Raw genomic sequence first — 230206 nt, 5'->3', positions numbered from 1 at the left:
CGTCTGAGGTCATCTTCTGCTCGGCCAGCATATGCCGCTTGGCCGCGCTATCCAGCGAGTAAAAGCTCTCGACGTAATCGGGCGTGAAATATTCGTTGGCAAAGGCCGCTTCATCGAGCGCGTTGTAATTGTTGCGGCGCGATATCCAGTCGAGCTGTTCCGGTTGCCCCCATTCCCCTTTAAAAATATTCAGGAACAGATCGGCCCCGCTCTGGCCGCCGCCGACGATCGCCACGCGTTTGCCTGTCAGATCGGGGTTGCGCAGCATCATTTCGCTGGCATGGAAACAGCGATCGCTTTGCGCCGTCACGCAATCAGGCAACTTTATTTTCTTGCCAATCCCAATGCTGACGTGCCTGGCGTGGAAGACCTTATTCGAGGTGGTCACCACGAACTGACGCTGCCGATCGTCAAACTCGACCCGTTGAACGTCTTGATTAAATGCTAATGAGCGCATGCCGCCGGCGGCCCAGGAGAGGTAATCGGCGAACTCTTCACGCGATGCGGTGCGCTGTTCCGTGGTCAGGAAACGGTAGAACTTCCTGTTTTTTACCAGATAGTTGAGAAAGCTGTACCGGTTGGTTGGGGCAACCGCGCTCACCAGGTCTTTTAAAAAGTTGGTCTGCATGCTGCAATCCGCCAGGATCATCCCTGGGTGCCAGGAGAAATGGGGTTTGCGTTCCAGGAATTGCCCCGTAAATCCCTCTATTTCACTCCCTAAGGCCGCCAGGCTAAGATTCGACGGGCCAAGGCCAATACCGATGATATCCAAATGCTGATTCATTAATAAGCTCCAGTATAATGAGAATAATACCCAGAAATACGGCTGCAGAAGGGCGGCTTATAGCAACCAGGCTGCCTTTTTCTTATAAGTAAGCTTCACGAATTAAATGTAATTAAAAGGTGCGCGGGCCAAAAATACCGCATTATTTAAATGCCCGTTTAGAATTCGGTAGCACATCAGGTAAAGGCTACGGGCGTATTTCTTTCCATGAAAGTCCCAATGAGAGCTTGCGTGTGTTTATAATTAACTCGTTTAGGTATAAATCCGATAAAGTCTTATTTGTAATTCCATAAAAACGCCAACCCAGGGAAAAGAAAAGCCGTTGGGTTTTCATCAGTTGTTCTCGTGTCGACGCTGGTCTGCGTTCGTCTTATGTCTCTGGGATCAAGTATTCGTTGCTTAGAATAGCCCTAAAATGCGTCCTGGGAAGGTGAAATAACATGATATTAGAAGCAGAGGGCGTTTTGAAAATATGAAATTAAAAGTGAAATTATGAAATCAGCCTGTTGTGATTTGTTTTTTGTCATATAATTCAACGTGTTGAATTGTTGCTTGTAATGGCGTGGCGAGCCAGTGAGCAGGGGTTTTTCCTGCTGCAGTGAGCCTCTTCCTTCGCTGTATTCCTCCTGAACCCAAAGCATTCCCTCTCTGCGGGCACTCATCGGCTGAGCAAAGATTGCTCATGCTGCATGCAAAATGCGCTGTTCGTTTAGTGGACACCGGCTCAATGCCGGCGGAAGGTCAGAGAGGCTGGCCGTCACGCTCGACGTGGTTACGTTGTGAGAAAGACTTGTCTAACCGCGCGGCGGTTAATTGTTCGTGTGATAGGAAGATTCTTATGTTTCAGCTATAATCCGCGCCAGGAGTAGGTCTAAGAGAGCGATTATGAGGTTCTTAATCAATAACCGAATTATCTTCGATGAGGATAACTCGACGCTGGCGTTGGCGGAGGAGAACCTCGAACCGGTGACGCTCACCACGATAGCCAATCGTCTGCTCGCGCTGTTGGTAAAAAATAACGGCATCTTGATTAGCCGGGACTTTATTTTTTCCACCGTCTGGGACGATCATGGCAAAACGGCCTCGAACAGTAACCTGAACAACTATATCGCCAGCCTGCGCCGTACATTTGCCGGCTTGGGAGAGAGCGAAATTCTGGTTACCGTGCCGAGGCAGGGATTTATGTTTACCGCCGCCAGCATTCATTCCGTGGCGGACAATATGACGCAGGACGAAAGCGTTCCTGCCGCGCCTTTACCCGTCCGGCGCCGTTGCGATGCCATTTTACCTAAGGTAACGCTGCTGTTTATCGGGATTGCGTTGGTATTGGCGGGCGTTTACTTTTTTACCGAACGTTACGACACCGCTTATCAGACCCAGATCGCCAGCTACAAATCTTGCCGCGTGGAGACGCTGAACGCCAGCGAGCGGATCGACGAGCGGTATATTGCCGACGCCCTGGAAAGGCTCAAAAGCCGTGGTTTTGATTGTGATGTACCGGCAACGGTTTATTACTCTCGATTGACATACCATTATACGAACTACAAAAAGCTGATTGATTTCATCTCGTATTGCCCGAAACACCGCGTTAAGAATATGGATGCGCACTGTGAAGATGAGTTTGAGGTGATCAATGAAGGTTAGCTCGCGCCGTGCTTTCTACCTGGCATTATCTGCTGCTATTGCCCTTGTTATTGTTATATTGATTTATTTATTGACCGCCTCGCGAGATTTCCCTGAGTGCAATGCGTCTTTATCGACGACGCGCATGACGCCGAATGGGACGGTAACCAGCGGTCTGTACGTGAACATCGTGCGTTCGGGATGGCGCCGCGCGACCATTACGCTTAACGGTTTAGCCTATCGGGATGGAAAGAAGCAGGTGATAGCCCGCGTGCTCGAAACGAAGTATCACTATCATCGTGGGTACTACTATGTCGCCATTGAAAAGAAAATCCTTCAATCCATGGATAACTTCACCTACTCCGATGCGCAGACCTTTCTGTTGGGTGAGGAAAAACATTACTATGTTTTAAAAATTGCCAAATTGAATGATGACAATTTTATTATGTACTACGGCAGGCAGCCTGAGCTGCTGTGTTCCGTAACCAGAAAATGATGGAAACATCCCATAATGAGACGATTATGGGATGTGGTTGGTGATGGCGTGTATAGCAAATAACGGCAGGTTGAACGTGTCCGTGAACGGACATCTTGCTGTTTTTGTATCACTGGTAGTGAAAAACGTTACTCAATTATGGAATATAAACCACTTCGCAAGGTTGGCGGCCTGCATTTTCTCGGCAGGATACGAGCATTTTCTCTTCAAACTGCCTGTTATCCTGCGTGATTTTGTTATAGTAATAAACTTTAGTCTTTTTCTGGCAATTGACATAGGCCTTTACCATGTCGGTTACCGTTTCCTTCTCTGGGTAATCCCAACCCATGTTGTAGATTTGGCAACCCGCGAACTGAGTGCCGCTGAATAGGTTGTTACGCACGGAGTACTGATGGCTGGCCATGATCAATGCAGCGATGCTGATGAATAGGATGAGATTAACCCATTTATTCCAACTCTGAAACTGCCGCCAGGCCGATAATAATTTTCCGCTACCACGCCCTCTGGGGGCGGCTTGCCCCGGCGGTTGCGTGGGAACAGCGGTTTCCTCCATTATGTTTTGTTCTTTTTCCGGTTCGGCAGTGGCGTGTCGGCTAATTTTTTTTGCAACGAACTTAAAGCCTTGCCTAGGGTAGGTGATTATCAACTCCGTCTCGCCAAGTTGCGCCAGATGGCGGCGCAATAGTGAGATATAGTTATTCAAGTTGCTGTTTGTTCCTTTTAGTCCTCGTTCTTCCCAGACCTCTTCAAGTAATTGTTGACGCTTAATCAACATTTCATTGTTCCTGACGAAAATAGAAAGCAAACGGCAAGCCGCGGCCGCTAGCGGCTGCATATTTTGCGGGGCATTGACGCTCTCCAGGGTTCCTTCGTATTCATTGAACTTAACCCTTCCGTTTATAATGAAAATCATAGGAATCCTCTCATTTTTTGTTTCGGGAAGGGATTTTGCGCTGAGAGGTTATATTTTTCAATAACCCTGATTCTCTGTGTTTTCCAATAATATTGATATCTGTCACTAAGTGATAATTTATCCATAATGAATTTTTTATGGAGATCTAATTATTGAACTAAAAGATGTCATTTTTAGATTCTATGTGTAATTTAATGTTGTTTATTAGGTTTTAATCTCGTATTTATCGTGTTTGATGAAATAATATTTCAAGATTGCAGCAGGGGCGCTAAAGTGGCTTCACCCCGGCGATGGAGGATTTCATCGGTTGGGAAAACAGGATGAGTAATTGGTTTATTCCTTGAATAGTATGTGGCTGACCTATTAACCATGGTTATCCACTACATCAGTAATAGCCGCGTGAAAAGGCGGCTTGGTTTTTTAAAGCATCAGGCCAGGCCGTTGATACACATTACTCATTGTTAAGAAAATACCTTATGTATTAATACGATTAAGGATAATTGGTTATATGAAACTGAATAAAATCATGCTGGCTGCCGTTATGGCGTTTGGTGTTTCTTCTCTGGCACACGCCGCCGATCAGGGGCACGGTAAAGTGACCTTCAGCGGCTCGATCATCGACGCACCTTGCTCTATCGCGCCTGAGTCTCTGGATCAGACCGTTGAGCTGGGCGCCATCTCCAACGTGGCGCTGAAAAACGGCGGTAAATCCACGCCGCGTAACTTCCAGATCAAGCTGGAAAACTGCGAGCTGACCACCGTCGCGCCAGGCAAAAACAACACCGTTTCGCTGACTTTCTCCGGTTCAGCGTCGGAAGCGGACAGCAAGCTGCTGGGCATCACCGGTACCGCTAAAGGGGCTGGCATCGCCATCACCGACGGCGCCGGCACCAACATCGAACTGGGCAAGGCTTCTAAAGCACGTGATCTGCAGAACGGCGCCAACACCCTGAGTTTTGCCGCTTACCTGCAGGGCAGCAGCGCGTCCAATGCGACGATCGTTCCGGGTGAATTCCAGTCTGTTGCCGACTTTACCCTGGCTTACCAGTAATTCGTTAGCCTAACGAAATACGCATGATTATTGGCATGTGGGGCAACCCGCATGCCATTTATAGGGAATCGTTATTTCACGGGAAGAGATAATGAAGCATCAGATAACAAAGTTAGGGGCGTTTTGCCTATTGTCGGTGCCGTTGTTCTTTGTATCGCAGGCTATTTCTGCTTCACAGGGCGAGGGGCGCGTCAATATGCAAGGGGCCATTAATGATGCAGCCTGTGCGATCGCTATGGAAAGCCGTGAACAGATTATCGATATGGAGGTGATTCCTGTCTCCGATATTGCTCGCGATGGGCAGGGGAAAAACGTCTCTTTCAGTATCAAGTTAGTGAATTGCATCTTGGAGAGAGCAGATAAAAAATTACCGGGTTGGAAGCAATTTCAGGTGACTTTTGATGGCCATGCCGATGGTGAAATGTTTGGCATTCGCGGAGAAGCCTCCGGTGTGGCGTTAAAAATAAGCGATGATGACGGCAATATCGCCAGGCCGGGCATGCCGTTGCCGTTAATGAATATTCCTCTGGGGAGTTATCGGTTGAATTACGTCATAAACCTCATGGCGAATCGTCAACCATTAACGGCGGGAAGTTATTTTTCATCGGTTAGATTCAAAATGGATTATTACTGAATCGATCGACTATTTCAGGGAAGTTAACAGATAGAAGGTTTGGAACATGATGTTTTTGCCTGCCGGAAAGTCATTTCGTTTATCTATTCTGAGTGCCTGGGTGGCGTTGTGCTGCTTTGGTTTCACCTCTGCTACCGGCGCTCAGGAAGAAATCCAGTTCAATATTGATGTACTGGACGTAAACGATCGCAAAAACATCGATCTGAGCCAGTTCGCTCGCAGCGGCTACATTATGCCGGGCACTTACGGTATGGCGGTGCACGTCAATAAAAGTGATTTGCCGGAACAGCAAATCGCTTTCTATGCGCCGGATGATGATCCTAACGGCAGCCGCGCCTGCGTTTCCCGCCCTCTGATGGAACAGCTGGGACTGAAAACGGCGCTGTACCAAGGCCTGCTCTGGTGGCATCAGGGGGAGTGCCTGGATGAGGCTAGCCTGAAGGGGATGGAGATACGTGGTGACTTGGCCACCTCATCGCTGTATCTCAGCATTCCGCAGGCCTATATGGACTATGTTTCGGAGGATTGGGATCCGCCGTCGCGCTGGGATGAAGGCATTCCCGGGCTGTTGTTTGATTACAATCTCAATGCGCAAACCCAGCATCAAATACAGGCGGGTACGCGTGGTTATAGCATGAGCGGTAACGGCACGGCGGGGGCTAACCTGGGGGCCTGGCGGTTGCGGGCAGATTGGCAGGCGCAGCTAAATCACCAGACGGGTTCGGGGCAGCCGACTGACAAACGTTTGGACTGGAGCCGTTACTACGCTTATCGGGCCGTGCCGGCGTTGCGATCAAAACTGACGCTTGGTGAAGGGTATCTTGATTCCGGGCTGTTCGACAGCTTCCGCTTCGGCGGCCTGAGCCTGCGCTCTGACGACAACATGTTGCCGCCTAACCTGCGCGGTTATGCGCCGGAGGTGACGGGGGTGGCGAAGAGCAATGCCAAAGTGATTATCAGCCAACAGGGGCGGGTATTGTACGAGACCACGGTCGCGGCGGGGCCGTTCCGCATCCAGGATCTGAATGATGCGGTGTCTGGCGATCTGGACGTGCGGGTGGAAGAGCAAGACGGCAGCGTGCAGGCGTTCACGATGAGCACCGCCAGCATTCCGTATCTGACGCGGCCGGGATCGCTGCGCTACAAGCTGGCTTTGGGTAAACCCTCCGATCTCGATCACCGCTATCGCGGGCCGCTGTTCGGCACCGGTGAGTTTTCCTGGGGGGTGAGCAACGGCTGGTCGTTGTACGGCGGCGGGTTGTTCGGGGGAGATTATAACGCTGCGGCGCTGGGCATCGGCCGCGATCTGATGATGCTGGGGGCGCTGTCGTTTGACGCCACCCAGTCGCGAGCCAGGTTGCCGTATAACGGCGAAACGCTGAGCGGCGGTTCATACCGCCTCAGCTATTCGAAGAGTTTCGATGAGCTGGACAGCCAGGTGACCTTTGCCGGCTACCGCTTCTCGGAGCAGAATTTTATGAGCATGAGCGAATATCTGGATGCGCGCGAGTACGGCAGGCGTTTCGGCAACAGTAAAGAGATGTACACCATTACCTATAACCAACAGCTGCGGGACCTGGGGGTGAGCGCTTATCTCAACTACAGCCATCAGACTTATTGGGATAAACCGGCCAACGATCGTTATAACCTGACGCTGTCGCGCTATTTCGACGTCGGCCGTTTCAAAAATCTGGCGCTGTCGCTGTCGGCGTATCGTAACCGTTACAACGAGCGCAACGACGACGGCATGTATCTGTCGCTGTCGCTGCCGTGGGGCAATGGCGCCAGCGTCAGCTATAACGCCACGCTTAACCGCAGCGACAACACCCATCGGGTGAGCTATTACGATCGCTTCGACGAGCGCAGCAACTACCAGCTCAGCGCCGGCGGCTCGCGCAGCGGCGCTAATTTGAGCGGTTATTACACCCGCGATAGCGATATGGCGCGCGTAACCGCTAACGCCAGCTATCAGCAGGACAGATATAGCGCTTTCGGCCTGTCGGCACAGGGGGGCATGACGCTGACCGCAGAAGGCGGAGCGTTGCACCGCAGCAACCTGCCGGGCGGCACCCGCTTGCTGCTGGATACCGAAGGAGTGGGCGGGGTGCCGGTGCGCGGCTATGGCAGCGTTGCGGCGACCAACCGCTGGGGGAAAGCGGTGGTGGCGGATGTCAACAGCTACTACCGCAACAAGGCCAGCATCGATCTGGACGAGCTGGGCGATGGCGCCGAGGCGATCAAATCGGTGGTGCAGGCGACGCTGACCGAAGGCGCCATCGGCTACCGCAAGTTTGAAGTGATTGCCGGGGAGAAAGCGATGGCGGTGATCAAGTTGGCGGACGGCGGCGAGCCGCCGTTCGGCGCCACGGTGCGGAACGCGCGGAAACAGGAAACCGGCATCGTCAACGACGGCGGCAGCGTGTATCTGAGCGGTATCAAAGCCGGAGAAAATATGACCGTGCACTGGGGGGGCACAGCACAGTGCGAAGTGCAAATGCCGATGTTATTGCCGCCAGAAATGCTGGTGAATAATTTACTGCTTCCTTGCCGGGTATTAGCGGGAACGGAGGGATTGAAAAGTGGAGCGTAAATTGAAAAAGCTAATTGCCCTTATATTTGCTTTACCCATCTGTTTTTATAGCACAATGGTACAAGCAACATACGTAGAGGGATGGTACTCCGATTGGCGCTGGCTTGATCCGCCTAGCGATAATGATTATCCGAGGTTAGGGGAGTTGGATTTTAATTTCTCTACGGTTATTTTTCAGGCTGGCGACAAGGCATTTGGTGATATTAATAACGAAGGTAAGCTAGACTGTTACGGTTTTTGTCAGCTTCAGTTTCGCACCTACGATGCATTTGGGCGTGGTATATATTCTAAAGGTCTTACCTTTGCATATGGAAGCGTCAAGTTTAGTGTTGACGAGGCAAATGCAGTGATGAGAAATGTTTTGCCTTTGGCGGAAATAGTTCAATTTAGACGCTCGGAGGTGCGTCCTCCGCACTGTTTAGAATTACGACTAATAACGGGGTGGACCTCTTACCTATTAGGTTCCGACTGCTCTGGTTTATTGCCGCCTCTGCCGCCAACCAGGCCGCGCCCACCGGAGCCGCTTTCTTGCGCGGTGACATGGCAAAGCAGCGGCGAGATTGATTTTGGCGTGATGACGCCGGGTGAAAACAAAGTGAAGGGCATTGCCGCCAAACTGGCCTGCCAGGGCGGGACTTCGGGAAAAGCCCGCCTCAGATTTACCGATGTCAATCAGGTGGGGGCAAATACGGTAACGCTGCGTAAGAGCGGCACGAGTGATGAAATAAAAGCGAAGCTGTCGATTGGCGATCCAAATTCGTCTAATGAGCAGGTGATTGACGTCTCGCCAGGTTTTAATGCGACCTATGCCTTTGTGGCCAAATTGGACGGCGCGCAGTTGAGTGGTATTGAAGGCGGCACTTTTTCTGGCAATGCGCTGATTGTATTTGAAGTCATTTAGCAGTTTTAAATTTTATGCCGTTATTTAATTCGGTGGCTGAGGTTTTTATTGAGCTGCCGGGAGGAAGGTTATTTATGAATATATCTATGCAATATAATGTCGCGCGAGCCGTACCGGCAATAGCATTAATTGGCAGTGTCTTTTTGTCGATGTCGTCGCAGGCGGCCATTGCCTTGGATCGCACCCGCGTTATTTTCGATGGTGGGCTGCAGTCAGTGAGCCTGAGCGTCAGCAACCAAAATAAGCAGCTGCCTTATTTAGCGCAGGGCTGGCTGGAAGACGAGCAGGGCAACAAGATTCAAAGCCCGTTGACGGTGCTGCCGCCGGTGCAGCGCATTGAGCCGGGCAAGCCAAGCCAGGTGAAGATCCAGGCGTTGCCGGCGGCCAAACAGCTGCCGCAGGACAGGGAAACGCTGTACTACTTTAACCTGCGCGAGATCCCGCCGAAGAGCAACAAGCCGAATTCGCTGCAGATCGCGCTGCAGACGCGCATCAAGCTGTTTTATCGCCCGGCGGCGATAGCCCCCGAGCGCAACGCTGCGCCGTGGCAGGAGCAATTAACGCTGACCAGGCAAGGCGATAAATACATCGTCAATAACCCGACGCCGTATTACGTCACCCTTATCGATGCGGCCAGCCGTAAAGGCGCTGCGGGCGCGCAAAACTTCGAACCGTTTATGGTGCCGCCGAAGGGCAGCGCGCCATTGTCGGTGAGCGCCGCGACCTTGGGCGGCAATCCAGTGCTGACCTATATCAACGACTATGGCGGCCGGCCGCAGCTGGCGTTCAATTGTCAGGCGGGTAAATGCAGCGTCGTACCGGAGAAGAAAAGCTCGTGAGATAACCGGCGGCCGTAGTTAAAGGAGAAAACGAATGGCACGTAGGCATGCAATACCGGAAATCTGGCGCTATGGGGTGAACGGATGGCGTTACGGATTGACGTTGGCGGGGCTGGCGCTGATGGCGCCGCTCAGCGTGGCGATGATGCTGTGGCTGCTGCCTGCAACACGGGCGGCGGATAACTGGCAGGTGGAGGGTTCCAATGGCGTGCTGCATATCAGGGGGGCGCTGGCCGAGAGTGCTTGCCGGTTGGAGATGGCTTCTGCTCGCCAGGATATATGGCTGGGAGAAATGGCGACCGGAAGGCTTGAACAGGTGGGGGCTCGCGGTACGCCGGTGGCGGTTGAGTTGCGCCTGCGCGATTGCTTGCGTACTCGGTCGGCCAGCCGGGATGAGCGTACGGGAGCTTTAAGCTGGGCACCGGATCAACCGGCGGTCAGAGTGAGCTTCAGCGCACGGGCCGATCGGGATAACCCGCAGCTGATAAAAGCGCAGGGGGTGAGCGGCATGGGATTGCGAATGCTGGATGAGCACGGCCGCAACGTGCGCTTGGGCAGCCGAGGTGAGCCGCTGTGGCTGACGCCGGGGAGCAATGCGCTGGCTTACTGGATTATGGCTGAGCGTACCGCGCAGCCTCTGGTGGCGGGCAGCTATCGTGCCGTGGTGGATTTTCATCTGAGCTATGACTGAGGGGTAACGGGTGAAAATGGTAACCAGAGTACGACAAACCGCTGCGGCGTTGCTTCTGTGCGGCAGTAGCGTAATGGCCTTCGCACAGGCGGCGACAGTGAAAGTCAGTGTGACGGTGATGCAGCCTTTGCCCTGCACCATCAACGGCGGACGGCCGATTGAGGTGGATTTTGGCGATGAGGTGATGACAACACGCATTAACGGTAACTTTTACCGTATGCCGATAGATTTTTCGTTCACCTGTAATAATCCCTATAAAAACGCCATGCGGTTGCAGGTGCAGGGCGGCACCGCCAATTTCGGCCAGGGGCTGCTCGGCACCAGTCGGGATGGTTTGGCTATCCTCATCTTGCAAAGGCAAGGTGGGGATCAACTGCCGCTGAATTCCTGGCACAATTTTTCCTATCCCAATCCGGTTAAATTGGATGCCGTGCCGGTAAAGCGGAGCGGCGTCAATCTGGAAACGGGAGAATTCACCGCATCCGCAACGTTGCGGGTCGACTATCAATAACCCTTGGAGTGAATGCATGAAGCCGTGTTTTGTCTTTCCTGTAGTGTGTTTGGCTCTATGTTTCCAGGGGGCTGCGCTGGCTGCAGAGGAGGTTGCGATGCAATTTCGTGGCGGCTTGATTGCCCCGCCTCCTTGCACGATTAACGCCGGGGCGAAAATAGATGTCGATTTTGGCTCGCGCGTTGGGATCAAAAAAGTGGATGGCGTTAACTACCGCCAGGCGATCGATTACCACCTTGATTGTGAACCGGGGGCGCGTCCTTGGGAGCTAAGGTTAACCCTGAAGGGGAATGGCACCGCGTTTGATGGGGCCGCGCTACAGAGCAATAAAGCAGATCTGGGGATTCGCGTTTATCAAAATGACGAGCCTTTTGTGATCTACAGCTCCATTTCTATCGATCCCAGTAGCCCGCCGCGGCTGGAGGCGGTGCCGGTGAGCAGACCGGGGGCCACGTTGACGGAAGGCGCTTTTTTTGCGACCGCGACTTTGCTGGCTGAATTTTTCTAGGAGCTTGATATGAAAGTTTTTCCGTTTTTTTCTGCAGCGATGGCGTTATTGATTGTTTTCACTCCACACGCCCGGGCAGAGGATAACCTGTATTTTCATGGCGAGCTGGTGGCGGAGCCCTGCGTGATCCCGCCTGGCAGTGAAATTATCCCGCTCGATTTTGGCACCGTGATAGATAAATACCTTTATAGCTATCAACGTACGTTACCCGTTCCATTGGCCATTCAGCTGGCAGAGTGCGATCTGAGTCTGGGGCAATCCCTGACGGTAACTTTTGTCGGTAGCGAAAACGGCAGCTTACCAGGCTATTTAGCGTTGGATACCGGCAGCCAGGCCAGAGGCGTTGCAATCGGCTTAGAGAGTATGGAAGGTAAATCGCTGCCGCTGAATAAACGGGGCGAAAAGATCTCACTGGTAAGCGGTAATAATCAGATCCGTCTTCAGGCCTATATTCGAGGTGAGCCGCTTGCTCTACAAAGCAGAACCATTGTTCGTGGGGATTTTAGTGCTGCTGTCACCTTTAACCTGGAATATGAATAGATAGGTATGGGAGGTTTGGTTAAGGAGTTGCATTCTGCCATCGCGGTTATTTTACGGTGTAATCCATTCCTTATGCTTTTCCTCTGCCTGGGCCAATAAATTCGTTTTCCGCCAGTCTATCTGCATTGTTTAAGAGGTGAATAATGGAACGAATCAATATCGTTATTGATGATGACAATGCTTATTTCGTGGCGGGATTACGTTTCAGCATTACGGAATATGCGGAAAAAAATCATAAGACGGTAAGTTTTTTGTCGCCTGATGATGGCGTACAGGCTGATATGGTGATTGCAGCATCGATGTGGCGCGCACAGCGATGGCGTAAAATGAATCCTTGCGAAGCTGTATCGGCTATCATGACCATTAAAGAAAAAAGAGTAGGGCGCGTTAATGAGAGTGAGAGTGTCCTTTATCGAACCGATAACCGGAGCAGACTATTTGAGTTGTTGGCGAAGAGCTTGGTTAAAAATCCTGCTGAAAAACAGCTTCTCGGTTATGTTCTGACGAGTAGGGAAAAACAGGTAATCGGTTATCTAAAAAGAGGTTTTGATCAATCACAAACAGCCAAACTCCTAGGGATAAACGTAAAAACGGTACATAGCCATAAACGGTCGGTGATGAAAAAACTGATGCTGAATCGCCATCGAGAATTTATGTATTGGTTAATATCGCAAGATGACTAATCTTTTTTTGAAAATGATGGCTTCCTATTTTAGCAGTTTAAGAGCTTTCTTTTTCTGACAAAAGGAACTTAAGTGTTTTTTTTGCTTTCTGCAGCAATACTATTTTTATTTAGCCTGTTGTCTTTTTATATGCATATTAAATTAGTCAGGAAAAAACGGCTGATTATTAGCCGTCATAAAATTTTATGGTAGGAGACAACGCGTTAAATTTTAATAAACGGCGAAGCCGGTTTATTCATCTTGGGCACAGGTAAGAAGCGCCGGGGTATTGCTCATTCACACCTGGAAAGGCATTTCCTCGCCGGCGGCCACTTGCTGATTAACCAACAGAATAGGCTAACCAGAGTGTTTTCCGCCTCACAACAACCTTTCTGCCATTGATGATTGCCTGGCTGTAACCGACCCCGATCACTATCGCTTAACGCATGGCGTACCTGACAAATAATCGAACGCAGTTCGATGGAGAGTCCGTACCCCAGAAAGCGAAAAACCCGCCATAGGCGGGTTCTTCTAAATATGGTGCCCGGACTCGGACAACCGGCGCTGGCGCCGCGTTGAACAGCGCTTTAGCGCTGGCCCGCAGGGTGAGGCCTTCAGGCCGAATAATCGAACGCAGTTCGATGGAGAGTCCGTACCCCAGAAAGCGAAAAACCCGCCATAGGCGGGTTCTTCTGAATATGGTGCCCGGACTCGGAATCGAACCAAGGACACGGGGATTTTCAATCCCCTGCTCTACCGACTGAGCTATCCGGGCAACGGGGCGCATTAAACCGTATTGGCCGGATGGCGTCAATCGCTTTCTGTCACAAAGCCGATCGGTTGCTCTATTTTCAGGCAGCGAACCCGGCGGGATGGGGGGCGGGGGGATATCGCCTTTCAATAAATATGCATATAAAACGTGTATTTATACCGATGACACGAGCGTGGGTTATTATTTTTTAATTAAATAACAATGCATTATGATTTAATCAACGAGCGTTCAATCAAGGCGATTCTTGCTTGAACCCCGCAACGAATCATGCAATCATTGCGCAAATTTTAGCACTCTCCGTTCCCTGACGGTGTTCACGCTTCTTATAAGCCAGAGGGTTATTGGCATGACTGGTTTTGTTGCTCAAGCGCTGCTGCGCACCAGACATCTGACGCCGCCACCGTTCCGCCGTTGTTTCCTCCGTACGCCATCCGCCCGAATACGCCTGCCGGCCATGCGGTAAGGCCGCCTGATGCTCGCTGTTAGGCATGCGTAAAGCCAGCGCTGCGGCCCTGATTTTACTGATGCCTGTCGGACGCTGCCAAGACCAGTTCCCCCGATAGCCGCCTGATGATCGCCGATCATGAGCCGGTCACGCACGCCGCTTATGCTGCCGTGCCCGGGTATCGCTTTACCGGGATAACCGCGTTATCTCATTACCGTGCCGGTGGCACACCCTCATCCTTCACCGTTTGAGAGTCAGCATGATGAAAGAATTGAAAATCGCGACCAGCGCCAGCCTGGTCGCTACCATTGAGACGCTGCGTCAGATCGTGCGCGTAGAGCAGACGGACTACACCGACGTGGCGGCGGTGGTGGTGTCGGTCGCCGACGTGAACGCCGGCATTCTGGCGCGCTTGCAGGCGACGGGATTCGACATTCCGACCTTCGTGGCGGTGGAAGGGGACGAGCATCTCTCGCCGGACTATCTGCCGTTCGTCAGTGGGGTTTTCGCGCTGCTGGCCGGCGCCAGCAAGCCGTTCTACATGGCGCAGCTGGAGGCCGCCGCCGACGCCTACGAGCAGGCGCTGCTGCCGCCGTTCTTCAAAACGCTGAAGACCTACGTCGAGATGGAAAACTCGACCTTCGCCTGCCCGGGGCATCAGGGCGGCGAGTTCTTCCGCAAGCACCCGGCCGGCCGGCAGTTCTTCGATTTCTACGGTGAAACCCTGTTCCGTTCCGATATGTGCAACGCCGACGTCAAGCTGGGCGATCTGCTGATCCACGAGGGGTCGGCCAAGGATGCGCAAAAGCACGCGGCGCGGGTGTTCAACGCCGATAAAACCTACTTCGTGCTCAACGGCACCTCGGCGGCCAACAAGGTGGTGACCAACGCGCTGCTGACCCGTGGCGATCTGGTGCTGTTCGATCGCAACAACCACAAATCCAACCACCACGGGGCGCTGATCCAGGCCGGCGCCACGCCGATCTATCTGGAAACCGCCCGCAACCCGTTCGGCTTTATCGGCGGCATCGACGCGCACTGCTTCGACGAACGCTACCTGCGTGAGCAGATCCGCGAAGTGGCGCCGGAGAAGGCCGCGGCGGCAAGGCCGTTCCGGCTGGCGATCATTCAGCTCGGCACCTACGACGGCACGATTTACAACGCTCGCCAGGTGATCGACACCATCGGCCACCTGTGCGACTACATCCTGTTCGACTCCGCCTGGGTGGGCTACGAAGGCTTTATTCCGATGCTGAAAGAGTGTTCGCCGCTGCTGCTGGAGCTGGACGAACACGACCCGGGCATTTTCGTCACCCAGTCGGTGCATAAACAGCAGGCGGGGTTCTCGCAGACCTCGCAGATCCACAAGAAAGACGATCATATCAAAGGGCAAAAGCGCCACTGCAACCACAAGCACCTGAACAACGCGTTCATGCTGCATGCGTCGACCAGCCCGTTCTATCCGCTGTTCGCCGCGCTGGACGTCAACGCCAAGATGCACGCCGGCCCCGCCGGGCGCCGCATGTGGATGGACTGCGTCAAGCTGGGCATCGAGACGCGCAAACAGCTGCTCAAGCGCTGCTCGCAGCTGAAGCCGTTTATTCCGCTGCAGGTGGCGGGCAAAGACTGGCAGGATCACGATACTGACCTTATCGCCAACGACGCGCGCTTCTTCACCTTCGTGCCGGGGGAGACGTGGCACGGCTTCGAAGGCTATGCCCAGGATCAGTATTTGGTCGATCCGTGCAAGCTGCTGCTGACCACGCCAGGGATTGACGCCGCGACCGGCCAATACACCGAGTTCGGCGTGCCTGCCACCATTCTGGCCAACTTCCTGCGCGAGAACGGCATCGTGCCGGAGAAGTGCGATCTCAACTCGATCCTGTTCCTGCTGACCCCGGCGGAGAACCCGGCCAAGATGGAACAGCTGGTGGAGATGCTGGCGCAGTTCGAGCGCTATGTTGCAGAGGACGCGCCGCTGAGCGTGGTGCTGCCGACGGTGTACCGCAAGAACGAGCAGCGCTACCGCGGTTACAGCATTCGCCGGCTGTGCCAGGAGATGCACGATCTGTACGTCAGCTTCGACGTCAAACAGCTGCAAAAGGAGATGTTCCGCCAGGATCATTTCCCGCCGGTGGTGATGAACCCGCAGGACGCCAACGTGGAGTTTATCCGCGATAACGTCGAGCTGGTGCCGATCGGCCAGGCGGAAGGGCGCATCGCGGCGGAAGGGGCCTTGCCGTACCCGCCGGGCGTGCTGTGCGTGGTGCCGGGCGAAGTGTGGGGCGGCGCGGTGCAGCGCTATTTCCTGGCGCTGGAAGAGGGCATCAACCGCCTGCCGGGCTTCTCGCCGGAGCTGCAGGGGGTCTACATCGAGAAAAAAGATCACGGCTGGAAGCGCATCTTCGGCTATATGATCAAGCCATAGAAAAAGGGCCGGTTCGCACCGGCCCTTCTCATTTATCCACGCGGAACGCGTTACTTCCTGCGGTAGCTCTTCTGCGCGGTATTCACTTTCACCAGATAGCGGCGCGACTCGGCGGCCGGGTGCTTGGTGGTCAGCGTCTGATACACGTCGCCCGGCTGCATGGCGTTGATGATGCCCACCGCGCGCGTTCTGTCGCTGGAGAACACCCGCAGCACGCTGCCGGCGCCGCCGTTGTAGGCGGTGATCACCGCATAGCGGCGCGAGGTCGGGTTCTGAATGCCGCCCAGGTAGTTGTTCTGCAGGATCGCCAGATAGGCGGTGCCGGTGTCGATGTTGTTCTCCGGATCGAACAGGTAGCTGCGGCTCGGGGTGCCCCACTTGCCGCGCATCTGGAACACATCCTTGCCGGCGGTGTGCTGCATCACCTGCATCAGGCCCAGCGCGTCCGAACCGCTCACCGCATACGGGTTGAAGCTCGATTCGGTCTGCATGATCGCCAGGATCAGCGATTCGTCCACGCCGTATTTTTCCGACGCCTTGCGCACCATCGGCAGGTATTTGTGCGCACGTTTGTCCAGGTGGTTCGGCACCAGTTGGATGGTGACCGAGTAGATCACGTGCAGGCCGGAGGTGCGTTTTTGCAGCTTGGTCTGCAGCAGGTAATCGGCGAAGTGCGCCGCGCGCCATTCCCAGCGGATCGGCGCGCCCTTGTTATCCAGCACCTGGCCGTACAGGAACGGCTCTTTGCTGATCTGGATATCGTTGGCGTCGGAATAGAGATCGATGGACCCCGGATCGTCACCCATCAGCAGCGTGCTGATGATCGCCTGGCGCAGGTGCGCGGCCGGATCGGTGGTGGCGATGGTCTCGATGGTAATGGCGCCGGTGTCGAAGTTGATGTGGCTGCGGGTTTGGTATTGGTCGGTATATTTGACGTAGTCTTTCGGCCCGGCGATCAGAACTTCGTTCAGACCCCAGATGTTCTCGATGTTGTGGGCGAATTGGCCCATCAGAATGTCGAAGCCGTTGGTATCTTTGATCCAGGCTTCGTTGATATCTTCACTTTTTTTGCCGGAACAGGAGATCAGCAAAGGCGCTATTACGAGCAAAGCTAAAATTTTCTTCATCTTAAAGCCGTTTGGAAGAAGTATAAGAGGATTGAAGCGGGCCAGCGCCTGGCCCCAACAGCGTTATTCGCTCGGCGGCGTATAGCCTTCGATGTGCACGTCGTGCCCTTCGAACAGGAACTTGATCATTTCCTCTTCCAGCAGCTTGCGGTCGTCCACGTTCATCATGTTCAGCTTCTTCTCGTTGATCAGCATGGTCTGCTTCTTCATCCACTCGCCCCAGGCTTCCTTGGAGATCTCGTTGTAGATGCGCTTGCCGACGTCGCCGGGATAAAGCTGGAAGTCCTGGCCTTCGGCGTCGCGCTGCAGGAAAGTACAAAAAATGGTGCGGCTCATGCTAATTCCTCATCGATGGCGCTATCGCCATATAAGTTTTGTTGGATCGGGGGCTGCTTCGCCAGCTGTTGCAACAGGCGGTCCACCGGCGCCGCCAGCCCGACCGACGGCGGCTGCGCTAAGTTATACCAGAGACCCGCGCCCTCATCCATGCCGCTGCCCGCCGCGTCGAGCGACAGCCACATCGGCACGATATCGAGGTGGAAATGGCTGAACGTGTGGCGAAACGCGGTCAGCTGTTCCAGGCGCTTGCCTTTCAGACCGCGCTGCTGCAGCCAGAGTTCCAAATCGACGCGCGCGCTGAACTGCGGGAAGCAGAACAGACCGCCCCACAGCCCCACCGCCGGGCGCTGTTCCAGCCACACGCGCTCGCCGTGCTGCAGCAATAAGAAGTAGGCGGTTTTTTCCGGCAGGATCTGTTTGGGTTTCTTGCCGGGGTAGTTGGCCCAGCTGTGATTGGCGTAAGACAGGCAGCCGACGTTGAGCGGGCAGAGTTCACACTTGGGCTTGGAGCGGGTGCAGACCATGGCGCCCAGATCCATCATCGCCTGGTTGAACTGGCCGACGCCCTGCGCCGGGGTGACCTCTTCGCTGATTTTCCACAGCCGGTTTTCGACCTCTTTCTTGCCCGGCCAGCCCTCCACCGCGTAGCAGCGGGCCAGCACGCGCTTCACGTTGCCGTCGAGGATCGGATAGTGTTGGCCCAGCGCCAACGACAGCACCGCGCCGGCGGTGGAACGGCCGACGCCCGGTAAATCGGCGATTTCTGCGAAGGTTGTCGGGAACTCGCCGCCGTGCTGTGCGACAATGGTCTGCGCCGCCTTGTGCAGGTTGCGGGCGCGGGCGTAATAGCCGAGGCCGGTCCACAGATGCAGCACTTCGTCCAGCGGGGCCTCCGCCAGCGCGCGCACGTTGGGAAAACGGGCCATAAAGCGCTGAAAATAAGGAATGACGGTGGCAACCTGGGTCTGTTGCAACATCACCTCGGAGAGCCATACTTGATAGGCGGTTTTCTCCAGCTGCCACGGCAGGGTCTTGCGGCCGTAGCGCTGATACCAGTCAAGCACCACCTGTGCGAATTGTTGTGCTTGCATCATGAGCAGCGTCGTTATCCGGCAGAAAATGAAGCGAGATTGCAGCATAGAGTCATGGTGCTGTAAACCGGAACTTTCCGACGCCGCACGGCGGGTACAGAAGATGAACACTTGCTAAACCAATGTATCTTTGCATAATGCGCGTTTCCCTAATTGGCAGCCAAACAGACAGAAAGCACTATGATTAATGACGTCATCTCCCCGGAATTTGATGAGAACGGCCGCGCGATGCGCCGTATCCGCAGTTTTGTCCGCCGCCAGGGGCGGCTGACCAAAGGCCAGCAGCACGCGCTGGAGAACTATTGGCCGGTGATGGGCGTGGAGTATCAGGCTGACGCTGTCGATCTCGCCGCGCTGTTCGGCCGCGACGCGCCGACGGTGCTGGAGATCGGTTTTGGCATGGGCGCCTCGCTGGTGACCATGGCGGGCAACAACCCGCAGCAGAACTTTTTAGGGATTGAGGTGCACTCGCCGGGCGTGGGCGCCTGCCTGGCCGACGCCCACGAGGCGAAGCTGAGCAACCTGCGCGTGATGTGCCACGACGCGGTTGAGGTGCTGGAAAACATGATCCCGGACGGCTCGCTGGACATGGTGCAGCTGTTCTTCCCCGATCCGTGGCACAAGGCGCGCCACAATAAGCGCCGCATCGTGCAAACGCCGTTTGTCGAACTGGTGCTGCGCAAGCTGAAGACCGGCGGCGTCTTCCACATGGCCACCGATTGGCAACCTTATGCGGAACATATGTTAGAGGTTATGAACGGGGTCGCAGGCTACCGTAATCTTTCCAGCGATAATGATTACGTGCCGCGTCCGGATTCGCGCCCACTGACGAAATTTGAATTACGCGGCCAGCGCCTGGGACATGGCGTTTGGGACTTGATGTTTGAGAGGAAAGAATAATGGCTAAGAACCGCAGTCGTCGTTTACGTAAAAAGTTGCACATTGAAGAATTTCAGGAGCTGGGTTTCTCCGTAGCCTGGCGCTTCGCCGAAGGCACGTCGGTGGAAGACATCGACAGCACGCTGGATACCTTCATCGATGAAGTGATCGAGCCGAACGGCCTGGCGTTTGACGGCAGCGGCTACCTGCAGTGGGAAGGTCTGATCTGCCTGCAGAAGATCGGCCACTGCACCGACGAGCATCGCGAGCTGGTGAAAAACTGGCTGGAAGCGCGCAAACTGAGCGACGTTAAGGTCAGCGATCTGTTCGATATCTGGTGGGATTGATCGCGCTTGCCCGATGAGCGCGGCTTCGCGCCGCGCCGTTTTATTGATTTAAGGTGCCTTAACGGCGCCTTTGTTTTGCCCGGAGTGTGACCGAGGTGGTAACAACATTGGATAACGCGTTGCTGGAGGAGATCCTGCAACAGGTGCGCCCGCTGATTGGCCAGGGGAAAGTGGCCGACTACATCCCGGCGTTGGCGGAAGTGCCCGCCGATCGGCTGGCGATCGCCGTCTGCACGGTGGACGGCGAACTGTTCCAGGCCGGCGACGCCGCGGAGCGCTTCTCCATTCAGTCGATCTCCAAGGTGCTGAGCCTGACGCTGGCGCTGACGCGCTATCAGGAGCCTGAGATCTGGCGGCGCGTCGGCAAAGAGCCTTCCGGCCTGCCGTTCAACTCGCTGCTGCAGCTGGAGATGGAACAGGGCAAACCGCGCAATCCGTTTATCAACCCCGGCGCGCTGGTGGTGTGCGACATGCTGCAAACCCGGCTCAGCGCCCCCAAACAGCGGATGCTGGAGGTGGTGCGCCAGTTGGCCGGCGAAGACGACCTGGCCTATGACCTGCGGGTGGCGCGCTCCGAGTTCGAACACTCCGATCGCAATGCGGCCATCGCCTACCTGATGAAGTCGTTCGGCAACTTCGAGAACGACGTGATCACCGTCCTGCAAACCTATTTCCACTACTGCGCGCTGCGCATGAGCTGCGTGGAGCTGGCGCGCAGCTTCGTGTATCTGGCCAATCGCGGCCGCGATCTCAGCGGCGAGGCGGTGATCAGCCCGCTGCAGGCCCGGCAGATCAATGCTCTGATGATGACCAGCGGCATGTACGACGGCGCCGGCGAATTCGCCTATCGGGTGGGGATGCCGGGCAAGTCCGGCGTGGGCGGCGGCATCGTGGCCATCGTACCGGATGAGTTGTCGATCGTCGTCTGGTCGCCGGAGCTGGATGCTTCCGGCAACTCGCTGGCGGGAACTGCGGCGCTGGAACTGTTGTCTCAACGTATCGGTCGTTCGATTTTTTAATCCCAATCTGGATGGGAGTCAGGAGAAGCTATGTTGAAGAAAACCGGGTTAGCCTTACTGCTGCTGGCGGCGACTGCCGCGCAGGCCCACGCCGAGTACCAATGCAGCGTTAAACCCCAGGATGATGTGATCATCAGCCCGCAGAGCGTGCAGGTGAAAGGCGCCAGCGGCGACCTGCAAATTTCGCCGGATGGCGACGTGATCCGCAACGGCCAGGCGCTGAGCCTGAACGACAGCCAGCGGCAGAAAGCCTTCAGCTACCAGAGCGCGCTGCGCAAGCAGCTGCCGTGGATCGACGACGGCGCGCAGCAGCACCTGGAGAAAGCCCGTTCGGCGCTGGATAAGGTGATCGTCAAAGAGTTGGGCAGCAACAGCAACGTGCGCAACCGGCTGACCACCCTGAACGGCCAGCTGAAGCAGCAGATGAACCGCATCATCGAACACCGCAGCGACGGCCTGACCTTCCACCACAAGGCGATTGACCAGGTGGAACAGGACGGCCGCAACATCGTGCAGCAGAGCATGGGCGGGGTGCTGCAGGACAGCCTGAACGAGATGGGCGTCAAACAGGCCGCCAACAGCGGCGGCAACCCGCTGCAGGCGATCATGGGCAATCTGGGCGGCTTGCAGAAGGCGATCCAGAACGAATGGAACAACCAGGAGCAGGACTTCCAGAACTTCGGCCGCGACGTTTGCAACCGCGTCACCGCACTGGAAACCCAGCGCAAGGATCTGCTGAAGGCGTTGAAGTAAGTTAAGAATTTCCTCGGGAGAACGTTTTTTGACCTTCTGAAGCTTATCTGACAGACTGGTCAAACTACGTACAGATTTAGGGATGTTTACGGAGGACGCTATGAGCCATACACGTTACGAAACCGATGTTGTCGCCTGGGCAAATGAACAGGCAGCTCTTTTGCGCTCCGGAAAATTGTCTGAGATCGATATTGAAAAGATCGCCGAGGAGATTGAGGACGTGGGGAAGAGCGAGCAAAGGGAACTTGCTAGCCGGATGACGGTGCTGATTGCACATTTGCTTAAATGGAAATATCAGCCGGCCAGGCGCGGAACCAGTTGGGAGAGAACGATTAAAGCGCAGCGCAAAGAGGTGCTTTACAGCTTGAAAGAGTCTCCCAGCCTAAAAGGTAAACTGGGCGATGCTGATTGGCTGGATGTCGTCTGGTCGAAGGCCGTTGCGCTCGCCACGGCCGAAACCGGGCTGGATGTGTATCCGGAAAACGGCATCTGGGAAACTCAGCAGATTCTGTCTCAGACGTTTTACCCGGATTAACACCAATAAAAAAGCGCTGATTATTCAGCGCTTTTTTTTACTCGTCGTCTGCCAGGAACAGTTCCAGCAGCGAGTTGAGGAACAGTTTGCCCTTCTCGGTGATCTGCCAGTGCTCCGCGGTTTCTTCCAGATAGCCTTTGGCCAGCGCTTCGTCCAGCTGCGGGCGAATGACGCTTTCCGCCAGCCCGGTGTAGTTGACGAAGTCGGCGCGCGGCGCGGCTTCCAACAGGCGGAAGCGGTTCATGAAGAACTCGAACGGCCGATCCGCCGCCGCCACCTCATGCTGCTTGTCCATGTAGTCGCCGCGCATAAAGCCGCGCGGGTGCTTGGTCTTGGCGGTGCGCAGGATGCGCCCGTCGCTGAAGGTCACCTTGCCGTGCGCGCCGCAGCCGATCCCCAGGTAGTCGCCGAAGCGCCAGTAGTTAAGGTTGTGCTGGCATTGGTAGCCCGGTTTGGCATAGGCCGAGGTTTCATACTGCTGATAGCCGGCGGCGCTCAGCAACTGGTGGCCGCGTTCGAAGATATCCCACAGCGCGTCGTCATCCGGCAAAACCGGCGGGCGTGAGCTGAACAGGGTGTTCGGCTCGATGGTCAGCTGATACCACGACAGGTGCGGCGGATTGAGGGCGATAGCCTGGCGCAGATCGTCCAGCGCCTCTTCCAGCGACTGATCCGGCAGGCCGTGCATCAGATCGAGGTTGAAGCTGCGCAGGCCGAGGCCGGTCGCCAGCGTTGCCGCGCGCTTGGCCTCTTCCGGGCCGTGGATGCGCCCCAGGCGGGTCAGCTTCTCGGCGCTGAAGCTTTGCACCCCGATGGAGATGCGGTTGACACCGGCGCGCTGGTAGCCGCTGAAGCGATCGGCCTCCACGGTGCCGGGGTTGGCCTCCATGGTGATTTCGGCGTCGTCGGCGACGCGAATGCGCGCCCGCACGCCGTCCAGCAAGGCTTGCATCGCCTCGGCGCTCAGCAGGCTGGGGGTGCCGCCGCCGATAAAGATGGTGCTTATCTCCCGGCCCCCGGCCAGCGGCAGGTCGGCATCCAGATCCGCCAACAGATGATCGACATACTCCTGATGCGGCACGTCACCCTTCAGCGCATGGGAGTTGAAGTCGCAGTACGGGCATTTCTGCACGCACCACGGGATGTGGATGTAGAGACTCAGCGGGGGCAGCTTAAGCATTGCGCATGGCTTCCAACATCAGCTTCAGCGCCTTGCCGCGGTGCGAAATCGCCCGCTTCTCGTCGCGGCTCAGCTCGGCGGCGGTGCGGCCCAGCTCCGGCACGTAGAAGACAGGATCGTAACCGAAACCGCCTTCACCGGCGGCCTGCTCGGTGATTTCGCCGGCCCAGCTGCCGTGGAACACCAGCGGCGTCGGATCCTGCGCATGGCGCAGATAGACCAGCACGCAGTGGAATTGCGCGCCGCGCCGGCCCGGCGCCACGTCTTTCAGCGCCGCCAGCAGCTTGTCGAGGTTCTGTCGATCGTCGGCGTCTTCACCGGCATAGCGCGCGGAGTAGATGCCCGGTGCGCCGCCCAGCGCGTCTACCGCCAGGCCGGAGTCGTCGGCGATCGCCGGCAGGCCGGTGACCTGTGCCGCATGGCGCGCTTTCAGAATGGCGTTTTCGATAAACGTCAGCCCGGTTTCTTCGGCGGATTCCACGCCCAGATCGGTTTGCGCGACCACGTCCAGGCCGAAATCGGCCAACAGGTCGGCGAGTTCGCGCACTTTGCCCGGGTTACCGGTGGCAAGAACGACTTTTTGCATAATGACTACCTTGAAAATTATTCGATGAGCGCCGCGACCACGGCGGGGATCTGTTGCGGATTCAAGATGCGTAACTGTTTATGCCGCCCCAGTTCGCCTTTCTCGATGGTGACGTTGCTTTTCGCCACTTTGAACTGCTTGGCGATAAACTTGATCAGATGGGCGTTGGCTTGGCCGTCGACTGGCGGGGCGGTGATGGCGACTTTCAGTTCGTCGCCATGCAAGCCGATAATTTGGTCGCGGCTGGCTTTCGGCTGAATATATAGCCTGATCGCCAGCCCGTCCAGCACCGGAGTGACTGCACTCACAGCAGGAACCAGATCTCGCCGAACAGATCCATGCCCAGGTAATTGATCAGATAGAGGATCAGGATCACCACCATGGCGGAAAAGTCGATGCCGCCCATCGCCGGGATGATGCGACGGATCGGCGCCATCAAGGGTTCGGTGAGCTGGTACATTACATAGTCGATCGGGCTGCGGCCCTGACTGATCCAGCTCATCAGCGCACGAATGATCATCACCCAGAAGATCAGGTAGCCGGCAGACTTCACCAGCGAGATCAGGCCGAACAGCAGGTTATAGGGGCTGAGCGACATCGCGCCGCCCTGGATCAGCAGCAGCAGCGGGTACTTGATGGTCATCAGCAGGAACGCCAGCAGCAGCGAAGCGCTGTCGATGGGCCCCAGCGACGGGATGATGCGGCGCAGCGGGCCGACCACCGGCTGGGTGATCTTCACCACAAACTGCGAGAACGGGTTGTAAAAATCGGTGCGTGTCCATTGCATCCAAATGCGCAGCAACAGCACCATCACGTACAGATCAATAACGGTCTTGACCAGGAAAGTCAGCGTTAGCATGAAGTGGTCCTTCTCCTTAACTCATGGTTATTTAAAATAATTTTTCCATCTCTTGCGCGCGGGAAACGGCGGCCTGCATCGCTTGCGCCACGGTTTCCGGCAGCTGGCGTTCATTGAACACCCGCAGCGCTTCAGCGGTGGTGCCGCCTTTGGAGGTCACCTGCTCGCGCAGCGTGCCCAGCGGCGTATCCGGGTTGGCTTCCACCAGCGCGGCGGCGCCGGAAGCGGCCTGCTGCACCAGATCGCGCGCGGTCTGGCTGTCGAAGCCCATACGTTCGGCCTCTTTTTGCATCGCCTCCATAAACAGGAAGAAATAGGCCGGGGCGCTGCCCGCGGCGGCGATCACGCCGTTGATGCCATTTTCGTCATCGACCCAGCAAACTTTACCGACCGACGCCATTAAATCGCCGGTGTAGTCGCGATCCTGCTGGCTGACCTGCGCCGGCGCGTACAACCCGCTCATGCCCTTGCCGACCAACGACGGGGTGTTGGGCATGATGCGCACGATGTCCAGCTTGTCGCCGAGCAGCTGATAGAAACGGCTGACCTGAATACCGGCGGCGATCGACAGCACCAGTTTGCCGCTGAAATCGACCTGCTCGCGCAGCGGTTGGCAAACGTCGGCCATCATCTGCGGTTTGACCGCCAACACCACTACTTCGGCCGCGCGCGCGCAGGCGACGTTGTCGCCGCTGCTGACGATGCCATAGTCCGCCGCCAGCGCATCGCGGTTTTTCGCCGAAGGGGCGCAGACGCTGATGGATTTGGCCGGATAGCCGCCCGCCACCAGGCCGGCGATGATTGCACGCGCCATGTTGCCGGCGCCGATAAAGGTAATCTTGCGATGTTGCATCAAATCCCTCGTCTGTTTGTCAGGCCTGCGAGTAGTCGCGGGCGCCAAAAATTGCGGTGCCGATGCGCACCAGGGTGCTGCCTGCGGCGATCGCTGCCGCCATGTCGTCCGTCATGCCCATAGATAGCGTATCGGCCTGCGGATAACGCTGACGCAGGGCGAGAAATGCGTCGTTCATCTGGTTGAATACCGCCAGCTGCCGCTGATAATCCGCTTCTGGCGCCGGGATGGCCATCAGGCCGCGCAGCGTCAGGTTCGGCAGCGCAGCGATCGCTTCGGCCAGCGCTGGCAGTTCGCTTAACGCGATGCCGGATTTGCTCTGCTCGTCGCTGATGTTGATTTGAATCAGCACGTTGAGCGGCGGCATGCCGGCCGGGCGCTGATCGCTCAGGCGCTGGGCGATGCGCAGCCGATCTACGGTATGGCACCAGGCGAAGTGTTCCGCCACCAGCCGACTCTTATTGGATTGCAGCGGGCCGATAAAGTGCCACACCAACTCGCCGCCCTGCGGCGACTCGGCGAAATGCCGGATCTTGTCTACCCCTTCCTGCACGTAGTTCTCGCCGAAGGCGCGCTGGCCGGCGGCGATGGCTTCTTCGATCGCCGCCACAGGTTTGGTTTTGCTGACTGCAAGCAGGGCAACTTCTTCTGGCGCCCGCGCGCAGTTTTGCGCGGCGGCCGCGATGCGGTTTCTGACATCCTGCAGGTTCTGTTGGATAGTGCTCATTATTGACCCGGGAGAGTGATATGGATATCGATGAATTCGTGGCCCTTAGTGTAAAGCATAATGCTTCCGATCTGCACCTTTGTGCCGGCCATCCGCCGATGTTGCGCATCGACGGTGAACTGCAGCCGCTGGCGGCGGCGCCAACGCTGACGGCGCAAGGCGTGCAGGCCCTCTGCGACGGATTGCTGAATGCGCAGCAGCGCGAGAGCCTGCGGCGGCAGGGGCAGGTCGATCTGGCGCTGCACCGGCCGGGCGGGGAGCGGCTGCGGGTCAACGTTTTTCAGCAAAGCGCGGGGATGTCTCTCGCATTGCGGCGCATCGCCGGGCAGGCGCCCTCGCTTGCCGAGCTGGCGGCGCCGGCCATCGTCCCGGCGTTGCTGCGGCGCGACGATGGGCTTCTCCTGGTCACCGGCGCCACCGGCAGCGGCAAGTCCACCACGCTGGCGGCGATGATCGACGAGATCAACCGGCACCAGCCGCGGCACATTTTGACGCTGGAGGATCCGATCGAATTCCTGCACCGCAGCCGACGTTCGCTGATCCAGCAGCGGGAGATCGGCCGCGACAGTCAAAGCTTCGATGCGGCGTTGCGCGCCGCGCTGCGCGAAGATCCGGATGTGATCCTGCTGGGCGAACTGCGCGATATTGCCACCATTCGGCTGGCGCTCACCGCGGCGGAGACCGGCCACCTGGTGCTGGCGACGCTGCACACCCGCAGCGCGCCGCAGGCGGTGGAACGGCTGGTGGACGTGTTTCCGGCGGAAGAGAAACCCTATGTGCGCGCCCAGCTGGCCGGCAGCCTGCAGGCGGTGATCGCGCAAAAGCTGATGAGGCGGCCCGGCGGCGGGCGAGTGGCGATCTTTGAGGTGCTGACGGCGACGGCGGCGGTCAGCAACCTGATCCGCGAAGGGAAAACCCATCAGTTGGCGAGCGTGTTGCAAACCGGCGCGCAGTCCGGCATGCAAACCTTTGAGCAAGGTTTGCAGCAGCGGATCGACGCCGGCGTGTTGGGGGATTGTGTTGGCGAAGGGGCGGGGAGTTAACCCAGCTGCCGTTCGAACCAGCTTTCGAGGATCACCACCGCAGAGGCGGAATCCACGCTGCCTTTGTCGAGCGCGCGGAAGCCGCCGCGATCGAACAGGTTGGCGCGCGCTTCCACGGTGCTCAGGCGCTCGTCATGCAGATCGATCTGGATGCCGAAGCGGCCGTGCAGGCGGTTGGCGAACTTGCGCGCCTGGGCGGTCACGGGTTGTTCGGTGCCGTCCATGTTCAGCGGCAGGCCGACCACCACCAGATCCGGCTGCCACTCCTTCAGCAGCTTTTCGATTTTCAGCCAGTCCGGCGAGCCGTCCTGCGCTTTGAAGGCCGGTAGGGCGCGGGCGCTGCCGGTCAACTCCTGGCCGACGGCCGCGCCGATGCTTTTGGTGCCGAAGTCGAAGGCGATAATGGTGCGGTTGCTCATCAGGCGTGTCCTGCGTGGTTGGCGATGCTGCGAATGTCGATACCCAGAAGGTTCCCCGCTTCGCGCCAACGGCTGGCGATCGGCGTGCGGAACAGAATGTCGGTGTTGGCTTCGATGGTCAGCCAGGCGTTCTCCAACACCTCCTGCTCCAACTGGCCCTTTTCCCATCCGGCATAACCCAGCGCCACCAGCACGTCGTCCGGTTGTTCCGGGGTGCCGAGCGTTTCCAGCACGTCTTTCGAGGTGGTGATCATGGTGTTGGGGGAAATTTGAATGCTGGCGCCGAAGCCGTGGCGCGGCGTATGCAGGATAAATCCGCGATCGTCCGCCAGCGGGCCGCCGGCGAACACCGGCTTGTCCAGGCTGATGGCCGGATCGCGCGCAGGCGGCATGATCTTCAGCTTGCTCAGTACCGTGGCTACCGTGAACTGCTCCACCGGTTTATTGATCACCAAACCCATGGCGCCTTCTTCGTTGTGCTCGCAGACGTAAATCACCGAGCGCTTGAAGCGAGGATCCTGCAGGGTGGGCATGGCGATCAGAAAATGGTGCTGTAAATTCATGGCGTTAGTATAAGGTAATCAATGGGTGAGAAAATAAACAGCCGCCAGTATGCGGCTATACCCGCCGCCTTTCAAGCCGCGAAAAGGCGGCTTTGGCGGGCGCGATGCTGGATAGCGGACGGCAGGCCGCCCGCATGCGCATTACTTCGCCGCCAGGCGCTTTTCAATCGCGTCCATCAGCATGCCGGTAATCGAGATGGGGAATGCCGCCTCAATTTCGCGTGCGCAGGTTGGGCTGGTCACGTTGATTTCGGTCAGGCGATCGCCGATCACGTCCAGGCCGACGAAGATCAGCCCTTTCTCTTTCAGCGTCGGCGCGACGGCGCGGGCGATTTTCCAGTCGCTCTCGCTCAGCGGGCGCGCTTCGCCACGGCCGCCGGCCGCCAGGTTGCCGCGGGTCTCGCCCTGCGCCGGAATGCGCGCCAGGCAGTAAGGCACCGGCTCGCCGTCGACGACCAGGATGCGTTTGTCGCCGTCCTTGATCGCCGGCAGGAAGTTCTGCGCCATGCAGAAACGGCTGCCGTGTTCGGTCAGGGTTTCGATGATCACCGATAGGTTAGGATCGTCCTGCTTCACGCGGAAGATAGACGCGCCGCCCATGCCGTCCAGCGGCTTCAGGATGATGTCGCCGTGCTGCTGGTGGAATTTGCGGATGTGCGCGGCGCTGCGGCTGACCAGCGTGTCCGGCGTCAGCTCAGGGAACCAGGCGGTGAACAGCTTCTCGTTGCAGTCGCGCAGGCTTTGCGGCTTGTTGACCACCAGCGTGCCTTTGACTTCGGCGCGCTCCAGAATGTAGGTCGCGTAGATGTATTCGGTATCGAACGGCGGATCCTTGCGCATCAGGATCACGTCCAGATCGTGCAGCGCCAGATCCTGCTCGCTGCCGAAGCTGAACCAGTTTTCCTTGTTTTCCTTCACGCTCAGCAGGCGAGTGCGGGCGCGCCCGTCACCGGCGTGCAGATAGAGATCGTTCATCTCCATGTAGTGCAATTCGTAACCGCGGCGCTGCGCTTCGAGCAGCATGGCGAAGCTGGTGTCTTTCTTGATGTTGATGGAGTCGATAGGGTCCATCACGATGCCGAGCTTAATCATCTTTTCTCCTTTAACCCAGGTCGCCGAAGCGGACCTGCAGAGCGGTAATGGCGGTGAGCGCTGTGGTTTCGGTACGCAGCACGCGTGGCCCCAGCAGAATATCAGTAAATCCGTGGTTGGTGGTCATGGCGATTTCGTCGGCGGACAAACCGCCTTCCGGGCCGATCAGCAGGCGGACGCGGTCTAGCGGCTGCGGCAGCGTGTTGATGCTGTGGCTGGCGCGCGGATGCAGGTTGAGCTTCAGGCTGCCGTCCTGCTCGGCGCACCAGGCTTCCAGTGACATCGCCTCGCGGATTTCGGGAATGCGGTTGCGGCCGCACTGTTCGCAGGCGGCGATGGCGATCTTTTGCCATTGCTGGATTTTCTTCGCCAGACGCTCGCCGTCCAGTTTGACGCCGCAGCGCTCGGAAAACAGCGGGGTAATGACGTTGACGCCCAGCTCGATGGACTTCTGAATGGTGAACTCCATCTTCTCGCCGCGCGAGATCACCTGGCCCAGATGCAGGTTGAGCGGCGATTCGATGTCGTCCACGCGGCCGTCGCCGAGGCGCACCAGCACGCTCTTTTTGTCCACCCGAACTATCTCGGCGTCGAACACCTGGTTGCTGCCGTCGAACAGCTGCAGCGCCTGGCCGGCGCTCATGCGCAGCACGCGGCCGACGTGGTTGGCGGCGTCCTCGCTGAGGGCGATCTCCGCCCGATCGGTCAACGGCTGCGGATGGTAAATGCGGGGTATGCGCATGGGTAGTCTGATCCTGACGAAACGGCGCCGCGGGTTGGCGGCGCCATGAAAGATAAAGGCTATAGTAGGTTAGCTTTTCCGCTGCTGACAAGCCTGTTGAATATAGGGGTTGTGGTTGCCCTGCACCTTGGCGATACGTGCTTCACGCTGACATTCCCATTGGCTCACCGGATATTGCCGGTTCCACACCTCGAACAGCTGGGTTTGCTGGCGTGACAGCCGCAGCTGGTAGCGATCGCGCATGTAGAAGTAGGTGCGGGCGATGGCGCCGCGGGCGCGGGCGGGCGGCTCCGCCTGTTTATTCTTGAAGTCCACCTTCATCGGGCATTGCCCGTACTGGCCTTCACCGCCGTTCCATTGGCTGTACATGAAGTTATTGCGATCGCCGTTCACTTCGCCGATCGCCGGCTGCAGGTTGTGCAGATCGGTTTCTATCTGGCGATAGGTGGCGTCCTTGTTGCAGTTCTTGCGCCCGCCGTCCTGCCAGCACTGCAGCTGGTGGCCGAACTGCCAGGCCGGCACCACGTGTTCCCACTCGATACGCTGCGCGTGTTGGGCGTTTTTACGCACCTGATAGCCGCAGCCGGCGAGATCCGGGATGCCCTTCTTGCCTTGCCAGTCGATGCGGCAGCCGCAGTAAAAGCTGCCCGGCGCATCCTGGTTAATCTTGGCCGCCGCCGCCTTGGCCTGAGAAAAATTATTGATGCCGTGCGCCTGTACGGCGCCTGCGGCGAAAACCGCCATAAACAAAATTCTGCGAAGCATATTCCAAAACAGCTCAAAATTGGAAAAGCAGGCAGGGTAACGGAACTTGCCGGCAGTGGCAAATGGCGATATTTGCTTGTTTTAACGTATAAATCGTTTAACTAAAGGTTCTCGCTAGCGAGAAATTTCAGTTTTTCGCCGCACCGGCGGCAGCGGTATTCGCTTTCGCCGCGCAGCACGCGATTATGGCGGCGAATGGTGAGCTGGTGCTGCCCGCAGCCGCAGCGATAGGGGAAGGTTTTGCTTTGCACCGAGGCGGTTTCGAAGCGGTGGGTGCGGCTGGCGGGGGTCAGCAGCACGCTTTCCATCATCCAGCGCCATTCGCGGCCGTGCGGCGCCACCCGGCCGAATTGGCGAAACACCAGCAGGTGCGCCAACTCGTGCGGCACCACTTCATCGATAAACGGCTGTTGGTTTTCCAGCAGCAGCACCGGATTCAGGCGGATTTCCCAGCTTTGCAGCCAGGCGGTGCCCGCGCTGGTGCCGCGTTGCTGATAGACGATGCTGGGTTCGGGGAACTCGACGGCAAAATGCCGGCGGGCCAACTGCAGCTTTTCTCGCAGGCAGCGCATCACCGCTTGTTGCAGCGCGATGGGGATTCTCGGTTTGTTCATTGCGGCCTAGCTTAAGCAATGGCGCGGCGGCTGACAATATACCCCGGCGTAAATCCGCATCCGACGCTTTCTTGGCGCTGCGCGCCGGTTTTTCGCCACATTGATAAGGCGATCGCCGCCGATGGATTGTAATCAATGTGTTAACTGCGGGATAATAAAGCGTGCATGATGAGCCTGTACCCGCAGTTCTCACCGAGCAAGGTTGAAACGCCGCCTGTGGTAATCCCTTACGCAAAGAGCGGTTATTTTGCGATTTGGCGCAATAACTGACTGATTAAAAATACGTAAGGTGGAGGCAGTTTTTTGACAAGGCGCCGAGCCGTGCGCCGCAAGTGTGAATTTAACGCAGCTGATGTTGCAAGTGAGAGATCAATGTCGAATAAACCGTTCCACTATCAAGATCCGTTCCCGCTGAAGAAAGACGATACCGAATACTACCTGCTGAGCCGCGACCACGTTTCCGTGAGCGAATTTGAAGGCCAGGAAATTCTGAAAGTTGCCCCTGAAGCGTTAACCCTGCTTGCCCAGCATGCGTTCCACGACGCCTCGTTCATGCTGCGCCCGGCGCACCAACAGCAGGTGGCCGATATCCTCGACGATCCGGACGCCAGCGAAAACGACAAGTACGTTGCGCTGCAATTTCTGCGTAACTCAGAAATCGCCGCCAAGGGTATTTTACCGACCTGCCAGGACACCGGCACGGCGATCATCGTCGGCAAAAAGGGCCAGCGCGTCTGGACCGGCGGCGGCGATGAAGCCGCGTTGTCGCGCGGGGTGTACAACACCTACATCGAAGAGAACCTGCGCTATTCGCAGAACGCCGCGCTGGATATGTATAAAGAGGTCAATACCGGCAGCAACCTGCCGGCGCAGATCGATCTCTACAGCGTGGACGGTGAAGAGTACAAGTTCCTGTGCATCGCCAAGGGCGGCGGTTCCGCCAACAAAACCTATCTGTATCAGGAAACCAAGGCGCTGCTGTCGCCGGGCAAACTGAAAAATTACCTGGTCGACAAGATGCGCACGCTGGGCACCGCGGCTTGCCCGCCGTACCACGTGGCGTTCGTCATCGGCGGCACCTCGGCGGAAGCGACGCTGAAAACCGTCAAGCTGGCTTCGACCAAGTATTACGATGGTCTGCCAACCGAAGGCAACGAGCATGGCCAGGCGTTCCGCGATCTGGAACTTGAAGCGGAATTGCTGCAAGAAGCGCAGAACCTGGGTCTGGGCGCGCAGTTCGGCGGCAAATACTTCGCGCACGATATCCGCGTGGTGCGCCTGCCGCGCCACGGCGCGTCGTGCCCGGTCGGCATGGGCGTCTCCTGCTCGGCGGACCGCAACATCAAAGGCAAGATCAACCGCGACGGCATCTGGCTGGAAAAACTGGAGCACAATCCGGGGAAATTCATTCCTCAGGAGCTGCGCCAGGCCGGGGAGGGAGAGGCGATCAAGGTCGATCTCAACCGTCCGATGGCCGAGATCCTCAAACAGCTGTCGCAGTACCCGGTTTCCACCCGCCTGTCGCTGAGCGGCACCATCATCGTCGGCCGTGATATCGCGCACGCCAAGCTGAAAGAGCGCCTGGATCGCGGTGAAGGCCTGCCGCAGTACGTCAAGGATCACCCGATCTACTACGCCGGCCCGGCCAAAACGCCGGAGGGCTACGCGTCCGGTTCGCTGGGGCCAACCACCGCCGGGCGTATGGACTCCTACGTCGATCTGCTGCAATCCCACGGCGCCAGCATGATCATGCTGGCGAAAGGCAACCGCAGCCAGCAGGTAACGGATGCCTGCCACAAGCACGGCGGTTTCTATCTCGGCAGCATCGGCGGCCCGGCGGCGGTGCTGGCGCAGCAGAGCATCAAGAGCCTGGAGTGCGTGGAGTACCCTGAGCTGGGCATGGAAGCGATCTGGAAAATCGAGGTGGAAGATTTCCCGGCGTTTATCCTGGTGGATGACAAAGGCAATGACTTCTTCCAGAAGATCCAGGCCGGTCAGTGCTCCAGCTGCCTGAAATAAGCGCGGCCCCCTTCGCCGCCTGCGGGCGGTGAAGGGGATTGTGTAAAGTCCTGTAGCCTGCTGGACGGCGAGTTTTAACCTGTATACCCTACGCGGACAGCACTAAAATTCGACTAATGGAATATCGGCAACAGAAGGCTCGGCAAGCACATGAGTACGCAGGAAAGTCATATCAAGGAATTGCTGGTCTGGATTGAGGATAATCTGACCAATCCGCTGTCGTTGGATATCGTTTCCGCCAAGTCAGGCTATACGAAATGGTATCTGCAGCGCATGTTCAAGAAGCAGACCGGATTATCGTTAGCTTCGTATATCCGCGCTCGCCGCCTCTATCTCGCCGCCTTCGCCTTGCGTTTCACGCAGAAGAGCATCCTCGATATCTCGGTCGAATACCAATTCGATAACCAGCAGACGTTCTCGCGCTGTTTCAAGAAACACTTCGCCGAATCGCCCAGCGTCTATCGCCATGCCCGCAAGCAGGACTTCAGCAATCTGGTGCGTTCGCTGGCGGCCAGCCAGCCGGGCGATATTCAGGTCGAACGCGTCAGCATCGCCAGCGGGCAATACGCCTTTCACGGCAAGCAGTACGCTTATCACCTGGATATCGAGAAGCTGGACAAGTCGCACCTGCCGCAGCGCAGCGCGCTGCGGGCGCAGTTCTATACCTTATTGGGCGAGCGCCCGATGCAAACCTATTCGTTTACCCAACTGGTGCCGGACGGCGAGCGGGTCAGGGTCGATTATACCCTGGGCGTGACGACGGAATACCCGCTGCGCGAAGGCGTGGTGCTGGAGCCGCTGCCGGAGATCCACGGCGAGTTTTGCCGTTTTCGCTATTCCGGCAAGCCGGTGGCGCTCAATGACCACATCATTCAAATCTACACGCAGGTGCTGCCCGAAATGGGGCTGGCCCGCGGTGACGGGCCGGACATGACGGTGTTCAGCTATTCGCTGAGCGGGAAAGAGGAGCTGCATCTGGAGCTGCAGCATCTGGTGCCGGTGGTGCCGCTGCATTGAGCCCGTCGGCGGCCGGCAGCCGGTTTTTTTGCTGCACGATCGCCGCCATCACCGCCAGGGCGATCTCCGCCGGGGTTTTGCTGCCCAGCGGCAGGCCGATCGGCGCATGGATGCGTTCCAACTCCTGTGGGGTGAATTCGGCAATCTGCTGCAAACGCTGGCGCCGCCGCGCGCTGTTTCTGAGCGAGCCCATGGCGCCGATGTAAAACGCCGGGGTGTGGATCGCTTCCATCAGCGTCAGGTCGTCCATGCGCGGATCGTGGGTCAGCGCCACGACGGCGGTATTGGCGTGGCAACCCCCTTCCTCAATGAATTTGGCCGGAAACTGACGCAGCAACGTCACGCCCGGTTTCAGCTCGGCGGCAAAGTTATCCAGCGCCTCCGGGCGGTTCTCGCACACCAGCACCTCAAACCCCAACGCCACGGCGAAATCGGCGCAGTAAAGCGCCACGCTGGACAGCCCGGCGATCAGCAGGCGCGGCGCGGCCGCGATGTGCAGGGTGATCTGCTCGAGCCGGCGTTCGACCTGGGTGGCGCTGGTGAAGTGGCTCTGCTCGAGGCTGTGGCAGGCGTTGGGCAGCGTCAGGCGTTTGATCAACGCGTGATGCCCTTCCAGCGCGCCGGCGATGCGCCGCAGGTAAGCGATGCTGGCTTCACTCGCCGGCAGGTATTCGATCAGCACGTCCAGCACGCCGCCGCAGGGCAGCGCCACGTTGGGCGTCATGCCGCCTTCGCCGTAGCGAATCACCTGGCTGGCCGCCTGATACTCCCCGGCGGCCACGCGGCGCAAAAAATCCTCCTCCACGCAGCCGCCCGACAGCGAGCCGCTGTAGCGGCCATCGCGGGTCGCCGCCATCAGCGCGCCCGGCGAGCGCGGCGAAGAGCCGTAGGTGCTGAGCACGGTACATAACCAGACCGGCTGTTGCTGCAGCCAGCTTATCGCCTGGCTGACCACGGTGACGTCAAGATGTTGCATAGGTGAATTTACTCGCTGGCCGGGAGTTGCGATGGAAGATCAATATCCTGCACGACGCCGGGTTGCTCAAGCGGCAGCAGGTGCACTGCCGCGCCTTGCAGCAGTTCACGCGCGCCATTATCGCCGCGCAGTTGGCAAAGGGGTTTGCGCAATAGAGCGGAAAAGCCGACCGGATGACCGGGCTGTTGCGCATAGCAGGGGCGCACGATCGCGTGCTGCCGTAAGGCATCCGCCACCTGCCGGAAAACATCGGCGCCGACGAACGGCATATCGGCCAGGTGAATCAGCCAGCCCTGCCAGTGCGGCGTGGCCGCAACGCCCGCGGCGATCGAGTCGCCGAGGCCCGCGCTGGCGAGCAGGGTGACCGGCACCTGGTTGGCGGCGCAGGCGGCCAGCACCGGCAGATTATCCGGCCGGGTCACCACCTGTACCGGCAGGCCGGAGGCCAGTGCCTGGCGCAGGGTGTGTTCGAACAGCGATCGCCGCTCGCCCGCCGCATCGGCAAATCCGGCGTTCAATTTGTTGCCCTGGCCGCCGGCCTGAATAAAGCGCTCCCCGCGTCCGGCGGCGGTAATGACAATGCCCGTGGTCATGGTTGAAGTCCGCGTTTGCGCAAATTATTTATTAGCCTACAAACTACCTGTGTTTTGTAAATGTTTTTTTGTTGAAAACAGCCTGTTAATCATCACATAATTTTAGTTATAAGCATATGCTTATGACGTCTACGGCAAGGTCGTCAGCGTTTGCGCAACAACACCGCGAACAAAAACCAATTACAAGAAAGACGTGAAGGACTTATTTATGAGCAATTTCAACCCGTCGCGGCGCCGCTTTATCAAAGGCGCCGTGATTGCGGGGGTGTCCGTGTACCTCGCGCCCCTGTACAGCCGCGCCTACGCCGCGCTGTTCGAGCAAAAAATCCTCCAGTCACCCAACTGGGATCCGCAGACCAAACGCGTCCGTTTCCGTATCGATGGCCGCGCCAAGGTCATGGGGCAGAAGGTGTTCGCGCGCGACATCCGCGCGGTGGACATGCCGCACTGGCCGCAGAAACAGGCGCACGCCTTCATTCTTCGCGTCACTAAAGCCGACCGGCTGTTCGAGGGCGTCGATCTGTCGCTGCTGGGGGACGACCTGCAGCCGGATCGCCTGGTGACGGCGGAAGATCTGGCGCGCGACGGCCTGGCCTTCCCGGCGTTCTACGGCGACGACATGCTGCTGCCGAGCGGCAAAACCCCGGCCTATCTCGGCCAGGCGGTGGCGATACTGATCTATCACGACTTCGCCCGTTTCCGCTTCGCCAAGGACAAGCTGAAATTCCGTGAGGAAACCATCAAATACGGCGCGGTCACCGGCCCGCTGGAGCGCGATCCCTGGGGCAGCTTCCGCTATGTGCGGGTGGGGGGCGATCAACCGTTCGACGACGATCGCTTCTCCAGCCTGAAGGACACGCCGATCTTCCCGGTGTCGATGAAAAAACACCTGCCGGAGTGGCCGGAAGGGCGCGAGGGCGGCAAGCTGGATCAGGAAGGCATGCGCTATGCGGGCCTGATCGCCGACGAGATGGCCAATCCGCCGGCCGATTGGCTGGTGATGTCGCGCCGCTACACCACGCAGTCGATCGACACCTCGGCGCTGGAGCCGGACAACGCCAACGGCTGGTTCGATGCCGAGACGCAAACGCTGCATCTGGTGGTGCCGACCCAGTCGCCGCAGGAAGTGGCCGACGAGATGCCGCGCATGCTGGCCAAGCGCAACCCGCCGGTGAAACAGCTGATCCTGCACCCATGCTACACCGTGGGCTACGGCTCGAAAGATCACTACAACTTCCCGTATTACGGCGCGGTGGCGGCGATGTACGGCGACGGCCACCCGGTGCGCCTGGCCAACGATCGCTTCGAGCAGTTCCAGACGGCGCTGAAGCGCCACGCGTTCGACATGAATTACCGCATCGCGGTGAATAAGCAGACCGGCGTCATGCAGTCGTTCCTCGGCGACATGACCGCGGACGGCGGCGGCCGCAGCAACTTTACCCCTTCGGTGGTGATGGTCGGCGCGACCGCCGCCCAGTCGATTTACTACTTCCCGAAAAGCGATCTGTCGTCGGTCGGGCTGGCCTCACGCGCCATCGACGCCGGCTCGGCGCGCGGTTACGGCACGCTGCAGAGCATGGCCGCCACCGAGATGATGGTGGATGAGCTGGCCGCCGAGCTGAAGATCGACCCGATCGAGTTCCGCCTGCGCAACGTGCTGAAATCCGGCATGAAAAACACCCAGGGGGCGATCCCGGCCGGTGCGATCCGCGCCGATGAAGTGCTGGAGAAGGCGGCGAAGCATGAGATGTGGCTCAAGCGCGCTGAACGCAAGGCCGAGTTTGAGAGCCGCCATCCCGGCAAGCGCTATGGCGTTGGCTTCGGCTGCGTGCAGAAAGACTTCGGCACCGGGGCGGAAACCTCGTTCGCCCGGGTGGAGCTGAGCGAAGACGGCCGCATCACGCTGCATCACAGCGGCGCGGAGATGGGCACCGGCATGTCGACCTCGCAGTCGGTATTGTGCGCGCAGTGGCTGGGCAAACCGGCCGACGAAGCGCATTTCTCGGTCACCGACTGGTCGGTGCTGCCGATGGTCACCAGCGGCGATCCCTACCTGATGTCGCAGGAGGAGCAGGACAAGCTGCAAACCAACCCTAACTGGACGCCGAGCTACTGTTCGCCGTCCAGCGCCAGCAACTCGGCCTATTACTTCTCGCACAGCACCCGCGAAGCGGCGCGCCTGATCTTCGATCACGGCGTCTGGCCGGCGGCGATGGCGCTGTGGCAGGCCGGCATCGGCGGCGGCCAGGCGGCGCCGCTGGTGGTGCGGCGTGAAGATGCGCGTTGGGTCGAAGGCGGCCTGACGGCGGCGGGCATGTCGGTGCTGAGCCTCGAGCTGCTGGCCAAGACGGCCTATCAGATGGGCGGCGTCACCGGCGCGGCGGTGCACGTCTTCAATCGCTGGCAGTGGGCGGAGGCCGATTTCACGCTGAACGGCAAAAGCGAGCGCTTGCCGATCGACGGCATGGCGCTGCGCAACGCCGGCGGCGAATTCAAACCGCTGGCGCGTGGGCAGGTCTACTACCCGCCAACCCAGCGTAACAATGCGGCGGTCACCTACTACAGCGCCGTTGGCACGCTGGCGGAAGTGGCGGTGGATATCGCCACCGGCCAGGTGGAATTGCTGAATCACCATTCGATCATGGAGTGCGGCAACCTGATCGTGCCGGAACTGGTTTCCGGCCAGCTGCAGGGCGGTCTGGCGATGGGGATCGGCCATGCGCTGCACGAATATTTACCGCTGTATGAAGACGGGCCGGGCAACGGCACCTGGAACTTCAACCGTTACCACCTGCCTCGCGCCAGCGACGTGGCGGTGTGGAAGCAGAGTGGCGACATCCTGCCGGCGCTGTCGGAAACCGATCCGCCGAAAGGCATGGCGGAGGTGGTGATGATCCCGATTGTGGCCGCGCTGGTCAACGCCATCGCCGACGCCACCGGCCACCGTTTCCGTGATTTGCCCGTTCGTGCAGAAAATATTCGTGAGGTATTACAATGAGCATTAAAACCCAGCCGATCTCCCTGACCATCAACCAGAAGCAGTACGGCCCAATCGAGGTGCCGGAAGGCCTGATGATGATCGATTTCCTGCACGAATACCTTGACCTGACCGGCTCGCGCCTCGGCTGCGGGCAGGGCATTTGCCACGCCTGCGTGGCAATCGTCGATCACCCGAGCGGCACCAGCGAAGAGGTGCGCACCTGCATCACCGGCGCGCATTTCTTCAACGGCAAGAAAGTGCGTACCGTCGAAGGCCACGCCAGGGTGGACGAGCAGGGCGAGGTGGTTGAACTGTCGCCGATCCAGCAGGCGTTTCTGGAGCACTACAGCTTCCAGTGCGGCTATTGCACGCCGGGCTTCGTCAATGCCGCCACCATTTTCGTGGAAAAGCTCAAGCGTGAACCTATCGCTCGCGAGCAGCTGGAAAGCGCCATCGAGCAGGCGTTGGACAGCCACATCTGCCGCTGCACCGGCTACGTGCGTTACTACGAAGCGGTGCGCGACGTGGTGCTGAAAACGCCGGGCCTGCTGAAGGAGACGGCGCAATGAAAAAACGTCTCGCAGTATTGATTGTGCTGGTGGCGATCGTGGTGATTGCGCTGCTGTGGTGGCGGGAAAACCGCCGTTACGACGGCCCGGTGCAGCAGGTGACCGCCGGCGCCGAACAGATCGCCCGCGGCCGCTATCTGGCGCAGGCCGCCGACTGCGCCGCCTGTCATACCGCCAGCGGCGGGGCGCCGTTGGCCGGCGGCTATCCGCTGGAAACGCCGTTCGGCACGATTTACGGCAGCAATCTGACGCCGTCGGCCGACCACGGCATCGGGCGCTGGACCAAGGACGACTTCTTCCTGGCGCTGACGCAGGGCGTGGCGCCGGGCGGGCGGCACCTGTACCCGGCGATGCCTTATACCTCGTACAAGGGCATGTCGCGTCAGGATGCCGACGACATCTACGCTTACCTGATGACGCGCCCGGCGGTGGACGTGGCCATTCCGGCCAACGAGATGCCGTTCCCGTTCAACCAGCGCATGGCGCTGATCGGCTGGAACCTGCTGTTCCGCAGCCAGGATCCGCTGCCGGCCAGTTCGCAGGGCAGCTCGCCGCAATGGCAGCGCGGCCGCTATCTGGCCGACGTGCTGGGCCACTGTGGCGAATGCCACACGCCGCGCGGCGCGCTGGGGCAGATGGATCTCGCCAAGCCGATGCAGGGCGGCGATCTCGGCCGCTTCATGGCGCCGGACATTACGCCGCACGGCCTGGCGCAGCGCGGCTGGACGCCGCAGGACGTCAGCCGCTTCCTCAGCACCGGCCTCGCGCCGCAGGGTTCCGCCTTCAGCGAGATGCACATGGTGGTGGATCTCAGCACCCGGCATTTAACGCCGGAAGACCATCAGGCGCTGGCGCTGTATCTGATGGGCGAGCAGCCGCCGGCGGCGGTGCCGGTGAAAATGGGCCAGGGCAGTGATGCCGGGCGCATGGCCTATCTGGATCAGTGCGCCGGCTGCCACGCCCGCGAAGGCGAGGGCAAACCGCACGTCGCACCGGCGATGCGCGATAACGCCACGCTGCGCCAGGTGGACGGCAAGAACCTGATCGTGTCGGTGCTGGACGGCCTGCCGGCTCAGCAGTTCCCGAACGGCGAAAGCATGCAGAGCATGCCGGGCTTCGGCGAACGGCTGAGCGATGCCGACGTGGCGGAGCTGGTGAATTATCTGCGCGTGACCTGGGGCGGCTTGCCGGCGGACATCACCGCCGAACAGGTGAAAGCGCTGCGCAAATAAGCGGCGTTCAGGCGAAAAAAATGGCCCGCATCAGCGGGCCATTTTATTGCGCGGTCACGGGGTTCAACGGCTGGTGACGCCGTCGACGCGTTGGCTGCGCTGTTTGATGGCGTAACCGACGGCCAGGATCGCCACCCACACCGGGATCAGCAGCACCGAGATTTGAATGCCCGGCGTCAGGTACATGATCACCAGGATGCCGGCCATGAACAGCAGGCACAGGTAGTTGCTGAACGGGTACCAGAACGCTTTGAACTTCGGCACCACGCCTTCGCGGTTTTTGGCGGCGCGGAACTTCAGGTGCGCCAGGCTGATCATCGCCCAGTTGATCACCAGCGCCGATACCACCAACGCCATCAACAGTTCGAAAGCGCGGCCCGGGATCAGGTAGTTAATCAGCACGCACAGCGCGGTGGCGAGGGCGGAAATGCCGATGGCCACCACCGGCACACCGCGGCCGTCGACCTTCAACAGGCTTTTCGGGCCGTTGCCCTGCTGCGCCAGGCCATACAGCATGCGGCTGTTACAGTAGACGCAGCTGTTGTACACCGACAGCGCGGCGGTAAGCACCACGATGTTCAGCACGGTAGCCACCAGGTTGCTGTTCAGCGCGTGGAAGATCAGCACGAACGGGCTGCCGCCTTCGACCACTTTGCCCCAAGGGTACAGCGACAGCAGAATGGCCAGCGAACCGATATAGAAGATCAGGATGCGGTAGATCACCTGATTGGTGGCTTTCGGAATGCTCTTTTGCGGGTCGTCGGCTTCGGCGGCGGTGATGCCGACCAGCTCGAGGCCGCCGAAGGAGAACATGATCACCGCCATCGCCATCACCAGGCCCATGACGCCGTTCGGGAAGAACCCGCCCTGCGCCCACAGATTGGTGACGGTGGCCTCCGGGCCGCCCATGCCGCTGAACAGCAGGTAGGCGCCGAACACGATCATGCCGATAATCGCCACCACCTTGATGATGGCGAACCAGAACTCCATCTCGCCGTAAACTTTGACGTTGGCCAGGTTGATGGCGTTGATCGCCAGAAAGAATACCGCGGCGGAAACCCAGGTGGGGATCTCCGGCCACCAGTACTGCACGTAGATGCCGACCGCGGTCAGCTCCGCCATCGCCACCAGGACATACAGCACCCAGTAGTTCCAGCCGGAGGCGAAGCCGGCGAAGTTGCCCCAGTATTTGTAGGCGAAGTGGCTGAAGGAACCGGCAACCGGCTCTTCCACCACCATCTCCCCCAGCTGGCGCATGATCAGAAACGCGATGAAGCCGCCGATGGCGTAGCCGAGAAGCACTGACGGGCCGGCCATTTTTATTGTTTGAGCGATACCGAGAAATAACCCGGTGCCGATTGCGCCACCTAAGGCGATGAGCTGAATATGGCGGTTTTTCAGGCCGCGTTTCAGCTGGTCACCATGCTGTTGACCATCCATCAATCAAACCCTCTGTCGTTGTGAATGCCCACCTGCCTGTAAAGCAGTGGTTACGATGTGTGTTTTGTTTTATTTACGGCGTTATAGCTATTAATTCCACGGCGCCGCTACCGTTTGGCAGAGAATAATGTTATGTGCGTCGGTTTGCACCTGCTTTGTCGTGTGAGTGATTAAGATTGCAGCAGTTTAGGAAACAAAATGCGGGTTGTGTGACGGCGGGAGGGATTCAGTGCATGAAATAAGCAACAAATCACATAATGCGCAAAAATAACGTAGATCCGAGCGGCGGCGCGCGTTCAAATAATGAACGAATCACCGTGGCGCTGCTCGCCAAATAGCCATTCATTAAAGCGTCATAACCATGCAATAAAACTTGGGCAAAAAGTTTGCACTCTTCCTTGCGTAAGGTTTGGTAAAAGTTAAATCCCCAACCCGGCGCGTAAATGGTAATACCATCACGGCGTTACCGGTTTGCAGCGGGGTTTTCAGCGGGGTGTTAAAATGTGCGGGTAACCTGATTTCGATCAAGGCCCGTATGGACAGGAGGTGAATACTTTGTTACTTTACCGTCACGTTTTTGAAATTGGTATTACCAATTGACTCCGCGCCATTCGCAGAGAAGAATTCACTCATGGCCTACAGCAAAATCCGCCAACCCAAGTTGTCAGATGTTATCGAGCAACAGCTCGAATATCTGATCCTCGAGGGGACACTGCGCCCAGGCGAAAAACTGCCTCCGGAGCGCGAGCTGGCGAAACAATTTGATGTCTCCCGTCCTTCTCTGAGAGAGGCCATTCAGCGCCTGGAAGCGAAAGGGCTGCTCCTGCGTCGTCAGGGCGGCGGCACCTTCGTGCAAACTAATCTGTGGCAGAGCTTCAGCGATCCGCTGGCCGAGCTGCTGGCCGACCATCCCGAATCACAGTTCGATCTGCTGGAAACCCGTCACGCGCTGGAAGGCATTGCCGCCTATTACGCGGCGCTGCGCGGCACCGATGAAGATCTGGCGCGCATCCGCGACTGCCACATCGTGATTCAACAGGCTCAAGACAGCGGCGATCTCGACGCCGAAGCCGATGCGGTCATGCAGTATCAAATCGCCGTGACCGAAGCTGCCCACAACGTTGTGTTACTTCACCTGCTACGCTGCATGGGGCCGATGCTGGAACAGAACGTGCGTCAGAACTTTGAATTGCTCTACTCGCGCCGTGAGATGTTGGCAAAAGTGAGCAGCCACCGCGCCGGAATTTTTGAGGCGATTGTGGCACGCGAGCCGGAAAAGGCCCGTGAAGCCTCGCATCGCCACTTGGCGTTTATCGAGGAAATCTTGCTGGATCTCAGCCGGGAGCATACTCGGCGCGAGAGATCGCTACGGCGTCTCCAGCAACGCAAGGATTAAGAGCTGTCCTCTTCAGGGTACACCAGCCTGCGGGGGTTAAGTTCGAGGTACTTAGTTAAGTACTTAAGCGGCAACTAAACTGATGGGCCTGTCTTCGTGTGTTTTTGCACAGAGCACAGGAAGACAGGCTCCAAACAAACCATTAGACAGATAAGGAATACCACCATGTCAGAACGTTTAAACAATGACGTGGATCCGATCGAAACCCGCGACTGGCTGCAGGCGATCGAATCGGTCATCCGTGAAGAGGGTGTTGAGCGAGCTCAGTTTCTGATTGATCAGGTATTGGGAGAAGCCCGCAAAGGCGGCGTTAACGTTGCGGCCGGTGCTGCAGCGCACAACTACGTCAACACCATCGCGGTAGAAGACGAACCGGCCTACCCAGGCAACCTGGATCTGGAACGCCGCATTCGCTCAGCGATCCGTTGGAACGCGATCATGACCGTTCTTCGCGCATCCAAAAAAGACCTGGAGCTGGGCGGCCACATGGCTTCCTTCCAGTCTTCCGCGACCTTCTATGAAGTCTGCTTTAACCACTTCTTCCGCGCACGCAACGAGAAAGACGGCGGCGACCTGGTGTACTTCCAGGGCCACATCTCTCCGGGCGTTTACGCGCGTGCCTTCCTTGAAGGCCGCCTGACCGAAGAACAAATGAACAACTTCCGTCAGGAAGTGCACGGCAACGGCCTGTCCTCTTACCCGCATCCTAAGCTGATGCCGGAATTCTGGCAGTTCCCGACCGTTTCCATGGGCTTGGGCCCAATCAGCGCCATCTATCAGGCGAAGTTCCTGAAATACCTGGAACACCGCGGCCTGAAAGACACCTCTGAGCAGACCGTTTACGCCTTCCTGGGCGACGGCGAGATGGATGAGCCGGAATCCAAAGGCGCCATCACCATCGCGACCCGCGAGAAGCTGGACAACCTGGTGTTCGTCATCAACTGCAACCTGCAGCGCTTGGACGGCCCGGTCACCGGCAACGGCAAGATCATCAACGAACTGGAAGGCATCTTCTCCGGCGCAGGCTGGCAGGTGCTGAAAGTGATCTGGGGCGGCCGTTGGGACGAACTGCTGCGTAAAGACACCAGCGGTAAACTGGTTCAGCTGATGAACGAGACCCTGGACGGCGACTACCAGACCTTCAAATCCAAAGACGGCGCTTACGTGCGCGAGCACTTCTTCGGCCGTTACCCGGAAACCGCGGCGCTGGTCAAAGACATGACCGACGACGAAATCTGGGCGCTGAACCGTGGTGGTCACGATCCGAAGAAAATCTTCGCTGCACTGAAAAAAGCGCAGGACACCAAAGGCAAACCGACCGTTATCCTGGCCCACACCATCAAAGGTTACGGCATGGGTGAAACCGCGGAAGGTAAAAACATCGCTCACCAGGTGAAGAAAATGAACATGGAAGGGGTTCACCACTTCCGCGATCGTTTCAACGTGCCGGTTGCCGATGCTGACATCGAAAAACTGCCGTACATCACCTTCGAGAAAGATTCCGAAGAGTACAAATACCTGCACGAACGTCGCCAGGCGCTGAAAGGCTACGTGCCGACGCGTCTGCCGGAGTTCACCCAGAAACTGGAAATGCCGGCGCTGGAAGATTTCAGCTCGCTGCTGGAAGAGCAGAACAAAGAGATCTCCACCACTATCGCCTTCGTGCGTGCCCTGAACGTGATGCTGAAGAACAAGTCGATCAAAGATCGCCTGGTGCCAATCATCGCCGACGAAGCGCGTACCTTCGGTATGGAAGGTCTGTTCCGTCAGATCGGTATCTACAGCCCGAACGGCCAGCAGTACACCCCGCAGGACCGTGAACAGGTTGCTTACTACAAAGAAGACGAGAAAGGCCAAATCCTGCAGGAAGGCATCAACGAACTGGGCGCAGCCTCTTCCTGGCTGGCCGCAGCGACTTCCTACAGCACCAACGATCTGCCGATGATTCCGTTCTACATCTACTACTCGATGTTCGGTTTCCAACGTATCGGCGACCTGTGCTGGGCAGCGGGCGACCAACAGGCGCGCGGCTTCCTGATCGGCGGGACCTCGGGCCGTACTACCCTGAACGGCGAAGGTCTGCAGCACGAAGATGGCCACAGCCACATTCAGTCTCTGACCATCCCTAACTGCATCTCTTACGATCCGGCTTACGCGTACGAAGTAGCGGTGATCATGCACGACGGTCTGGTGCGCATGTATGGCGACAACCCGGAAAACGTGTACTACTACCTGACCACGCTGAACGAAAACTACCACATGCCTGCGATGCCGCAGGGTGCGGAAGAAGGTATCCGCAAGGGTATCTACAAGCTGGAAACGCTGGAAGGCAGCAAAGGCAAGGTACAGCTGCTGGGCTCCGGCGCCATCCTGCGCCACGTGCGCGAAGCTGCGCAGATCCTGGCGAAGGACTACGGCGTGGGTTCCGACACCTACAGCGTGACCTCGTTCACCGAGCTGGCGCGCGACGGCCAGGACTGCGAGCGCTGGAACATGCTGCACCCAACCGAAACGCCACGCGTGCCTTACATCGCTCAGGTGATGAGCGACGCGCCGGCGGTAGCTTCTACCGACTACATGAAACTGTTCGCCGAACAGGTTCGTACTTATGTGCCGGCCAGCGACTATCGCGTACTGGGCACCGACGGCTTCGGTCGTTCGGACAGCCGCGAAAACCTGCGTCACCACTTCGAAGTCGATGCATCCTACGTGGTGGTTGCTGCTCTGGGTGAACTGGCTAAACGCGGTGAGATCGAAGCTTCTGTGGTTGCCGATGCAATCAAGAAATTCGACATCAACCCGGAAAAAGTTAACCCGCGTCTGGCCTAAGAGGTACTGAATAATGTCTATCGAAATCAACGTACCGGACATCGGTGCAGATGAAGTCGAAATCACCGAGATTCTGGTGAAGGTCGGCGATAAAGTTGAAGCGGAACAATCGCTGATCACCGTGGAAGGCGACAAGGCTTCCATGGAAGTGCCATCCCCGCAGGCGGGCGTGGTGAAAGAGATCAAAGTGGCGGTCGGCGATAAAACCGAAACCGGCAAACTGATCATGATCTTCGAAGCGGCAGGCGCAGCGGAAGCTGCACCGGCGGCGAAAGCGGAAGAAAAACCGGCGGCAGCAGCAGCTGCCCCGGCCGCCGCTGCGGCCAAAGACGTTGCCGTGCCGGACATCGGCGCCGACGAAGTCGAAGTGACCGAGATCCTGGTGAAAGTGGGCGACAAGGTGGAAGCCGAGCAGTCCCTGATCACCGTGGAAGGCGACAAGGCTTCCATGGAAGTCCCTGCGCCGTTCGCGGGTACCGTGAAAGAGATCAAGATCGCGACCGGCGACAAAGTGAAAACCGGTTCCCTGATCATGGTGTTCGAAGTGGCCGGCGCCGCTTCCGCTGCGGCCCCGGCTACGGCTGAAGCACCGGCTGCCGCTGCAGCGCCTGCGGCCTCTGCGGCCAAAGACGTCGCCGTGCCGGATATTGGCGGCGACGAAGTCGAAGTGACCGAAGTGATGGTTAAGGTGGGCGACAAGGTTGCCGCCGAGCAGTCTCTGATCACCGTGGAAGGCGACAAGGCCTCCATGGAAGTGCCTGCACCGTTCGCGGGTACCGTGAAAGAGATCAAGATCGCGACCGGCGACAAAGTGAAAACCGGCTCCCTGATCATGGTGTTCGAAGTGGAAGGCGCTGCGCCTGCCGCTGCCGCCGTTCCAGCCGCTAAAGCGGAAGCTGCGCCGGCGCCGGCCGCCGCGAAAGCCGCCGCTCCGGCTGCGAAAGCTGACGACAAAGGCGAGTTCGCCGAGAACGCGGCATACGTGCACGCGACCCCGGTCATTCGTCGTCTGGCGCGTGAATTCGGCGTTAACCTGGCGAAAGTGAAAGGCACCGGTCGTAAAGGCCGCATCCTGCGCGAAGACGTTCAGGCTTACGTGAAAGACGCGGTGAAACGCGCTGAAGCGGCCCCGGCCGCTGCCGGCGGCGGTCTGCCAGGCATGCTGCCATGGCCGAAAGTGGACTTCAGCAAGTTCGGCGAGATCGAAGAAGTCGAAATGGGCCGCATCCAGAAGATCTCTGGCGCGAACCTGAGCCGCAACTGGGTGATGATCCCGCACGTGACTCACTTCGACAAAACCGACATCACCGATCTGGAAGCGTTCCGCAAACAGCAGAATGAAGAAGCGGCCAAGCGCAAGCTGGACGTGAAGTTCACGCCTGTCGTGTTCATCATGAAAGCCGTTGCTGCCGCTCTGGAGCAGATGCCGCGCTTCAACAGCTCGCTGTCCGAAGACGGTCAGAAGCTGACGCTGAAGAAATACATCAACATCGGCGTGGCGGTAGATACCCCGAACGGCCTGGTGGTTCCGGTGTTCAAGGACGTGAACAAGAAGAGCATCACCGAGCTGTCTCGCGAACTGATGGCCATCTCCAAGAAAGCGCGCGACGGCAAGCTGACCGCGGGCGAGATGCAGGGCGGCTGCTTCACCATCTCCAGCCTGGGCGGCATCGGGACGACCCACTTCGCGCCGATCGTCAACGCGCCGGAAGTGGCTATCCTGGGCGTCTCCAAGTCTGCGATGGAGCCGGTCTGGAACGGTAAAGAGTTCATGCCGCGCCTGATGATGCCGATGTCGCTGTCCTTCGACCACCGCGTTATCGACGGTGCCGATGGTGCGCGCTTCATCACCATCATCAACAACATGTTGTCCGACATTCGCCGTCTGGTGATGTAATGCAAAAGGGGCGCAGCATGCTGCGCCCCTGACGATTCTGTAGCAGTTTTGTCGGATTTTGCATAACTCGACAAAATTGTTGAGACACGGGTCACTCGAACACGCTTTGCAGATTATTAACAATTCTGTAAACTGCTCGCGGTGTAAGCGTCCCGGTGGATGAAGGGCGTTATGAGATCGATTAGCAATAAAAATGACGTCTGACCCGCCGGACAATCAATTAAGAGGTCATGATGAGTACTGAAATTAAAACTCAGGTCGTGGTACTTGGGGCGGGCCCGGCAGGTTACTCTGCAGCCTTTCGTTGCGCTGACTTAGGTCTTGAAACCGTTCTGGTTGAACGTTATTCCACTCTGGGCGGGGTTTGCCTGAACGTGGGATGTATCCCTTCCAAAGCACTGCTGCACGTTGCCAAAGTGATCGAAGAAGCCAAAGCGTTGGCCGAACACGGCATCGTTTTCGGCGAGCCGAAAACCGACATCGACAAAGTGCGCGTCTGGAAAGAAAAAGTCATCACTCAGCTGACCGGCGGTCTGGCTGGCATGGCGAAAGGCCGTAAAGTGAAAGTGGTCAACGGCCTGGGCAAGTTCACCGGCGCTAACACCCTGGTTGTTGAAGGCGAAAACGGCCCAACCACCATCAACTTCGACAACGCCATCATCGCTGCAGGTTCTCGTCCGATCCAACTGCCATTCATTCCTCATGAAGATCCACGCGTGTGGGATTCCACCGATGCGCTGGAGCTGAAAACCGTCCCAGAGCGTCTGCTGGTTATGGGCGGCGGCATCATCGGCCTGGAAATGGGCACCGTATACCATGCGCTGGGTTCACAGATCGACGTCGTTGAGATGTTCGATCAGGTTATCCCGGCGGCAGATAAAGACGTGGTGAAAGTCTTCACCAAACGTATCAGCAAGCAGTTCAACCTGATGCTGGAAACCAAAGTGACCGCGGTAGAAGCCAAAGAAGACGGCATCTACGTCACGATGGAAGGTAAAAAAGCGCCGGCAGAACCACAGCGTTACGACGCGGTGCTGGTGGCGATCGGCCGCGTGCCGAACGGCAAACTGCTGGATGCCGGCAAAGCCGGTGTTGAAGTTGACGAGCGTGGCTTCATCAACGTCGACAAACAGCTGCGCACCAACGTGCCGCACATCTTCGCTATCGGCGACATCGTCGGTCAGCCGATGCTGGCGCACAAAGGCGTGCACGAAGGCCACGTTGCCGCAGAAGTTATCGCCGGCATGAAGCACTACTTCGATCCGAAAGTGATCCCATCCATCGCTTACACCGAGCCGGAAGTGGCATGGGTGGGTCTGACCGAGAAAGAAGCGAAAGAGAAAGGTATCAGCTACGAAACCTCCACCTTCCCGTGGGCGGCTTCCGGCCGTGCGATCGCTTCCGACTGTGCAGACGGCATGACCAAACTGATCTTCGACAAAGAAACTCACCGCATCATCGGTGGCGCGATTGTCGGCACCAACGGCGGCGAACTGCTGGGTGAAATCGGTCTGGCTATCGAGATGGGCTGCGACGCGGAAGACATCGCGCTGACCATCCACGCTCACCCGACCCTGCACGAGTCCGTGGGCCTGGCGGCGGAGATCTACGAAGGCAGCATCACCGACCTGCCTAACCCGAAAGCCAAGAAGAAGTAATTCTGCTGGTTTGACCGGTTAACAAGCGGCTCCTGACAAGGAGCCGTTTTTTTTGCTCAAACACAGAAAGCGGTTTTTTTGTGGCCGCTGCGCCAAATTCCGATCCCCCTGCTTATATCCATTCTAATTATATGGATATAATGCCCTGCTAGTCCGGCAGCCGATTACGCTGCGCTCAACGATTCAGCAAAGATTTAATGTTGCTTTTATGTGAACGAATTAACAACCGTTTCAAATCCTGATATGCTGGCTGAGCGGAACCGGGCACTGTACCTTACAGTCCAGGACATCGACAGCAGTGCCCCGTCAGGATAGATGGCATCAATATCGCCGTGCGCTCTACCCATCAGTCTTTCATGCTGTAACGCTGTTTGACCGTGTCTGTTTGCCCCAATCACCGTTTCGGGGCCTTTACGGGCCGATCGCCTAGCCACAGAGTGAAACCCCAAGGGTATAAACCCGGTTTGCATATACGCCAGGCACAATAAATGACAATGAGAGCGAGGAGAACGTCGTGCTAGAAGAATACCGTAAGCACGTAGCCGAGCGTGCTGCTGAGGGCATCGCCCCTAAGCCGCTAGACGCCACCCAAATGGCCGCGCTGGTCGAACTACTGAAGAATCCGCCAAAAGGCGAAGAAGAATTCCTGTTAGACCTGCTGATTAACCGTGTTCCACCGGGCGTCGACGAAGCCGCCTACGTCAAAGCAGGTTTCCTGGCGGCCATCGCCAAAGGTGAAGCGACATCCCCCCTGGTTACCCCCGAGAAAGCCATTGAACTGTTAGGCACCATGCAGGGCGGCTATAACATTCACCCGCTGATCGAAGCGCTGGATAACGAAACGCTGGCGCCTATCGCCGCGAAAGCGCTGTCCCACACGCTGCTGATGTTCGACAACTTCTACGACGTGGAAGAGAAGGCCAAGGCCGGTAACCCGCACGCCAAGCAGATCATGCAGTCCTGGGCCGACGCCGAATGGTACCTGTCGCGCCCTGAGCTGGCGGAAAAGATCACCGTCACCGTGTTCAAAGTCACCGGCGAAACCAACACCGATGACCTTTCTCCGGCGCCGGACGCCTGGTCGCGCCCGGACATCCCGCTGCACGCGCTGGCGATGCTGAAAAACGAACGTGAAGGCATCGTGCCGGATCAGCCGGGCAGCGTCGGCCCGATCAAACAGATCGAGCTGCTGAACAAAAAAGGCTTCCCGCTGGCCTACGTCGGCGACGTGGTCGGCACCGGTTCTTCCCGTAAATCCGCCACCAACTCCGTGCTGTGGTTTATGGGCGACGACATCCCGCACGTGCCGAACAAGCGCGGCGGCGGCGTGGTGCTGGGCGGCAAGATTGCGCCTATCTTCTTCAACACCATGGAAGATGCCGGCGCCTTGCCGATCGAAGTGGACGTGTCCGAGCTGAACATGGGCGACGTGATCGACGTTTACCCATACAAAGGTGAAGTGCGCAACCACGAAACCGGCGCGCTGATCGCCAACTTCGAGCTGAAAACCGACGTGCTGCTGGATGAAGTGCGCGCCGGCGGCCGTATCCCGCTGATCATCGGCCGTGGCCTGACCACCAAGGCGCGCGAAGCGCTGGGACTGCCGCACAGTGATGTGTTCCGTATCGCCAAGCCGGTCGCCGCCAGCAGCAAAGGCTTCTCGCTGGCGCAGAAAATGGTCGGCCGCGCCTGCGGCGTCGCCGGCATTCGCCCTGGCGAATACTGCGAACCGAAGATGACCTCCGTCGGTTCTCAGGACACCACCGGCCCGATGACCCGCGATGAGCTGAAAGACCTGGCCTGCCTCGGCTTCTCCGCCGATCTGGTCATGCAGTCATTCTGCCACACCGCCGCGTACCCGAAACCGGTCGACGTGACCACGCACCACACGCTGCCTGACTTTATCATGAACCGCGGCGGCGTCTCGCTGCGTCCGGGCGACGGCGTGATCCACTCCTGGCTGAACCGCATGCTGCTGCCTGACACCGTCGGCACCGGCGGCGATTCCCACACCCGCTTCCCGATCGGCATCTCCTTCCCGGCCGGTTCCGGCCTGGTGGCGTTTGCCGCCGCGACCGGCGTAATGCCGCTGGATATGCCTGAGTCGGTGCTGGTGCGCTTCAAAGGCAAAATGCAGCCGGGCATCACCCTGCGCGATCTGGTGCACGCTATCCCTTACTACGCGATCCAGCAAGGCTTGCTGACCGTCGAGAAGAAGGGCAAGAAAAACATCTTCTCCGGCCGCATCCTGGAGATCGAAGGCCTGCCGGATCTGAAGGTCGAGCAGGCGTTTGAGCTGACCGATGCGTCCGCCGAACGTTCCGCCGCCGGTTGTACCATCAAGCTGGACAAGGCGCCGATCGAAGAGTACCTGAACTCCAACATCGTGCTGCTGAAGTGGATGATCTCCGAAGGTTACGGCGACCGCCGTACGCTTGAGCGCCGTATTCAGGGCATGGAAAAATGGCTGGCGGATCCGCAGCTGCTGGAAGGCGATGCGGATGCGGAATACGCGGCGGTGATCGACATCGATCTGAACGAGATCAAGGAGCCGATCCTGTGCGCGCCGAACGATCCTGACGATGCACGCCTGCTGTCCGACGTGGCCAACAGCAAAATCGATGAAGTGTTCATCGGGTCTTGCATGACCAACATCGGCCACTTCCGCGCGGCCGGCAAGCTGCTGGATCAGCATAAGGGCCAGCTGCCGACCCGCTTGTGGGTGGCGCCGCCAACCAAGATGGACGCGGCTCAGCTGACCGAAGAAGGCTACTACAGCGTCTTCGGCAAAAGCGGCGCGCGTATCGAGATCCCGGGCTGCTCGCTGTGCATGGGCAACCAGGCGCGCGTGGCGGACGGTGCGACGGTGGTTTCCACTTCGACCCGTAACTTCCCGAACCGTCTGGGTACCGGTGCCAACGTCTATCTGGCGTCTGCCGAACTGGCTGCGGTTGCGTCCCTGCTGGGCCGCCTGCCGACGCCGGACGAGTACCAGACCTATATGGCGCAGGTCGACAAGACGGCGGCGGATACCTACCGCTACCTGAACTTTGACCAGCTGGGGCAGTACACCGAAAAAGCCGACGGCGTGATCTTCCAAACCGCCGTGTAAGCCGCTATATTGCGCAACTGTTTAACGGGAGGCCTTGGCCTCCCGTTTTATTTTGCTCAGTTGCCAACTTTGCGAGCGCTCACTGAGTTAGTCCGCCATTTATGTTTACACTAAGAAAAAGGGCTCAGGAGGGCATGCTATGGATTACGAATTTCTGCGTGACGTCACCGGTCAGGTGATCGTCAGATTTTCGATGGGGCATGAAGCGATTGGCCACTGGATCAACGAAGAAGTCAAAGGCGATTTCAACCTGCTGGACCGGATTGAAGCCGGTGCGGCCGAGGTTAAAGGCAGTGAACGTCAATGGCAGCTGGAAGGCCATGAATATACGCTGCTGATGGATGGTGAAGAAGTGATGATCCGCGCCAATCAGCTGGAGTTCGAGGGCGATGAAATGGAAGAGGGGATGAATTACTACGACGAAGAAAGCCTCTCATTCTGCGGCGTTGAGGACTTCCTGCTGGTGTTGAAGGCCTATCGTTCTTTCATGCTGAAATACTAAGCATCAGGGCGCGGCGTGCCGCGCCCTTTCCATCACAGATGCGGAATATTGCGGCCGTAATAGATTTCCTGCATCTCTTTCCATAACAGATCGGTGATCTGCTTGCGTTCGGCGGCGCTCAGCGCCTCCGGTTCCGCGTTGAACAGGTAGTGTTTCAGATCGAAATCTTTCAGCAACATCTTGGTATGGAAGATATTTTCCTGGTAAACGTTCACGTCCATCATGTGATACAGCGCCTTGATGTCTTCCGACATAAAGTTCTGGATCGAATTGATCTCATGATCGATGTAATGTTTCACGCCGTTCACGTCGCGGGTAAAACCGCGCACGCGATAGTCCATGGTGACGATGTCGGATTCCAGCTGGTGAATTAAGTAGTTCAGCGCCTTGAGGGGCGAAATGACGCCGCAGGTCGAAACCTCGATATCGGCGCGGAAGGTGCATAGCCCGCCTTCCGGATGGCTTTCCGGGTAGGTGTGTACGCAGATATGGCTCTTGTCCAGGTGCGCAACGACCGTGTTCGGCAGCGGGCCAGGATGCTCCGACGTATCGACGTCTTTCGGATCGATCGGCTCTTCGCTGACCAGGATGGTGACGCTGGCGCCCTGCGGCTCGTAGTCCTGACGCGCGATGTTCAGAATATTGGCGCCGATGATCGAGCAGGTTTCGCTCAGGATCTCGGTCAGCCGGTTGGCGTTATATTGTTCGTCAATGTAGGCGATATAGCCGTCGCGGTCGTCCGCGGTCTTGGCGTAACAAATATCGTAAATACAAAAACTCAGGCTCTTGGTCAGGTTGTTGAAGCCGTGCAGTTTTAGCTTATGCAATTTGGGCCACCTCCTTTATCTTCTCGCTTAACGTGTTACGTTCAGGGCATTGAGCAAATATTGCGGCAGGGCAAAACTGCCGACGTGAATTGCCGGGTTGTAATAACGACAGTGTAGGCCGCTTTGGTTAAAGCGCTGTTGCAGAGTAGGCAGATCGCGCTGGCGCAGCGCCGGGTTCTGGCTCGCCCAGGCAAAGGTCATGATGCCGCCGTAATAGGTCGGGATCGCCGCCTGATAGAAGCTGACGTCGGTAAAGTAGCGGCTCAGTTTGGCGTGGCTGTTGACCGCCTCGTCCTGTTGCAGGAAGCAGACGCCGTTCTGCGCGACGAAAATGCCGCCCTCATTCAGGCAGCGGGCGCAGCCTTCATAAAACGCCGAAGTGAACAGGCTTTCGCCGGGGCCGATCGGATCGGTGCAGTCGGAGATGATCACATCGAAGGTTTCGTCGGTTTGGTTCACGAAGTTGACGCCGTCGTCGATCACCAGCTTGAAGCGCGGATCGTCATAGGCGCCGGCGCTGTGGTTGGGCAGGTACTGGCGGCAGAACTCGACGACACCGGCGTCGATCTCGACCATGGTGATCTGCTCCACGCCAGGGTGCCGGCTGACTTCGCGCAGCATGCCGCCGTCGCCGCCGCCGATGATCAGCACTTTCTTCGCCGCGCCGTGCGCCAGCAGCGGCACGTGGGTCAGCATTTCGTGATAGATGAACTCGTCACGCTCGGTGGTTTGCACCACGCCGTCGAGCGCCATCACGCGCCCCAGCACCGGGTTCTCGAAGATCACCAGATCCTGGTGATCGGTCTTCTCGCGGTACAGCACCTTCTCTACCGAGAAATACTGGCCGAAGCCCGTATGCAGCGTTTCGTACCAAATTTCTTTCTGGGTCATGTGCGGGAAACTCCGTAATAACAGCCATGAAAAATCGGCGCAACATCATAGCTAACTCTGCCTGGCGATGCACGGTTGAATTTCAGACAGAGAGAGCGTTAGGCGGGCGGGAAAGGGGAAGGAATTAGTTGGCGTAGGCCAGCAGGCTCAAAGAGTCGCGCGCCAGCGATTTGCACTTCTTGGGAGTTGGAATGGCGATGCCGCTGAGATCGCGATAGCTGTCTTCGCCCAGCGCCTTCATATTGAAGCTGTTGTAGTTGCTCAAATCCCAGCGGTTTTGTTGCGCGAAATAGACGATGGCGCGTTTGATTTGCGCGTTTGGCAAATCGTTGTAGCCGCAATCATTTTTCAAATAAATAAATACCGCCGTCAGATCGGCCAGATCTTCCGCCTCGGATTCATTCAGCGCCAGACTGGCGTTGGAGAAGCCCAGCATCGCCAGCAACAGCATCGATAACGTTGTTTTTTTCATCATGAAATAGGCCTGTTTGTCGTTTGCTGACGTTACCACACTTGCCTGTAAAGGCACCAAATTTTATTGCTGCCGGGCCGGCGTTGCGTTTGCCAGCCATATTCTCTTGATTGTGAGGCATAGCTTAAAATACCGCCAGGAAAGGCTTGACCTTCCGCCAGGGGGAAGGTTTAGGCTGGCGGCATTGAGTTATGTCACTGAGAAAAGGGAGTCAGCGATGTTACGCCGTGATTTTATTAAATTAACCGCCGCACTGGGCGCTGCGAGCACATTGCCGTTATGGAGCCGGGCCGCCTGGGCGGCCGATCGGCCGGCCCTGCCGGTGCCGCCGTTGTTGAAGCCGGACGCGCAGGGAAAAATTGCGCTGGCGCTGCAGGCGGGGGAAACCCGCTGGTTGCCCGGCGCCGCCACCAAAACCTGGGGATTCAACGGCGCGCTGCTCGGGCCGGCGGTGCAGCTGCAGCGTGGCCAGCCGGTGACGGTCGATATCAAAAACGGCCTGGCGGAGGCCAGCACCGTCCACTGGCACGGCCTGGAAATTCCCGGCGACGTCGATGGCGGCCCGCAGGCATTGATCCATCCCGGCGCGACGCGCACGGTGAATTTCACCGTCGATCAACCGGCGGCCACCTGCTGGTTCCACCCGCATACCCACGGTAAAACCGGCAGCCAGGTGATGATGGGGCTGGCGGGGCTGGTGCTGCTGGAAGATGAGGAGAGCGCCAAACTGCCGCTGCCGAAAACCTGGGGGCAGGATGATATTCCGGTGATCCTGCAAGATAAGCGGTTGGGCAAAGACGCGCAAATCGAATACCGCCTGGACGTGATGAGCGCGGCGGTGGGCTGGTTTGGCGATCGCATGTTCACCAACGGCGCGCAGTATCCGCAACATTTGGCGCCGCGCGGCTGGCTGCGTCTGCGCTTCCTCAACGGCTGCAACGCCCGTTCGCTGAATCTGGCGGCCAGTGACAACCGTCCGCTGTATGTCATCGCCAGCGACGGCGGTTTCCTGGCGGAGCCGGTGAAACTGACCGAGCTGCCGATGCTGATGGGCGAACGTTTTGAAGTGCTGGTGGATGCCTCCGACGGGAAAGCGTTCGACATCGTGACGCTGCCGGTGAAGCAGATGGGTATGACGCTGGCGCCGTTCGATCAACCGCTGCCGGTGTTGCGCATTCAGCCGTCGCTGGCGCAGGGCATCAAAACCATGCCGGACAGCCTGGTGAAGCTGCCGACATTACCCGCTGCCACCGGTATCCAGGAGCGTTGGCTGCAGCTGATGATGGATCCGCAGCTGGATATGCTCGGCATGCAGGAGCTGATGGATCGTTATGGTCACCAGGCGATGGCCGGCATGAGCATGAATCATGGCGCGATGGGCGGTGGAGACATGAAAGGCATGGACCACGGCAACATGAAAGGCATGGAAAAGGGCGGCATGCAGGGCATGGATCATGGCAACATGAAGGGCATGGATCATGGCAAGATGGCCGGGATGGATCACGGCGGCGCGCAGGGTAAAGCCAAACCGTTCGATTTCAGCCACGGCAACATGATCAACGGCAAGGCCTTCGACATGACCAAGCCGATGTTCGCCGCCAAACGGGGCCAGTATGAGAAGTGGACCATTTCCGGCGAGGGCGACATGATGTTGCACCCGTTCCATATTCACGGTACCCAGTTCCGTATCCTGTCGGAAAATGGCAAACCGCCGGCGGCGCATCGCAGCGGCTGGAAGGACACGGTGCGCGTCGAAGGGTGGCGCAGCGAAGTGCTGGTGCGCTTCGACCATCCGGCCAGCAGCGAACATGCGTACATGGCCCACTGCCACCTGCTGGAGCACGAAGATACCGGCATGATGATGGGCTTCACCGTCGGCGAATGATCGCGGCCCGTCGCTCAGGTGGCGGCGCGCTCGCGTCGCCACCGGCGAAAGCCTATGCTAAACTCTGCGCCTTTCTTCCGGCAACTGACCTGAATACTATGAAACACACTGTAGACGTAATGATTTCCGAGCGGGAAGTTAAGACCCGTATCGCCGAACTTGGCCGCCAGATCACCGAACATTACCGCGACAGCGGCAGCGACATGGTGCTGGTCGGGCTGCTGCGCGGCTCCTTCATGTTCATGGCCGATTTGTGCCGCGCCATCGACGTGCCGCACGAAGTCGACTTTATGACCGCCTCCAGCTACGGCAGCGGCATGTCCACCACCCGCGACGTGAAGATCCTCAAGGATCTGGACGAAGACATTCGCGGCAAAGACGTGCTGATCGTGGAAGACATCATCGATTCCGGTAACACGCTGAACAAAGTGCGCGAGATTTTGGCGCTGCGCGGGCCGAAATCGCTGGCGATTTGCACCTTGCTGGACAAGCCTGAGCGCCGTGAAGTGCAGGTGCCGGTCGAATATGTCGGCTTCTCGATCCCGGATGAGTTCGTGGTGGGGTATGGCATCGACTACGCTCAGCGCTACCGTCACCTGCCGTACGTCGGCAAAGTGGTGCTGCTGGACGAGTAATTGATGTGGGGCGCGGCCAGCCGCGCCCGCGGCGGGGTTATATGCCCTTATCCTGCTTCAGTTTGGCTATCGCTTTGCGGTAGCCCATCTCCAGGCTCTCGCGGCTGGTCGCCAGCACTTCCATATCGCGCAGGCGGCCGTCCTGAATGCCGTACACCCAACCGTGGATCATCACCTTCTGGCCGCGCTTCCACGCGGACTGCATGATGGTGGAGTGGCCCAGGTTGTATACCTGCTCAATGACGTTGATCTCGCACAGCATGTCGAAACGCTGCTCCGGCGGCAGCTCGCCCAGCAGCGAGCTGTGCTTGTACCACAGATCGCGAATGTGCAGCAGCCAGTTGTCGATCAACCCCAGCTCCGGGTTTTCCACCGCCGCCTGCACGCCGCCGCAGCCCAGGTGGCCGCAGATGATGATGTGTTCGACTTCCAGCACATCTACCGCATACTGCACCACCGACAGGCAGTTAAGATCGGTGTGGATAACGAGGTTCGCCACGTTGCGATGGACGAACAGTTCACCCGGCTCGAGGCCGGTCAGGCGTTCTGCGGGAACGCGGCTGTCAGAGCAACCAATCCATAAGAAGCGGGGCTTTTGCGCCTGGGCTAAACGTTCAAAAAATTCCGGGTCTTCCTGGCTGATGTTGGCCGACCAGGCCTGGTTGTTGGCGATAAGCTCTTCGATTTCTTTCATGGAGGTGATTGACCCGTAACGGACAGATTGCGTTGGGGTAATATAGGGTAAGCGTCACACTTTGGAAATCGGAACAGTGGTGCAGCCTCATTTTCCGCACGGATTCGACTCAGTGAAAACGTCGCCGATGCTAGGATTATCGTTAGTGTTTCAAGCCTCGCAAACAGGGGCGCGGCGGCATACTCATCGTCATAAGGTACTATTTTACATATGAATTATGCACTGGAATTAGCGCAGCTGACCAAGACTTACGCCGGTGGCGTCAAGGCGCTGCGCGGTATCGACCTGAGCGTCGAAGCGGGGGATTTTTATGCCCTGCTGGGGCCAAACGGCGCCGGAAAATCCACCACCATCGGCATCATCAGCTCGCTGGTGAACAAAACGGCCGGCAGCGTGCGGGTGTTCGGTTACGACATCGATAAAGACATCGTCAACGCCAAGCGCCAGCTCGGCCTGGTGCCGCAAGAGTTCAACTTCAACCCGTTCGAGACCGTGTTGCAGATCGTGGTGAACCAGGCGGGTTACTACGGCGTCACGCGGCGTGAAGCGATGGCGCGCGCCGAAAAATACCTCAATCAGCTGGATCTGTGGGGCAAGCGCAACGAGCGCGCCCGCATGCTGTCCGGCGGCATGAAGCGCCGCCTGATGATCGCCCGCGCGTTGATGCATCAGCCGAAGCTGCTGATCCTCGATGAGCCGACCGCCGGGGTGGACATCGAGCTGCGTCGCTCGATGTGGGGCTTCCTGAAAGAGCTGAACGCCCAGGGCACCACCATTATCCTCACTACCCACTATCTGGAAGAGGCGGAGATGCTGTGCCGCAACATCGGCATCATCCAGAACGGGGAGCTGGTGGAAAACACCTCGATGAAGGGGCTGCTGGCCAAGCTGAAGTCGGAAACCTTCATCCTCGATTTGGCGGCGAAGAGCCCGTTGCCGAAGCTGGACGGTTACCACAGCCGCCTGACGGATACCTCGACGCTGGAAGTGGAAGTGATGCGCGAGCAGGGGCTGAACGGCCTGTTCACCCAACTGAGCGCGCAGGGCGTGCAGGTGCTGAGCATGCGCAACAAGGCGAACCGCCTGGAAGAACTGTTTGTCACCCTGGTTAACGGCAATGGAGAAAAAGCATGACGCGTTTGTATTGGGTAGCCTTGCAGAGCATCTGGGCCAAAGAGGTGAACCGGTTCGCGCGCATCTGGATCCAGACCCTGGTGCCGCCGGTGATCACCATGACGCTGTACTTCATCATCTTCGGCAATCTGATCGGCTCGCGCATCGGCGATATGCACGGCTTCAGCTACATGCAGTTCATCGTGCCCGGCCTTATCATGATGGCGGTGATCACCAACTCCTATGCCAACGTTGCCTCGTCGTTCTTCAGCGCCAAATTCCAGCGCAACATTGAGGAACTGCTGGTGGCGCCGGTGCCGACCCACGTGGTGATCGCCGGCTATGTCGGCGGCGGCGTGGCGCGCGGCATCTGCGTCGGCGTGCTGGTGACCATCATCTCGCTGTTCTTTGTGCCGCTGCAGGTGCACGCCTGGTGGGTGATTGCGCTGACGCTGCTGCTGACGGCGATCCTGTTCTCGCTGGCGGGGCTGATCAATGCGGTGTTCGCCACCACCTTCGACGATATCAGCCTGATCCCGACCTTCGTGCTGACGCCGCTGACCTACCTGGGCGGGGTGTTCTACTCGCTGTCGCTGCTGCCGCCATTCTGGCAGGCGGTGTCCAAGCTGAACCCCATCGTCTATATGATCAGCGGTTTCCGCTACGGTTTCCTCGGCATCAACGACGTGCCGCTGGCGTTCACCATGGCGGTGCTGCTGGCGTTTATCGCGGTGTTTTACCTGCTTTCCTGGTACCTGATCGAGCGCGGCCGCGGCCTGCGCAGCTGATGGTATCGCGCCCCCGCTTTTCCGGCGGGGGCGCTTTTCTTGATTTGGCGCAGGCGGCGCGTAAATCAATAGAATTGCTCAAATAACCGCTAGTTCCCCGTTGTTCAAATCGTGCTATGCTGGCGCTCCACATTTCCTTCACTTTAGTCATTACGCACTCGTAAGTAGAACATCATCATGCGGCCTCAATACACGTTAGCGGCTGGTTTCCTCGGCATTCTGATGTCGTTGGTTTCCCCTGTGAGCCTGGCGAATCTGCTGTCGGAAGACGGCGCGGTTAAATCTGAATACATGGAAGCGCAGCGCGATAGCGAAGTCTATGCGTTGGTGGGCGAGCATGTGATCCCGGTAGGAGAAGTGAAGCGCGGGCAGCTGATCCAGGTGTTCCCGGCGGATGCGGAATACTACGAATTCAAATTCGGGCACGGCACCGGCTTTATCGATAAAGATGACGTGCGCGAACTGAAGAAGTCGCGCAAGGTACAAGACGATCTGGGCGAGCTGAACAAACCGCTGACCAACCAGAATCTGATCACCCAAAAAACGATCGACGTTTATACCGCGGCGGACAAGGACAGCGAGGTCTTGGGCACGCTGGAAGGCAACCTGCGCTATCCGATCATCGGCAAGCTGAAGGATCGCCTGAACAACACCTGGTACGAGGTCAACATCGGCGAGCGGCTGGGGTTTGTCAATGAGCTGGACTGCGAGATAGATAGCGGCATACCGGTGCTGACCTATCATCACCTGCTAAAAAACGAAGAGAACAAGCGCTTCCGCCACACCTCGACCACCACCTCAGACGTGGCGTTCAGCAACCAGATGACCTACCTGAAGCAGGCGGGCTACGACACCATTTCGCTGTATCAGCTGGAAGCCTACCTGAAGAACCAGATCAACCTGCCGGGCAAGGCGATCGTGCTGACCTTCGACGACGGGCTGAAATCGGTTTATCGCTACGCTTACCCGGTGCTGAAGGATTACGGTTTCCGCGCCACGGCGTTCATCATCTCTTCGCGCATCAAACGCCACCCGCAGAAATGGAACCCGGATTCGCTGCAGTTTATGAGCGTCTCGGAGCTGAAGCAGATTCAGGACGTGTTCGACGTGCAGTCGCACACTCACTTCCTGCACCGCACCGACGGCAATCGCCAGCCGATTTTGCTGAGCCGTTCGCTGCACAATATCGAGTTCGATTTTGAGCGCTCGCGCCGCGCGCTGTCGCAGTTCAACCCGCACGTACTGTATCTGTCCTACCCGTTCGGCGGCTATAACCAGCGGGCGATCCAGGCGGCGCAGGACGCCGGTTTCCATCTGGCGGTGACCACGGTGCAGGGCAAGGTGAAGCCGGGGGATAACCCCTATACGCTGAAGCGGCTGTATATTCTGCGCACCGACTCGATCCAGACCATGGCGGATCGGATAGCCAACAAGCCGGGCACGGTGGTGGTACAGTAAGGAAGAACGGGCGCGCAAGGCGCCCGTTTTAGTGTCAGGCGACCTGAACCGGCACGGCTTTCGCCTTGCGCTGCAGGTTGTTGTCACCTTCGAAATAGGCGACTTTCGGGTGGTGTTGGCGGGCGTCGGCGTCGGTCATTTGCACATAGGAGCAGATGATCAGTTTGTCGCCCACGCAGGCGCAGCGCGCGGCGGCACCGTTAACCGAAATGATGCGCGAACCGCGCTCGGCGGCGATGGCGTAGGTGGAGAAGCGCTGGCCGTTATCCACGTTGTAAATATCGATCGCTTCATATTCCAGAATGCCGGCGGCCTCCAGGAAATCCTGGTCGATGGCGCAGGACCCTTCATAGTGCAAGTCAGCCTGAGTGACTTTGACGCGATGCAGCTTGCCTTGCAGCATAGTACGTATCATAGCTTTACCTAACTGAATATCGGCCTTCACAGGCGCTGGGGTTGAACATCTCTCCTGCATCCCTGCAATCTCTATCGTCACCGATTGCTCCGCCATTGTCTACCAATGGTCAGTGGCCAAGGGTGACGACAGTATAAAAAACGGCTTACAGCGTCAGGTCGACCTGCTGGTTGTCGATAAGACGCGCCTTGCCCAGCCAGGCGGCCATCAGCACCACCGCCCGCTGGCTGTCCACCGTCAGTGGTTGCAGGCTGTCGGCGTCGCGAATAAACAGCTCATCCGGCGTAAAGCCGGCGGCGCGCAGCTGCTCGGCGGTCTGCTCCAGCAGCGTTTCAACATGGCGTTCGCCATTGGCCAACTGTTGCGCCAGCCCATTCATGATCTTGCTCAGCTGCGGCGCGACCTTGCGCTCTTCGGCGGTCAGGTAGCCGTTGCGCGAGCTGAGGGCCAGGCCGTCTTTGGCGCGCACGGTCGGCACACCGACGATGTCGATGTCGTAACCCATGTCCGCCACCATTTTGCGGATCAGCGCCAGCTGTTGGTAATCCTTCTCGCCGAAGCAGGCCAAGTCAGGTTGCACCAGGTTAAACAGCTTGCTGACGATGGTGGAAACGCCGCGGAAGTGGCCCGGCCGGCTTGCGCCTTCCAGGATGCTGGAGATGCCCGGCACGTCGACGTAAGTCTGCTGCTCCAGCCCCTGCGGATAGACTGCAGCCGGGGCTGGCGCGAACACCAGATCGACGCCGCGGCGGGTCAGCTTCTCGCTGTCTTCCTGCAGCGTGCGCGGGTAGCGCGCCAGATCGTCCGGCCGATCGAACTGCATCGGGTTGACGAAGATGCTCACCACCACCACGTCGGCGCGGGCGCGCGCTTCATCGACCAGCGTCATATGGCCGTCGTGCAGGTTGCCCATGGTCGGCACCAGCGCGATGCGTTTGCCTTCCTGGCGCCAGCGGCGGATCTGCTGACGCAGCATCGGCAGGGTTTCGATAATAATCATTGGGTGACTCCTGGAACCATCGCTTAGTTAAAAGAGTGTTCAGCCGCCGGGTAGAGGCCTTGTTCCACTTCCTGAATGTAGTGCTGCACCGCCGTGCGGATATCGCCGCTCTGCGCCAGGAAGTTCTTGGCGAACTTCGGCGTATGGCCGCCGGTGATGCCGAAGGCGTCGTGCATCACCAGGATCTGGCCGTCGGTGCCGTTGCCGGCGCCGATGCCGATGACCGGAATGGACAGCGCTTCGGTGATCTGGCGCGCCAGCTCGGTCGGCACACATTCCAACACCAGCAGCTGAATGCCGGCCAGCTCCAGGTTCTGCGCGTCCTGCAGCAGCTGTTTGGCGGCCAGTTCGTCGCGCCCTTGCACCTTATAGCCGCCGAACACGTTGACCGACTGCGGCGTCAGGCCCAAGTGGCCGCACACCGGCACCGCGCGCTCGGCAAGCATTTTCACCGTGTCGCACAGCCAGCTGCCGCCTTCCAGTTTCACCATGTTGGCGCCGGCGCGCATCAGCTCGGCGGCGTTGGCGAAGGTCTGTTCCGGGGTGGCGTAACTCATGAACGGCAGATCGGCCAGCAGCAGGCAGGCCGGCGCGCCGCGGCGCACGGCGCGCGTGTGGTAGGCTACGTCGGCGACGGTGACCGGCAGCGTGGAGTCGTGGCCCTGCAGCGTCATGCCCAGCGAATCGCCCACCAACAGGACTTTGATGCCTTGCTCTTCAAACAGTTTGGCAAAGCTGGCATCGTAGGCGGTAAGGGTAGCAAACTTGCGTTGCTCCTGTTTCCACTGGCGCAAGTGGGTCACGGTGGTGGGTTTCATCACAACGTCTCCTGAAACGGGCCGTGCGGCTTGCGCAGGCCCAGGCTGCAAAAAAGTGCAGCCATTCTACTGTAACCCGATCGGGGTGGGTAGCGCGGATCGCCATGCTTAAGCGGTTCTTAAGAACCTTGTGGTGCAATGGCGCAATGACTGAAAAGGGATACTCATGCGAATTCTGCTGATCGAAGATGACAAACTGATCGGGGACGGCATCAAGGCCGGGCTGACCAAACTCGGCTTCAATCTGGACTGGTTCACCGACGGCGCCGTCGGCAAAAATGCGCTGGACAGCGCGCCGTACGACGCGGTGATCCTCGATCTCAGCCTGCCGGGCCTCGATGGCCTGGATCTGCTGCGCCAGTGGCGCCAGGCCGGGCAGGACGTGCCGGTGCTGATCCTCACCGCCCGCGATGCGCTGGAGCAGCGGGTCAGCGGTCTGCAAAGCGGCGCCGACGATTATCTGTGCAAGCCGTTCGCGCTGGCCGAAGTGGCGGCGCGCCTGCAGGCGCTGATCCGCCGTCGCCACGGCCAACTGATGCCGCAGCTGACGCACGGCAACGTGGTGTTTGACAGCGCCACCCGCAGCGTGAGCTGCAACGGCGAGCCGGTGACGCTGACGCCGCGCGAGTTGGCGGTGCTGGAGCTGTTTCTGCACAACAAGGGGCGGGTGCTGGCGCGGCCGTTGATTCAGGAGAAGCTGTACAACTGGGACGACGAGGTGAGCAGCAACGCGGTGGAGGTGCATATTCACCACCTGCGGCGCAAGCTGGGCAACGGCTTCATCCGCACCATTCACGGCGTGGGTTACACGCTGGGGGATGCGCCGTGAAGCGTCTCAGCCTGCGGCTGCGTTTGATCCTGATCTTCAGCCTGTTGGCGCTGATGACCTGGTGCACCGCCAGCGTGGTGGCCTGGGTGATGTCGCGCAACACCATCAATGAAGTGTTCGACACCCAGCAGATGCTGTTCGCCAAACGGCTGGCGACCGCCAACCTCGGCGATCTGCTGGCCGATGAAAGCGCGCGCAGCCTGCCGAAAACCAAGAAGCTGGTGCATCATGGCAAGCGTGGCGATCAGGACGACGACGCGCTGGCGTTCGCCATCTTCGATCGCCAAGGCAAGATGCTGCTCAACGACGGCGAGAACGGCGCCGATTTCCTGTTTGACGGGGAGCGTGAAGGTTTTACCGACGGCGAGCGCAAAGGCGATGACGACAGCTGGCGCCTGCTGTGGCTGACCAGCCCGGATGGGCGCTATCGCATCGTGGTCGGCCAGGAGTGGGATTACCGGCGCGATATGGCGCTGGGCATGGTGACCGGCCAGCTGGTGCCTTGGCTGGCGACGCTGCCGGTGCTGATGCTGCTGATCGCGCTGATGGTCGGGCGCGAGCTGCGGCCGCTGCGCGCGGTGGCGGCCGGTTTGCGCCGGCGCGCGCCCGATGACGCGACGCCGTTGGACGCGCGCCAGGTGCCGACCGAGGTGCGTCCGCTGGTGGATGCGCTCAATGCGCTGTTCGCTCGCATCAGCGCGTTGCTGGTGCGGGAGCGGCGCTTCACCTCCGATGCCGCGCACGAGTTACGCAGCCCGCTGGCGGCGCTGCGGGTGCAGACCGAAGTGGTTCAACTGGCGGGGGACGATGCGCCGATGCGCGAGCACGCGCTGGACAATCTTACGGTCGGCATCGATCGCGCCACCCGGCTGGTGGATCAGCTGCTGACGCTGTCGCGGCTGGACTCGCTGTCGGATCTGGCCGAACTGGCGCCGATCGACTGGAACGAACTGGTGACGATGACCCTGGCGGAGCAGGATCGGCAGGCCCATGCGGCGGGCGTGACGCTGCGCTATGAACATCAGGGAACGCCGCCGCCGCGTCAGGGGGAAACCTTGCTGCTGTCGCTGCTATTGCGCAACTTGCTGGATAACGCGGTGCGCTATACCCCGCAGGGCGGCGTCGTCACCGTGACGTTGAGCGAACGCTCGCTGACGGTGGAGGACGACGGTCCGGGTGTCACCACGGAGCATCTGGCGCGGCTGGGAGAACGCTTCTATCGCCCGCCGGGGCAGGAGCAAACCGGCAGCGGGCTGGGCCTCTCGATCGTGCAGCGTATCGCCGGATTGCATGGTTTACAGATCGGCTTTGCCAATCGCCCGGCGGGCGGGTTCGTTGCGCGGCTGACGTTGTAGGCGGGTCAGGACTTGAGTTTTGGCTGATGCCACAGCGCCATGCCGTTTTCCGGCACGCGCTTGAGGCAGCTGGCGAGCGGCTCGCCATCGGGGAAAATCAGATCGGGAGCGATTTCCGCCAGCGGGTAGAGCATGAATTCGCGCTCTTTCAGGCCGTAATGCGGCACCGTCAGGCGCTCGGTATGGATCACCTTGTCGCCGTACAGCATGATGTCCAGATCGAGCGTGCGCGGCCCCCAGCGTTCATCCTTGCGCACGCGCCCCTGATTACGTTCTATCGCCTGGGTATGGTCGAGCAGCTGTTCGGGCGGCAACAGGGTATCCAGCGCCACTACCGCGTTGAGAAAGTCCGGCTGGTTTTGCGGCCCCAGCGGCTTGGTGCGGTAAAACGAAGAACAGGTGACCAGCCGGGTGCGCGGGAGATGCTCCAGCGCCTCCAGTGCGGCTTTAACCTGTTGCAGCGGCTGCGCCAGGTTGCTGCCCAGCGCGATATAAACGCGGATCATTATGCCCCTTCTTTACGCGGTGCCCGGCGGCGAGGGCGGCGTTGACGCGCGCGGCGCGGCGCCGGATCGTCCCCCAGGGTGCTCAGCATGGCTTTCTGCCGCGCCGGCGTGGCGTCCTGGAACTCGCCCCACCACTCGGCCAGACGCAGCATTTCCTGATTGTCTTCCACTTCCGCACGCAGCGCCAGCAGATCATAGGCGGCGCGGAATTTCGGGTGTTCCATCAGCTTGTGCGCGCGTTTGCCCTGGCGGCGGGACAGGCGCAGCTGCAGCTGCCAGATATCGCGTACCAGCGTGGTAATGCGTTTCGGGATGGCCAGCGAGCGGCACTGCTCGTCGAGTACGTCGTTCATCGCCAGCGCGAAGGCGTCGTAGTAGGCCAGGCCGCTTTCCTGCGCCAGCTTCTGCGCGTGCTCCAGCAGCGGGTACCACAGCATGGCGGCAAACAGGAACGCCGGGTTGACGCGCATGTCGTTCTGCAGGCGGTGATCGGTGTTCTTCAACACCTGCACCAGAATGCGCTCCATCGGCGTATCGTGGTTTGGCGTGAAGTTGCGGGCGATCAGCGGGAACAGCGGTTGGAACAGCTGGTATTCGCACAGCTTCAGGTAGGTCTGGAAACCGTAACCGGCCTGCAGCAGCTTGAGGGATTCTTCGAACAGGCGCGCCGGCGGGATCTCATGCAGCAGCGAGGCCAGGCGCGGGATCGGCTCGGCGGTCTCTTCGCTGATGCGCATATCCAGCTTGGCGGCGAAGCGCACCGCGCGCAGCATGCGCACCGGATCTTCGCGGTAGCGGGTTTCCGGATCGCCGATCAGGCGAATCACGCCCTGTTTCAGATCGTTCAGGCCGCCGACGTAATCGCGCAGGGTGAAATCCGCCACGCCGTAGTACAGGCTGTTGATGGTGAAGTCACGGCGCTGGGCGTCTTCCTCGATCGAACCGAAGATGTTGTCGCGCAGCAGCATGCCGTTTTGCGCCTGCTGAGACGAGTTCTTGTCGGATTCCGGGTTCTGTTCGTGGTGGCCGCGGAAGGTGGCCACTTCGATGATTTCCGGCCCGAACATCACGTGCGCCAGGCGGAAGCGCCGGCCGACCAGGCGGCAGTTGCGGAACAACTTGCGCACTTGCTCCGGCGTGGCGTTGGTGGTGATGTCGAAGTCTTTCGGCTTTTTGCCGAGCAACAGATCGCGCACGCCGCCGCCGACCAGATAGGCTTCGTAGCCGGACTTGTTCAGGCGGTAAAGCACTTTCAGCGCATTTTCGCTGATGTCTTTGCGGGAAATCGAGTGCTGTTCGCGCGGGATCACGGTCATCGAGTCGTTGCTCTCGGCGATAGGAAAAGGCGGACGCTTGCGCGGCGTTGAGCGGCGGGCAGGGGCGTTGCTGCCGTTATCGGCGGCGCGCGGCTGCGGCGCAGGGCGGCTTGGCGCCGCGGCACGCTCTTCGCGGACTACGTTTTTATCGCCGGCCGCCGCGTCGTCGCGGGGCAGCTTGTCATCGCGGGTCAGTACCTTACGACAGAAGTTGGCTACTCGGGTAAAAATGGTACACCTCGATAGTGACTGATAAAAATGGAGCTAACAAAAAATAGCGGCTAATCATAGCTCACCATGGCTCCTTTGAGAATGCCGGCGTGTTTTCATCCAGAGGGATAGCCTCCTGACGCGGCACGTTTTCCAACCGCCAATGTGCGACCGCCCAGCTCAATAATAATGGCAGGTCAAGATCTTGCCAGCTTTCCGGCAGCGGTTGGCGCAGAAATTTCAGCGCGGCGATCAGCACCGGGCGCGGATCGCCTGCGGGCAACGCCGGCGCATGATTTTGCTTCGACAGCTTGATGCCGTTGGCGCCCAGCGCCAGCGGCAGATGCACATAGGCGGGCACCGGCGCCTGCAGCTGGCGGTAGAGGGCAATTTGACGCACCGTCGGTTCGATCAGATCGGCGCCGCGCACAATCTCGGTCACGCCCTGAAAATGGTCGTCGATCACCACCGCCAGGTTGTAGGCGAACAGCCCGTCGCGACGGCGAATGATAAAGTCTTCCCCCGCCAGCGCCGGATCGGCGTGCAATTCTCCCTGCAGGCGATCGTGGAACCCGTAAACGGGCGCGGTCTGGCGCAAGCGGATGGCGGCGCCCTGTGGGCCGAGCTGCAAATCGCGGCAGTGGCCGTCGTACAATCCGCCGATGTGCTGGATGCGGCTGCGGGTGCAGGTGCAGTAATAGCTGAGCCCCTGACGCTGCAACAGATCCAGCGCGGCGCGATAGGCGTCGTGACGTTGGGATTGATAGATGACCTGGCCGTCCCAGTGGAGACCATAATGTTCCAGCGCGGACAGGATGCGAGCGGCGGCGCCGGGGACTTCGCGCGGCGGGTCGATATCTTCGATGCGAACCAGCCACTGCCCGCGTTGGGCGCGAGCCTGAAGGTAGCTTCCCAGAGCGGCAATCAGCGAACCGAAATGCAGATCCCCGGAAGGCGATGGGGCAAAGCGCCCCACATAATGACTTTCTTGCATATCAGAGGGGAGTGGTTCCCTTTTCTCTGTGCGGCGCACGCGGGTGCGCACGCCGCAGCGGTAACATACTCGTTATGCTTGAAACTGCATCTGTGTTAGCTGCGCCTGCTTACCCGAATCACTTACTTGAGTAAGCTCATCGGGATGCGCATTCTTGCCGCCTTGATGCAGCTCCAATCATTTAGAGTAGCGGTATTAGCCGGCCATCTGCTTTTCGCGGATCTCAGCCAGCGTCTTGCAGTCGATGCACAGATCGGCGGTCGGACGCGCTTCGAGGCGACGAATGCCGATCTCCACGCCGCAAGATTCGCAGTAGCCGAAATCATCGTCTTCCACTTTCTTCAGCGTTTTCTCGATCTTTTTGATCAGTTTGCGTTCACGGTCACGGTTACGCAGTTCAAGGCTGAACTCTTCTTCCTGGGTAGCACGGTCGGCCGGATCAGGGAAGTTGGCTGCCTCTTCTTGCATATGCGATACAGTACGGTCCACTTCGTCCCTGAGCTGGTTGCGCCACGCTTCAAGAATGCGCTTGAAATGCGACAACTGGGCGTCGTTCATGTACTCTTCGCCCGGCTTCTCTTGGTACGGCTCCACCCCAGCGATGGCGAGAATGCTCAAGGACGAGGTTTTACGGTTTTGCCCTTCTTGCATGTTGCTTCTCCTACATACACACGCACTATCGAATCCCCAATGCGGGGGAAAAACAGGCCGCTATAAATAACAGAAGGAAGGTAGGTTGGCAATTATTCCTGTCGCCCGCTTGACAATCGTGTGAAGGAGGGCGTATTTGGCGATCGTGCTGGCCGGTTGTCTATTTATAGGGACCCGACCGCGCTAATCGATAAAAAACGGCAGCTTATCGCAGAGATAAATACCGTCAGGTGATAACTTTGCCCCGTAGCAAACCACTTCCACTCCCAACTGCCGGACCTGTGCCAACAGCGCCGCATAGCGCTCATCTATATGATGTGCCGGTGCGACCTGCTCAATACCGCTGTGTAACACGGCAAAGAACAACACCGCCCGTTGCCCGCTTTCAACCACGCTGAGCAACTCACGCAGGTGCTTTTGCCCTCTGAGCGTTACCGCATCAGGAAAGTAACCACGTTGTTGTTGCAGTAATGTGACTGACTTAACTTCAATATAGCAGTTAACCCGATTTTCTGCCTGTAATAACAAATCGATACGGCTGTTTTCACCGCCGTATTTCACTTCGCCGCTGATTTTACTGTAACCGGATAATTCATTGATTAAATTGTGTTCGATCGCCTCGCGCACCAGCGCGTTGGCACGCAGGGTGTTGACGCAGATCCAGTGCCCCTGTTGGGTATGGGTCAGTTCCCAGCTGTGGGCGTATTTGCGCTTGGGGTTATCCGAGGTGGAGTACCAAACGGTGTCGCCGGGCGTGGCGCAGCCGGTCATGGCGCCGGTATTGGCGCAGTGCAGCGTAAAGGTTTCCCCTTCCGGGGTGATCACGTCCGCCAGAAAGCGTTTGTAACGTTTTATCAGCGTGGCGGAACGCAGCGGTGGAGAGAAAATCATGCGGATGCCTGCGTGGCCAGCGGCCACTGTTCGAGGTGTTGGTAACGGGTGCGCCCGTTTTCGAACACCGACTCATACAAGGAAAAGGCGTCGGCGCTGAACGCCCAGCCCGGCGTCGCCGGCGGGATCGCCACCGGCTGGGTGGCGGCGCGCAGCAGCGTGATGTGCGGATGGAACGGCAACGCGCTTTGATGGCAGCCGCTGCGGGCGGCCTGCGAACGCAGCAGTTCGGCCAGCTGCAATAGCCCGCGCGGCGCGCGGCGGGTGCCGAGCCAGACCACGCCGGGGCGCGGCCAATGGCCGAGATCGTCGAGCCGCATGCTGAAGCCGGGTTGCACGATGCGGCCGGCCAGTTTGCGCAGCGCCAGCTCTTTCTGCGCGGTGACTTCGCCGAGAAACGCCAGCGTCAGGTGCAAATTAGCCGCCGCCACCGGCCGGCCGGCCTCCGGCGCAAACGCCTCGGCGCGCCAGCGGATCACCTGCTGTTGCAGGGCATCAGGCAAGGACAGGGCGAAAAACAGGCGGCGCGAATTGGACATGGGGGCTCGGTAAATAATGACAAATCCGTCAGGAACAGATTTGAATGCGGCTTGCAGCGGCCTCGCGCGAAGCGGGACGCCTGGACGAGCTCCGTACTATAGCTAACGATGCCGCAGTTTGAAAGGCTACGGGGGCAAAGCTAATGCTACACTGTACGCCGTTTAACGTTAACCACCACGGAGAGTTCAGTGTCTTCATTGCCCGTCAGCGCGGTGCTTGATGAGTTGCTGGCTGCGTTGCAGTCCGCTCCTCAGGTACTGTTGCACGCCCCGACCGGCGCCGGTAAATCCACCTGGTTGCCGCTGCAGATCCTGGCTAAGGCCGGGTTGCCGGGGCGCATTATCATGCTGGAGCCGCGGCGGCTGGCGGCGAAAAACGTCGCTTATCGCCTGGCGCAGCAACTGGGGGAGGAGCCCGGCCAGACCGTGGGCTACCGCATGCGCGCCGAAAGTAAAAGCGGGCCGCAAACCCGGCTGGAAGTGGTGACGGAAGGCATTCTCACCCGCATGCTGCAGCAGGACGCCGAGCTGCAGGGCGTGTCGCTGGTGATCCTCGATGAGTTCCACGAACGCAGCCTGCAGGCCGATCTGGCGCTGGCGCTGCTGCTCGACGTGCAGCAAGGGCTGCGCGACGATCTGAAACTGCTGATCATGTCGGCCACCCTGAACAACGCGCGCCTGTCGCAGCTGCTGCCGGCAGCGCCGGTGGTGGTGTCCGAGGGGCGCAGCTTCCCGGTTGAACGTTTATATCAGCCGTTGGCCAGCCATCAGCGGCTGGAGGATGGTGTAGCGGCGGCGGTGAAGCGCCTGCTGGCCGAACAGCCGGGGTCTTTGCTGCTGTTCCTGCCGGGCGTGGCGGAGATCAATCGGGTGCTGGAGCGATTGACCGGCGAGGTGGCGAGCGATACCGATCTTTGCCCGCTGTATGGCGCGCTGCCTCTGGCGCAGCAGCAAAAAGCGATTCAGCCGGCGGCGGTTGGCCGCCGCAAGGTGGTGCTGGCAACCAACATCGCTGAAACCAGCCTGACGATCGAGGGCATTCGGCTGGTGGTGGACAGCGGCCTGGAACGCGTGGCGCGTTACGACGTGCGCAACGGTTTGACGCGGCTGGCGACGCAGCGCATCAGTCAGGCCTCGATGGTGCAGCGCGCCGGGCGCGCCGGGCGTCTGGAGCCGGGCATTTGCTGGCATCTGTTCGCCAAAGAACAGGCGGAGCGCGCGGCGGAACACGCCGAACCGGACATTTTACAGAGCGATCTCACCGGCTTTTGGCTCGAGTTGCTGCAGTGGGGTTGCCACGACCCGGCGCAGCTGACCTGGCTGGATGCGCCTCCTGCCGCCGCATTGGCAGCGGCCAGGGCGCTGTTGCACCGGCTGGGGGCCACGGATGACGGTGGCAAACTTACCGCACCGGGGCGCCAGATGGCCGCGCTGGGATGCGAGCCGCGGCTGGCGGCGATGCTGACCGCCGGCGCGGCGCTGAGTGCCGACGGCCTGGCGACGGCGGCGTTGCTGGCGGCATTGCTGGAAGAACCGCCGCGCGGCGGGCAGATGGATATCGGCTACTGGCTGAGCCGCCCGCAACCGAACTGGCGGCAGCGTGCCGCGCAGTTGGCCAAACGCCTGCCGCAACGTGCGGGGCAAGTCGACGTCGATCTGGCGCCGCGCCTGTTGGCGCCGGCGTTTACCGATCGCATCGCCCAGCGGCGAGGCCAGGACGGCCGCTACCTGCTGGCCAACGGCATGGGGGCGGCGATGAATCAGGATGAGGCGCTGTCGCGCGCGCCCTGGCTCATCGTCCCCAGCCTGTTGCAGGGCCACAACAGCCCCGATGCGCGCATCCTGTTGGCGCTGCCGGTGGACATCGACGCGCTGGCGGCGCAGCTGCCGGCGATCGTCACGCAGCGCACGGCGGTGGAGTGGGATGACGAGAAGGGCACGCTGCGCGCCTGGAAGCGCCAGCAGATCGGCCGTCTGACGCTGCGCGCCCAGCCGCTGGCCAAACCGGCGGACGAAGAGCTGCAGCAGGCGCTGCTCGATTGGGTGCGCGCACAGGGGCTGGCGGTGCTCAACTGGGAGGGCGCCGCCGAACAATTGCGGGTGCGCCTGCAGTGCGCGCAAGCCTGGTTGCCGGAGGCGGAATGGCCGGCGATGGATGAAGAGCCGCTGCTGGCGGCGCTGGAGCAGTGGCTGTTGCCGTCGCTGAACGGCGTGCGCGATCTGCGCGGCTTGAAGCAGGTCAACATCGCCGAGGCGCTGTCCCGCCTGCTGGACTGGCAGCAAAAGCAGCGGCTGGATAATGCGCTACCCACTCATTACACTGTGCCGACCGGCAGCCGCCTGCCGATCCGTTATGAGGCCGGCAAACCGCCGGCGTTGGCGGTGCGTTTGCAGGAGGTGTTCGGCGAGCAGCGCAGCCCGATGTTGGCGGAGGGTCGCATCCCGGTGGTGCTTGAGTTACTCTCACCGGCGCACCGGCCGTTGCAAATCACCGGCGATCTGGCGGCCTTCTGGCAAGGCGCCTACCGCGAGGTGCAAAAAGAGATGAAGGGCCGCTACCCGAAACACGTTTGGCCGGACGATCCGGCCACGGCGGTACCGACGCGCCGAACGAAGAAATATCAGTAGGCCGCGATCATTCAAGGTTTGGAATTCAGATGTTTCTTCTGGTCAGCGCTGCGGCGTAGGCACAGATTAAGCGACTAATCATGGCCGGCAGTGTCGGCAAGCTCGGAGAACAACAGCCATGGCTGGGGATGACCGCGAGCCCATCGGGCGCAAAGGAAAACAACCAAAAAACACCGCGTCGCGCAAGCCGCCGCGCCGTCGCCGAGACGACGATTATGACGATTACGAAGAAGACGAGTATGACGATGATGAGTATGAAGAGGAGGAGGAACGCATGCCGCGTAAGGTAAAAGCGACTCCGCCGCGTAAAAAACGCCGCTGGCTCGGCCTGATTATCAAACTGATCCTGGTGATCGCCGTCCTGTTGGCGATCTACGGCGTCTATCTGGATTCCCAGATCCGCAGCCGCATCGACGGCAAAGTCTGGCAGCTGCCGGCGGCAGTGTACGGCCGCATGGTCAACCTGGAACCGGGCATGCCGTACAGCAAGAAGGAAATGGTCAACCTGCTGGAAGGCATGCAGTATCGCCAGGTCAGCCGCATGACGCGTCCGGGCGAGTTTACCGTGCAGGCTAACAGCATCGAGATGCTGCGCCGCCCGTTCGATTTCCCGGATGGTAAAGAAGGGCAGATCCGCGCCCGTCTCGATTTCCAGAACAACCGTCTGGCTAAGATCGAAAACCTGGACAGCGGCCGCAGCTTCGGTTTCTTCCGCCTCGATCCGCGCCTGATCACCATGCTGCAGTCGCCAAACGGTGAACAGCGTCTGTTCGTGCCGCGCGCCGGTTTCCCGGATCTGTTGGTGGATACGCTGATCGCCACGGAAGACCGCCACTTCTATGAGCATGACGGCATCAGCCCGTACTCCATCGGCCGTGCGGTGCTGGCCAACCTGACCGCCGGCCGTGCGGTGCAGGGCGGCAGTACCCTGACGCAGCAGCTGGTGAAGAACCTGTTCCTGACCAACGAACGCTCGCTGTGGCGTAAGGCCAACGAAGCCTATATGGCGCTGCTGGTCGATTACCGTTACAGCAAGGACCGCATTTTGGAGCTGTATCTGAACGAGGTGTACCTCGGCCAGAGCGGCAGCGACCAGATCCGCGGTTTCCCGTTGGCCAGCCTGTACTACTTCGGCCGGCCGGTGGACGAGCTGAGCCTCGATCAGCAGGCGCTGCTGGTCGGCATGGTCAAGGGCGCGTCGCTGTATAACCCGTGGCGTAACCCGAAACTGGCGCTGGAACGCCGCAATCTGGTGCTCAAGCTGCTGCAGAACCAGGGCGTGATCGACGGCGAGCTGTATGACATGCTGAGCGCGCGTCCGCTGGGCGTGCAGCCGAAAGGCGGCGTCATTACGCCACAGCCGGCCTTTATGCAGATGGTGCGTCAGGAGCTGCAGACCAGGCTGGGCGATAAGGTGAATGATCTGTCCGGCGTGAAGATTTTCACCACGCTGGATCCGGTGTCGCAAGACGCGGCGGAAAAAGCGGTCGAAGACGGCATCCCGGCGCTGCGCGCTGCGCGTCACGTGCAGGATCTGGAAGCGGCGATGGTGATCGTCGATCGCTTCAGCGGTGAAGTGCGCGCCATGGTCGGCGGCGCCAATCCGCAGTTCGCCGGTTTCAACCGCGCCATGCAGGCGCGCCGCCTGGTCGGCTCGCTGGCCAAGCCGCCGACGTACCTGACCGCGCTGTCCGAACCGGATAAATACCGCCTCAACACCTGGCTGGCGGATGCGCCGCTGTCGCTGAAACAGCCGAACGGCGCCGTCTGGCAGCCGAACAACTATGATCGCAAATTCCGCGGTCAGGTGATGCTGGTGGATGCGTTGGCCAACTCGCTGAACGTGCCGACGGTGAACCTTGGCCTGTCGGTGGGGCTGGATCAGATCAGCGCCACGCTGCAACGTCTGGGCATCCCGAAAGCGGAGATCAACCCGGTGCCTTCGATGCTGCTGGGGGCGATCGGCCTGACGCCGATGGAAGTCGCGCAGGAGTACCAGACCATCGCCAGCGGCGGTAACCGTGCGCCGCTGTCGGCGGTGCGTTCGGTGATCGCCGAAGACGGCACGGTGCTGTACCAGAGCTTCCCGCAGGCCGAACGCATGGTGCCGGCGCAGGCCGCTTACCTGACGCTGTACGCGATGCAGCAAGGCGTGGCGCGCGGGACGTCCCGCTCGCTGTCGGTGAAGTTCCCGAACTACAACCTGGCGGCGAAAACCGGTACCACCAACGATCTGCGCGACAGCTGGTTCGCCGGCATCGACGGCAAGGAAGTGGCGATCGCCTGGGTGGGGCGCGACAACAACGGCCCGGCCAAGCTGACCGGCGCCAACGGCGCGTTGACCCTGTATCGTCGTTATCTGGAAAACCAGACGCCGCTGCCGCTGATGCTGCAGCCGCCGGAAGGCATTAACCAGATGAGCATCGACTCTGCCGGCAACTTTATCTGCGGCGGCGGCAGCTGGCGCACCATCCCGGTCTGGACCGACAATCCGCAGGGATTGTGCCAGGCCAGCCAGGCGGCGGTGCAGCAACAGCAGCAACCGGCGGCGGGTGAGCAAAAAGATGGCGATGGCGTCGCCGGCTGGATCAAGGATATGTTCGGCCAGTAATCGCTACCGGGGCGTCGGCCCCGGTGAAAATTTTTTCTTTGTTATTAAGCCCGTAACCTTGGTTGCGGGCTTTTTTATTTTTTCGCTCGTTTTATTTCCCTGTTAACCGCATGGCTAAGCGCCTAATCCTTAACCTATTTGCCCCATGAATTCGGCTTGCAGTTTAATTTGGCTTCTGCATAAAATGCGACGCTTATAATAATTATTATCGTTTACATTCTTCATTTAATAATTCATCAGAGAAATCAACTATGCCGACCAAGCGTCTTTCGTCATCCGCGGCCAAGCAGGGCCGTACCCCCGTCAGCGCGTTAGCGATCACCGTCGCTGCGGCGTTGGGCACGCTGGCGATGCCAGCTTTTTCCGCCGACGCCAAGCCGGCCGCCAAGGAAGACACGATTACCGTTGTGGGCGGCAGCAATACCGCCCAGCAGGAAAGCGCCTGGGGGCCGGTCGGCACCTATGTCGCCAAACGCAGCGCCACCGGCACCAAAACCGATACGCCAATCGAGAAGAACCCGCAGTCCGTTTCCGTAGTGACGCGTGAAGAGATGGACATGCGCCAGCCGGATACGGTGAAGGGCGCACTGGCCTATACGCCGGGTGTGATGATTGGAAATCGCGGTGCCTCCACCGCCTATGATGCAGTGAACATCCGTGGTTTCAGCTCGGTAGGTACCAATATGTATCTGGATGGCCTGAAACTGCAGGACGATAACTATTCGATTTATCAGATAGACCCTTACTTCCTTGAGCGAGCGGAAGTACTGCGCGGACCGTCTTCGGTATTGTACGGCAAAAGCAACCCTGGTGGGGTGGTCGCGCTGGTCAGTAAGCGGCCGACAACAGAGACGCTGCGCGAAGTTCAATTCAAAATGGGGACAGATAATCTGTTCCAGACCGGTTTTGACTTCAGTGACGCTTTGGATGATGCGGGGGTTTACTCATATCGTCTGACGGGGGTTGCGCGCGATGAAGATCAGCAGCAGGTTGGCGAGAAAAGTAAACGTTATGCTATTGCTCCTTCCTTCAGTTGGCGACCTGATGATCGCACTTCTTTGACTTTCCTCAGCAGCTTCCAGGATGATCCTAGCGTTGGCTTCTATGGCTGGTTGCCGAAAGAAGGTACGGTGCAAAATGGTATCAACGGTAAGTTACCGACCAGTTTCAACGATGGTGAGCCTGGCTATAACAACATTTCCCGCAAGCAGCAAATGGTCGGATATGCCTTTGAGCATAGTTTTGATGATGTTTGGACCGTGCGCCAAAACCTGCGTTATTCGAAAATGGATGTGGACTACCGTTCTATTTACGGCCTAGGCATTGATCCAGATAATTCAGCTGAGCTGAAGCGTGGCGTGATGAATTCCAAAGAGCATATGTCCAGCTTTGCGGTCGACACACAGACACAGGCTAAATTTGCGACCGGGCAAGTTGACCATATCTTGTTGATGGGTGTGGATTATATGCGTATGCGCAATGATGTTGTTTATCAATATGGCAGTGCATCCAATCTGAATGTCATCGCTCCACAGTACGGCAATCGGAGCTATACCATTACCGGTGGTGCCAGTCAGGTTAACCGTCAGGAGCAGACCGGCCTGTATGTGCAAGATCAGGCTGAATGGAACAACTGGGTTCTGACGATGGGGGGGCGCTATGATTGGAGCGATACCAACAGCACCAATCGCCTGAACCAGAATTCCGTCTCTAAGCAGCAGGATAACCAGTTTACCGGCCGTGCTGGCTTGAACTATGTTTTCGAAAACGGCATCGCGCCTTATGTCAGCTACAGCGAATCGTTTGAGCCAACCTCAGGCACTGATTTTTCAGGTAATACGTTTGCTGCCTCTAAAGGCAAGCAGTATGAGGCTGGGGTTAAATACGCACCTAAGGATCGTCCGATCACCGCCAGTTTGGCGCTTTACCAGTTGACTAAAACCAACAATAAAGTGGCTGACTTAGAACATCCGTTCTTTAGCGTCCAGGGAGGGGAGGTCCGTTCTCGTGGGATTGAGTTGGAGGCGAAAGCGGCCTTGTCGGCTAACCTCAATCTGTTGGGCTCTTACACCTACACGGATGCTGAATATACTAAAGATACTTCGCTACAGGGGAATACACCTTCCGCTATCCCTAAACACATGGCTTCTCTGTGGGCGGATTACACCTTCCATGAAACTGCGATTAGCGGTTTGACCTTGGGTTCAGGCGTTCGCTATGTCGGCTCCAGCTATGGTGACGAGGCCAATACGTTTAAAGTGAAGGATTACACGGTGTTTGATGCCGCGATAAAATATGATCTGGCGCGTTTCAATTTGCCGGGCTCTTCGATAGGCATCAATGTGAACAACCTGTTTGATAAGGAATATGTCTCCAGCTGCTTTGCTACTTATGGCTGCTACTGGGGCGCAGAACGCCAGGTGGTCGCCACCGCAACCTTCCGTTTCTAACCGGATAGCCGGGGCGGCGCCGCGTCGCCCCGGACAAAGCAGGATCTATGCAGGACAAACTTCTTAATCCCGGCGCGACCTTCGCGCTGGATAACGCCAGCTTCGCCGTCCCCGGCCGGGTGCTGTTGCAACCGCTGTCGCTCAGTTTTCCCCAGGGCAAAGTCTGCGGCCTGATCGGCCATAACGGTTCCGGTAAATCCACCCTGTTGAAACTGCTCGGGCGGCATCATGCGCCCAGCGGCGGTCAGGTTTTGCTCAATCGGCAGCCGTTGGCGCAGTGGGACAGCAAATCCTTCGCCCGCCAGGTGGCCTACCTGCCGCAGCAGTTGCCGGCGGCGGAAGGCATGACGGTGCGCGAGCTGGTGGCCGTCGGCCGCTATCCGTGGCACGGCGCGCTGGGGCGTTTTGGCGCCAACGATCGCCAATTGGTGGAGGAGGCCATCGCGCTGGTGGGGCTGAAGCCGTTCGCCAGCCGCTTGGTGGACAGCCTCTCCGGCGGCGAGCGCCAACGCGCCTGGCTGGCGATGATGGTGGCGCAGGACAGCCGCTGCCTGCTGCTTGACGAACCGACCTCGGCGCTGGACATCGCACACCAGGTCGAGGTGCTGGCGCTGATCCAGCGCCTGAGCCGCGAACGCGATCTCACGGTGATCGCCGTGCTGCACGACATCAACATGGCGGCACGCTACTGCGACCATCTGGTGGCGCTGCGCGGCGGTGAAATGATCGCCCAGGGCGGCCCGCTGGAACTGATGCAGGGGCCGGTGCTGGAACAAATTTACGGTATTCCTATGGGCACGTTGCCGCACCCGAGCGGCGGCGCGCCGGTGAGTTTTGTCTACTGATGTCCTCTGCATTCACTTCTTCTCACGATCCGCTGCGCCGCCGTTTGTTGATGGCGCTGGCGCTGTCGCCGCTGTTGGGTTCGTTGCCCGGCCGAGCGGCGGATGCGCCGTCGGATATCGCCCGCGTTGCGGCGCTGGAATGGTTGCCGATCGAACTGCTGTTGGCATTGGGCGTGACGCCGCTGGCGGTGGCCGATGTGCATAACTACAACCTGTGGGTGGCGGAGCCGAAGCTGCCGGCGACGGTGGTCGACGTCGGCCAGCGCACCGAACCTAACCTCGAACTGCTGCAGCAGCTCCAGCCTTCGCTGGTGTTGCTGTCGCAAGGCTATGGCCCAACGCCGCAAAAAATCCAACCCATCGCGCCAACCATGAGCTTCGGCTTCAACGACGGCAGCGGCAAACCGCTGACCGTCGCCCGCCAGTCGCTGCTGGCGCTGGGGCAACGATTGGGCATAGAAAGCCGCGCGGTACAGCACCTGGCGCAGTTTGACCGCTTTATGCAGGACGCGCGTCAGCGCCTGCAAAGCTACACCCGGCAACCGCTGCTGCTGTTTTCGCTGATCGACACGCGCCATGCGTTGATCATCGGCCAGAAAAGCCTGTTCCAGGAGGCGATGGATCAACTGGGCATCCGCAATGCCTGGCAGGAAGAAACCAATTTCTGGGGCACGGCGGTGGTGGGCATTGAACGGTTGGCCACGGTGCGTAATGCCCGGGTCATCTATCTCGATCACGGTAATCAGGCGATGATGGACAAGGTCAGCGCGACGCCGCTGTGGCAGTCGTTGCCCTTCGTGAGGCAAAACCAGCTGCGGCAGGTGCCGGCGGTGTGGTTCTACGGTGCCACGCTGTCGACGATGCGGTTTTGCCGCCTGCTGGCGCAGGCTCAGGAGAGTGCGTCATGAGTTCGGGCATCCGGAAATTGCCGCTGACGCTGATCCTACTGTTGCTGGCGGCGGCAGGTGGCCTGACGATATACAACCTGGCGCAGCAGCTGCCGCCGGCGCAATGGGCGCGGGCGCTCAGCGCGCCGGACATCGACGACGTGCGGCAAATGCTGTTCCATTACAGCCTGTTGCCGCGGTTGACGGTGTCGCTGTTGGCCGGCGCCGGTCTGGGGTTGGTCGGCGTGCTGTTCCAGCAGGTGTTGCGCAATCCGTTGGCGGAGCCGTCGACGCTCGGCGTCGCCGCCGGCGCGCAGCTTGGCCTGACCATCGCCACGCTGTGGGTGCTGCCGGGAGGTGAGTTTACCCGCCAGCTGGCCGCTATGGTGGGCGCGATTGTGGTGGGCGGGCTGGTGTTCGGCGTCGCCTGGGGCAAGCGGATGTCGCCGGTCACGCTGATTCTGGCCGGGCTGGTGCTGGGGCTGTACTGCGGCGCGGTCAACAGCCTGTTGGCGCTGTTTAATTACGATCAGCTGCAGGGCATGTTCCTGTGGGGCACCGGCGCGTTGAACCAACAGGACTGGAGCGCCGTGCAGTTCCTCCTGCCGCGTTTGCTGGTGGCTGGCCTGTTAGCGGCGCTGTTGCTGCGCCCGCTGACGCTGCTGGGGCTGGACGACGGTGTGGCGCGCAACCTGGGGTTAGGGCTGTCGATGGCGCGCTTCTGTGCTTTGGGGGTGGCCATCATCTTCAGCGCCATGTTGGTGAGTGCGGTGGGCGTTATCGGCTTTATCGGCCTGTTTGCACCGCTGATGGCGAAGATGTTGGGGGCTCGCCGCCTGGCGCACCGCATGATGCTGGCGCCGCTGCTGGGGGCGCTGTTGCTGTGGCTGACCGATCAGGTGATGCTCGGGGTAACGCAGGTGTGGCACGAGATCCCGACCGGCGCGGCCACCGCGCTGTTCGGCGCGCCGCTGCTGCTGTGGCTGCTGCCGCGTTTGCGCAGCGCCGCCACGCCGCCGCCGATGAACCTCGGCGACAAGGTGCCTGCCGAACGCGGGAATCTGCCCGGCTGGATCCTGGTGGGCGGCCTCGTGCTGCTGATCGGCCTGGCGCTGGCGCTGATGCTGGGCAAAAATGCCGGCGGCTGGCACTGGAGCCTGGGCGCGGAACTGGACGCTCTGCTGCCGTGGCGCTGGCCGCGGGTGTTGTCGGCGCTGGCGGCGGGCATGATGCTGGCGGTCGCCGGCACGCTGATCCAGAAGTTGACCGGCAATCCGATGGCCAGCCCGGAAGTGTTGGGCATCAGCTCCGGCGCCGCTTTTGGCGTCGTGATGATGCTGTTTATGGTGCCGGGCGACGCCTTCGTGTGGCTGCTGCCCGCCGGCAGTCTGGGAGCGGCCGCCACGTTGCTGATCATCATGATCGCCGCAGGCCGCGGCGGTTTCTCGACCGAACGCATGCTGCTGGCCGGTATCGCGCTCAGCACCGCCTTTACCACCGTCATCTTCCTGCTGTTGGCCAGCGGCGATCCGCGTATGGGGGGCTTGCTGACCTGGCTCTCCGGTTCGACCTATTCGGTGGAGCCGGCGCAGGCGCTGCGCACCGCGCTGATCGCCGCCGGATTGCTGGTATTGGCGCCGCTGTGCCGCCGCTGGCTGACCATCCTGCCGCTCGGCGGCGCCACCGCCCGTTCTGTGGGCATTGCGCTGACGCCGACGCGGTTGACCATTCTGTTGCTGGCTGCCACCCTGACCGCGATGGCGACCCTGACCGTAGGGCCGCTGAGCTTTGTCGGGCTGATGGCGCCGCATATGGCGCGCATGCTGGGCTTCCGCCGCGCGCTGCCGCAAATGGTGATCGCCGCGCTGCTGGGCGGCTTGCTGATGGTGTTTGCCGACTGGTGCGGACGGATGCTGCTGTTCCCGTATCAGATCCCCGCCGGGTTATTGGCGACCTTTATCGGTGCACCGTACTTCGTGTATCTGTTGCGTAAGCAGACCTCGTAAGCGGCGTCTCGGCTGCGTTTTCTCTGTCATCAAAGGCTCCGCGTTGCTGGGCCTTTTTTTATTTTTCATGATGTTGCAAGGCGCTGCGAACGGGTGCGCAAAAACGATATTGCGTGCGAAAAGGAACGCGAGGCGTGTCGGTGAGATGAATATACTGCGGGCGGGTGCTCTGGATCTTTGTCTCTGGAGCTTCTGCGAAAGGTACAAAGAGAAAAGCCCCGAGTCGATATCCATCAACCCGAGGCCTACTCTAACGCGTCACAACGTTAAGTTAGCCTCTTACCCGCCGCGAGGCAAGGAGAAGAAGGCATGATGCCGAACAAACGCAGCCCGTTAAAACTGGTGATTATTTGTGTCACTGTAATATCACTGGCATGGATAACCCGCAGCACGCTGTGTGAGCTGCGGATCCGAGCGGGCACTACGGAGGTTGCGGCCATTTTGGCTTACGAATCCGAACGGTAAGGCAACCCGGCGGCGGGGGCGGTGCCTCCGCCGGCCGGCAGTCGATGCGTTGATCCAGGAGCACCCATCCGCTCAAAAAAAACGGCGAGCCAGGGCTCGCCGTTTTCATGTTGATGTCGGGGCTTATTTCAGGCCGGCGGCATCGCGCAGCAGCGCGGCTTTGTCGGTCGCTTCCCACGGGAAGTGCTCGCGGCCGAAGTGGCCGTAGGCAGCGGTTTCGCGGTAGATCGGCTGCAGCAGATCCATCATCTGGATCAGGCCATATGGGCGCAGATCGAAGAATTCGCGCACCAGCAGCGTCAGCTGTTCGGTTGGCACTTTCTCGGTACCGAAGGTTTCCACCATGATGGAGGTCGGTTCCGCTACGCCGATAGCGTAAGACACCTGGATTTCGCAACGATCGGCCAGGCCGGCGGCAACGATATTTTTTGCCACGTAGCGTGCCGCGTAAGCCGCGGAACGGTCAACCTTGGACGGATCCTTACCGGAGAAGGCGCCGCCGCCGTGGCGCGCCATGCCGCCGTAGGTGTCGACGATGATCTTACGGCCGGTCAGGCCGCAGTCGCCCATTGGGCCGCCGATAACGAAACGGCCGGTCGGGTTGATGTGGTATTTGGTGCCCGCCGTCAGCCATTCCGCCGGCAGGACCGGTTTGATGATCTCTTCCATCACCGCTTCTTGCAGATCTTTCAGCGCGATGTCTTCGGAATGCTGGGTGGACAGCACCACGGCGTCGATGCCGACGATTTTGCCGTCGTCGTACTGGAAGGTCACCTGGCTCTTCGCGTCCGGACGCAGCCACGGCAGGGTGCCGTTTTTACGCACTTCGGACTGGCGCTGCACCAGACGGTGCGCGTAGGTCACCGGGGCCGGCATCAGCACGTCGGTTTCGTTGGTGGCGTAGCCAAACATCAAGCCCTGATCGCCGGCGCCCTGCTCGAGAGGATCGGTACGGTCAACGCCCTGATTGATATCCGGGGATTGTTTGCCGATGGCGCTCAATACTGCGCAGGAGTTGGCGTCAAAGCCCATGTCCGAATGAACGTAGCCGATCTCGCGCACGGTCTTGCGGGTGATCTCTTCGATATCGACCCAGGCGCTGGTGGTGATTTCACCGCCGACCAGCACCATGCCGGTTTTCACGTAGGTTTCGCAGGCGACGCGCGCCTTCGGATCTTGTTCCAGGATGGCGTCGAGGACGGCATCGGAGATCTGATCGGCGATTTTATCGGGATGTCCTTCGGAGACGGATTCGGACGTGAAGAGGTGTTTAGCCATTGTGTTCTTTACCTTGCATAAGACGGGTTAGAAATTACTGCACAGCGCTGGAGATCCGGCATCAAAGCGAAGGGTCTTCCGCTGATGGCGCGAGATGCATCCTGCAACGCCCCTCAGGCAAAGCCGTTAAGCAGTTTATCAGTTAACCAGTATAGATGGATTAACATCTGGACGTCTATTTTAGGTCAGGGTTTAGCCAGATTGCCAGTAATTTTTTGCGCTTTCGCTCTTTTGCGCAAACGGGTTGGCGCCATTTTCATCGCTTGAAACAGTTTTCGGCGAATTTTCATTTTGCTTTTTCACCTGCTTACCGGTATAAACTGCGCGCGCGGTTCATTTGCTGCACAGTACGGCGGTCTTGAGTGGGGGAAGGCGCGATAAACTTCCGCTTTGCATTCGCCGCCGTTGCGCTATTATCCGTCGCAGGCGTTCGCCGTGAGCGCCGCCGCTTCATCGAACGGTCACGTTCTTACACTATTTTAGAGGCTTGGTCGTTCACTCCGAACGGCGCGCGTGGAGGTGGTTGGATTAATGATCCGTTGTCTACCGGTTGTTGGTTCCCAACAGCAGTGCCGTTCTGGCGCACATTCTTCTGCTATTTCCCGTCTTGTCTCTTTGTCACTTACCAGGTGCGATAAACACTTGGCCGCTACTCAGGATTCTCGGGCCGGCTAACGGTCGTCTGAAGAACTGAACAAGGGTAGCCTGCAGCCTTCCTGTGGGATGTTTCTTGGCCCGATTCACGAGGTTTGAACAGGGTGTCTTACAATTATATGAGTGATAAACCGATCGCTGACCGCGAACGGCGGTTCTCTTCGCTGCCGCCAGCACGGCTTGTTGGGTTGTTCTCGCGGGTGGTAGCTGCGATAGTGGCTGACGGTTTCGTCAGTGCGGAATGTGAGGCGAACCATGTCTGATGATCTGTTGATTCACCGCCCGCCGGTTGCGGGCGAGTCTTTATCTTTGCGCTCCATGCAGGAGGTTGCCATGAATGATCGTAATGCCAGCAAGATGCTGCGTACTTATAACGTCGCCTACTGGGGCAACAATTACTATGACGTCAACGAGCTGGGCCATATCAGCGTGTGCCCGGACCCGGATGTCCCGCAGGCGCGCGTCGATCTGGCAGAACTGGTGAAAACGCGCCAGCAAGACGGCCAACGTTTGCCTGCGCTGTTCTGCTTCCCGCAGATCCTTCAGCATCGCCTGCGTTCGATCAACGCCGCGTTTAAACGCGCGCGTGAGTCTTTCGGTTACCAGGGCGGCTATTTCCTGGTGTATCCGATCAAGGTGAACCAACATCGCCGCGTGATTGAGTCGCTGGTGAACTCTGGCGAACCGCTGGGGCTGGAAGCCGGCTCCAAGGCCGAGCTGATGGCGGTGCTGGCGCATGCCGGCATGACCCGCTCGGTGATCGTCTGTAACGGCTATAAAGATCGTGAATATATTCGCCTGGCGCTGATCGGCGAAAAACTGGGGCATAAGGTGTACCTGGTGATCGAGAAGATGTCCGAGATCAACCTGGTGCTGGAAGAGGCTGAGCGGCTGAACGTGGTGCCGCGCCTGGGCGTGCGTGCGCGCCTGGCGTCGCAGGGCTCCGGCAAATGGCAGTCGAGCGGCGGCGAAAAATCCAAGTTCGGTCTGGCGGCGGTGCAGGTGCTGAAGCTGGTGGAAACCCTGCGCGAAGCGGGCCGTCTCGACAGCCTGCAACTGCTGCATTTCCACTTGGGCTCGCAGCTGGCCAACATTCGCGATATCGCCACCGGCGTGCGCGAATCGGCGCGCTTTTACGTTGAACTGCACAAGCTGGGCGTCAACATTCAGTGCTTCGACGTGGGCGGCGGCTTGGGCGTCGACTACGAAGGCACCCGCTCGCAGTCCGACTGCTCGGTGAACTACGGCCTGAACGAATACGCCAACAACGTGATTTGGGGTATCGGCGATGCCTGTAACGAACACGGCCTGCCGCACCCGACGGTGATCACCGAGTCCGGCCGCGCCGTGACCGCGCACCATACGGTGCTGGTTTCCAACGTGATCGGCGTCGAGCGCAACGAATTCAGCGAACCGTTGCCGCCGGAAGCGGACGCGCCGCGCGCGCTGGAAAGCATGTGGGAAACCTGGCTGGAAATGAACGAGCCGGAGAACCGCCGCTCGCTGCGCGAATGGCTGCACGACAGCCAGATGGATCTGCACGACGTGCATACCCAATACGCGCACGGCATGCTGGATCTGACCAAGCGTGCCTGGGCCGAGCAGCTGTATCTGAACATCTGCAACAAGATCCAGCAGCAGCTCGATCCGAGCAACCGCGCGCACCGTCCAATCATCGACGAGCTGCAAGAGCGCATGGCGGACAAGTTCTACGTCAACTTCTCGCTGTTCCAGTCGATGCCGGATGCCTGGGGTATCGATCAGCTGTTCCCGGTGCTGCCGCTGGAAGGGCTGGATAAGCCGCCGGAAGGCCGTGCGGTGCTGCTCGACATCACCTGCGATTCCGACGGCACTATCGACCATTACGTCGACGGCGACGGCGTGGCGACCACCATGCCGATGCCGCCGTACGATCCGGAGAACCCGCCGGTGCTGGGCTTCTTCATGGTCGGCGCGTACCAGGAGATCCTCGGCAACATGCACAACCTGTTCGGCGACACCGCCTCGGTTGACGTGTACGTGTTCCCGGACGGCAGCGTCGAGACCGAGTTGTCCGACGAGGGCGACACCGTGGCGGATATGCTGGAGTACGTGCAGCTCGATCCGGGTGCGCTGCTGGCCAAGTTCCGCGATCAGGTCAAAGAAACCGATCTGGACAGCGAGCTGCAGGCGCAATTCCTGGAAGAGTTTGAAGCCGGCCTGTACGGCTACACGTATCTGGAAGACGAGTAACTGCCCTCTTCAGGCGGGCGATATCGGCCCCCTTGAAGCATGGATAAAATGCGGCCATAATCAGCCGTATCGGTAGCACCGAAACAAACATCGAACAAATCCCTTTCTCGTCGGGCTAACGACGCGGGAGGGATTTTTTTTTGTAACGGCCCGGCGTCTGCGCCCGGCAACTTGTTGAACTACGAGGGTTTACTATGAGCACCTTAGGCCATCAGTCCGATAATTCATTAGTGTCCAACGCCTTTGGTTTCCTGCGCTTTCCGCTGAACTTCATGCCTTACGACAGCGATGCAGAGTGGGTCATCACCGGCATTCCGTTTGACATGGCGACCTCCGGTCGCGCCGGCGGCCGTCACGGCCCGGCGGCTATTCGTCAGGTGTCCACCAACCTGGCCTGGGAAGGCAACCGCTGGCCGTGGAGCTTCGATCTGCGCGATCGGCTGAACGTGGTTGACTGCGGCGATATCGTGTTCAACTTCGGCGACGCGCAAGACATGAGTGACAAGCTGCAGGCGCACGCGGAGAAACTGCTGAAGGCCGGTAAGCGCATGCTCTCGTTCGGCGGCGACCACTTCGTGACCCTGCCGCTGCTGCGCGCGCACGCCAAGCATTTCGGCAAGCTGGCGCTGGTGCACTTCGACGCCCACACCGATACCTACGCCAACGGCAGCAAGTTCGACCACGGCACCATGTTCTACCATGCCCCGAACGAAGGCTTGATCGATCCGCACCACTCGGTGCAGATTGGCATCCGTACCGAGTTCGATCATGACAACGGTTTTACCGTGCTGGACGCCGCGCAGGTGAACGATCGCAGCGTGGACGATCTGCTGACCCAGATCAAGGGCATCGTCGGCGATATGCCGGTGTATCTGACCTTCGACATCGACTGCCTGGATCCGGCGTTCGCACCGGGCACCGGCACGCCGGTGATCGGCGGCCTGACCTCCGATCGCGCGCTGAAGCTGGTGCGCGGCATGCAGTCGCTGAACATCGTCGGCATGGACGTGGTGGAAGTGGCGCCGGCTTATGACCAGTCCGAGATCACCGCGCTGGCCGCGGCGACCCTGGGCCTGGAGATGCTGTACCTGCAGGCGGCCAAGAAACACGCCTGACGCCAGGCCACTCCTCGCTGAAAAAGCGGCCTCCATCGTATGGGGGCCGCTTTTTTATTGCATTTGTCGCCTCCGCGCTGCGATTTTCAGCCTGTTGCAACGCCTTTGCGCAATCCTGCGCAGAAATGAAACTGAGTCAGAGAAAAGGAAACGGGACAACGGAGAGGATGAATATACTGCGCGCGGGTGCTCTGGATCTTTGTATCTGGAGCCTGCGTGAAAGGTACAAAGAGAAAAGCCCCGAGTCGATATCCATCAACCCGAGGCCAACTCTAACGCCAGACAACGTTAAGTTAGCCTCTTACCCGCCGCGAGGCAAGGAGAAGAAGGCATGATGCCGAACAAACGGAGCCTGTTAAAATTGGTGGTTATTTGTGCCACGGTAATATCACTGGCATGGATAACTCGCAGCACGCTGTGTGAGCTGCGGATCCGATCGGGCAATACGGAGGTTGCGGCCATTTTGGCTTACGAATCCGAACGGTAAGGCAACCCGGCGACGGGGATGTTCCCCGTCTGCTGGCTGTTGGCGTCCAGATCCACGAGCACCCTCTCAACGCTTTCGGTTTTCCGCCGCACAGGGCAGAGAAACGGGTTTATGCCCGCTTCATCTGCTGTGCCAGCAACATGCGGCCAAACAGCGCGCCGCCCGCCAGCAGCGTCAGCAGCTGCGAGGCGATCAGCACCGCAAAGCCTGAAGACACCTTGCCCTGGCTGGCCATCACCATGCCCATCGCCATCGGCACAAACGCCGAGAACAGATTGCCGATGCCGTTGATCAGCCCATAGGCGCTGCCGACCGCCTCCGGCCGCGCATAATGTTGCAGCAGCGTGGGTATCGCCGCGCCCTGCGCCCCCCAACAGGCGTTGGCCGCCAGCAGGAAGAAGGCGATCCAGCCAAGCTGATGGCTGTGCATCACGCCATAAATGCACAGCGCGGTCGCTGCGCCGCCGCAGACGAAGATCAGCGGCGCCTGATAAGGGCGGATACGATCGAGCAACACGCCACCGAGGTATTTGGAGGCGATGCTGACGATGAAAGGCAGCGCGGCCATCCAGCCCATCTGCTTGATGGAAAACCCCTTTTCATCGGTCAGATACGCCGGCAGCCAGGCGCTGGAGCCCCACAGGTAGCTGAGCGTGGCGATCTCGATCAGCAGGATCCAGCCGAGCATCGGCGTGCGCCAGGCCAGTGCAAAGGTGCGCCAGACGCGGTTGAGCACCGGTTGCGGATCGGCAGGGCGTGAAGATGAGGATAAGGGGAGCGGGTGAACGAACAGCCGCACCAGCGCCAGCCCCAGCAGCAGATTGAGCAGCGCCAGCAGGTGAAACGACATCGCCCAACCGAAGTGCGCCATCAGAAAACTCACCAGCGGAAAGCCGAGCACCAGCCCCAACGAAACGCCCAGCGCGCTGACCGCGTTGGGCTTGCCGCGCTCGTCGGCGGCGAAATGGTCGCCGATGTACATGGTCTTCAGCGAGAACAGCGGCCCTTCGCTGACGCCAAGCAGCGCGCGCACCACGCACAGCAGCATCAGCGAGCCCGCCAGCGGCGAGGCGGCGGTGAGCAGCGCCCACAGTACCACGCTCAGCGTCAGCGCGCGGCGGTAGCCCATCAGCGTTTCCAGAAAAGGCGTCAGCAACATGGCGGACAGCCCGTAGCCGAGCAAAAACACCGTCATCAGCGTGCCCTGGTGAGCGCGGTCACCGCCAAGTTGGAAGTGTTGCAGGAAGTCGGGATTGACCAACATCACGGCGATATTGACCCGATCCGCATAGGCGATAACGATCAGAAACAGCAGGGCGATCACTCCAAACCAGCGTTGACGTTGTTGCACGGCGCGTTCCTCAGTGCGAGCGGTTGACGAATTCAGGCAGCAGCAAACTCACCCGAGGATGCCAGTTAGCGCAAACGCGGGAGGATGAGGCTGATTGATGTAAAATTATTGTTATCAAATAGGGTGTGAAAGACAGAGAGAAAACACTTTTACGCGCAATGCGTCGCCGGAATCAACGCGTTTTTTGCCATAAATTAGCAGGGGAGCGCACAACTGACATAGGTTTTTCATATCGGTGCATTATTTCGTGATCCTTCCCGCATTTGTCATTTTTAAACAACCTTTCATTAACATTTGCCGTTCCGCTCGCTTGACGAAAGTTTCGCCACACTTATAGTGACTGTATTAAATAAGAAACTGAGTTTCATATATGAAACAATCAGATAGAGGATAAAAGCAATGAGCTGGAAGAATGTGTGCGAAGTGTCTCAGGTGAAAGAAGATTTTCCTTTTTCCGGCAACGTGGAAGGAAAAGAGATCGGGGTATACCTGCTCGACGGTAACTACTACGCGCTGGAAGACGTCTGCCCGCATGCCTATGCCTTGCTCAGCCAGGGGTTTGTAGACGACGGCAAGGTTGAGTGCCCGCTGCACGAAGCGCTGTTTGACGTGCGCACCGGCCAGTGCCTGCGCGAGCCGGGCGGCCGCGATCTGCAAACCTATCCCACCCGGGTGGTCGACAACCAAATCCAGATCACCTTTATCGCGGAGGAGTAATCATGCAGCACATCACCGATTTCAATCCCTGGCTGCCGGACACCCAACAGGTGACGCCGGCCCGCGAAGGCGGCAACGGTCAAATCCATCAGCCGGGCCAATTTCGCAACGTGATCTGGCAAAACCGTGCTCGTGTGCCGGACGGTTTCGAAACCGCCCTGGTGGCGGCGCTGGAAACGATCTTCGATCAGGGCGCGGAAGAGCTGGAGCAGATCGTCAGCGCGTTGAATCAGCGCCGCCTGTTCGATCGCAGCGGCCAACCGTGGAATGAGGCGACGTTCCGCGAATTCCTTCACGTTAACGGTTTCTGAGCCACATCCGGGAGAAGACAATGACAGCAAATACAACATCCTCCGAACAGAGCTTGCAGGACTATCTTGACCAGGGGCTGCGCGGCATGTGGTATCCGGTGCTGGCCAGCTGGGAAGTGGGCAACAATCCGGTCGGCATCACCCGTCTGGAGCAGCAAATCGTGGTGTGGCGCGACGGTGAAGGCCAGATCCACGCGTTGGAAGACCGCTGCCCGCACCGCGGCGCGCGGCTTTCCATGGGATGGAACCTCGGCGATCGCATCGCCTGCTGGTATCACGGGGTGGAGGTCGGCGGCGACGGTACGGTGAAAGACGTGCCGGCGGTGGATCGTTGCCCGCTGGTGGGCCAAAAATGCCTGCGGTCTTACCCGGCCAAAGAAGCCTACGGCGCGGTGTTCCTCTATTTCGGCGTGACGGCGGATGAAGCGCCGGCGGAGCTGACTTTCCCGCAAGAGCTGGCGGACGAAGCGTCGTACAGCAATTTCCTGTGCACTGCCAGCTGGAACTGCAACTACCAATACGCCTTGGAAAACGTGATGGATCCGATGCACGGCACCTACCTGCACTCCTCCTCGCACTCGATGGCGGAAGGGGACCGCAAGGCGGATATGGGGCTGGAGCCGACCGACAGCGGGTTTATCTTCAAGAAGAACGGCCAGATTGGCGTCAACTTCGACTGGGTGGAGTTCGGCAACAGCGGCGCGTATTGGATGCGCCTGTCGATCCCGTACAAAAAGCGCTTCGGGCCGGGCGGTCACTTCTGGATCATCGGCATGGTGGTGCCGGAAGACAAGGATCACTGCCGGGTATTCTTCTGGCGCATCCGTAAGGTCAAAGACTGGCAGCGCGACATGTGGCGCTTCATGTACCGCAACCGCCTGGAGTCGCTGCATTGGGACGTGCTTGAGCAGGATCGCATCGTGCTTGAGAACATGGCGCCTAACGCCCGCGGCCACGAATATCTGTACCAGCACGACGTCGGCCTTTCGCGCCTGCGCCGCCTGATGCAAAAAGAGGCGCAGAAACAGCTGGCGACGCTGCGCGAGCGGGAGGCAGCGCAGTGAACGGCCTGTTGAACGGTAAACGCATCGTGGTCACCGGGGCGGCGCGCGGCCTGGGCTACAGCTTCGCCGCCGCCATCGCCGCCGCCGGCGCGCAGGTGGTGATGTGCGACATTCTGGCGGATGAGCTGGCGGCGAGCGGCGCCGCGCTGCGTGAGCAGGGCGCTCAGGTGGAAACGCAGACCATCGATCTGGCGTCACCGGATTCGATCCGTTCGGCGTTCGAGAAGATCGCTGCAGGCGGCGGGATCGACGGTCTGGTGAACAACGCGGCGTTGGCGACCGGCGTCGGCGGCAAAACCATGATGGAATACGATATCGATCTGTGGGATCGGGTGATGCAGGTCAACGTGCGCGGCACCTGGCTGGTGAGCCAGGCGGCGGTGCCGCTGCTGGCGCGCAGCCCGCACGCCAAGATCGTCAACGTGGCGTCGGACACTGCGCTGTGGGGGGCGCCGCGCCTGATGGCCTATGTCGCCAGCAAAGGCGCGCTGATCGCGATGACCCGATCGATGGCGCGCGAGCTGGGCCCGCAGGGGATCTGCGTCAACGCCATCGCGCCGGGCCTGACGCGGGTGGAAGCCACCGAGTATGTGCCCGCCGAGCGCCATCAGCTGTACGAGCAGGGGCGCGCGCTGGCCGGGGCGCAGCACCCGGACGATGTGAACGGTACGGTGCTTTATCTGCTGTCGCCGCTGGCGGATTTCGTCACCGGCCAACTGCTGCCGGTCAACGGCGGCTTCGTATTCAACTGAGGCCCGCAGGGCCGGCGCACAGCGCAGGAGCGAGAGATGGCGGACGAGCAAGCATGTAAGTATCTGATCCCGGGGCTGGATCGCGGGTTGCAGCTGCTGCTGGCGTTTGGCGAGCAGCATAAGGAAATGACCTTCGCCGAGTTGCATCGCCTGGTCGATATGCCGAAGGCCACCGCCTACCGTGTGGTGCAGACGCTTGAGCACCTGGGCTTTCTGGAACGCAATCCGCGCACCAACACCTTTGCGCTCGGCATCAAGGTGCTGCGCCTCGGCTTTGAATACATCGCGTCGCTGGACGTGGCGCAGGCCGGCCAGCCGGTGATCGAGCAGCTGCGCGATCGCAGCCAGTGCAGCAGTCATCTGGCGATCCGCGATGGGCGCGACGTTATCTACATCGCCCGCGTCAGCGCCGCCGGTTCGCAGATCAATCAGGTCAGCGTCGGCACTCGCTTGCCGGTGCATCAAACCTCGCTCGGCCGCATGCTGTTGACCAGCGCCACCCGCAGCGAGTTCGAACAACTTTATCCGGACGCGCAGCTGCCGGGCAATGCGCCGGGCACCCCGGCGGATCGCGAAACGCTGTGGCAGATGGTGCAGCAAGACAAAGCGCGCGGCTATGTGATCGGCGAGTCGTTCTTCCGCCACGGCATCTCCTCGATCGTCTACCCGATCTTCAACCGCGAGCAGCGGGTCGAGGCGGTGGTCAGCATCATGGTGCCGTCCGATGAGATCCCGAAAGCGGATCGCGAGCGGCTGCGCATGGAAGTACGCGACGCGGCGGAGAAAATTTCCGGCTTCCTCGGCGCGCCGCCGCAGGCCAACGTCGGCTAACCGACAGGACCGACTCTTTTACTCAGGCAGGGATAAGGCCCGTAGCAAATAGGGGCCGGGGTTGACTCATGCCTGAAAACCGTATGCAGCGAGAACGTGAGGCTGAACAATGAGCGTAATCGGAATCGAAAAACTGGAATTTGGCGTCGAAGATCTGCCAACCTGCGAAAAATTCATGCAAGACTTCGGCCTGCAGCCCGCCACGCAACATTGGGGCGAACCGCAGCGCGAATTCACCACCCTGAGCGGGGCGCGTGTCGTCCTGCATCCGTTGCAAAGCGCGGCGCTGCCTGCGGCGTTTGAGGGCGGTTCAACCCTGCGCCGCATGACCTGGGGCGTGGCCTCGCCCGCCGAGCTGGCGCGCCTGCAGCCGCGTTTGGCGTTGATGCCCGGCTTCCGGCAGGTGGGAGAAGAGCTGGAATGCCTCGATCCCAACGGCATGACGCTGCGCTTCGTCGTCAGCCGCCAGCAGGCGGTCGAGGTGCCGGTCACGCCGATCAACCAATGGGGCGACGTGCGCCGCATCGATCAACCCAGCCCGGTCTATTCGCAGGCGCAGCCGATCAACATTGGCCACGTGGTGTTCTTCGTTGAGGATCTGGCGGCGACCGAGCGTTTCTATCGCGAGCTGTTGGATTTCCAGGTTTCCGATCGCTATATCGATCGCGCCGTCTTCCTGCGTACCCAGGCGCGCGGCGGCCACCATAACCTGTTCCTGCTGAAACTGCCGAACCGTCCACGCGGCCTGAACCACGTGGCGTTCACCGTGCGCGATATCCACGAAGTGATCGGCGGCGGCATCGCCATGAACAAGGAGAAGTGGAGCACCTTTATCGGCCCCGGCCGCCACCCGATCTCCTCGGCTTATTTCTGGTACGTCAACAGCCCGACCGGCGGGGCGTTCGAGTACTACACCAACGACGATTATCTGACGGAAAACTGGCAGCCGCGCGAGCTGGAGCATTCGTTGGTCTCCTTCACCGAATGGGCGGTAGAGGGCGGCATCGATCACGACACGCGCCGCCAGCATAAAAAGGCGGAGGCGTTATGAACCGGCCGGAACACGCGGGCATCGTCATCGTCGGCGGCGGCCAGGCCGGCGGCTGGGCGGCCAAGACGCTGCGCGATCGCGGTTACAGCGGCCGGCTGACGGTGGTCAGCGACGAACCCTACGATTTTTACGAGCGGCCGCCGCTGTCGAAAGCGGCGCTGCTGGATGCCGCGGCTCCCCTCAGCCGGCTGTTCAGCGAACAGACGGTGGCGGAGCTGAATATCGACTGGCGCCGCCCGCTGCGCGCCGAGTCCATCGATGCAGAACAGCAAATCGTCACGCTCAGCGACGGGCAACGGCTGCAGTTCGAGCAGTTGCTGATCGCCACCGGCGGTCGGCCGCGTTTGCCGGGCGCCGCCTGGGCGCAGCACCCGCGCGTGATGACGCTGCGTTCCTGGGACGATGCGGCTCGGTTGCGGCAGGGCCTGCAGGGTTGCGGGCGCCTGGCGATCGTCGGCGGCGGTTGGATCGGGCTTGAGATCGCCGCTTCCGCGCGCCGTCTCGGCGCCAAGGTGACGGTGTTTGAACGCCAGCCCGCGCTGTGCATGCGCAGCGTCGGCGCCGACGTTTCACAGGCGTTGCTCGAACTGCATCGTCAGCAGGGCGTCACGGTGCTGTGCGGCTGCGGCGAGATCTCGTTGGAAGATCGCGATGGCGCCGCCTGGATCGGCAGCGAAGTCAGCGATCCGCAGGCCTTCGACCTGGTGGTGGTGGGGATCGGCGTCGAGCTGAATCTCGAACTGGCGCGCAGCGCCGGGCTGGCGATCGAGTCCGGCATCGTGGTCGACGGCCAGGGGCGCACCAGCCATCCGGCGATCTTCGCCGCCGGCGACGTGGCGCGCCACCCGACGCTCGGCCTGTGCCTGCAGTCCTGGGCCTACGCGCAAAATCAGGCCATCAGCACCGCCTGCGCGATGCTCGACGCCTTCGCCGCACCGTATGACGACGTGGCCTGGCTTTGGTCGGATCAATACGACGCCAATATCCAGATCCTCGGCGTGCCGAGCGGCGGCGTGCACCATGTGGTGCGCCGCACGCCGCAGTCGCAGGTGTTCTTCACGCTGAACGCCGATCGGCAGCTGGTGCAGATGGTGGCGTTCAACGATGCGCGCACCATCAAGCTCGGCAAGCGTTGGCTGGCGAGCGGCCGGGTGCTGGATCCGCAGCAGCTGGCGGATGCGGAGTTTTCTTTGATGGCGTTGAAATAACGCCCGAACCTCGGGAGCGTTTTATGACTACGCAAGACATTGACGCCCGCGCTGGACGGGCGGGGGAAGCCGTTGCCGAAAATCCGCAGCAGCGGGTGCGCTGGTCGGTGCCGATCGCGCTGTTCGCCTGCGTGCTGCTGGCGTTTTTCGACAAGATCAGCATCGCAGCGCTGTTTTCCGATAGTGAGTTTCAGCAGGCGTTGGGCATCGGGTTTGACCCGGCGCGGCTGGGCTTGCTGATGAGCGCGTTTCTGTTCTCCTACGGCATTTCCTCGATGCTGCTCAGCGGCATCGGCGATCGGCTTAATCCGGTCAAGGTATTGATTGGCATGATGGTGGTGTGGGGCGTGCTGATGGTGTTGATGGGGATGACGCGTTCCTATCACGCCATGATGACGCTGCGCATTCTGCTCGGCATCGCCGAAGGGCCGCTGCTGCCGATGGCCTACGCCATTATTCGTCAGGCCTTCCCGCCGCAGCTGCAGGCGCGCGCCACCATGCTGTGGCTGCTCGGCACGCCGCTGGGCGCCGCGCTTGGCTTCCCGGTCACCCTGTACATCCTCAATACCTTCGACTGGCAGGCCACCTTCTTCTTTATGGCGTTTCTGACGCTGCCGGTGATGTTGCTGGTGCTGTTCGGCATGCGCCACCTGAACGTCGCGCGCCCGGCGGCGGCAACCAAGCCGGCGGTGTCCGAACGCAAACAGCATCGCCGCGAGCTGCTGCGCAGCCCGCACTTTTGGATGATCTGCCTGTTCAACATCGCCTTCCTGACCTACCTGTGGGGCATGAACGGCTGGTTGCCGAGCTATCTGATCAAGGGGAAAGGCATTCATCTGGAGCATGCCGGTTACCTCTCTTCGCTGCCGTTCATCGCCATGCTGCTCGGCGAAGTGCTGGGCGCCTGGCTGTCGGACAAGCTGGATCGGCGCGCGCTGGCCTGTTTCCTGTCGCTGTGCGGCGCCGGCCTCGGTCTGGCGGTGGTGCTGCACCTGCAGGGCACCTACAGCGTAATCGCCGCCATGGCCTTCAGCACCTTTATGTGGGGCGCCGGCGCGCCGAATATTTTCGCGCTGTTGGCGAAGGCGACCAGCAGCAAGGTCAGCGCCACCGCCGGCGGCATCTTCAACGGGTTGGGCAATTTTGCCGGCGCGCTGGCGCCGGTGCTGATGGGGGCGTTGATCGCCGCTACCGGCAATATGGATAACGGCCTGCTGTTCCTGGTGGTGATGGCTTTCGTCGGCTGCCTCATTCTGCTGCCGTTACTGAGAAAGTACTGATTAATCAATCGATTCAACAGAGGAGTGACAACATGTCTCAGGTTGAGAACAAAGCCGGCGTCAAGCCGCAGGATCTGTCGATGGAAAACTGGGTGGAGTCGCGCATCGCCCGTTTCGAAGGCCGTAAATACGACTGGAACGCGCTGAAATTCCAGGCCGACTTTGATCCGAAATACCGCCGTGCGCAGATGCGCTACATCGGCACCGGCGCCACCGGCGTGGCCAGCGACGCCAACACCATTCCGGCGGGCAACTTCACCTTCTCCACCATGGTGCTGCCGTCGAAGTGCGAGGGCCCGCTGCACCTGCACGACGACGTGGAGGAAGTGTTCTTCATGCTGAAAGGCAGCATCACGCTGATGATTCAGGATGGGGAAGAGTATTACGAGACCAGGCTGAAAGAGCGCGATCTGATCTCGGTGCCGGCGGGGGTATATCGTGGCCTGTTCAACCACGGTGAGGAAGAGGCGCTGATGTGCGTGATGCTCGGCACCGCCAAGCCGGAGATCCCAACCTATCCGGCGGATCATCCGCTATCCAAAGTGAAGCGCAACTGATGAACGGCCTGGCGCAACGCCAACGGGCGCGCTGCGGGGCGTATACCCTGAGCTGGCGCGAGGCCGGGCAGGGGCGGCCGGTGGTGTTGCTGCACGGCATCAGCTCCGGATCGGCCTCGTGGATCAAGCAGCTCAACGATAGCGGCCTGACGGATGGCCACCGTCTGTTGGCGTGGGACGCGCCGGGCTACGGCGGCAGCCTGCCGTTGGCGGATCCGCAGGCCGATGCCGCCGGTTATGCGGCGGCGTTGGCGGCGCTGATTGATGAGCTGCAGCTGGCGCAGCCGCTGATCGTCGGCCATTCGCTGGGGGCGCTGATCGGCAGCGCCTATGCCGCCGGCTATCCGGACGGGTTATGCGGATTGGCGTTGGCGGATCCGGCGCAGGGCTATGCCATGGTGCCGGAGGAAAAACGCCGGCAGGTCTATGGCCAGCGCCAACAGATGATAGAGACGCTGGGGCCGGTGGGCTACGGCGAGCAGCGGGCGGCGGCCTTGCTGCGTGAAGGGGCGGATCCGCAGGACATCGCCTGGGTGCGCAACGGCATGCAGCAGCTCGATCCCGACGGCTTTCTGAGAGCAGCCTGGATGCTGGCCAACGACGATATCGGCCGCTATCTGGCGCGCTATCGCGGCCCGCTGGAGGTGTGGTGTGGTGAACAGGATCGCATTACGCCGCCGGAGAAGGCGGCCGAGCTGGCGCGTGAGCAGGACGCGATGCTGCGTTTGATCGCCGCCGCCGGCCATGCCAGCTACCTCGACGCGCCGGCGTGTTTCAACCGCTATCTGCGGGACTTTACGGGAGCAATCCAACGATGAATTTTCAGCTTGAAAACCGGGTGGCGGTGGTGACCGGCGGCTCGTCGGGCATCGGTTTCGAAACCCTGAAGCTGCTGCTGGCCGAAGGGGCGAAGGTGGCGTTCTGCGGCCGCGATCCGGACAAACTTGCCGGCGCGGAGGCCAGCCTGCGTGCGGACTTCCCGCAGGCGGAGATCCTGGCGCTGCGCTGCGACGTGCTGGACGCGCAGCAGGTGGCGCAGTTCGCCGCTCAGGTGACGGCGCATTTCGGCGGCGTGGATCTGCTGATCAACAACGCCGGTCAGGGCTTCGTCGCCCATTTTGACCAGACGCCGCGCGAAGCCTGGCTGCATGAGGCCGAGCTGAAGCTGTTCGGCGTGATCAACCCGGTGCAGGCGTTCTTACCGGCGCTGGAACGGTCGGCGATCGCGTCTATCACCTGCGTGAACTCGCTGCTGGCGCTACAGCCGGAAGAACACATGATCGCCACCTCGGCGGCGCGCGCCGCGCTGCTCAACATGACGCTGACGCTGTCGAAAGAGCTGGTGGGCAAAGGCATTCGCGTTAACTCGATCTTGCTGGGGATGGTGGAGTCAGGCCAGTGGCGCCGCCGTTTCGACGAGCGCAGCGATAAAGATCAAAGCTGGGAACAGTGGACGGCGGCGATCGCCGAACGGCGCGGCATCCCGATGAAGCGCCTGGGCAAGCCGCAGGAGCCGGCGCAGGCGCTGCTGTTCCTCGCCTCGCCGCTGGCTTCCTTTACCACCGGCGCGGCGCTGGACGTATCCGGCGGCTTTAACCGCCATGTGTAGCAGGGGCCGATAAAGATGAAGAAGATCATGATGATTGGCTACGGCGCGATGGCGAAGGAAGTGATCGCCCGTTTGCCGGAAGGCGTGGAGGTTGGCTGGATCCTGGCGCGCGCGGCTCATCATGCGGCGATCGCCGCGGCCTTTGGCGGGCGGGTGCAGGCGCTGACCCATCCCGAGCAGTGTTTGCAGCGGCCGGATCTGGTGCTGGAGTGCGCCAGCCAGCAGGCGGTGGCGGAGTTCGGCGAAGCGGTGCTGCAGCGCGGCTGGCCGCTGGCGCTGATCTCGACCGGCGCGCTGGCGGACGCCGCATTGCAACAGCGGCTGCAGCAGGTTTGCCGCCGCCATCACGGGCAGCTGATCGTGCTGTCCGGTGCGGTGGCGGGGATGGATGGGCTGGCGTCGGCGCGCGAAGGCGGGCTGGAGAGCGTGACTTATCAGGCCAGCAAAAGCCCGGCCAGCTGGCGAGGCAGCCCGGCGGAGCAGCTGATCGACCTCGATGCGGTGAGCGAAGCGCAGGTATTTTTTGAAGGCTCGGCGCGCGAAGCGGCGCGTTTGTTCCCGGCCAATGCCAACGTGGCGGCCACCATTGCGCTCAACGGTCTGGGGATGGACGCCACCCGGGTGCGCCTGCAGGTCGATCCCGCCACCCGGCGCAATACCCATCGTCTGCAGGTATGCGGCGACTTTGGCGAATTTCACATCGAGCTGAGCGGCACCCCGCTGGCAAGCAATCCCAAAACATCAACCCTGGCGGCGCTGAGCGCGGTACAAGCCTGCCGCCGTCTGGTGGACGGCGGTTTTATTGCCTGAACGGCAGGAGCGGAGCATGGAACGATTGAATATTTTTGTCGCCGGGCGCTGGCGTGAAGGGCGTGGCGAAGAGATGGCTTCGGTATTCCCGGCCGACGGCAGCGTCAACGCGCGGCTGCGCGCCGCCAACGTCGAGGACGTGAACGAGGCGGTGGAAGCGGCGGAGCGCGCCTGGCGCGCGCCGGAATGGCGCGGGCTGGTGCCGCATCAACGCGCCTCGATCCTCTACCGCGTCAGCAACCTGATCCTGGCGCAGCAGGAGCAGTTGGCCGAGCTGCAAACCCGCGACAACGGCAAGCCGCTGGCCGAGACCCGTGGGCTGGTGGCCAGCGCGGCGGCGACCGCGCGCTACTTCGCGGCCGCCTGCGAGGTGTTGGAAGGCGAGCTGCCGACCCCGCGCAGCGCTGAGGTGATGACGCTCAGCCAGTACCAACCGATGGGGGTGATCGCCGCCATTACGCCGTGGAACTCGCCGATCGCCAGCGAAATGCAGAAGGTGGCGCCGGCGCTGGCGGCGGGCAACGCGGTGGTGCTCAAACCGGCCGAAGCCACGCCGTTGATGGCGCTGAAGCTGGCCGAGCTGTTCGAACAGGCGGGCCTGCCGGCCGGGCTGCTCAGCGTGTTGCCGGGCAAAGGTTCGGTGATCGGCGAGGCGTTGGCGCGCCATCCGCTGGTGAAAAAGATCGCCTTTACCGGCGGGACCAGTACCGGGCGCCATTTGGCGCACATCGCCGCCGACAAGCTGATCCCCACTTCGCTGGAATTGGGCGGTAAGTCGCCGACCATCGTGCTGGAGGACGCCGATCTGGAACAGGCGGCGCGCGGCATCTGCTATGGCATTTTCAGCTCCGCCGGCCAGGCATGCATCGCCGGTTCGCGGCTGTTCGTGCATCGTTCGCTGTATCAGCCGCTGCTGGCGCGCTTGACCGAACTGACGGCGGGGCTGCGCATCGGCAACCCGCTGGTGCCGGGCGTGCATCTCGGCCCGCTGATCAGCGCCAAACATCGGCAAAGCGTAGCGGACTACGTGGCGCTGGCGCGGCAGGAGGGCGGCCGGGTGATCATCGGCGGCGAAGTGCCGGCCGATCCGCTACTGGCGAGCGGCAGCTATTACCTGCCGACCATTATCGAAGGCTTGAACAACGACGCCCGCGTTTGCCAGGAAGAGATCTTCGGCCCGGTGCTGGTGGCGCTGCCGTTCGACGACGAGCAACAGCTGACTGAACAGGCTAACGACTCGGTGTACGGCCTGGCGGCCGGCATCTGGAGCCGCGACTTCCCTCGTGCGATGGCGCTGGCGGAGCGGCTGGAAACCGGCACCGTCTGGGTCAACACCTACAAAACGTTCTCGATTTCCACGCCGTTCGGCGGCTTCAAGGAGAGCGGGCTGGGCCGCGAAAAAGGCCTGAACGGCATCAAGGCCTACATGCAGCAGAAAAGCGTGTATCTGGCGCTGAGCCATCAGGTGAGTCGCTGGAGCGACTAGGCCGACACCTCTACGCATAACCCTAATAACGAATACCCTAAGAAGGCAGATGATGAGCGATAAAATCACGGTTGGCGAGGCGATAGCCCGGACTCTGGAACAGTACGCGGTGTCGGCGATGTACGGCATCATTTCGATTCATAATCTGCCGATCGCCGATGCGGTGGGGCAGCGCGATAAAATTCGCTTCGTGCCGGCGCGCGGCGAAGCGGGGGCGGTCACCATGGCCGACGCGCACGGGCGCTTCTCCGGCCTGGGCGTGGCGTTGACCAGCACCGGCGCCGGCGCCGGCAACGCGGTGGGGGCGATGATTGAGGCGCTCAACGCCAACACGCCGCTGCTGCATATCACCGGCCAGGTGGAAAAAGCCTATCTGGACGCCGACGCCGGTTTTATTCATGAAACCCGCGATCAGCTCGGCTTCCTGCGCGCCTGCTCCAAACGCGCTTACCGGGTCAATTCGCCGGAGCAGGCGGTGGCGGTGATCCAGCGGGCGATCCTGGATGCGCAAACCGTGCCCTGCGGCCCGGTGGCGGTCGAGATCCCGATCGATATTCAAAGCAGCCTGGTTTCCCGTTCGGTGCTGACCGAGCCGTTGGCGCCGGCGCCGCTGCCGAAGGCGGACGATGCGGCGGTGGAACGGCTGCATCAGCGGCTGAAACAGGCCAAGCGTCCGCTGCTGTGGTTGGGGGGCGGCGCCTTGGCCTGCGGCGACGCGGTGCGCAAGCTGGCGGACGCCGGCGTAGCGGTGATCTCCAGCACCCACGGGCGCGGCATTCTGCCGGACAGCCATCCGCGCAGCCTGCGGGCGTTCCATAACTCACCGAGCATCGAAGCGATCCTGACGCAGTGCGATCTGACGCTGGTGGCCGGTTCGCGCCTGCGCAGTAATGAAACCCGCACCTGGACGCTGCCGCTGCCGCGCCCGCTGGTGCAGATTGACATCGATCCGGCGGCGGCCAACCGCAACTATCTGGCCGATGAACAGATCAACGGCGACTGTGCGGCGCTGCTGGCGGCGCTGGCGGCGCGGCTGAGCCCCGGCGAGAAGGTCAACGCCGAGTGGGATGCCGAGATCGCGGGGGCGGTGCAGCAGGCGGAGAGCGCGCTGCGCCAGCAGTCCGGCGAATACGCCAAACTCAACGACGCCATCGACGCCGCGCTGCCGCAGGACGGGTTGCTGGTACGCGATATCACCGTTTCCGGCAGCGTCTGGGGCAGCCGGCTGTTCCGGGCGATCTCGCCGCTGTGCAACATTCACTCGCTGGCGGGCGCCATCGGTATGGGGCTGCCGATGGCCATCGGCACCGCGATCGCCAACCCGCAGCGCAAGGTGGTGGGGCTGGTGGGCGACGGTGGTCTGGCGCTGGGCCTGGGCGAGCTGGCGACCATGGCGCAGGAACAGGTGAACATCACCCTGATTATCATGAACGACGGCGGTTATGGCGTGATGCGCGGCATTCAGGACAAGTACTTCGCCGGGCGTCAGTATTACAACGAGCTGCATACGCCGGCCTTTACCCAGATCGCCGAAGCGATGGGGTTGAAAGCCTGGAAGGTGGACGCGGCGTCGCAGTTCAACGGCGTGCTGGCCGAGGCGATCAACTACCCGGGGCCGTCGGTGGTCGAGGTGGACATGAAGCAGGTCGGGCCGCTGACCTTCGCCGGGCCGCCGCAGAAGACGCTGTATTGAGACGATAAAAAACGCCCGGCGATTGCCGGGCGTTCTCGTGGTTATTTCTCTGCCGCGATGCGATCGCGAATGTGCTGAGCGCGCGCTTGGGAAGACGGGTGATCGTCGAACATGCTGCTCTGACGGCCGGCTTCCATCTGGGCCAGTTTTTCGAAGCTGGTGGCCAGGCCATTCGGATCGATGCCGCGCTTTTTCAGCAGATCGAACGAGTAATCATCCGCTTCGCTTTCCTGCTTCTGCGAGAACTGGGCGCTGACCAGCTTCTCGCCGATGTCCGCCAGCTGCGACTGCGACAGCGAGCCGATGACGCCCCCGGCGGAGGACGCCGCGGTGCGCAGCGCCACGGTGCCGTAAGCCACCTGCATCGCCTTGCGGGTGTGGCCCAGCGCCACGTGGCCCATTTCATGGCCCAGCACGCCTTCGACTTCGTTGTCGTTCATCATGTCCATCAGGCCGCTGTAGACGCGGATGCAGCCGTTGGCCATCGCCCAGGCGTTGACGTCTTTGGTCACGTAGACCTTGTAGTTGGCCGGGGTGCCGTTGATGTTGTCGCCCAGCGCCGCGGCGATTTTGTTGAGACGCTTGGCGTAGGTGCTGTCGGCCGGCGCGATTTGTGCCTTGCTGTCCATCTCGGCGCAGGATTTATCACTCAGGGCCTTAACGTCGTTGTTGCTCAGGGTCGCCGCCTGGAACGCCTGCGCGCCGGACTGCATCAAGGTTTCGGTATTCAAGTTTTGACAGCCGGTTGCCAGGGTGGCAATGCCCAACGCAATCAAAGAGGTACGGATCTTCATAACGCCATCTTCCTGTGAAGGTAACAAGGTAAAAGAGTCATTTTGCTTGGAGGAAATCTTGTTGCAAGAGCCTAGTGTACGCCAGCCGGGGCGAGAATAGTGTTATTCCGAAAAAGCGTCCAATCGTGCTAATAAGTGGTGAACTCGCTCTCATTTGGCATTAGGGATTGCCGTTGTGATGTGGAGTCTGAGAAAATAGGGAACTTGACTGCTTTTTTTATCCGACCTGGAGTAAAACATGTCCTCTCGTAAAGAGCTTGCCAACGCCATCCGCGCACTCAGCATGGACGCCGTACAAAAAGCCAATTCCGGCCACCCGGGTGCCCCTATGGGCATGGCGGACATCGCCGAAGTCCTGTGGCGTGACTACCTCAACCACAACCCGACTAATCCGCACTGGGCTGACCGCGACCGTTTCGTGCTCTCCAACGGCCACGGCTCCATGTTGATTTACAGCCTCCTGCACCTCACCGGCTACGACCTGCCGATGCGCGAGCTGGAAAACTTCCGTCAACTGCATTCCAAAACCCCAGGGCACCCGGAGTACGGCTACACCCCGGGCGTTGAGACCACCACCGGCCCGCTGGGCCAGGGCATCGCCAACGCCGTCGGTTTCGCCATCGCCGAACGCACCCTGGCGGCGCAGTTCAACCGCCCGGGCCACGACATCGTCGACCACCACACCTACGCCTTCATGGGCGACGGCTGCATGATGGAAGGCATCTCGCACGAAGTCTGCTCTCTGGCCGGTACCCTCAAGCTCGGCAAGCTGACCGCTTTCTACGATGACAACGGCATCTCCATCGACGGCCACGTCGACGGCTGGTTCACCGACGACACCGCCCTGCGCTTCGAAGCCTACGGCTGGCACGTGGTGCGCAACGTCGACGGCCACAACCCGGACGCCATCAAGGCCGCGATTGAAGAAGCCCGCAAGGTGACCGACAAGCCGTCGCTGCTGATGTGCAAGACCGTTATCGGCTTCGGTTCGCCGAACAAGGCCGGCACCCATGACGTGCACGGCGCCGCGCTGGGCGCCGCCGAAGTGGCCGCCACCCGCGAAGCGCTGGGCTGGAAATACGCCGCCTTTGAAATCCCGCAGGACATCTACGCCCAGTGGGACGCCAAGGAAGCCGGTCAGGCCAAAGAAGCGGCCTGGAACGACAAATTCGCCGCCTACGCCAGGGCCTTCCCGGAGCTGGCCGCCGAGTTCAAGCGCCGCATGAACGGCGAGCTGCCGGCCGACTGGAAAGCCGACGCCAAGGCGTTCGTGGAAAAACTGCAGGCCAACCCGGCCAACATCGCCAGCCGCAAGGCGTCGCAGAACGCGCTGGAAGCGTTCGGCAAGGTGCTGCCGGAGTTCCTGGGCGGCTCTGCCGACCTGGCGCCGAGCAACCTGACCATGTGGTCCGGCTCGAAAGCGCTGAACGTTGACCCGGCGGGCAACTACATTCATTACGGCGTGCGCGAGTTCGGCATGACCGCCATCACCAACGGCATCGCGCTGCACGGCGGCTTCCTGCCGTACTCGGCGACTTTCCTGATGTTCGTGGAATACGCCCGCAACGCGGTGCGCATGGCGGCGCTGATGAAGCTGCGCAACGTGTTCGTCTACACCCACGACTCCATCGGTCTGGGCGAAGACGGCCCGACCCACCAGCCGGTGGAGCAGCTGGCAAGCCTGCGCGTGACCCCGAACATGAGCACCTGGCGCCCGTGCGACCAGGTGGAATCGGCGGTGGCGTGGCAGTACGGCATCGAGCGCAACGACGGCCCGACCACGCTCGTGTTCTCGCGCCAGAACCTGACCCAGCAGCCACGCACCGCAGAGCAGCTGGCGAACGTGTACCGCGGCGGCTACGTGCTGAAAGACTGCGCGGGCACGCCGGACGTCATCCTGATTGCCACCGGCTCCGAAGTGGGCATCACGGTGGAAGCGGCGGACAAGCTGACCGCGGCGGGCCGCAAGGTGCGCGTGGTGTCGATGCCGTCGACCGACGCGTTCGACAAGCAGGATGCGGCGTACCGCGAGTCGGTGCTGCCGGCGGCGGTAACGGCGCGCGTGGCGGTGGAAGCGGGTATCGCGGACTACTGGTACAAGTACGTGGGGCTGAACGGCGCCATCGTGGGCATGACCACCTTCGGTGAGTCGGCGCCGGCGGAGCAGCTGTTCGCCGAGTTCGGCTTCACCGTGGACAACGTGGTGGCCAAGGCGCAGGCGCTGCTGAAGTAAGCGGCATGGCGCCAGCCGATAAGAAAGCCGGTCATCGTGACCGGCTTTTTTTATGGGCGGAACCCGCGGTTACGACGCGGCGTTGGCGCTTTCGACGCTGCGCAACCGGTCGTAAGCCGCCGCCAGCAACAGCACCAGCAGCGTAGGCTGCAGCCAGACCAGACCCTGTTCGGCCAGCGGCAGCTTATCGAACCAGGCGGGCAGCAGGCCGCTGAAGCTGGAGGCCTTCAGGCCGTCGGCGAGGCCAAACACCAGGCTGGTGGCGATCACCGGCGCGAAGACGCGCTTGGCGCTGCGCCAGTGGTTCTGACTGAAGCTGAGCAACACCAGCGCGATGCAGGGCGGATAGATCGCCGTCAGCACCGGCAGCGAGACGCGGATCAGATTGGCCAGCCCCATGTTGGAGACCAGCATGGCGAAGAGGGCGAGGATGACCACCAGCGCGCGGTAAGAGAGCGGCAGGTAGCGGGAGAAGAAGTCCGCGCAGGCGCAGGTCATGCCGACCGCCGTCACCAGGCAGGCGATGAACATCAGCACCGCCATAAAGATGCTGCCCAGATCGCCGAAGGTGTGCTGCACATAGGCGTGCAGGATCGCCGCGCCATCCTGAGCGCCACTCTCGACCAGGCCGCCGCTGCCGGCGCCGAGCTTGAACATGCAGATATAGACCAGCGTCAGGCCGACGCCGGCGATCAGGCTGGCCCACAGGGTGTAGCGCAGCAGCAGGCCGCTGTCGCTGACGCCGCGCGAGCGGGCGGCGGTGACGATAATCGAGCCGAACATCAGCGCCGACAGCGTGTCCATGGTTTGATACCCCTGCACGAAGCCGGTGGAAAACGCCGCTGCCTGATAGCTGCCGACGGCGGAGACCGGTTCACCGGCGGGCCAAACCAGGGCGGCGATGCCGAGCGCGGCCAGCGCCAGAATTTTTAGCGGCGCCAGAATATGGCCGACGTTATCGAGCAAGCGGCCGGGATACAGCGAGACGATCATCGCCAGGGTAAAGAACAGCAGGCTGTAGATGAACTGCGGCAGGGCGCCGTCGCCGGTGAAGGGCGCGATGCCGAGGGCGAAAGAGACATTGGCGGTTCGCGGCGTGGCGAACAGCGGGCCGAGCGCCAGATAGCAGACGGTCGCCAACAGCAGGCCGGCGGTGCGGCCGATGGGGCCGGTCAGCAGGCTGATGCTGCCGCCGACGCGCGCCAGCGCGATCACGGCGATCACCGGCAAGGCGACAGCGGTCACCATAAAACCGAGGGCGGCCGGCCACAGATGCTCGCCGGACTGCAGCCCCACCAGCGGGGGGAAAATGATGTTGCCGGCGCCGACAAACAGGGCGAAGGTCATAAAGCCCAGGGCGATAATGTCTTTCGGGGATAAACTCTTGGTCATAACGGTATGGCACTGCCTGTATTCATGAAATAAACGGCCTGGCTGCGGATGGAGAACCGCAGAGGGCAGGCGCAGGGGGCCGCGAGCGCCCGCAAAATTTTCGTCCGGCAGGATATAATAATTCGGCGACAAAAACCTGATTAATCCAGCGCTGTTTATCCTGGCGTGAACCGGCCGCACAGAGGGATCATGGCGACCGGCTCGGCAGGGCTTTAGCTTGCGCGCGCCACCCTGTCTATCGACAGCGGGATTTCGATATGCGGTTTGAAAGAGTCATAGGCGAAAGAGACATGGCCGTCTTCGACCGGTTTGCGGGTGAAAAAGATCGGCATATCGCGGGTTGAATGCCGGCGTTTGTCCTGAAGTTTCCAAGATCGCCATCGTACAGCGAATTCGCCTGCTGCGGCGCTCTTGCCTGGCCGAATAGTCTGCAACAGAAAGTGCCGCAAAGCCCGCGCTGCCGGGCTTTTTTGTTGGCTAAAAAATGTCCAACCTCACAAAACCGAAAGATAACAAAGCAACGCCGTTGCCTCGTTGCAGTTATTAACTATATGTTAATTTTTGGTTTATTAAATGTGATCAGGGGATGGATGATGATGAAAAAAATCAGCGCGACCGTAGCTGCAATCACCTTACTGGGCTCCGTTTCCGCCTATGCGGCCTTCCCGGCGGGCTACCCCGCCGACTATCAGAAATGGGTCGACGGCGCGAAGAAAGAAGGCAAGGTGGTGATTTACTCGACCACCGACACCAAGGCGGCGGCGCCGCTGATCCAGGGGTTCGAGGCGTTGTATCCGGGCATCAAGGTGGAATACAACGACATGAACAGCACCGAACTCTATAACCGCTTCATCAGCGAGCAGGCGGCCGGCGGCACCAGCGGCGACGTGGTGTGGAGCTCGTCGATGGACACCATTTTGAAACTGGCGGGCGATTACGCGCAGGAGTATGCCTCCCCTGAGCAGGCCCAGCTGCCGAAATGGGCGGTATGGCAAGATAAAGTGTATGGCACCACCTATGAGCCGGTGGTGTTTATCTATAACAAACGCCTGATCCCGCAAGGCGATGTGCCGGATTCGCACGCGGCGCTGGCCAAGCTGATCGCCGGCCAGACGGACAAATTCAAGAAGAAAGTCACCACGTACGACATCGAAAAATCCGGCGTCGGCTTCATGCTGTCGGTGCAGGACTTCAAGGCCGATCCCAACTACTTCAAAACGCTGGCCGACGTGGCCAAGGGCGGGCTGGCGGTGCAATCCTCCACCGGCACCATGATGGAGCGCGTCTCCTCCGGTGAAAACCTGATCGGCTTCAATATCCTCGGTTCGTACGCCGAGGCCCGCGCCAAGAGCGACCCGTCGCTCGGCATCGTCTATCCGAAAGACTATACCCTGGTGCTGTCGCGCGTGAGCTTCATCAGCAAAGAGGCCGGCAACCCTAACGCCGCCAAGCTGTGGTTCGACTACGTGCTGTCGGAGAAAGGGCAAAGTATTCTCGCCAATCAGGCGGATATCCCCTCGATCCGCAACGACATCGAAGGCAAGAACGACATCGACGGCATGACCAAGCTGTTGGGTAACGCGCTCAAGCCGATCCCGGTCGACGACAGCCTGCTGGAATATCTGCAGCCGGCCAAACGCCTCGACTACATCAAACAGTGGCGCGCCGCCGCGGCGAAATAACAGGGACTGCATTCGGACGCGCGCCTGCCTTATAGGCGCGCGCCCTTTGGTCGTCGTTTACAACCATAGGGAGCATTTATGCAAGCATGGCGCAGAAAGTGGCAGAGCCTGCCGCGCGGCCTGGTGGTGTTGATAACCGCGCTGGTTATCTATGTCCCCCTGTCGTTTATCATCATTCAAAGCTTCCTCTCGGCACCGTTTTTCTCTCCCTCCAAGGTCTTCAGCCTGGAGGCCTTCGAGTTCATCTTTACCGATCCGGATTTCTACAAAGCGCTGAAGAGCGGCTTTATTTTGGCATTCGGCCTGGTGATCATCGCCATCCCCCTCGGTGGCATTTTGGCCTTCCTGATGGTGCGCACCGATCTGCCGGGGCGGCGGATCATCGAGCCGCTGATTCTGGTGCCGATCTTCGTGTCGCCGATGGTGCTGGGCTTCGGCTACGTGGTGGCGGCGGGGCCGGTGGGCTTCTTCTCGCTGTGGGCGCAGGCGCTGCTGGGCTTCGTGCCGTGGAACATCTATTCGATGGCCAGCATCGTGGTGATAGCCGGATTGACGCACGTGCCCCACGCGTATCTGTACATCTCCTCGGCGCTGCGCAGCGTGGGCTCCGACGTTGAAGAAGCGGCGCGCACCGCCGGCGCCACGCCGCTGCAGGTGATGACCGCCGTCAGCCTGCCGATGGTGCGGCCGTCTATCCTGTACGCCGGGGTGCTGCTGTTCTTCCTCGGGCTGGAAGTGTTCGGCCTGATGCTGGTGCTGGGGGATCCGGAGGGCAATCTGGTGCTGGCGACCTACCTGTACCAGTTGACCAACAAGCTGGGCACGCCGTCTTACCACCTGATGGCGGCGGTGGCGGTGGTGCTGATCTGCATCACCATTCCGCTGGTGATGCTGCAGCGCCGGCTGATGCGCACCGCCAACCGCTTCGTTACCGTCAAGGGCAAAGCCTCGCAGGCCCGTGCGCTGCCGCTGGGCAAATGGCGCTGGGTGGCCGGCGCGGTGGTGGTGTTCTGGCTGACCGTGACCATCGGCGTGCCGCTGATCGGCGTGGTGCTGCGCGCCTTTATCTCCAACTGGGGCGTGGGCGTGTCAGTCTGGGACGAGCTGTCGATCAACACCTTCCGCACCATCTGGGCGCAGCCCAACCTGCTGCGCGCCATCGTCAACTCAATGGCGATTGGGGTGATTGGCGGGGCGCTGGCGGTGGCGTGCTATCTGTTCATCGGCATCGCCATGCACCGCAAGCCGGATGGCGCCACGCGCTTCCTCGACTACAGCGTGCTGGTGCCGCGCGCGGTGCCGGGGCTGCTGGCCGGTCTGGCGTTCCTGTGGGTGTTTCTGTTCCTGCCGATGTGGCTGGACAAATCGCTCAAGGAGGGCTGGCTGTCGGCGCTGCCGATGGCCGAGTGGCTGCGTGCTAACTGGATTGTCTGGCTGCGTTCGCTGCGCAGCACCATCTTCAGCGTCTGGCTGGCGTACACCGTGGTGTGGATGGCTTACGGCCTGCGGCTGATCTCTTCCACGCTGCTGCAGGTGGGGCCGGAACTGGAGGAGGCGGCGCGCAGCGCCGGCGCCAGCCGCGGCCAGATCACTCGCCACGTCACCATTCCGCTGTCGCGCTACGGCCTGATCGGCTCCTGGCTGCTGATGTTCCTGATTTTTGAACGCGAATACTCCACCGGGGTGTATCTGCTGTCTCCGGGCACGGAAACCATCGGCTCGATGCTGGTTTCCCTGTGGGCCGCGGGCGCTATCGATATCGTCGCCGCGCTGTCGTTCATCAATATCCTGCTGGTGGTGCTGGGGTTAGGGATCGCCTTGCGCTTTGGAGTGAAATTACATGATTGAACTTTCGGTAGAGAATCTGCATTTGACCTATGGCGACAACCCGGTGCTGAAAGGGGTGTCGATGGATCTGAAACGGGGCGAAGTGGTCTCGCTGCTGGGCCCGTCGGGCAGCGGCAAAACCACGCTGCTGCGGGCGGTGGCCGGGCTGGAGAAACCGAGCCAGGGCCGGATCGTCATCGGCAACAGCGCGGTGTACAACGGCAGCGCACGCAGCGAAATCCCCGCCGAAGAGCGCAATCTGGGGCTGGTGTTTCAGTCCTACGCGCTGTGGCCGCATAAAACGGTGTTTGAGAACGTCGCTTACCCGCTGAAGCTGCGTAAGATCGCCTCGGCGGAAATCACCCAACGGGTGCAGGCGGTGCTGGATCAGCTCGGGTTGGGGCATCTGGCCAAACGCCATCCGCACCAGCTATCCGGCGGCCAGCAGCAGCGCGTGGCGATTGGGCGTGCGCTGGTCTACAACCCGCCGGTGATCCTGCTGGACGAGCCGCTGTCCAACCTTGACGCCAAGCTGCGCGAAGAGGCGCGGGTATTCCTGCGCGAATTGATCATCAAGCTTGGCCTGTCGGCGCTGATGGTGACTCACGATCAGAACGAGGCGATGGCCATTTCCGATCGCATCCTGCTGCTCAATAACGGCAAAATCGAGCAGCAGGGCACGCCACAGGAGATGTACGGTTCGCCCACCACGCTGTTCACCGCCGAGTTCATGGGCAGCAATAACCGCTTGCCGGGCAAGATCGTCGCGCTGGAAGGCGACCGGGCGCGCATCGAAGGCAAGGATTGGGCGCTGTGGGGCAAAGCGGGCGCAGGCGTGCAGGTCGGCCAGGAGGGCTCGGCGGTGATCCGCGTGGAGCGCGTGCGGTTGGGCGAAGATCCGCAGGGCAACCAGCTTGAGCTGCCGCTGCTGACCAGCATGTATCTCGGCGATCGCTGGGAATACCTGTTCCGCACCGTGGCCGAGGATTTCGTGGTGCGCGCCTATGGCCACGAAGCGCGCGATCGGGCGCTGTGCCGGCTCTCCCTGCCGGCCGAGCATCTGTGGATATTCCCGAAAGCCTAATCAGGACGCCCGCAGACGCGGGCGCTCCGTTTACAGAGTTAAACCGCTAGCGGCGATCTTTTCCGGGCGGTGTACGTTTCCCGGCTGGCAACGTCGGCGAAAGTGCGGGTGACGGTCGAATTTTTGCGCGACTATTTCCGCAAGCACTACGGCGAAACGGGGCCGGCGAGTGAAAATCCGCCGCGGCCTTGAGGCCAAAAATGTGCGCCAGATCATCTTATGCTCGTAAAACTCCCCTCCGTTACTTGTGGAACTGTTGCACCTGTTCCTTTTGCCAAAACTTTGGTTTATGCTCAGCTGAAGCGTTTCAGTTGAAGCACTCTTCGACAGAAATGCCGATGTGACGGCGGTGAAAAGCCGCTGAAGCGCGGGAATAATGCAAACGCGGCGATTCACAGCGGGCGGTGCGATCCACTACTCTATGCGGGTTAGTGAGACAACCAGTCAGCGCCGGCCCGGCGCCGGTGAGTCAGCCCGGCGGGACGGCCCTTTTTCAGGAGCAGCATGACCATCCGCATAGCGATAAACGGCTTTGGCCGCATCGGCCGCAGCGTATTGCGCGCACTGTACGAATCGGGACGACGGGCGGAAATTTCCGTGGTGGCGATCAACGAGCTGGCGAATGCCGAGGGCATGGCTCATCTGCTGAAGTACGATTCCAGCCACGGCCGCTTCGCCTGGGATGTGCGGCAAGAGTGCGACACGCTGAGCGTCGGGGACGACGCGATTCGCCTGTTGCATCAGCCGGCGGTGGAGCAGTTGCCCTGGGGCGAGCTGGGCGTCGACGTGGTGCTGGACTGCAGCGGCGTGTACGGCAGCCGGGCGGATGGCGAAGCCCATCTGGCGGCGGGGGCGAAGAAAGTGCTGTTCGCCCATCCGGGCGGCAACGATCTGGACGCCACCATCGTGTTCGGCGTCAACCATCAGACGCTGTTGGCGGAACATCGCATCGTGTCCAACGCCTCGTGCACCACCAACTGCATTATTCCGGTGATCAAGCTGCTGGACGACGCCTACAGCATCGAATCCGGCACAGTGACCACCATTCACTCGGCGATGAACGATCAGCCGGTGATCGACGCGTATCACGCGGATTTGCGGCGCACCCGCGCGGCGAGCCAGTCGATCATTCCGGTCGACACCAAGCTGGCCGCGGGCATCACCCGTATCTTCCCGCAGTTTTGCGATCGCTTCGAGGCGATCTCGGTGCGCGTGCCGACCATCAACGTGACGGCTATCGATCTCAGCGTCAGCGTGAGCGCCGCGGTGAAGGTGGCGGAGGTCAACCAGCTGTTGCAAAAGGCCGCACGGGAATCATTTCGTGGTATAGTTGACTACACGGAATTACCATTGGTCTCGATCGATTTTAACCATGACCCGCACAGCGCTATCGTCGACGGTACGCAGACCCGGGTCAGCGGGCAGCACCTGATAAAGACCTTGGTCTGGTGCGACAATGAATGGGGCTTTGCCAATCGGATGTTGGATACAACACGGGCAATGGCCGCCAGCGGTTTCTAGTACGGCGGCGCCGGCGTGATTGGCGCGCTGCTCAGGCAATTTTATAGAGATTCAATAAAGAGGGTTCACCATGTCTGTAATTAAGATGACCGATCTGGATCTGGCGGGTAAACGCGTACTGATCCGCTCCGATCTGAACGTGCCGGTAAAAGACGGTAAAGTGACTTCCGACGCGCGTATCCGCGCTTCCCTGCCGACTATCGAAGCTGCGCTGAAGCAAGGCGCCCGCGTGATGGTAACCTCCCACCTGGGTCGTCCTACCGAAGGCGAGTACAACGAAGAATTCTCCCTGCTGCCTGTTGTTAACTACCTGAAAGAACACCTGAAATCCCCAGTGCGTCTGGCGAAGGATTATCTGGATGGCGTCGACGTCGCCGAAGGCGAACTGGTGGTGCTGGAAAACGTCCGTTTCAACAAGGGCGAGAAGAAAGACGACGAAACCCTGTCCAAGAAATACGCGGCGCTGTGCGACGTGTACGTAATGGACGCGTTCGGCACCGCGCACCGCGCGCAGGCTTCCACCCACGGCGTGGGCAAGTTCGCGCCCGTCGCCTGTGCCGGCCCGCTGCTGTCCGCCGAGCTGGAAGCGCTGGGCAAGGCCCTGGGCAACCCGGCCCGTCCGATGGTCGCCATCGTGGGCGGTTCTAAAGTCTCCACCAAACTGACCGTGCTGGATTCCCTGTCCAAAATCGCCGATCAGCTGATCGTCGGCGGCGGCATCGCCAACACCTTCGTGGCGGCGCAGGGCAACAACGTGGGCCAGTCCCTGTACGAACCTGACCTGATCCCGAACGCGCAGAAACTGCTGGAAACCTGCGACATCCCGGTTCCGACCGACGTGCGCGTAGCGACCGAGTTCTCCGAAACCGCGACCGCGACCGTGAAGCAGGCCAACGAAATCCAGGACAACGAGCAAATTCTGGATATGGGCGACGTCTCTGCCGAGCGTTTGGCCGTTATCCTGAAGAACGCCAAGACCATTCTGTGGAATGGCCCGGTTGGCGTATTCGAGTTCCCTAACTTCCGTAAGGGCACCGAAATTGTCGCCCGCGCGATCGCCGATAGCGACGCTTTCTCTATCGCTGGCGGCGGCGACACTCTGGCAGCCATCGATCTGTTCGGTATCGCTGACAAAATTTCCTACATCTCCACCGGCGGTGGCGCATTCCTGGAATTCGTTGAAGGGAAACCGCTGCCTGCAGTCGTGATGCTGGAAGAGCGCGCTAAGCAGTAATTCAGACAACGGGAGGCGAAAGCCGCCCGTTTGTTTTATACCGCGCGGCTCACGCTGCGCGGCGTGAAAACATCGATTTACATCCATCTACGGCCGACGAAACAGGACAAAGTAACATGTCTAAAATTTTTGATTTCGTAAAACCGGGTGTCATCACGGGTGATGACGTTCAGAAAGTCTTCGCAGTTGCTAAAGAGAACAACTTTGCGCTGCCAGCGGTAAACTGCGTGGGTACCGACTCCATTAACGCAGTGCTGGAAGCCGCGGCTAAAGTGCGCGCGCCGGTCATCGTTCAGTTCTCCAACGGCGGCGCCGCGTTCATCGCCGGCAAAGGCGTGAAGACCGATGTGCCTCAGGGCGCAGCGATTCTGGGCGCCATCTCCGGCGCACACCACGTTCACCAGATGGCTGAACACTACGGCGTGCCGGTGATCCTGCACACCGACCACTGCGCGAAGAAACTGCTGCCATGGCTGGACGGCCTGCTGGACGCCGGCGAGAAGCACTTCGCCGCTACCGGCAAACCGCTGTTCTCTTCCCACATGATCGATCTGTCTGAAGAGTCTCTGGAAGAAAACATCGAGATCTGCAGCGCCTACCTGAAGCGCATGGCCAAAATCGGCATGACGCTGGAAATCGAACTGGGCTGCACCGGCGGTGAAGAAGATGGCGTGGACAACAGCCATATGGACGCATCCGCTCTGTACACCCAGCCGGAAGACGTGGCTTACGCGTACGAAAAACTGAACGCCATCAGCCCGCGCTTCACCATCGCTGCCTCCTTCGGTAACGTGCACGGCGTGTACAAGCCAGGCAACGTCAAGCTGACCCCGACCATCCTGCGTGATTCTCAGGACTACGTGTCCAAGAAATTCAACCTGCCGCACAACAGCCTGAACTTCGTGTTCCACGGCGGTTCCGGTTCTACCGACGCAGAGATCAAAGAGTCTGTGGGTTACGGCGTGATCAAGATGAACATCGACACCGACACCCAATGGGCGACCTGGGACGGCATCCTGCAGTACTACAAAGCGAATGAAGCTTACCTGCAGGGCCAGCTGGGCAACCCGAAAGGCGCCGATCAGCCGAACAAGAAATACTACGATCCACGCGTATGGCTGCGCGCAGCGCAGACCAGCATGGTGACGCGTCTGGAGCAGGCTTTCAAAGATCTGAACGCGGTAGACGTTCTGTAATCTTCGGCACCTGTTGCACGATGCAAAAGGCTCCCTGCGGGGAGCCTTTTTCGTTTTCAGCCCAGCAGGCCGGCGCCGACGTTGATAGACAGGCCCAGGATCAGCATGTTGAACACGAACGAAATAACCGACTGTACGAGCGCGATTTTACGCACCTCCGCGGCGCCGACCGCCACGTCGGCGGTTTGCGAGGCGACCGCGATGGTGAAAGAGAAGTAGGCGAAGTCCAGATAGGTCGGCTCGGTGAGATTGCCGGGGAACAGCAGCGGCAAAGGCTCCTGCTGCGCACCCTGGCGATAAAATTGATGGGCGTAGTGCATGGTGAAGGCGGTCGGCAGCAGCAGCCAGGAGACCGCCAGCGTTCCGCCGGTTAACGCCAGATGCAGGGTTTTCAGCGAGTCGCTGGCCTGTTTGGCGCTGCTCAATTCGAACAGGATCGCCAGAATGCTCACCAGACAACCGAAACTGACCAGCGCCAACACCGTGCTGGCGCTTTCATCCTGTCGCCGGGCGATCTGGCGAATGTGCTGCGGCGTGCTGACCAGCATCAGCCGCCAGAGAAACAGCAGGTAGAGCCAGGCCAGCGTATTCCAGCCGATCATCAAGCGCTGCAGCAACGAGAGCTGGGCGGGCAGCAGCAGAAAGCACAACAGCCCGGCGCCGACAGAAAACAGCAGCCTGGGCCGCACTTGCCAATAATGTTTGAGCGAAGAGCGAATGTGCATGAAGAACGGATCCCTTGTCGTGAAATGGCCAACGCGCTGTTTTCAGCATAGAAGAAGCGGCGAGCGGTTTCGGCTATTTTTAACGCTGACGGTTGGCATGAGCCTTTAATGTTGGTTACCCTTAGGCGGTGGTTTCCGACTGGCTGCCGAGGCCAGTGTATTTTTGCGAGTTTCTCCCGTTAGGGACTGAGTTAGGACGACACGAATGAAAGATTTGAATGTAGTAGACGGCATCAACGGTGCCGGCAACTGGTTGGTGAAGAACCAGGATCTGTTGATCCAGTACGCGGTGAATATCGTCGCCGCCATCGTTATCCTGATCATCGGTTCGATCGTGGCTCGCGTGGTCGGCAATGCGCTGAACCGCGTGATGAAGCTGCGCGGCATCGACGCCACGGTGGCAGACTTCCTGGCGGCGATCGTGCGCTACGGCGTGCTGGCGTTCACCTTCATCGCCGTGCTGGGGCGTGTCGGCGTGCAGACCACCTCGGTGATCGCCGTGCTGGGCGCCGCCGGTTTGGCCGTCGGCCTGGCGCTGCAAGGCTCGCTGTCCAACTTCGCCGCCGGCGTGCTGCTGGTGATCTTCCGTCCGCTGCGCGTGGGGGAATATGTCGATCTGGGCGGCGTGGCCGGTACCGTCGATCAGGTGCAGATTTTTTCCACCACCCTGCGTACCGCAGACAACAAAACCATCGTGGTGCCGAACGGTAAAATCATCGCCGGCAACATCATCAACTACTCCCGCGAGCCGAACCGCCGCGTGGATATCGTGGTAGGCGTGGCCTACAACGCCGATATCGACGTGGTGAAGAAGGTGCTGGGCGATGTGATCGCCGCCGACAAGCGCATCATGCACGCCAAAGGCGTGACCGTGCGTCTGAACGAGATGGCGCCGTCTTCCCTGAACTTCGTCACCCGTTCCTGGACCACCAACGCGGAATACTGGAACGTGTACTTCGATCTGATGGAAAACTTCAAGCGCTCGCTGGATGCCCACAACATCGGCATTCCGTTCCCGCAGATGGACGTGCACCTGTATCGCACCGAAGACGCTTCCGCCAAGGCGGAATAACAGAGAAGGGGGCCTTGGCCCCCTTTTTTGATTACAGGCCGAGACATCTCCAAGGGCGTCTCGGCCTTTTCTTTTCCGCGAGTTCAGGCGCCGGCGACCGGCTTGGCGAGCGGCGCGCGGCGGCTCAGGCTGAGGCGATAGAGCAGGAAGATGGCGCCCGCGCCCAGCAGCGCCGGCAGCGCCAGCCAGAGGAAGAACACTTCCGCCGAGCCGGCGGCGGTCATCATCCAGGCGCCGAGCATCGAGCCGACGATCGAGCCGAAGCGGCCATTGGCCATGGCCCAGCTGACGCCGGTGACGCGGGCCGCGGTCGGATAAAGGGTGGCGGAAACCAGATTCAGGCCGTTCTGCGCGCCGGCCACGCCGAAGCCTATCAGGAACACGACGGCGGCCAGCGTGTAGACGTCGCCCATCAGATACCCGGTCGCGCCGATCACCAGCGCGGCCCCCAGGTAGGAGACGGCCAGCACGCGGTAGGGCCCGATCCGGTCCATCAGCAGCGCCATCAGGATGGCGCCCAGGGTGCCACCGAGCGGCACCATCGCCCCGATGCGCGAGGCGTGGGCGATATCGTAACCGGCGTCTTTAAGTATCGTCGGCAGCCAACTGGTAAGCAGGTAGAACACAAACAGCGAGCAGAAGAACGCCGCCCACAGCAGCAGGGTGCGCACGGCGCGTCCTTCGATAAACAGGTGCGAGATCGGCGACTTGGCCTGTGCCGGGCGCTCGTCATCGACAATGGTTATCCCCGTCCAACGTTGGCCGGTGATACGCTCGACCACCCGGCGCAGCCGATCGGCATGCCTGGCGCTGGCGGCCATAAAGCGCACCGATTCGGGCATCTGCCAGGCCAGCAGCGGCAGCAGCGCCAATGGCGCGATGCCGCCGACCAGCAGCACGCCGCGCCAGCCAAATGCAGGAATGATCTGCCCGGCCAGCAGGCCGCCCAGGGCCAAGCCGGCGGTAAAGCCGCTCCAGCTCAGGGTGACCATCAGCATGCGGCGGCGCGCCGGTGAGTACTCCGAGCTGAGGGTGATGCAGGTCGGTATCGCGCCTCCGAGGCCAATGCCGGTGATGAAGCGCAACAGGGTCAGGGATTCGATCGAATGCGTATAGGCCGAAGCCAGGGTGCAGCCGCCAAATACCAGCACCGCGACGAGCAGCACGCGTTTGCGGCCGATGGCGTCGGCGATCGGCCCGAACAGCAGGCTGCCGATCAGCAGGCCGAACAACCCCGCGCCGAAGGCGGGGGAGAGCTGCGAGGGCTGCAGGCCCCACTCTTCGCGCAGCGCCGGGGCGATATAGCCGATGATGGCGGTATCGAACCCGTCCAGCAGGGCGATCAGGAAACACAGGGTGAGGATGAGGATTTGATAAGGCGAGATCCTGGCGCGATCGATAATTTCGCTGATGCGAGCGGTATCTGGGCTCATGAGGGTTCCACTGTTATTAAGCTGGTGTGGGCTGGCTGAGGGGCCGTTCAGGCCGCTGTGGCTGGCATCGCGTAGAAATCCGAGTATACACCAGAGCGGGGGCGTTGCGGGGAGGGGGAGTCGATGATCATCGCCCGCCGCAGGAGGCTACTGCGGCGGGCGATGGCGCGATTATTTGGCCAGCAATTCTCGGCGCACGATCTCGGCGCCGGCACTCAAGGCATTCAGCTTGCCGCTGGCGACCTGACGAGGCAGGGGAGCCATGCCGCAGTTGGTCGACGGATAGAGCTTGTCGGCATCGACAAACTGCAGCGCTTTGCGCAGCGTAGCGGCCACTTCTTCCGGCGTCTCAACGGTATGATTCGCTACATCAATGGCACCGACCATCACTTTCTTACCGCGAATCAGTTCCAGCAGATCCATCGGGACGTGCGAGTTATGGCACTCCAGCGAGATAATATCGATGGTAGACGTTTGCAGCTTGGGGAACGCCTCTTCATATTGCCGCCACTCTGAGCCCAGCGTCTTTTTCCAGTCGGTATTGGCCTTAATGCCGTATCCATAGCAGATATGCACCGCCGTTTCACACTTAAGCCCTTCAACGGCCCTTTCCAGGGCGGCGATGCCCCAGTCATTCACCTCGTCAAAGAACACGTTAAATGCGGGCTCATCAAACTGAATAATGTCGACGCCGGCGGCCTCGAGCTCTTTGGCTTCCTGATTGAGGATCTTGGCGAACTCCCAGGCCAATTTCTCGCGGCTTTTATAGTGGTTGTCATAAAGCGTGTCGATCATGGTCATCGGCCCCGGCAGGGCCCATTTAATCGGCTGCTTGGTCAGCTGGCGTAAAAATTTGGCGTCTTCAACGAAAACGGGCTTTTGGCGCGCCACGGCACCCACGACGCTCGGCACGCTCGCCTCATAGCGATTGCGGATTTTAACCACTTCGCGTTTCTCGAAATCGACGCCGCTGAGGTGTTCGATAAACGTCGTGACGAAGTGCTGGCGCGTTTGCTCGCCATCGCTGACGATATCGATGCCGGCCTGTTGTTGTTCAGCCAGCGACAAACGCAGGGCATCCTGTTTCCCTTCGATTAATTCTTCATTTTGCAATTTCCAGGGCGACCACAGGGTTTCCGGTTGGGCCAGCCAGGAAGGTTTGGGCAAGCTGCCGGCGGTCGAGGTAGGGAGCAATATTTTCATAATAGATGACCTGTATTTAAGTGAATCAAAGCGCGTAGTGAGCAGACCATTGCTCAAGAATGGGCTTGTAGGGTTTGATAAATTGCTCTTCCGTAAATTTCCCCTGCTCAATCGCTAACTGGCTACGCTCTTCGCGATCGTAAACAATCTTGGTTAATGAATAGTCCTGGTTATTCAGGCTTGGCTGATAGCATTGCCCCGCCGCCGAGTTGGCATTGTAAATTTCAGGCCGATAGATTTTTTGGAAGGTCTCCATCGTGCTGATGGTGCCGATCAGCTCCAGATCGGTGTAATCGCTCAGCAAATCCCCGGGGAAATAAAACGCCAAGGGCGCGACGCTATTTTTCGGCATGAAATAGCGCACCTGCAGGCCCATTTTTTTAAAATACCGGTCGGTCAGCGAAGCGCCGTCTTGCCGATACTCGTCGCCCAACACCGGATGTTGATTGCCCGTCCGATGATAGGTGTCTTTGCTGGACACGCTGAGGCAGATCACCGGCGGTTTGCTGAAATTCTCATGGTATTCGTTTGAATTGACGAAGTGCTTAAAGATATTACCGTGCAAATCGCCGAAATCATTCGGGATAGTGAATTCCGCCGTGTTTTTATTGTGCGCCGGCAGCAAGACGCTAAAGTCATAATCGCGCACGTAAGACGAGAAATTGTTCCCGACGATGCCCTCAATTCGCTTTTGCGTTTTTTTATCGATGATGTTGGTTTTCAGGATTTCGATCACCGGGAAGCTGGCGCCCTGATCTTCAACGCGCATCTCCACCGAAATGATGTCAAGCTCAACCGAATAGCGGTCGGCCTTGGGGTTATCCCAATGCGCCAACGAATTGAAGCGATTGTTAATCATCACCAGCGTGTTGCGCAGGTTCTCCCGGCGGTTTTCCCCTCTGGCCAAATTGGCGAAGTTGGTGGTGATACGCGTACTTTCAGAAGGGTTATAATCTTCATCGAAAGAACTGCTCTTAATCGTAAAGGCAAAGTCTCTATTCATCGTCTTATAGCATCCTGTTATATGATATGAAGGCTGGATTTATCCATTTCTTTCAATGGGTTGTTTTTATCTTTTTTTATTCAGCCGATTTCATATTGTCTGTCGTTAATGAGGTCTATTTTTGCCAGAGTCCCGGTGGGAGTGAAAGAGACTTAATTTCATTACCACATGAGCGCTATTCATGATCTGGCGTTCGGACCGGTTGGCCGCCGTCGCCCTGCGGCGCAAACCGCCAACGTACCGGGCCGGCAACCTGGTGCAGCCTGAAAAATTACGGGTATAATCCCCCCATGATCCCACGGCTTCAGACACGAACATGACAAAACTCACCTTACAAGAGCAGATGCTCAAAGCGGGCTTGGTAACCAGCAAGAAAATGGCCAAAGTCCAAAGAACGGCTAAAAAATCACGCGTTCAGGCCCGCGAGGCCAGAGAGGCGGTGGAAGAGAATAAAAAGGCGCAGCTTGAGCGCGATAAGCAGCTGAACGAGCAGCAAAAGCAGGCCGCGCTGTCCAAAGAATACAAGGCGCAGGTGAAACAGCTGATCGAAATGAACCGCATCGTTCTGGCGAAAGGCGATATCGGTTTCAACTTCACCGACGGTAACCTGATCAAGAAAATCCTGGTGGATAAGGCGACGCAAACCCAGCTGATCAATGGCCGCCTCGCCATTGCACGCCTGGTGGTCGAGAACCGGGAAGAGTGTGAATACGCGATTATCCCCGCGAGCGTCGCCGATAAAATCGCGCAGCGCGATGCGGCCAGCATTGTGCTGCACAGCGCGCTGAGTCAGGAAGAACAGGATGAAGACGATCCGTACGCCGACTTTAAAGTGCCCGACGATTTGATGTGGTAAGCCGCGTTCAGAACGGCGCGGCGTGACGAGCGGCGATCCGCTCCCCGCTAATGGGGTGCACAAAGTCCAGCTCGCTGGCGTGCAGCATCAGCCGCGGCGTCTGTTCGGTACCTGGCAGCAGTCGCCCGCCATACAGGTCGCAGCCTAAAATAGGGTGGCCCAACTGCCGGCTGTGAATACGCAGCTGGTGGGTGCGCCCGGTCTCCGGGATGAGCTGCACCCGCGTCAGCGGCAGCGAGATCCCGTCCTCCGCTTCACGATAAAAACGCTCGACGACCCGATAGCGGGAGCGGGCGGGCTTGCCGTGGAGGGCGCAAATCGACATCAGCGGGAACAGCGCCGGATCTTTGGCGATCGCCGCGTCTATTACCCCTTCGTTATCCGCCAGATGGCCGCACAGCAGCGCGCTGTACACTTTGCCGACGGTGCGCTCGCTGAACTGCCGGCAGAGCGCGGCGTTGGCGGCCTTGTTGCGGGCCACCACCATCAAGCCGGACGTGCCGAAATCCAGGCGGTGCACCAGGGTGCAGCCGGGGAAGGTGTGTACCAGCCGATGGTGTACCGAATCGAGATTCTGCGGATTCTTGCCCGACAGGCTGAGCAGCCCGGCCGGCTTATTGATCAGCGCCAGATGATCGTCCTGATAGAGGATCTCTATTTGGTCATGGCATGGCGGGGCGATAAAGGTATCGGTGACAGTAGACATCGGGCGGCCGGCTGGAGGGTGGGTGCGGATGATAGCGAATTTTTCGCCGATGGGCGAATGCGGTTATCGTTATCACTGCGCCTCATGCCCGCTGGCACCCGATGCGGCAAAGCATCGGGCGCAACGATTATGGCCCTGGCGCGCTACTGCCCGTAGTAGGCGTTTTGGCCGTGTTTGCGCAGGTAGTGTTTGTCCAACAGTTCGCGCTGCATGCTGTGGATGCCCGGCGTCAGCTGGCGTGAGAAAATGCCCATGTAGGCAATTTCTTCCAGCACCACCGCATTATGCACCGCATTGTGGGCGTCTTTGCCCCAGGCGAAGGGGCCGTGGGCGTTGACCAGTACCGCTGGGATAGCGTTGGGATTGATATCGCGCCGGCGGAAGGTTTCGATAATCACCTTGCCGGTTTCCAGTTCGTAATCGTGCTCAATTTCATCCTGGGTCATCAGGCGCGTGCAGGGGATAGCGCCATAAAAATAGTCGGCGTGGGTGGTTCCCCAGGCGGGGATGTCCAGCCCGGCCTGCGCCCAGATGGTGGCGTGGCGGGAATGGGTGTGGACGATGCCGCCGATATCGGCAAATTCGCGGTACAGCGCCAGATGGGTGGCGGTGTCCGAGGACGGTTTCTTTGCCCCTTCGACGGTGCGGCCGCTGGCCAGATCGACCACCACCATATCCTCCGCCGACATATGCTCGTATTCAACGCCGGAAGGCTTGATCACCACCAGGCCGCGTTCGCGATCCACCGCGCTGACGTTGCCCCAGGTAAAGGTCACCAGCTTATGGCGCGGCAGATCGAGATTGGCCTCCAGCACCTGTTGTTTTAACTGAGTCAGCATGTCATGCCCCCTTGTTGCATTTTCTGTTCGATCCAGCGGCGGGCCTGAACGATCTCGGCCACCGGCTCCTCGGCTTTTTCTGTCCACATCTCAATCAGGAATGCGCCGCGGTAATTGAGGCGCTGCAGCGTGCGAAACACCTCGACGAAGTCGACGCAGCCTTCGCCAAACGGCACGTCACGGAATTGCCCCGGCGAAGCGGCGGTGACCGGGTAGGTGTCTTTCAGGTGAATGGCGGCGATGCGATCGATGCCCAGCTCCAGCTCGCGCGGCACGTCGTTGCCCCAGGCGCTGAGGTTGCCAACGTCCGGATACACCGTGAACCACGGCGAGGCCAGCAGGGCGTCCCAGGCTTTCCATTTACCGATCGAGTTCATAAAGGCGGTATCCATAATTTCCACCGCCAGCATCACCTGGGCGGCGGCGGCACGGTCTACCGCCCACTGCATGCCTTCGCTAAAGCGTGCCAGCGTCCCCTCGTCCTGCTCTTCGTAATACACGTCGTAGCCGGCCAGCTGGATGGTGCGGATACCGACGTCTTGGGCCAACTGAATGGCCTGTTCCATCACGTCAAAGGCGCGCTGGCGCAGCGCCGGATCGTGGCTGCCAAACGGAAAGCGCCGGTGGCCGGAGAGGCACATCGACGGGATGCGGATGCCGGTTTCCAGCATGGCGTCCACCAGCGCCAGGCGCTGCGCTTTGCTCCAGCTCAGGCGCGCCAGGCGTTCATCGCTTTCGTCCACTGACATTTCGACGAAGTCGAAACCGCAGGCCTTGGCCAGCGCCAGGCGTTCGGGCCAGCTCAGGTGTTTCGGCAGCGCCTTCTCGTAAATTCCCAACGGGTGCTGACGCATATCATGATCTCCAGATGTCATCGATGGCGGTGCGGAACTGCCTGGCGGCCGCCGGCGGATCCCCGGCTTCGGCCAGCGCGCGGCCGGCGATAAAGGCGGTGACGGCGATCTCTTTAAACAGCGGCAGGTCTGCGGGCGTAATGCCGCCGGTCACCGACAGTTCGATGCCCAGATCGGACAGCGCCTTCATCCGATCCAGATCCTGCCGGCCCCAGGTTTGCCCGCTGGCCTGCGCGTCGCGGCCGCGGTGATAGATCGCCTGGCGAATGCCGAGGCCGCGCCATTGCCGTGCATCCTCCAATGTCCAGCGGCCGAACAGTTCTATCTGGATTTCACCGCCGTGACGCTCGGCGACCTCCCGCGCGCTGGCCATGGTGGCCAACGGCGCGGCGCAGATCACCGTCATCCAGTCCGCGCCCTGGCCGAAAGCCTGCTCGGCCAGCGTCGCGCCGGCGTCGGCCACCTTGAGATCGGCCACCAGCGTGTGCTGCGGGCAGCGTTCGCGCAGCGCGCTAACCGCCTGAATGCCGGCGCTGATGCACAAAATGGTACCGGCCTCGATGATGTCCACATGGGGGCTGAGGGTCTCGGCGGTGCGCAGCGCCGTATCCAAACGGGTTTGATCGAGCGCCAACTGCAGGCGCGGTTTCGTGCTCATGGAGCCTCCTTGTTGGCGGGCTGCAGATTTTGCAATGCAGCAATCAGTGCCTGATAACGTTGGTGTTTGTTGTCGTAAGCTTCAGCGGCGGCCGCATCTGGCAGCAGCCGCTCGATACGCGGCGCCAGCCGGTGCTGGGCGGCGGTGAAATCGTTGAAGGCGCCGCTGCCGACCATGGCCGCCATCGCCGCGCCCAGACAGCCGGTTTCTTCCACCTGCGGCAGCTCCACCGGCAGGCCGCTGACGTCGGCGAACATTTGCATCCAGGGGAGGGATTTGGCAGGGCCGCCGGTCACGCGCAGCGCCTGCGCCTCAGGGAAACGCCGGCGCATGCGGTTAAGGTGCGTCATGTGGCAGAACACCACGCCCTCGTAGATCGCCTGCACCAGGTGCTCGCGCTGGTGGAAGGCCTGCAGGCCGTAGAAGCTGGCGCTCAGCCCCAGGCCGGCGTTGGATCCGTACAGGAAAGGGGCGAACAGCAGATCGCCGGCGGCTTTCGGCAGGGCGGCGACCCAGCGGTTAAGCTGGCCGTAGTCCTGCAGCCCCCATTGGCGACAGAACCATTCCAGGTTGGCGGCGGACGTGGGGCTGGCTTCATGCACGATGTATTGGCCGCTTTCGGCGTGGCGGCCATAGACAAAGGGATGATCGAAACCCTCGACGATGGCGTCGGTGATGCCGCTGGTGACTGACCAGGTTCCCATCACCGCATTGAGCCGGGTTTCGTCCTGCAGGCCGGCGCACAGCGCGGTGGACACCACGTCGAACAGCCCGCCGACCACCGGGGTGCCGGTTTGCAGGCCGGTGATGGCCGCGGCGTTTGCCGCGACGCGCCCGGCGATATCGGCCGAACCGACAATCGTCGGCAGGGCGGGCATGATGTCGCCGATACCCAGCAGTTGCGCCAGCGCCGGGTCATAGCGTCCGCTGCGCATCTGATACAGGTTGGATTCGGAGATATTGGTTTCTTCGCAGGCCAGCTCGCCGGTCAGGCAATAGCGCAGGTAGTCGTGCGCCATCAGCACGCTGCCGATGCGGGCGTAACGTTCCGGCTGATGCCGCTTCAGCCAGCGCAGCAGCGAGACCGGGTGCCCGGTCCACAGCGTTTGGCGCGTTTGCGGATACAGCGCCTGCGGCACGCCCTGCCGTTGCCATTCCTGCACCAGCGCCAGCGCGCGCTGATCGGAAGAGAGCATGGCGTTGCCCAGCGGCTGCCCCTGCTTATCCAACAGAAATGCGCCCTTGCCCTGCGCCGAGATGCCGATGGCCTGGATGGCGCCGGCGGCGACGCCGCTGGCGGACAGCACTTCGCGGATCACGTCGGCGGCGGTGTGCCACAGCGATGCCATATCGCGCTCGGCCCAGCCGGGCTGCGGCGCGACGATCGCCAGATTGCGCCGCGCAACGCCGTGTTCATGGCCCCGGCGGTCGTATAATCCCGCCTTGATGAAGGTGCCGCCGCAGTCGAGCCCCAGCCAATATTCCATCATTCGTTCCTCGCGCCGTGGTCGCATTTATTGGGCAGCATCAACGCCAGCACGGAGGCGATCGCCAACGAGGCCGCCAGGCTGTAGACGCCGACATCCTTACTGAACAGGCTGATCAGGACGCCGACCATATACGGGCCGCAAAAGCCGCCGAGGTTGCCCAGCGCATTGATCACGCCGCGCGCGCCGCCGGCCACTTCGGCGTTGAACAATTTGGGCGGGATGGTCCAGAACACCCCGGCTGCCGCCTGAATAAACACGCCGCAGCCGACCAGCGCAGCGTAAGACCACCAGACGTGATCCTTCAGCAGCACCGACAGCGCCATGCAGGCAGCAAAGCAGGCCAGCGGCAGGGCGACGAAGACTTTGCGCTTGCCGGTGCGATCGGAGAGGGTGGAGATGATCAGCATGCCGAAGATGGCGCCGATATAGGGCAGGATAGCGAGCAGGCCCACTTGCTCCATATCGCCGTGGGTCAGCCCTTTCAAAATGGTCGGCAGCCACAGGGTGTAGCCGTAGATACCGGTCTGGTAGAAGAAATTCACCAGGATCAACTGCCACATGATCCGGTCGCCCAGCACCCGGCGCAGCGAGGCGTTGCGCACCGTTTTTCCTTTAATCAGCAGCTGTTCGTCGTGCAGGGTCTTCACCAGATACTCTTTTTCCGCCTGCGAGATCCATTTGGCTTCCTGCGGCCGGTTGCTGATGGTGAAGTACCACAGCGCCATCACCACCAGCGACAGAGCCCCCTCCACCAGGAACAGCATGCGCCAGTCCCAGGCGGTGATGATCCAACCCGACAGCGGGGCGGTGAGGATGCCGGCGATCGGTACGAACATGATGACGATGGCGTTGGCGCGGCCGCGCTCCTTATCCGGGAACCAGTTGCTGATCATGGTCAGCACCACCGGCAGCATGCCGCCTTCGGAAACGCCGAGGGCGAAGCGCAGGAACAGCAGCTGGTATTGGTTGGTGACCAGGCCGGTCAGCACCGAGATCACCGCCCAGGCCAACAGTGACCAGCCGATGAATTTCTTGCCGTTGCCGTATACCGCCAGCTTGCCGCCGGGCACCTGCAGAAACAGGTAACCGATGAAGAAAATGCCGCCGGCCAGCCCGGCCATCGAGGCGGTGATGCCGAGTTCGTCATCCATGCCGCCGGGCATGGCGAAGGCGATATTGACCCGGTCCATGTAAGAAATGATGCAGGTGATGAGGATCGGCGGCACGATCCTCAGCCAGCGGAGCTTGGGTATCGCCTGGCTTTGGCTGACGGAAACGGAGGCTGTATTCATAAGGACCTCTTTCGATGTTCGCTTTTTTGTAGGGTCGGGCGTTATTGTTTTGCTTGGTTTGAGCGCAAGGGCGCCCGCACAGGCCCCATGGACCGGTGTTGTTATCGTTACGGGTGTTGCGGCCGATCAGGCGCTAAACGACGCCAGCGGTATCTTCACCACCACCTTGCGTATCGCGCTGGGGCGCTGGTTAATGCAGGCCGGGCGATGCACGTCCTGCGGAAAAAATACCGCGAAGTTGCCGGGTTGCATCGTGAGCCAGGATTCATCGGCCACGTCCTGATAAAACAGGATGTCGCGCTGCGCCAGCAGCTCCTGATGAACGACGTTGTCGCCGCTGTCCGCCGCTACGCCGATAAGCTCGGTGCCGCTGACCAGAAACTGCACGTCGACGTTTTGCCTATGCACTTCCGGGCGCAGCGCATCCGGTGGTTGGGTATGCAGATCCAGCACTTGCACCACGTAGCCGGTGGCGGGATCTTCATAGCGCCCTGCGGGCAAGATGCTGAAATCGGTGCGTTGCAGATAGGCGACGGCGTTGGCGACCGGCCTCGGATACTGCTCGGGCGCGGTGTTGGCGATGTGGCCGAATATCATGATGATCCTCCCGTTACAGCGCCTGAATGCGCGCCCAGACTCGTTCGTCAATCGGAATGCCGTCGCGCAGGTTTTCTTCCAGAATGCGCGGGAACTTGTGGCCCGGCAGGCGAATGGCGACGTCGGGATTGTCCCGTTCGGCGCTGGTGACGTAGTCCATGATGCGCTGCAGTTTTTGATCGCGGCTGTCGCCGTCGATCAACCGGTCTATCTCAATCGCGATGAACACCTGGGAGACGCCGTATTCGTCGCGGTGATCTTCCGTCACTTCCGCCACCGAGGCGCCGCCGGACAGCAGGGTAGCGATCATGTCCAGCACGATCGACAGCGCCGATCCTTTCCAATACCCCATCGGCAAAATGCGCCGGTTCTCTTCGATGATGGCCGGATCGCGGGTCAGGTGGCCGTCGTTGTCGAAGCCGCCGTCCACCGGCAGGGTTTTACCCGCCAGCCGGTTCAGCTCCAGCGCGCCGTAGGAAAACATCGACATCGACATATCCACCATGGTGATCGGGTTGCCGGGCACGGCGACGATCAGCGGGTTGGTGCCGATACGGCACGTTTTGGCGCCCCACGGCGGCATCACGGCGATCGAGTTGGTCCAGCAAATGCCGATATAGCCTTTCTCCGCCGCCTGCCAGCCGTAACCGCCGCCGCGCATCCAGTGGTTGGCGTTGCGCAGCGCCACCAGGCCGATGCCATGATCGTCGGCTAACTGCATGGCGCGATCCATCATGCGGCGGGCGGTAAGGTTGCCGATGCCCTGGTGCGCATCCCATTGCTCGATCGCCCCCAGAGACAACAGTTTGCTGGGTTCGGCGTCCGGCACGATATCGCCGGCGTCCAACTGCTGAATAAAGCGCGGAAAGCGGTTAACGCCGTGGGAGTAAACGCCGCTGGCGGTGGTGTCGGCGAACATGCCGGCGCAGTCGTCGGCGGTGTGTTCCGCCACGCCGCGCGCCAGCAGCACGCGTTTGAATTGCTGTTTTAACTCGCTGTAACTCACTCTCATGCCGGTTCTCCGCCTGTGCGAATCGTCTGTTTTTGGTTCGCTAAATTTCAATATACGAAATTGCATTTCAAATAAATGCTATCCCGGCGGTTCAGGGAAGTCAAAGCAAGAGGGGGTAAAATTATTCATGAAAAACATGACGTTAAAATTGAGTGGTGGTTTTGTGATCGCCGCCACGTTTTGGTGGGAATGACGTGCTTCAGACGCGACAAAGCAGGGCGGATCGAAACCCACCCTGCGTCTTGCGAGGCCCCGGCTAACCGCGGGTGTTCAGCACCATGCGGTAGAGCGAGGTGGTGGCGGTGATATAGAGCTCATCGCCGTTCGGGCCGCCGAAGGTACAATTGGAGACGCGTTCCGGCACGCTGATTTTGTCGATCTGTCGCCCCTGTGGATCAAAGACCAGCACGCCGTCGGCGCAGCTGCAAAACAGATTGCCGGCCCGATCGACGCAGAAGCCGTCCGGGAAACCGGGCTCCACCGTCGCGAAACGGCGGCCGGCTTCCAGCTCGCGGCCGTTGACCGCATAGACGCGCAGCTCGCGGCGGCCCAGCGTCGGAAAATCCACGATCGACATGTCCGCAACGTACAGCCATTTTTCATCCGGTGAAAACGCCAGGCCGTTCGGGCGCTGCAGGTCGCAGGCGGCGATGGTCAGCGAACCGTCGCGCGGATCGAAGCTGTAGAGATAACAGCCGATCACCTGGCTTTCCGATTTGTAACCCTCTTCGTCGCCGATGATGCCGTAGGGCGGATCGGTGAACCATAGGGTGCCGTCGGAGCGCACCGCCACGTCGTTCGGCGAATTAAAGCGCTTGCCGTCGACGCGGTCGATCAACAGACGTACCTCGCCATCGCTTTCGGTGCGGCTAATGCCGCGCCGCCCGTGTTCGCAGCTGATCACGCGCCCCTCGCCGTCGCGCGCATTGCCGTTGGCGTAGTGCGACGGCGAACGGTATAGGCTTAGCTCACCCCGGCGCGACCAGCGGAACATGCGATTGCCTTTCACGTCGCTGAACACCACCGCATCCTCCTGCGGCAGCCACACCGGCCCCTCGGCCCAAATCGCCGGCGAACACAGGCGCTCGAGCCGGGCGTGCGTGCGCAATGAATCGCCGTTCACTTCACGCCCCAGATTGCTTTGTAATGGCCCTGATAATCGTTTTGCGGGTCATACAGGTTATTGGCACCGCCGTCGGCGGCGATATTGTCGCGGGTGACCAGATGCGCCGGGGTGACGTAGCCGGAAGGCGGCTGCTTGGCGAAGGCGCGGTTGAATTCGTCCAGCAGTTGCCAACCGTGCAGCTTCAAGGGTTCCGGCACCGTCGCCGACTGGCTATCGCCCGAGCGGATACGCTGGTAGGCGGAGATTGAACCGTCGCCGGCCGATACGTTGTAAGGCGCGTTCTTGCCACCTTTGCCGGCGGTCTTCAGCGCCGGCGCCATAAAGTCGAAGTACAGATCGTTGATCGCCAGCGCATATTGGAATTTGTCGCCGTATTTCTGCAGCAGGCTGAAGGTCATCGCCGGCATGCGGTTGGCGGTATCGGCCAGCGGCGTGTCGATGAATTCCAGCAGCGTGCAGCCGCTGCATTTGGCGATCTCTTCTTTCATGACGTTGGCCTTGTCCAGCGCGATTTGGTACAGCGAGTCGGTGAAGATCAGCACGCTCGCCTTGCCGCCGGACTGCACCACCGCGTATTGCGCGGCGATGCGCGCCACTTCGTTGGAGTCCGACGTGACGTTATAGAACACGTTATATTTGGCGATGGGGCCCGGTTCCGGCACCGCATGCCAGGCGGTCAGCACGATACCCTGCTGCACGGCCTTTTTCAGCGGGATCTTGGCGACGTTAGGGTTCCAGCCGCCGATCACGATGCCGTCCGGCTTTTGGGCGATGGCCTGATTGAGCGATGCCAGCTGATCTTTCACCGAGCCGCCGCCGTCGAGCGTTTCCAGCTTCCAGCCGGCGGCTTTCGCCGCTTCGCTCAACCCCTGTTGCACCCCTTGCACGCCGCCGTTCTTCATGTCGGAGGCGATAAAAATGATCTTCTTGTTGGCCTGCAGCTGCGGGCCGCTGGTGGGGCCGTCCCACTGGGTGGCGCTGGCGGTGGCCTTCGCGACGGCGGCGGTGGCCTGATCGAGATAGGCGTCGGCCCAGGCCGGCGATGCGGCGAGCAAGAATGTGGTGAACCCCGGTAACAGCCAAATGCGTTTCATGGTGTGCTCCTGGTTTAAGGGTGGGTCGCTGTCTGATTGTTGTTGTCAGCCGGCGTCGCCTGGCTGCGTTGTACCGCTTTCTGATTGAGCAGCCGGCGGCGTTGGGCATAGCCGGCCAGGGTGATCGACAGCAACAGCGTCGCGCCGTTGAACAGCGGCTCGACCCAGAATTCACCGCCGAACTGCTGAATGCCGGCGATGCCGATAGCCAGAATGGCGATGCCGACCACGGTGCCCCAGACATTGACGCGCCCAGGGCGAATGGTGGTGCTGCCGAGGAAGGCGCCGACCAGCGCCGGCAGCAGATAGTCCATGCCGACGCTGGCCTGGCCGACGCCCTGTTCGGCGGCGATCAACACGCCGCTGAAACCGGTGAGCACGCTGGAGGCGATGAAAGCGCCGATGGTGAAGCGGTTGACCGAGATGCCGTTCAGGCGCGCCGCCGCCGGGTTGCCGCCCACCGCATACATGCAGCGGCCGAGCGGGGTATGTTCGGTGATGAGCCACAGCACCACCGCGACGATCAGCACGTAAAACGCCACGATCGGAATGCCGGCGATCTCGGTGTGGTGCAGCGCGATAAAGGCATCCGGCAAGTCGCCGACGATCTGCCGCCCGCCGGAGTGCCACAGGGCAATGGCGTACAGCACGGTGCCGGAGCCGAGAGTGGCGACGAAGCTGTCGATATCGGCCAGCGCCACCAGAATGCCGTTCAGCAACCCGTACAGCGCCGAGATCGCCAGCACCGTCAGCACCGCCATCTGCCAGGAGAAGCCGTATTCCACCTGCAGCGTGATCGCCAGGATATGCCACAACACAATGCCGAAACCGACGTTAAGATCGATCTTGCCCACGATCATCGGGATGGTCGCCGCCAGCGCCAACAGGGCGATTTTGGCCTTGCTCGACAGGATCGCCTGCAGCGTCAGCATCGACGCGAAAGAGGGAGTGATCAGTGAGAACAGCACGACCAGCGCGACGCACAGCAGCAGCAGGCCATAGCGGGTGAGAACCTGCATCAGCCAGGGGCCGGCGCCGTCCTGCGCCAGACTGACGCGCTGCTCCAGCGCGGTTGATTTAACGGATGTTTTAGACATGGCCTACCTCGGATTCTGACGTGATTGCGACGCTTTCCCCGGTGCTGGCAGAGGCCAGCTCCAATAAATTGGCGAATGACACCTGCTGATTTTTCAGCTCGCCGACCACTTTCCCGCGGTTGAACACCAGCGCGCGGTTGCAAATATGGGCGATCTCCTCGAAATCGTTGGAGATCACCAGCACCGCCACGCCTTCCGCCAGGGATTTATTCAGCAGGTGGTAGATTTCCGCTCGCGCGCCGACGTCCACGCCGGCGGTGGGATCTTCCAGGATCAGCAGCGGCGCTCCCAGGTGCATCCAGCGCGCCATCACCACCTTTTGCTGGTTGCCGCCGGACAGTGCGCTGATATCGATATTGACGTCCTTGGGGCGCACGTCGAACAGCTGCACTTTCCACCAACTGGCGCCGATCTCCGCTCGCCGCCCGTAGCGGGAGAGCAGCCGGTGGCCGCTGGCGCAGGGGTTGATAAACAGGTTTTCACGCACGCTCATCGACATCACCAGGCTTTCGCCGGTGCGATCGCCCGCCACCAGCGAAACGCCGCACGCCATCGCCTGCTGCGGGGAGCTCGCCTGATAGGGCCGATCGCGAAACCGAATCGCGCCGCCGTCGGCCTGGCGCAACCCGAACAGCAGCCGGCCAATCTCTTCTTGCCCGGCCCCGCGCAGGCCGGCCAGTGCCAGCATCTCGCCCGGCTGCAAATCGAAGCTCACCGGGCCGATGTCGCCTACCGTGACGCTATCGAGCTGCAGCACCGGCGGACGATGTTCCGGTAGCGGTTCGCGCTGATCGTCCGCCATCGCTTCACCGACGATGGTTTGCACCAGATCGCGCAGCGAGTAGTCGGCGGTGCGGCCGCCGGCGACATAGCGCCCGTCGCGCATTACGCAGACCCGATCGGCGATTTCGATCACTTCGTCCAGGCGGTGGGTGACATAAATCATGCCGACCTTTTTGGCGCGCAGCCGGTTGATCACGGCGAACAGATGGCGCACGTCGTTGGCGGGCAGGGAGGCGGTCGGTTCATCCAGCACCAGCAGCTCGGCGTTGACCGCCACCGCGCGGGCGATCGCCAGCAGCGATTTTTCGGTGCGCGACAGTTCGAAGACGCGCGCATCGGGATCGAGCGCGATACCGACGTCGTGCAGCGCCTGCGCCGCCCGGCGGCGAATGGCGCGCCAGTCGATCAACCCAAAGCGGCGGGGAAACCCCATCACCAGCGCCATGTTCTCCGCCACCGTCATCCATTCAATCAGGCCGAGATCCTGATGAATAAAGGCGATCGGCTGGCGGCTGGCGCTTTTTATGGCGGCGGCGGAGGCGATGCTTGCGCCCTGAAAACGAATATCGCCGCCGTCGCGCGGGTAGACGCCCGCCAGCACTTTGATCAGCGTCGATTTGCCGGCGCCGTTTTCGCCCAGTAGCGCCAGAACCTCGCCCGGCATCACCTGCAGGCTGACGTCGTTGACCGCCACGTTGCCGCCAAATCGCTTGACGATGTGGCTGAGGGTAAGGATGGGTTGTACCGCATTATCGATAGTCATGTGATGCGCCCCTGGTGTTGCGCCCGAGCGAAGATGCCGGGCAAATCAGCTAAACCGCTGGTGAGTATCTGGCCTTTAAATTTCAATATGCGAAATTCAATTTCAAAAATAATATGACGTTCGTTGCGCTAAATCAAAGGTGATGAAGTTTTAATTGTTTTTATTAAACAATGGGTTATTTTTTACTTTGCGGAAGTGTGACCGATGGCTCACTTCAATGCGGGGGAAATATTGCGGATTTTTGGCCCGCTGCGGACAATGAAACGGCGTTCCGTCTTCACGTGATGCAGGCCTTGGGGTAACATGCCCGGCAAAGAGCATGCTGACTTCGCCGCAGCGCCGGTTGGCGGTTCGACACTGGAGAGATTTTCGCTATGAGCCTGAAAGCCGTCGACGAGAAAGATGACAAGAAAGACAAACCGCTGGGCAGCCAAAGCCTGTTCCGCGGTTTGCAGTTGATTGAGATCCTGAGCAATTTCCCCAATGGATGCCCACTGGCGCATCTGTCCGAGCTGGCCGGCATGAACAAGAGCACGGTGCACCGCTTGCTGCAGGGGTTACACACCAGCGGCTATGTGACCCAGGCGCCGTCGCCGGGCAGCTACCGCCTGACCACCAAGTTCATTTCCATCGGCCAGAAGGCGCTGTCGTCACTCAATATCATTCACGTGGCCGCGCCGCATTTGGAACAGCTGAATCTGGAAGTGGGTGAGACGGTCAACTTCTCCAGCCGCGAAGACGACCACGTCATTCTGATCTACAAGCTGGAGCCGACCACCGGCATGATGCGCACCCGCGCCTATATCGGCCAGCATATGCCGCTGTACTGTTCGGCGATGGGTAAAATCTTCATGGCCTACGGCAACGACGATTACCCGGCCCACTACTGGCAGAGCCATCAGCAGGAGATTCAGACGCTGACGCGCAATACCATCACCGAGCTGCCGAAAATGTATGAGGAACTGGCCGATATTCGCCAGCGCGGCATGGCGATGGATCGCGAAGAAAACGAGCTGGGGGTCTCCTGCGTGGCGGCGCCGGTATTCGATATTCAACAGCGCGTGCCCTATGCGGTGTCTGTTTCTCTGCCGACCGCCAAGCTGCAGCAAATCGGCGTCAAAAGCCTGATTAAACCGGTGCTGGCCACTGCGCAACGCATCTCGCAGGAGCTGGGGTTCGTCACACCGATTTAAGTATTAGCATCTCTGATACTGGATTAGAAACATCAATTTCACCTAATGATCGCTTCCTCGTATGATGCGCGTGTTGACCGACACGCGCCCTCATCCGGCGCCTTTTATCATTCGAGGAATCCCCATGTTAGCCGTCTTCCTGCAGGGTTTTGCCCTGAGCGCCGCCATGATCTTGCCGCTGGGCCCGCAGAACGTATTCGTGATGAATCAGGGCATTCGCCGCCAGTATCATTTGATGATCGCCTCGCTGTGCGCGTTGAGCGATATCGTGCTGATCTGCGCCGGTATTTTCGGCGGCAGCGCGTTGCTGACCCGCTCGCCGCTGCTGCTGGCGCTGGTCACCTGGGGGGGGGTGGCGTTTCTGCTGTGGTATGGCTGGGGCGCGTTCCGTTCCGCCTTCAGCCCGCAACCGGCGCAGGCCGCGGCGCAGGAGCTGGCGCAGAGCCGCTGGCGCCTCGTGGTCACCATGCTGGCGGTTACCTGGCTGAACCCGCACGTTTATCTGGATACCTTTGTGGTGCTCGGCAGCCTGGGCGGGCAGCTGACGGCGGACGTACGCTCCTGGTTCGCGCTCGGCGCGGTCAGCGCGTCGGCGGCGTGGTTCTTCGGGCTGGCGCTGCTGGCCTCCTGGCTGGCGCCGTGGCTGAACACCCAGCGGGCGCAGCGCATCATCAACGCGCTGGTCGGGCTGGTGATGTGGGGCATCGCGCTGCAGCTGGCCTGGCAGGGGGCAAATTTATAAGAATTTGCCACTAATCCGAATTCAAAACGCCGCGCGATATGCTACGTTTGATGCCAGGAATCCGGCGGTTCTCACAGGGAAAAGCCGGCGATCAGAGACAGCCTGTCATTAAGGAGACACTGTGAAGCTAAAAGCATTGGCTATGGCCGCAATGGTCGGATTAGGGACGTTACCGATGGCGCTGCAGGCGGCTGAAGTGCCTGAAGGGCCGCACGTCGTCACCTCCGGCACCGCCAGCGTGGACGCCACGCCGGATATCGCCACCCTGGCGATCGAAGTGAGCGTTTCCTCCAAAGACGCCGCCCAGGCGAAGAAGCAGGTGGACGAGCGCGTAGCGCAGTACTTTGATTTCCTGCAGAAAAATAACATCGAGAAGAAAGACATCAGCGCCGCCAACCTGCGCACCCAGCCGGAGTACGACTACCTGAAAACCGGCGAGTCGGTGCTGAAGGGCTACCGGGCGGTGCGTCAGGTGCAGGTAACCCTGCGTCAGTTGGACAAGCTGAACGAGCTGCTGGACGGCGCGCTGAAATCCGGCCTGAACGAGATCCGCGCGGTGGAGCTGGGCGTCGCCAAGCCGGACGTGTATCGCGAGCAGGCGCGGCAAAAAGCGATCGAGAACGCGACTCAGCAGGCCGAATCCCTGGCCAAAGGTTTCCACGCCAAGCTGGGGCCGGTGTACAGCATTCGCTACCGGGTCGCCAACTACCAGCCGATGCCGGTGGCGCGGATGTATAAGGCGGCCGGTGCGGCGGCGGAAAGCGACGCGGCGCAAACCTATGAGCAGCAAAGCATTCACTTCGACGATCAGGTGGATGTGGTGTTCGAGCTGCAGCGCAACGCCGCGCAGTAAGGTGTTCGTGTTGAAGAAAAGGTTCGCTGCGGCGAACCTTTTTTCGTTTTAATCCTGGCGCAGCACCTGGTGGCCGTGTTCCAGCAGCGCGTCGGTCACTTTGCGCATCATGCGGCTTTCCGGCGCGAAGCGGTGCCAGTACAGCATGCGGCGCTGATACAGCCCCGGCGTCAGATCGATCAGCTCACCGGAAGCCAGCTCCTTTTCGATCTGCAGATGCGGGATCATACAGCAGGTGGTGCCCTGACGCGCCAGCTGCACGAAGGCTTCCGACGAGTTCACGATATGGCAAGGCACGCTGCCCGGCGACAGATCGAAGTTCTGCTGCAGGAACGCCTGGTGCATGTCGTCGAGATGATCGAAGGCCACCGCCGGCGCTTTCAGCAGCGCGGAGCGGGTGACGCCGCTCGGGAAATAGCGCTCGGCGAAGGCGCTGGAGGCCACGAACAGGTAATCCAGCGCCCCCAGCCGATCCACCAGGCAGCTAGGCAGCGGCTGCGGCTGAATACTCACCGCGCCCACCACCTCACCGCGGCGCAGCCGCTCCTGGGTGCGGGTTTCATCTTCCACCTGCAGATTCAGGCGAATTGGGGAATCCGCCAGCACCGGCTTCAACGCCGGCAGCAGCCAGGTTGCCAGACTGTCGGCGTTGACCGCCAGCGACAGCAGCAGCGGCGTATCGACGCCGGTGTCGTTGCCCAGCCACTCTTCTTCCAGCAATTCCACCTGATGCAGCAACGCCAGCAGCTTTTGCCCTTGTTCGGTCGGGCGCGGCGGCACGGTACGGACCAGCAGCGGTTGGCCGAACAGGTTTTCCAGCTGTTTGATGCGTTGGGATACCGCCGATTGCGTGATGCAGAGTTTTTGAGCGGCGCGCTCGAAGCCGCGCTCACGGATCACCGCGTCCAGCGCTTGCAGCGTACGATAGTCTGGGCGTTTCATCGGAAAGATATCCCTTAAATTAGAATGATACCGGCACTATGCCACATTTTGCGCGCGGCGCAGGTGGAAAAATCACGCCCCCGTCTCGCCGCTAAGCGGCTAAAAATGCGGGCTGCGGCAAATAAGTGTGATCCTGCCGGCGTGAAAAACAGCGTTTTACCCTATAATACGCACACGTTTTCGTACAGAGGCAAGGGACATATTATGACGCAGGATGAACTGAAAAAAGCGGTGGGTTGGGCAGCGCTGGAATACGTGACGCCGGGCACCATCGTCGGGGTCGGCACCGGTTCTACCGCCGCCCACTTTATTGACGCGCTGGGCTCCATCAAGCACCAGATCGAAGGCGCGGTGTCCAGCTCCGACGCCTCCACCGCCAAGCTGAAAAGCCTCGGCATCCATGTGTTCGACAGCAATGAAGTGGACTCGCTCGATATTTATGTGGACGGCGCGGACGAAATCAACGGCCATATGCAGATGATCAAAGGCGGTGGCGCGGCGCTGACGCGCGAGAAGATCATCGCCGCCATCGCCAAGAAATTTATCTGCATCGTCGACGCCAGCAAGCAAGTGGACGTGCTGGGCAAGTTCCCGCTGCCGGTGGAAGTGATCCCGATGGCTCGCTCTTACGTGGCGCGTGAGCTGGTGAAACTCGGCGGCCTGCCGGAGTATCGCCAAAACGTGGTGACCGACAACGGCAACGTGATCCTCGATGTGCATAACTTGAGCATCACCGACGCCATCGCGCTGGAGAACAAGATCAACGGCATCGCCGGCGTGGTGACCGTGGGGCTGTTCGCCAACCGCGGCGCGGACGTGGCGCTGGTCGGCACCCCGGAAGGCGTGAAAGTGGTCAAATAAACCTCCGCCGTTTGTGGCCCGGTAGTGCCGGGCCGCATAATTCTTCGGTTAAAATATCTTTTCTGAAAAACGGCAAATTTGGTGACTTATGTCACATTGTGAAAACTGACTCCCCAAAGCTTCTGCCGAAAACTTTCCCTATGGCATTTTCTGCCGTAAACCGCCATCAACGCTGCGCCTTGTCCTGCCGGGCAGGCAATCGTTTGTATTGCCGCCCGCGTTATTTTTGTTATGTTGGATGGGAGCTGTGTCGTCACAGCCGCTTCTGAAGTCTGAACATAGGGTCGGGTAAATGGCAAAAGTATCATTGGAGAAAGACAGGATTAAATTCCTGTTGGTGGAAGGGGTTCATCAGAGCACGGTCGATAATTTACGTGCCGCCGGTTATACCAACATCGAATACCACAAGGGTGCGTTAGACACCGAATCGCTGAAGGCATCCATCCGCGATGCGCACTTCGTCGGCATCCGATCGCGTACGCATCTGACCGAAGAGGTGTTCGCCGCCGCAGAAAAACTGGTGGCGGTGGGCTGCTTCTGCATCGGCACCAACCAGGTTGATCTGAAAGCGGCGACCAAGCGCGGTATTCCGGTCTTCAACGCCCCGTTCTCCAATACCCGATCCGTGGCCGAAATGGTGCTGGGCGAGCTGCTGTTGATGCTGCGCGGCATTCCGGCCGCCAACGCCAAGGCGCACCGCGGCGTGTGGCACAAACTGGCCGTGGGCTCCTACGAGGCGCGCGGCAAAAAGCTGGGCATCATCGGCTACGGCCACATCGGCACCCAGCTGGGCATTCTGGCCGAAGGGCTGGGCATGAAGGTGTTCTTCTACGACATCGAGAACAAGCTGCCGTTAGGTAACGCGCAGCAGGTGCGTCATCTGTCCGATCTGCTCAATATGAGCGACGTGGTGACGCTGCACGTGCCGGAAACGCTGGCCACCAAGAACATGATGGGGGCGGAAGAGCTGGCGCTGATGAAACCGGGCGCCATTCTGATCAACGCCTCGCGCGGCACCGTGGTGGATATTCCCGCGCTGTGCGACGCGCTGGCCAGCAATCACCTGGCGGGCGCGGCGATCGACGTCTTCCCGGAAGAACCGGCGACCAACAGCGATCCGTTCAACTCGCCGCTGTGTGAGTTCGACAACGTGCTGCTGACGCCGCACATCGGCGGCTCCACCCAGGAAGCGCAGGAGAATATCGGCGACGAAGTGGCCGGCAAGCTGGCGAAATACTCCGACAACGGGTCGACCCTGTCCGCCGTCAACTTCCCGGAAGTGTCGCTGCCGGCGCATGGCCCGAACGCCAGCCGCCTGCTGCACATCCACGAAAACCGCCCGGGCGTGCTGACGCAGATTAACCAGATCTTCGCCGAAGAGGGGGTTAACATCGCCGCACAGTATCTGCAAACCGGGCCTGAAATCGGCTACGTGGTGATCGACATCGAAGCGGAAACCGCGCGCGCCGACGCCGCGCTGCAGCGCATGAAGGCCATCGACGGCACCATTCGCGCCCGTCTGCTGTTCTGATTCGGCGGCTCGCCGCAACGAAAAAGGCCGGAGCGATCCGGCCTTTTGCTATTTGGGCTCGTGCCACGCCCAGCTGCAGAGCGGGGTGAGGATTTCCGGCAGCGGGATATCCCAGTGCTCGATCGGCAGGCGCTCCACCTGCTGGCAATCATGGGCCAGGCCGATAGGATAGGGGCCGCCGCTGCGCCAGTTTTGCAGGGTGCGATCGTAAAAGCCGCCGCCCATGCCCAGACGCTGCCCGGTATGATCGAACGCCACCAGCGGCGTCAGCACGACGTCCAACTCGCCCAGCGGCAGCACCTGGCGCACATCGAGGCGCGGTTCGAGAATATTGAAGCGATTGCGCACCAGCGGCGTTTCCGGCGCATAGCGCAGGAACAGCAGGTGGCCCGGGCTGAACGGGTGCAGCACCGGCAGGTAAACCCGTTTGCCGAGCGTCCACAGTTGCTCGATCAGCGGCCCGGTGTCGAGTTCACCGTCAAACGACAGGAATACCGCGATGCTGTGCGCCGCCTTAATGTGCGTATGCGCGACGAGGCGCTCGGCTATCTTGTCTGCGGCAAAGCGTTGCTGGCCCGGCGTAAGCTCGCGCCGACGTTGGCGTATGAGTTGACGAATGGCTTGGCGCTGCTGCGCAAATTGGGGTTGAAAAGGCATCGTATCAGGCTTGCTCAGTGTGGCGTTCGGCACACATAAACCGCTGAGAAGGGGAATCTCCGAGATGCCGTCGCAGGCTGTAACCCTTGAACCCATGGTTCAAGGTGAACGTGCCGTCGCAATCTTAAGGCTTCTCGGCGCACCGAGCGTGCTCACCGATCGCGGAGCAACACATTCTGTTTGTACTAAATATCGGCTCAGGGGACTGGCCCGCTGGCGAACATCTCAGAGAAATTTTGTACTCGTTGCCGAAACTGTGATTTCAACAACTTAAGTTATTCGAATTGTGCATCCTGACGTTCAGAGATGCGACCTTGTTCAAGCAACGCTTGTTCAATGGTCTGCTGCAGCATCCGTATGCGTTGTTCCATATTGGACGCATAGTCACGGGTTTTCAACCGTTCTTGAGCAAGTTCGTGACAGACGTTCAATGCCGCGATGAAAACCAGTTGCTCAGTATTGGAGACTCTAGTGCGAACTTTAAGATCTTGCAACCGTTGGTTAAGATCGTCCGCCGCCATATTCAACGCATCTTGTTGTTCTGGCGGGCAATTGACTCTTAACGAGCGGCCAAAAATTTGAATATCTACCGGTTGTGCAGACATGCCACCTTCCTGCCTAAATTTCGCGCCAGCCTTGTCCGCCCTGGCCGGGCCGTCAAAGCGGGCGCCACTATATATACCTCGGTACCAAGATACAACCCCTTTTTCAGTACCTGGTTGTAATCTACTGTGGCGCACATTGCCAGTCAAAAAAGGGTTTCAAAATGCGTATTTACCGCACTTTCGTCACCCGCCGGCGCAGTGTGAAACCTGCCACATCGCGATTATAACTAGCCACTGAGGTGTCGCGCTTATCTGGTATAGCGACGGACCTTGGTGGTAGCATAACACGAACTTATCCTGCCAACGATGACGAATGCGCATGTCTATACAGAATACATTTCCAAGTTACCAATCTTTGACCGTGGCCCTCAACCAGCAGTCGGTGGCGCTGACCGCGGCAGAAATGCACGGCCTGATCAGCGGCCTGCTGTGCGGCGGCAGCCGTGATGCCGGCTGGCAGGCGCTGGTGCACGATCTGACCAACGAAGGCGTCGCCTTCCCGCAGGCGCTCAGCCAACCGCTGCAACAGCTGTATGAAGTGACGCGCGAAACGCTGGAAGACGACGAATTCCTGTTCCAACTGATGTTGCCGGAAGGGGAAGCCGTCAGCGTGTTCGATCGCGCCGACGCGCTGGCCGGTTGGGTCAACCACTTCCTGCTCGGGCTGGGCATGATGCAGCCCAAGCTGGCCCTGGTGAAAGACGAAGTCGGTGAAGCGATCGACGATCTGCGCAACATCGCGCAGCTGGGCTACGACGAAGACGAAGATCAGGAAGAATTGGAGCAGTCGCTGGAAGAAGTGGCGGAGTATGTGCGGGTTGCCGCCATCATGTGCTACGGCGAATTCACCCGTCACAAGCCAACGGCGCCGGAAAACATCAAACCGACGTTGCACTAAACGTCCTATCGGCCCTCCGCCGGCGATGCGGATGGCATGATTTCAGGAGAAGGTAATGACTCAGCAGGAATTCAACAACCGCCGTCAGGCGCTGTTGGCGAAAATGGCGCCGGCCAGCGCGGCGGTTATTTTCTCTGCGCCGGAAACGACGCGCAGTGCAGATTCAGACTATCCCTATCGGCAGAACAGCGACTTTTGGTACCTGACCGGCTTCAATGAGCCGGAAGCGGTGCTGGTGCTGATCAAAAGCGACGACACGCACAACCACAGCGTGCTGTTCAACCGGGTGCGCGATCTGACGGCGGAAATCTGGTTTGGCCGCCGCCTGGGGCAAGACGCCGCGCCGGCGAAGCTGGGCGTGGATCGCGCGCTGCCGTTCGATGAAATCAATGACCAGCTGCACCTGCTGCTCAACGGCCTGGACGTGGTTTACCACGCGCAGGGCGAATACGCCTACGCCGATCAGATCCTGTTCGGCGCGCTGGACAAGCTGCGCAAGGGGTTCCGCCAGAATCTGCAGGCGCCGGCCACCGTGACCGACTGGCGGCCGTGGCTGCATGACATGCGCCTGTTCAAATCGCCGGAAGAGTTGGCGGTGATGCGTCGCGCCGGTGAGATCAGCGCGCTGGCGCACACCCGCGCGATGGAAAAATGCCGCCCGGGCATGTTCGAATACCAGCTGGAAGCGGAAATTCACCATGAATTCACCCGCCTCGGCGCCCGCTACCCCTCTTACAACACCATCGTCGGCAGTGGCGAAAACGGCTGTATCCTGCATTACACCGAGAACGAGAGCCAGATGCGCGACGGCGATCTGGTGCTGATCGACGCCGGTTGTGAGTACCAGGGGTATGCCGGCGACATCACCCGCACCTTCCCGGTCAACGGCAAGTTCAGCAAGCCGCAGCGCGCGGTGTACGACATCGTGCTGGCGTCGCTGCAGCGCGCTTTGGAACTGTTTAAACCCGGCACCAGCATCCGCGAAGTCAACGACGAAGTGGTGCGCATCATGGTGGTCGGGCTGGTGGAACTGGGCGTATTGAAAGGTGAAGTCGATCAGTTGATCGCCGAGCAGGCGCACCGGCAGTTCTTCATGCACGGACTGAGCCACTGGCTGGGTCTCGACGTGCACGACGTCGGCCACTACGGCACGCCGAGCCGCGATCGGCTGCTGGAGCCGGGCATGGTGCTGACCGTGGAACCGGGGCTGTACATTGCGCCGGATGCGGACGTGCCGGCGGAATACCGCGGCATCGGCATCCGCATCGAGGACGACATCGTGATCACCGCCGACGGCAATGAAAACCTGACCGCCACCGTGGTGAAAGACGCCGATGCCATCGAAGCGTTGATGGCGGCGACAAGGTCATAAAATGAGCGTAATTATCGTTGGTGGCGGTATGGCGGGCGCGACGCTGGCGCTGGCTATCTCGTCGCTTACTCAGGGAAGAATGGCGGTGGATCTGGTCGAGGCGACTCGGCCGGATGACCACAGCCATCCGGGCTTTGACGCCCGCGCCATCGCACTGGCGCAGGGCACTTGCCAACAGCTGGCGCGCATCGGCGTTTGGTCGGCGCTGCGCGATTGCGCTACGCCGATCGCTCAGGTGCACGTCAGCGATCGCGGCCACGCCGGTTTCGTGAATCTGCAGGCGCAGGATTATCAGGTCGATGCGCTTGGCCAGGTGATCGAACTGCACGACGCCGGGCAGCGGCTGTTTGCGCTACTGGCGAAGGCGCCGGGCGTTACGCTGCACTGCCCCGCGCGGGTGGTGGAAGTGATTCGCACCGCCGAGCGGGCGGAAGTACAACTGGATACCGGTCTGCGCCTGTGCGGGCAACTGCTGGTGGCGGCCGACGGTTCGCGTTCGGCGCTGGCGCAGGCCTGCAACGTGCAGTGGCGGCAGGAGGACTATCCGCAGTTCGCCACCATCGCCAACGTCACCACGGCGGAAGATCCGCAGGGGCGCGCCTTCGAGCGCTTTACCCGCTACGGGCCGCTGGCGCTGCTGCCGATGTCGCAGGGGCGCAGTTCTTTGGTGTGGTGCCATGCGCGCGAAGATCGCGCCCGGGTGGACGCCTGGGACGACGAGCGTTTTATCGCCGAGCTGCAACAGGCCTTCGGCTGGCGGCTGGGGCGCATCCTCAAGGCCGGTAAACGGCACAGCTATCCGCTCAGCCTGCTGACCGCCGATCGCCATGTCAGCCATCGTCTGGCGCTGGTGGGCAACGCGGCGCAGACGCTGCATCCGATCGCCGGGCAGGGGTTCAACCTCGGTCTGCGCGACGTGATGTCGCTGGCGGAAACGCTGGCAGAAGCGGTGAACAGCGGCGAAGACGCCGGTGGTTATGCGCTGCTGAGCCGCTATCAGCAGCGGCGGCAAAACGATCAGCAGGCGACGATCGGCGTGACCGACGGATTGATCCGCCTGTTCGCCAACCGTTATGCCCCGCTGGTGGTCGGCCGCAACCTGGGGCTGATGGCGATGGAGCGTTTGCCGGCGGTGCGCGACGCCTTCGCCAAGCGCACGCTGGGCTGGGTGGAACGTTAGACACAGAATCGGGCGCCCTGTGGCGCGCCCAAAACGCGGCGCGGCAAGGCGTCGCGCGTTATTTAAGGAAATCGAGCAGCATGCAATCATTTGACGTGATTATCGCCGGTGGCGGTATGGTGGGGCTGGCGTTGGCCTGCGGCCTGCAGGGCAGCGGGCTGCGCGTGGCGGTGCTGGAGCAGCGCCAGCCGGATATGGCGCCGCCGTCGGAGCAGCCTGCGCTGCGGGTCTCCGCCATCAATGCCGCCAGCGAGCGTTTGCTGCAGCACATCGGCGTGTGGGACGACATTCTCCAGCTGCGCGCCAGCGCCTACAACGCGATGGAAGTGTGGGATCGCGACAGCTTCGGCAAAATCGCCTTCCGCGGCGACGAGTGCGGCTTCAGCCATCTTGGCCACATCATCGAAAACTCGGTGATCCAGCAGGCGCTGTGGAAACGCGCCGAAAGCCTGTCGGACATCACGCTGATTACCCCGGCCGCGCTCAAGCAGGTGGCGTGGGGCGAGAACGACGCTTTCGTCACGCTGGAGGATGGCCGCATGCTGACCGCCCGCCTGGTGATCGGCGCCGACGGCGCCCAGTCGTGGCTGCGCCAGCACGCCGACATTCCGCTTACCTTCTGGGATTACCGCCACCATGCGCTGGTCGCCACCATTCGCACCGAAGAGCCGCATCAGGCGACGGCACGGCAAATTTTCCACGGCGACGGCATTCTGGCGTTCCTGCCGTTCAGCGATCCGCATTTGAGCTCCATCGTCTGGTCGGTGACGCCGGAAGAGGCCGAGCGGCTCAAGCAGTTGGAACCGGCGCAGTTCAACCGCGAACTGGCGATGGCCTTCGACATGCGCCTGGGGGCTTGCAGCCTGGAAAGCGAACGGCTGGCGTTCCCGCTGACCGGCCGCTATGCGCGCAGTTTCGCCGCGCACCGCCTGGCGCTGGTGGGCGATGCGGCGCATACCGTGCATCCGCTGGCCGGGCAGGGCGTGAACCTCGGCTTTATGGACGCCGCCGAGCTGATTTCCGAGCTGCGCCGCCTGCAGCGGCAGGGCAAGGATATCGGCCAGCACCTCTATCTGCGCCGCTATGAGCGCCGCCGCAAACATGGCGCGGCGGTAATGCTGGCCAGCATGCAGGGGTTCCGCGAATTGTTCGACGGCAACCACCCGGCCAAAAAGCTGCTGCGCGACGTGGGCCTGCGGCTGGCGGACAGCCTGCCGGGCGTCAAGCCGAAGCTGGTGCGTCAGGCGATGGGCCTGAACGATCTGCCCGAGTGGCTTGCCTGACATCCTGCCTTCTGCGAGCCCTCCGCGGGCTCGCGCTTCTCGCCTTATGCCATCGTCTTTCCTTATATAACCCTCATTTGAAATAATCTAATTTCAGCCGCTTTTTATCATTACTTTTTCTAATTCCATGTTCGGTTATCAAAAGTCGGAATCTCATGTGCGGCCGTCGGTTTGTTATATAACTTCGGAGTTTTGCCGCTTTAATTGTTAATTTTGTGCCTTAAAGCGCATTTTTCCAGTGAAAAACTCTGCACACTAGCCCGGCATTTTACCGCCCCGGAACGGCGATGAGCCTATTTTAACTTATGGTTAATGTGGTCGTTCGGTGATAAGTTCGAGGGAAAGGTATCGTTTGCGTCACGGCGGTTGCACGCAGTTTCCGCCCGTCCCGGCGCAGCATTTGTGTTGAGCAGTCAGTGCGCCATGGCGATCGGGCCGCGAGCCAGGCTCCGCCGCATTGCGTGGCAGCACCCTAACTTCTAGCGACGAGTGGAAAGAGGGAAAAGATGGCAAAGCAAACCCCACTGTACGACCAGCACGTGGCGTGCGGTGCGCGCATGGTAGACTTTCACGGCTGGATGATGCCGCTGCACTACGGCTCGCAGCTTGATGAGCACCACGCGGTGCGTCAGGATGCCGGCATGTTCGACGTGTCCCACATGACCATTGTGGATCTGCACGGCGCCCGCACCCGCGAGTTCCTGCGCTACCTGCTGGCGAACGACGTCGCCAAACTGACCCAACCCGGCAAAGCGCTGTACACCGGCATGCTGAATGCCTCCGGCGGCGTGATCGACGACCTGATCGTTTATTTCCTCACTGAAGACTATTTCCGCCTGGTGGTGAACTCCGCCACCCGCGACAAAGACCTGGCCTGGATCGAAGAGCACGCTGCGCCGTATGGCGTCGCGCTGACGGTGCGCGACGATCTGGCGCTGATCGCGGTGCAGGGCCCGCAAGCCAAAGAGCGCGCCGGCACGCTGTTCACCCCGGAACAAAAAAGCGTGGTTGAAGGCATGAAGCCATTCTTCGGCGTACAGGCCGGCGAGCTGTTCATCGCCACCACCGGTTACACCGGCGAGGCCGGCTATGAGATCGCGCTGCCGAAAGAGCAGGCGGCGGATTTCTGGCAAAAATTGCTGGCCGCGGGCGTCAAGCCGGCCGGTCTGGGCGCGCGCGACACGCTGCGTCTGGAAGCGGGCATGAACCTCTACGGGCAAGAGATGGACGAAGGCGTTTCACCGCTGGCCGCCAACATGGGCTGGACCATCGCCTGGCAGCCGGACGATCGCCGTTTCATCGGCCGCGAAGCGCTGGAACAACAGCGCGAGCAGGGCACCGAGCAACTGGTCGGCTTGATCATGACGGAAAAAGGCGTATTACGTAATGAGCTGCCGGTGCGTTTCACCGACGCGGCGGGGCAAACTCACGAAGGCGTGATCACCAGCGGTTCGTTCTCTCCGACGCTGGGCTTCAGCATCGCGCTGGCGCGCGTGCCGGCAGGTATCGGCGAGCAGGCCATCGTGCAGATCCGCAACCGTGAAATGCCGGTCAAAGTGACCAAGCCCGGTTTCGTTCGCGCCGGCAAGCCGCTGACAAATTGATTTTTTATTGATTGATTCTTTTATTTCTTCGAAGGAGTAACCGGCGATGAGCAATGTGCCAACAGAATTGAAATACGCATCCTCCCACGAGTGGGTTCGTTCAGAAGGTAACGGCGTTTACACCGTAGGCATCACCGAACACGCGCAGGAACTGCTGGGCGATATGGTGTTTGTCGATCTGCCGGAAGTGGGCCGCAAAGTCGCCGCCGGTGAAGATTGCGCCGTGGCGGAGTCCGTCAAGGCAGCGTCGGACATTTACGCGCCGATCAGCGGCGAAATCGTGGCGGTGAACGGCGAGCTGGAAAGCTCCCCGGAGCTGGTGAACAGCGAGCCTTACGGTGACGGCTTCCTGTTCCAGATTAAAGCCGCCGACGAAGGCGAGCTGGCGAACCTGCTGGACGCCGCGGCTTATCAGGCCTCGATCGACGAGTAATCGTGACCACGCCCCAGGCCTTTCGGTCGGGGCGTTTTAGTTACCGCTCAAGCTATATCCCGTATCACGCAAGCATTCAGGAATTTGTAGCAATGACCCAGACACTCAGCCAACTCGAACACAGCGAAGCGTTCATCGAACGCCACATCGGCTCTTCTGCGGAACAACGCCAGGAGTTGCTGGCAGCGGTGGGCGCTCGCTCGCTCAGCGCGCTGATCCAACAGATCGTGCCGGCGGACATTCAGCTGCCGGGGCCGCCGCCGGTCGGCGACGCGGCGACCGAACACCAGGCGCTGGCTGAGCTGAAGGCGATCGCCTCGCAAAATCAGCGCTACAAATCCTATATCGGCATGGGCTACAGCGCCGTGCTGACGCCGCCGGTGATCCTGCGCAACATGCTGGAAAATCCGGGTTGGTACACCGCTTATACCCCTTATCAGCCGGAAGTGTCGCAGGGCCGCCTGGAAGCGCTACTGAACTTCCAGACCGTGACCCTCGATCTGACCGGCCTGGATCTGGCTTCCGCTTCGCTGCTGGATGAAGCCACCGCCGCCGCCGAAGCGATGGCCTTGGCCAAACGCGCCAGCAAGCTGAAAGACGCCAACCGCTTCTTCGTGGCTGACGACGTGCATCCACAGACGCTGGACGTGGTGCGCACCCGCGCCGAAACCTTCGGCTTCGACGTCATCGTCGATAAAGCGGAAAAAGTGCTGGAGCTGGACGGCGTGTTCGGCGTGCTGCTGCAACAGGTGGGCACCACCGGCGAGCTGCACGACTACAGCGCGCTGCTGGCTGAATTGAAATCGCGCAAAATCATCACCAGCGTGGCCGCCGACATCATGGCCCTAGTGCTGCTGACCGCGCCGGGCAAGCAGGGTGCCGACGTGGTGTTCGGCTCCGCGCAGCGCTTCGGCGTGCCGATGGGCTACGGCGGCCCGCACGCCGCCTTCTTCGCCTGCCGCGACGAGTTCAAGCGCTCGATGCCGGGCCGCATCATCGGCGTTTCCCGTGATGCCGCCGGCAACACCGCGCTGCGCATGGCGATGCAGACCCGCGAGCAGCATATCCGCCGCGAGAAGGCCAACTCGAATATCTGTACCTCGCAGGTGCTGCTGGCCAACATCGCCAGCCTGTACGCGGTGTACCACGGCCCACAGGGGCTGCAGCGCATCGCCGGGCGTATCCATCGCCTGACCGACATTCTGGCCGCCGGGCTGCAGAAGGCCGGCCTGACGCTGCGTCACAACACCTGGTTCGACACCCTGACCGTTGAAGTGAAAGACAAAGCGGCGGTGCTGGAACGCGCGCTGAGCTTCGGCATCAACCTGCGTACCGATATCCACGGCGCCGTAGGCATCACGCTGGACGAAGCCACCTCGCGCGAAGACGTGCAGACGCTGTTCGCACTGCTGGCCGGCGACAACCACGGCCTGGACATCGACGCGCTGGACGCGGCGGTGAGCAAGAGCAGTCAATCGATCCCGGCCGCCATGTTGCGCCAGGATCCGATCCTGACCCACCCGGTATTCAACCGCTATCACAGCGAAACCGAGATGATGCGTTACATGCATCGCCTGGAGCGCAAGGATCTGGCGCTGAACCAGGCGATGATCCCGCTGGGCTCTTGCACCATGAAATTGAACGCCGCGGCGGAAATGATCCCGATCACCTGGCCTGAATTCTCCGAGCTGCACCCGTTCTGCCCGCCGGAGCAGGCTGCCGGCTACCAGCAGATGATCGGCCAACTGTCTCAGTGGCTGGTGCAACTGACCGGCTATGACGCGGTGTGCATGCAGCCGAACTCCGGCGCGCAGGGCGAATACGCCGGCCTGCTGGCGATCCGCCGCTACCACGAAAGCCGCAACGAAGCGGGCCGTCACGTCTGCCTGATCCCGAGCTCCGCGCACGGCACCAACCCGGCCTCCGCCCAGATGGCGGGCATGAGCGTGGTGGTGGTCGCCTGCGACAAGAACGGCAACATCGATCTGCACGATCTGCGCGTCAAGGCGGAGCAGGCGGGCGAAGAGCTCTCTTGCATCATGGTGACCTACCCGTCGACCCACGGCGTGTATGAAGAAACCATCCGCGAAGTGTGCCAGATCGTGCATCAGTTCGGCGGCCAGGTGTATCTGGACGGCGCCAACATGAACGCCCAGGTGGGCATCACCACGCCAGGCTACATCGGCGCGGACGTTTCGCACCTCAACCTGCATAAAACCTTCTGCATCCCGCACGGCGGCGGCGGCCCGGGCATGGGCCCGATCGGCGTGAAAGCGCACCTGGCGCCGTTCGTGCCGGGCCACAGCGTCGTGCAGATCGACGGCGTAACCACCCAGCAGGGCGCGGTTTCCGCAGCGCCGTTCGGCAGCGCCTCCATCCTGCCTATCAGCTGGATGTACATCCGCATGATGGGCGCGGAAGGCCTGAAGCAGGCCAGCCAGATGGCGATCCTGAATGCCAACTACATCGCTACCCGCCTGAAAGACGCCTATCCGATTCTGTATACCGGCCGCGATCACCGCGTGGCGCACGAATGTATCCTCGATATTCGTCCGCTGAAGGAAGAGACCGGTATCAGCGAAATGGACATCGCCAAGCGCCTGATCGACTTCGGCTTCCACGCGCCGACCATGTCGTTCCCGGTGGCGGGCACGCTGATGGTCGAGCCGACCGAGTCGGAAAGCAAAGTGGAGCTGGATCGCTTTATCGATGCGATGCTGGCGATCCGCAGCGAGATCGACCGCGTCGCCAAAGGCGAATGGCCGCTGGAAGACAACCCGCTGGTGAATGCGCCGCACGTGCAGGCTGAGCTGGTTAACGACTGGCAGCATCCGTACAGCCGTGAGCTGGCGGTGTTCCCGGTGGCCGGCGTGCGCGAGAACAAGTACTGGCCGAGCGTTAAGCGTCTGGATGACGTGTACGGCGACCGTAACCTGTTCTGCTCTTGCGTGCCGATGAGCGACTACGAATAACACGTTCGGCAAAGTTTGTGTTCGGGGGACACCGCATCATGCGGTGTCCCTTTTTATTTTATTGCGGCCTATTCTTTCCCGTACGTTCCCACGATTTGAGGAGTCACCATGCAAGCGGCAATCGTAACAGCGTTGGGGCAAGCCCCGGTTTTCGGCACCTTTGAGGAGCCTCAGGCGCAGGCGAATGAAGTGCCGATCGACGTTCTGGCGGCCGGTATCAAACAGCTGGATCGCGCCACCGTCGCCGGCACCCATTACTCCAGCCCCAAGCAGCTGCCGATCGTGCCCGGCACCGACGGCGTGGGCCGGACGGCCGACGGGCAACGGGTGTATTTCGCCTCCTTCCGCCGCCCTTACGGCGCGATGGCTGAGCGCAGCGTCGCGTCATGGACGGTGCCGGTGCCGGAGGCGGTGGACGACGCCACGGCGGCGGCGCTGATCAATCCGGCCTTCGCCGCCTGGCTGCCGCTGCGCTGGCGGGCGGATCTGCAGCCCGGTGAAACGGTGCTGATCATCGGCGCTACCGGCACCTCGGGCAAACTGGCGGTCGCCGCGGCGCGTCAGGCGGGAGCCGGGCGCATCGTTGCCGCCGGCCGTCGGCTGAGCGTGCTGGAAGCGTTGGGCGTGGATGCCACGGTGGATCTGAGCCTGCAGGGCGAGGCGCTGACGCAGGCCTTCGCGGCGGCGGCGGGGCCGGGCGGTTATCAGGTGATCGTCGATTATATCTGGGGTCCGGCGACCGAAGCGCTGCTCGCGACGCTCAATAATCACGATCTCTCGTCTTACGCCGGCGGGCGCGGCATTCGCCTGGTCAACGTCGGCTCGATGGCCGCGCCGGACATCCGGCTGCCGGCGGCGGTGCTGCGCAGCAATCAGCTGCAAATCCTCGGCAGCGGCACCGGCAACTTCCCGCCGATCCCGGAGATGCAGCGCTACGCGACCGAAATTCTGGCGCTGGCGGCGACGGGCGCGCTCACTATCGAGACGCAGGAGCACGCGCTGGCGGAGATCGCCGAGGTATGGGATCTGAACAAAAAAAGCGACGTGCGTTCGGTGATACGCATCGCCCGCTAAGTTCCTGCCGCTAGCGGCAAGGGCAGACCAGGTGAATATCCTCCGGCTCGCGGGCGAACAGCTCGGCATCCGGGCGCTCGATGAGCCGGCACCCTTGCGCCAGATAGAAGTCTACGGTGCTTTTGTTGGGGATGGAGGAGACGTACAGCCCGGCGGCGCCTTCTTGCGCCGCCTGACGCAGGCAGAGCTGGAACAGCTGCTTGCCTAACCCCTGGCCGCGTTTGTGCGCGCTGACGTAAAAGAACAGCAGCTGGCGCAGATCCCGCTGCGGGCCGCGCGGCTCGGTATCCAGCGCCGCCGCCGCCACGATCTCCTCGCCTTCGAAGCGCGCGAAAAACGCGCCGCCGCGATCGAAGCAGGCTTCGTGGATAGGCGTATAGGTTTCCCTGTCGTGCGGATCCCAACCGCGCACGTCGTAGTAGTCCGGGTAGGCTTGCAGTTTACCGTCCTGCAGGCGATACAGGGTGTCGATGATTTCGCTGCGGTCAATATCCCATAGTCGGTCGAGTTGCTGCCGTTGCAGCAGGACAGGGGCGCTCATGATCGTTGTTCACTCTCAGTCTGTGGCCGGTAACTTTCCGGCAAATCGATAATAAAACCGATGCCGCGATCGTCGAGGCCTTCGGTGACGCGCAGCTGCGCGCCAATCTTGTCGGCCAGGTTCCGGGCGATGGCCAATCCCAGTCCGCTGCCGGTCTGCTGCGTGCCGGGCACGCGGTAAAAGCGTTCAAACAGGCGCGGAAGGTGCTCTTCGCTCACTCCGGGGCCGTTGTCGCGCAACGTAATATAGCAGCCGAGCGGTGCCAGTGAACGGATATGGGCTTCGATGCGGCTGCCGGGCGGCGCGTACTTGAGTGCGTTGTCCAGCAGGTTGGTGAAGATGGCGATCAGCGCATGGCGATCGGTGGTTACCACCACGTCCTCGCTGCCGTCGAGCGAGAGTTCCACATCCTTTTCCAGCGCATAGGGGACGTGCTCGTGCTGCGCGATGCATTTTCCGATCTCTGCGTAGATGTCCACTGCCTCGATTTTCAGCGGAAAATCTTCCGCCTCCAGCTTGGCCAGGTTGATCAGCTGGCGCGACAGCGACGCCGCGCGATCCAGCCCCTGCTGCATGTCGCCGATGATCTCCCGGCGCTCCTGCTGCTCGCTGACCTGGGTCAGCAGATGCAGCTGCGCCAGCACGGCGGCGATCGGCGTGCGCAGTTCGTGCGCCGCATCGGCCATAAAGCGTTTCTCGCGCTGATTGGCGGCGTCGATGCGTGCCATCAGTTTGTTGACCTCCACCACCACCGGCCGGATTTCCTGATACTGCTCGCTGACATTGATCGGCGATAGGTTGCCCGGCTGGCGATCGGAGATGGTGCGGGCGATCTGGCGCAGCGGCCGCAGGCTGAAATAGGCGGTAAATAACAAGGTGACGATGATGGCTGCCAGAATGCCCAGCAGCGGTACGGCGGTGCTTTCCGCCGGATTGCCGAACTGCGTGGTGCGATCGTTGAACGATTCGCCGACGATGACCCGATACTGACGCTTTTCGCTCCAGCTGCCGGCGAGATGCCAGTTGGCGCCGGCGTATTTAACGGAGCCGGACAGCACCGAAGGCGGCAGGCGCAGCGGTTCTCCCTGCGTCTGCGAACTGTAAAGCATCCGGTTGTCCCGATCGTAAACCACGAACAGCGGGTGATAGTCGATTTGATCCTGCATGCCATTATTGATGGAATCAATGTACATGCCTTCAATGGTCTTGATGATGCCGAGATAATCGATATTGTCAGTGCCGGTTTCATCGAGAATATTGGCGATGCCTGCGGCGACGATGCGTTGCTGATTATCGAAATATTTCTCCATGTCGGGGTAATACCAATATTTCACCCAGGCGACGAGGAGCCCCCACAATAATAAAATGGCCAGCACCTGGAAAATAATGGTGCGCATAAAGAAGGATTTAAAACCGATCATGCCGCTACTCTTTCTTCAGCAAATAACCAATGCCGCGTACGGTAATAATCCTTTCTTTACCGATCTTGCGCCGTAAATTATGCATGTGCACTTCCAGCGAGTTGCTTTCCACACTGTCGCCGTGGCCGAACAGCCGCTGCTCCAACACCGCTTTGCGCACCACGGTCCCGGCGCAGCGCATCAGTTCATGCAACAGGTGATACTCTTTTTTCGACAGCATCAGCAGCTCGTTATCCAGCGTCACCTGATGGTTGACCGGATCGAGATACAGCGTGCCGAGGCTCCAGGTTTGCGAAGCAAAGCCGGCCATACGCCGGTTGACCGCCTTGACGCGCGAGATGAGTTCGAGTAGCGCAAAGGGTTTGGCCAGAAAGTCGTCCGCGCCGGAGTCCAGGCTGTTCACCAGGCTTTCGATGCGGTCGCGAGCGGTCAGGATGATGATCGGGATATTTTGCCCGGCGGCCCGCCAGGCGATCAGCTTCTGCAAACCGTCGCCGTCCGGCAGCGTGAGATCCAACAGCATCAAATCGAACCCGCCGGATGAAAGTTTATTTTCCGCGTCGGCGAGCAGGCGCACCCAGCATAAATTAAAGCCGGCCAGCTCCAATGCGCGGCACAGCGCCTTGCCTAATTGCAGGTCGTCTTCCACCAACAGTATGTTCACGTTTTTTCCGCTGAGATCTTTGAGTCGCGCTTATCTAACTATAACGTTGACGGGAAGACAACGGGGAAACCTGCACTGCCTGCACGTTCTTAAGCAAACCTTAATCTGGCTTTAATCTCGCGTTAAGGGAGCAAGAGGGAATTTCAGTTATTTTGCAGCCATTCGAAATCATGACAGAGGGCGCGAAACATGCAGACTGACGGTTCCCCGCTCGCGGGCACCTCGCGGCGGCTGATATATACAGGCGTGGCGACGCTGCTCGTTCTGTTGACGCTGTCTTTTCGCGGCGATGCGCAGAGCCATAGCGACAATGGCTCGCATGCTGCCGGCTTGCAACGGGGGCATCAGGCAGCGACGTCGGACGCCTACGGCTGCGTCAAAGCGCGGATTAAAAAGCAGCTGCGCCGCCTGGCTCAGCTTTGAAGCGCTTTTTAGGGCGCAGCTCTATACTCTGACGGGCAAACGGGGCGTCTGCATGCAGGCCGCTGTGTTGACATCGCTAACCAGAGAAAAAACAGTATGACGAAAGTGGCATTGGTGACCGGCGCGAGCCGGGGAATTGGCCGTGCGGCCGCGTTATTGCTGGCCCGGCAGGGTTATGCAGTGGGCGTGAATTACCTGCGCGACGAAAGCGCGGCGCGGCAGGTGGTGGCGGAAATCGAGGCGCAGGGCGGCAAGGCGCTGGCGCTGCAGGCCGATGTGGCCGACGAAGCGCAGGTGATGGCGATGTTCGCCGCGCTGGACGCCCGGCTGGGCACGCTCAGTGCGTTGGTCAACAATGCCGGCATTCTGTTCCGGCAGGCGAACATTGAGCAGTTGACCGCCGAGCGCATCAATCAGGTGCTCGGCACTAACGTTACCGGTTACTTCCTGTGTTGCCGCGAGGCGGTGAAGCGCATGGCGCTGCGCCATGGCGGGCAGGGCGGCGCGATCGTCAACGTTTCCTCCGCGGCGTCCCGGTTGGGGGCTGCCGGGGAATACGTCGATTACGCCGCCTCGAAAGGCGCCGTCGATACCCTGACCATCGGGTTATCGCGCGAGGTGGCGGCGCAGGGCATCCGCGTCAACGGCGTGCGGCCCGGATTCATCTATACCGAGATGCACGCCAGCGGCGGCGAGCCCGGCCGGGTGGATCGCGTGAAGGACAGTTTGCCGATGCAACGCGGCGGCCAACCGCAGGAAGTGGCGGAGGCGATCGCCTGGCTGCTGTCTGACGCCGCGTCTTACGTGACCGGCACTTTTATCGAGGCTGCGGGCGGGCGTTGAACGCATGAGGGGGTTTTGACATCCCGCCGTGCGGAGTGTATTTTGATTAAATAACAATCAAAATGTAGTTACAAAAATGTATGTTTATTTTGAATGGAATCAGGATAAAAATCACAGTAACCAGCGCAAACACCGCGTCAGTTTTGAGATTGCGCAACGGGTTTTTCTGGATCCCAACCATTTGGCCGTGCTGGAAAGGATTGAGGATGGAGAAGAACGCTGGCAAACGCTCGGTATGGTCGGCTCCTGTTTGTTGCTGCTGGTGGCACATACGACGACCGAAACGGATGTCGAAGGCGATACAGTAGAGATCGTGCGCATCATTTCAGCACGCAAGGCCGATGCCAAAGAGAGGGGAAGATATGAAGCGCAAAAATTCAGCCAAAAATCTGGCGCATAGCGTACTCCCTCCGTTGACGGAGGAGCAGAAAGCGCAAATTGCTTCACTGAGCGCGCTGCCGGATGAGGATATCGATTATACCGATGCCCCGGCCCTGGGTGAGGAGAAGTGGCAGGCTGCGGTTCAGGGGCGTTTTTATAAACCGATGAAAGTATCGAAAACCATCCGAATCGATGCGGATGTGTTGGCCTGGCTTCAGCGGCCAGGCAAGGGCTATCAGAAACGCCTGAACGCTGTGCTGCGTGAGGCGATGTTGAAAGAGCATGAGCACGAGGAATAATTTGTGTCAGGTGGCTAACGGTCCGGTGAGATTCTCACCGGATTTTTTTTGCTGTTTTTTAAGGCAACGCCTACCAACGTCGGCTACCTCTCGACGGAGCTCGGTCAAAACTATAAAAACGGTCATTCTGCGGAGCGTGAAATGTGACCGTTTACCGTTTATCTCCTGCTCATCGGCAGAACAGGGTCATCATAACTATTCCCGGTAATATCCTGCGCCGCGGGGTTACCCGTCGTGCAGCAGCGCGCTGCGGAATGACAAGATATGCGCCTGCGCGGCCTCGGCGGCGGCGGCGCTGTCTTGTGCGGCCAGCGCGGCGATAATTGCCCGGTGTTCGTCGATCACTTCGCGCATATGCCCTTCCCGCGACAGGGTGCTGGCCCAAAAACGCTGCGCCCTGGCGTGCAGCACACTCAGGATATCCGCCAGCATGTTATTGCCGGCGATCTGCGCCAGCTCTTGGTGAAACGCATGATCGAGTGTCATCATTCGCACTCTATCTCGCTCCTGGCTCGCGGCTTCGATTTGCCGGTTGAGTTCGGTCAGCGTCGCGATTTGCCTCTCGGTAATCCTCTGGCTCGCCAGCTGCATGCACAGCATCTCGTTAGCCAGCCTTACTTCGATCAATTCCAACGCATCGTCCATCGACAACGGTGAAACCATCACGCCTTTGCGCGGGATGACCTGCAGTAACCCCTCGTTGGCCAAGCGGTGGATTGCCTGATTGATCGGCGTTCTGCCCATATCCAGATCGTTCATCACCTGCGCGGTATTGAGATATTCGCCCGGCTTGTAGCTGAGTGTGACCAGCGCCTGTTTGAAGCGCCGGTAGGCCAGCTCGTTCAGTGAGACGCCGGCTTCTTCCGTCATCGGGCGCTGCGGGCTTTCTGCGTCAACAGTCTTCACGTTTTGCTCCTGCAAGAAGAAAGTTTTTAGACATAGTACACAAAAACATGGCATGAAAATCGCTTATTTGGTAACTAAAGATATAGTGAAATTTCACAGTGTTTTAACAAGAGGGGCGAAACTGCCATGAGACTGACCTTCACTTTACCTGAATCCCGCGGCGCGGCGACGTTGAATGTTGAGATTGATCATCTGGTGATCGCCGGTTGGACCGGACGCGATCGCGAAGCGATCTTGCACCATATTCGTGAATTGGCCGAGCTGGGCGTGCCCCAGCCCAGTGCAATCCCCCTGTTTTACCGCGTTGCCGCCAATCAGTTGAGCCAGCAAGAGACCATTGAAGTCATTGGCAACGCGACGTCCGGCGAAGCGGAGCCGCTGATTTTTGCCCATCGCGGCGAGCTGTTCGTGTCATTGGCGTCCGATCACACCGATCGTCAACTCGAAGCGCACAGCGTGGCGCTGTCGAAACAGATTTGCGTTAAACCGGTGGCGCGAGCAGCCTGGCCGCTGCAGGAGGTGCTGGAACATTGGGACAGTTTGATCTTGCGTTCGTGGATCAAGGAAGAGGGCGAATGGCGATTGTATCAACAGGGCAGCCTTGCCGCGCTGCGTACGCCCGGTGATTTGCTGGAGCGTTACTTCACCGGTATGCAGCCGCCGGAGTGCGGGCTGGCGCAACCGCAAACGCCCGACGGGTTGGCGATGACTTGCGGCACGGTAGCGGCGATCGGCGGCATTCGACCGGCCGGCGAGTTTCGCATGGAACTGGTGGACGATGTGCTTGGGCGCACCATCAGTCACGGTTATCGCAGCATTGAACTGCCGGTGGTGGCGTGATGAAAAAGCTGACGTTGATGCAGGCCAGCGCCGGCCTGGCTAGCGGTGAGTTCACCGCAGCGCAGCTGACCGCCGCCGCTTTGGCGCAGATCGCCGATGAGCGGGGGGAGGGCGCGCGCGCGTTTACGCGAACCTACGCCGAGTGGGCGCAACGGCAAGCGCAGGCCTCCGATCGGCGGCGCGCCGCCGGCTCGCCGCTGTCGGCGCTGGATGGCGTGCCTGTCTCAATCAAGGATCTGTTTGACGTGGCCGGTGAGGCGACCACGGCGGGCTCGCGCGTGTTAGCCGACGCGCCGCCCGCGGAAAAGCACGCTGCGGTAGTGGAACGGCTGTTGCAAGCCGGCGCGGTGGTGGTGGGCAAAACGACGATGACGGAATTCGCCTATTCCGGGCTGGGCATCAACCCGCATTACGGGACGCCGGCCAATCCCTGGGAGCGCCAGGCGGCGCGCATTCCCGGCGGCTCCTCTTCCGGTGCGGCGGTGGCGGTGGCCGACGGCATGTGCCTGGGCGCGATTGGCAGCGATACCGGCGGGTCGGTACGCATTCCCGCCGCGCTGTGCGGGTTGACCGGGTATAAACCCACTGCACGGCGCATCAATGACGCTGGCTTATTGCCGCTGTCGCCTTCGCTGGATTCGATCGGCGTGATCGCTCATGACGTCGGCAGCTGTATTGCGCTGGACGCACTGATTGCCGACAGCCCGCTGCGGGTGCCGCAAAAAAGCTTGGCGCAGGCGCATTTTGCCGTGCCGCAAACGGTGGTGCTGGATGAACTGCAGCCGGCGGTTGCCGAGGCATTCCAGCGCAGCCTGCAATGCCTGTCTCAGGCGGGGGCGCAGATTGAATTCATTCCCGCTACGGCGTTCGCCGAACTGGCCGCGTTCAATGCCAACGGTGGTTTCACCGCCCTGGAGTCCTGGCGCTGGCATCAAGTGTTGATCGCTGAACGGGCCGAGGGCTATGACCCGCGGGTGCTGTCGCGCATTCGCCGCGGTGCATCCTTGGGCGACGCCGATCTGCAGCTGTTGCAGCGGCAACGCGCCGACTGGCAGCGGCGGATTACGGCGGAGCTGCAGAGGTTTGACGCTCTGCTGATGCCGACCGTGCCGATGATTGCGCCAACTATCGGCGAGCTGGCGGCGGATGATGCCTACTTCCGTTGCAACGGACTGATGCTGCGCAATCCCGCGATCGTCAATTTCCTCGACGGCTGCGCGCTGTCCTTGCCCTGCCAGCGGCCGGGCGCCGCGCCGATCGGCCTGATGCTGGCGGGCTTGCCGATGTGTGATGAGGCGCTGCTGGGATGGGCGCTGGCGATCGAACGCCGTCTTGCCGAGGCGTGATTTTCCGGTGGGCGCAGGCCTGCCTTTTGAGATGACCAGGAGAATATCCATGAACGATTCCCCGAACGGAATGCTGTTTGTCGCGACGGATGTCGCCACGCAGGATGATGCGGATTTCAATCGCTGGTATGACCGCGAACACGTGGAGGAGCGGGTGCGGGTGCCCGGCTTTTTATCCGGCACACGCTATCGGGCATTGCAGGGCGGGCGTCAATATTTGGGGCTGTATAAAACCGAATCGTTGGCCAGCTTTACCTCCGAAGCCTATCGCGCCGCGTTTCAACACCAAACGCCTTGGTCGGTGGCCAGCCTGGAGAAAATGCGCGATCCAATGCGCCGGGTGTGTGCGGTGGAGGCGGTCACCGGCCAAGGGTGCGGCAGTCATCTCTGTATCTTCGTGCTGCCGTCGGCGGCATCGGAAGCGCTGCATGCCCGCATCTTGCAACTGGGCGCGCGGCTGGCTGAACAGCCTGGCTTTGTGCGCAGCAGCCTGTTAACGCCGGATGCCGAACTCAGTTCCCCGCTGCCGAAAGAATCGCGAGAAAACCGCCGAATGCTGCCGATGCTATTGATCGAAAGCAGCGACGCCGAAGCCGGCCTGCGTTTAAGCGAGCAGGCCGCTGAAGCGCTGAACATGCCCGCCGCCGATGCCTGGCACTATGCCCTTGGCTGGCAACTGACCGCACAGGAGCTGACATCATGAACGCATACACCACTGAAACGGCACAGGCTGCCGCGCCGGCCGCAGAAAGTGCCGCCGCACCGCCCAATACCGGCAAGCTGGCGGCGGCCAGCTCGATCGGCACGGCGTTGGAATGGTACGATTTCACCGTCTACAACATCATGGCCGCGTTGATTTTCAACCATGTATTCTTCCCATCGTTCGATCCGCTGGTGGGCACGATTCTGGCGTTCTCCACTTACGCGGTGGGTTATGTTTCCCGGCCGATCGGTGGCATCGTGTTCGGCCACCTTGGCGATGTGTTGGGGCGGCGTTTTGTGCTGGTCACCACGCTGGTGATCATGGGCGTGACCACGGCGCTGATGGGATTGTTGCCCGGCTATGCCAGCTGGGGGATTTGGAGCCCGTTGCTGCTGGTGACGCTGCGCTTTATTCAGGGCATTGCGCTGGGCGGAGAATGGGCGGGGGCGGTGCTGTTGTCGATGGAACACGGTAAGCCGCATCAGCGCGGGCGCAACGCGTCCTTTGCTCAGGTAGGGCCGTCCTGCGGTTCGCTGATCGGCACCGGCCTGATTACGCTGGTGACGTTGGCGATGTCGGCGGACGATTTCCAGCAATGGGGCTGGCGGATCCCGTTCCTGCTGAGCCTGGTGCTGGTCATCTTCGGTTTGTGGCTGCGTCGGGGAGTGGGTGAGACGCCGGCATTTTTGCAACTGGAGGCGTCGAAAGATGTTACGCAGTCGCCGATCCGCGAAGTCTTCACGCAGCACATGCGCCCACTGCTGATCGCCGGCGGATCGCGTATCGGCTCTGACGTGCTCTATGCGTTGGTGGTCGTGTTCACATTGACCTACGTCACCACCGTGCTGAATCTGCCGCGCCCGCTGGCGCTGGGCGCCACCATGCTGGGGGCGATAGGCAACGCCGTCGCGGTACCGCTGTTTGGCGCCTTGTCGGATCGCTTCGGCCGTCGTCCGGTGTATATCGGCGGTGCATTGGCGGCGATCGCGTGGGCGTTTGCATTCTTCGTCCTGCTCGACAGCAGTCAACCGGTGTTGATCTGCACGGCAGTAGTGATCGGGCTGTTGATCCATGCGGCGATGTATGGGCCACAGGCGGCCTTCATCACGGAACAGTTCCCGACACGGGTGCGTTATGCCGGATCGTCGTTAGCCTATACCTTGGCGGGGATTATCGGTGGCGGCTTTGCCCCGCTGATCATCACTTCGTTGTTTAAATCTTACGACAGCACGCTGGCGATTTCCGCCTATGTCGCGTTGGCTCTGCTTATCACGCTTTGGGCGGTATGGGCGGCGCGGGAAACGGCGCATAAGCCGCTGTAAATAGAATGCCGGGCTACTTTAGGCCCGGCGTTCGGTCAAAACCACAAAAACGGTCATTAACGGTCATGTTGCGGAACGTGGAATTGTGACCGTTTACCGTTTCTCTCCTGTCTGCCTAAGACGCACGCGCATCATAACTGCCTGTTACTCCACACTTTCATAATTATTCATTTCATTTTCCTCCCGATTTTTTTGACAACTATCACACCGCCATCGTTGACCGATCGCGGGGCGATGCGCTTTGCGTCTGCGCGCAAAACGCGGCGCGGCAAATCGATATCGTAATCAACGTCGTGGAGGAGAAAAGAAACATGCTGCCTGTAGAACGTCATCGTTTTATCACCGAAGTCTTGAGCCAGCGCGGCCGCGTGATGGTGCAGGAGGTGGCGCAGCTGTGCCACATCTCTATCGAGACGGCGCGGCGTGATCTGGCCTTGCTGGAACGGCGCGGCCTGCTGCTGCGCAGCCACGGCGGCGCGGTGTTCGTCGAGCCGCCGGCGGTGGAGAAAACCTATGTGCCCGCCGAGATAGACCAGGGGGAATCTTTCCGCCAGCGCAGCAACGAGGCGCCGGAGCAGAAGACGCGCATCGCCAAACGCGCGCTGGAGTTTATCGCGCCGGGGGATTGCCTGCTGCTGGACAGCAGCTCCACCAGCTGGTTTTTGGCGCGCCAACTGCCGGATATCTCGCTGGTGGTGTTGACCAACTCGCTGCACATCATCCAGACGCTGGCCTGCAAGGCCAACGTGCGCACCATCGGACTGGGGGGCGAGTATTCCGCCAAGTATGAGGATTTTATCGGCGTGCTGGCGGAGCAGATGCTGAAAGAGTTCGTGATCAACAAGCTGTTTTTCTCCTGTCACGGCATCTGCCAGGACGGCGGCATCCGCGAAAGCAACGAGCACCATGCGCGGCTGAAGCAGCAGATGCTGCTGGCGTCGGAACGCAAGTTCCTGCTGGTGGACAGCAACAAGTTCGGCCGCCGCTCGTTCGCGCGCATCTGCCACTACCGGGAGATAGATACCTTAATCACCGATCGGCTCAGCGACGACGAATTTCGTCAGGAACTGGCCTGGAACAACGTCGACGTGATTGAAGTTTCACCCGCCGCGAAAAGGGCGGCGCGATAACAACAACGAAACCCCCTTATTTACAGCCAACACTTGTGGAGAGAGAACAATGAAAAAATCCGTACTGGTCGGTCTGTTTGCCTCGCTGCTGCTGTCGCTATCCGCGCAGGCGGCGGACAAGCTGAAAATGGGCGTGGTGGTGAAGATCGGCGGCATTCCGTGGTTCAACGCCATGGAGGCCGGCATCAAAAGCGAAGGCGCCAAACGCGGCATCGACGCCTGGATGGTCGGGCCGACGGCGGCGGATCCGGCGCTGCAGGTGCGCGCCATCGAAGATCTGATCGCGCAGAAGGTGGACATCATCGGCGTGGTGCCGAACGACGCCCGGGTGCTGGAGCCGGTGCTCAAGCGCGCGCAGGAGGCGGGCATCAAGGTGATCGTGCACGAATCCCCCGGCCAGAAGTACGCCGACTGGGACTTTGAGCTGGTGGACGCCTCGCAGCACGGGGTCAACCACATGAAAGCGCTGGCCGCCTGCATGAAAGAGCAGGGCAAGTACGCGGTGTACGTCGGCAGCCTGACGGTGCCGCTGCATATCACCTGGTCGGACTCGGCCATCAACTACCAGAAGCAGCACTACCCGAACATGCAGCTGGTGGGCGACAAGTTCGGCGTGGGGGAATCGCTGGATGACAGCGTGCGCACCACCAACGATCTGATGGCCAAATATCCCGATCTGAAAGGCGTGCTGGCGTTCGGATCGCAGGGGCCGATCGGCGCCGGTCGCGCGGTGCTCAACCGCGGCAAAAGCAACGATATCTGCGTCATCGGGCCATTCAGCCCGGGCCAGGGCGCTTCGCTGGTCAATCGCGGCGCCATCAAGGGCGGTTACATCTGGAACCCGATGGTGGCGGGCGAAGTGTTCGTGCGCATCGCCGACATGATGCACAAGGGAGAAAAAATCACCGACGGCATGACCATCGAAGGCATGGGCAAGGTGCAGGTGGATGCGCAGCAGCACACCATTCTCGGCAACGCCACTGAAAGCCTGGATAAGCAAAACCTGCCGAAGCTGGTGAAGATGGGGCTGTAATCATGGCGATTTCCGGCAATACGGCAACCCAGGGAGCGCCGCTGATCGCGCTGCAACAGCTGTCGATGACCTTTGGCGGGCAACGTGCGCTGAACGCTATCTCGCTGGCGCTGATGCCGGGGGAAGTGCACTGCCTGGCCGGCACCAACGGCTGCGGCAAGAGTACGTTGATCAAGGCGATCGCCGGCGTGTATCAACCGGACGACGGCAGCCGCATCACCATCGACGGGCACACCTTCGGCCGGCTGTCGCCGGATCAGGCGCGCGCCTTCGGCATTCAGGTGATCTACCAGGATCTGTCGCTGTTTCCCAACCTGACGGTGGCGGAAAACATCGCCTTCGAGCACAACCTGCATGGGTTGCTGGGATGGTACCGCCCGGCGCGGCTGCGGCGCACCGCCGAGCGGCTGCTGCAGGAGCTGAGTTTCCATCTGGATCTCGATAAACGGGTGGCGGAGCTGCCGATCGCCCAGCGGCAGCAGGTGGCGATCTGCCGCGCGCTGGTGGCGGAGGCGCGGCTGGTGATCATGGATGAACCGACCGCCTCGCTGACCCGCACCGAGGTCAATCAGCTGCTGCGCACGGTGGATTACCTGAAAGCGAAAGGCATCTGCGTGGTGTTCGTCAGCCATCGGCTGGACGAGGTGCTGGAGATCTCGGATCGCGTCACGGTGATCCGCGACGGCAACAAGATCGGCACCTGGTCGGCGGCGGAGATCACCGGCGATCGTCTGACCGAGCTGATGACCGGTCTGAAGCTGGACTATCGCCTGAAGTCACCCAGCATGAATAAGGATCGGGTGCTGCTGGAGGCGGATCGCCTCAGCCGCGCCGGGCAGTATCAGGATGTGAGCTTCCGGCTGCATCAGGGTGAGGTGCTCGGTCTATGCGGGCTGCTCGGCTCCGGGCGCACCGAGCTGGCGCTGAGCCTGTTCGGCATGACTCGGCCGGACAGCGGCAAGCTCTACCTCGACAGCAAACCGGTGCGCTTTCGCGGCCATGAGGACGCGATCAAGGCCGGCATCGGCTACGTCTCGGAGGATCGCCTGACGCTCGGCCTGGTGCAGCAACAGTCGGTGGCGGACAACGCGGTGCTGACCATTCTCGATAAGCTGCGCGGGCGTTTTCGCCTGATTGACGACTACCGCAAGAATCGCATCGTCGCGGAGTGGATCGCCAAACTCGGCGTGCGGGTGGCGGATCCGGAGCAGGCGGTTTCGACGCTGTCCGGCGGCAATCAGCAAAAGATCGTGTTGGCCAAGTGGGTGCTGACCCAGCCGCGGATCCTGATCCTCGACTCGCCGACCGTCGGCGTCGACGTCGGCGCCAAGGCCAGCATCTACCAACTGATCCATCTGCTGGCGCAGGAGGGGATCGCCATTTTGCTGATCTCCGACGAAGTGCCGGAGGTGTATTACAACTGCGATCGGGTGCTGCACTTCAGCGGCGGCAGCGTGATCGGCGAGTACCTGCCGGGGCAGGTGAGCCAGCAACAGCTGGCGGAGGCGGTCAATGCGTAGATTCAGCCTGAAACCGCGCGGCAACGAAGGCTACCTGGCCTGGGTGCTGCTGCTGACGGTCATCGTCTTTTCGCTGCTCAGCGAGCAGTTTTTAACGGTGCAAAACCTGCTCGATCTCTGCGAAAGCTATGCGGTGAGCGGCATTTTCGCCCTCGGCCTGTTCGTGGTGCTGGTGACCGGCGGCATCGATATCTCCTTCGCTGCGGTGGCCTCGGTGGTGCAGTACCTGATCGCCACGCTGGCGACCCATTACGGCCTGGCCAGCCCGGCGGGCAGCATTCTGCTGGCGTTGGCGATCGGCGCCGCGCTGGGCATGGTCAACGCGCTGTTGATCTACTGTCTGCGCATCGTCTCGATCATCGTCACCATCAGCATGCAGGCGTTGTTGTTCGGCATGCTGATGTGGCTGACCAACGGCCGCAGCCTGTACGCATTGCCGGACTGGTGGACGCTGCCACGCAGCGTGCTGCCGTTCCAGTTGGGTGAACAGAGCTATCAGCTCGGTTTGCCGACGCTGGTGATGCTGGCGGTGGCGCTGCTGACCTGGCTGCTGCTGAACAAGACGCACCTCGGGCGCCAGCTGTTTGCCGTCGGCGGCGATGCGGAATCGGCGCGGCGCATCGGCATTCGCGTCGGCCTGCTGCACCTGTTCGCCTACGGCTATCTGGGCGTGATGGCGGCGATCGGCGGCCTGGTGCAGGTGTACCGCATGGGCGAAGTGGTGCCCAACGCGTTGGTGGGCGGTGAGCTCGACGTACTGGCGGCGGCGGTGCTGGGCGGCGCCAGCCTGAACGGCGGCAAGGGCAGCGTGATCGGCACGCTGATGGGCGTATTCCTGATCGGCGTGCTGAAAAACGGCCTCAACCTGATCGGCGTGTCCAGCTACTTCATGAACGTGGTGATCGGCCTGGTGATCGTCGCGGCGATCACCGTCACTCACTACAAGAAACGCAAAGAAACCGACGTCGGTTTCGCCTGAGGAGCGCCTGATGGGCAACTACCTGAAATTTCGTCCGGACGGCACCGCCGTCGGCCTGTTGGCGCTGCTGGTGGCGGTGGTGCTGGCCTTCAGCCTGCTGATGCCGGGGCGCTTCTTCAGCGGCGCCACCTTCACCAGCGTGGCGTTCCAGCTGCCGGAGCTGGGCCTGCTGACCCTGGCGATGTTCATCCCGATCCTCAGCGGCGGCCTGAACCTGTGCATTATCGCCAGCGCCAACCTGACCAGCCTGCTGATGGCCTGGCTGTTCATCAGCTATCTGCCGCCGGACGCCGGATTGGGATTGCAGGCGCTGTGGCTGGTGTTGGCGCTGGCGGCGGCGATGCTGCTGGCCGGGACGATCGGCGCGGCGACCGGCGCGCTGGTGGCCTACGTCGGCGCGCATCCGATTCTGGTGACGCTGGCGACCATGACCACGGTCAACGGCATCGGCATCTACCTGACGCGCGGCGCGGCCCTGAGTGGCATGCCGGAGATCGTGCGGTTTATCGGCGCCGAGCGCGTGCTGGGCGTACCGGTACCGCTGTGGATCTTCCTGGCGGTTGCCGTGCTGCTGGCGCTGTTCTTGCAGAAAACCCGGCTCGGCAAATGCATCTACATGAGCGGCAGCAACATCAACGCCACCCACTTCAGCGGCGTGAATACCCATCGGGTGCTGATCGCCATTTACACCCTCTCCAGCCTGCTGTGCGTGATCGCCGGGCTGGTGATGATGGCGCGCTTCAACTCGGCGCGCATGGGCTACGGCGACTCTTATCTGCTGCTGACGGTGCTGGCGATCATTCTGGGCGGCACCGATCCGTTCGGCGGTTTTGGTCGGGTCAGCGGCGTGGTGCTGGCGCTGATCGTGCTGCAGGTGATCGCCACCGGTTTGAACCTGATGAACGTTAGCCCGCACTTCAGTCTGGCGATGTGGGGCGCGGTGTTGATTGCGGTGCTGGCGCTGAAATTTTTCCGCCATCGCTATCGGCAGCGGCGGGCGATGCGCCGCAGCGCGGCCCAGGCCAGAGCCGCGGCGGGCCACTGATCCTTTTTCCCTTTTGCGCAGGATAACGCTAATGAAATACCAGATTTCACCTTCACTGATGTGCATGAACCTGATGGATATCCGGCAGCAATTGGCGGTGCTGAACCGCCGCGCCGATATGCTGCATATCGACATCATGGACGGGCACTACGTTAAAAACATCACGCTGTCACCGTTCTTTATCGAACAGATCCGCCCGCACACCTCGTTGCTGCTGGACGTGCATCTGATGGTGGAGAACCCGACCGATTTTATCGATCCCATCGCCCGCGCCGGCGCGGACTTTATCTGCCCGCACGCCGAAACCATCAACCGCGATGCGTTCCGCGTGATCAACCAGATCCGTGCGCTGGGTAAAAAAGTGGGGGTGGTGCTGAACCCGGCTACGCCGGTGGAGTTTATCCGCCACTACCTTCATCTGCTGGATAAGATCACCGTGATGACCGTCGATCCGGGCTATGCCGGGCAGCCGTTCATTCCCGAAATGCTGGAAAAGATCCGCCAGTTGCGCGATCTGAAACGCCAGCAAAACCTGAGCTATCTGATCGAGATCGATGGATCCTGTAACCAGCGCACCTACCGCGATCTGATGGGTGCTGGCGCGGAAGTGTTGATCGTCGGCAGCTCCGGGCTGTTCAACCTCGATTCGGATCTGGAGACGGCATGGGAAAAAATGCTGGATCAGATGCGGCAGGCGGCCTGAGGCGGGGGACATGATGCGGCATTTTCTTGGCGTAGACGTCGGCGGCACCAACACCCGCCTGCTGTTGATGGATGATGACGGCGAGTTCAGCGGTTACCGCAAGATGGCGACCGCCGATTGGGCACGGCAGGCCGATCCGCTGGCGGCGTTGGGCCGCCTGATCGCCGGGCATTGCCAGGATCGTCAGGTGGCGCAGGTGATGCTCGGGCTGCCGGGGATCCTCAGCCGCGATCGCTCGCGGGTGCTGTCGCTGCCGTTCATTCCGGCGCTGGATGCCCAGCCGGTGGCGGCGCTGTTGGCCGATTTGCTGGCGCTGCCGGTGCGGATGGATAAAGATGTCAATCACCTGCTGTGGTGGGACTTGCAGCAGCTGCCGGCGCTGCCGCAGGTGGCGGTGGGGCTGTATTTGGGCACCGGCATGGGCAATAGCCTGTGGCTGAACGGCGATTTTTACCACGGGGCGCACGGCGCCGCCGGCGAGCTGGGGCACATTCCCTGGCCGGGCCATCAGGGCGAGTGCCCGTGCGGTAAACGGGGCTGCGTCGAGAGCCTGACCTCCGGTCACTGGCTGACCGGCTGGGCGCGCGCCAACGCGGCGCAAACGCCGTTCGAACGGCTGTTCGAACGCCACGGCGAACATCCGGATCTGCGGCGCTTCGTCGAACGATTGGCGCAGACCATCGCCATCGAAATGAACGTGCTCGATCCAGAGCGGCTAATCCTGGGCGGCGGCGTGATCGCCATGAGCGGTTTCCCGTTGGCGCAGCTGGAGCAAGAGATCCGCCGCCATCTGCGCGAGCCGCAGCCGGCGCAGGGGCTGGCGATCTCCATCAGCCGCCTTAGCGATGAGACCGGCAGCAAAGGCGCCTGCCTGGCCGCCCGGCGCCATTTCCAATTGAGCAGGGAGTACCCGCAATGAAAGGCAAAGTCTGCGTGTTCGGTTCGTTCAACCTGGATATCGTCGCCGGCATGGCGCGCTTTCCGCAGCCCGGCGAATCGCTGATCGCCCGCAACAGCATGATGGGCGCGGGCGGTAAGGGCGCCAACCAGGCCACCGCCGCGCTGCGCGCCGGGGCGCGGGTGCATTATATCGGCAAGGTGGGGCGCGACGACTTCGGCACCTTCGCCCGGCGCCATCTCGCCGCCGCCGGTTTCGATGCGGTGACGCTGTTCTCGACCGGCGATTGCCCGACCGGCAATGCGCTTATCTATGTTGCCGGCGAGGAGGCGGAGAACATGATCGCCGTCGATCCCGGCGCCAACCTGACGGTCAGCGAAGATGAGGTGCGCCAGTGCCGGCCGGCGATCGCGGCGGCGGATATTCTGTTGACTCAGCTGGAGAACAATCTGCCGGCGATTGAGCAGGTGATCGCCATCGCCCGCGAGGCGCAGACGTTCATCATTCTCAACCCGGCGCCGTTTCAGCCGGTGCCGGACAGCCTGTTGGCGCAGGTTGATATGTTGACGCCCAACGCCACCGAATGTACGTTGCTGACCGGCGTGCCGGTGCGGGATGCGGCTTCGGCGCGCCAGGCGGCGCAGGTGCTGCACGCCAAGGGCATTCGCTTACTGATCGTGACCTTGGGCACGCAGGGAGCGTTGTTCTCGGACGGGGAAAACAGCGAGCTGATCCCGGCGTTTCCAGCGCAGCCGAAAGACACCACCGGCGCGGGCGATGCGTTTAACGGCGCCCTGGCGGCGCAGCTGGCGAATCAGGTGCCGTTAGCCGATGCGGTGCGCTTCGCCGCCGCCTACGCGGCGGTCTGCGTGGAGCGCGCCGGGGCGGCGGGATCGATGCCGAGCTATGAGGAGGCGTTGGAACGCCAACGAGCATTCGCTTGACGTTGAAGGGCTGCGGCGGCAGCCCGGTTCACTTACTTCAACCAGCCTTTGCGCTGCGTATCCCGCAGGCGGCACTCATCACCGAACCGTTTCTGCCCCGGGTACGTTATGCCGGTCCGTCGCTGGCTTGCATGCTGGGGGTGTTACTGAGCACGCTGTGGGCAGTGATTGCCGTGAAGGGGAGGGCGTACAAACCGTAGTAACTTTCACACCGGGCCAAAGCCCGGCGTGAAAGTTGTGCATGATAAATAGCAGCTATGCAGCGATGGCATCATGGGTAAAACTGCCAATGCCATTAATTTCCAGAACGGGTGAATCGTAATGGGCCATGCTGAAGGCATTGTCGTTTGTGAGACCAAAAATAATGTCATCGTTATCCAAACTGTGATTCAGATTCTTATCCACCATCACAAAATAGAATCCATTCAACGATAAGGCGCTGACTTCGCTCAATGCACTCTGACTGTGGCCTTGAGTGACTGTAGATACCAGTTCAATGAACAATTGTTGCGGAGTCGTATTCGTCTCGACATTCATTCCGGAGAGTAGCACTGTCAGCTCATTCAGGGATAAGTTGCCGACGAGATCGATAGTCTTGCTGCCACCCGCGGAAAAGAGCCACTGGCGGTCGATATCACCGACGGCAATGTTGTCGCCTTCAACCCATGATGCATTTTGCGTACTGCTGTTTTCGTAATCGTTAAAGGTGACCATGTTATCAATGGTACTGTGGTTGAATACCACCGTATCCGCGCCTTTGCCGGTTGCCAGACTCGTATTGCCCATTACGTTGTAGATATGATTAGCCTGGATGCCGCTGGTCGTAGGGGCATCGTTGGCGATCGACAGTTGGTAACCGGCCAATTGGGACATGATGGCATCGTATCCCGTCAGTCCGTCTAATTGTTTTAGCAGCTGATAGAACAGCCCGCCGCCGGTCCCCCCTTGTTCCATGGTCAAATGCAGTGGTGTGCTATTAGCCATGTGACTGGTGATGGATTTCAATTCTTCGCTGAAATTGTTTTTGATGGTGAGGTTAAGCGCCTTATCACCGGTAATGTTAATTTCACTGATATGGTTGTCATGGCCCTCAAGGCGTAGGGTGTTTTCCGCATCTCCCTTGGATGATATTTCCAAAAACTCTCTGACCTCCGGAATACCTGAGTCAATATAGACCGTATCGGTTTTGAACGATAAAGTGCCGGCATCAGCGTGAACTATATTTTTCGCATCAAAACTAATTGTCATCACGGGTGAAAAATTTTTATAACGGTAATCGGGGGCGTACTCGAAGGTAATATGGCTGTTTTCACCGGCATTACCGGTGATTTCCAGAGCGCGTTGGCTAAAAGGGGCATCCATAAATGAATCTACCGGCACATTAATCACTGTAATGTTATCGGCAAAGCCAGACAGCGCAAAACCGTATGAACCCGTAAAACCGTTTGGCATTCCCCACGCAGGATCCCAAAGCTCGGGGGCTTTCAGGTCGGTGATATGCTTATAATCCTTGTTGTGTATGTTAGCGATAGAGGGATCGGCCAAGAGGCCGATATCAAATACGTGCCTGCCCTCGTTGCCGACTAATTGTCCGTCAAGGTAGATAGAACCCGTACCGCGATAGCCCGCCAAATCGATCTGGGGGAAAAGCGTAAAGTTACCTACATTGGTGGCAATCGTGCCGGAAAGCGTACCATCGCTACCTGTGGTGAGATACACATTCTTGGTGATGAGGTTAGCCGTTAATACCGAACCTTGGTCATACCCCTTAATTTTGAAAGTATTGCTAACGCTATTTGCGCCGTCATTGATGCTATTGCCTTGCCACTGTACATTGATATTTTTTGCAAAATTGAATCGAAGCTCGCCGGTGGCATGCGCCATATCCGCATCTGCCGTGATGATAACGTTTTGATTGTTCCCAGTAATAGGGTTTGCCAAGGTGACATTCGGGTTTTTCAGGAATATATTAATATTATTGAGCGCTTGCGTGAACAACTTCAGTAAAACATTCTCAGTACCGTCAATGGTAAGGGTATGCCACCCATTCAATTGACTAATGTCGACAGTGCCTGATTTCATGACGTTCAACGTAATGTCATTCAGCATGAGTAACTCAGCATTGGAAATAACATGTTCGACGCCATGATTATTTATTGTTCCCGTTAATGCTCCGTTTTCATCACTTTTTGTCAGTACCCCCTGTTTGACATAGTTTAAATTGACTCCGATCTTTTTTTCGAATTGTTGGACCGCATAACTGCCCGGAGCTCCGCCATTGCCTGAAATAATACTCTCATTAGCACGAAAGTGCGCCAATACCGCCAGTGTTGCCTTCAGTGCATCATTGCCACTTTCGTTCATAATTGCGACAGACTCGGCTGTCGTCATGGGTCTTCCCCATAAATTACTGAATATTATCTGATATGAGACGGCTTTGGCGAATGCAGGCTGCTTAGCGAACATGGCGAGGATATCACTCTCAGAGCGCCCTGCGGCTAATTGCTTACTGTAGGTATCCAATGCATTGGCATCAATATAATAACCGGCAATGCTCAAGTATATTGCAGTTATGGCCTCTTGATACACCGGTGCCGGTAACTCTCCGGCGGTATAAACATGCGTGTTAGCCAAAAAAATCGCTTTGGCATCAGCATGTTCGCTGGTGTCATCATTGCGGATGTCATTAATCATTCGTACTATAACATCGCCACGGTTTTCCGTATTGATAGTTAACCCGGCAGTATATTTTTGTAGTTGGTTGTTATCGGGGGCTGATCCAAAAATATTTTCATAAATTTTGATGACGAAATCATTGTCGCTAAGGTTCGACAACGTTTTTTTACCATCGACAAATTTTTGTGCAATCAGATTTAACTGTTCAGGGTGCTTATTTATCACGTTACCCCAATAGTTTATACCATCGGATGTCATCGTTGATTTCACTGCATAATAAAAACCCTGCACCCATTCGGCTCCGTCTGATACTGAGCCGTTAAAAGAGGAGAATAGCGTTTGATTGACGGTTTCAATCAACGCGGCTTGTTGTTCTTTTAAAATGACTTCTTGCCCGGAGTAGTGCAAAAGTTCGTTGTTCATGTAAGCCGCAAGGCTTCCGAGATCGCCACTTTTTTCCAATTGGCTGAGAAGGTAATTGAGTATTTCCTCCGATGCGTCGGCACCATGAATATTATGGTAAATAAACTGTATTTTTTCACTGTTATTTAATTGCGACAGGCGTGATTGACCTAATTCAGAATTGATTAATTTATTTGTTAATGCAGCAAGGGAGAGGTTTTCTTGTGCCAGTTTTTTTGAAAAATAATCGATATCTTTAATGTCGGCTTTTTTTCCTATGACGGCATAAAATAATGCGGCGACATCGCGTTGAACGAGAAGTGAGCTCATGACTTTCCCCAAAGAAATGGATGCGAAAAAGGTAAGTAAAGGAGAGAACCTGGGGTTAAGCAAGTATGAGACACATGTCCCGTGCCGGGGCTGGGTTTGCTTGAACTGACCGCTACGATGACGGCTAAAAGCAAGTATGGAGCCGCCGTCGGGTGAAATAAACAGGCTGCAGTGTATTCACTGCAGCAGATACAATTACTTCAACCAGCCTTTGCGCTGCGCATCCCGCAGGTGTTGCTCCATGTGGTGCCACAGCTCGGGGTGTACGTCGGCGATCGATGCATTGCGCGCCAGCACCTGCTCCAGGCTGATGCCGTTTTCCACCCAGCTCTGGCCTTCATTGTGCAGGTTCATCAGCATCGGCATGGTGCGATCCAGCAGCAAGGCGAAGCGTGCATCGGCGCTTTCGCCATCTTCATATTCCTGCCATAAAGCGGTGAAATACTCGCGCTGAGCCTCCGGCAACATGCCGAACAGGCGGCGCGCCGCCGTCACTTCCTGATCGTGGATCGCCGCGCGGGCCGCCAGATCGTAGACCAGCACGTCGCCGGCGTCGATTTCCACGATGTCATGCAGCAGCGCCATCTGGATCACGCGCTGAATGTCTACGTCATCACCGGCGTAGGGTGCCAGGCTCATGGCGGCGATGGCGAAGTGCCAACTGTGTTCGGCGGAGTTTTCCTGGCGCTGGGTGCCCAGCACTTTGGTGCGGCGTTGCACGCCTTTCAACTTATCGATTTCCATCAGGAACTGGATGACCTGGGTCATTGAGCCGAAATCTAACGCGGGTACAGCGGATGACATGGTGTAAACCTCAAGGTGGGTGGGTTGAAGCCTGACGATTGTAGACCACCGGGCGGGCGATTTCGATGGTTACACGCGTTCACATTTTTATTTTAGCGTACACGTGTACACTGGAATTATTCTCAGTTAAGCTGCTTTGCGTTAATTTCGCACAAAGCAGGGCATTTTGAGGGGTTGCGCGTTATGGGGAAAACGGACGTAGTGAAAGCCGGGAACAATAAGATTGTCGCCTCGGCTTATCCGTGGGCGGAAGAGATCGCCAACAGCATTAGCCACGGCATCGGGCTGGTGTTCGGTATCGTCGGCCTGGTGTTGCTACTGGTGCAGGCGGTGAATACCGGCGCCGATGCGACGGCCATCACCAGTTACAGCCTGTACGGCGGCAGTATGATCCTGCTGTTTCTCGCTTCCACGCTGTACCATGCGATCCCGCATCAGAAGGCCAAGCATTGGCTGAAAAAATTTGACCACTGCGCCATTTATCTCCTGATTGCCGGGACTTACACCCCGTTTCTGCTGGTGGGGCTGGATTCGCCGCTGGCGAAGGGCCTGATGGCGGTAATCTGGGGATTGGCGCTGCTGGGCGTGCTGTTCAAGCTGGCCTTCGCCCACCGCTTTGAAGCCCTGTCGCTGGTGACTTACCTGACGATGGGTTGGCTGTCGCTGATCGTGATTTATCAGCTGGTTACGCGGCTGGAGGCCGGCGGCGTCACGCTGCTGGCGATCGGCGGGGTGGTCTATACCCTCGGCGTGATTTTCTACGCCTCCAAGCGCATTCGCTTTGGCCACGCCATCTGGCACGCCTTCGTGCTCGGCGGCAGCGCCTGCCATTTCATGGCGATCTACCTCTACGTCTAAACGTTATCGCTACGTCTGAATGCGTATTGAACGGGCGCCTCTTTTGTTTTAAAAAAGAGGCGCTTGCTTCTTTCGGGTATCCAGCAAGCCCGTTCTTTCATTTCTGAGCCCGCATACTCTTTCTCTAAACTTTGTTCAGGACTCATCACGATGATCGTTCGCTTATCCAAAGCGCTGCTGGTCTGCGCTATCGCTTTGTTCGCTTCGCTGGTGGCCTTCGGCAATATCACCGATTACGGCTCCAACTTCGCCTTCGTGCGCCACGTCTTTATGATGGACACCATTTTCCCCGACGCCACCATCGGCTACCGTTCGATACAAACGCCGTGGCTGCATCACGCCGGCTATATCTTCATCATTGCGCTGGAGAGCCTGACCGCGCTGCTGTGCTGGATCGGCGGCCTGCGCCTGCTGTGCGGCCTGAAACTGCCCGCTAAATCCTTCAACGGCCGGAAAAAGCTGGCGGTTGTGGGGCTGACGCTGGGCTTCCTCACCTGGCAGGTCGGCTTTATGTCGATTGGGGGCGAGTGGTTTGGCATGTGGATGTCGAAACAGTGGAACGGCGTGCCCGATGCGTTTCGCTTCTTCGTCACCATCATTCTGGTGCTGATTTATCTGGTGCAGCGCGACGGGGAGTTGGACGAGTAACGAAGACGGCCGCAGGCAGGGCGCCTGCGGCCGACGGATTATTTCTCTTCGGCCAGCGAATACGGCAGCGGTTTGATCGCCAGCTGGCTGGCGGCATCCTCGCGCACCCGCAGCTTGCTGTCGGCGTCCAAATCGTTGTTCATCACCACCTGCACCCACAGCCTGCCGTCGGCCAGTTGGCTCGACGCCAATACGGTGCCGGTGCGGCGCCAGTTTTCACCCAGCTGCAGCTCCAGGTCTTCCGCCGCCTGCGGGGCGCGGGCCGCCTTACCTTCCAGCCAGTAGAGCGCACGCTTGTTGGCGCCGCGGAATTTGGCGCGCGCCACCATCTCCTGACCGGTATAGCAGCCTTTGCTGAAGCTGATGCCTTCCAGCGCCTGCAGGTTGGTGGCCTGCGGGATCAGCTGCGCGCTGTTGGCGGCGTCGATAACCGGATAACCGGCTTCGATCTCCAGCGCCAGCCACTGGCCGCTGTCATTCAGTTCCGCCTGGTCATGCAGTTTGCCGATCAGCTGTTCGGCCACGGCGGGGCGGGTCACCAGCAGAAAACGTTCCGCCGGCGCATTGAAGTGCAGGATCGTGGTCTCGCCGTCCTGCACCACCGGGCGCTCGGCGCTCGGCAGCGTGGCGAACAGATCCGCCAGCGCGGCGCGCGCCTGGAAACCGGCGACGCCCAGCAACACCGCGTCGTTATCGGCGGCGATGGTGACTTTGGAGAACACCGCGTATTTTTTGATTTCCGCCAGCTGGCTGTCCAGCACGCTGCGGCGTTCCAGATAGGCGAAGCCTTCGCCACGGTGGAACAGACGCAGGTTGCTCCACATTTTGCCCTTGGCGTCGCAGTGGGCGCACAGCACGTGTTGATCGGCCGCCAGCGCGTCGATGTCCGCCGTCACCTGGCCCTGGAGATATTTCACCGTGTCCGGCCCGTTCAACGTCACCAGCGCCCAATCTTCCAGCGAGATCAGCGTGAGGGGCAGATGGGTGGAAGCGGAGGGCTGACGGGGTGGGAATGGAATGTTATGCGCCATAGTAAGTTCCTGCTCAACGTTTAGCTTACCTGAAGGGTATTGAACCCATGGTAAAAGAGGCGGCGGGCTTTGCAAACTGTTATTCGCGCCGCGGCGCCGGGGGGCGCTTTTTTTGGCATTTTGCGCTTTATTACGCTTTCCGCAGCAAAGCGCCTTCCCGGCGTGTATGTCAAATTGTTACTCTATAGGCTTGCGGCCAGGGCACCCTTGCAGACAGATCCCCGGCTGATGGAATTATATTGCGACGGCGTTGCCATACAGTGTGTCATTTGAACCCTGCGCTGGCGCTGCCGCGCTGAAAAGAGGTGAGTCATAACAACATGGATATTAACAACAAAGCACGTATTCACTGGGCTTGCCGCCGTGGCATGCGCGAGCTGGACATCTCCATCATGCCGTTCTTCGAGTACGAATACGACAGCCTGAATGACGCGGACAAGGCGCTGTTTATCCGCCTGCTGGAGTGCGACGATCCCGATTTGTTCAACTGGCTGATGAATCATGGCGCGCCGCAGGACGGCGAGCTGCAGAGAATGGTGACCCTGATCCAAACGCGAAATAAAGACCGTGGCCCAGTGGCGATGTGATATCCGCATTTCCTGGCGCACCCAGCTGTTTTCACTGTTGACCCACGGCGTGTTGATCCTGCTGATCCTGATTTCGCCCTGGCCGGAAGGTTTTGGCCCGCTCTGGCTGGTGCTGCTGACGCTGGTGGTGTTTCAGTGCATTCGCAGCCAGAAGCGCATCGCCGCGGCGCAGGGCGAGCTGCGGCTGCTGGCGGACCGGCGCTTCAGCTGGCACGGCCGCGAGTGGCGGCTGGCGAAAAAACCGTGGATGCCGGGTTACGGCATGCTGCTGACGCTGCTGCCGATGGAGGGCAAAAAGCGCCGCCGGCTGTGGCTGGCTTCCGACTGCATGAGCAAAGAGGAGTGGCGCCACCTGCGGCAGCTGCTGCTGTATCCGCCGGCGGGTGACGGCGAGGATCCCTGATGAAACCCGTACTCTGGTTGGTGGAGGATGAACCCAGCATTGCCGATACGCTGGTTTACACGCTGGAGAGCGAAGGCTTCGAGGTGCGCTGGTTCGAACGCGCGGAACCGGCGTTGCAGGCGCTGGCGCAAGGCGAGCCCGCGCTCGCTATCCTCGATGTCGGTTTGCCGGACATCAACGGCTTTGAATTGTGTCGCCGCCTGCTGGCTCAGGCGGCCGACCTGCCGATTCTGTTTCTCACCGCCCGCAGTGATGAAGTGGATCGCCTGATCGGGCTGGAGATCGGCGCTGACGACTATGTCGCCAAGCCGTTCTCCCCTCGCGAGGTCAGCGCGCGGGTGCGCACCATTTTGCGCCGCCTGCACAAGCAGCAGCGCCTGCAGCAGAGCGCGCCCTACCATTTCGGCGCTTTCGCGCTCGACGAAGACGCGGCCACCATTTCCTACCATCAGCGGCCGCTGCCGCTGACCCGTTACGAATACCTGCTGCTGAAGACGCTGCTGTTGGCGCCCGGACGGGTGTTCTCGCGGCAGCAACTGATGGAAAGCGTTTGGGCGCAGGCGGAAGAAAGCCTGGATCGCACCGTCGATACCCACATCAAAACGCTGCGCGCCAAGCTGCGTGCGGTTGAACCCGGTGAGCCGCCGATCCACACCCACCGCGGATTGGGCTACAGCGTGAGCCGCCAGCCATGAAAATTGGCCTGCGCCTGCTGCTGGGGTACTTTCTGATCGTAGCGGTGGCCGGGTACTTCGTGCTGAGCATTTTCGTCCAGGAAGTGAAGCCCGGCGTGCGGCGCGCTACCGAAGGCACGCTGGTGGACACCGCCAACCTGCTGGCGCAGATCGCCCGTCAGGACATGCAGCGCGGCGATGCGGCGCATGGCCAACTGGCGCAGGCGTTTACGCAGCTGAATCAGCGGCCGATCGGCGCCAACATTTCCGGCATCCGCAAGGACCGCAGTGAATACCACGTCTATCTTACCGATGCCCAGGGCCGGGTCATCTTCGATTCCGCCGGCCGCGCGCAGGGGCAGGATTATTCGCGCTGGAATGACGTTTATCGAACGCTGCGCGGCCAGTACGGCGCCCGCAGCACCCGCAGCGACCCGCAGGATGAAAACAGTTCGGTGATGTATGTGGCCGCGCCGGTGATAGAACAAGGGCGCATTATCGGCGTGCTCACCGTGGGTAAACCCAACAGCACCATGGCGCCGGTGATCAAGCGCAGCGAACGGCGCATTCTGTGGGCCGGCGCGTTGCTGCTGGGGATCGCGCTGCTGATCGGGGCGGTGTTCGTCTGGTGGATCAACCGGTCGATAGGCCGGCTGGTGCGTTATGCCGATGGGGTGGCGCAGGGCGAAAATGCGCCATTGCCCAAAGTGGGCGGCCGGGAACTGACCCAGCTGGCGCAGGCGTTGGAGAGCATGCGCCTGAAGCTGGAAGGCAAAGCCTATATCGAACAATATGCGCATGCCCTGACGCATGAGCTGAAAAGCCCGCTGGCGGCGATCAGGGGCGCGGCGGAGCTGTTGCAGGAGCTGCCGCCGCCGGAAACCGCTCGGCGTTTTCTCACCAACATTGAGCAGCAAAGCGCGCGCATCCAACAACTGGTGGATAAACTGCTGGTGCAGGCGCGGCTGGAGAGCCGGCCAGAAATGGAGACGGCGCCCATCGCGATCGCGGCGTTGATCGACCAGACGGTGGCGGGCAAAGAGGCGCAGGCGACGCAGCGCGGCGTCAGGTTGCGGCTGGAGGCGCTGGCGGAGGTGACGCTGAACGGCGATGCGTTGCTGATCAGCCAGGCGCTGACCAACCTGCTGGACAACGCGATCGACTTTACCCCGCCGGGCGGTTGCGTCAGCGTGCGAGGCGAACGGCGGGAACAGCATTACTGCATCAGCGTTTGCGACGACGGCAGCGGCATTCCTGACTATGCGTTCGATAAGGTGTTCGAGCGCTTTTATTCGTTGCCGCGCGCCGAACGGCCAAAAAGCAGCGGGCTGGGGCTGAACTTCGTGCAGGAGGTCGCCCGTCTGCATCATGGCGGCATTCACCTGCGCAACCGCCGGCCGCACGGGGTGGAAGCGACGTTCAGGTTATCGCTGTGACTTCACCTTCCCTTCACATAACCACATTCTGATTTCACCTGCGGGTTTTATCGTGGCCTCATTACCTACGAGGAGCGAGCATGATGAAATCGGTACTTTTCTGGAAAATAACCACGCTGCTGGGATTGATGGTGGTGATGTTGATCCCCATCGCCCAACTGATGAGCGTGATCGACGAACGCAGCGGCTATCGGCAAAGCGTGGTCGGGCAGGTGAGCGAAAGCACCAGCGGGGCGCAGCGCGTGCTCGGCCCGTTGATTGTCATTCCTTATATTGAACAAGAAGAAAAAAAAGACGAGAAAGGGCAAACGGTGGTGCAGCGGGTGCAGCATCACCGCTATTTGCTGCCGGAGTCGCTTCAGGTGCAGGGGGCACCGAATGTGGAAGTGCGCAAGTTGGGCATTTATCAGACGCAGGTTTACCAGGGGCCGCTGAACTTCAAGGTGCGTTTCGGCCAGCCGGAGCTGGCGGATTTGCAACGCGCCAACGTGACCGTCGGCCAGCCGTTCCTGCTGGTGGCGCTGAGCGATTCTCGCGGCATCAAGAGCATTTCCCCGCTGGCAACGCCGCAGCCGGTGGCGTTTGAGCCGGGCACCGGCGTGGGATCGTTGCGCCAGGGGATCCACGCACCGCTGACGCTGGCGGCGCTGCAACAAAAAGCGGGGCTGAGCGCCGACTTCACCCTGACGCTGGCGGGCACCAGCAGCCTGTCGCTGGTGCCGCTGGGGCGCAGCAGCGAGCTGCAGCTGCAAAGCAACTGGCCGCACCCGAATTTCCTCGGCAACTTCCTGCCGGACGAACGCAAGGTGACGGAGCAAGGGTTTAGCGCTCGCTGGCGCAGCACCTGGTTCGCCAACAACATCAACAGTGCGTTCCATTACGACGATGGCATTATCGACGAGGACAAGCTGCCGGCCTTCAGCGCCAGCCTGGTCGAACCGGTCGATCACTATCAGTTGACCGAGCGCGCGGTCAAATACGCGCTGCTGTTTATCGGGCTGACATTTATGGCGTTTTTCCTGTTCGAAACCCTGACCGGGCTGCGGGTGCACCCGATTCAATACCTGCTGGTCGGCGCGGCGCTGGTGTTGTTCTACCTGATTCTGCTGGCCTTCTCCGAACACTTGGGATTCGCTCTCGCTTACCTGGCGGCCAGCATCGCCTGTAGTGGACTGCTCGGCTTCTATTTGAGCGCCGTGCTGCGCGGCAAGCTGCGCGGTGCGCTGTTCGCCGCGAGCCTATTGCTGTTGTACGGCGTGCTCTATTTGCTGCTGCAGTCGGAGGACAATGCGTTGGTGCTGGGGGCGGGGCTGCTGTTCGCCATTCTGGCGGGCATTATGCTGTTGACGCGCAAGCTGGACTGGTATCAGGTGGCCGATCCGGCGCGTCTGGCAAAGGAAACGCCGGCCGGCGAAGACGAGCCACGCTTCCGTCTGTGGAAATAAGCGGGGGAAATCGGGCGCGTTGAGCGCCCGATAGCGGCTACAGCAGCGGCTCCATTTCCAGCAGGATCTGTTCGCACCATTGCTGCAGGCGCTCTTCGCTCAGATCGTATTGATTGACCTCATCGAGCGCCAGGCCGACGAAGTGTTTGCCGTCGGCGCTCAGCGGTTTGGGGCTGGTGAACTCGAAGCCCTCGGTTGGCCAGAAGCCGATGAACTGCACGCCCAGCGGCGCGATGTGATCGTGCAGCATGCCCAGCGCGTCGAGGAACCACTCACCGTAACCGAGCTGATCGCCCATGCCGTACATGGCGACGATTTTGCCTTTCAGATCCAGCGCCGGCAGCTGCGGCCAGATCGCTTCCCAGTCTTCCTGCAGTTCGCCGAAATCCCAGGTCGGGATGCCGAGGATCAGTATGGAATAGTCCTCCATCAGCTTGGGAGAGACGTCTTTCAGGTTGTGCAGGTCGACCAGGTCTTCACCCAGAATCTCACGGATTTTTTCTGCCGCCATCTCGGTGTAGCAGGTGCTGGAGCCGTAAAACAGACCAATCTTCATGTGTAAACCGTTACGTTGCCGTTTAGAGAATTGCAGCGAGTATACCTGATTTGCGTCGGCTTAAGGCATAATGGCGCGGGTGGAAATGCAACAAAGAGAGGACCGCGTGCAACAGCAAGACCATGCGCTGATTGAACAATTCCTGGATGCGCTGTGGCTTGAGCGCAATCTGGCGGAAAATACGCTGGCCTCCTACCGGCTGGATTTGCAGGCGCTGGGCACCTGGCTTGGCCAGCAAAACACCGCCTTGCTGCAGGCGCAGGCGTTGGATCTGCAGGCGTTTCTCGCCGAGCGGGTGGACGGCGGCTACAAGGCCACCAGCTCCGCGCGTTTGCTGAGCGCCATGCGCCGCCTGTTTCAGTACCTGTACCGCGAAAAGCTGCGCGCCGACGATCCCACCGCGCAGTTGGCGTCTCCCAAGCTGCCGCAGCGTTTGCCGAAGGATCTGAGCGAGGCGCAGGTCGATGCGCTGCTGCAGGCGCCCTGCGTCGATCAGCCGCTGGAACTGCGCGACAAGGCGATGCTCGAAGTGTTGTACGCCACCGGGCTGCGAGTTTCCGAACTGGTGGGGCTGAGCATCAGCGACGTCAGCCTGCGCCAGGGCGTGGTGCGGGTGATCGGCAAGGGCAACAAGGAGCGGCTGGTGCCGCTGGGCGAAGAGGCGGTCTACTGGATCGAAAATTATCTGGAGCACGGCCGCCCGTGGCTGGTCAACGGCCAGACGCTGGATGTGCTGTTCCCCAGCACCCGTTGCCAGCAAATGACCCGACAGACGTTCTGGCATCGCATCAAACACTATGCCATCCTTGCGGGCATCGACAGCGAGCGTCTGTCGCCGCACGTGTTGCGGCACGCGTTCGCCACCCATTTGCTGAACCATGGGGCCGATCTCCGTGTCGTACAGATGTTGTTAGGGCACAGCGATCTCTCTACCACGCAAATTTATACTCATGTAGCGACCGAACGACTGAAACAGCTACATCAACAGCATCACCCGCGCGCCTGAGCGGCGGGTTCGAAAGGATTGGAACAATGAAAAAAGGTTTAATGCTGCTCTCACTGCTGGTGGCTTCGGTGACCAGCGCCGCCCATGCCGATGACGCGGCGATCAAAAAAGCGCTCGCCAGCCTGGGCATCCAGCAGGCGGACGTGCAGCCTTCACCGGTCAATGGACTGAAAACCGTGCTGACCGACAGCGGCGTGCTGTACGCCTCCGAAGACGGCAAGCACATTCTGCAGGGCCCGCTGTTCGACGTCAGCGGCAAAGAGCCGGTCAACGTGACCAACCAACTGCTGGGCAGCAAGATGGACGCGCTGAAAGATCAGATGATCGTCTACAAGGCGCCGAAAGAGAAACACGTGGTCACCGTGTTCACCGACATCACCTGCGGTTACTGCCACAAGCTGCACCAGCAGATGAAAGAGTACAACGATCTGGGCATCACCGTGCGCTACCTGGCGTTCCCGCGCCAGGGGCTGGCCTCTCAGGCTGAGAAAGACATGCAGTCTATCTGGTGCACCGCCGACAAGGCCAAGGCGTTCGACGCCGCCATGAAGGGCGACGCCATCTCCCCGGCGACCTGCAAAACCGACATCAGCAAGCATTACGAACTGGGTGTGCAGTTCGGCATTCAGGGCACGCCGGCGATCATCCTGGAAAACGGCATGATGATCCCGGGCTACCAGGGGCCGAAAGAGATGGCCGCTATGCTGGATGCGCACCAGGCCGCCACCAAAGCCGGTGGTTAATCGCCGGTGAGTATTAAAACGCAACTACGCCGCCGCCCGGCGGCGGACGACACGCATCTGCCCGCCAGTTTGCCGCCGCTGCTGCGCCGGCTTTACGCCCTGCGCGGCGTGCAGGCTGAGCAAGAGCTGGAACGCGGCGTCAAGGGCATGCTGCCCTGGCAACAGCTGGACGGCATCGACGCCGCCGTCAGCCTGCTGCAACAGGCGCTGGTCGACGGCCGCCGCATCATGGTGGTGGGCGATTTCGACGCCGACGGCGCCACCAGCACCGCACTGACGGTGCTGGCGCTGCGCAGCATGGGCGGCGCCAGCGTCGACTACCTGGTGCCGAACCGCTTTGAAGACGGCTACGGCCTGAGCCCCGAAGTGGTGGAGCAGGCGGCGGCGCGCGGCGCGGAGCTGATCGTCACCGTCGATAACGGCATCTCCTCCCACGCCGGCGTCGACGTGGCGCACGCCAAGGGCATGCAGGTGCTGGTGACCGATCACCACCTGCCGGGCGAGACCCTGCCGGCGGCCGAAGCGATCGTCAATCCCAACCTGCGCGGCTGCGCCTTCCCGTCCAAATCGCTGGCCGGGGTGGGCGTCGCGTTCTACCTGATGCTGGCGCTGCGCGCCCGGCTGCGGGACAGCGGCTGGTTCGAACAGCGCGCGCTGGCGATGCCCAATCTGGCGGAACTGCTGGATCTGGTGGCGCTTGGCACCGTGGCCGACGTGGTGCCGCTGGACGCCAACAACCGCATTCTGGTGTATCAGGGGTTGAACCGCATCCGTGCCGGCAAATGCCGACCGGGCATCCGCGCGCTGCTTGAGGTGGCCAACCGCGATGCCCGCCAACTGGCGGCCAACGATCTCGGTTTCGCCCTCGGCCCGCGTCTTAACGCCGCCGGCAGGCTGGACGACATGTCTATTGGCGTGGCGCTGCTGCTGAGCGACGATATTGCGCAGGCGCGCATGCTGGCCAACGATCTCGACGCGTTGAACCAGACGCGACGCGAGATAGAGCAGGGCATGCAGGTGGAAGCCCTGCAGCTGTGCGACCAGTTGGAGCGCACCAGTACCGAGCTGCCTTACGGGCTGGCGATGTATCACCCTGAATGGCATCAGGGCGTGGTGGGCATCCTCGCTTCACGTATCAAAGAGCGTTTCCACCGCCCGGTGATCGCGTTCGCGCCGGCGGGCGACGGCATTCTGAAAGGCTCCGGCCGTTCGGTGCCCGGCCTGCACATGCGCGACGCACTGGAGAGGCTGGATATGCTGAACCCCGGCCTGATGATGAAGTTCGGCGGCCACGCGATGGCGGCCGGGCTGTCGCTGGAAGAGGCCAGGTTCGACGAATTCCGCCAGCGCTTCGGCGATCTGGTGGGGGAATGGCTCGATCCGGCGATGCTGGAAGGGGTGATCTGGTCTGACGGCGAGCTGGCGATGCAGGAGCTGTCGCTGACGACGGCGGAGCTGCTGCGCGAGGGCGGCCCGTGGGGCCAGGCGTTCCCGGAACCGACCTTCGACGGCAAATTCCGCATCCTGCAGCAGCGGCTGGTGGGCGAGAAACACCTGAAGCTGATGGTGGAGCCGCTCGGCGGCGGCCCGCTGCTCGACGGCATCGCATTCAACGTGGACACCACGCTGTGGCCGGACAGCAGCGTGCGCGAGGTCGAACTGGCCTACAAGCTCGACGTCAACGAGTTTCGCGGCAACCGCAACGTGCAGCTGCTGATCCAGCATCTTTGGCCGCGCTGAGGCGAAATTGAACACAATTCGGGGATTGGGTTCTCCAATCCCCTGCATCCTTCCCGATCGCCACAAAAACTGACCAACTCGCTATAAACTGCCGCCCGGATCCGTTAGAATTAGCGGTTCCAATGGCATTCCGCCATCGACGACATCAACGTAAAAGAACGAAACCATGTTTGAAATTAACCCGGTAAAAAACCGAATTCAGGACCTGTCCGAGCGGACTGCGGTTCTTAGGGGGTATCTTTGACTATGATGCCAAGAAGGAACGCCTAGAAGAAGTCAACGCCGAGCTGGAGCAGCCGGACGTTTGGAACGAGCCGGAGCGCGCACAGGCGCTCGGCAAAGAGCGCGCCGCGCTGGAAGCCATCGTTGAAACCATCGATCAGCTGGAGCAGGGCGGCGAAGACGTCGGCGGGCTGCTGGAACTGGCGGTGGAAGCCGACGATGAAGAGACCTTCAACGAAGCGGTCGCCGAGCTGGATCAGCTGATGAGCAAGCTGGATCAGTTGGAATTCCGCCGCATGTTCTCCGGCGAATACGACAGCGCCGACTGCTACCTGGATATCCAGGCCGGCTCCGGCGGCACCGAAGCGCAGGACTGGGCCAGCATGCTGCTGCGCATGTACCTGCGCTGGGCCGAAGCCAAGGGCTTCAAGACCGAAGTGATCGAAGAGTCCGACGGCGACGTCGCGGGCCTGAAATCTGCCACCATCAAGATCATCGGCGACTACGCGTTCGGCTGGTTGCGCACTGAAACCGGCGTTCACCGCCTGGTGCGCAAGAGCCCGTTCGACTCCGGCGGCCGTCGCCACACCTCGTTCAGCTCGGTGTTCATCTACCCGGAAGTCGACGACGATATCGATATCGAAATCAACCCGGCGGATCTGCGTATCGACGTGTACCGCGCCTCCGGTGCGGGCGGTCAGCACGTTAACAAAACCGAATCCGCCGTACGTATTACTCACCTGCCAACCAACATCGTGGTGCAGTGCCAGAACGATCGTTCTCAGCATAAGAACAAGGATCAAGCGTTTAAACAGCTGCGAGCCAAGCTGTACGAGTTTGAGATGCAAAAGAAAAATGCTGATAAGCAGACGATGGAAGACAACAAGTCCGACATCGGCTGGGGCAGCCAAATCCGTTCTTACGTGCTGGATGACTCCCGCATCAAGGATTTGCGCACCAACGTCGAAACGCGTAACACGCAGGCCGTACTGGATGGCGACCTGGATAAATTCATTGAGGCAAGTTTGAAAGCCGGGTTATGAGGAATAGAAATGTCTGAACAACAAGTACAGGGCGCCGATCAGGCGCTGGATCTCAATAACGAACTGCAGTCCCGCCGCGAGAAACTGGCCGGCCTGCGCGAGAACGGCATTGCGTTCCCGAACGACTTCCGTCGTGACTCCACCTCCGACAAACTGCACGCCGCGTACGGCGATAAAGACAACGAAGAGCTGGAAGCGCTGGGCGTAGAGGTGACCGTCGCCGGCCGCATGATGACCCGTCGCATTATGGGCAAGGCATCCTTCGTCACGCTGCAGGACGTGGGTGGCCGCATCCAGCTGTACGTCGCGCGCGACGATCTGGCTGAAGGCGTGTACAACGACCAGTTCAAGAAGTGGGACCTGGGCGATATTCTCGGCGCACGCGGCAAGCTGTTCAAAACCAAGACCGGCGAACTGTCGATCCACTGCACCGAGCTGCGTCTGCTGACCAAAGCGCTGCGCCCGCTGCCGGACAAATTCCACGGCCTGGCGGATCAGGAAACCCGTTACCGCCAGCGTTACCTGGACCTGATCGCCAACGAAGAATCGCGCAACACCTTCAAGGTGCGTTCTCAGGTGATGTCGGCTATCCGTAACTTCATGGTGGAACGCGGCTTCATGGAAGTCGAAACCCCGATGATGCAGGTGATCCCGGGCGGTGCGTCCGCGCGTCCGTTCATCACCCACCACAACGCGCTGGATATCGATATGTACCTGCGCATCGCGCCGGAACTGTATCTGAAGCGTCTGGTGGTTGGTGGCTTTGAGCGCGTGTTCGAAATCAACCGCAACTTCCGCAACGAAGGCGTTTCTCCGCGTCACAACCCAGAGTTCACCATGATGGAACTCTACATGGCTTACGCGGATTACAAAGACCTGATCGAGCTGACCGAGACGCTGTTCCGCACCCTGACCGAGAAAGTGCTGGGTACCTCTCAGGTGCAGTACGGCGACGAAGTGTTCGACTTCGGCAAGCCGTTCGAGAAGCTGACCATGACCGAGGCGATCAAGAAATACCGTCCGGAAACCGATCTGGCTGACCTGGCTGACATGGGCAAAGCGGTGGCCATCGCCGAATCCATCGGCATCAAGGTTGAGAAGAGCTGGGGTCTGGGCCGCGTCGTGACCGAGATCTTCGAAGAAGTGGCGGAAAGCCATCTGATTCAGCCGACCTTCATCACCGAGTACCCGGCTGAAGTGTCGCCGCTGGCGCGCCGCAACGACGTTAACCCGGAAATCACCGACCGCTTCGAGTTCTTCATCGGCGGCCGTGAAATCGGCAACGGCTTCTCCGAGCTGAACGACGCCGAAGACCAGGCTCAGCGCTTTGCCGATCAGGTGAACGCCAAAGACGCCGGCGACGACGAAGCGATGTTCTACGACGAAGACTACGTCACCGCGCTGGAGCACGGCCTGCCGCCGACCGCCGGTCTGGGCATCGGTATCGACCGCATGGTGATGCTGTTCACCAACAGCCACACCATCCGCGACGTGATTCTGTTCCCGGCGATGCGCCCACAGAAATAATTCCGTTTAGCGTGAAACCACCGGTGCAGGCAACTGCGCCGGTTTTTTTTGCCCACCGGACTTAACCGCTTAAAACATCGACAGTTACGCGCCATCTCCGCTTGCCCGCCGCCGATAACCGGTTATAATGCCTGTCGCACACCGATGCGGGTGTAGTTCAATGGTAGAACGGCAGCTTCCCAAGCTGCATACGAGGGTTCGATTCCCTTCACCCGCTCCAGCACTCCCTCTTGAAAACATCCTGATTCTTCGAAACGTTATCCCGAACCAATCCTTTGCTCATAAAGCGCTGTTTCTGTTTGTCCGCCATTCCAACCGCATCATCAGCACTGTGGTGAAGAAAGCGGGGCAAAAAAATGCCGCCCCGGGGGACGGCATGTCGCTCTCTAGCGAACCAGATGCAAGAAATGCAGGTGTTTCTCGTACTGGTCAAGAATATCGTTGATCAACTGCTCCTGATTCCAGCCCATGACATCGTAGTTCTGGCCGCCTTCTTTCAGGTAGATCTCCGCGCGATAATACTTGTGCTGCTCGGCTTGCTGTTCATCGTTATCCAGCCCGGCCAGAGCGAACGTCGGCGAACTGTAGCCGCGCAGTCTGACTTCATAGATAAAGTTAAGCTCATCGCCCAAATCGACCTCGAAACGAATGCGGTCTTCCGCAGTGGCGTTGATGCTGCTGAGCGTGTTTTGTTTACTCAGCTCTTCCTGCACCAGCGTCATGGCAGGCTGGATGACCTCATCCATAAAGCGCTTAACCAGCGAGCGTTTTGGCAGATAGGCGATATTGCGCAGCCTGCGCTGCCAGGCCTCGTCCAGGTGGCGGTCGATATAGTCAAAGACCTGCGCAAAGCGCTTTGCATACGTCTGGGTCATGTGATTGTCTCCTCCATGCCTGAACTTTGCCCGAGCCGCCGCCGCTTCTCCTGACGGATGATGCTGAGTTGCCGCCGCAGGAAAACGGGATGGCTGCGGCGTTCGCCGCCGGCCAGGCCAAACTCATAACCCCCGCGCGGCCGTGCGCCGCGATCCCGACCGAGAAGATGAATATTACATGATGGATCGTTCCCGTTTGCTGAAATTCCTGCTGCCCTACCTGTGGCCGAAAGACAACCCGCGGCTGCGGGGGTACCTGGTGGTAGCCTTCGTGTTCATGGTGGCGGCCAAGGTCAGCACCACGCTGGTGCCGCTGGCCTACAAAGCGATGGTCGATGCGCTGAGCGGTGAGACGGCGAAAATGCTGGCGGTGCCGCTGGGGCTGATCGTCGCCTACGGCGTGGCGCGGGTGGGCGGCGCGCTGTTTGAGGAACTGCGCAACGTGATGTTCATTCACGTCAGCCAAAACGCCACGCGCCTGCTGGGCGTGCGGGTGTTTCGCCAGCTGCATGCGCTGAGCCTGCGCTTCCATCTGGAGCGCCAGACCGGCGGGCTGTCGTTGTCCATCGAGCGCGGCACCCAGGCGGTGTCCACGGTGCTGTCGCGGCTGCTGTTCTCCATCGTGCCTATCCTGTTCGAGCTCTCGCTGGTCACGGCGATCATGTGGCACATGCTGAACGGCTGGTTCGCGCTGGCGATCCTGACGACGGTCGGCTGCTACATCCTGTTTACCGTGCTGGCGGTCAGCTGGCGCACCCGCTTTCGCCGCGAGCTCAACAAGGCCAACGCCGACGCCAACAGCAAATCCATCGACAGCCTGCTGAACTATGAGACCGTGAAGTACTTCGGCAATGAAGAGTTCGAGGCCGAGCGTTTCGACCTGTCGCGCCGGCTGTACGAATACGCCGCCATCAAGAACCAATTCAGTTTTACGGCGATCAACCTGGGGCAAACCGCCATTATTTCGATCGGACTGATCGTGATGATGGCCATGGCGGCGCAGGGCATTACCCAGGGAACGATGACGGTCGGCGACTTCGTGCTGGTCAACGCCTATCTGCTGCAGCTGTATCAGCCGCTGAACTTCTTCGGCTTTATTTATTCCGAGGTGCGCCAGGCGCTGGTCGATATGGAGAACATGTTCGATCTGCTGCAGGAAAAGCGTGAGATCGTCGATAGCCCGGATGCACAGCCGCTGCGTCTCGATCGCGGCGAAGTGCGGTTCGACGCGGTCAGCTTCGGTTACGACACGCGGCGGCCGATCCTCAAGCAGGTGAGTTTTACCATTCCGGCGGGCCACACGGTGGCGGTGGTCGGCGCCTCCGGCGCGGGCAAGTCCACGCTGTCGCGCCTGCTGTTCCGTTTCTACGACGTGCAGGGCGGCGCCATTACCCTCGACGGCCAGGACATTCGCCAACTGACCCAGGCCAGCCTGCGGCAGGCGATCGGCATCGTGCCGCAGGATACGGTGCTGTTCAACGATACGCTGCGCTACAACATCGGCTACGGCAAAACCGGCTCCAGCGATGAAGAAATCGAGCGGGCGGCGCGGCTGGCGCATATCCATGATTTTATCGTCGGTTTGCCCGACGGTTACGACACCCGGGTGGGCGAGCGCGGGCTGAAGCTGTCGGGCGGTGAAAAGCAGCGGGTGGCGATCGCGCGCACCATTCTGAAAAATCCGGCCATCCTGGTGTTCGACGAGGCGACCAGCGCGCTGGATACCCAGACCGAGCGCGAAATCCAGGGGCACCTGCGCGAGGTAAGCCGCAACCACACCACGCTGGTAATCGCCCACCGGCTCTCCACCGTGGTGGACGCCGATGAAATCATCGTGCTGGAGGCGGGGGAGATCGTCGAGCGCGGGGGGCACGAGGCGCTGCTGGCGGCTAACGGCCGCTACGCCGCGATGTGGCAAACCCAGTACAGCGAAGAGCAGGAGCCACACTGACGGAGGCGATCACGCCGCCGATGGCGCGGCCTTGAGCCGTTGTATCACGTAGTCGCAGGCGATGCGGCAGTCCTGCTTCAGGTCCGTCTCGTCGCCGGCCAGGCTGCCGCGCAGCCAGAGCCCATCGATCATCGCCGCCAGCCCGCGCGCCGCGTCGCGCGCCTGCGGCAGCGGCAGCTCGCGGCGGAACTGGCTGCAAATATTGGAATAGAGCCGCCGATCGTTGGCGCGCTGCAGGCGGCGCAGCACCGGCTGATGCATGCTGGCGGCCCAGAAGTCGAGCCAGGCGCGCATGGACACGGCATTGGTTTGGCTGGGGTGGAAGTTGCCCTGGATAATGGCGAACAGCTGTGACTGGCTGTCGCTTGCCGCCTGCGCGCGGCACTCGGCCACCGCATCGCGCAGGTCGCGCAGGATTTTGCGCATGGTGGCGCTCAGCAGCCCCTCTTTATCGCCAAAATAGTGGCTGACGATGCCGGTCGACAGCCCGGCTTCTTTCGCCACCTGAGACAGGGTGACGCCGGCCAGCCCGACGACATTAATGGTCTCGAAGGCGGCGTTAATCAACTGTTCCTTACGCTGTTCCGGAATGTCTCTTCGGTACATATTTTCCTCAACTGATAGGCCAATCACACTTTGAATTTGATTGATTGAACGGTCAATTAATACTCTATATGCTGCGAAAATGTCAAATAAATGGCGATAATATGTTAACTAAAAGTTGCATTGAAATCGTCTGTCTTTCGCATCATGGAAGCCTGCCAATGACAACAAAAACTCCCCCATCGCTTGACGAAGAACCTGTCAGATTGAATGTTCCGGTATTTTTCGGCTCGGCGGCGGTGATCCTGCTGCTGGGAACGCTGGTCGTTCTGTTCCCCTCCGCCAGCAAACTGTGGCTGAACGCCGCGCAAAGCTGGGTCGCCGACGTATTCGGCTGGTACTACATGTTATTGATGGTTGCCTGCATGGCATTCGTGTTCTGGCTGGCGCTGTCGCGCTTCGGCCATATTCACCTCAGCCAGGATGACGAGCCGCCGCAGTTCAGCTATCCCTCGTGGGTGGCGATGCTGTTCTCGTCGGGCATCGGCATTGCGCTGGTGTACTACGGCGCCTATGAGCCGCTGGATCACTTCCTGTCGCCACCGGAAGGCAGCGGCGGCACCGTGCAGGCGGCACGACAGGCGATGGCGCTGACCTTTTTGCACTGGGGGCTGCACGGCTGGGCGCTGTATGCGCTGATCGCCACCGCGCTGGCCTATTTCGCCTATTGCCGCGGCCTGCCGCTGGCGCTGCGTTCTGCGCTATACCCGATCTTCGGCGAGCGTACCCACGGTTGTGTCGGTCATCTGGTGGACAGCTTCGGCATTCTGGTGACGGTGATCTCGATGGTGACCAACCTGGGGATCGGCGCGCTGCTGGTGAACTCCGGGCTGTTTTATCTGTTCGACATCCCGCAAAGCACCGGCGTGCTGCTGGCGCTGATCGTGGTGATGATGGTGGTGGCCACGCTGGCGGCGGTCACCGGCGTCGAGAAGGGCATCGCCATGCTGTCGAACATCAACGTCGGCTTCCTGTGCCTGCTGCTGCTGTTCGTGTTTTTGGCCGGGCCGACGCTGAACCTGCTGAACGGCATGTTGCAGAACCTCGGCGATTATCTCACCTCGCTGGTCAGCCGCAGCTTCGATATGTATCTGTACGGCAAGGCTCGCCAATGGCAGGGTGCCTGGACGCTGTTCTACTGGGCCTGGTGGGTGGCGTGGGCGCCGTTCGTCGGGCTGTTCATCGCGCGCATCTCCAAAGGGCGCACCATTCGCGAACTGATTTTCGGCGTGCTGCTGATCCCGCTGGGCTTCACGCTGGCGTGGCTGTCGATCTTCGGCAATACCGCCATCAGTCTGGTGCTGGAAGGCGGGCAGGCGATCCTGGGGCAGGTGGCGCAAAGCGATCCGCCGATGGCGGTGTTCAAGCTGTTCGAATACTTGCCCTATACCCAACTGACCGCCGGCTTTGTGGTGGTGATCAGCTTCGTGCTGTTCCTGACGCCGGTCGATTCCGGCACGCTGATGATAGCCAACCTCTCCTGCCAGGGCGGCTCCGCCCATGATGACGCGCCGGCCTGGCTGCGCGTGTTTTGGGCAGCGGTCACCACGTTGGTATGCGCCGGCTTGCTGTACGCCGGCAGTTTCAGCGCGATGCAGACCGCGGTGGTGCTGTGCGGCCTGCCGTTCTCGGCGGTGATCGTGCTGTACATGATCAGCCTGCGCAAGGATCTGCGCCGTTACGCCATGAAGCCGGCGCTGCCCTGAGGCGGTTTATTCGCCCGCGCGCGGCCGGTGATGCACGTACTCGACAATCGTGCCGTCCGGCAGGCGCGCATTGAAACAGGCGCCGGTGGGCACCTCCACCGGGCCGAAGAAAATCTCGGCGCCGGCGGCCAGCAGCCGCTGGTGGTAGGGATAAATGTCATTGACCAGCAGCGTGCCGACGGTGCTGCGGAAAGGGCGCAACTGCTCTTCCGCCCCTTCCAGGATCAGAAACGGCCCCACCGCCGCCAATACCAGCCGATGCTCGGGAAAATCGAAGCGCATGTCCGCCGTTACGCCGTGCAACTGCTCGTAAAAGGCGATGGCGCGGTCGATTTCGCCTTCGCCAACGTAGACCCGAATCAGCACGCGCGGCTCACGCAGCGATGAAGAGTCGGCGGTTTTGCGCCAGAAACCGGCTTTTGTCAATGCTGTCGTCATGTTCATCTCCTTGCTGGTTGCCTGCCGCTTATCATGCCGTTGTTTTCCCATTCGGGGTTGGATCGAGTTGGCATAAGCTAGCCGCGCCGGTAATAACCCGCTACCAGGGCGTTAAGGGGCGTTCTGTTTGTGATTCCTGTCACGGCCTGCGCTTTTATTATCATTCAGCATTGATAATGTCATTGCGTGATTATTGATTAACACAATGGAGTTAATAGTTCTCGTTATAGCCGCTATAAAGCAAACGGATTCAAATAATAAAGAGGACGGGGTAATGCGGCTGATGAAAAGGGAAATACCGTCCATTTATAAGTAGGAGTTAAGTTTTATTTATTGACCTGTTTATAAATCAGCGCGTTTTGGCTTTTTCGATAAAAGTAAAAAGTGCCGTTTAATTTTATTTAAATCATTAAAAACATGATGTTGATTTATTTTCATGTCATTCGCGTTCTGTGAGAAATACCTGAATTGCCTCTCCGTCGCCGTTTTCAACGGCTGTTTGACATGCCCGTAGCTTGAGATAAGTTTATATCATTAACATGTTAATGAGTTGTTATCGTGACCGATGGCCAATATCTCTCTTGGCCGAGCGCTTAACCGACTTATGCCATGGCCGCTCGCCATTTATAAGTTAACTTATGGACCAATGACGCTATGAATAATTCGCCAGGACAGCGCTCGCGATTGAGCGAAGAGAACCGATTGCTGATCATTTTGTTTTTCGTTTTCGGCTGCGTGTTCGTCGATCGTCTGACTATCTCTTTTCTGTTTCCGATGATTGCCGCCGATTTGAAGCTGAGCAACGTGCATCTTGGCACGCTGTCGGCGGTGCTGGCATTGACTTGGGCGCTATCTGGCGCGGGGCTGGGGGCGATTGCCGATCGCTTTAATATCCGCAAACCGATGCTGATCCTGTCGATCCTGGTGTTTTCGCTGTTCTCCGCGCTGTCGGGGCTGGTCAGCGGCTTTGCCATGTTATTGATCTTCCGAGCGCTGATGGGGATCGCCGAAGGGCCGGTGCTGCCGATCGCGCAATCGCTGATGGTGGAAAAATCGCAGCCGCAGCGCCGCGGCTTCAATATGGGGCTGATCCAGGGGGCGGCGCCGGGATTGTTGGGCGGTATTATCGCGCCGCCGCTGATCATCTATCTGGCGCAGAAGTGGGGCTGGAGCATGGCGTTTCACCTGACCGCCGTGCCGGGCATCATTCTGGCGTGGCTGATATATCGTTATGTGAACGGCAAGAAGGATCCCGCTTTCAGCGCCGCGCCGGCGGCCGACAAGGCGGTGAACAAAGGCGCTTACGGCGAGCTGTTTAAAATCAAGAACGTAGCGCTGTGCATTCTGATCTCCTGCGTGTTCGTCACCTGGTTCATGATCATCATTACCTTCACCCCCAACTTTTTGGTGACCGACCGCGGCTTCAGCGAGGGCACGATGGGCGGCATCATGAGCGCCATCGGCGCCGCCTGGGTGTTTTGGGGCGTGGCAGTGCCGGCGATTTCCGATCGCCTTGGCCGCAAGCCGACGCTGATCTTCTTTTCGCTGCTGGCGGTGTGCTGCCCGCTGTTCCTCAGCTACGTCGATAACCCGTGGCTGCTGGGCGTGCTGGTGTTCCTGTCTTATACCGGCCTTGGCTGCTTCACGCTGTTTATGGCCACCATCCCGTCTGAAACGGTGTCGCCGGCCCGCATCGCGACCGCGTTGGGGCTGGTGATGGGAATTGGCGAGGTGATTGGCGGCTGTCTGGCGCCGTTTATCGCCGGGCTGATCGCCGATCGCTATGGGCTGGTCAGCGTGATGTGGCTGGCGGCTACCGGCGCCGTGTGCGCCGGCGTACTGAGTTGTTTTCTCGATGAAACTGCACCTGCGGTGGTGAGCCGCAGAGCGGTGAAACCGGCGGGCGTCGCCGACGTTTGAGGCGGTTTTCATCCCATTCAATCAAGGAGAGCGAAGATGTCAGCAGAACAATCCGTACTGAATCAGAATGCCGAACCGGACTGGAAGAATTACGACGATTTTGCGCGCGGTATCGACACTAACCGGCTGCCGGGCACCCAGGATTGGCGCGGCAAAACGCTGCAGATCGCTTTTGAAAGCAGCGGGGAAATCACGTTGCGCTTCAGCGCCGATCGGCAGCGGGTGCTGTGGGCCTGGGGCGGGGAGAGCGGCGAGGACGCTTACGAAGAGGTGCAAACCTCCGCCGCGCGCTATTTCTTCAATATTCCGCTGCAGTCGCCGGGCAACGAGTGCCTGACGCTGGTACTCAATCGTGACAGCAGCCGGGCGCTGCTGGTGCGCAGCACGCTGTTGCCGGAACAGACGGTGGAAAAGGGGTCCCGCCTCAAGCAAAGCTTCCACGTCGGCCGGATTGTCGGCGCCACGCCGGGTGGCGTCGCGCCGCATCTGACCCGCGAGCTTATCGGCTATCGCACGCTGAACGTCTACAGCCCCAACCACTATTACGAACATTTCTATGTCAACACTGAGCGCTACGCCTGGCAAAACCTGCGCGGCGAACAATTCGGCCACGGCGACATGGACTACGCCACCTACTACAAGTTTGAGGACGAGATGTTCCTGTTCACCTTCCGGGAAAAGATCATCCCGGTGTGCTCGGTGTTCTTCTTCGACTTTATTTCCGGGCGTTGCACCGGCACCTTCCTCGGGCTGGACGCCGCCGGCCGGGTGTTGGTGTCACCGGCCGGGGCCTTCATCAGCAAGATGAGCTATAACGCCTACCCGGAAGGCGTGCAGCCGCTTTGATTCAGGCGTTTCTGACCAGCGATCCGGCGTTGATCTCCGCGATGGTTTTCGCGCCGGTGAGCGTCATGGCGACGCGCATTTCCTTGTCGATCAGATCCAGCAAGTTAGCCACCCCGGCTTCGCCGGCCGCCGCCAGCGCATAGACGAAGGCGCGCCCCAGCAGCACGCTGTCGGCACCCAGCGCGATCATGCGCACCACGTCCAGGCCGCTGCGGATGCCGGAGTCGGCCAGCAGGGTAATGTCGCCTTTCACCGCGTCGGCGATCGCCGGCATGGCGCGCGCGGTCGACAGCACGCCGTCCAGCTGGCGGCCACCGTGGTTGGAGACGATGATGCCGTCGGCGCCGAAGCGCACCGCGTCTTTGGCGTCTTCCGGATCGAGAATGCCTTTGATGATCATCGGGCCGTCCCAGAATTCACGGATCCACTCCAGATCTTTCCAGGAAATCGACGGATCGAAGTTGGCGCCCAGCCAGCCGATGTAGTCTTCCAGGCTGGTCGGTTTGCCGCGGTAGGCCGAGACGTTGCCCAGATCGTGCGGCTTGCCGAGCAGGCCGACATCCCAGGCCCACTGCGGATGCGCAAACGCCTGCAGTACGCGGCGCAGGGCGGCATTAGGGCCGCTCATCCCCGAGTGGGCGTCGCGATAACGGGCGCCGGGCACCGGCATGTCGACGGTGAACACCAGCGTTTTCACGCCGGCGGCCTTGGCGCGCTCCAGCGCATTGCGCATAAAGCCGCGATCTTTCAGCACGTAGAGCTGGAACCACATCGGCCGATCGATCGCCGGCGCCACCTCTTCGATCGGGCAGACCGACACGGTGGACAGCGTGAACGGAATGCCTTTTTTAGCCGCGGCGCGCGCGGCCTGTACTTCGCCGCGGCGGGCGTACATGCCGGTCAGCCCCACCGGCCCCAGCGCCACCGGCATCGCCAGCTGCTCGCCGAACAGCGTGGTATGCAGGCTGAGTTCGGACATATTGCGCAGCACGCGCTGGCGCAGGGCAATATCGGCCAGATCCGCGGTATTGCGCTTCAGCGTATGCTCCGCGTAGGCCCCGCCGTCGATGTAGTGAAACAGAAACGGCGGCAGTTTGGCCTGGGCGGCGGCCCGGTAGTCGGTTGACGCGGAGATGATCATAGTGTTTACCTTCTTGTCTTGCTTGCGATAACGAGTGGTCAGTCAGAGCGTGAGGATCGCCGCCATACCGGCCGCAATCCCGCCGTACGCCAGCATCGGCAGTACGGTCTTTCTGATGATTTTGCCTTCGGCGTTACCGATCCCGAGGATCGAACAGACGGCGATAATGTTGTTCAGGCACACCATGTTGCCCATGGCGCCGCCGACGGACTGCAAGGCCAGCGTCAGGTTGACGTCAAGGCCGCTGCTCTGGGCGATCGATTGCTGAATGCCGCCGAACGTCAGGTTCGAAACGGTATTGGAACCGGAGAAGAACGATCCCAGCGCGCCGAGGAACGAAGAAAACAGCAGCCAGCTCTCGCCGGTCAGCGCCGCCAGCGCTTTACCGATCAGGATCACCGGCGCGTTGTCGCCGCCCTGCATCATCAGGTTGACCATCACCAGCGCGCCGAACAGGGCGATAAAGGGCCGCGTGATACGCCCGCCGGTTTCGCTGAACATTTGCCGCACTTGGCCGCCATTCAGACGGAACAGCGGAATGCACAGCAGCACCACCAGCAGGAACGGGATCAGCGCCGGGACATACAGCGTTTTGTAGCCGGCGGCGGCGGAGGTGCCCAGCACCTGCTGCAGTTCGACGATCAGCGCCCGGCTGATGCGCAGCTCCCCGAGCCAGCCGAGGTTTTCCTGCCACAGCAGCGCGGTGTTGTTGAGCAAGGCTTTAAGGCCCAGCTGGTGGACGCGCGTCACTATCAGGATAGCAATCAGCAGCAGGGTTGGGGTCATGGCCTTGACCACCTGCATGAACGGCACCGCCTGCCCGGCGCTCTGCGGTTTGTCGCTGCGGGCGAGGCCGATGCCACTGCGCGCCAGCAGCACCGACAGCGCCAGGCCGATGGCGCCGCCGACCAGCGCCGGGAATTCATAGTTCACCTGAGCCAGCAGCAGATAGGGCAGGGTGCAGCTCAGCACGCTGAGCAGGATAAACGGCAGGTTGCGGCGGATATCCTGCCAGGAAACGATAAAGCGCAGCGCCAGCAGAGGAATGACGAAGCCGGCGACAAAATGGATCAGCGCGGTCTGCCGGCCGATCTCCAGCAGGCTGGCGTCCGACAGGCCGAGGTTGGCAAAGCCGAACCAGGTGGGGGTGCCCACGGCGCCGAAGGAGACCGGCACCGAGTTCATCACCAGTGTCAGCAGGGCGACGCGCAGCGGGTTGAAGCCCAGCCCGACCAGAATCGGCGCGGCGATGGCGGCCGGGGTGCCGAAGCCGCTGGCGCCCTCAATCATAAAGGCGAACGCCCAGCCGATAATCATCAGCTGGGCCACGGGATTGGGGCTGATGGTTTCCAGCCAGCGGCGCACCACGTTCTCCGCGCCGCTTACCTGCATCAGTTTGTTGAGCAGGATGGCGCCGGCGATGATGGTGATCGGCGTCAGCGTCGATACCAGCGCGGTGATGATATTGGCATGCAGCAGCCGCAGCGAGGCATCGAACCACAGGAGCTGTACGGCGTAGACCACGGCGGCCGTCAGCGGCAGGGCGAGATAAGAGGGCACGCCATTCCTTTTGGTCATCATCCAAATCAGCAGGACGATGGGCGCAATACTGAAAAACAGGGGCATAAGATCCTCAGGGTTATTATTTTTATGGGCAGAGATATGTAGCTGAAAGGTTAATTACCGCAACATTTTCATTCTAATCACAACGTTGGCGACGATGCCATGCGGTATTTTTTTAACATCGGCGAACGGCGCCGGTGGTGGGAAATTGGCCGGTAGACGGGGATGAATTAACTGCTTAAAAATCAGATTGATAGAAAGTGTTATTGTGTGATGAATGCGCAGGCTCACATTAATTAAGCGGTAATGTTCAATAGATTATGTCCAAAAATGCCGTAATCTCCGCGGCCTTTTGCGGCCGCGGGGAAATAATCAGCGAGGAAAATTCAAAAATAGTGGCTGATATTTTGGTAGGAACCGATGATATGCTCGATCAGCAGACGGGTTTTTAACGGCAGATTGCGGGTGTAAGGATAGACGGCGTAAATGCCCAATACCTTGCCGCAGTGGCCGGCCAGGATCTCCGTCAGTTTGCCGTCCTGCAAATCTTCATACACCATGCAGCGTGGCACCATGGCGATGCCGTGGCCGCCGATCACCGCTTTGCGGATCGCCCGCGCATTGTTGGCCGACAGGTTGCCGTTAACCTGCAGCTCGTAGATGTCGTTGCGCCCCGGCCGTTTCATCAGCCAGTTGGCGGTGCCGCTCTCCTGATAGGTGTAGGTCAGGCAGTTGTGGCCGAGCAGGTCTTCGGCGCAGCGCGGTTCCGGGTGGCTTTCCAGATACCCCGGCGAGCAGACGATCACCCAGCGGGAATCGAAGATCGGCCGGGCAATCAGGCTCGAATCCGGCATGGTGCCGGTGCGGATCGCCAGATCGATGCCTTCTTCCACCAGATCGGCAAAGCGGTTTTCCAGCCGCATCTCGACTTTCAGGCTGGGATGCAGAGCGCAAAATTCCGCCACGCTCTCGCTCAGCAGCAGCTCGCCCGAAATGGTCGGCACCGACATGCGAATGGTGCCGGTCAACTCTTCGCTCTTTTCGCTGACGGCGTACAGCGCCTCCTGCACTTTGGCGCCGATCTCTTTGGCCTGCTGGTAGAGCGCCTGGCCGCTTTCGGTCAGCGTCAGGCTGCGCGTGGTGCGGTACAGCAGACGGGCGCCCAGCGATTTTTCCAGCCGCCCGATGCGTTTACTGACCACCGAGCTGGTGATGCCGGCGCTCTCCGCGGCCTTGCTGAACGAGCCGCAGTCGACGATCAGGGCGAACAGAATCAGGTCGTTGGCGTATTCGTGGGTGGCGAGCATAGGCATCCTGTAGAGTGAGAGTCCTTTTGTCCAAGTGTAAATCCGGCGCGGCAGGAAGCAATCTTTTCAGCGTGTCGCACGTCGTCACCAACTGGTCAGATCTGAATTTTTCTTATTTGTTTTTTCATTTTACTGAGAATTATCCTTTTTTATTTTTCTTGCTGTAACCGGGTTTAGTTTACTTTTCTTGTTTTTAGTCAAATTTAAATTGGAATAGTCCTGTAATCGAGCGTTACTTATTCGATTAACTTTAACTTGCAGTGTAAATAATTGTATTGATCTGCTCGTTTGGGATGGCTATGCTTTTTCCCGAAGCGCTCTCATTGTTATTGGTTAAATAGTTTTGAAATGTATTGAAGGATTGCTCTGTCTGCCGACAGGGTAATGGGTAGTGTGTTTATGTTTTAATATAAATAAGGATATTGTAATGAAAAAAATCAATCTGTCAGAAGCGGAAAACATCGTCGGCGGTACTTTTGTTTGTACCAAGGAATTTGCCTGGGTGGGCAGCGGCAACAACCGCACCTGCCAGCTGGTGAAAACCTGTGCGAACAAATTCGGTGGCGTACAGAAGTCTTATTACCCGGCGCCGGTAGCAAGCTGCCCGTCTAACCCAACCACGCCAAGCTGATGCGGGTTGACCCCCTGCATTTAGATTAGCGGTGGGCAGGCGGGCAGCGTTCGCGCTGTCCCGCCTGATACCGGCGAAAAAGTCGTCTTACGTTCTCATTATTTACGGCATTAACTCTTTTTCATGTATTCACTCTGCCGGGTGAATATTAATATATACGCAGGATGCGTCCGTTATGTATAAACGTCCCTTGCTTTTTATCGGCTACACGCTCGTTATTATTTTTGCCTCTTCTTTTTTGACCGCATTTTATTTTCAACATTACGTCATGCAACCGGCGGAGGCGGAAAGCCTGAGTTTTATCTCCCCGGAAAAAATCGAACAAAGCCCGTTGCAAGACGATAATACCATTGTCGAAGTCTTCTCTTACGCCTGCCACTATTGTGAAGTCAACGAAAGCGGCGTGGCAGAGCTGGAAAAACGTTTGCCGGCGGGCGCCAAATTGGTGCGCTTGCACCTCAGTGACGACAGTCAAGCCGGCATGGCGGCCTTTGCGCCCCTGTTCGCCACGCTGACGATCATGGGGATCGAAGCACAGCATCGCCCCGCCGCTTATCGCGCCATTATCAAAGAAAACCTCAACCTGGCGGACGACAAGCAGCTCAGCGCCTGGCTGACGGCCAACGGTATCGATGAGGCTGCCTATCGGCAGGCCAGAGAGTCAGAGCGGGTCAAGGCGTTGTTGGCGCATATGACGGCGGTAAGCCGCTATTACCAGATCAACGCGACTCCCAGTTTTATCGTCAATCGCAAATGGCTGGCGCTGCAAGATCGCGAGTTTTCCGCTTTCAGCCGGCAGTTGCTGTCGCTGTTGCAGCACGATAAACCACTGGCCCTCTGATGCGCCTGCTCGCGGTTCGGGGGTATTTGGCCTGGCGCAACGGCCTGGACGCGATGGCCCGCTTATCGGCTGCCGGTGCCGGGATGGGCAACCGCCTGACGTGTGCCCTGCTGCGGCGCGTGGACTATCGCCTGTGGCTGGCGGTGCGCCGGCGGTTGAGGGGAAGCAGGCCGCAGCGCCGCTTTCGCCACCGGCATGCGGTAGCGCTGGCGAACCGCCAAAGCCTGTTGGGTGAAGGCAAGCTGGACTTCGCCTGGTTGATGCAGCGGCGGCAGTGGCTGGACATGGCGGCGGTCTCTGCCCGCAATGCGGCGTTGATGAGCCATTTGGCGCACTGTTCCGCGCAGCTTGATCAGGTCGTGGAACCGCTGCATCGCGCGGGCGTGCCGGTGCTGCTGGCGCCGATGCATACGGTCTCCGACGTGTTGGCGACGCTGGTCGGCGCGGGCGTTTATCCCGGGCGGGCCACGGTGATCGTTTCCGGCGATGTGCAGGCGTTTGCGCGGCGATCGCCGGAAGACGAATGGCGGCAGCGGCTCGACTATTGCTCGATTCACGACGATCCGCGGCACATCGCCGGCACCCTGTCGCAGGCGATGCTGGAAGCGGCGGAACATCGGCGCAACATCATCCTCTTCCCCGACATCACGCCGGATTACACCCTGCACAGCAATCAGGATGTGGCGGCCAAACTGGCCTGCCATCTGTTCGGCCGGCCGGCGCATTTGCACAGCGGCATCGTTCGGCTGTCCCGGGCGTTGCGGGCTCAGGTGGTGTTCTATTCGCTTTATTTCGATCGCGGCATCCGCATTCACATTGAAGAACCTGTCGCCGCAGATCGGGTCGGCCGCGCCATGCCGGCGATCGTCGAGCGAACCCTCCGGCGGCATGCGGATGATTGGTTGCTATGGCATTCGCACTCTTTATTTTTTATTAACGAATAAGTCAGGGATATCACAACGTATGGAAAACACCCTTCCTACGCCGGTCTTGCAGAGCGAAATCAATGAGTGCGGGCTGGCCTGCATCGCCATGCTGGCGGAAACTCAGGGCATTCGCGCACCGTTGACGGAGCTGCGGGAGCGTTATCCCGCTTCGCAGCACGGCACTTCGCTGGCGACGCTGTGCGCCATTTTGGGAGAGCTGGCGCTACCGGCTTATCCGGTGGCGTTCGAGCACCGGGATCTGGCGGCGCTGCCGTTACCGGCCATTTTGCATTACGGCGCGGGCCACTATGTGTTATTGGCGTATCGCCAGGGGGGGTACGTGTGCGTAATGAACCCGGCGTTGGGGCAGCAGCTGCTGCCGTATGCCGCCCTGAAAGCGGAAATCAGCGGTTATGCGTTGGTGCTGGATCGCGATGATTTGCCAGCCACCGTCCCGGCCCGGCGCAGCCACCGCCGCAGCGCTTTCGCCAGCTTAAGCCTGAAGGATACCGCCGGCATCGCCGGCATCTATCGCCTGGCGGCGATGACGTTTTTTATCTCACTGACGCTGTTCATCATGCCGATGATGGTCGCCAGCGCGATCAATCAGGTGTTCGCCATGGCCGGCGAGGTCGCGTTCCCCTACGCCTATTATCTGCTGGCGTTTGTGGCGTCCACGGCGTTGGCGCTGATTGCGCGCACCCTCACCGAACGCTTCATCAAAAATTTCGTGTTGTTGCACGGCGCCGCCGGTTTTTCTCGCCTGCTGGAAAACTCACTCAATTTCTTCAGCAAGCGCGCCCCCGGCGAGATCTTCAGCCGTTTCACCAGCTGGCAGATGGCCGCCGGCCAGAAAATCGAACTGGACAACGGCCTGCGCACCGACTGGATCATCGGCGCCATCGCGTTGGCGGTGATGTGCTACCTGAGCCCGATGCTGGCGCTGGTGCCGGTTGTCGGCGTGCTGCTGATGGGGGCGGTCAGCGTATGGGCCATCTACCGCGATCGGCATTACACCCAGCAGCTGCAGGTGCGAGGCGCGGTGCAAAATGACTTCATCCTGGAAACCATCCAGGGGTTTTCGACCATCAAATCAGCCGGCCTGGCTGGCCAGCGGCAGGAAGGGTTCGCCGAACATGCCCGCTCGCTGTTCAATTGCCTGCAGCAGCAAAAGATCTATGAACAGATAAAAGGCAGCATTTACCAGCTGATCGGCAGTCTGGAGATGGTGTTGTTCATGCTGCTGGCGTTGCCGCTGCTCAAGGAGGGCGAACTCAGTCTGGGGGCATTCTTCGCCTACAGCTTTCTGCGCGAAATCTTTACTTCGTACAGCAGCAAGATCTTTTTTGCCGTTTTGCAGAAAAACCAGCTGCACGTCATCGATGAACGCGCGCGGGATCTGTTTCCTGCGGTATCCGCTCGGGCCCAGTCTGCGGACGAAAGCGTGAGCCATTTTGACGCGCGGTTGGCGTATCGGGGGGTGGCCTTCGCTTACGACGCTGGTCAACCGGTGTTGCGCGATTTGTCGCTGACGCTGGAGCGGGGTGAGTGCATCGCCATTTGCGGCGGTTCCGGCGCGGGCAAGAGCACGTTGCTGAAGGTGCTCGCCTGCCTGCTGACGCCGCAGCAGGGGGAGCTGACGCTGGATGGGCGCGTACTGGCAAGTGCCGCCGCGCAGCGGCTGTTCTTCCTGCAAAGCCAGGAGGACATTCTGTTCAACGCCTCGGTGTTGCAGAACATCACGCTGTTCGCGCCGTCTGCGCCGGGCCAGCAACGGCAGGTGGAACAGGCGTTGCGCAGTTTGGGGCTGGCGGACGCGGTGGCGCAGCTGCCGGGGGGCGTGAACGCCCTGGTGCGGGAGAGCCATGCCGGGCTGTCGCTGGGGCAGCGGCAGCGTCTGTTGCTGGCGCGCGCCATGTACAGCCGTTGCCCGGTGTTGGTGCTGGACGAACCGACGGCGAATCTGGATGAAAAGACCGCGGCGGCGGTGATGTCGGCTCTGGTGGCGCATTGCCGTGAAAACCGTAAAACCCTGGTGACGGTCACCCATAATCCGCGGCTGTTGCCGTTATTCGATCGGATCTTGCGCATGTCGCAGGGGCGGCTCGTGCCTGAATCCACCGACGACGCCAGGATGAATGATTGTGCAGAGGTGGAGTGAGGTGCCCGGAAAGAGACGCTGGCGGCGAGTGGCGTTGGCGATGGTCGTTTTGGCGGCGTTGCTTGGCGGGCTGTCGTTGCTGAATCGGCCCCCTGACATGCAACCACCGCAAACGGCGCGCGTTGAGCGCGGTGACATCGAAAAAAGCGTGTTGGCGACCGGGATTCTGAAACCGCTTCGGCAGGTGAACGTGGGCGCGCAGGTCAACGGGCAGTTGAAAAAACTGTATGTCAAACAGGGTGACAGGGTGATCCAGGGGCAGCTGTTGGCCGAGATCGATCCGACGCTGCAGCTTAACGAACTGCGCAAGTCACAGGCTGAATTACGCAGCGCGCAGGCGCAGAAACTGGCGAGCCAGGCACAGCTGAAGCAGTACCAGCTGGAGCTGAAGCGGCAAAGAGCGCTGGCGCGAGACCGCGCCGGCGTGGCCAGCGATTTGGAAAAAGCGCAGGCGCAGCACGACGCGCAACTGGCGCAGTTGAAAGTGAACGAGTCGCAGATCGTCCAGGCCGAAGTGGCGCAGGAAACCGCCAGGGCCAATCTGGCTTTTACCCGTATTACCGCCCCAATCGACGGCGAGGTGCTGGGCATTGTCACCCAGGAAGGGCAAACCATCGTCTCGTCGCAAAGCGCGCCGACCATTTTGGTGATGGCAGACGTGGATACCATGATGGTGCATACCCGCATATCGGAAAATGACATCTTGCAGGTGAAGACGGGGCAGCCGCTGTGGTTTTACGTCGCCGCCGATCCCCGCCGCCGCTATGAGGGAGCGATGGGCGCGATACAGCAGGCGCCGGCGGAGGCGCTGGAAACCGACCCGCTGGGCAGGAATTCAAGCCAGCAAACGGCGGCGGTGTATTACAACGGCGTGTTTGCCGTCGCCAACGGCGAGCGTCGATTGCGTACCTCGATGACGGCGCAGGTATTCATCATGACCGAACGCGCACAGGGGGTGGTGCGGGTACCGATGGCTGCGCTGGGCGCGGCATTGGAGGAAGGAAGCTATCAGGTCAAGGTGTTGGAAGGCGGGCAAACGGTGGTGCGCCGCGTGCGTATCGGTACCCGCGATCGCCGCTATGCCGAAGTGTTGGAAGGGCTGAACGCAGGAGAGCAGGTGCTGCTGGAGCAACAGCCTGATGTGGAGGAGGGCGCTGATGTCAGTTAGCACCGCTCCCATCATTGCGTTGGATAACGTCTCGCGCGAGTTTCAGGCGGGGGAGCAGAAAATTGCGGTCCTCAAGCGCATTTCCCTGAGCATTCAACGGGGGGAAATGGTCGCTATCGTCGGCGCCTCCGGTTCCGGGAAATCGACGTTGATGAACATCATCGGCTGTCTGGACAAACCTTCTCAGGGCGACGTGCACATCAACGGGGTGGCTATTGGGCAAGCCGACGCCGATCGCCTGGCGCAGCTTCGCAGCCGGCATATCGGCTTTATCTTCCAGCGCTATCACCTGATGCCCTATCTGACCGCCGGTGAGAATGTGGCGATCCCGGCGTTGTATACCGCCATGCCGGCCGCCGAACGCCGCCTGCGGGCAGCGCATTTGCTGGCCCGGCTCGGGTTGGCGCAGCGCGGCGGTCATCGTCCGGCGCAGCTTTCCGGTGGGCAACAGCAGCGGGTCAGTATTGCTCGCGCCCTGATGAACGGCGCGGAAATTATTTTGGCCGACGAACCGACAGGTGCGCTGGATAGCGCCAGCGGTCAGGCGTTGATGACCATTTTGCACGAGCTGAACGCTATCGGGCATACCGTCGTCATCGTGACACACGATCGGCGGATCGCCGAACAGGCGCGGCGGATCATTGAGATCGGCGACGGCGAGATCGTGGCGGATCGTCGCCATGAAGCCTCCCGACATCTTTCTACGTTCGAGCGACCGCTGGCGGCGCCGCTGAAACGCATGGCGCCGGGCGCGGCGTTGAAAGAGGCCGTCGGCATGGCCTGGCGGGCATTGCTGGGGCACCGGGTCCGGGCACTGCTATCGATGCTCGGCATCATTATCGGCATTGCGGCGGTGGTCTCCGCCATCGCCATCGGAGAAGGCACGCGGCGTAATATTCTCAAGGAAATCAGCCAGCTTGGCACCAGCACGCTGGAGATTCGCCCTGGCCTCGGGTGGGAGAAACCGCGGCCCGACCTTGCGCGCTCGCTGAGCGAGCGGGATGCCGCATTATTGGCGGCGCTGCCTTACGTCGACAGCGTTTCGCCGGTGATCGGCACCCAACTGCTGGCCGTTCGCGAAGGCAAACAGGTGCCGCTTGCCGTGATGGGCGTCGGCGAAGGGTATTTCCGCACGCAGGGCATTCGCCTGCTTTCCGGCGGCCTGTTTACCGCGCAGGATCTGAGTGAGCGCGCACCGGTAGCGGTGATTGATCCCTTGCTGAAACAGGCGCTGTTTGCTTCCCGGCAAGACCCTATAGGCGCGGTAGTGCTGATCGCGGGCGTGCCTTATCGGGTGATCGGCGTCGCGCAGCGCCGCGGCGCTCAATACGCCGGCTCTCAACCGCTTGCCTGGCTGCCCTATACCTCCCTGACCGGCCGCATCGCCGGCGATATGCCGCTGGAATCCATTGTGATGCGAGTGAATGAAAAACTGACGCTGGAAGAGGCGGGGCGGGATGCGACCCGGCGTTTGATCGTAGAACACGGGCGGCGTGATTTCTTCACGTTGACCGACGATCAGCTGACGCAATCCATTCAGCGCGCCTCAGGCTCCATGCAACTGCTGATTACCGCGATTGCCGCCATCTCGCTGCTGGTGGGCGGTGTGGGGGTGATGAACATCATGCTGGTCTCGGTGACGGAACGGACCCATGAGATCGGTATTCGAATGGCGGTGGGCGCCGCCGAGAAGGACATTATGCGGCAGTTTTTGATTGAGGCGGTGGTGATCTGCAGCTTGGGAGGCGTGTTGGGGATCGCCTGCGCCGCGCTGGTCAAAGGGGTTCTGAGCGGATTGGCGCCGCAGGTGACGATGATCTTTACCTGGCCGCCGTTGCTCCTGGCCTGCGGATTTTCGGCGTTGATCGGTGTCGGGTTCGGGTTCTTTCCGGCTCGCACCGCCGCGCGCCTGCAGCCGGTGGAGGCGCTGGCGCGAGAATGAGCCGACTTTGGGTTTACGGGCTGGTGATGCTGTCGCTGAGCGCCTGCGGAGGGCGGCCGATCGACGCCACGGCGCCGCCGTCGCTGCCGCAGCAGTGGCGCGTGGTCGATGAGCGTTCCGGTTCGCTGCGGGCGGGCGTCGCCTGGTGGGAAAACTTCAATGATCCGCAACTCTCCTCGCTGATCGATGGCGTGCTGATCGCGAATCAGGATTTGGCGCTGGCCGGATTGCAGTGGCGCGAGGCCATGTTGGAGGCCGGATTAACGGAGGGCAACTTGACGCCGGATTTCACCGCCAGCCTGAGCGGCCGCAATACCCGAGCGTTGCGGGGCGCGTCTACGCCGCAGGAAAGCTACCGTGCAGGGCTTTCTCTGAGCTATGAACTGGATTTATGGGGCAAGCTGGCGCGCATTCGCGAACAGGCCGAATGGCTGGCCGTCGCCTCGGAGTTGGATCGGCGCAATACCGCGTTGACCTTGATCGGTGCTACCGCGCGCGGGTACTGGCAGATTGCCGACTTGAATCAGCAAGTCCTCCATCAGCAACAGGCGCTGGCGATCGCGTGTGAAACTTTGCGGCTGGTGGCGGCACGTCACACCGCCGGCGACGTTGGCCGATTCGAGCTGTTGCAGGCGGAGCAAAGCTTGTTGGCGCGAGAGAATCAGCTGCATGAGCTGGAGCGGCTGCGGGAAGATGCACGTAACTCGTTGGCACTGTTGTTCGGGCGATCGCCGCTGCTGCGCTATAGCGAACGGCGTTCGTTGCCGCTTGAAGAGGTGGCTGTCGCGCAGCGTCAGCCGGCGTGGGTGATTGCGCGCCGGCCGGATGTTCAGGCGGCAGAACGCCGTCTGAGAGCGGCGCTGGCCGGTGCCGAGGCGGCAAGATTGAGTTTTTATCCGGCGCTGAGCCTGGAGGCCGGGTTGGATGCCGGCAGCGGACTTTTCCGCCAGTGGTTCAGTGAACCTTCTCGCTCGCTGGGCGCCACGTTGACGCTGCCGTTTATCGAATGGCGCAAGATGCGCTTGTCCAGCGACAAAGCGGCGTTGCAGGCGCAGCGGGCGGAGATTCAATTTCGCGATGCGGTCTACCGTGCGCTGGCCGATGTGGACAACGCCATGCGACAACGCCTGGAAGCACAGCGGCAAATCGGCAATCAGCGGTGGCATCTGGCGATGAGTCGACAAGCCGTGGCGTTGGCGCGACATCAATATCAGGCTGGTTCCGTTGCGCTGCAAACGCTGCTGGATGCGCAAGAGGCGGTGTTGGCCAGCGAGAATTCGCTGTCGGCACTGCAATTCCGCTATCTGAACGCCACGATGCAACTCTGGCTGGCGCTGGGCGGCAACGAGGCTTTCGCATCCGGGCAAGGAGAATAAGCATGGAGAAAACAAGACGCGTAGTGGTTACCGGTTACGGTGCCGTCACCGCGCTGGGGGGCAACGCGCAGCAAAGCTGGCAGGCTATCATGGCCAGCCGTCTGGCCTATCGTTATCACGATAAATCGGCGGCGGGGATCCACGCGCGCTTTTTTGCTTTGTTGGAGGCCGAACCGCCGCTGGAGGGCGTTGCCGCGCGGGTAAGCCGCCGCTTGCCCAGATTCGCCAGACTGGCGCTTGCCGCCGCCACGGAGGCGATCGAAATGGCGTTTTCATCCAGTTTTGTTGGGCCCGCGCACTTTTATTCGTCGTTGGAGTGCGGAGCGATTATCGGCAGTGGCTGGGGCGGCCAGGATGAGATCATGCAAAACAATGCGGACTATCTGCAATCCGGGCTGGGGCAGCTGTTTGGCTGTTTTCACGCGATGCCGAATATCGCGACCGCCATATGCGGCCAGCATTGGTTGCTACGGGGCTATCAAGGCTCGCCGGCGGCGGCCTGCGCGACCGGCGGCATCGCGATTGGCGATGCGTTTGAGGTGATACGCAGCGGCCGCGCTTCAATGATGCTGGCCGGCGCCTCGGAGTCGCTGCGCGGCAACGGCGCGATCTGGAATATGGATGTGTTGCGTTTGTTGAGTCGGGAGCAAAAGGATATCACCAAAGCCAGTTGCCCGTTTAGCCGGGAACGCAACGGTTTCGTCCTGGCGGAAGGGGCCGCCGTATTATGCCTTGAGGAACGGGAAGCGGCTTTAGCGCGCGGTGCGACGATTTTGGGCGAAATCAAAGGATACGGCAACTTTTCAGACGCTTTTGATCTTACCGCGCCGTCGAAGGATCCTCAGGCCAAGGTGAAAACCCTACGACGGGCCTTGGAGCAGGCGGGGCTCGGCAGCCATGAAATCGACTATATCAATGCGCATGGCACGTCTACGTTGCAAAACGACGTGAACGAAACCGAGGCGATCAAGGCGGCGCTGGGGCGCGATGCCTATCGCACACCGATTTCCAGCACGAAATCTTATACCGGGCACCTGCTTGGCGCATCCGGCAGCTTTGAGGCGATCGTCTGCCTGCAAGCGTTACAGCAGCAAATGATGCCGGCGACCTGCCATTTGCACGAAGCCGATCCCGCATGCGATCTCGATTATATTCGCGAAGGACATCGGCATGGTCGTCTGCGTAATGTCATGAGCCTCAGTTTCGGTTTCGGCGGCGCCAATGCGGCGCTGGTATTTGGCAATCACTATGAATAACGGTAGAACGCATGGAAAAATATCATCGGTTATATGAGACGATTTGCGGCATGTTGCATGAAGCCCGAGGGCTGGAGAGAACGCTGCTGTCGGCGGATATGCCGCTACAGCAGCTTGGGCTGGACAGCCTGGATTATATGGAGCTGATGTTGTTGGTTCGGCGAGAATTCGGCATTACGCTCACTGCGGAAATGCTTATCGAGCATCCTGAATTGACCCTCGGCGAATTGTGCCACCTGATAACCCGTCAATAATTTCATCCCCCCAGGCGATCGCTTGCTAGTGTCTGGCCTGGGTTTTTCGTCTGTTGTAACGTCCATTCCATTCTTTTCGCATCCTGCTTCACTCAGTTATCGATATCCATAAATATTAATGCTTATCCGTCAGGTTAATATGGCCAGAGATGGCGTTTTTTTATTCAACCTTTGGCGGTGTTATGAATGATGAGTGTTAATTATGTGGCGATATTTTTTAGGAATATTCTTTGTTTTGCCGGTTAATTTATCAATCTCACTCTACATCGCGCTTGTAAGTGATAATGCAAGCTAAAGAAAATAGCGGCAGTGCGGCCTCATTATTTATGATACGGCCGGAAAGCTGCGCAGATTATTCACGATAGCGATTCTCAGGGGCGATTGATGGCCGCGAGAATAACGGTTGTCGCGCTGTTCGCATTCGGCAAATCCGTTATACTCCGCGCTGGATGCAGGAACCTATCCATATGTCAGGGGCTGCCCTGAGTGTCCATTGTGGTGATGTAAAAGGAAAATGACAGCCACATTTTTCCTATCAAAGTAATGAGGTTGTATGTCTAATCGTAAACATCTGACGCCTTCTGAAGTGGAGAGACTGCTTGAGGTCACGCTGCATGGAAAGAATCCAGAACGCGATTATTGTTTGATTTATATGTGTTTTATTCATGGGTGCCGCGCCAGTGAAATAGGGGGATGGCGTTTGTCGGATATCGATCTGGAAGGCGGTAATATCTATGTGCATCGGTTGAAAAATGGTTTTTCCACCGTGCATCCGCTTTATCTGCGCGAAAGACAATGTTTGCGGCGCTGGTTGGATAAACGTCAGCGGCACCGCTGGGCAGATCAGGAGTGGCTGTTTCTTTCCAATCGCGGCGGCCGCCTGTCGCGTCAACGTATTTACGGGTTGATTCGCCATTACAGCAAGGTGGCTAAATTGGAGGTCAATGCGCACCCGCACATGCTGCGGCATGGCTGCGGATTTGCATTGGCGGATCGCGGTGTCGACACCCGTTTAATTCAGGATTACCTCGGGCACCGAAATATCCAGAATACGGTGATTTATACTGCCAGCAATGCGCAGCGCTTCAAGGAAATTTGGTAAGTGTGATTTAAGTTAATAACGTTAAGGAGTCACTTTGAACTAAACTGAAACATACTGTAAGGACGCGTAAAAACAATGTCAATATTCCCATGCCTTCTTTCCAGGATAAAGATAAATATCATTTAAAAACAATGCGTTGTGTTTTTTGTGCATGCCGTGTCATCCCTGGCAATCTAAGTAAAATCCTACTCAAAACCCCACAAGTTTAAATCACTGCGTTATCACCTCGGTTTTTTAGTCTGATTTATCAGTTATTCATCAATTGGTTGGTTTTAAATTCCGACAAATGTCTATTTATTGGTTTAAAAATCCAAAGGAGTCACTTTAGTTCAAAATGAATCGTTTGGGTGAATAAGCCAGAATCCATCAATCAACTTGGCTTAAGACGTTTCCCATTCATGGAACTAAATAAAAGGAATGACATTAAGGATATGTCGGAAATAAACCCATGCACATTTTGCATAATTTTAAGGAAAGTAGGATGAAAAAGAATCTGTTGGCTGTAGCTATATTGACCGCGTCCGCATTTACCACTTCTGCATTTGCCGCCGACGGCGCGCTGAATATTACTGGCACCATCACCGATCAGTCTTGCACCGTCGATGCGGATTCCAAAAACAAGCAGGTTGCTCTGGGCAAGATCGCCAAAGATGCGTTCACCCTGTCTAAAACCGCCGGCGCCAAGGCGTTCAATCTGGTGCTGAAAAATTGCCCGGCCACCGTCACCGGCGCCACCGTGCGTTTTGACGGCACTCAGGTGCAGGGGCAGTCCGGGCTGCTGCAACTGACCGGCGCTGGCACCGCCGGGGTCGCGGGCGGCATTGGCGTGCAACTGCTGGACGACGGCAGCAACGTGTTAAATATCGGCAACGATTCCCGCGTCTATACCCTGGCCGAGAACAAAGACAACGTTCTGGGCTTTGTTGCGCGCTATTTCGCTTATGACAACGTTTCCGTCGGTAGCGCCAACGCTACGGCCAACTTCACCATCGTTTATCAGTAAGGCCATGCCGTTACGGCGGCGGAACAGTTAGAAAAATGAGCCAGAGAGCGTGTTCTCTGGCTCTTATTCATCGGTGATGGAAACGGGAAGAAAGAGAATGAAAGCGGGATACTTTGTGCTGACGGCGGCGTTGCTGATGACGCTTTGGACTCCGGTACGGGCCGGTGTAGTAGTGGGGGGAACGCGCCTGATCTACGACGGCGGCAAAAAAGAGTCTGCTCTGAATATCAGTAATCCGGATGCGATGCCTTATCTGATCCAATCCTGGGTTGATGCGCAAGAAGGCGATAGCGCGAAAGCGCCTTTTATCATTACACCGCCGCTATTTCGCTTGGATGGCGGCCAAAATAACCTGCTGCGCGTGGTACGTGCGGGCGGCAATTTACCGACGGACAGAGAGTCGCTGTATTGGCTGAATGTGAAGGCGATCCCCTCGGTGGAAAAGAAAGAGAATACCCTGCAAATCGCCATCAAGACCCGTATCAAGTTGATTTACCGCCCGCAGGGGCTCACCGGCAATCTGGAGGAGGCGGCCGGTAAAGTGACGTGGCGGCGCAGTGGCGATCGTCTGCAGGTGACCAACCCTTCACCCTACTACCTCACCTTTTTCAATTTGAAGCTGAATGGCCGCGCCATTACCGGCAACACCATGGTAGCGCCGCAGGCAAGCGCCAGTTTCCCGTTGCCGACGGCGAATGGCGCAGGAGGCGGTCTGAGCTGGCAAATCATCAATGACTATGGCGGCACCGGCCAGACCTTCACCAGCACATTATAACCGGGCTGCGGTACGTGTTTTTTGCTCCGGAATAACGCTGGAGCAGGTGTTCGGCTTACCTGGCTTTTCGTCGGGCCGAGCCAATCGGGACAGGGAGTTAAAAGGATGAATAACCCGAATTGCATTGGTTTACCAGGGGCGCGATCGGTTCTTGCCGGCCTGATATCTTGCCAGGTGGCGCTGCTGAGCCCGATCGGCACGGCTTATGCGCGCGATTATTTCAACCCGGCGTTGCTGGAAATCGATAACCCGGCGCTGCGCGGCGCCGATCTCTCCGTATTTGAGGAGAACAGCAGCCAGGCGCCCGGGAACTATCGGGTCGATCTTTACCTGAACGGCGAACAGATAGACAGCCTCGACGTCGAGTTCCGGCTTATGCCAGGGGCCGGCGGTAAACAAACGCTGCAACCTTGCTTCAGTACTGAGAAATTGGCTGAATTGGGCGTGAGGGTTGCCATGTTTCCGGCGATGGTGCCTGGGGAGAGTTGCGTCAATTTGGCGCTGGCCATTCCACAAGCCTCTTCGACATTCCTGTTCAATCAGTTGAGGCTGAATTTGAGTATCCCGCAGGCGGCGCTGCGCTTGAATGCGCGCGACTACGTTTCCCCGGATAAATGGGATTCCGGCATACCGGCGCTGTTGGTCAATTACAATTTCAGCGGCGCCAATAGCCAGATGCGCGCCAGCGAACGGCAAAACAACAATAACTATTACCTCAATCTGCGCTCGGGCATCAACTGGGGCGCCTGGCGCCTGCGTAACTATTCGATCTGGAATCATTACTCCGGTGGCTCTTCTTCCTGGCGCTCAATCAATACCTACCTGCAGCGCGATATCGTTGCGTTGCAAAGCCGCCTGACCCTGGGTGACAGCACAACATCCAGCGATGTGTTCGATAGCGTGCAGTTCCGCGGCGGGCAGTTGGCCTCTGAGGACGATATCCTGCCGGACAGCATGAAAGGGTACTCGCCGGTAGTGCGCGGGATCGCACGCACGAATGCGCAAATCATAATCCGGCAAAACGGCTACGTGATTTATCAAAGCTATGTGCCGCCGGGGGCGTTTGAAATTTCCGATCTGTATCCCACGGGTGGCAGCGGCGACCTGAATGTAAACGTGCGTGAGGCAGACGGGCAGGAGCAGCATTTTGTGGTGCCGTACGCCGTGGTGCCGGTATTGCAGCGCGAAGGGCGGTTTAAATACAGCCTGACCAGCGGGAAATACCGGTCATACAGCGGCGGCGTTGATGAACGCCCGTTCAGCCAGGCAACCGGGATCTACGGTTTGCCTTGGGGGGCCACGTTGTATGGCGGCGTGCAGGCGGCCAGTAAATATCAGTCTTTGGCGCTGGGATGGGGGCAGAACATGGGGGCGGTAGGCGCGCTGTCTGCCGATGTCACCCAAGCCTGGACCAAGCAGGAAACCCGGCCGAAGGAACAGGGGCAATCATGGCGTCTGCGTTACGGTAAAAACTTCATTGAAACCGGCACCAACTTTAGTTTGGCCAGTTACCGCTACTCCACGCGCGGCTTTTATAGCCTGCAGGAGGCGCTGGAGAGCTATGGCGGCAACAGCGCCGTCTATAGCGATCACAAGAAGAGCCGCGCCGAGCTGACGATGAGCCAAAGCCTGTGGGAGCGGGGAGGAACGCTGTCGCTCAGCCTGTTTAACGAAGACTACTGGGATAACAATCGCCGTTCGCAGTCTGTCAGCCTCAGCTACAACAACAGCTGGGAAGCGGTCAGTTACGGGCTGAATTACACGTTCAACCAGAACGGTTATGACAGTAACGGCAATCGCAGCAGTATTCGTGACCATATCGTGGCTTTCAACGTCAGCGTACCGCTCAGCAAATGGCTGCCGGGCAGCTACGCCACCTACAGTATGAACGCCAGTCGCAATGGTGCCACCAGCAACAACCTTGGGTTGAGCGGTACGGCGTTGCCGGGAAACAACCTGAACTACAGCATCAGCCAGGGCTATACCGGCAGGGATGTGGGGGCGAACGGCAATATTCAGGCGGATTATAAAGGCTCTCTCGCCGAGTTGAACCTGGGGTACGGCTACGATCGCCATCGCCGGCAGGTGAACTACGGCGTGCAGGGCGGCGTTCTGGTGCACCAAAACGGCATCACGCTTTCCCAACCGCTGGGCGATACGGTGGCGTTGGTGCAAGCGCCTGGTGCTTCAGGGGTGAATGTCCTGAACCAGACCGGAGTCAGCACCGACTGGCGCGGCTATGCGGTTGTGCCTTACCTGACGCCTTACCGGCGCAACATCGTCGGATTGGACGGTGAATCTTTCGCAGAGGACGTCGACATGACGCTGAGTAGCCAAACGGTGATCCCAACTCGCGGCGCCGTGGTGCGCGCCCGCTTTAATCCGGACGTCGGTGCCCGTGTGTTGCTGACCTTGCTGACGCGCAGCGGCGCTCCGGTGCCGTTCGGCGCCACCGTCAGCACTCTCAACAGCCCCTCTGACAATGCAGCCATCGTCGGTGATGGCGGCCAGGTTTATCTGGCTGGCCTGGCGGATAGCGGGAGGTTGCGGGTTAAGTGGGGCAATGACGCGGCTCAGCAATGTCAGGCCAACTATCAATTGGCTAATCAGCCCGAGAGCGGTGGGATTCGCCTCGTTAACGGGCAGTGTTTATAAGGTGCATATGATGGCGACAGGAATATCGATTCAACGTGGGATCATCGTCGGTGGGCTATTGGCGTGCGCAACGTTGGGCGCACCACAGGTGCAGGCGGCTTTCGGGCAGTGTGTTCCTATTTCGGGGACCCATGGGTTTTCATTCCTTTTTTCCCCGGTTTTAACCGACCCGTCGCAAAACGTGGTGGGGCGGATTATTAAGAATGCTGACGGCGGCAACTGGAATTTGCCCGGTTCTTATCGGGTGAAGTGCGAATGTCAGACGCGTACGGCGTCTTATGTCACCGCCAAAATGCTGCTGAGCGAGCCGGTATTCAGCAGCGGGGGATTAACGTATTACGCGTTGAATGAATACCTGGGCGTGGCCAGCGAAGTTTTCGTTGCGGGGTATCGCAACGCGTTTATTGCCGCGCCGTTCACCAATGAGTCTAACTTTAAGACCGATATGGATGGTGATGACGAATCCTGTGCCAGCACGCCCTACAACAGCGGTGCTCGCGGGCGAATTCATCTGTATTTCCGCCGCCCTTTCGTTGGCGTGACCACAATCCCCAGCACCCGCCTGGTAGACACCTACGTCTCCGTGGTGAGCGGGGTGAAAAGCGATGTGCCGGTCTCCACTATCTCCATGAGCGGCACCGTCACCGTGCCGCAGAGCTGTGAAATCAGTCCGCAAACGGTCACGATCGATTTTGGCGATATCTTGACGTCGAATATTCAAACCAAGGGGGCAATGGCGTCCGGCGTCACGCCAGAAGAGAGAACGCTGACGCTGGCTTGCCGCAATATTTCTGCCGGCGTCAAGGTCAGCCTGTCATTTCGCGGTGAGGCGGACGGCAGCATGCCCGAGGCTCTGAAGACCAGCAATCGCGACATTGGCGTGATGATTAAGGATATGCAGGGCAATGTTATTCGGCCTCAGAGCGGGCGCTTGCCGATCGATAACTTCCAATATCCCAACCAGAGTGGCAGCTCACGGATCAGCGTATATCCGATCAACACCACCGGCCAACCTCCTGCCGTGGGGCAATTCAATGCAACGGCGACCATTCAGGCAGAAATTCAATAACGGATATTTCAACGGTAGCACGCCGGGGGCCCGGCGTTTAACGAGAAGGAGCAGATTATGGGGAAGGTTTTTAGCGGTATTGGCTGCAAATTGGCGCTGGCGGGCCTGTTTCTCCTGGCGATGCCGTCGGCGCATGCCGTATCAAAAATAGTGATTACCGGCAACATCAAAGCGGCACCCTGTGAAATCGACGGCGCGAACGGCACGGTTTCGGTCAATCTGGGGGACGATATTTCTGCCGCCGTACTGGCGACCTCCGGTGCCTTTAGCCCGTGGGTGGAGTTTCCTTTGACGCTAAAAAACTGCCCAAGCACCACCACGTCGGTCGTCGCGACCTTCAGCGGAACGGCTGCGGATGAAGGTGCCAGCTTGTACAAAAGCACCGGCAGTTCTCGCCGAGTGCAAATTGAATTGCAAAATAGCCAGGGGGCAAACCTGGGCAATGGCAAGAGTATGGCCCAGTTAGTTAATCGGGCGACGAATGAAGCCAAATTCAATTTGCGGGCGCGGGCATTCAGCGTCAATGGCGGTTCAACGCCCGGTTCGATAGAAGGGGCTCTGCAGGTCACTTTCGTCTATCAGTAGACAAAGGGCTGCCCTAGATGGAAGGTTAACGACAGATTTAAGGTGATGATATGAATATTAATTATCCCTATGGAACAACCTTGGCGGCCGGCAATGCGGCGACGGGGGCCGTGGCTATCATGGAACCTTGCCCCCTCACGGCGTTGGGGATGAGAAACCGATTGATTGAGTCCTGCGGTCTACAGCCCGACAACGTTCGACAGGTGACGAACCTGGTGGCGCTGAGAGCCTTATTCACTCAGCACACGCATCGTTTACTGGTGATGGATTTGTGCGGCAAATCAGAATTGGTATTGGACGGCTTCAGGCTGATTGCCGATGTGCGTGAAAGCTCGCCGGACACCGCGATAATTATTTGTACGGCATTGGATGAACCCAGGCTGCTGCGGCAACTGATCGCATCCGGCATCCGCGGCCTGATGTTGAAGCAAGAGCCGGCCATTGCGTTGACTCATTGCGTCCAACAGGTCTTGGCGGGCTGCAGCAGTTTCAGCCATCGGGTGCGTCAGCGTCAATTGCATGAGGCGACAGCCGACAAGCCTTTGACGGCGAAGGAACTGGATGTGCTGACCCAGTTGTTTTCCGGTAAAAGCGTGACCAGCGTGGCGTTAACGATGTGCCGTGATATTCGCACCGTCAGCACGCATAAACGCAATGCGATGTTGAAGTTGGGATTTCACAGCGATGGGGAATTGTATCTTCAGGGGAAATGGATGGCTGCGCAAGGTTCGTCTTTTGTTCGCTAGGCAAGCGTGCGATGCCTCTGGGGTAAGCAAGCATAGGAGCAGATTATGCATTCATGGCGTCAGCAGCCGCTGAACATAGCATTAATGGACAGATGCCCATTAACGCTGGAGGGGTTGGCGAGTTTTTTAAAAACGCTGCCAACCCAGGCAAAAGTCGTCGTAAAGGAAACCAGCGTCCGCGCGGTGGCGGATAGCGTGGTCTATCAGCAGGCTGACGTGCTGATTAGCGAGATGGATGGTGAAGATGAAACGGTCGCTCAGGGCAGGGAAACGTTGCTTGCCTTGTGCACGCAGTTGCCCGAATTGCGGGTGATCGTCTATACCCGCTGCCAGAATGCAGAAGAGGTGGGGCGTCTGTTGAACCAGCCCAATATTAGCATCGTAGCCAGAGATGACGCTTTGCCGCTGGTGGCGGAGTTTTTTAATCGCGTGCTGCTTGGGGAACGCGTGTTGAGCCCGCAGATAGGCGCTTTTCTGGCGCCTTCCGTTAGCGGAGAGGAGGCGGCAACGCGAAAGTTGACCCGCTGTGAGAGCGACGTCTTGGCCTTTTTGTTCAACGGAATGAGCCTGCGGCAAATCGCCGAGTTGCAACGGCGCAGCATCAAGACGATCAGCGCGCATAAATGCAGCGCCATGCGTAAGCTGCAGGTGAAGAATGACAGCGAACTGTTTTCTCTGCACGGCAATATTACGCGGCAATTGGGGGGGAAATGGTCAAAGGGCACCTAACCTTTAATGAAACGGTATGGGCTATGATTTATCGGCAGGCTTGCCGTTAAAAGCTTACCCAGTGTGGCCTATCCCTGGCGCCGATGCATGAAAAGCAGCTCGGCGTTAAAATATTGCTGAGTAGGCCGTTGATGACGTGCCGGGCTGCCTCTCCCATCTGAATATTGCATTGCACTCGATGTGTTGTTTAACGGAGGACGGGGCTGCGTAATTATTTTCGTCGTGAGGTTAAATGTTGATCGTGCGGAATCGCTCAACGTTGGTCGCGGTGTAAATCACCGTATTCTGGATATTTTTGTGCCCTAAATAATCCTGAATCAAACGCGTATCGATCCCTTTATCCGCAAGGGCGTAACCGCAGGAATGTCGCAACATGTGAGGATGGACCTGAACGCTAATGCCGGCCATCTCGCCATACATTCTCATCAACCGATAGAGCTGCTGACGTGATATCTGCCCGCCGTGGCGCGACAGGAATAGCCATGGCGCTTCAGCGTCAGGATAGTTCGCCCGTTGGGCCAGCCAGTTTAACAGCGCCTGCCGTTCTCGCGGTTGAATGGGGTGCTGAACGGAAAACCCGTTTTTTAACCGGGATATATGGATCCTATTGGAGGTAAGGTCAATATCCTGAAGGCGCAATGCACGCAGTTCGCTAACCCGCAAGCCGTGAATAAAGCACATTAATAGTAAACAACGATCTCGAATGCTATTTTTTCCTTCATTCACAGCGGCAATCAGTTGCTCAATTTCAACCTGACTAAGAAATTTCCTTTTTTTCATTTTCCCTTCCTGCGTCTTAGATGTTGGCGATTTCTATTGTGATGTTTTATTAAAGCATTGGAACATAATAGGCGGCAAAGAAAATAAATAATTTCATTTGTGAATGCATGGGTTTTATTGTTTTATTTTTCAAGTGAATGGCTTTTTGATTCATATATGTTTATTTAATTTATTTCGGGAAGCTATTTAATCAGCGAATATTGAGCGTCCTGTAAGAGCCGTATGGGAATTTTGCCCCCGTCAGATGACCACGGGGATACCGCCTCTCTCAGAACGGTGCTTGATAAACTGTGTTGAGAATTCGTCTTGATCTCATTCTCACGCCGCTTACAATGCCTGCCAGATCGCGACTTCAGAGGTTTTTTCATGGAACTGCTACGGGTGGTTTATCACCAGTATCGTTGGCCATTTCTGGCTGTCATGGCGTTGACCATGGCCAGCGCCGGCTTAGGTATCGGTATCATTGCTTTTATCAATCAATACCTGATGGACGCCGGCGGCGATGCCTTGGCCGTGCTGCCGGTGTTTCTCGCCCTGTTGGCATTGTTGATAGCGGTCACCTTGGGTTCGCAATTGGCGCTGACGACATTGGGCCATTACTTCGTCTATCGCCTGCGTGGGCAGTTAGTGAAGCGCATTTTGGATACCGATATTGAACGCCTCGAACAATTGGGCAGCGCCTCATTGTTGGCCAGCCTGTCCAGCGATATCCGCAATATCACCGTCGCCTTCGTGCGCCTGCCTGAACTGGTACAAGGAGTGATTTTAACCCTGGGGGCAGCGGCCTATCTGGGGTGGCTATCGCCGAAAATGCTGGCGGTCACGGCAGTCTGGGTGGCGGTGACCGTCGTGGGCAGCGGCTGCCTGGTATCACGGGTTTATCGTCATATGGCCAGTTTGCGTGAGTCGGAAGAACGTCTCTATCATCGTTATGAGTCGGTGATTGACGGCCGCAAGGAACTGACGTTGAACCGCAAGCGGGCGCAGGCGCTGTACGAACAGGCCTATCAGCCCGATGCGCAAGCTTATCGCCACCACATCATTCGCGCCGATACCTTCCATTTGAGCGCGCTCAACTGGTCAAACATCATGATGTTGGGCGCGATTGGGCTGGTGTTCTTTATGGCCAACAGTCTGGGATGGGCGGACTCGGCGGTGGCCGCCACCTATTCACTGACGCTGCTGTTTTTGCGCACGCCATTACTGCAAGCGGTCGGAGCGTTTCCGACGTTGGTCAGCGCCGAAGTGGCCTTTAACAAGCTGAAGACGCTGCGCCTGGCCGAGTATCAACCGGCGTTTCCTGCCGCCGTTGGTCGCCCCTGGCAGACGCTGGAGCTGCGCGACGTGGTTTTTCACTATGCAGATACGGAACAGCAGCCCGGTTTTGCCGTCGGGCCGCTCAATCTGACGCTGCGGCGTGGTGAGCTGGTCTTTCTGATCGGCGGCAACGGCAGCGGCAAGTCAACGCTGGCGATGTTGTTGACCGGGTTGTACCGGCCGGTGAGCGGCCATATCGTTCTGGATGGCGTCGCACAGAGCGCAGCGGATATGCCGGACTACCGGCGGCTGTTTTCGGCGATTTTCACCGATTTTCATCAGTTCGATCGCTTGCAAGGGCCGGAAGGCGGTGAACCCGATGCGGATCTGGTCGCCATTTGGCTCGAGCGGTTGAATATGAAAAGCAAACTGCAGTTTGACGGCACCAGGGTGACCAATCCGCAACTGTCGCAGGGGCAACGCAAACGTCTGGCTTTGCTGCTGGCGGTGGCGGAACAGCGCGATATCTTGCTGTTGGATGAATGGGCCGCGGATCAGGATCCGCAATTTCGGCGCACTTTCTATCGTGAACTATTGCCGGAGCTGCGCGCGATGGGCAAAACGGTGTTTGCCATCAGCCATGACGATCACTATTTCGAACACGCCGATCGGTTGCTTGAGATGCGCTCAGGCCATTTACGTGAGCTGACCGGCAGCGAGCGTGAACACGCCAGCCGGGATTCCGTCAGCAGAATCGGTTAACTCACGCCGGCCCGAGCGAGACCAAAACGGGCCGGTGTTCTCTCCGCATGATCCCAGTACATCGCTTCATTTTCTCCCCCGTCTCCAGCGCTGCCTGTTGCCGATTTGGCTTACGGGCAGTCAAATAATTGATAGTTGAATTATTTACCAGTGGTTTAATTTCGACCTTCCAAGGTATGGCACACTGCACCTTCGTTCGCCTATCAATTCAAGTTATCGCCTGCCGATAACAGTGATATCCACGGTGCCGTTCTTACTGAGGCGGTGATGCAGGCCTATGGCTGGCAGTTGTTTTTTAAATTTCCATAGGAAAAAGCTACTTTATTGATCGTTAAAATAGATCAATAATCATCATTTGAATGGTTTAATCTATTGGTTGAGGGCGCTGTGGTGAGCAAGGATGGATCAGATATCAAACGTAGAGCATGGCTGTGTGTATTTATCGGTAGCGGGCTGTTCTGGCTGTTAACCGCCGCCGTGATTTACTGGTTACTGAGTTAGCAGGTTAAGCAGGAAGGCGATTCGTGAACAAGAAGCAGGCTAAAAACCGTGAGGGCGCTGAGCGTCGCGCACAGTCCAAAATTCCGCCGTCATGGGTGCTGAGCGATGAGCAGCGCGCCTTTATTGAAGACTTATGGCAGGATACCGACTCTGAGCCGCCGCGGCCCCCATCGCGCAGCCGCGTTAGCTGATCACGCGGCGGCGGCCGGCCAGCGCGCCGAACAGCATTTGCAAGACGGTCAGGCACAGCAGGACGATCAACGGCAAACGCCAACCTGCCGTCAGATCGTGCAGCAGGCCGAATAGGGTGGGCCCCAGCGCCGCCAACAGATAACCGACGGATTGCGCCATACCCGACAGCAGCGTCGCCTGATGATGATGCTGGCTGCGCAATCCAAAGAACGACAGCGCCAGCACCAGCGAACTCCCCGCCCCCAATCCGGCAAACGTCAGCCACACCAGTGAACTGGCGGGTTGCACCAACAATCCCCCGACGCCGATAAAGATCAGCAGCGAGCTGCCCAGCGCTATCGCCCGTTGATCGTGCGCGCGCGGCAAAATCACCACCATGACAAAGTTGGCGACGATGGCCACTACCTGGTAAATGAACAGCTCGAAACCTGCCTGCTGAGCTGAGGTGCCGTAGCTGGCGGCAAAGGCGCTGAACCAGCCGATGATGGTGTAGAAGGCGATCGATTGCAGCCCCATGAACATCGCCACTTGCCAACCCAGCGCGCTGCCCCAGGGAGAGCGATAGCGCTGTGGCTCCGTCGGCTGCGGCGCTTTGGCGGCGGGAGTGGCTGAGCGTCGCAGCTGCGGCAGCCACACCAGCAGCGCCAGTAACGCGGGCAACCCCCAGCACAGTAAGGAGAACCGCCAGCCGAGGTCGGCCAGGGCAGCCAGCGGCACCGCCAGGCCGGAGGCGATGGCGGCAACCAGCGACATCACCGCCGCATAGGCGGCGATCATCGCGGCGGCGCGATGCGGGAAATCTCTTTTCACCAGCGTCGGCAGCACTACGTTGGCGAAGGCGATGGCGGCGCCGATCAGGATGCTGCCCGGCCATAGCATGGCGTCTTGCGGCAGGGAACGCAGCGCGATGCCGCAGACCAGCAGCGCGAGGGCGAGACCCAGGGTGCGCTCGATGCCGATGCGTTTCGCCAGCGCCGGAGTCAATGGCGAGAGGATGGCGAACAGGATCAGCGGCAGCGAGTTGATCAGGCCGGCGGCGGTGGCGGACAACGCCAGCTGCTGCTGGATCTGTTCCAGCAGCGGGCCGACGCTGGTCAGGGCGGCGCGCAGGTTGGCCGCGATCAGCATAATGCCGACGATCAGCAGAACGGGGCGGTGCAATCGGCGACGCGGAGTCGCGGTGGACGCTGGGGGTGAAGCGGGTTGCGGCATGGGTTCCTCGCACCAGGGCATGCAGTCAATCAGTGCTGCATGGCATGATGCGTTGATTGACGTTAACGCTTACGTACCGACAAATCGACGGTATGCGATCGCAAGTGTAGGGAAGATGGCGCGCGCTGACAAGGGGATGGCCCGGCGGGATGGCGGCGGTTAACCCTCGCCGGCCGCAGGATAATTGCCATTATGTGATCCTGGTCACTGAGTGAACTAAAAGTCAGGGCGCGGGGCGCGCCAGGCGCCGCTTTCGCTTTCCTCGCAGCCCACACCTCGGCGCTCCGGGCTTCTCGCCCATCCTGGCATTTCACTTTTTCTCCCTTCCGCTTTTTGGCTTTTCGATCCGTTTCGATTCGAAAGGTTTTTTGACGGTTTTTTTGCTAAAACCGGGCTGTAAGCCCGATCACAATTTCATTGCTTTCGCTTTGCTGTAATGCCTGCGCAGTAGAGCGAAAGCCATCTTCTCCCCGGCGATGCCGGAAACCTGAGGACCGCAGCTCATGCCAGTGAATACCGCAAAGCGACGTGAACACATTATCGATCTGTTATGCGAGCACGGCAGCGTGCGCGTGGAGCAGCTCAGCAAACAGTTTGCGGTATCCACGGTGACGATCCGCAACGATCTGCGCTTTCTGGAACGAAAAGGGTGTGCGCTGCGGGCTTACGGCGGCGCGATGCTCAATCAGCAATTCGCTTTCGATCGGCCGCTGCGGGACAAGGGGCGGTTGAATCGCGACGTCAAAACGCTGATCGCCAACGCGGCGGCCGGCTATGTGCGCGACGGCGATGCGCTGATCCTCGATTCCGGCTCCACCACCACGCAGATCGTGCCGTTCCTGAAGGGGCGGCGCGATCTGGTGGTGATGACCAATGCGCTGAACATTGCCTACGAGCTTTCGGGAAACGACGGGGTGGAGGTTATGGTGCTGGGGGGCAGCGTGCGCCGCAACTCTTACTCGCTCTACGGTCCGGCCGCCGAGCAGCAATTGCGTCAGTACCGCTTCGACAAGCTGTTTTTGGGCGTCGACGGGTTCGATCTGAGCGCCGGCATTACCACGCCTCACCCCGGTGAGGCGCACCTCAATCGCGTGATGTGCGAGGTGGCGCGCGAGATTATCGCGGTGGCGGATGCCAGCAAATTCGGTCGCAAGAGCTTTTGCATGATTCGCGAAGCCGGACAAATCCATCGGCTGATCACCGACAGCCGTCTTCCGGACGATTACGAGCGGGCGTTAACCGAGCTGGGCGTGGAGGTCATCATCGCCGATCGGTAGCAGGGCGCCTGCATGGGGGCTTCATGCAGCAGTTGTTACAGCTTGTCGAGCAGCACAAGGCCGGTATGCCGGTCGGGATCTTTTCCGTCTGTTCCGCCCATCCCTGGGTTCTGAAGGCCGCGCTGCGGCAGGCCAAAGCGCGCGGCACGCCGGTATTGGTGGAGGCGACGTCCAACCAGGTCAATCAGTTCGGCGGCTATACCGGCCAAACGGCGGCCCAGTTCCGCGATGCGCTGTGGCATCTGGCGGATGAGGTTGGCTTGGCGCGCGATCGCGTGTGGCTGGGCGGCGATCACCTGGGGCCCAACGCCTGGCAAGATCGCCCGGCTCAGGAGGCGATGGCGCTGGCGGAAACCTTGATCGACGATTACGTCCGCGCCGGATTTCGCAAGATTCACCTCGATTGTTCCATGTCGTGCGCCGGCGATCCCTCGCCCCTGGGGGATGCCACGGTCGCCGAGCGTGCGGCGCGCTTGTGCGCGATGGCGGAGCGGGCCTGGATGCAGAGCGGCGGCGAAGCGCCGGTCTATGTGATTGGCACCGAAGTGCCGGTGCCGGGCGGCGCGCAGGAGGCGCTGGCGAGTCTGCAGGTCACCACGCCGCAGGCGGTGGCGCAAACGCTGGAAACGCACCGTATCGCCTGGCAACAGGCCGAGCTGAACGATGCCTGGCAGAGAACCATCGCGCTGGTGGTGCAGCCGGGCGTCGAGTTCGATCACCACCGCGTCGAACGCTATCAGCCGCAGCGCGCCGACGCATTGAGCCATTTCATCGAACGCCAGCCGGGAATGATCTATGAAGCGCACTCCACGGACTATCAGCCGCCGCAGGCCTACCGCCAACTGGTGCGCGATCACTTCGCCATCCTGAAGGTGGGGCCGGCGCTGACCTTCGCGCTGCGCGAAGCGCTGTTCGCCCTCGATCGCATCGAGCGTGAATGGCTGGGGGAGCGCCAGTCGGCGCAGCTGTGCGCCACGCTGGAGCAGGTGATGCGCGAGCAGCCGCAGCAGTGGAGCCGCTACTACCACGGCACGCCGCACCAACAGTACCTCGATCGCCACTACAGCCTGAGCGATCGGGTGCGTTACTACTGGCCGCAGCCGCAGGTGCAGCAGGCGGTCGACGGGCTGCTGGACAACCTGCGCCGCAGCCCGGCGCCGCTGGCGCTGCTCAGCCAGTACCTGCCGGATCAGGCGCGGGCGCTGAACGCCGGCGAATTGAGCGCCGATCCGCAAGAGTGGGTGCTGCATAAAGTGACGCAGGTGCTCGACGATTACCACGCCGCCTGCTACCCGGAGGGCCGCTGACATGCCGAACATTTTAATGACCCGCATCGACAATCGCCTGGTGCACGGCCAGGTGGGCGTGACCTGGACCAACACCCTCGGCGCCAACCTGGTGGTGGTGGCCAACGACGAGGCCGCCGCCGATCCGGTGCAGCAGAACCTGATGGACATGGTGGTGGCGGAAGGGGTGCAGACCCGCTACTTCACGCTGCAGAAAACCATCGACGTGATCCACAAGGCGGCGGATCGGCAGAAGATTTTTCTGGTGTGCAAAACGCCGCAGGATGTGTTGACGCTGGTACGCGGCGGGGTGCCGATCCGTTTCGTCAACGTCGGCAACATGCACTTCGCCGAGGGGAAGCGGCAGGTGCACAAAACGGTGTCGCTGGACGACGGCGACGTGGCCGCGTTTCGCGCGTTAGCGGCGCTGGGCGTGGAGTGCGAAGTGCGCCGGGTGCCGGATGAGGCGGGCGAGGCGATCGGCAAATTGCTCTTTTGAGCCAGGGGGAAAGCATGTTGACGGATGCGTTATTGATTGCGTTGTTGGCCGGGCTGGCGGGGGTGGACCTGTTCGACGGCCTGACCCACTTCCATCGGCCGGTGGTGATGGGGCCGCTGGTGGGGCTGATTTTGGGCGATGTCTACACCGGCTTGCTGGTGGGCGGCACGCTGGAGCTGGTGTGGATGGGGATGGTGCCGCTGGCGGGCGCCCAACCGCCGAACGTG

209 protein-coding genes, 2 tRNA genes, 1 other RNA gene and 2 pseudogenes (2 of these 214 cut by a window edge) are annotated in these 230206 nt (G+C 59.9%); 140 read left to right on the top strand and 74 right to left on the bottom strand.

All coding sequences use genetic code 11. From position 1 onward, the window contains the following. A protein-coding gene (locus ACF8MC_RS14260) for a lysine N(6)-hydroxylase/L-ornithine N(5)-oxygenase family protein (RefSeq protein WP_033636030.1) crosses the window boundary here: on the bottom strand, positions 1–784 show its 5' portion. 512 nt of this gene lie to the left of the window's left edge; 784 of the gene's 1296 nt are visible here — the first part of the coding sequence; the start codon lies at positions 782–784; its stop codon lies off the left edge, out of view. A gap of 885 nt (positions 785–1669) precedes the next feature. Between ACF8MC_RS14260 and ACF8MC_RS14255 the strand changes: the two genes are divergently transcribed. Both ACF8MC_RS14255 and ACF8MC_RS14250 read left to right on the top strand, forming a co-directional pair. Beyond that, a complete protein-coding gene (locus ACF8MC_RS14255; protein ID WP_033636029.1) occupies positions 1670–2428 on the top strand; it encodes a helix-turn-helix domain-containing protein in 759 nt (252 codons plus the stop codon). Further along, entirely contained in the window at positions 2418–2903 is a 486-nt protein-coding gene (locus ACF8MC_RS14250) for a hypothetical protein (protein ID WP_033636027.1), read from the top strand. The genes ACF8MC_RS14255 and ACF8MC_RS14250 overlap by 11 nt, the downstream gene beginning before the upstream one ends. A 136-nt stretch (positions 2904–3039) precedes the next feature. On the opposite strand, the gene ACF8MC_RS14245 is transcribed toward ACF8MC_RS14250, so the two are convergent. Next, complete coding sequence (locus ACF8MC_RS14245) at positions 3040–3816, bottom strand: transcriptional regulator (RefSeq protein ID WP_049196207.1); 777 nt, start codon at positions 3814–3816, stop codon at positions 3040–3042. Between the two features lie 508 nt (positions 3817–4324). On the opposite strand from ACF8MC_RS14245, the gene ACF8MC_RS14240 reads away from it, so the two are divergent. From ACF8MC_RS14240 to ACF8MC_RS14195, 10 genes are all read left to right on the top strand, one after another. Continuing rightward, positions 4325–4867 (top strand): fimbrial protein, encoded by a 543-nt coding sequence (locus ACF8MC_RS14240; RefSeq protein WP_033636026.1) that lies wholly within the window; start codon positions 4325–4327, stop codon positions 4865–4867. Between the two features lie 91 nt (positions 4868–4958). Then, positions 4959–5501: a fimbrial protein gene (locus tag ACF8MC_RS14235; RefSeq protein ID WP_033636025.1), complete on the top strand. Its 543-nt coding sequence runs from the start codon at positions 4959–4961 to the stop codon at positions 5499–5501. 46 nt (positions 5502–5547) lie between these two features. After that, complete coding sequence (locus tag ACF8MC_RS14230) at positions 5548–8091, top strand: outer membrane usher protein (protein WP_164105301.1); 2544 nt, start codon at positions 5548–5550, stop codon at positions 8089–8091. Beyond that, positions 8081–8992 (top strand): hypothetical protein, encoded by a 912-nt coding sequence (locus ACF8MC_RS14225; RefSeq protein ID WP_164105300.1) that lies wholly within the window; start codon positions 8081–8083, stop codon positions 8990–8992. The genes ACF8MC_RS14230 and ACF8MC_RS14225 overlap by 11 nt, the downstream gene beginning before the upstream one ends. An 86-nt stretch (positions 8993–9078) precedes the next feature. Then, entirely contained in the window at positions 9079–9831 is a 753-nt protein-coding gene (locus tag ACF8MC_RS14220; protein WP_033636021.1) for a fimbria/pilus periplasmic chaperone, read from the top strand. 34 nt (positions 9832–9865) lie between these two features. Then, on the top strand, positions 9866–10522 hold the full coding sequence (locus ACF8MC_RS14215) for a fimbrial protein (RefSeq protein ID WP_047729840.1): 657 nt from the start codon (positions 9866–9868) through the stop codon (positions 10520–10522). A 16-nt stretch (positions 10523–10538) separates the two neighbouring features. After that, positions 10539–11033 carry a fimbrial protein gene (locus ACF8MC_RS14210; RefSeq protein WP_047729841.1) on the top strand — a complete coding sequence of 165 codons (495 nt, stop codon included), beginning with the start codon at positions 10539–10541 and terminating at the stop codon, positions 11031–11033. A 97-nt stretch (positions 11034–11130) separates the two neighbouring features. Continuing rightward, entirely contained in the window at positions 11131–11541 is a 411-nt protein-coding gene (locus tag ACF8MC_RS14205; protein WP_223182023.1) for a fimbrial protein, read from the top strand. Positions 11542–11550: 9 nt separating this feature from the next. Beyond that, positions 11551–12081, top strand: a complete 531-nt coding sequence (locus ACF8MC_RS14200; protein ID WP_164105299.1) for a fimbrial protein — start codon at positions 11551–11553, stop codon at positions 12079–12081. Between the two features lie 143 nt (positions 12082–12224). Continuing rightward, positions 12225–12764, top strand: coding sequence for a LuxR C-terminal-related transcriptional regulator (locus ACF8MC_RS14195; protein WP_164105298.1), 540 nt, complete (start codon positions 12225–12227; stop codon positions 12762–12764). A 678-nt stretch (positions 12765–13442) separates the two neighbouring features. On the opposite strand, the gene ACF8MC_RS14190 is transcribed toward ACF8MC_RS14195, so the two are convergent. After that, positions 13443–13518 (bottom strand) — tRNA-Phe (locus tag ACF8MC_RS14190). A 704-nt stretch (positions 13519–14222) separates the two neighbouring features. On the opposite strand from ACF8MC_RS14190, the gene speF reads away from it, so the two are divergent. Continuing rightward, positions 14223–16388 (top strand): ornithine decarboxylase SpeF, encoded by a 2166-nt coding sequence (gene speF / locus ACF8MC_RS14185; RefSeq protein WP_164105294.1) that lies wholly within the window; start codon positions 14223–14225, stop codon positions 16386–16388. A 50-nt stretch (positions 16389–16438) separates the two neighbouring features. Here speF and mltC read toward each other — a convergent pair whose 3' ends face one another. The 3 genes from mltC to mutY all read right to left on the bottom strand — a co-directional run bounded on the left by mltC (position 16439) and on the right by mutY (position 18948). Next, complete coding sequence (mltC, locus tag ACF8MC_RS14180) at positions 16439–17515, bottom strand: membrane-bound lytic murein transglycosylase MltC (RefSeq protein WP_060453169.1); 1077 nt, start codon at positions 17513–17515, stop codon at positions 16439–16441. Between the two features lie 63 nt (positions 17516–17578). Further along, positions 17579–17851: an oxidative damage protection protein gene (locus ACF8MC_RS14175; RefSeq protein WP_004937404.1), complete on the bottom strand. Its 273-nt coding sequence runs from the start codon at positions 17849–17851 to the stop codon at positions 17579–17581. Beyond that, on the bottom strand, positions 17848–18948 hold the full coding sequence (gene mutY / locus ACF8MC_RS14170; protein ID WP_239504640.1) for an A/G-specific adenine glycosylase: 1101 nt from the start codon (positions 18946–18948) through the stop codon (positions 17848–17850). The genes ACF8MC_RS14175 and mutY overlap by 4 nt, the downstream gene beginning before the upstream one ends. 177 nt (positions 18949–19125) lie before the next feature. On the opposite strand from mutY, the gene trmB reads away from it, so the two are divergent. The 5 genes from trmB (at position 19126) to ACF8MC_RS14145 (ending at position 22478) form a co-directional block, all read left to right on the top strand. Then, positions 19126–19845 (top strand): tRNA (guanosine(46)-N7)-methyltransferase TrmB, encoded by a 720-nt coding sequence (trmB, locus tag ACF8MC_RS14165; RefSeq protein WP_033654659.1) that lies wholly within the window; start codon positions 19126–19128, stop codon positions 19843–19845. Further along, a complete protein-coding gene (locus ACF8MC_RS14160; RefSeq protein WP_025304256.1) occupies positions 19845–20171 on the top strand; it encodes a YggL family protein in 327 nt (108 codons plus the stop codon). The genes trmB and ACF8MC_RS14160 overlap by 1 nt, the downstream gene beginning before the upstream one ends. 95 nt (positions 20172–20266) lie before the next feature. Further along, positions 20267–21190, top strand: coding sequence for a glutaminase B (gene glsB / locus ACF8MC_RS14155; protein ID WP_039567907.1), 924 nt, complete (start codon positions 20267–20269; stop codon positions 21188–21190). 30 nt (positions 21191–21220) lie between these two features. After that, the gene (locus ACF8MC_RS14150) at positions 21221–21943 is read left to right on the top strand and encodes a DUF2884 domain-containing protein (RefSeq protein ID WP_033635949.1); all 723 of its coding nucleotides are present in this window, start codon (positions 21221–21223) and stop codon (positions 21941–21943) included. 100 nt (positions 21944–22043) lie between these two features. Continuing rightward, positions 22044–22478: a DUF29 domain-containing protein gene (locus ACF8MC_RS14145; protein WP_019456096.1), complete on the top strand. Its 435-nt coding sequence runs from the start codon at positions 22044–22046 to the stop codon at positions 22476–22478. A 37-nt stretch (positions 22479–22515) separates the two neighbouring features. On the opposite strand, the gene hemW is transcribed toward ACF8MC_RS14145, so the two are convergent. Genes hemW through ACF8MC_RS14115 form a run of 6 tightly spaced genes read right to left on the bottom strand, consistent with a single transcriptional unit; the run spans position 22516 to position 26683 of the window. Next, positions 22516–23658: a radical SAM family heme chaperone HemW gene (gene hemW, locus ACF8MC_RS14140; RefSeq protein ID WP_033635947.1), complete on the bottom strand. Its 1143-nt coding sequence runs from the start codon at positions 23656–23658 to the stop codon at positions 22516–22518. Beyond that, positions 23651–24244, bottom strand: coding sequence for an XTP/dITP diphosphatase (locus tag ACF8MC_RS14135; RefSeq protein WP_033635946.1), 594 nt, complete (start codon positions 24242–24244; stop codon positions 23651–23653). Before ACF8MC_RS14135 ends, hemW begins: the two co-directional genes overlap by 8 nt. A gap of 17 nt (positions 24245–24261) precedes the next feature. Then, positions 24262–24552, bottom strand: a complete 291-nt coding sequence (yggU, locus tag ACF8MC_RS14130) for a DUF167 family protein YggU (protein ID WP_033635945.1) — start codon at positions 24550–24552, stop codon at positions 24262–24264. Then, a complete protein-coding gene (locus ACF8MC_RS14125; RefSeq protein WP_033635944.1) occupies positions 24549–25103 on the bottom strand; it encodes a YggT family protein in 555 nt (184 codons plus the stop codon). Before ACF8MC_RS14125 ends, yggU begins: the two co-directional genes overlap by 4 nt. A gap of 31 nt (positions 25104–25134) precedes the next feature. Further along, positions 25135–25956, bottom strand: coding sequence for a pyrroline-5-carboxylate reductase (gene proC / locus ACF8MC_RS14120; RefSeq protein WP_033635943.1), 822 nt, complete (start codon positions 25954–25956; stop codon positions 25135–25137). Between the two features lie 19 nt (positions 25957–25975). Then, positions 25976–26683: a YggS family pyridoxal phosphate-dependent enzyme gene (locus ACF8MC_RS14115; protein WP_033649587.1), complete on the bottom strand. Its 708-nt coding sequence runs from the start codon at positions 26681–26683 to the stop codon at positions 25976–25978. 20 nt (positions 26684–26703) lie between these two features. Here ACF8MC_RS14115 and ACF8MC_RS14110 point away from each other — a divergent pair, with 20 nt between their 5' ends. After that, a complete protein-coding gene (locus tag ACF8MC_RS14110) occupies positions 26704–27726 on the top strand; it encodes a type IV pilus twitching motility protein PilT (RefSeq protein ID WP_164105241.1) in 1023 nt (340 codons plus the stop codon). On the opposite strand, the gene ruvX is transcribed toward ACF8MC_RS14110, so the two are convergent. The 6 genes from ruvX to ACF8MC_RS14080 form a co-directional block, all read right to left on the bottom strand. Next, entirely contained in the window at positions 27723–28145 is a 423-nt protein-coding gene (gene ruvX / locus ACF8MC_RS14105; protein ID WP_015379046.1) for a Holliday junction resolvase RuvX, read from the bottom strand. The genes ACF8MC_RS14110 and ruvX overlap by 4 nt on opposite strands. Continuing rightward, positions 28145–28708 carry a YqgE/AlgH family protein gene (locus tag ACF8MC_RS14100; protein ID WP_033635940.1) on the bottom strand — a complete coding sequence of 188 codons (564 nt, stop codon included), beginning with the start codon at positions 28706–28708 and terminating at the stop codon, positions 28145–28147. Before ACF8MC_RS14100 ends, ruvX begins: the two co-directional genes overlap by 1 nt. Before the next feature lie 141 nt (positions 28709–28849). Continuing rightward, positions 28850–29800, bottom strand: coding sequence for a glutathione synthase (gshB, locus tag ACF8MC_RS14095; protein ID WP_164105242.1), 951 nt, complete (start codon positions 29798–29800; stop codon positions 28850–28852). Between the two features lie 10 nt (positions 29801–29810). Next, entirely contained in the window at positions 29811–30542 is a 732-nt protein-coding gene (gene rsmE, locus ACF8MC_RS14090; RefSeq protein WP_164105243.1) for a 16S rRNA (uracil(1498)-N(3))-methyltransferase, read from the bottom strand. A 69-nt stretch (positions 30543–30611) separates the two neighbouring features. Then, a complete protein-coding gene (gene endA, locus ACF8MC_RS14085; RefSeq protein WP_164105244.1) occupies positions 30612–31307 on the bottom strand; it encodes a deoxyribonuclease I in 696 nt (231 codons plus the stop codon). 101 nt (positions 31308–31408) lie between these two features. Next, entirely contained in the window at positions 31409–31921 is a 513-nt protein-coding gene (locus tag ACF8MC_RS14080) for a SprT family zinc-dependent metalloprotease (RefSeq protein ID WP_016930082.1), read from the bottom strand. Between the two features lie 372 nt (positions 31922–32293). On the opposite strand from ACF8MC_RS14080, the gene fumA reads away from it, so the two are divergent. Continuing rightward, positions 32294–33940: a class I fumarate hydratase FumA gene (gene fumA, locus ACF8MC_RS14075; RefSeq protein WP_164105245.1), complete on the top strand. Its 1647-nt coding sequence runs from the start codon at positions 32294–32296 to the stop codon at positions 33938–33940. A gap of 150 nt (positions 33941–34090) precedes the next feature. Next, complete coding sequence (locus ACF8MC_RS14070) at positions 34091–34957, top strand: helix-turn-helix domain-containing protein (protein ID WP_164105246.1); 867 nt, start codon at positions 34091–34093, stop codon at positions 34955–34957. Here the strand turns inward: ACF8MC_RS14070 and ACF8MC_RS14065 are convergent. Both ACF8MC_RS14065 and ACF8MC_RS14060 read right to left on the bottom strand, forming a co-directional pair. Beyond that, positions 34881–35933 carry an XdhC family protein gene (locus ACF8MC_RS14065; RefSeq protein WP_033649595.1) on the bottom strand — a complete coding sequence of 351 codons (1053 nt, stop codon included), beginning with the start codon at positions 35931–35933 and terminating at the stop codon, positions 34881–34883. The two genes, ACF8MC_RS14070 and ACF8MC_RS14065, sit on opposite strands and share 77 nt — an antisense overlap. A gap of 8 nt (positions 35934–35941) precedes the next feature. Next, positions 35942–36526, bottom strand: coding sequence for an NTP transferase domain-containing protein (locus tag ACF8MC_RS14060; protein ID WP_164105247.1), 585 nt, complete (start codon positions 36524–36526; stop codon positions 35942–35944). Positions 36527–36734: 208 nt separating this feature from the next. Between ACF8MC_RS14060 and ACF8MC_RS14055 the strand changes: the two genes are divergently transcribed. Genes ACF8MC_RS14055 through ACF8MC_RS14045 form a run of 3 tightly spaced genes read left to right on the top strand, consistent with a single transcriptional unit; the run spans position 36735 to position 41307 of the window. Further along, positions 36735–39524 (top strand): xanthine dehydrogenase family protein molybdopterin-binding subunit, encoded by a 2790-nt coding sequence (locus ACF8MC_RS14055; RefSeq protein ID WP_164105248.1) that lies wholly within the window; start codon positions 36735–36737, stop codon positions 39522–39524. Then, complete coding sequence (locus ACF8MC_RS14050) at positions 39521–40075, top strand: (2Fe-2S)-binding protein (RefSeq protein WP_033635931.1); 555 nt, start codon at positions 39521–39523, stop codon at positions 40073–40075. Before ACF8MC_RS14055 ends, ACF8MC_RS14050 begins: the two co-directional genes overlap by 4 nt. Next, positions 40072–41307 carry a cytochrome c gene (locus ACF8MC_RS14045; RefSeq protein ID WP_164105249.1) on the top strand — a complete coding sequence of 412 codons (1236 nt, stop codon included), beginning with the start codon at positions 40072–40074 and terminating at the stop codon, positions 41305–41307. The genes ACF8MC_RS14050 and ACF8MC_RS14045 overlap by 4 nt, the downstream gene beginning before the upstream one ends. Before the next feature lie 63 nt (positions 41308–41370). Here the strand turns inward: ACF8MC_RS14045 and ACF8MC_RS14040 are convergent, their stop codons facing one another. Further along, the gene (locus tag ACF8MC_RS14040) at positions 41371–42747 is read right to left on the bottom strand and encodes an amino acid permease (RefSeq protein WP_033635929.1); all 1377 of its coding nucleotides are present in this window, start codon (positions 42745–42747) and stop codon (positions 41371–41373) included. Between the two features lie 631 nt (positions 42748–43378). Here ACF8MC_RS14040 and pdhR point away from each other — a divergent pair. From pdhR to yacL, 6 genes are all read left to right on the top strand, one after another. Next, positions 43379–44143: a pyruvate dehydrogenase complex transcriptional repressor PdhR gene (pdhR, locus tag ACF8MC_RS14035; RefSeq protein ID WP_004937490.1), complete on the top strand. Its 765-nt coding sequence runs from the start codon at positions 43379–43381 to the stop codon at positions 44141–44143. Between the two features lie 165 nt (positions 44144–44308). Beyond that, entirely contained in the window at positions 44309–46972 is a 2664-nt protein-coding gene (gene aceE, locus ACF8MC_RS14030) for a pyruvate dehydrogenase (acetyl-transferring), homodimeric type (RefSeq protein ID WP_004937495.1), read from the top strand. Between the two features lie 13 nt (positions 46973–46985). Continuing rightward, positions 46986–48869 carry a pyruvate dehydrogenase complex dihydrolipoyllysine-residue acetyltransferase gene (gene aceF / locus ACF8MC_RS14025; protein WP_164105250.1) on the top strand — a complete coding sequence of 628 codons (1884 nt, stop codon included), beginning with the start codon at positions 46986–46988 and terminating at the stop codon, positions 48867–48869. A 233-nt stretch (positions 48870–49102) separates the two neighbouring features. Beyond that, positions 49103–50527, top strand: coding sequence for a dihydrolipoyl dehydrogenase (lpdA, locus tag ACF8MC_RS14020; protein ID WP_004937500.1), 1425 nt, complete (start codon positions 49103–49105; stop codon positions 50525–50527). 514 nt (positions 50528–51041) lie between these two features. Beyond that, positions 51042–53639 carry a bifunctional aconitate hydratase 2/2-methylisocitrate dehydratase gene (gene acnB / locus ACF8MC_RS14015; protein ID WP_033635927.1) on the top strand — a complete coding sequence of 866 codons (2598 nt, stop codon included), beginning with the start codon at positions 51042–51044 and terminating at the stop codon, positions 53637–53639. 139 nt (positions 53640–53778) lie between these two features. Beyond that, complete coding sequence (gene yacL, locus ACF8MC_RS14010) at positions 53779–54141, top strand: protein YacL (protein WP_004937507.1); 363 nt, start codon at positions 53779–53781, stop codon at positions 54139–54141. A 32-nt stretch (positions 54142–54173) separates the two neighbouring features. Here the strand turns inward: yacL and speD are convergent, their stop codons facing one another. The 3 genes from speD to ACF8MC_RS13995 all read right to left on the bottom strand — a co-directional run bounded on the left by speD (position 54174) and on the right by ACF8MC_RS13995 (position 56331). After that, positions 54174–54968: an adenosylmethionine decarboxylase gene (speD, locus tag ACF8MC_RS14005; protein WP_004937510.1), complete on the bottom strand. Its 795-nt coding sequence runs from the start codon at positions 54966–54968 to the stop codon at positions 54174–54176. Positions 54969–54995: 27 nt separating this feature from the next. Then, complete coding sequence (gene speE / locus ACF8MC_RS14000) at positions 54996–55859, bottom strand: polyamine aminopropyltransferase (protein WP_041036651.1); 864 nt, start codon at positions 55857–55859, stop codon at positions 54996–54998. A 124-nt stretch (positions 55860–55983) separates the two neighbouring features. Then, on the bottom strand, positions 55984–56331 hold the full coding sequence (locus tag ACF8MC_RS13995; protein WP_004937515.1) for a YacC family pilotin-like protein: 348 nt from the start codon (positions 56329–56331) through the stop codon (positions 55984–55986). Positions 56332–56548: 217 nt separating this feature from the next. Here ACF8MC_RS13995 and cueO point away from each other — a divergent pair, with 217 nt between their 5' ends. After that, positions 56549–58216, top strand: coding sequence for a multicopper oxidase CueO (cueO, locus tag ACF8MC_RS13990; RefSeq protein ID WP_164105251.1), 1668 nt, complete (start codon positions 56549–56551; stop codon positions 58214–58216). Positions 58217–58314: 98 nt separating this feature from the next. Beyond that, complete coding sequence (hpt, locus tag ACF8MC_RS13985) at positions 58315–58851, top strand: hypoxanthine phosphoribosyltransferase (protein ID WP_072269999.1); 537 nt, start codon at positions 58315–58317, stop codon at positions 58849–58851. 37 nt (positions 58852–58888) lie between these two features. Here the strand turns inward: hpt and can are convergent, their stop codons facing one another. Next, positions 58889–59545, bottom strand: a complete 657-nt coding sequence (gene can, locus ACF8MC_RS13980; protein ID WP_033635923.1) for a carbonate dehydratase — start codon at positions 59543–59545, stop codon at positions 58889–58891. Between the two features lie 210 nt (positions 59546–59755). Here can and ACF8MC_RS13975 point away from each other — a divergent pair, with 210 nt between their 5' ends. The 3 genes from ACF8MC_RS13975 to ACF8MC_RS13965 all read left to right on the top strand — a co-directional run bounded on the left by ACF8MC_RS13975 (position 59756) and on the right by ACF8MC_RS13965 (position 62904). Then, positions 59756–60679 carry an ABC transporter ATP-binding protein gene (locus tag ACF8MC_RS13975; protein ID WP_033635922.1) on the top strand — a complete coding sequence of 308 codons (924 nt, stop codon included), beginning with the start codon at positions 59756–59758 and terminating at the stop codon, positions 60677–60679. Beyond that, positions 60676–61446, top strand: a complete 771-nt coding sequence (locus tag ACF8MC_RS13970; RefSeq protein WP_033635921.1) for an ABC transporter permease — start codon at positions 60676–60678, stop codon at positions 61444–61446. Before ACF8MC_RS13975 ends, ACF8MC_RS13970 begins: the two co-directional genes overlap by 4 nt. A 177-nt stretch (positions 61447–61623) precedes the next feature. Further along, positions 61624–62904: a polysaccharide deacetylase family protein gene (locus tag ACF8MC_RS13965; protein ID WP_033635920.1), complete on the top strand. Its 1281-nt coding sequence runs from the start codon at positions 61624–61626 to the stop codon at positions 62902–62904. 34 nt (positions 62905–62938) lie between these two features. Here the strand turns inward: ACF8MC_RS13965 and panD are convergent, their stop codons facing one another. The 3 genes from panD to panB all read right to left on the bottom strand — a co-directional run bounded on the left by panD (position 62939) and on the right by panB (position 65137). Next, complete coding sequence (gene panD / locus ACF8MC_RS13960) at positions 62939–63319, bottom strand: aspartate 1-decarboxylase (protein WP_004937544.1); 381 nt, start codon at positions 63317–63319, stop codon at positions 62939–62941. 145 nt (positions 63320–63464) lie between these two features. Beyond that, positions 63465–64319, bottom strand: coding sequence for a pantoate--beta-alanine ligase (gene panC, locus ACF8MC_RS13955; protein ID WP_164105252.1), 855 nt, complete (start codon positions 64317–64319; stop codon positions 63465–63467). A 23-nt stretch (positions 64320–64342) separates the two neighbouring features. Continuing rightward, positions 64343–65137, bottom strand: a complete 795-nt coding sequence (gene panB, locus ACF8MC_RS13950; protein ID WP_004937548.1) for a 3-methyl-2-oxobutanoate hydroxymethyltransferase — start codon at positions 65135–65137, stop codon at positions 64343–64345. 166 nt (positions 65138–65303) lie between these two features. Here panB and qseB point away from each other — a divergent pair, with 166 nt between their 5' ends. Beyond that, positions 65304–65966, top strand: a complete 663-nt coding sequence (qseB, locus tag ACF8MC_RS13945; protein WP_004937550.1) for a quorum sensing response regulator transcription factor QseB — start codon at positions 65304–65306, stop codon at positions 65964–65966. Next, positions 65963–67321: a quorum sensing histidine kinase QseC gene (gene qseC / locus ACF8MC_RS13940; RefSeq protein ID WP_164105253.1), complete on the top strand. Its 1359-nt coding sequence runs from the start codon at positions 65963–65965 to the stop codon at positions 67319–67321. Before qseB ends, qseC begins: the two co-directional genes overlap by 4 nt. 5 nt (positions 67322–67326) lie before the next feature. Here qseC and folK read toward each other — a convergent pair whose 3' ends face one another. The 6 genes from folK to thpR form a co-directional block, all read right to left on the bottom strand. Beyond that, a complete protein-coding gene (gene folK / locus ACF8MC_RS13935) occupies positions 67327–67827 on the bottom strand; it encodes a 2-amino-4-hydroxy-6-hydroxymethyldihydropteridine diphosphokinase (protein WP_060436638.1) in 501 nt (166 codons plus the stop codon). Further along, complete coding sequence (pcnB, locus tag ACF8MC_RS13930) at positions 67827–69374, bottom strand: polynucleotide adenylyltransferase PcnB (RefSeq protein ID WP_072265254.1); 1548 nt, start codon at positions 69372–69374, stop codon at positions 67827–67829. The genes folK and pcnB overlap by 1 nt, the downstream gene beginning before the upstream one ends. Positions 69375–69435: 61 nt before the next feature. Further along, the gene (gene gluQRS / locus ACF8MC_RS13925; RefSeq protein WP_047570569.1) at positions 69436–70347 is read right to left on the bottom strand and encodes a tRNA glutamyl-Q(34) synthetase GluQRS; all 912 of its coding nucleotides are present in this window, start codon (positions 70345–70347) and stop codon (positions 69436–69438) included. A 195-nt stretch (positions 70348–70542) separates the two neighbouring features. Next, on the bottom strand, positions 70543–70998 hold the full coding sequence (gene dksA, locus ACF8MC_RS13920) for an RNA polymerase-binding protein DksA (protein WP_004937569.1): 456 nt from the start codon (positions 70996–70998) through the stop codon (positions 70543–70545). Positions 70999–71181: 183 nt separating this feature from the next. Beyond that, complete coding sequence (gene sfsA / locus ACF8MC_RS13915; RefSeq protein WP_004937572.1) at positions 71182–71889, bottom strand: DNA/RNA nuclease SfsA; 708 nt, start codon at positions 71887–71889, stop codon at positions 71182–71184. Further along, complete coding sequence (gene thpR / locus ACF8MC_RS13910) at positions 71886–72428, bottom strand: RNA 2',3'-cyclic phosphodiesterase (protein WP_033649609.1); 543 nt, start codon at positions 72426–72428, stop codon at positions 71886–71888. The genes sfsA and thpR overlap by 4 nt, the downstream gene beginning before the upstream one ends. Positions 72429–72617: 189 nt before the next feature. Here thpR and hrpB point away from each other — a divergent pair, with 189 nt between their 5' ends. The 7 genes from hrpB (at position 72618) to ACF8MC_RS13875 (ending at position 84320) form a co-directional block, all read left to right on the top strand. Beyond that, a complete protein-coding gene (hrpB, locus tag ACF8MC_RS13905; protein ID WP_204350890.1) occupies positions 72618–75056 on the top strand; it encodes an ATP-dependent helicase HrpB in 2439 nt (812 codons plus the stop codon). Positions 75057–75174: 118 nt separating this feature from the next. Continuing rightward, positions 75175–77667, top strand: coding sequence for a bifunctional glycosyl transferase/transpeptidase (gene mrcB, locus ACF8MC_RS13900; protein ID WP_033654687.1), 2493 nt, complete (start codon positions 75175–75177; stop codon positions 77665–77667). A 251-nt stretch (positions 77668–77918) separates the two neighbouring features. Continuing rightward, positions 77919–80117, top strand: coding sequence for a ferrichrome porin FhuA (gene fhuA, locus ACF8MC_RS13895; RefSeq protein ID WP_164105254.1), 2199 nt, complete (start codon positions 77919–77921; stop codon positions 80115–80117). A gap of 47 nt (positions 80118–80164) precedes the next feature. Beyond that, positions 80165–80962 carry a Fe3+-hydroxamate ABC transporter ATP-binding protein FhuC gene (gene fhuC, locus ACF8MC_RS13890; RefSeq protein ID WP_033649613.1) on the top strand — a complete coding sequence of 266 codons (798 nt, stop codon included), beginning with the start codon at positions 80165–80167 and terminating at the stop codon, positions 80960–80962. Continuing rightward, positions 80962–81870, top strand: coding sequence for a Fe(3+)-hydroxamate ABC transporter substrate-binding protein FhuD (fhuD, locus tag ACF8MC_RS13885; protein ID WP_043148002.1), 909 nt, complete (start codon positions 80962–80964; stop codon positions 81868–81870). The genes fhuC and fhuD overlap by 1 nt, the downstream gene beginning before the upstream one ends. Then, positions 81867–83855 carry a Fe(3+)-hydroxamate ABC transporter permease FhuB gene (gene fhuB / locus ACF8MC_RS13880; RefSeq protein WP_164105255.1) on the top strand — a complete coding sequence of 663 codons (1989 nt, stop codon included), beginning with the start codon at positions 81867–81869 and terminating at the stop codon, positions 83853–83855. The genes fhuD and fhuB overlap by 4 nt, the downstream gene beginning before the upstream one ends. 312 nt (positions 83856–84167) lie before the next feature. Further along, positions 84168–84320 (top strand): Hok/Gef family protein, encoded by a 153-nt coding sequence (locus tag ACF8MC_RS13875; protein ID WP_039567912.1) that lies wholly within the window; start codon positions 84168–84170, stop codon positions 84318–84320. A 123-nt stretch (positions 84321–84443) separates the two neighbouring features. Here ACF8MC_RS13875 and metK read toward each other — a convergent pair whose 3' ends face one another. After that, positions 84444–85598 carry a methionine adenosyltransferase gene (gene metK, locus ACF8MC_RS13870; protein WP_033654692.1) on the bottom strand — a complete coding sequence of 385 codons (1155 nt, stop codon included), beginning with the start codon at positions 85596–85598 and terminating at the stop codon, positions 84444–84446. A 909-nt stretch (positions 85599–86507) separates the two neighbouring features. Here metK and speA point away from each other — a divergent pair. The 3 genes from speA (at position 86508) to ACF8MC_RS13855 (ending at position 90086) form a co-directional block, all read left to right on the top strand. Then, the gene (gene speA / locus ACF8MC_RS13865; RefSeq protein WP_047570584.1) at positions 86508–88484 is read left to right on the top strand and encodes a biosynthetic arginine decarboxylase; all 1977 of its coding nucleotides are present in this window, start codon (positions 86508–86510) and stop codon (positions 88482–88484) included. 194 nt (positions 88485–88678) lie between these two features. Beyond that, complete coding sequence (speB, locus tag ACF8MC_RS13860; RefSeq protein WP_004937606.1) at positions 88679–89599, top strand: agmatinase; 921 nt, start codon at positions 88679–88681, stop codon at positions 89597–89599. 334 nt (positions 89600–89933) lie between these two features. After that, the gene (locus ACF8MC_RS13855) at positions 89934–90086 is read left to right on the top strand and encodes a Hok/Gef family protein (RefSeq protein WP_033638576.1); all 153 of its coding nucleotides are present in this window, start codon (positions 89934–89936) and stop codon (positions 90084–90086) included. Positions 90087–90195: 109 nt separating this feature from the next. Here the strand turns inward: ACF8MC_RS13855 and ACF8MC_RS13850 are convergent, their stop codons facing one another. After that, entirely contained in the window at positions 90196–91437 is a 1242-nt protein-coding gene (locus ACF8MC_RS13850) for an MFS transporter (protein WP_049212884.1), read from the bottom strand. 399 nt (positions 91438–91836) lie between these two features. Between ACF8MC_RS13850 and ACF8MC_RS13845 the strand changes: the two genes are divergently transcribed. The 14 genes from ACF8MC_RS13845 to ACF8MC_RS13780 all read left to right on the top strand — a co-directional run bounded on the left by ACF8MC_RS13845 (position 91837) and on the right by ACF8MC_RS13780 (position 104806). Continuing rightward, positions 91837–92154, top strand: coding sequence for a non-heme iron oxygenase ferredoxin subunit (locus ACF8MC_RS13845; RefSeq protein WP_033632120.1), 318 nt, complete (start codon positions 91837–91839; stop codon positions 92152–92154). A 2-nt stretch (positions 92155–92156) separates the two neighbouring features. Next, positions 92157–92465 (top strand): recombinase-like helix-turn-helix domain-containing protein, encoded by a 309-nt coding sequence (locus tag ACF8MC_RS13840; protein WP_004937617.1) that lies wholly within the window; start codon positions 92157–92159, stop codon positions 92463–92465. A gap of 20 nt (positions 92466–92485) precedes the next feature. Further along, positions 92486–93529, top strand: a complete 1044-nt coding sequence (locus ACF8MC_RS13835; RefSeq protein WP_164105256.1) for an aromatic ring-hydroxylating dioxygenase subunit alpha — start codon at positions 92486–92488, stop codon at positions 93527–93529. After that, positions 93526–94281 carry an SDR family oxidoreductase gene (locus ACF8MC_RS13830; RefSeq protein WP_033635901.1) on the top strand — a complete coding sequence of 252 codons (756 nt, stop codon included), beginning with the start codon at positions 93526–93528 and terminating at the stop codon, positions 94279–94281. The genes ACF8MC_RS13835 and ACF8MC_RS13830 overlap by 4 nt, the downstream gene beginning before the upstream one ends. A gap of 36 nt (positions 94282–94317) precedes the next feature. Then, a complete protein-coding gene (locus tag ACF8MC_RS13825; RefSeq protein WP_004937625.1) occupies positions 94318–95112 on the top strand; it encodes an IclR family transcriptional regulator in 795 nt (264 codons plus the stop codon). 109 nt (positions 95113–95221) lie between these two features. Continuing rightward, complete coding sequence (locus ACF8MC_RS13820; RefSeq protein WP_049195187.1) at positions 95222–96163, top strand: VOC family protein; 942 nt, start codon at positions 95222–95224, stop codon at positions 96161–96163. Next, complete coding sequence (locus ACF8MC_RS13815) at positions 96160–97371, top strand: NAD(P)/FAD-dependent oxidoreductase (protein WP_060388217.1); 1212 nt, start codon at positions 96160–96162, stop codon at positions 97369–97371. The genes ACF8MC_RS13820 and ACF8MC_RS13815 overlap by 4 nt, the downstream gene beginning before the upstream one ends. A gap of 23 nt (positions 97372–97394) precedes the next feature. After that, positions 97395–98651 (top strand): MFS transporter, encoded by a 1257-nt coding sequence (locus ACF8MC_RS13810; RefSeq protein WP_033635897.1) that lies wholly within the window; start codon positions 97395–97397, stop codon positions 98649–98651. Positions 98652–98683: 32 nt separating this feature from the next. Further along, entirely contained in the window at positions 98684–99208 is a 525-nt protein-coding gene (locus ACF8MC_RS13805) for a cupin domain-containing protein (RefSeq protein WP_004937634.1), read from the top strand. Next, positions 99208–100026, top strand: coding sequence for an alpha/beta fold hydrolase (locus ACF8MC_RS13800; RefSeq protein ID WP_164105257.1), 819 nt, complete (start codon positions 99208–99210; stop codon positions 100024–100026). The genes ACF8MC_RS13805 and ACF8MC_RS13800 overlap by 1 nt, the downstream gene beginning before the upstream one ends. Continuing rightward, entirely contained in the window at positions 100023–100817 is a 795-nt protein-coding gene (locus ACF8MC_RS13795) for an SDR family oxidoreductase (protein ID WP_049235414.1), read from the top strand. The genes ACF8MC_RS13800 and ACF8MC_RS13795 overlap by 4 nt, the downstream gene beginning before the upstream one ends. Positions 100818–100832: 15 nt before the next feature. Next, positions 100833–101627 carry an aspartate dehydrogenase gene (locus tag ACF8MC_RS13790; RefSeq protein ID WP_033635893.1) on the top strand — a complete coding sequence of 265 codons (795 nt, stop codon included), beginning with the start codon at positions 100833–100835 and terminating at the stop codon, positions 101625–101627. A 16-nt stretch (positions 101628–101643) separates the two neighbouring features. After that, a complete protein-coding gene (locus tag ACF8MC_RS13785) occupies positions 101644–103113 on the top strand; it encodes an aldehyde dehydrogenase (RefSeq protein WP_164105258.1) in 1470 nt (489 codons plus the stop codon). Positions 103114–103165: 52 nt separating this feature from the next. Next, positions 103166–104806 (top strand): thiamine pyrophosphate-binding protein, encoded by a 1641-nt coding sequence (locus ACF8MC_RS13780; protein WP_033654701.1) that lies wholly within the window; start codon positions 103166–103168, stop codon positions 104804–104806. A gap of 41 nt (positions 104807–104847) precedes the next feature. Here the strand turns inward: ACF8MC_RS13780 and ACF8MC_RS13775 are convergent, their stop codons facing one another. Next, positions 104848–105600 (bottom strand): M48 family metallopeptidase, encoded by a 753-nt coding sequence (locus tag ACF8MC_RS13775; protein WP_033654702.1) that lies wholly within the window; start codon positions 105598–105600, stop codon positions 104848–104850. A 238-nt stretch (positions 105601–105838) separates the two neighbouring features. Here ACF8MC_RS13775 and tkt point away from each other — a divergent pair, with 238 nt between their 5' ends. Next, positions 105839–107833: a transketolase gene (gene tkt / locus ACF8MC_RS13770; RefSeq protein ID WP_033632127.1), complete on the top strand. Its 1995-nt coding sequence runs from the start codon at positions 105839–105841 to the stop codon at positions 107831–107833. Positions 107834–107902: 69 nt separating this feature from the next. Here the strand turns inward: tkt and brnQ are convergent, their stop codons facing one another. Further along, positions 107903–109225 (bottom strand): branched-chain amino acid transport system II carrier protein, encoded by a 1323-nt coding sequence (brnQ, locus tag ACF8MC_RS13765; RefSeq protein ID WP_060388353.1) that lies wholly within the window; start codon positions 109223–109225, stop codon positions 107903–107905. A gap of 593 nt (positions 109226–109818) precedes the next feature. On the opposite strand from brnQ, the gene ACF8MC_RS13760 reads away from it, so the two are divergent. From ACF8MC_RS13760 to fbaA, 7 genes and pseudogenes are all read left to right on the top strand, one after another. After that, entirely contained in the window at positions 109819–110907 is a 1089-nt protein-coding gene (locus tag ACF8MC_RS13760) for an ABC transporter substrate-binding protein (RefSeq protein WP_039567916.1), read from the top strand. Between the two features lie 78 nt (positions 110908–110985). Further along, positions 110986–112755: an iron ABC transporter permease gene (locus ACF8MC_RS13755; protein ID WP_033635883.1), complete on the top strand. Its 1770-nt coding sequence runs from the start codon at positions 110986–110988 to the stop codon at positions 112753–112755. Continuing rightward, positions 112748–113818 (top strand): ABC transporter ATP-binding protein, encoded by a 1071-nt coding sequence (locus ACF8MC_RS13750; protein WP_164097731.1) that lies wholly within the window; start codon positions 112748–112750, stop codon positions 113816–113818. The genes ACF8MC_RS13755 and ACF8MC_RS13750 overlap by 8 nt, the downstream gene beginning before the upstream one ends. A gap of 66 nt (positions 113819–113884) precedes the next feature. Beyond that, positions 113885–114010, top strand: a pseudogene (locus tag ACF8MC_RS13745) (LysR family transcriptional regulator); the annotation flags it as partial. A gap of 312 nt (positions 114011–114322) precedes the next feature. Then, a complete protein-coding gene (gene epd, locus ACF8MC_RS13740; protein WP_004931582.1) occupies positions 114323–115339 on the top strand; it encodes an erythrose-4-phosphate dehydrogenase in 1017 nt (338 codons plus the stop codon). Positions 115340–115409: 70 nt separating this feature from the next. After that, complete coding sequence (pgk, locus tag ACF8MC_RS13735; RefSeq protein WP_028127700.1) at positions 115410–116573, top strand: phosphoglycerate kinase; 1164 nt, start codon at positions 115410–115412, stop codon at positions 116571–116573. Positions 116574–116689: 116 nt separating this feature from the next. After that, positions 116690–117769, top strand: a complete 1080-nt coding sequence (fbaA, locus tag ACF8MC_RS13730; protein ID WP_025304179.1) for a class II fructose-bisphosphate aldolase — start codon at positions 116690–116692, stop codon at positions 117767–117769. A gap of 56 nt (positions 117770–117825) precedes the next feature. On the opposite strand, the gene ACF8MC_RS13725 is transcribed toward fbaA, so the two are convergent. Next, the gene (locus ACF8MC_RS13725; protein ID WP_033635872.1) at positions 117826–118494 is read right to left on the bottom strand and encodes a DUF1345 domain-containing protein; all 669 of its coding nucleotides are present in this window, start codon (positions 118492–118494) and stop codon (positions 117826–117828) included. A gap of 205 nt (positions 118495–118699) precedes the next feature. On the opposite strand from ACF8MC_RS13725, the gene mscS reads away from it, so the two are divergent. Next, on the top strand, positions 118700–119566 hold the full coding sequence (gene mscS / locus ACF8MC_RS13720; protein WP_060431101.1) for a small-conductance mechanosensitive channel MscS: 867 nt from the start codon (positions 118700–118702) through the stop codon (positions 119564–119566). A gap of 83 nt (positions 119567–119649) precedes the next feature. On the opposite strand, the gene ACF8MC_RS13715 is transcribed toward mscS, so the two are convergent. The 3 genes from ACF8MC_RS13715 to ACF8MC_RS13705 all read right to left on the bottom strand — a co-directional run bounded on the left by ACF8MC_RS13715 (position 119650) and on the right by ACF8MC_RS13705 (position 123205). After that, a complete protein-coding gene (locus ACF8MC_RS13715; protein ID WP_164105259.1) occupies positions 119650–120999 on the bottom strand; it encodes an aromatic acid/H+ symport family MFS transporter in 1350 nt (449 codons plus the stop codon). 171 nt (positions 121000–121170) lie between these two features. Then, positions 121171–122202, bottom strand: coding sequence for a methionine synthase (locus ACF8MC_RS13710; RefSeq protein WP_033649411.1), 1032 nt, complete (start codon positions 122200–122202; stop codon positions 121171–121173). A 25-nt stretch (positions 122203–122227) separates the two neighbouring features. Next, positions 122228–123205 (bottom strand): DUF1852 domain-containing protein, encoded by a 978-nt coding sequence (locus tag ACF8MC_RS13705; protein WP_033635868.1) that lies wholly within the window; start codon positions 123203–123205, stop codon positions 122228–122230. A gap of 316 nt (positions 123206–123521) precedes the next feature. Between ACF8MC_RS13705 and ACF8MC_RS13700 the strand changes: the two genes are divergently transcribed. Continuing rightward, a complete protein-coding gene (locus tag ACF8MC_RS13700) occupies positions 123522–124061 on the top strand; it encodes a DUF2058 domain-containing protein (protein ID WP_033635867.1) in 540 nt (179 codons plus the stop codon). A 7-nt stretch (positions 124062–124068) separates the two neighbouring features. Here the strand turns inward: ACF8MC_RS13700 and ACF8MC_RS13695 are convergent, their stop codons facing one another. From ACF8MC_RS13695 to ACF8MC_RS13640, 12 genes are all read right to left on the bottom strand, one after another. Further along, positions 124069–124767 (bottom strand): RluA family pseudouridine synthase, encoded by a 699-nt coding sequence (locus ACF8MC_RS13695; RefSeq protein ID WP_164105260.1) that lies wholly within the window; start codon positions 124765–124767, stop codon positions 124069–124071. A 143-nt stretch (positions 124768–124910) separates the two neighbouring features. Beyond that, positions 124911–125606, bottom strand: a complete 696-nt coding sequence (araD, locus tag ACF8MC_RS13690) for an L-ribulose-5-phosphate 4-epimerase (RefSeq protein ID WP_103773075.1) — start codon at positions 125604–125606, stop codon at positions 124911–124913. After that, complete coding sequence (locus ACF8MC_RS13685) at positions 125600–126460, bottom strand: L-ribulose-5-phosphate 3-epimerase (protein WP_164064131.1); 861 nt, start codon at positions 126458–126460, stop codon at positions 125600–125602. Before ACF8MC_RS13685 ends, araD begins: the two co-directional genes overlap by 7 nt. Before the next feature lies 1 nt (position 126461). Then, positions 126462–127118, bottom strand: a complete 657-nt coding sequence (gene ulaD / locus ACF8MC_RS13680) for a 3-keto-L-gulonate-6-phosphate decarboxylase UlaD (protein ID WP_033649415.1) — start codon at positions 127116–127118, stop codon at positions 126462–126464. Continuing rightward, the gene (locus ACF8MC_RS13675) at positions 127115–128605 is read right to left on the bottom strand and encodes an FGGY-family carbohydrate kinase (protein ID WP_049212566.1); all 1491 of its coding nucleotides are present in this window, start codon (positions 128603–128605) and stop codon (positions 127115–127117) included. The genes ulaD and ACF8MC_RS13675 overlap by 4 nt, the downstream gene beginning before the upstream one ends. After that, positions 128605–129900 (bottom strand): MFS transporter, encoded by a 1296-nt coding sequence (locus tag ACF8MC_RS13670; protein ID WP_033654042.1) that lies wholly within the window; start codon positions 129898–129900, stop codon positions 128605–128607. The genes ACF8MC_RS13675 and ACF8MC_RS13670 overlap by 1 nt, the downstream gene beginning before the upstream one ends. A gap of 126 nt (positions 129901–130026) precedes the next feature. Beyond that, on the bottom strand, positions 130027–130497 hold the full coding sequence (locus ACF8MC_RS13665) for a YhcH/YjgK/YiaL family protein (protein ID WP_033654043.1): 471 nt from the start codon (positions 130495–130497) through the stop codon (positions 130027–130029). A 13-nt stretch (positions 130498–130510) separates the two neighbouring features. Beyond that, entirely contained in the window at positions 130511–131509 is a 999-nt protein-coding gene (gene yiaK, locus ACF8MC_RS13660) for a 3-dehydro-L-gulonate 2-dehydrogenase (RefSeq protein ID WP_089187465.1), read from the bottom strand. A gap of 256 nt (positions 131510–131765) precedes the next feature. Continuing rightward, positions 131766–132632, bottom strand: a complete 867-nt coding sequence (locus tag ACF8MC_RS13655; protein WP_049212572.1) for an SMP-30/gluconolactonase/LRE family protein — start codon at positions 132630–132632, stop codon at positions 131766–131768. Continuing rightward, complete coding sequence (locus ACF8MC_RS13650) at positions 132629–133729, bottom strand: substrate-binding domain-containing protein (RefSeq protein WP_025304163.1); 1101 nt, start codon at positions 133727–133729, stop codon at positions 132629–132631. The genes ACF8MC_RS13655 and ACF8MC_RS13650 overlap by 4 nt, the downstream gene beginning before the upstream one ends. Positions 133730–133743: 14 nt before the next feature. Next, positions 133744–134826: an ABC transporter permease gene (locus ACF8MC_RS13645; protein WP_049212575.1), complete on the bottom strand. Its 1083-nt coding sequence runs from the start codon at positions 134824–134826 to the stop codon at positions 133744–133746. Next, positions 134819–136372 carry a sugar ABC transporter ATP-binding protein gene (locus tag ACF8MC_RS13640; RefSeq protein WP_089187464.1) on the bottom strand — a complete coding sequence of 518 codons (1554 nt, stop codon included), beginning with the start codon at positions 136370–136372 and terminating at the stop codon, positions 134819–134821. The genes ACF8MC_RS13645 and ACF8MC_RS13640 overlap by 8 nt, the downstream gene beginning before the upstream one ends. A 374-nt stretch (positions 136373–136746) precedes the next feature. On the opposite strand from ACF8MC_RS13640, the gene ACF8MC_RS13635 reads away from it, so the two are divergent. The 3 genes from ACF8MC_RS13635 to ACF8MC_RS13625 all read left to right on the top strand — a co-directional run bounded on the left by ACF8MC_RS13635 (position 136747) and on the right by ACF8MC_RS13625 (position 139160). Next, complete coding sequence (locus ACF8MC_RS13635; protein WP_033649427.1) at positions 136747–137565, top strand: IclR family transcriptional regulator; 819 nt, start codon at positions 136747–136749, stop codon at positions 137563–137565. 124 nt (positions 137566–137689) lie between these two features. Beyond that, entirely contained in the window at positions 137690–138307 is a 618-nt protein-coding gene (gene argO / locus ACF8MC_RS13630; protein ID WP_060388361.1) for an arginine exporter ArgO, read from the top strand. Between the two features lie 121 nt (positions 138308–138428). Beyond that, positions 138429–139160 carry an oxidative stress defense protein gene (locus ACF8MC_RS13625; protein ID WP_025160209.1) on the top strand — a complete coding sequence of 244 codons (732 nt, stop codon included), beginning with the start codon at positions 138429–138431 and terminating at the stop codon, positions 139158–139160. A gap of 48 nt (positions 139161–139208) precedes the next feature. On the opposite strand, the gene ACF8MC_RS13620 is transcribed toward ACF8MC_RS13625, so the two are convergent. After that, the gene (locus ACF8MC_RS13620; RefSeq protein ID WP_033635863.1) at positions 139209–140102 is read right to left on the bottom strand and encodes a LysR family transcriptional regulator ArgP; all 894 of its coding nucleotides are present in this window, start codon (positions 140100–140102) and stop codon (positions 139209–139211) included. A gap of 204 nt (positions 140103–140306) precedes the next feature. Between ACF8MC_RS13620 and rpiA the strand changes: the two genes are divergently transcribed. Together rpiA and serA are read left to right on the top strand one after the other, a co-directional pair. Next, positions 140307–140963 carry a ribose-5-phosphate isomerase RpiA gene (rpiA, locus tag ACF8MC_RS13615; RefSeq protein WP_025304157.1) on the top strand — a complete coding sequence of 219 codons (657 nt, stop codon included), beginning with the start codon at positions 140307–140309 and terminating at the stop codon, positions 140961–140963. 292 nt (positions 140964–141255) lie between these two features. Next, on the top strand, positions 141256–142494 hold the full coding sequence (gene serA / locus ACF8MC_RS13610) for a phosphoglycerate dehydrogenase (RefSeq protein WP_025304156.1): 1239 nt from the start codon (positions 141256–141258) through the stop codon (positions 142492–142494). A 48-nt stretch (positions 142495–142542) separates the two neighbouring features. Here serA and ACF8MC_RS13605 read toward each other — a convergent pair whose 3' ends face one another. The 3 genes from ACF8MC_RS13605 to zapA form a co-directional block, all read right to left on the bottom strand. After that, positions 142543–143151 carry a 5-formyltetrahydrofolate cyclo-ligase gene (locus ACF8MC_RS13605; RefSeq protein ID WP_033638575.1) on the bottom strand — a complete coding sequence of 203 codons (609 nt, stop codon included), beginning with the start codon at positions 143149–143151 and terminating at the stop codon, positions 142543–142545. 52 nt (positions 143152–143203) lie between these two features. Beyond that, a non-coding RNA gene (gene ssrS, locus ACF8MC_RS13600) (6S RNA) lies at positions 143204–143386 on the bottom strand. 40 nt (positions 143387–143426) lie between these two features. Further along, the gene (gene zapA, locus ACF8MC_RS13595; RefSeq protein ID WP_004931621.1) at positions 143427–143756 is read right to left on the bottom strand and encodes a cell division protein ZapA; all 330 of its coding nucleotides are present in this window, start codon (positions 143754–143756) and stop codon (positions 143427–143429) included. A gap of 319 nt (positions 143757–144075) precedes the next feature. Between zapA and ACF8MC_RS13590 the strand changes: the two genes are divergently transcribed. The 8 genes from ACF8MC_RS13590 (at position 144076) to ACF8MC_RS13555 (ending at position 154572) form a co-directional block, all read left to right on the top strand. Beyond that, the gene (locus tag ACF8MC_RS13590) at positions 144076–144654 is read left to right on the top strand and encodes a YecA family protein (RefSeq protein WP_033654048.1); all 579 of its coding nucleotides are present in this window, start codon (positions 144076–144078) and stop codon (positions 144652–144654) included. A gap of 55 nt (positions 144655–144709) precedes the next feature. Continuing rightward, on the top strand, positions 144710–146026 hold the full coding sequence (gene pepP, locus ACF8MC_RS13585) for a Xaa-Pro aminopeptidase (RefSeq protein WP_060426908.1): 1317 nt from the start codon (positions 144710–144712) through the stop codon (positions 146024–146026). Position 146027: 1 nt separating this feature from the next. Beyond that, positions 146028–147206, top strand: coding sequence for a 2-octaprenyl-6-methoxyphenyl hydroxylase (gene ubiH, locus ACF8MC_RS13580; protein ID WP_164105261.1), 1179 nt, complete (start codon positions 146028–146030; stop codon positions 147204–147206). Positions 147207–147286: 80 nt separating this feature from the next. Beyond that, positions 147287–148489: an FAD-dependent 2-octaprenylphenol hydroxylase gene (gene ubiI, locus ACF8MC_RS13575; protein WP_033654051.1), complete on the top strand. Its 1203-nt coding sequence runs from the start codon at positions 147287–147289 to the stop codon at positions 148487–148489. Positions 148490–148995: 506 nt separating this feature from the next. Then, entirely contained in the window at positions 148996–150093 is a 1098-nt protein-coding gene (gene gcvT, locus ACF8MC_RS13570) for a glycine cleavage system aminomethyltransferase GcvT (protein WP_060388366.1), read from the top strand. Between the two features lie 46 nt (positions 150094–150139). After that, positions 150140–150526, top strand: coding sequence for a glycine cleavage system protein GcvH (gene gcvH / locus ACF8MC_RS13565; protein ID WP_049199255.1), 387 nt, complete (start codon positions 150140–150142; stop codon positions 150524–150526). Between the two features lie 92 nt (positions 150527–150618). Next, complete coding sequence (gene gcvP / locus ACF8MC_RS13560) at positions 150619–153498, top strand: aminomethyl-transferring glycine dehydrogenase (RefSeq protein WP_033635855.1); 2880 nt, start codon at positions 150619–150621, stop codon at positions 153496–153498. A 108-nt stretch (positions 153499–153606) separates the two neighbouring features. Next, the gene (locus ACF8MC_RS13555; protein ID WP_047570626.1) at positions 153607–154572 is read left to right on the top strand and encodes a zinc-binding alcohol dehydrogenase family protein; all 966 of its coding nucleotides are present in this window, start codon (positions 153607–153609) and stop codon (positions 154570–154572) included. A 10-nt stretch (positions 154573–154582) separates the two neighbouring features. Here the strand turns inward: ACF8MC_RS13555 and ACF8MC_RS13550 are convergent, their stop codons facing one another. Genes ACF8MC_RS13550 through ACF8MC_RS13540 form a run of 3 tightly spaced genes read right to left on the bottom strand, consistent with a single transcriptional unit; the run spans position 154583 to position 157198 of the window. Further along, on the bottom strand, positions 154583–155113 hold the full coding sequence (locus ACF8MC_RS13550) for a GNAT family N-acetyltransferase (protein ID WP_039567270.1): 531 nt from the start codon (positions 155111–155113) through the stop codon (positions 154583–154585). Continuing rightward, the gene (locus tag ACF8MC_RS13545; protein ID WP_164105262.1) at positions 155110–156534 is read right to left on the bottom strand and encodes an ATP-binding protein; all 1425 of its coding nucleotides are present in this window, start codon (positions 156532–156534) and stop codon (positions 155110–155112) included. Before ACF8MC_RS13545 ends, ACF8MC_RS13550 begins: the two co-directional genes overlap by 4 nt. Positions 156535–156538: 4 nt before the next feature. Continuing rightward, a complete protein-coding gene (locus ACF8MC_RS13540; RefSeq protein ID WP_033654056.1) occupies positions 156539–157198 on the bottom strand; it encodes a response regulator in 660 nt (219 codons plus the stop codon). Between the two features lie 189 nt (positions 157199–157387). Between ACF8MC_RS13540 and ACF8MC_RS13535 the strand changes: the two genes are divergently transcribed. The 4 genes from ACF8MC_RS13535 (at position 157388) to ACF8MC_RS13520 (ending at position 159144) form a co-directional block, all read left to right on the top strand. Further along, entirely contained in the window at positions 157388–157621 is a 234-nt protein-coding gene (locus ACF8MC_RS13535; protein ID WP_164105263.1) for a hypothetical protein, read from the top strand. Positions 157622–157717: 96 nt separating this feature from the next. Next, entirely contained in the window at positions 157718–158464 is a 747-nt protein-coding gene (locus ACF8MC_RS13530) for an SDR family oxidoreductase (protein WP_101455656.1), read from the top strand. A gap of 76 nt (positions 158465–158540) precedes the next feature. Next, positions 158541–158864, top strand: coding sequence for a BrnT family toxin (locus tag ACF8MC_RS13525; RefSeq protein WP_049212587.1), 324 nt, complete (start codon positions 158541–158543; stop codon positions 158862–158864). Beyond that, positions 158827–159144: a BrnA antitoxin family protein gene (locus ACF8MC_RS13520; RefSeq protein WP_033635847.1), complete on the top strand. Its 318-nt coding sequence runs from the start codon at positions 158827–158829 to the stop codon at positions 159142–159144. Before ACF8MC_RS13525 ends, ACF8MC_RS13520 begins: the two co-directional genes overlap by 38 nt. Positions 159145–159369: 225 nt before the next feature. Here the strand turns inward: ACF8MC_RS13520 and ACF8MC_RS13515 are convergent, their stop codons facing one another. Beyond that, a complete protein-coding gene (locus ACF8MC_RS13515; RefSeq protein WP_170310382.1) occupies positions 159370–160014 on the bottom strand; it encodes a GntR family transcriptional regulator in 645 nt (214 codons plus the stop codon). Positions 160015–160176: 162 nt separating this feature from the next. On the opposite strand from ACF8MC_RS13515, the gene ACF8MC_RS13510 reads away from it, so the two are divergent. From ACF8MC_RS13510 to rbsK, 12 genes are all read left to right on the top strand, one after another. Further along, positions 160177–160890: a DUF2848 domain-containing protein gene (locus ACF8MC_RS13510; RefSeq protein WP_033635845.1), complete on the top strand. Its 714-nt coding sequence runs from the start codon at positions 160177–160179 to the stop codon at positions 160888–160890. Beyond that, positions 160890–162236 (top strand): amidase, encoded by a 1347-nt coding sequence (locus ACF8MC_RS13505; protein WP_164105264.1) that lies wholly within the window; start codon positions 160890–160892, stop codon positions 162234–162236. Before ACF8MC_RS13510 ends, ACF8MC_RS13505 begins: the two co-directional genes overlap by 1 nt. A 49-nt stretch (positions 162237–162285) precedes the next feature. Further along, a complete protein-coding gene (locus tag ACF8MC_RS13500; RefSeq protein ID WP_033654061.1) occupies positions 162286–162939 on the top strand; it encodes a DUF4286 family protein in 654 nt (217 codons plus the stop codon). Continuing rightward, positions 162936–164261: an MFS transporter gene (locus ACF8MC_RS13495; protein ID WP_033635842.1), complete on the top strand. Its 1326-nt coding sequence runs from the start codon at positions 162936–162938 to the stop codon at positions 164259–164261. The genes ACF8MC_RS13500 and ACF8MC_RS13495 overlap by 4 nt, the downstream gene beginning before the upstream one ends. Before the next feature lie 311 nt (positions 164262–164572). Continuing rightward, on the top strand, positions 164573–165391 hold the full coding sequence (locus ACF8MC_RS13490; protein ID WP_004931653.1) for a DeoR/GlpR family DNA-binding transcription regulator: 819 nt from the start codon (positions 164573–164575) through the stop codon (positions 165389–165391). A 49-nt stretch (positions 165392–165440) separates the two neighbouring features. Then, positions 165441–166424, top strand: coding sequence for a substrate-binding domain-containing protein (locus ACF8MC_RS13485; RefSeq protein WP_033635841.1), 984 nt, complete (start codon positions 165441–165443; stop codon positions 166422–166424). Positions 166425–166426: 2 nt separating this feature from the next. After that, on the top strand, positions 166427–167944 hold the full coding sequence (locus ACF8MC_RS13480; protein ID WP_164105265.1) for a sugar ABC transporter ATP-binding protein: 1518 nt from the start codon (positions 166427–166429) through the stop codon (positions 167942–167944). Next, a complete protein-coding gene (locus ACF8MC_RS13475) occupies positions 167937–168923 on the top strand; it encodes an ABC transporter permease (RefSeq protein WP_033635839.1) in 987 nt (328 codons plus the stop codon). The genes ACF8MC_RS13480 and ACF8MC_RS13475 overlap by 8 nt, the downstream gene beginning before the upstream one ends. A gap of 10 nt (positions 168924–168933) precedes the next feature. After that, the gene (locus tag ACF8MC_RS13470) at positions 168934–169968 is read left to right on the top strand and encodes an ABC transporter permease (RefSeq protein WP_164105266.1); all 1035 of its coding nucleotides are present in this window, start codon (positions 168934–168936) and stop codon (positions 169966–169968) included. A gap of 31 nt (positions 169969–169999) precedes the next feature. Next, positions 170000–170671, top strand: coding sequence for a D-allulose 6-phosphate 3-epimerase (gene alsE / locus ACF8MC_RS13465; protein WP_164105267.1), 672 nt, complete (start codon positions 170000–170002; stop codon positions 170669–170671). Between the two features lie 10 nt (positions 170672–170681). Next, positions 170682–171590: an allose kinase gene (alsK, locus tag ACF8MC_RS13460; protein WP_164105268.1), complete on the top strand. Its 909-nt coding sequence runs from the start codon at positions 170682–170684 to the stop codon at positions 171588–171590. Beyond that, positions 171587–172513 carry a ribokinase gene (rbsK, locus tag ACF8MC_RS13455; RefSeq protein ID WP_033635835.1) on the top strand — a complete coding sequence of 309 codons (927 nt, stop codon included), beginning with the start codon at positions 171587–171589 and terminating at the stop codon, positions 172511–172513. Before alsK ends, rbsK begins: the two co-directional genes overlap by 4 nt. A 255-nt stretch (positions 172514–172768) precedes the next feature. Here the strand turns inward: rbsK and ACF8MC_RS13450 are convergent, their stop codons facing one another. After that, a complete protein-coding gene (locus tag ACF8MC_RS13450) occupies positions 172769–175921 on the bottom strand; it encodes a DUF4214 domain-containing protein (RefSeq protein WP_164105269.1) in 3153 nt (1050 codons plus the stop codon). A gap of 195 nt (positions 175922–176116) precedes the next feature. Beyond that, entirely contained in the window at positions 176117–176725 is a 609-nt protein-coding gene (locus tag ACF8MC_RS13445; protein ID WP_164105270.1) for an HD family hydrolase, read from the bottom strand. 183 nt (positions 176726–176908) lie between these two features. Here ACF8MC_RS13445 and ACF8MC_RS13440 point away from each other — a divergent pair, with 183 nt between their 5' ends. Both ACF8MC_RS13440 and ACF8MC_RS13435 read left to right on the top strand, forming a co-directional pair. Next, positions 176909–177583 (top strand): hemolysin III family protein, encoded by a 675-nt coding sequence (locus ACF8MC_RS13440; protein ID WP_033649450.1) that lies wholly within the window; start codon positions 176909–176911, stop codon positions 177581–177583. A gap of 150 nt (positions 177584–177733) precedes the next feature. After that, on the top strand, positions 177734–178231 hold the full coding sequence (locus tag ACF8MC_RS13435; protein WP_126191652.1) for a DUF2165 family protein: 498 nt from the start codon (positions 177734–177736) through the stop codon (positions 178229–178231). A gap of 38 nt (positions 178232–178269) precedes the next feature. Here the strand turns inward: ACF8MC_RS13435 and ygfZ are convergent, their stop codons facing one another. Beyond that, on the bottom strand, positions 178270–179262 hold the full coding sequence (ygfZ, locus tag ACF8MC_RS13430) for a tRNA-modifying protein YgfZ (protein WP_164105271.1): 993 nt from the start codon (positions 179260–179262) through the stop codon (positions 178270–178272). Positions 179263–179582: 320 nt separating this feature from the next. On the opposite strand from ygfZ, the gene sdhE reads away from it, so the two are divergent. The 5 genes from sdhE to creD all read left to right on the top strand — a co-directional run bounded on the left by sdhE (position 179583) and on the right by creD (position 183807). Beyond that, the gene (gene sdhE / locus ACF8MC_RS13425; RefSeq protein WP_004931679.1) at positions 179583–179849 is read left to right on the top strand and encodes an FAD assembly factor SdhE; all 267 of its coding nucleotides are present in this window, start codon (positions 179583–179585) and stop codon (positions 179847–179849) included. Further along, positions 179830–180252, top strand: a complete 423-nt coding sequence (locus tag ACF8MC_RS13420; RefSeq protein ID WP_033649453.1) for a protein YgfX — start codon at positions 179830–179832, stop codon at positions 180250–180252. Before sdhE ends, ACF8MC_RS13420 begins: the two co-directional genes overlap by 20 nt. Beyond that, a complete protein-coding gene (gene creB, locus ACF8MC_RS13415; RefSeq protein ID WP_060429284.1) occupies positions 180252–180947 on the top strand; it encodes a two-component system response regulator CreB in 696 nt (231 codons plus the stop codon). The genes ACF8MC_RS13420 and creB overlap by 1 nt, the downstream gene beginning before the upstream one ends. Beyond that, positions 180944–182362 (top strand): two-component system sensor histidine kinase CreC, encoded by a 1419-nt coding sequence (gene creC, locus ACF8MC_RS13410; protein ID WP_033649455.1) that lies wholly within the window; start codon positions 180944–180946, stop codon positions 182360–182362. Before creB ends, creC begins: the two co-directional genes overlap by 4 nt. 80 nt (positions 182363–182442) lie before the next feature. Continuing rightward, the gene (gene creD / locus ACF8MC_RS13405; RefSeq protein ID WP_164105272.1) at positions 182443–183807 is read left to right on the top strand and encodes a cell envelope integrity protein CreD; all 1365 of its coding nucleotides are present in this window, start codon (positions 182443–182445) and stop codon (positions 183805–183807) included. 37 nt (positions 183808–183844) lie between these two features. Here the strand turns inward: creD and fldB are convergent, their stop codons facing one another. Next, on the bottom strand, positions 183845–184363 hold the full coding sequence (gene fldB, locus ACF8MC_RS13400) for a flavodoxin FldB (RefSeq protein WP_033635825.1): 519 nt from the start codon (positions 184361–184363) through the stop codon (positions 183845–183847). A 106-nt stretch (positions 184364–184469) separates the two neighbouring features. On the opposite strand from fldB, the gene xerD reads away from it, so the two are divergent. From xerD to ACF8MC_RS13370, 6 genes are all read left to right on the top strand, one after another. After that, on the top strand, positions 184470–185369 hold the full coding sequence (gene xerD, locus ACF8MC_RS13395; RefSeq protein WP_033638574.1) for a site-specific tyrosine recombinase XerD: 900 nt from the start codon (positions 184470–184472) through the stop codon (positions 185367–185369). A gap of 26 nt (positions 185370–185395) precedes the next feature. Next, entirely contained in the window at positions 185396–186112 is a 717-nt protein-coding gene (dsbC, locus tag ACF8MC_RS13390; protein WP_164105273.1) for a bifunctional protein-disulfide isomerase/oxidoreductase DsbC, read from the top strand. Positions 186113–186118: 6 nt separating this feature from the next. Continuing rightward, positions 186119–187852 carry a single-stranded-DNA-specific exonuclease RecJ gene (recJ, locus tag ACF8MC_RS13385; RefSeq protein WP_164105274.1) on the top strand — a complete coding sequence of 578 codons (1734 nt, stop codon included), beginning with the start codon at positions 186119–186121 and terminating at the stop codon, positions 187850–187852. Between the two features lie 166 nt (positions 187853–188018). Then, positions 188019–189117, top strand: a protein-coding gene (prfB, locus tag ACF8MC_RS13380; protein ID WP_096242572.1) for a peptide chain release factor 2 whose coding sequence is annotated in 2 segments (ribosomal slippage) — positions 188019–188093 and positions 188095–189117 — 1098 coding nt in all. Because the reading frame shifts where the segments join, the coding sequence is not laid out codon by codon here. A gap of 9 nt (positions 189118–189126) precedes the next feature. Continuing rightward, the gene (gene lysS, locus ACF8MC_RS13375; protein WP_033649459.1) at positions 189127–190644 is read left to right on the top strand and encodes a lysine--tRNA ligase; all 1518 of its coding nucleotides are present in this window, start codon (positions 189127–189129) and stop codon (positions 190642–190644) included. 146 nt (positions 190645–190790) lie between these two features. Further along, positions 190791–190864 (top strand) — tRNA-Gly (locus ACF8MC_RS13370). A 166-nt stretch (positions 190865–191030) separates the two neighbouring features. Here ACF8MC_RS13370 and ACF8MC_RS13365 read toward each other — a convergent pair. Beyond that, positions 191031–191450, bottom strand: a pseudogene (locus ACF8MC_RS13365) (choline transporter); the annotation flags it as partial. Between the two features lie 250 nt (positions 191451–191700). Between ACF8MC_RS13365 and ACF8MC_RS13360 the strand changes: the two are divergent. Then, complete coding sequence (locus tag ACF8MC_RS13360) at positions 191701–193470, top strand: ABC transporter ATP-binding protein/permease (RefSeq protein ID WP_049232370.1); 1770 nt, start codon at positions 191701–191703, stop codon at positions 193468–193470. 9 nt (positions 193471–193479) lie between these two features. Here the strand turns inward: ACF8MC_RS13360 and betI are convergent, their stop codons facing one another. Continuing rightward, positions 193480–194076 (bottom strand): transcriptional regulator BetI, encoded by a 597-nt coding sequence (betI, locus tag ACF8MC_RS13355; RefSeq protein WP_033649464.1) that lies wholly within the window; start codon positions 194074–194076, stop codon positions 193480–193482. A 158-nt stretch (positions 194077–194234) separates the two neighbouring features. On the opposite strand from betI, the gene ACF8MC_RS13350 reads away from it, so the two are divergent. Further along, positions 194235–195779, top strand: coding sequence for a BCCT family transporter (locus tag ACF8MC_RS13350; protein ID WP_164105277.1), 1545 nt, complete (start codon positions 194235–194237; stop codon positions 195777–195779). Between the two features lie 6 nt (positions 195780–195785). Here the strand turns inward: ACF8MC_RS13350 and ACF8MC_RS13345 are convergent, their stop codons facing one another. Then, complete coding sequence (locus ACF8MC_RS13345) at positions 195786–196217, bottom strand: VOC family protein (protein WP_164105278.1); 432 nt, start codon at positions 196215–196217, stop codon at positions 195786–195788. Positions 196218–196871: 654 nt separating this feature from the next. Between ACF8MC_RS13345 and ACF8MC_RS13340 the strand changes: the two genes are divergently transcribed. Then, positions 196872–198137: an MFS transporter gene (locus ACF8MC_RS13340; RefSeq protein WP_392423441.1), complete on the top strand. Its 1266-nt coding sequence runs from the start codon at positions 196872–196874 to the stop codon at positions 198135–198137. Positions 198138–198173: 36 nt separating this feature from the next. Then, positions 198174–198983: a MoaF C-terminal domain-containing protein gene (locus ACF8MC_RS13335; RefSeq protein ID WP_164105280.1), complete on the top strand. Its 810-nt coding sequence runs from the start codon at positions 198174–198176 to the stop codon at positions 198981–198983. Position 198984: 1 nt separating this feature from the next. Here ACF8MC_RS13335 and lldD read toward each other — a convergent pair whose 3' ends face one another. The 3 genes from lldD to ACF8MC_RS13320 form a co-directional block, all read right to left on the bottom strand. Further along, on the bottom strand, positions 198985–200124 hold the full coding sequence (lldD, locus tag ACF8MC_RS13330) for an FMN-dependent L-lactate dehydrogenase LldD (protein WP_033654083.1): 1140 nt from the start codon (positions 200122–200124) through the stop codon (positions 198985–198987). Between the two features lie 42 nt (positions 200125–200166). Continuing rightward, entirely contained in the window at positions 200167–201750 is a 1584-nt protein-coding gene (locus tag ACF8MC_RS13325) for an L-lactate permease (protein WP_164105281.1), read from the bottom strand. A 323-nt stretch (positions 201751–202073) separates the two neighbouring features. Further along, a complete protein-coding gene (locus ACF8MC_RS13320; RefSeq protein ID WP_033654085.1) occupies positions 202074–202994 on the bottom strand; it encodes a LysR family transcriptional regulator in 921 nt (306 codons plus the stop codon). A gap of 427 nt (positions 202995–203421) precedes the next feature. Here ACF8MC_RS13320 and ACF8MC_RS13315 point away from each other — a divergent pair, with 427 nt between their 5' ends. From ACF8MC_RS13315 to ACF8MC_RS13235, 17 genes are all read left to right on the top strand, one after another. Beyond that, entirely contained in the window at positions 203422–203625 is a 204-nt protein-coding gene (locus ACF8MC_RS13315) for a DUF4762 family protein (RefSeq protein WP_033635804.1), read from the top strand. Positions 203626–203800: 175 nt separating this feature from the next. Next, positions 203801–204466: a DsbA family protein gene (locus ACF8MC_RS13310; RefSeq protein WP_164105282.1), complete on the top strand. Its 666-nt coding sequence runs from the start codon at positions 203801–203803 to the stop codon at positions 204464–204466. After that, positions 204466–205410: a hypothetical protein gene (locus tag ACF8MC_RS13305; protein WP_060446093.1), complete on the top strand. Its 945-nt coding sequence runs from the start codon at positions 204466–204468 to the stop codon at positions 205408–205410. Before ACF8MC_RS13310 ends, ACF8MC_RS13305 begins: the two co-directional genes overlap by 1 nt. 19 nt (positions 205411–205429) lie before the next feature. Then, positions 205430–207553 (top strand): peptidase domain-containing ABC transporter, encoded by a 2124-nt coding sequence (locus ACF8MC_RS13300; RefSeq protein ID WP_164105283.1) that lies wholly within the window; start codon positions 205430–205432, stop codon positions 207551–207553. Between the two features lie 40 nt (positions 207554–207593). Then, positions 207594–208721: an efflux RND transporter periplasmic adaptor subunit gene (locus ACF8MC_RS13295; RefSeq protein ID WP_392423539.1), complete on the top strand. Its 1128-nt coding sequence runs from the start codon at positions 207594–207596 to the stop codon at positions 208719–208721. Next, on the top strand, positions 208711–210663 hold the full coding sequence (locus tag ACF8MC_RS13290) for an ABC transporter permease (RefSeq protein WP_164105284.1): 1953 nt from the start codon (positions 208711–208713) through the stop codon (positions 210661–210663). Before ACF8MC_RS13295 ends, ACF8MC_RS13290 begins: the two co-directional genes overlap by 11 nt. Continuing rightward, positions 210660–212039, top strand: coding sequence for an efflux transporter outer membrane subunit (locus ACF8MC_RS13285; RefSeq protein WP_239506363.1), 1380 nt, complete (start codon positions 210660–210662; stop codon positions 212037–212039). The genes ACF8MC_RS13290 and ACF8MC_RS13285 overlap by 4 nt, the downstream gene beginning before the upstream one ends. Positions 212040–212041: 2 nt before the next feature. After that, positions 212042–213295: a beta-ketoacyl-[acyl-carrier-protein] synthase family protein gene (locus ACF8MC_RS13280; protein WP_164105285.1), complete on the top strand. Its 1254-nt coding sequence runs from the start codon at positions 212042–212044 to the stop codon at positions 213293–213295. An 11-nt stretch (positions 213296–213306) separates the two neighbouring features. Beyond that, positions 213307–213549 (top strand): acyl carrier protein, encoded by a 243-nt coding sequence (locus tag ACF8MC_RS13275; RefSeq protein ID WP_033649480.1) that lies wholly within the window; start codon positions 213307–213309, stop codon positions 213547–213549. A 553-nt stretch (positions 213550–214102) separates the two neighbouring features. Next, positions 214103–214651 carry a tyrosine-type DNA invertase gene (locus ACF8MC_RS13270; protein ID WP_033635795.1) on the top strand — a complete coding sequence of 183 codons (549 nt, stop codon included), beginning with the start codon at positions 214103–214105 and terminating at the stop codon, positions 214649–214651. A 481-nt stretch (positions 214652–215132) separates the two neighbouring features. Beyond that, the gene (locus ACF8MC_RS13265; protein ID WP_033635794.1) at positions 215133–215654 is read left to right on the top strand and encodes a fimbrial protein; all 522 of its coding nucleotides are present in this window, start codon (positions 215133–215135) and stop codon (positions 215652–215654) included. A 97-nt stretch (positions 215655–215751) separates the two neighbouring features. Continuing rightward, positions 215752–216429 (top strand): molecular chaperone, encoded by a 678-nt coding sequence (locus ACF8MC_RS13260; RefSeq protein ID WP_033635793.1) that lies wholly within the window; start codon positions 215752–215754, stop codon positions 216427–216429. A gap of 105 nt (positions 216430–216534) precedes the next feature. Next, entirely contained in the window at positions 216535–219084 is a 2550-nt protein-coding gene (locus tag ACF8MC_RS13255) for a fimbria/pilus outer membrane usher protein (protein WP_033654092.1), read from the top strand. Positions 219085–219091: 7 nt separating this feature from the next. Next, positions 219092–220153 carry a fimbrial protein gene (locus ACF8MC_RS13250; RefSeq protein ID WP_079656753.1) on the top strand — a complete coding sequence of 354 codons (1062 nt, stop codon included), beginning with the start codon at positions 219092–219094 and terminating at the stop codon, positions 220151–220153. Between the two features lie 57 nt (positions 220154–220210). Continuing rightward, entirely contained in the window at positions 220211–220738 is a 528-nt protein-coding gene (locus tag ACF8MC_RS13245) for a fimbrial protein (RefSeq protein WP_033649482.1), read from the top strand. A 50-nt stretch (positions 220739–220788) separates the two neighbouring features. Next, positions 220789–221484 (top strand): response regulator transcription factor, encoded by a 696-nt coding sequence (locus tag ACF8MC_RS13240; protein WP_033649483.1) that lies wholly within the window; start codon positions 220789–220791, stop codon positions 221482–221484. 45 nt (positions 221485–221529) lie between these two features. Next, the gene (locus ACF8MC_RS13235) at positions 221530–222213 is read left to right on the top strand and encodes a response regulator transcription factor (RefSeq protein WP_004931798.1); all 684 of its coding nucleotides are present in this window, start codon (positions 221530–221532) and stop codon (positions 222211–222213) included. Between the two features lie 228 nt (positions 222214–222441). Here the strand turns inward: ACF8MC_RS13235 and ACF8MC_RS13230 are convergent, their stop codons facing one another. Next, entirely contained in the window at positions 222442–222993 is a 552-nt protein-coding gene (locus ACF8MC_RS13230) for a tyrosine-type DNA invertase (protein ID WP_033649485.1), read from the bottom strand. Positions 222994–223359: 366 nt separating this feature from the next. On the opposite strand from ACF8MC_RS13230, the gene ACF8MC_RS13225 reads away from it, so the two are divergent. Together ACF8MC_RS13225 and ACF8MC_RS13220 are read left to right on the top strand one after the other, a co-directional pair. Then, the gene (locus ACF8MC_RS13225; RefSeq protein ID WP_033649486.1) at positions 223360–225012 is read left to right on the top strand and encodes a multidrug ABC transporter permease/ATP-binding protein; all 1653 of its coding nucleotides are present in this window, start codon (positions 223360–223362) and stop codon (positions 225010–225012) included. Between the two features lie 387 nt (positions 225013–225399). Further along, complete coding sequence (locus ACF8MC_RS13220; protein WP_049232362.1) at positions 225400–225513, top strand: YmiA family putative membrane protein; 114 nt, start codon at positions 225400–225402, stop codon at positions 225511–225513. A gap of 183 nt (positions 225514–225696) precedes the next feature. On the opposite strand, the gene ACF8MC_RS13215 is transcribed toward ACF8MC_RS13220, so the two are convergent. Continuing rightward, the gene (locus ACF8MC_RS13215; RefSeq protein WP_164105286.1) at positions 225697–226917 is read right to left on the bottom strand and encodes an MFS transporter; all 1221 of its coding nucleotides are present in this window, start codon (positions 226915–226917) and stop codon (positions 225697–225699) included. Between the two features lie 503 nt (positions 226918–227420). Here ACF8MC_RS13215 and agaR point away from each other — a divergent pair. The 4 genes in view from agaR to agaW are tightly spaced (at most 23 nt apart) and all read left to right on the top strand, a layout consistent with a single transcriptional unit that may run on beyond the window. Then, the gene (gene agaR / locus ACF8MC_RS13210; protein WP_033649488.1) at positions 227421–228194 is read left to right on the top strand and encodes a transcriptional repressor AgaR; all 774 of its coding nucleotides are present in this window, start codon (positions 227421–227423) and stop codon (positions 228192–228194) included. 23 nt (positions 228195–228217) lie between these two features. Continuing rightward, on the top strand, positions 228218–229501 hold the full coding sequence (locus ACF8MC_RS13205) for a D-tagatose-bisphosphate aldolase, class II, non-catalytic subunit (RefSeq protein WP_164105287.1): 1284 nt from the start codon (positions 228218–228220) through the stop codon (positions 229499–229501). 1 nt (position 229502) lies between these two features. Further along, positions 229503–229979, top strand: coding sequence for a PTS N-acetylgalactosamine transporter subunit IIB (gene agaV / locus ACF8MC_RS13200; protein ID WP_019455696.1), 477 nt, complete (start codon positions 229503–229505; stop codon positions 229977–229979). 14 nt (positions 229980–229993) lie between these two features. Next, on the top strand, positions 229994–230206 hold the start of the coding sequence (agaW, locus tag ACF8MC_RS13195) for a PTS N-acetylgalactosamine transporter subunit IIC (RefSeq protein WP_033635784.1). It continues 567 nt past the right edge of the window; the window shows 213 of its 780 coding nt (coding positions 1–213); the start codon lies at positions 229994–229996; its stop codon lies beyond the right edge, outside the window.

The sequence above is a fragment of the Serratia sp. LACPHL-BACT-2024-00286 genome (genome assembly GCF_043109535.1).
In the GTDB taxonomy this organism is placed as follows: domain Bacteria; phylum Pseudomonadota; class Gammaproteobacteria; order Enterobacterales; family Enterobacteriaceae; genus Serratia; species Serratia sarumanii.
The sequence above is the reverse complement of the archived record's forward strand: the minus strand, read 5'-3'. Positions and strand labels throughout refer to the sequence as shown.

Bases quoted from the DNA above. Each gene is read 5' to 3' on its own strand.
- fbaA (WP_025304179.1), top strand. From the start codon at position 116,690: ATGTCTAAAATTTTTGATTTCGTAAAACCGGGTGTCATCACGGGTGAT.
- ACF8MC_RS13665 (WP_033654043.1), bottom strand. From the start codon at position 130,497: ATGATATTCGGCCACATCGCCAACACCGCGCCCGAGCAGTATCCGAGG.
- ACF8MC_RS13305 (WP_060446093.1), top strand. From the start codon at position 204,466: ATGCGCCTGCTCGCGGTTCGGGGGTATTTGGCCTGGCGCAACGGCCTG.
- ACF8MC_RS13535 (WP_164105263.1), top strand. From the start codon at position 157,388: ATGCAGACTGACGGTTCCCCGCTCGCGGGCACCTCGCGGCGGCTGATA.
- dsbC (WP_164105273.1), top strand. From the start codon at position 185,396: ATGAAAAAAGGTTTAATGCTGCTCTCACTGCTGGTGGCTTCGGTGACC.
- ACF8MC_RS14110 (WP_164105241.1), top strand. From the start codon at position 26,704: ATGGATATCGATGAATTCGTGGCCCTTAGTGTAAAGCATAATGCTTCC.
- ACF8MC_RS14070 (WP_164105246.1), top strand. From the start codon at position 34,091: ATGAGTACGCAGGAAAGTCATATCAAGGAATTGCTGGTCTGGATTGAG.
- ACF8MC_RS13605 (WP_033638575.1), bottom strand. From the start codon at position 143,151: ATGCCTTTTCAACCCCAATTTGCGCAGCAGCGCCAAGCCATTCGTCAA.
- speB (WP_004937606.1), top strand. From the start codon at position 88,679: ATGAGCACCTTAGGCCATCAGTCCGATAATTCATTAGTGTCCAACGCC.
- ACF8MC_RS13245 (WP_033649482.1), top strand. From the start codon at position 220,211: ATGGGGAAGGTTTTTAGCGGTATTGGCTGCAAATTGGCGCTGGCGGGC.
- ACF8MC_RS13435 (WP_126191652.1), top strand. From the start codon at position 177,734: ATGATCGTTCGCTTATCCAAAGCGCTGCTGGTCTGCGCTATCGCTTTG.
- ACF8MC_RS13645 (WP_049212575.1), bottom strand. From the start codon at position 134,826: ATGTCTAAAACATCCGTTAAATCAACCGCGCTGGAGCAGCGCGTCAGT.
- ACF8MC_RS13215 (WP_164105286.1), bottom strand. From the start codon at position 226,917: ATGCCGCAACCCGCTTCACCCCCAGCGTCCACCGCGACTCCGCGTCGC.
- ACF8MC_RS13510 (WP_033635845.1), top strand. From the start codon at position 160,177: ATGAGACTGACCTTCACTTTACCTGAATCCCGCGGCGCGGCGACGTTG.
- ACF8MC_RS14160 (WP_025304256.1), top strand. From the start codon at position 19,845: ATGGCTAAGAACCGCAGTCGTCGTTTACGTAAAAAGTTGCACATTGAA.
- gshB (WP_164105242.1), bottom strand. From the start codon at position 29,800: ATGATTAAGCTCGGCATCGTGATGGACCCTATCGACTCCATCAACATC.
- pdhR (WP_004937490.1), top strand. From the start codon at position 43,379: ATGGCCTACAGCAAAATCCGCCAACCCAAGTTGTCAGATGTTATCGAG.
- speE (WP_041036651.1), bottom strand. From the start codon at position 55,859: ATGACCCAGAAAGAAATTTGGTACGAAACGCTGCATACGGGCTTCGGC.
- trmB (WP_033654659.1), top strand. From the start codon at position 19,126: ATGATTAATGACGTCATCTCCCCGGAATTTGATGAGAACGGCCGCGCG.
- yiaK (WP_089187465.1), bottom strand. From the start codon at position 131,509: ATGAGAGTGAGTTACAGCGAGTTAAAACAGCAATTCAAACGCGTGCTG.
- ACF8MC_RS13500 (WP_033654061.1), top strand. From the start codon at position 162,286: ATGAACGATTCCCCGAACGGAATGCTGTTTGTCGCGACGGATGTCGCC.
- argO (WP_060388361.1), top strand. From the start codon at position 137,690: ATGTTAGCCGTCTTCCTGCAGGGTTTTGCCCTGAGCGCCGCCATGATC.
- ACF8MC_RS13555 (WP_047570626.1), top strand. From the start codon at position 153,607: ATGCAAGCGGCAATCGTAACAGCGTTGGGGCAAGCCCCGGTTTTCGGC.
- ACF8MC_RS13590 (WP_033654048.1), top strand. From the start codon at position 144,076: ATGTCTATACAGAATACATTTCCAAGTTACCAATCTTTGACCGTGGCC.
- ACF8MC_RS14215 (WP_047729840.1), top strand. From the start codon at position 9,866: ATGGCACGTAGGCATGCAATACCGGAAATCTGGCGCTATGGGGTGAAC.
- ACF8MC_RS13970 (WP_033635921.1), top strand. From the start codon at position 60,676: ATGACGCGTTTGTATTGGGTAGCCTTGCAGAGCATCTGGGCCAAAGAG.
- mscS (WP_060431101.1), top strand. From the start codon at position 118,700: ATGAAAGATTTGAATGTAGTAGACGGCATCAACGGTGCCGGCAACTGG.
- mutY (WP_239504640.1), bottom strand. From the start codon at position 18,948: ATGATGCAAGCACAACAATTCGCACAGGTGGTGCTTGACTGGTATCAG.
- metK (WP_033654692.1), bottom strand. From the start codon at position 85,598: ATGGCTAAACACCTCTTCACGTCCGAATCCGTCTCCGAAGGACATCCC.
- ubiI (WP_033654051.1), top strand. From the start codon at position 147,287: ATGCAATCATTTGACGTGATTATCGCCGGTGGCGGTATGGTGGGGCTG.
- ACF8MC_RS13875 (WP_039567912.1), top strand. From the start codon at position 84,168: ATGCCGAACAAACGCAGCCCGTTAAAACTGGTGATTATTTGTGTCACT.
- ACF8MC_RS14080 (WP_016930082.1), bottom strand. From the start codon at position 31,921: ATGAACAAACCGAGAATCCCCATCGCGCTGCAACAAGCGGTGATGCGC.
- ACF8MC_RS14175 (WP_004937404.1), bottom strand. From the start codon at position 17,851: ATGAGCCGCACCATTTTTTGTACTTTCCTGCAGCGCGACGCCGAAGGC.
- ACF8MC_RS13975 (WP_033635922.1), top strand. From the start codon at position 59,756: ATGAATTATGCACTGGAATTAGCGCAGCTGACCAAGACTTACGCCGGT.
- ACF8MC_RS13545 (WP_164105262.1), bottom strand. From the start codon at position 156,534: ATGATCGGTTTTAAATCCTTCTTTATGCGCACCATTATTTTCCAGGTG.
- ACF8MC_RS13265 (WP_033635794.1), top strand. From the start codon at position 215,133: ATGAAAAAGAATCTGTTGGCTGTAGCTATATTGACCGCGTCCGCATTT.
- ACF8MC_RS13965 (WP_033635920.1), top strand. From the start codon at position 61,624: ATGCGGCCTCAATACACGTTAGCGGCTGGTTTCCTCGGCATTCTGATG.
- ACF8MC_RS13325 (WP_164105281.1), bottom strand. From the start codon at position 201,750: ATGCCCCTGTTTTTCAGTATTGCGCCCATCGTCCTGCTGATTTGGATG.
- ACF8MC_RS13525 (WP_049212587.1), top strand. From the start codon at position 158,541: ATGTATGTTTATTTTGAATGGAATCAGGATAAAAATCACAGTAACCAG.
- ACF8MC_RS13695 (WP_164105260.1), bottom strand. From the start codon at position 124,767: ATGTCTACTGTCACCGATACCTTTATCGCCCCGCCATGCCATGACCAA.
- ACF8MC_RS13225 (WP_033649486.1), top strand. From the start codon at position 223,360: ATGGAACTGCTACGGGTGGTTTATCACCAGTATCGTTGGCCATTTCTG.
- speF (WP_164105294.1), top strand. From the start codon at position 14,223: ATGAAAGAATTGAAAATCGCGACCAGCGCCAGCCTGGTCGCTACCATT.
- ACF8MC_RS13750 (WP_164097731.1), top strand. From the start codon at position 112,748: ATGATTGAACTTTCGGTAGAGAATCTGCATTTGACCTATGGCGACAAC.
- ACF8MC_RS13310 (WP_164105282.1), top strand. From the start codon at position 203,801: ATGTATAAACGTCCCTTGCTTTTTATCGGCTACACGCTCGTTATTATT.
- ACF8MC_RS13240 (WP_033649483.1), top strand. From the start codon at position 220,789: ATGAATATTAATTATCCCTATGGAACAACCTTGGCGGCCGGCAATGCG.
- creD (WP_164105272.1), top strand. From the start codon at position 182,443: ATGATGAAATCGGTACTTTTCTGGAAAATAACCACGCTGCTGGGATTG.
- ACF8MC_RS13300 (WP_164105283.1), top strand. From the start codon at position 205,430: ATGGAAAACACCCTTCCTACGCCGGTCTTGCAGAGCGAAATCAATGAG.
- alsE (WP_164105267.1), top strand. From the start codon at position 170,000: ATGAAATACCAGATTTCACCTTCACTGATGTGCATGAACCTGATGGAT.
- ACF8MC_RS14245 (WP_049196207.1), bottom strand. From the start codon at position 3,816: ATGATTTTCATTATAAACGGAAGGGTTAAGTTCAATGAATACGAAGGA.
- aceF (WP_164105250.1), top strand. From the start codon at position 46,986: ATGTCTATCGAAATCAACGTACCGGACATCGGTGCAGATGAAGTCGAA.
- ACF8MC_RS14065 (WP_033649595.1), bottom strand. From the start codon at position 35,933: ATGCAACATCTTGACGTCACCGTGGTCAGCCAGGCGATAAGCTGGCTG.
- sfsA (WP_004937572.1), bottom strand. From the start codon at position 71,889: ATGATTTTCTCTCCACCGCTGCGTTCCGCCACGCTGATAAAACGTTAC.
- ACF8MC_RS13825 (WP_004937625.1), top strand. From the start codon at position 94,318: ATGGCGGACGAGCAAGCATGTAAGTATCTGATCCCGGGGCTGGATCGC.
- ACF8MC_RS13685 (WP_164064131.1), bottom strand. From the start codon at position 126,460: ATGCGTCAGCACCCGTTGGGAATTTACGAGAAGGCGCTGCCGAAACAC.
- ACF8MC_RS14235 (WP_033636025.1), top strand. From the start codon at position 4,959: ATGAAGCATCAGATAACAAAGTTAGGGGCGTTTTGCCTATTGTCGGTG.
- yacL (WP_004937507.1), top strand. From the start codon at position 53,779: ATGGATTACGAATTTCTGCGTGACGTCACCGGTCAGGTGATCGTCAGA.
- ACF8MC_RS13290 (WP_164105284.1), top strand. From the start codon at position 208,711: ATGTCAGTTAGCACCGCTCCCATCATTGCGTTGGATAACGTCTCGCGC.
- gcvP (WP_033635855.1), top strand. From the start codon at position 150,619: ATGACCCAGACACTCAGCCAACTCGAACACAGCGAAGCGTTCATCGAA.
- ACF8MC_RS13790 (WP_033635893.1), top strand. From the start codon at position 100,833: ATGAAGAAGATCATGATGATTGGCTACGGCGCGATGGCGAAGGAAGTG.
- ACF8MC_RS13780 (WP_033654701.1), top strand. From the start codon at position 103,166: ATGAGCGATAAAATCACGGTTGGCGAGGCGATAGCCCGGACTCTGGAA.
- ACF8MC_RS14200 (WP_164105299.1), top strand. From the start codon at position 11,551: ATGAAAGTTTTTCCGTTTTTTTCTGCAGCGATGGCGTTATTGATTGTT.
- ACF8MC_RS14220 (WP_033636021.1), top strand. From the start codon at position 9,079: ATGCAATATAATGTCGCGCGAGCCGTACCGGCAATAGCATTAATTGGC.
- ACF8MC_RS13490 (WP_004931653.1), top strand. From the start codon at position 164,573: ATGCTGCCTGTAGAACGTCATCGTTTTATCACCGAAGTCTTGAGCCAG.
- ACF8MC_RS13800 (WP_164105257.1), top strand. From the start codon at position 99,208: ATGAACGGCCTGGCGCAACGCCAACGGGCGCGCTGCGGGGCGTATACC.
- ACF8MC_RS14050 (WP_033635931.1), top strand. From the start codon at position 39,521: ATGAGCATTAAAACCCAGCCGATCTCCCTGACCATCAACCAGAAGCAG.
- rpiA (WP_025304157.1), top strand. From the start codon at position 140,307: ATGACGCAGGATGAACTGAAAAAAGCGGTGGGTTGGGCAGCGCTGGAA.
- folK (WP_060436638.1), bottom strand. From the start codon at position 67,827: ATGATCCGCGTTTATATCGCGCTGGGCAGCAACCTGGCGCAGCCGCTG.
- ACF8MC_RS14125 (WP_033635944.1), bottom strand. From the start codon at position 25,103: ATGCTAACGCTGACTTTCCTGGTCAAGACCGTTATTGATCTGTACGTG.
- ACF8MC_RS13295 (WP_392423539.1), top strand. From the start codon at position 207,594: ATGGTCGTTTTGGCGGCGTTGCTTGGCGGGCTGTCGTTGCTGAATCGG.
- pgk (WP_028127700.1), top strand. From the start codon at position 115,410: ATGTCTGTAATTAAGATGACCGATCTGGATCTGGCGGGTAAACGCGTA.
- endA (WP_164105244.1), bottom strand. From the start codon at position 31,307: ATGCTTCGCAGAATTTTGTTTATGGCGGTTTTCGCCGCAGGCGCCGTA.
- ACF8MC_RS13640 (WP_089187464.1), bottom strand. From the start codon at position 136,372: ATGACTATCGATAATGCGGTACAACCCATCCTTACCCTCAGCCACATC.
- ACF8MC_RS14250 (WP_033636027.1), top strand. From the start codon at position 2,418: ATGAAGGTTAGCTCGCGCCGTGCTTTCTACCTGGCATTATCTGCTGCT.
- ACF8MC_RS13285 (WP_239506363.1), top strand. From the start codon at position 210,660: ATGAGCCGACTTTGGGTTTACGGGCTGGTGATGCTGTCGCTGAGCGCC.
- ACF8MC_RS14255 (WP_033636029.1), top strand. From the start codon at position 1,670: ATGAGGTTCTTAATCAATAACCGAATTATCTTCGATGAGGATAACTCG.
- ACF8MC_RS13445 (WP_164105270.1), bottom strand. From the start codon at position 176,725: ATGTCATCCGCTGTACCCGCGTTAGATTTCGGCTCAATGACCCAGGTC.
- brnQ (WP_060388353.1), bottom strand. From the start codon at position 109,225: ATGACCAAGAGTTTATCCCCGAAAGACATTATCGCCCTGGGCTTTATG.
- fhuC (WP_033649613.1), top strand. From the start codon at position 80,165: ATGCAGGACAAACTTCTTAATCCCGGCGCGACCTTCGCGCTGGATAAC.
- ubiH (WP_164105261.1), top strand. From the start codon at position 146,028: ATGAGCGTAATTATCGTTGGTGGCGGTATGGCGGGCGCGACGCTGGCG.
- panB (WP_004937548.1), bottom strand. From the start codon at position 65,137: ATGAAACCCACCACCGTGACCCACTTGCGCCAGTGGAAACAGGAGCAA.
- fldB (WP_033635825.1), bottom strand. From the start codon at position 184,363: ATGAAGATTGGTCTGTTTTACGGCTCCAGCACCTGCTACACCGAGATG.
- ACF8MC_RS13815 (WP_060388217.1), top strand. From the start codon at position 96,160: ATGAACCGGCCGGAACACGCGGGCATCGTCATCGTCGGCGGCGGCCAG.
- ACF8MC_RS13550 (WP_039567270.1), bottom strand. From the start codon at position 155,113: ATGAGCGCCCCTGTCCTGCTGCAACGGCAGCAACTCGACCGACTATGG.
- ACF8MC_RS14210 (WP_047729841.1), top strand. From the start codon at position 10,539: ATGGTAACCAGAGTACGACAAACCGCTGCGGCGTTGCTTCTGTGCGGC.
- agaR (WP_033649488.1), top strand. From the start codon at position 227,421: ATGCCAGTGAATACCGCAAAGCGACGTGAACACATTATCGATCTGTTA.
- ACF8MC_RS14115 (WP_033649587.1), bottom strand. From the start codon at position 26,683: ATGAGCACTATCCAACAGAACCTGCAGGATGTCAGAAACCGCATCGCG.
- agaV (WP_019455696.1), top strand. From the start codon at position 229,503: ATGCCGAACATTTTAATGACCCGCATCGACAATCGCCTGGTGCACGGC.
- ACF8MC_RS13480 (WP_164105265.1), top strand. From the start codon at position 166,427: ATGGCGATTTCCGGCAATACGGCAACCCAGGGAGCGCCGCTGATCGCG.
- ACF8MC_RS13520 (WP_033635847.1), top strand. From the start codon at position 158,827: ATGAAGCGCAAAAATTCAGCCAAAAATCTGGCGCATAGCGTACTCCCT.
- ygfZ (WP_164105271.1), bottom strand. From the start codon at position 179,262: ATGGCGCATAACATTCCATTCCCACCCCGTCAGCCCTCCGCTTCCACC.
- speA (WP_047570584.1), top strand. From the start codon at position 86,508: ATGTCTGATGATCTGTTGATTCACCGCCCGCCGGTTGCGGGCGAGTCT.
- ACF8MC_RS13345 (WP_164105278.1), bottom strand. From the start codon at position 196,217: ATGACGACAGCATTGACAAAAGCCGGTTTCTGGCGCAAAACCGCCGAC.
- fumA (WP_164105245.1), top strand. From the start codon at position 32,294: ATGTCGAATAAACCGTTCCACTATCAAGATCCGTTCCCGCTGAAGAAA.
- ACF8MC_RS13230 (WP_033649485.1), bottom strand. From the start codon at position 222,993: ATGAAAAAAAGGAAATTTCTTAGTCAGGTTGAAATTGAGCAACTGATT.
- ACF8MC_RS13835 (WP_164105256.1), top strand. From the start codon at position 92,486: ATGACAGCAAATACAACATCCTCCGAACAGAGCTTGCAGGACTATCTT.
- ACF8MC_RS13620 (WP_033635863.1), bottom strand. From the start codon at position 140,102: ATGAAACGCCCAGACTATCGTACGCTGCAAGCGCTGGACGCGGTGATC.
- ACF8MC_RS13840 (WP_004937617.1), top strand. From the start codon at position 92,157: ATGCAGCACATCACCGATTTCAATCCCTGGCTGCCGGACACCCAACAG.
- creC (WP_033649455.1), top strand. From the start codon at position 180,944: ATGAAAATTGGCCTGCGCCTGCTGCTGGGGTACTTTCTGATCGTAGCG.
- ACF8MC_RS13255 (WP_033654092.1), top strand. From the start codon at position 216,535: ATGAATAACCCGAATTGCATTGGTTTACCAGGGGCGCGATCGGTTCTT.
- ACF8MC_RS13700 (WP_033635867.1), top strand. From the start codon at position 123,522: ATGACAAAACTCACCTTACAAGAGCAGATGCTCAAAGCGGGCTTGGTA.
- ACF8MC_RS13440 (WP_033649450.1), top strand. From the start codon at position 176,909: ATGGGGAAAACGGACGTAGTGAAAGCCGGGAACAATAAGATTGTCGCC.
- ruvX (WP_015379046.1), bottom strand. From the start codon at position 28,145: ATGAGCAACCGCACCATTATCGCCTTCGACTTCGGCACCAAAAGCATC.
- ACF8MC_RS13260 (WP_033635793.1), top strand. From the start codon at position 215,752: ATGAAAGCGGGATACTTTGTGCTGACGGCGGCGTTGCTGATGACGCTT.
- ACF8MC_RS13360 (WP_049232370.1), top strand. From the start codon at position 191,701: ATGGATCGTTCCCGTTTGCTGAAATTCCTGCTGCCCTACCTGTGGCCG.
- lldD (WP_033654083.1), bottom strand. From the start codon at position 200,124: ATGATCATCTCCGCGTCAACCGACTACCGGGCCGCCGCCCAGGCCAAA.
- araD (WP_103773075.1), bottom strand. From the start codon at position 125,606: ATGCTGACTCAGTTAAAACAACAGGTGCTGGAGGCCAATCTCGATCTG.
- ACF8MC_RS14195 (WP_164105298.1), top strand. From the start codon at position 12,225: ATGGAACGAATCAATATCGTTATTGATGATGACAATGCTTATTTCGTG.
- ACF8MC_RS13710 (WP_033649411.1), bottom strand. From the start codon at position 122,202: ATGAAAATATTGCTCCCTACCTCGACCGCCGGCAGCTTGCCCAAACCT.
- ACF8MC_RS13530 (WP_101455656.1), top strand. From the start codon at position 157,718: ATGACGAAAGTGGCATTGGTGACCGGCGCGAGCCGGGGAATTGGCCGT.
- ACF8MC_RS13350 (WP_164105277.1), top strand. From the start codon at position 194,235: ATGACAACAAAAACTCCCCCATCGCTTGACGAAGAACCTGTCAGATTG.
- ACF8MC_RS13755 (WP_033635883.1), top strand. From the start codon at position 110,986: ATGCAAGCATGGCGCAGAAAGTGGCAGAGCCTGCCGCGCGGCCTGGTG.
- ACF8MC_RS13810 (WP_033635897.1), top strand. From the start codon at position 97,395: ATGACTACGCAAGACATTGACGCCCGCGCTGGACGGGCGGGGGAAGCC.
- ACF8MC_RS13235 (WP_004931798.1), top strand. From the start codon at position 221,530: ATGCATTCATGGCGTCAGCAGCCGCTGAACATAGCATTAATGGACAGA.
- rsmE (WP_164105243.1), bottom strand. From the start codon at position 30,542: ATGCGCATACCCCGCATTTACCATCCGCAGCCGTTGACCGATCGGGCG.
- gcvT (WP_060388366.1), top strand. From the start codon at position 148,996: ATGGCAAAGCAAACCCCACTGTACGACCAGCACGTGGCGTGCGGTGCG.
- ACF8MC_RS13320 (WP_033654085.1), bottom strand. From the start codon at position 202,994: ATGCTCGCCACCCACGAATACGCCAACGACCTGATTCTGTTCGCCCTG.
- ACF8MC_RS13450 (WP_164105269.1), bottom strand. From the start codon at position 175,921: ATGAGCTCACTTCTCGTTCAACGCGATGTCGCCGCATTATTTTATGCC.
- ACF8MC_RS14230 (WP_164105301.1), top strand. From the start codon at position 5,548: ATGATGTTTTTGCCTGCCGGAAAGTCATTTCGTTTATCTATTCTGAGT.
- ACF8MC_RS14205 (WP_223182023.1), top strand. From the start codon at position 11,131: ATGCAATTTCGTGGCGGCTTGATTGCCCCGCCTCCTTGCACGATTAAC.
- ACF8MC_RS13670 (WP_033654042.1), bottom strand. From the start codon at position 129,900: ATGAATACAGCCTCCGTTTCCGTCAGCCAAAGCCAGGCGATACCCAAG.
- betI (WP_033649464.1), bottom strand. From the start codon at position 194,076: ATGTACCGAAGAGACATTCCGGAACAGCGTAAGGAACAGTTGATTAAC.
- ACF8MC_RS14135 (WP_033635946.1), bottom strand. From the start codon at position 24,244: ATGCAAAAAGTCGTTCTTGCCACCGGTAACCCGGGCAAAGTGCGCGAA.
- ACF8MC_RS13275 (WP_033649480.1), top strand. From the start codon at position 213,307: ATGGAAAAATATCATCGGTTATATGAGACGATTTGCGGCATGTTGCAT.
- fhuD (WP_043148002.1), top strand. From the start codon at position 80,962: ATGTCCTCTGCATTCACTTCTTCTCACGATCCGCTGCGCCGCCGTTTG.
- sdhE (WP_004931679.1), top strand. From the start codon at position 179,583: ATGGATATTAACAACAAAGCACGTATTCACTGGGCTTGCCGCCGTGGC.
- ACF8MC_RS13995 (WP_004937515.1), bottom strand. From the start codon at position 56,331: ATGAAAAAAACAACGTTATCGATGCTGTTGCTGGCGATGCTGGGCTTC.
- panD (WP_004937544.1), bottom strand. From the start codon at position 63,319: ATGATACGTACTATGCTGCAAGGCAAGCTGCATCGCGTCAAAGTCACT.
- fhuB (WP_164105255.1), top strand. From the start codon at position 81,867: ATGAGTTCGGGCATCCGGAAATTGCCGCTGACGCTGATCCTACTGTTG.
- ACF8MC_RS13725 (WP_033635872.1), bottom strand. From the start codon at position 118,494: ATGCACATTCGCTCTTCGCTCAAACATTATTGGCAAGTGCGGCCCAGG.
- ACF8MC_RS14060 (WP_164105247.1), bottom strand. From the start codon at position 36,526: ATGACCACGGGCATTGTCATTACCGCCGCCGGACGCGGGGAGCGCTTT.
- ACF8MC_RS13470 (WP_164105266.1), top strand. From the start codon at position 168,934: ATGGGCAACTACCTGAAATTTCGTCCGGACGGCACCGCCGTCGGCCTG.
- epd (WP_004931582.1), top strand. From the start codon at position 114,323: ATGACCATCCGCATAGCGATAAACGGCTTTGGCCGCATCGGCCGCAGC.
- thpR (WP_033649609.1), bottom strand. From the start codon at position 72,428: ATGTCCAATTCGCGCCGCCTGTTTTTCGCCCTGTCCTTGCCTGATGCC.
- ACF8MC_RS13775 (WP_033654702.1), bottom strand. From the start codon at position 105,600: ATGAAGATCCGTACCTCTTTGATTGCGTTGGGCATTGCCACCCTGGCA.
- hemW (WP_033635947.1), bottom strand. From the start codon at position 23,658: ATGCTTAAGCTGCCCCCGCTGAGTCTCTACATCCACATCCCGTGGTGC.
- ACF8MC_RS13650 (WP_025304163.1), bottom strand. From the start codon at position 133,729: ATGAAACGCATTTGGCTGTTACCGGGGTTCACCACATTCTTGCTCGCC.
- fhuA (WP_164105254.1), top strand. From the start codon at position 77,919: ATGCCGACCAAGCGTCTTTCGTCATCCGCGGCCAAGCAGGGCCGTACC.
- ACF8MC_RS13820 (WP_049195187.1), top strand. From the start codon at position 95,222: ATGAGCGTAATCGGAATCGAAAAACTGGAATTTGGCGTCGAAGATCTG.
- ACF8MC_RS13475 (WP_033635839.1), top strand. From the start codon at position 167,937: ATGCGTAGATTCAGCCTGAAACCGCGCGGCAACGAAGGCTACCTGGCC.
- ACF8MC_RS13270 (WP_033635795.1), top strand. From the start codon at position 214,103: ATGTCTAATCGTAAACATCTGACGCCTTCTGAAGTGGAGAGACTGCTT.
- ACF8MC_RS13205 (WP_164105287.1), top strand. From the start codon at position 228,218: ATGCAGCAGTTGTTACAGCTTGTCGAGCAGCACAAGGCCGGTATGCCG.
- ACF8MC_RS13795 (WP_049235414.1), top strand. From the start codon at position 100,023: ATGAATTTTCAGCTTGAAAACCGGGTGGCGGTGGTGACCGGCGGCTCG.
- mrcB (WP_033654687.1), top strand. From the start codon at position 75,175: ATGGCTGGGGATGACCGCGAGCCCATCGGGCGCAAAGGAAAACAACCA.
- ulaD (WP_033649415.1), bottom strand. From the start codon at position 127,118: ATGAGCACGAAACCGCGCCTGCAGTTGGCGCTCGATCAAACCCGTTTG.
- lysS (WP_033649459.1), top strand. From the start codon at position 189,127: ATGTCTGAACAACAAGTACAGGGCGCCGATCAGGCGCTGGATCTCAAT.
- ACF8MC_RS13805 (WP_004937634.1), top strand. From the start codon at position 98,684: ATGTCTCAGGTTGAGAACAAAGCCGGCGTCAAGCCGCAGGATCTGTCG.
- ACF8MC_RS14040 (WP_033635929.1), bottom strand. From the start codon at position 42,747: ATGGATGGTCAACAGCATGGTGACCAGCTGAAACGCGGCCTGAAAAAC.
- serA (WP_025304156.1), top strand. From the start codon at position 141,256: ATGGCAAAAGTATCATTGGAGAAAGACAGGATTAAATTCCTGTTGGTG.
- ACF8MC_RS13250 (WP_079656753.1), top strand. From the start codon at position 219,092: ATGATGGCGACAGGAATATCGATTCAACGTGGGATCATCGTCGGTGGG.
- ACF8MC_RS13785 (WP_164105258.1), top strand. From the start codon at position 101,644: ATGGAACGATTGAATATTTTTGTCGCCGGGCGCTGGCGTGAAGGGCGT.
- ACF8MC_RS13505 (WP_164105264.1), top strand. From the start codon at position 160,890: ATGAAAAAGCTGACGTTGATGCAGGCCAGCGCCGGCCTGGCTAGCGGT.
- ACF8MC_RS13340 (WP_392423441.1), top strand. From the start codon at position 196,872: ATGAATAATTCGCCAGGACAGCGCTCGCGATTGAGCGAAGAGAACCGA.
- ACF8MC_RS13280 (WP_164105285.1), top strand. From the start codon at position 212,042: ATGGAGAAAACAAGACGCGTAGTGGTTACCGGTTACGGTGCCGTCACC.
- lpdA (WP_004937500.1), top strand. From the start codon at position 49,103: ATGAGTACTGAAATTAAAACTCAGGTCGTGGTACTTGGGGCGGGCCCG.
- ACF8MC_RS14240 (WP_033636026.1), top strand. From the start codon at position 4,325: ATGAAACTGAATAAAATCATGCTGGCTGCCGTTATGGCGTTTGGTGTT.
- aceE (WP_004937495.1), top strand. From the start codon at position 44,309: ATGTCAGAACGTTTAAACAATGACGTGGATCCGATCGAAACCCGCGAC.
- ACF8MC_RS14150 (WP_033635949.1), top strand. From the start codon at position 21,221: ATGTTGAAGAAAACCGGGTTAGCCTTACTGCTGCTGGCGGCGACTGCC.
- ACF8MC_RS13485 (WP_033635841.1), top strand. From the start codon at position 165,441: ATGAAAAAATCCGTACTGGTCGGTCTGTTTGCCTCGCTGCTGCTGTCG.
- ACF8MC_RS13635 (WP_033649427.1), top strand. From the start codon at position 136,747: ATGAGCCTGAAAGCCGTCGACGAGAAAGATGACAAGAAAGACAAACCG.
- hpt (WP_072269999.1), top strand. From the start codon at position 58,315: ATGAAACACACTGTAGACGTAATGATTTCCGAGCGGGAAGTTAAGACC.
- gcvH (WP_049199255.1), top strand. From the start codon at position 150,140: ATGAGCAATGTGCCAACAGAATTGAAATACGCATCCTCCCACGAGTGG.
- ACF8MC_RS14055 (WP_164105248.1), top strand. From the start codon at position 36,735: ATGAGCAATTTCAACCCGTCGCGGCGCCGCTTTATCAAAGGCGCCGTG.
- panC (WP_164105252.1), bottom strand. From the start codon at position 64,319: ATGATTATTATCGAAACCCTGCCGATGCTGCGTCAGCAGATCCGCCGC.
- ACF8MC_RS14145 (WP_019456096.1), top strand. From the start codon at position 22,044: ATGAGCCATACACGTTACGAAACCGATGTTGTCGCCTGGGCAAATGAA.
- dksA (WP_004937569.1), bottom strand. From the start codon at position 70,998: ATGCAAGAAGGGCAAAACCGTAAAACCTCGTCCTTGAGCATTCTCGCC.
- ACF8MC_RS14045 (WP_164105249.1), top strand. From the start codon at position 40,072: ATGAAAAAACGTCTCGCAGTATTGATTGTGCTGGTGGCGATCGTGGTG.
- zapA (WP_004931621.1), bottom strand. From the start codon at position 143,756: ATGTCTGCACAACCGGTAGATATTCAAATTTTTGGCCGCTCGTTAAGA.
- tkt (WP_033632127.1), top strand. From the start codon at position 105,839: ATGTCCTCTCGTAAAGAGCTTGCCAACGCCATCCGCGCACTCAGCATG.
- ACF8MC_RS13315 (WP_033635804.1), top strand. From the start codon at position 203,422: ATGAAAAAAATCAATCTGTCAGAAGCGGAAAACATCGTCGGCGGTACT.
- ACF8MC_RS13495 (WP_033635842.1), top strand. From the start codon at position 162,936: ATGAACGCATACACCACTGAAACGGCACAGGCTGCCGCGCCGGCCGCA.
- can (WP_033635923.1), bottom strand. From the start codon at position 59,545: ATGAAAGAAATCGAAGAGCTTATCGCCAACAACCAGGCCTGGTCGGCC.
- ACF8MC_RS13675 (WP_049212566.1), bottom strand. From the start codon at position 128,605: ATGGAATATTGGCTGGGGCTCGACTGCGGCGGCACCTTCATCAAGGCG.
- qseB (WP_004937550.1), top strand. From the start codon at position 65,304: ATGCGAATTCTGCTGATCGAAGATGACAAACTGATCGGGGACGGCATC.
- creB (WP_060429284.1), top strand. From the start codon at position 180,252: ATGAAACCCGTACTCTGGTTGGTGGAGGATGAACCCAGCATTGCCGAT.
- pepP (WP_060426908.1), top strand. From the start codon at position 144,710: ATGACTCAGCAGGAATTCAACAACCGCCGTCAGGCGCTGTTGGCGAAA.
- ACF8MC_RS13515 (WP_170310382.1), bottom strand. From the start codon at position 160,014: ATGACGGAAGAAGCCGGCGTCTCACTGAACGAGCTGGCCTACCGGCGC.
- ACF8MC_RS13705 (WP_033635868.1), bottom strand. From the start codon at position 123,205: ATGAATAGAGACTTTGCCTTTACGATTAAGAGCAGTTCTTTCGATGAA.
- cueO (WP_164105251.1), top strand. From the start codon at position 56,549: ATGTTACGCCGTGATTTTATTAAATTAACCGCCGCACTGGGCGCTGCG.
- ACF8MC_RS13855 (WP_033638576.1), top strand. From the start codon at position 89,934: ATGCCGAACAAACGGAGCCTGTTAAAATTGGTGGTTATTTGTGCCACG.
- ACF8MC_RS13335 (WP_164105280.1), top strand. From the start codon at position 198,174: ATGTCAGCAGAACAATCCGTACTGAATCAGAATGCCGAACCGGACTGG.
- alsK (WP_164105268.1), top strand. From the start codon at position 170,682: ATGATGCGGCATTTTCTTGGCGTAGACGTCGGCGGCACCAACACCCGC.
- ACF8MC_RS14100 (WP_033635940.1), bottom strand. From the start codon at position 28,708: ATGAATTTACAGCACCATTTTCTGATCGCCATGCCCACCCTGCAGGAT.
- rbsK (WP_033635835.1), top strand. From the start codon at position 171,587: ATGAAAGGCAAAGTCTGCGTGTTCGGTTCGTTCAACCTGGATATCGTC.
- ACF8MC_RS13845 (WP_033632120.1), top strand. From the start codon at position 91,837: ATGAGCTGGAAGAATGTGTGCGAAGTGTCTCAGGTGAAAGAAGATTTT.
- mltC (WP_060453169.1), bottom strand. From the start codon at position 17,515: ATGAAGAAAATTTTAGCTTTGCTCGTAATAGCGCCTTTGCTGATCTCC.
- proC (WP_033635943.1), bottom strand. From the start codon at position 25,956: ATGCAACATCGCAAGATTACCTTTATCGGCGCCGGCAACATGGCGCGT.
- ACF8MC_RS13715 (WP_164105259.1), bottom strand. From the start codon at position 120,999: ATGAGCCCAGATACCGCTCGCATCAGCGAAATTATCGATCGCGCCAGG.
- gluQRS (WP_047570569.1), bottom strand. From the start codon at position 70,347: ATGCAAGAAAGTCATTATGTGGGGCGCTTTGCCCCATCGCCTTCCGGG.
- ACF8MC_RS13760 (WP_039567916.1), top strand. From the start codon at position 109,819: ATGATGAAAAAAATCAGCGCGACCGTAGCTGCAATCACCTTACTGGGC.